We start from the raw sequence: 230,686 nt of genomic DNA, 5'->3' as shown, positions 1-230,686 counted from the left end.
GTGCGGAGCTGGTCGTTGGCCTGCGATGGCGGCGGGCGCGCACGCTGCCGGTGATCGGCAGGCAGAACTCGTAGCCCACCCTTCCGCGGCCTGAACGCGTCGCGTTGTCCGGTTCGACCGTGACCTGGACGATGCCTTCGTGGTCGCGCAGGTCGATGAAGACGAAGTGGCCCATGTTGCGGGCGACATCGGCCCAGCCGCACAGGGTGACGGTCTGGCCGATCAGGGTCTCGTCGACGAGGCCGCAGAGATGGGTACGCATGGAAGCTCCGGAGCCGGCCGGGGAAGGCCGCGCAAGGGTTGGACAGGACCGCGCATGCTACGGAGGCTTGACGGTGCTTGCAAACCAATGCGTTGAGGCGTGCTGCAGCCCATGCGGCAACGCGCCCGTTTCCCGCAGACCCGGGCACTCGGTCGCGCGCTCGTGCCATGCTCGTGCGCATCCCGAGGAGCCGACCGTGCTGCGATCGCATTCGTTCGAATCAAGGCCGGCCATGCCCTCGGGCGCACTGCGACGGGTCGTCGCGTGCTCGGTGCTGACGCTGGCCTTGCTCGAGCCGGTGACTGCAACGACGGACCATCGCACGGGCGGCGAAGCCGGCTTCGCCAAGGCCGGGTGCAATGCGCCGATCTCGACAACCCCGGCGCAGGTCTGCCCGAATTCGACCGGCAACGCCGCGACCGCCCAGGCCGGCGTGTCGAGCTACGCCTGGTCGATCACCAATGGCTCGATCACCAGCGCGTCGAGCATGCAGACCATCACCTACACCGCCGGCAACAGCGGCAATGTCGGCCTGAGCGTGTTCATGACCGATCCGGGCGGCAATTCGATCTGCGGCAACCTCAACGTGCCGATCGTCATCCCCGCAGCACCGACGATCACCCCCAGCGGTCCGACCACGTTTTGCCTTGGCGGCAGCGTCACGCTGACGTCCAGCAGCGGCAGTGGCAACCAGTGGTACATCAATGCCAATCCGCTTGGCGGAGAAACCCAGCCGACCTTCGTCGCCACCGCGGCCGGCAACTACACCGTGATTGCGGGCAACGGACAATGTGACAGTGGACCTTCCGCACCCGTCGCCGTGACGGTCAATGCACCGCCACCGACGCCGACGGTCACGCCTGGCGGACCCACCACGTTCTGCAGCGGGGGCAACGTCACGCTGACGTCCAGCAATCCGTCGGGCAACCAGTGGTACCTCAACGGCAACCCGATCGGCGCCGCGACCAGTCAGAGCTACGTGGCGTCGCAAAACGGCGCCTACAGCGTCGTCTCGCAGATGAATGGCTGTGCCAGCGCAACATCCACGTCCACGAACGTGACCGTAGATCCGGCGCCGAATGCGACGATCAGCGCCCCGACGATCGTCAGCACCGGGAGCAGCGCGACGGCATCAGTGGCGAACGCCGGCGTCGGTGCCGGTTATGCATGGCTCATCGACAACGGCAGTTTCGCCGGTCCCGCCAATACGGCCGGCGTCGAGTTCATCGCCGGCGTGCCAGGCACGACGACGCTCGACGTGCTCGTGACCACTGCCATGGGCTGCGAAGCGACGGGATCGGCCAGCGTTCCGGTATCGGCGACGTTGTTCGAACAGCTTCGAATAGGTGCGCCCGAAGGCGTTTCTACCGCGATCTCGAACGAATCAATCCGCGCTGGCGGCAGCGGCCGGCGGCGTGCTCGCGGCCGCTGCGGGAGCTGGCTCGGCCGGTTTGCTGTCGCCGCTACCGCTGCCTTCGCTGAGATTCCGCTTCTTGTCGCCGTCCTTCTTGAAGTCGGTTTCGTACCAGCCCGAGCCGGACAGGCGGAACGACGGTGCCGACACCGCGCGCGTCAGCGTCGCCGGACCGCAATCAGGGCATTCGGTCGGGTCCGGATCGGACAAGCGCATCAGGTGATCGCTTTTCAGACCGCAGGTGGCGCAGACGTATTCGTAGATCGGCATGGCAGAACCATCGGCTGAAAACAGTGTCGGTCGCGCAGTATGGGTCCATGGCGCGCACTTTCAAGTCGAACCGGCCGGATTGGCGGATGCGGGCAGCGTTCCGGGTTACCGGAGACAACTCGTCCCGGAGCACTGCCATGTCGTCGCCACGCCCAACCCGAATCACCGCCCTCGCTACGGCATTGGCCTGCCTGACGCAAGCGACTGGCGCCTTCGCCGTCGGCCTGGCGGTCGAACGCGACCAACTGCTGCTGCTCGGATCAGCACAACTGCCGGCACCGACGGGCCAAACCAGCGCGGGTCCGCTCGCGGCCGGCGATTTCAATTGCGACGGTGAATCGGATCTCGCCGTCGGTTCGCCGCTCTCCACGATCACGGGCATTGCCGGGGCCGGATCGGTCTCGATGCTTTTCGGGGAGCCGATGACCGGTGTCGCCAGTGCCGGCCGTCTGCTGCATCAGGACCTCGGCAACATTGACGGCGTGGCCGAGGCCGACGATCGTTTCGGGTCCAGCCTCACCGCCGCGGACTTCGATGGCGATCTCTGCACCGACCTGGCCATCGGTGTGCCGCTCGAGGACATCGACAGCGCGACCAATGCCGGCATGGTCGCCCTGCTGCTGGGAGAGACCGGCGGGCTGGCCGCCAGCAACATCGACCTGACGCTGCCCGGCACCGGCACCGCACCGAACGGCACGGTCGCCGACCACGCGAAAGGCATCGCCGTCGCGGCCGTACCGCGCATGACCACGGCGAGCACGCGCCCGTTCCTTGCCATTTCCGCCACCGGCCATGACCACGACGCGCTTGCCACCAATTCGGGCGGCGTCAGCGTGCGCCGCAATGCCAGCGGCATACTCGACGGCGTGGCCTCGTTCTTCGAGCGCAGCGACCTGCCCGGCGAGTCCGACCGCTACGTCGGACGGTTCGGCGACGTCCTCGCCGCCGGCGACTTCGATGGCGACGGCTTCGGCGACCTGGTCGCGTACACCCAGGCCGTCGATGGCTGCTTCTTCAACAGCGGCCCCGACTGCATCCGCAACGAGGGCGCGCTGTTCGTGAACTATGGGGCGGCGTCCGCGGCAAACTTCCGCTACGAGGTCCTGCATCAGGATGTCGCCGGCATTGCCGGTGCCGTCGAACTCAACGACCAATTCGGCGAACAGATGGCCGTCGGCGACTTCAACAACGACGGTCTCGACGATCTCGCCGTCGGCGCGATCTCTGAAGACGTGGGCGACTTGTTCAATGCCGGCACCGTGACCGTGCTCTACGGCCACCCGGGCGGTCTGGCCGCGAATACCGCCAGCAGCGACACCATCGACGAGAACGATTTCAGCGGATTACTGCAAGAAGAAGGCGACGAGTTCGGCGGCGGACTCGCCGCGGGCGATTTCAACCGCGACGGCTTCGACGACCTCGCGATCGGCGTGGCAGGCGAAGACCTGGTGAACGGCGGCGTCAACGTCGGCAGCGTGATCGTCGCCAGTGGATCAGCCGCCGGCATCGTGCTCGGCACCCGCACAGTCGTCAATCTCGATTCGTCCGGTCGCAGCCGCAGCGGTGATCGGTATGGCGCGACGCTCGCCAGCGGCGACTTCAACAACGACAACGTCGATGATCTCGCGGTCGGCATTCCCAACCGCAAGGATGGCAGCGCGACCATCAAGGGTGCCGTGCATCTCGTCTTCAGCACCGCCGACACCAGCACCTCGATCCAGTCGATCTCGCCGCCGCAGGTCATGCCCGGCCAGACCTACAGCGTGACCGTGCGCAGCCGCCGCATCGGCGTCGCCGCCACGCCGCTGGGTCGCGGAACCGTCAACGTGCAGGAACTCGGCGGCGGCAGTTGCGTGGCCACGCTCAATACGGTCGGCGACGGCAGTTGCTCGATCACCGCCGGCACGTTGGGCACGCGCACGGTCAACGCCAGTTATCCGGGCGTCGCGGGATTTCGCGCCAGCAACGCGACCGCCGCCAGCGTCAGCGTGGTCGGTACCGGCATCTTCCAGAACAGCTTCGAATGAGGTCGTGTCAGCGCGATGCGGTGCGATCCACCGGCATCGCGCCACCATCGAGATGTGCGATCAACGCGTCCATGGCTGCATAAGCCTGCGGCAGTAGCGGCGTCATGCCGGCGAGCTTGGGCAGTGCGACGAAGGCGTCGAAATGCTGTGCGTTCGCGACTTCCCACAAGGCGATGCGGGCGCCGTTCGCGCGCGCCGCGGCGAGGTACGGCCGCGAGCTGAATTCGAGCGGGATGATGCTGTCGTGGTCGCCATGCACGATCACGGTCGGCACCGATGTGCGCGCCGTCGCGCGCGTCGCTGCGATCGATGCGCGCACCTGCTGCGCGACCGCATCGTCGTCCTCGAGCAGCGCACGCAGGCACGTCAATCCGGCCCAGGATGCATCCGGCACTGCCGTCGCGAGTCCATCGACCAGACCGACGCCGGCCGTCGGCGCGATGCCCGAGGCATCCGACCACCACAGCGCACGTTCGGCAGCCGTGGCCGCACGCGGCGGCCCCATCGCATCGCGCTGCGCAAAGCTGTAACCGCAGACGGGCGCATCCGGCGTCGCCCGCGCATACGATTGCGCATACAGTGCGGCGACCGCACGCCAGAGGTCGAAACCGGTCTGCAGACCGGCAAGATGCGGGTCTCGTCCCGCCAGCCGCTCGCACGCAACTTCGCGAGCGCCGACGCGGCCTGGGATTCGACGGTATCGCCTTCGATCCAGCCGACTGCGCGCAGACTGGCGCAGCGCGCGGCCGCAACGGCGTGATGCGCCGCTTCGGGCAGGAAGATCGGCGCATTCGGCAAGGCCAGCAGGGCACAGGGCTGGTACAACGCCGCCTCGATGCTGAGGTCGAACAGATGCCGAGTGTCGTCCAGGCTGACGTTCGGTGCGGCCGCAACCACGCCATCGAGCAGACCATCGGCATCCTGTTCGCCGGCACGCAACACGGCGCCACCGCCGTTCGACAACCCGAAAGCGATGATGCGCGTATTCGCCGCCGTGAACGGCGCCTGTTGCGGAAAGGCCTCGTCGAGCGAGCGCAGGCCGAAGCGCGCCGCTTGCAGCACATGCCGACCCCAGTCCGCCTCGGGATTGTCACCGGAATGCGCGTGCTTGATCGCGATGCGCGTGTCACCCGCCTGCGCCACCGTGCCCGGGTCGAATTCGAGCGCCGCACCGCGCGCCGCGCGCGTGCCATCGGCCTGCGCACCTTCGCCGCTGGCGACGTCGAAGAAACCGGTGCCGGTGCCCTTGTCGGTATGCGCGACCGCACAGCCGCGGGGCAGTCCGTAAGCGGACACCGAACCGATCGCGCCATAGACCCCGCGCGATCCGGATGAGGCAGTGACGATCAGGCAGCGTTTGGCGGCATCGAAGCCGTCCGGAATCTGCACCAACAGACGGTGCGGCTGCTTCGCGCCAGGCAGGGTCGCGTAGGCGTGGAATTCGCGGCCCGGCACCGCCGGAATGGCCTTGACCGTGCCGTACAGATCGGCGATGCCGCGCCAGTTCGCATGCAACGCGCGGCGCCGCAATTCGGCGGCGGTCGGATGTGCGGCATCGGCCACGGCCGGCGCGACCGGATTCAACAGCGCGTCGCGACCGAGCCCGCCGGTGAGCAAGTCATCACCGTCGCGATGCGTGCTCACGCGCTGCGCGCTGAACGCGTCGCTCGTCTCGGGTTCGGGCGTCGTCGTGCGGGTGCTCATGCAGGCGGCCAGTGGAAGCGAAGCAATCAGCAGAATGATCGGGCGCATGGTGTTCTCCTGAGCTTACGCTAGCAGCGACGACGCGACGCGCCACTGGACCTAGGTCCAAGCGCCCGCGCATCGCGCCACTGCTAGCCTGTCGGCCACTTCCTGCGTGCAGATTCCGCCATGACCGACCGCTTCCTCGCCGGCCGCACGGCCCTTGTCACCGGCTCCACTTCGGGCATCGGGCTGGCCATTGCGACGGCCTTGGGCGCCGCCGGCGCGGCGGTCATCGTGCACGGACTCGGCAGCGCCGAAGAGATTGCGCAAGCCGAACGGGCCGTGCGCGACGCCGGCGCCGCACGTGCGCAGTTCCTGCCCGGCGACCTGGCCGATCCGGCTGCGATCGAGGCACTGATGCAAGCGGCCGGGCCGCTCGACATCCTCGTCAACAATGCCGGCATCCAGCACACCGCGCCCGTCGCGAACATGCCGCCGGCACAATGGGACCGCATCCTCGCGATCAACTTGAGCGCGGTGTTCCACACCCTGCGTCTGGCCTTGCCCGGCATGGCCGAACGCGGCTTCGGCCGCGTCGTCAACATCGCGTCGGTGCACGGTCTGGTCGCGTCGGTGCAGAAGGCGCCATACGTCGCGGCGAAACACGGCGTGATCGGCCTGTCGAAGGTCGCCGCGCTCGAATACGCCGCGCAGGGAGATCGCGCCAGCGGCGGCATCACCATCAACTGCATCTGTCCGGGATTCGTCGAAACCGCGTTGATCGAGCCGCAGATCGCGGCCCGCGCCGCACAGCACGGGGGCGACCGCGACGCCGGCATCCGCGATCTGCTCGGAGAAAAACAACCAAGTCTGCGCATGACCCTGCCCGACGAAATCGGCGCGTTGGCGCTCTGGCTCTGCCGCCGTGAAGCGCATAACCTCAATGGTGCGGCCATTCCGGTCGACGGCGGCTGGACCGCCGCGTGACACCCGAGCGTTCATGACGCAGATCCTGATCGCCGACGATCACCCGCTGTTCCGGCTCGCGCTGACGCAGGCGCTGCGCGCGATCGCGCCCGACGCGGCGCTGATCGAAGCCGATTCGCTGGCCGCCGCACGCGCACAACTCGATGCGCGCCATGACGTCGACCTGGTCCTGCTCGACCTGCATTTGCCGGACAGCCACGGCCTGATGGCGCTGGCGGAACTGCGTGCGGAACATCCTGCGGTTGCGGTGGTGATGATTTCGGCGAACGAAGACCCGGCGGTGATCCGGCGCGCACTCGCCTTCGGTGCCGCCGGCTACATTCCAAAAGGGGCATCGCTGGACGAACTCGCGGTGGCCCTGCGGGCCGTGCTGAACTGCGAGGAATACGTGCCTGCGCAACTGCGCAACGCCATCGGCACCAGCGCCACCAGCCGCGAAGACCAGCAGATCGCGGCGCGCCTCGCATCGCTCACGCCGCAGCAGTTCCGGGTGCTCAATCTGGTCGCCAGCGGCCAGCTCAACAAGCAGATCGCCGACCGGCTCGGCATCCAGGAGCGCACGATCAAGGCGCATCTTTCACTCATCTTTCAGAAGCTCGGCGTGCGCAACCGCACCCAGGCCTCGGTGATGCTGCGCTCGCTCGAACTTGGCGACCCGGCCCGCATCGTCGTCGACGACGAGGGCGAGGACTGAGCGCCGACGCGATCAGTCGTGATCCTGGCGGTCGTGCTTCTGCTTGGCGATGTTGTGGCTGGCACGATTTTCCGAACGCTTCAGGCGTGCACGCTCGCCCTTGGTCACGACACCGTCGGACTTGAAGCGCTCTTCCTTGTTGTCGATGCGCTCCTGCTGGGCGTCGAGACGATGTTCCTCGCGCTTCGTCAGTTCGCCCGAGGCGACGCCCTGATCGATGCGCTCGTCCTGATTCTCCTGGCGCGCGTCGACCACCGGGGTATCCGCAACCGCAACCGTCGATATCAGCACCAGGGCCAGAACAAATATCAGCTTCTTCATGGACTTGCCTCCTCACGCGGAATCGCGTGTTCGAGCATAACGCGGTCGTGCCGCGGCGGTTGACGCGTTTCGAGCGCGGGCCCGGCGGAAATGTCGCTACACTGCCGCCCCGCCCGCCATCAGGGCGAACGATCGCTCGGGAATGAACGACGAACCGCCCAGTAGCAGCGCGCCCCAGGCGCGCTCCTGGCTCGACCGGTTGGGGCAAATGCTCTCCGGCGAGCCGCGCAATCGCGAGGAACTCCTCGAAGAACTGCGCAATGCCAAGGACAACGGACTGCTCAGCGCCGAAACGCTGACCATGATCGAGGGCGCCATCGGCGTCACCGAGAAGCAGGTGTCCGACGTCATGGTGCCGCGCGCACAAATGGTGTCGGTGCCGGTCGACGGCACGCTCGCGGACCTGCTCGCGATCGTGCTCGAATCGGGCCATTCGCGCTTCCCGGTCACCGGCGAGGACCGCGACGAGATCATCGGCACCCTGCTCGCCAAGGACTTGCTGCGCTGTCTGGCCCAGCCCGAGCGTCCTTGCGACATCCGCAGCCTGATCCGCCCGGTGCGCCTGATTCCGGAATCGAAGCGATTGAACGTGCTGCTGCGCGAATTCCGCTCGTCGCGGCACCATCTCGCGGTCGTGGTGGACGAGTACGGCGGCGTCGCCGGGCTCGTGACCATCGAGGACGTGCTCGAGGAAATCGTCGGCGACATCGACGACGAGCATGACGACGAGAGCAATCCCGACGCAGCCATCCGTCTGCTTCCGGACGGCCGCCACAACGTCAGTGCGCTGACCCCGATCGCCGACTTCAACAGCGCCTTCGGCAGCGACTTTTCCGACGACGAGTACGACACCATCGGCGGCCTTGTCACAGCTCGATTCGGCCATCTGCCGGAAGCCGGCGAGGACATCGCGCTCGGTCGATTCCGCTTCCAGGTCGCCAAGGCCGACGCCCGCCGCGTGCACCAGTTCGTCGTCATCGCGGACGGCGCGTGAACCTGGTCCGCGGCCTGCTGCTGGCCCTGCTGATCGGCCTGGGCACCCCTGCAGTTCGCGGTCAAGCCATCGACCCGGACAGCGGCTCGGCCTTTCGCATCGCCCTCGTCACCGCTGCGCCAGGCGCGGTGTACTGGCAGCGCTTCGGCCACAACGCCCTGCTGGTCGAGAACACCGTGACCGGCGACGCGCGCCTGTACAACTTCGGCATCTTCGACTTCGAGCAGAAGAATTTCCTGCTGAATTTCGTGCGCGGCCGGATGATCTACCGACTCGCCGCCTTCACCCCCGACGACGATCTCGCAAATTACGCGTCCGAGGGTCGCAGCGTCTGGATCCAGGAACTGAACCTCTCGCCGGAACAGCGCTATGCCGTCGCCGAGATGCTGGGTCAGAACGCGCTGCCGGAGCATGCCGAATACCGCTATGACTATTTCGCGCAGAACTGCTCGACGCGCGTCCGCGATGTGCTCGACGCCGTGCTCGAGGGTCGACTCAAGGAAACCATGAGCGCGCGCGCGCGCGGCGAAACCGACCGCAGCCTGGCGATGGCCTACGCGCGTCCGGAGCCCTGGCTCGCCATCGGCATCGACCTCGGCCTCGGCCCGGCGGCGGACCGCAAGCTCAGCTTCTGGGACGAGATGTTCCTGCCCCTGCGCTTGCGCGAACTGCTGCGCGACATGCGCGTGACCGACGCCCAGGGCATCGCTCGACCACTGGTGACACGCGAATGGACCGCCTACGACGGTCGCCTCGACGATCAGGTGCCGGCGCAGCCGCGCTGGCTCTGGCCGTTCGCATTCGCAGGCCTGTCGATCGCCGTGCTCGCCGTGCTGAGCCTGCGCGCCAAAGCCGGCGCGGCGCGCAGCGGCGGCGTGTTGCTGTTGTCACTCGTCACCGTCGTGCTTGGCCTCGGCGGCATCGTGCTGGCCGGACTCTGGGCCTTCACCGACCACGCCATCGCCTACGCCAACCTCAACCTGGTGCTGTTCAATCCGCTGTCCCTGTTGTTGGCGTGGCCGCTGTGGCGCTGGCGTCGTCCGGAAGCATTGCCTGGACGCATGGCACGCCTTGCAGCCATCCTGACGGTGTCGATCGCCCTGCTCGGACTGGCGTGGCTGACCCTGCCCGGCACGCAACAGGCCAACGCGCACTGGTTCGCCTTGATCCTGCCGCTGCAACTCGTGCTCGCCTGGCGCTTCTGGTTCGCCCCGACCACGGATTGACGTTGCCTTGCCCGCGATGGCGCGGGCATGATCGCGCGTCCCCGGAGCACGCCCATGAATCTGTCGGTCGAAATTACGCCGAGCAAGCCACCGATGGTGATCAACAGCGTCGCTTACGCCGCTGACGGAAAGCGCCTGCCCGACATCACGCTGGACCAGATCAGCGATGTGCTGCAGCAACCCGATACGTTCGTCTGGGTGGGCTTGCACGAACCGGACGAGCCGCTGCTGGAAAAGCTTCAGGAAGAATTTTGTCTGCACGACCTCGCCATCGAGGACGCGCACCACGCGCACCAGCGCCCGAAGATCGAGGTCTATGGCGACTCGCTCTTCATCGTCCTGCACACCGCGCAGTTCGTCAGCGGCAAGATCGAGTTCGGCGAGACGCACATTTTCCTCGGCCCGCGCTACCTGCTGACCGTGCGCCATGGCGCCTCGCTGAGTTATTCGCCGGCACGTGCGCGCTGCGAGAAGGAGCCGGAACTGCTCGCGATCGGACCGAGCTACGGCCTGTACGCGGTCATGGACTACATCGTCGACAACTTCTTCCCGATCGTGCGCTCGTTCCAGGATGAGCTGGCAGAACTGGAAAGCGACATCTTCCAGTCGACCTACAAGCGCGAAACCATCGAGCGCCTGTACGAACTGAAGAAGGAACTGGTCACGCTGCGGCTGGCGGTTGCGCCGCTGCAGGACATTCTGAACCAGCTGATGCGCTTCCACCCGACCATCATCCGTGACGACGTGCGCCTGTATTTCCGCGACGTCTTCGACCACGCGGTGCGTGTCAAGGAGGCCTGCGACACGATGGCGGAAATGCTCACTGCGGCGATGTCAGTGTCGCTGGCGATGGTGTCGGTCGGCCAGAACGAGGTCGTCAAGCGCCTCGCCGGCTGGGCCGGCCTGCTCGCCGTCCCGACCCTGATGACCAGCTGGTACGGCATGAACTTCAAGCACATGCCCGAACTCGGCGGCGAGCACAGCTACTGGTTCTTCACCGGCGCCACGATCGCCGTCATCGGCGTCGTCTACGTCATCCTGAAGCGGGCGAAGTGGCTGTAGACCGGCGTCGGCCCGACTTGCACGCTCGCGCAACCTGCTGATAGGTTCGAGCCATGCATCGCGCCGCAACCTATTTTTATTGGTCCTACTTTCCGAGCCTCAGGGCGGTGGAAGGCAGACCGGTGCGCGCATAAGACCAGCATCCGAACCTTCGAAAACCGCCAGCGAACCTGGCGGTTTTTTCATGGCCGCCGGGAACCGAATCCCGAGGAGTAGCGCCATGACGACATCCCTGAAACTGGTCAGCACGACGACCGCTCCGGCCACCGACGACCTGCGCATCCGCGCGATCCGCGAATTGTCGCCGCCGGCCCATCTGGTGCGCGAATTTCCTTGCTCGGCGCGGGCTGCGGAAACCACGTCCGCGTCGCGAGTCGCCGCCCACCGCATTCTTCAGGGTGAAGACGATCGCCTGCTGGTCGTGGTCGGTCCCTGCTCCATCCACGACGCCCGGGCGGCACTCGAATACGCCGAACGGCTCGCGACACTGCGCGCCCGGCTCGAGGCCGATCTCGAGATCGTGATGCGCGTGTACTTCGAGAAGCCGCGGACGACTGTGGGCTGGAAGGGATGGATCAATGATCCGCACCTCGACGACAGCTTCGACATCAACACCGGCCTGCGCCAGGCGCGTCGCCTGCTGCTCGACATCAACGAGATGGGATTGCCGGCCGCCACCGAATACCTGGACCTGATCTCGCCGCAGTACATCGCCGACCTGATCAGCTGGGGGGCGATCGGTGCGCGCACCACCGAAAGCCAGTCGCATCGCCAGTTGGCGTCGGGCCTGTCGTGTCCGGTCGGGTTCAAGAACGGCACCGACGGCAACATTCGCATCGCCGTGGATGCGATCAAGGCTGCAGCCGCGCCGCACCACTTCCTTTCGGTGACCAAGGGCGGCCACTCGGCCATCGTCGCCACCGAAGGCAATCGCGATTGCCACGTCATCCTGCGCGGCGGCAAGCAGCCGAACTACGACACCACGCACGTCGCCGCAGCCTGCGCGGAACTGAGAGGCGCAGGCCTCGCCGAGCGCGTCATGATCGATTGCTCGCACGCCAATTCGAGCAAGCAGTTCGCGCGCCAGATCGAGGTCGCTGCCGACGTGGCCGCACAGCTCGCGGGCGGCGATCGCCGCGTCGTCGGCGTGATGATCGAAAGCCATCTGCACGAAGGTCGTCAGGATCTCGTGCCCGGCCAGCCACTGGCCTACGGCGTCTCCATCACCGACGCCTGCATCGGCTTCGCACACACCGAAACGCTGCTGGAGGACCTGGCGGTGGCGGTGCGGCAGCGGCGGACGGGTTGATTTGTCCGCAGCACATCAGTCTCCCGCACCAATCGCGATGATCTGGTTCAACTCGGCGCAGGCGAGATCGAACACATCATCCGGCGCGCGTTTCCATGGATGCGCCTTGGCGCGGCGAATGCGCCAATCGAACGACTTGGGTTGGTTCACGAGGATGTATCCGGCTTTTCCGTCGCTGCCGACCATGCATACCGCAAACGGGTTGGTGGCGTTGTAGTCCTGGCTGCTCATCGGCAGGCCGATGACGATGCTGGTGCGGTCGTTTACGGATGTCGGCGAAAGCACCAACATCGGATGCCTCGATCTCATCTCGCGTCCGGCCTGCGGGTCGTAGTCGATCCAGATGATGTCTCCCCGCGCCGGCACCCAGCGCGCAACCATTAGCGGAATTCCCTGCCAACCGGTGCATCCGACATCACTTCTCCACCGTGAAGCTTCGGATCGAAAGCCTTCAGCTTCTGGGCCAAGGTCAAGCGTGGCGGCCGTCCTTGCGGCTTCACGACGATATTGCCGTCGAGCACTTCGACAGTGACTTCCTGCCCACTGGTCACGCGCGCCGCCTTCGCCAGGGCCGCAGGAATGCGGACCGCAAGGTTGTTGCCCCAGTTCTGGATCTTCAACTCCGCCTTGGCGCCCATGACCAACCTCACGTCTCTCGTGGCGACCAGTGTAGGCCTAGACTCCGAATGTTTCAACGCGTCGAAACATCCATTCTCAAGAACGACAACGGGGCCTCGCGGCCCCGTCGTGTTCCAGCGATCCGGCGTAAGGATTACTGCAAGTGCGCCTTCAGCCAGGCGTTCACTTCGTTGTGCCACTGCACCGAGTTGTGCGGCTTCAGCACCCAGTGGTTCTCGTCCGGGAAGAACAGGAACTTGGACTCGATGCCGCGACGCTGCAGTGCAGTGAACAGTGCAATGCCTTCCTCGACCGGCACGCGATAGTCGAGTGCACCATGCACGACCAGGGTCGGCGTCTTCCAGTCCTTGATGTGGTTGATCGGGTTGTGGCGTTCGAAATTCTCCGGCCTCTCGAAATGCGACCCTTGCATTTCCCATTCGTCGAACCACAGTTCTTCGGTGCTGTAGCTCATGAATCGGTTGTCGAAGATCGAGGCATGCGACACCAGGCAATCGAAGCCGTCGTTCCAGTTGCCCGCGATCCAGTTCATCATGTAGCCGCCGTAGGAACCGCCGAGCGCGCAGGCCTTGTCGCCGTTCAACCAGTCGTACTTCGCGACTGCCGCGGCCATGCCCTTCTTCAGGTCCTCGAGCGGCTTGCCGCCCCAGTCGCCGGAGATCGCGTCGGTGAACTTCTGGCCGTAGCCGGTCGAACCGTGGAAGTTGATCGCGATCACGGCGAAGCCTGCGCCGGCATAGGTCTGCGGATTCCAGCGGTAATGCCAGTCATTGCCGAACGCGCCCTGAGGGCCGCCATGCACGAGGAAGGCGATCGGATACTTCTTGCCGGCTTCGTAGTTCCACGGCTTCACGACGTAGCCTTCGACACGCTCGTCGTTCCAGCCTTTGAAGTCGAAGAATTCGGGGGCGCCCATGCTGACACCCGCCAACCGGTCGGCATTGAAATTCGTCAGTCGGGTCTCGCCGGCATTCTTCGCATTGCGCGCGAACAGGTGCGCCGGCGACGTCAGCGTATCGCGCGCGAACACGACGCCATTCGGACCGGCCGAGAACGCGGCGATGTTGCCGGCACCGGTCAGGTCCGTGGCCTTGCCCGACTTCACGTCGATCGCGAACAGCGGATGCTCGCCGTCGGAGTCCGCAGTCGCGTACAGGGTGCGGCCATCGGCGGATATCTGCAGCGGACCGGGCGAGCGATCCCAATCGGTCGCGATATCGCGAGTGGCGCCGGTGCCGATGTCACGCGCCTTGATCTGGAAGCGGTCGGCTTCGAAGCCGGCACGACTCATCGCAAGGTAGTACAGCGTCTTGCCGTCACGCGAGAACAGCGGATAGCTGTCCCAGGCCGGGTTGGCCGCGGTCAGGTTGGCCGGGGCCAGACTGCCATCCGCAGGCACCGTGAAGAGGTCGAAATTGGTGCTCCAGGCCTCGGTCTTGCCGGCGATGCGGGCCGAGAACACCAGGCTCTGGCCATCCGGCGCAAACGCATATTCGGTTTCGTCACCGAAGGGTTTGCTCGGCACGTCGCCATCGATGCCCTTGCTGACCCAGGCCGGTGCTGCTTCGGCACGGCCGTCGGCCGCCAGATCGGCCACGAACAGCTGGCTGCGGCGTCCATCACTCCAGGTGTCCCAGTGGCGGATGAACAGCTTGTCGAAGACCTTGCCGCTGGCCTTGGTCGCTGCGACCTCATCGAGGCGCTTCTTGCTGCAGTCCAGCGTGTCGCAATCGGTGTAGACCTCGAAGGTCAGCGCGATCTGCGCACCGGTCGGCGACAGCTGGAAGGTGCCGACATCGAGCGGATAGTCGGTGACCTGCGCCGCCTCGCCGCCGTTCAGGGCCAGTTTCCAGACCTGCATCGAACCGGAACGCGGCGACAGGAAATAGATCGACTGGCCATCGCGCGACCAGCGCGGACCGACCGAGGTCACGCCCTTTGCGGTCAGGCGTCGCGGCGGCGCCGAGGCATTCGCCGGCACCAGCCACAGGCTTTGCAGGCCCTTGTTGGCCGCGTAGTCGGTTTCGCGCAGCTGGAAGGCGACCTGGCGACCGTCCGGCGAAATCCGCGGATCGGCAACACGATCGAGATTGACGAGGTCGTTGACATCGAAGCCGCGCGGTTCGGCAAAGGCCGATCCGGCTGCAACCAGCGCCAACGCGCCGAGGGCGAACACACGCATGGGACAACTCCTGACGAGCGGGACCGGCATCGTAGTCGCGCGCGGCCCGGTCACCAAGCGCTACGGGACTGGCCGTGGTCAAGCCGTGGCGGGCATACTCCCGCGACTCCGGTTCCCGGAATCTGATCAAGGACTTGCGATGAGCAGCACGAGCGCCGACTTCCTCGGCCATCCGAAGGGCGTCTACATCTGTTTCTTCACCGAGATGTGGGAGCGCTTCTCGTTCTACGGCATGAAGGCGCTGTTGCTGCTGTACCTGACCAAGTACCACCTGTTCGGCGATACCGGCGGCCTGAATCTGCTCGGTGCGTATGGCGGACTCGTCTACTGCATTCCGGTGATCGGCGGCCTGCTCGCGGACCGCTACCTCGGACTGCGCAAGGCGGTGATCTTCGGTGGCGTGCTGCTGGTGCTCGGCCATCTCGGCATGGCCTTCGAGGGCGAGGCCGCGCGCAAGGTCGGCGAGACCGTGGTGCGCGATACCGCAGCCCTGTGGGTGTTCTACTTCTCGCTGGCGCTGATCATCATGGGCGTCGGCTTTCTCAAGCCGAACATCTCGGTGATCGTCGGCAAGCTGTATCCGGAAGGCGACCCGCGCCGCGACGCCGGTTTCTCGCTGTTCTATGCCGGCATCAACCTCGGCGCGATGCTGGCCTCTCTGGTTTGCGGCGTGCTGGGTGAAACCTACGGATGGAAGTACGGCTTCGGTGCCGCCGGCATCGGCATGATTGCCGGCCTCGCGATGTTCATCTGGGGCCAGAAGTATCTCGACGGCCACGCCGAAGCGAGCGCACCGGAAAAACTGCGCGAGCCGGTCTTTGCCGGGCTGCGCCGGGAATGGGCGATCTATCTCGGTTCGCTGCTCGGGCTGGCGCCCATTGCGGCCTTGATGTGGGCCACCGGAAACGATGCCTTCACGCTCGATATCGGACTCGACCTGACCCTCGCTCAAATGCTGATGCTGGCCGTGCTGACGGTCGTGCTGATCTGGTTCGCCCGCTTCGTGTTGCGCGAATGCACGTCGACCGAACGCCACCAGATGATCGCGCTGATGCTGCTGATCTTCTTCGCGCTGATCTTCTACACCCTGTACGAGCAGACCTACGGTTCCTGGGTGGTGTTCACCGACCGCATCCTGACCAAGGACTTCTTCCCGTCGATGATCGTGCAGGGCGGTCTGCCGCTGTCCTACTTCGTCGTCGCCACGCTACTGATGCCGGCCGCGTTCGTGCTCTGCAGCGAATGGCAGGACCGCGCACCGGGCACGAAGGCGCCCACGGCCCTGTTTCTGATCGCATCGGTCGTGACCATGCTGCTGGTGATCGGCATCATCGTGCTGCAACCACAGACGGCGGGATCGCTGACCTTCATCTCCGGCGTGTTCATCCTGAGCCTGGCGCCTACCCTGTCCCTGCTCTGGGCGTGGCTCGACCAGCGTGGGCTGAACCCCGGCACGCCGACCAAGACCGCACTCGGCCTGCTGTTCGGCGCACTGTCGTTCGTACCGCTGATGCTGGCGGCCCGTGCCGCGGCGGAAACCGGCACCTGGTCGAGCGTGTGGTGGCTGGTGCTGGCCTATGGCGTGCTGCAGATCGGCGAGATCTGCCTGTACCCGGTCGGATTGTCGGCCGTGACCAAGCTGTCGGTGGCACGCGTGGTCAGCCTGATGATGGGCACCTGGTTCCTCGCGACCGCGTTCTCGGAACTGCTGGCCGCCAAGCTCGGCACCCTCGCCTCGATCGAGGACAGCGGCGCCGTGGTCGAGCACACCGAGGCCTGGGTCAACGCAGCCAACACTTATGGCGACTATTTCTGGCAACTCACCGTCGGCGGGCTGGTCTGCGCCGCCATCGCCTTCGTCGCCGTGCCGTTCCTGAATCGGGGCATGCACGGTGTCAAATGACGCCAGCTGCCCGATTCCGATTGCGACCGGACCGGCCGCTCTGAGACACTGGCGCGGCCCGCACGACGGGTCCGCCGGTCGTCCGGCAGGAAGAATGATGGTCATCGGGGGCGTTGGATGAATCCTTTCGGTTTTCTGAAGCGGCTGTTCGGCGGCGGCAACACGCCTCGCCCGGCTGCAGCCGGCGCGTCGACGCCCGTGCGGAAAGGGTCGGAGCGACGCGAATCCGATCGCGTCGGCGCCCGCGAAGGCACCCGGGTCCTGGTGATCGACGACTCGACGACCGTGCTCGCGGTCTTGCGTCGCTATCTCGAACAGAACCAGTACCTCGTGCTCGAAGCGGAAACGGCCGAGGCCGGCATCCAGATCGCGCGTCAGGAACGTCCCGACCTGATCTTTCTCGACATCGTGCTGCCCGGCATGAACGGGTTCACCGCACTGCGCACCTTGCGCCGCGAACCCGGCACCAAGCAGATTCCGGTGATCATGATGAGCGGCAACGAGCAGGCGACCGAACAGTTCTACGCACAGCGCATCGGTGCCGACGACTTCATGAAGAAGCCGTTCTCGCGACCGGAATTGTTCGCGCGCATCGAACGACTGCTCGACGACGACAAGGTTCCGAAGCGCTTTGCCGCGGCGGCCACCAATCCGAATTTCGGAGCTCCGCCGTGACCATCGAAAGTCTGCTGATCTTCCTCGTCATCGGCGCGATCGCCGGCTGGCTCGCCGGCCAACTGATCCGCGGCGGCGGCTTCGGTCTGGTTGGCAATATCGTGGTCGGCGTCGTCGGTGCGTTCGTCGGCGGTTTCGTCTTCGGCCGCTTCGGATTCCTGCCGAGCGGGATTCTCGGTGCCATTCTCAGCGCCACCCTTGGCGCCGTCCTCCTGATCGCGCTGATCCGGGTGATCAAGCGCGCCTAGCCGCGCGATCGCGGCAGCCACACGTTGAGCAGCTGCGACAACGCCGGATCGTTCTCCGGCAGCCCCCACAGTTCGATCGCGTTCGCGAGCATCGCGCCCCGTGGCAAGATTGCAGCCTTCTGGCCCGGCACGGTCACGCTGACCGACTTGATGCGACACCAGCGGTCGATCCAGTCCGCCTTTGCGGTGATCGACACGACATGATCCAGGTCGATGGTGTCCAGGCGAATGCCGAGGTAGCCATCCTGCACTACAACGCGTTCATTGGTCACGACATAGACCAGATGCCGCCTGCGGAGCAGCAACGCCAATCCGCTCCCGATTGCGACGACTCCGAATCCGCCCGCACCGAGATGGATCGCCTTGCGCCACAGCGTTCGTCGAAACTCGATGTCCTCAACCCGCTCCTGAGCCGTGCAATCGCGATATCTGGCGGCCTTGCCTTCGGAATCGACGGGCACCCGACAGCGGTCGTCGCCGCCAATGGCCATTCCCCACAACGGCATGGTCAACACCAGCACGATCAAGCCGATGCCGACCATGACCCTCATCATCGCGGCGATGTAGGCGACACCGACCGCGATGCCGACCCAGACCACGCGCTCGTCGGGGAGCGCGTGGACAGGGAAACGCAGTCGGGCGTCGAGCAAGAGCGGCGCTTCCGTGGCGACCGAGGCCAAGTCAATCCTCCTCGACCCGCGGCTTGTACGCCTCGGTCAACTGCTTCTGGATGTTGCCGGGCACCGCCTCGTAGTGGCTGAACTCGATCGCGTAGCGGCCACGGCCGCCACTGACCGCCTTCAGTTCGTTCGAATACTCGGTCACTTCCGCGAGCGGCACCTGGGCCTTGATGATGATTTCGCCGCCGCGCCCGGCATCGGTGCCATTGATGCGCGCGCGTTTGGTGGCGAGCCCGCCGGTGACGTCGCCCATGCAGTGGTCGGGCACCTCGACATCGAGATTGACGATCGGCTCAAGCACCATTGGCCGCGCCTTGCCGATGGCATCCAGAAATGCCTTCTTGCCGGCCGACACGAAGGCGACTTCCTTGGAGTCCACCGGATGGTGCTTGCCGTCGTAGACGATTACCCGCACGTCCTGCAGCACGTAGCCGGCAACGGCGCCATGATCGAGCACCTGGCGCACGCCCTTTTCGATCGCCGGCAGGAACTGGCCCGGAATCGAGCCGCCGACGGTTTCATCGACGAAATCGAAGCCCTCGCCGCGACCCATCGGCTCGATCCGCAGGAACACCTCGCCGAACTGACCGGCGCCGCCGGTCTGCTTCTTGTGGCGGTGATGGCCGTCCGCCCGGGCGCTGATGGTCTCGCGGTAGGCGATGCGCGGCGGTCGCGCCTTCACTTCGACCTGATAGCGCTCCTTCATGCGTTCCAGCATCACCCGCAGATGCAGTTCGCCGAGGCCGCGGATCACCGTCTCGTTCAATTCCTTGTGGTGCTCGATGCGGAAGCACGGATCTTCCTCGGCCAGCTTGTGCAGCGCGGTCGCCAGCTTCTGCTCCTGGCCCTTCGTCGCCGGCTCGATCGCGAGCCCGAACATCGGCTGCGGGAAATCGATCGGCTTCAGGCGGATCTGGTCCTCGTCATGCGAATCGTGCAGGACCGCATCGAAATGGATCTCGTCGACTTTCGCCACCGCGGCGATATCACCGGGAATGGCATCCTCGATCTCGACGTGTTCCTTGCCACGCAGCTTGAACAGATGCCCGACCTTGAACGGCTTCTTGCCGTCGTCGACGAACAATTGGGTATCGCGCCGGACGGTGCCTTGATAGACGCGGAACACGCTGAGTTTGCCGACAAAGGGATCGTTGATGATCTTGAAGACATCGGCAATCACATGTTGCTTCGGATCTGGCTCCGAGCGGAACGGTTCCGCCTCCGCTCCGCTGCCCTTCACGAACAGCGGCGGATTGGCTTCGCCCGGGTGCGGCATGAGCTTCTCGAACAGATCGAGCAACTCCCTCACGCCGGCGCCGCTGCGTGACGAAACGAAGCAGATCGGGATCAGATGTCCTTCGCGCAGGCATTGCTCGAAGGCGTCGTGCAATTCCTGCCCGGACAAGCCGGCCTCGCCGTCTTCGAGGTAATGACCCATCACGTTCTCGTTGATTTCGACGACCTGGTCGATGATGCGCTGGTGCGCGTCGGCGACGGTCGAGAAATCGGATTCGCCGCTCGGATTGAAGAAACAATCGACGACCTGGGAGCGGCCTTTCGCCGGCAAATTGATCGGCAGACACTCCGAACCAAAGGTCTCGCGCAATTGCTCGACCAGCAGTTCCAGATCGCTGTCGGCATGATCGATCTTGTGCACGATGATCAGCCGGCAAAGTCGCCGCGCCTTGGCGTAATCCATCAGACGGAGGGTGCTGTGCTCGATGCCGAGCGCGGCATTGACCACGACGGCACAGGTCTCGACCGCCCCGAGGATCGACAGTGTCGGGCCGCGGAAGTCCGGATAACCCGGCGTGTCGAACAGGTTGACGTGCATACCGCCGTGATCGATCGACGCGAGCGCGCTCTGGATCGAGTGCTGGCGTTCCTTCTCCATCGGATCGTAGTCGGACACGGTCGTGCCGCGTTCGACCGAACCTGCCGTCTGGAGGGTGCCGCCGGCATGCAGCAGGGCTTCGAACAAGGTGGTTTTGCCGGCGCCGGAATGACCGACGAGTGCGATGTTGCGGATGTGCTCGGTGCGGTATGCAGGCATTGCGCAGCCCTCCCAGGCGTAGAGGCCTGATGGCGGCGAGCGCTGACGTTCGGGGCCACCAAGCGGTGATCGAAAGCAGGATCAGGGCTTGATCGTCGTCCTCGGCCCAGCGATGGTCAAGCCCGGAATGCGAGAATCGCGGCAACGAATCGGAGTCGGTGATGCAGGTCAAATCGGTGCTGATGATCCATGGCGCCGGGGGTGGTGGCTGGGAATGGGCCGTGTGGTCGCGGGTGTTCACGGCCGCGGGTTGGCGCGTGTCGACACCGGACCTGATGCCGTCGCCAGGCGGCCTCGTGCACACCAGCCTCGATGACTACGAACGCCAGGTTCGCGACTGGATCCGCAGCGTCCAACCGAGCCTGATCATCGGCGCCAGCCTCGGCGGCTTGCTCGCCCTCTCCTGTGCGGCAGAGGTCGCGTCAGCCCGACTGGTGCTGGTCAATCCGATGCCCCCGGCCGACATCGCAGGGGTACCCGTGCTGCAGCAACACTGGTCGCCCGAGGTGGCTTGGCAGCGCAGCGCGTCGCTGATCTCGACCGCGACCGCACTGCCTGATGCCGATGCCTCGACCTGGCAGCTCGCCTGGCGGCGCTGGCGGAATGAATCCGGTGCGGTGCTGGCAGCCGCGTCGAGCCGTTGCGGCATCCCTCTGCCGACATCGCCGGCACTGATGCTGGTCAGCGGCATGGATGACGATGTGCCGGCGACGACGACGCGCGCACTCGCGGCGGCGCTGGGCGCGGACGTGTTCGAACTGCGCGGCGCCAGCCACGTCGGGCCGCTGCTGGGCCGCGATGCCGCCGCCGTGGCGACCCGCGTGCTGGCCTGGTCGCGACTGCGAAGCTGAATGTCCGATAGGGCGCTTCGCGCCTGACCGGTCCGATTCAGAACGAATTCAGTGCGCCGACCCCAGCATCGTGACCACGCAAGATGTCATCACAGGAGAAAGTCATGCGTGCGGTTCTGAAATCGGTTTCGTTGCTTACCCTGGCCCTTGCTTCGACAGGGGCCTTTGCCTATCAAGACGAGGCACCGGAATACGATGTCGCGCGGGTCGTCTCGGTCGATCCGATCATCGAATACATCGACGAGCCGGAATCACGGGATGTCTGCTGGAACGAACCGGTCGAACGCTACGAGCCGCGTTATCGCTACGAGCGACGCAGCCGCGATGACCGCGCCGGCGCGACCGTGCTCGGCGCCCTGATTGGCGGCGCGCTCGGCAACACGGTCGGCCATGGCGACGGCCGCAAGGCCGCGACGATTGCAGGCGCCGTCATCGGTGGCGCCATCGCGCATGATGCGTCGCATCGCGGCCGTTATCGCGATACCGGCGGCCGCTACGTGCAGGACTACGAGCAGCGCTGCGACACCCGCACCGAATATCGCCAGCAAGAGCGCGTGGTCGGCTACGACGTCGCCTACGACTACAACGGCCGCGTCTATCGCACCCGCACCGACCATCATCCCGGCGACACCATCCGCGTCGCGGTGCAAGTGTCCGCGATCCCCTGACGGCCACGCTCGGCAAGCGTTGAAGAAAAAGCCCGCAGCAACTTGCGGGCTTTTTCAATGGGCCAAAAAAAACCCCGCGGATCGCTCCGCGGGGTTTCGAGCAAGAACACTCGTCAGGTCAACGTGATCAGAAGTCGTAACGGACCGAGAAGCGAACCGAACGCGGCGTCTGGAAATTGACGTCGTTCAGGAACTCCGGGCTCAAGTCCGTCGTATTGGGCGTGAGATCGCCCACTTCGTTGTACTCGGTCACGGTATCGGCATCGAACAGGTTGAACACGTCCGCACGGAACGTCAGCTTCTGGTCCGCGAAGTTCGGCGAATAGGCCACCGTCGCATCCAGGGTACGCGTCCACGGCGTGCGGCCATAGGAGCCGCGCTGCGTCAGCACTCGGTTGCCGGCTTCGTCGCGGCAATAGAACGACGACGCGCCATACAGCGGGAAGTAGTCGTCGTCGATGCCAATCGACGGGTCATCCTGCGGGATATAGCCCTGGCAGTTGACCGGTCGACCCGACTGGACCAGCAGGTTGCCGCCCACCGACCATTCGTCGGTGAACCGGTACGAGCCGAACAGCTTGAGCGCGTGACGACGATCGTTCGGCAGGTCGCCGAATGCGCCGTCTTCGAACAAGGCATGGTCGAAGTCCTGCGTCAGGCCCGGATCACCCTGTTCCAGCGACGAGTTGACGTAGCCTTCGACATTGCCGTAGCTGTGCGAGATCGTCCACGAACCCTGCATCTGCCAGTTGTCGCCGCCAGCGCGCTCGAAGAAGAACTCGAGTGCGTTGTAGGAACGCTGATACTTCGGCAGGCCGAAGTACGACGCGTCGATGGTGACCACTTCGAGATTGCCGTCGCCGTGGAGATCGAGCGCCATGTCGGCGCTGCTGCCCGGATTGATCAGGAAGCAACGTGCCTGCGTGCCCGGATCGAAGGTGTCGCCGTAGCCATTGTCTTCGGCCCACGACAGCGCAGCCTGGTGACCGCAATAGTCATCCATGCCGTCCTTCACTTCACGACGGATGCCCTTGACGCCCAAGGTCCAGCTGTCGGCCAACGCGAACTGAGTACCGATGATGTACTCGTCCTGATACATCGGGCTCAAGCTCTTGTCCGCAACGGTCGCGGAATTGACCGGATTGGTGATGGTGTCATCCAGCGCGGTCTGGCCAAGTTGAGCACCCAGACCGACCGGCGCGCCGAACTGGTCATAGCCGGTCACGAGGTAAAACGCCTGGCCCGTGGCTTCGCCACCCGAGGCACGGATGTTCGTGTTCGTCGCCACCGGGATGTAATAGCGACCGGCGTTTCCGAAGACCTTGACGCTGCCGTCACCCGCCGCATCCCACGAGAAGCCGAGGCGCGGAGCAACCAGGTTGTCCGATTCGACAAAGGTCTCGCCGATGCCGTTCAGGTTTTCGAAGGTTTCCGCACGCAGACCGCCGTAGACGAGCAGGCTGTCCGTGGCCTGCCACGAATCTTCCAGGTACAGGGCTTCGTTGATCACGTCATACGAGGCGCTGGCGGTATCGCGGGTGCGCATGCGCACGTAACGGGTGCCCGCGGCGAGATTCACGACCGTGCCGTTGAAGTTGAGGTTGCCACCCGGCGCAGTGAAGTAACGGTAGTAGGCGCCGCCCGAATACGAGCTGTTGCCGCCATGACCCGAGGTGAACTTCTCGCGATCGATACCGAAGCGGATCTGATGGTCACCCAGCAGCCATTCGCCGTCGACACGGAACGCCTTGCGGGTGTCCTCGTCCGGACCGAAGTTCGGATCGCGCGGCCCGCCGGCGCCGAAGTTCGGTTCGTCCCAGCAACCGACGTATTCCAGACCGCCGTCGAACGAATCGTAGGCCGTCGCGCAATCGATGATCGACTGATCCGGATTGGTCAGGTAGTTGTTGATGTTGATCAGGTAGCCGCCGGTCACCGACAGGGTGAAGTTGTCCGTCAGATAACCCGTGTAACGGCCGGTATAGACTTCGCCGCCGGATTCGTACTTGCGTTCCGTGAACAGATCGTCATGGAACGTGGTGTAGAACTCGGAATCGCTGGTGTACGAGCGCTGGGTGTAATCGTCACGGTTGTAGATCCCCGTGAATTCCACCATGTGATTGTCCGAGATGTTCCAGTCCAGCTTGACCATGCCGTTCGGCTGGTCGTAGTTCGTCGATTCGCTGGTCTGGCTGCCGTAGTTGTCGATGGTGTCGTCTGCGGCCTGCAACATGCCGAAGAAGAACAGGCGATCCTGGATGAGCGGGCCGCCGCCGTAGAGATTGACCTTCAGGTCATCACTTTCGTTGGACGAACGGTAGACATACAGCGGGTCATCGGAACCCGCACGATCCGGATCGCGGGAAAGAACGTCCTTGCCGGCTTCACGCAGACTGCTCGGCGACCAGTAAGCGCTGGCACCGAAATTCCACTCGTTCGAACCACGCTTGGTCACGATCGAGATCACGCCACCGAGCGAACGGCCGTATTCCGCGCCGTAGCCGCCGGTCTTCACGCCCTGCTCCTGGATCGCCTCGAAAGGCAGGGTCGCATAGGACAGGAAGGTGCGGATGTTGGTGACGTCGAAACCGTTGATGTAGTAACCGTTTTCAGCGACCGACGAACCCCCGAACGAAGCCAGGTTGCCGAAGCCGGTGTCGCCCTTGACGGTACCCGGCGCCAGCAGCGCCACGTTGGTGACGTCGCGGCCGACCGGAATCTTCTGCAGCTGTTCAGCGGTGAACACGGTCGCCGATTCGACCGAGCTCAAGTCGATCGGGTTGATCGATTCGCCGGTCACGACCATGCCTTCGAGCTCGGTCGCACCCATTTCAACCTGCGTACCGACGCCGGCGTTGACCGAGACTTCGCGCGTCTGGCTGCCACTGGTGACCTTGTAGCGACCGGTCGGCAGCTGCGTGAACGAGAATCGACCTTCGCTGTTCGGCGACACCGAGCGCTTCGCGCCCGTGGCCAGATTTTCGATGGTGACAGTCGAGCCACTTTCGGCGTGACCGTTGATGGTACCGACCGAGCTTTGCGCCATGACCGCACTACTGGTCGCGATCGCGATCGCGAAGGCCAGCGCGGAGCGCTTGAATTGATTGCGTTGGATCACTTGGACACCTCCAAAATAGGGTTAACCTTCGGCGCCGCGCCTGATTCGCCACGACACCGTACCGCTGCTTTTGCAACGTGCGGTCGACGTTAACATGGTCGTTAAAAATCTGTAAATATGGCCTCGTGCAATGCGGCGTCGCAGCAAAACAACGCTTTGTAGCGCAAACACAACAGTCCGGATCGATGCCAACGCACGATTTTGGCAGCCAATGCGCGCCCGCTTTTCGCCCGCCGCAGGCCGTTCGATATCGATAACATCCGGAAATTCTTGGCTTTCCAGAGTGCGACGCCGTGTCGATGCCCAATCCTGCGCCCCATTCGGTTCCCTGGGCCGTGCTGAAGTTCGGCGGCACGAGCGTCGCGACTGCGGCGCGCTGGCGGACGATCGCCGATCTGGCGCGCGAACGGGTGGCCGACGGATTCCGCACCGTCGTGGTGGTCTCGGCGGTGTCCGGGCTGACCAACCGGTTGCAGGCCCTCATCGACCGTGACCTGTCGCTGTCCGAGCTCGCCGCCGAGACCGACTCGATCCGCGACCAGCACCTGCACCTGATCGCCGAACTCGCGATCGCCCCCCCCACCGCGACCCTGGCCTGGCTGGACAGACTGGCCGCCCTCGCGCAGCAGGCGCCCACCCGCCGCGGCGAATTCCGCTGGCAGGCCGAATTGCTGTCGATGGGTGAACTGATCTCCAGTTCGCTCGGCGCCGCGTTCCTCTCCTCGACCGGGCTTCGCTGCGGCTGGCTGGACGCGCGCCAGTGGCTGAAGGTCGAGCAACGCCCGAACCAGAGCGACTGGGCCCGTTGGCTGTCGGTGTCTTGCATCATCAAGGGCGATCCCGACCGGGTGCGCGAACTGGCCGGCCAGGCGGATTGTTTCGTCGCGCCTGGCTTCATGGGCAGCGATGCCGACGGTGCCACCTGCATTCTTGGCCGCGGCGGTTCGGATACCTCGGCCGCTTATCTGGGCGCGTTGCTCGGCGCCGCCCGCGTGGAGATCTGGACCGATGTCGCCGGCATGTTTTCGGCCGACCCGCGCCAGGTCCCGAAGGCGCGGCTGCTCTCGTGCATCGATTACGCCGAAGCGCAGGAAATCGCGACCACCGGCGGCAAGGTCCTGCATCCGCGCTGCATCGGCCCGGTCCGCGAGTCGCGCGTGCCGATGTGGATCAAGGACACGCAACATCCCGAATTCGACGGCACCGTGATCAGCGACGAGGTGCCGCGCGACGTCCTGTCGGTGAAGGCGATCAGCTCGCGCCGCGGCATCATGCTGGTGTCGATGGAATCCGTCGGCATGTGGCAGCAGGTCGGATTTCTCGCGGATGTGTTCGCGCAGTTCAAGAAGCACGGCCTGTCGGTGGACATGATCGGCTCGTCCGAGACCAATGTGACGATCTCGCTGGACCCGACCGAGAATCTGGTCAATTCGAACGTGCTGGAGGCGCTGTGCGCCGACCTCGCGACGATCTGCCGGGTCAAGGTGATCGGACCGTGCACGGCGATCTCGCTGGTGGGGCGCGGCATCCGCTCGCTGCTCGGGAAACTCGGCCCGGTCTGGAACGTGTTCGGGGCGATGCCGATCCATCTGATCTCGCAAAGTTCGAATGACTTGAACCTGACCTTCGTGGTCGATGAAGCGCGCGCCGATGGACTGGTGCCACGAATCCATGAGGCCCTGGTCAAGGGCGGCGCCCTGCGTGCCGACGACGGCCGCGTGTTCGGCCCGAGCTGGACGTCCTTGTATCGAACGACCGCAACGATGACCCTGGACTGGTGGCATTCGCAGCGCGACGTCCTGCTCGCGCTCGCTGCCGAGCGCACGCCGCGCTACGTCTATCACCGCGACACGATCCGAGCCCGCGCCACGCAATTGCGAGGCATCACGGCGGTCGACCGCTGGTTCTACGCCACCAAGGCGAATGCACACCCTGCGGTGTTGCGCACGATTGTCGACGCCGGCTTCGCTCTGGAATGCGTATCGCCGGGCGAGATCGAACATGCGCAGGCGACCTGTCCGGACGCACGTCTGCTCTTCACGCCGAACATGGCGCACCGGAATGATTACCTGCGCGTCGCCGAGAGCGATGCCCTGCTGACCATCGAACGGCTCGACAGCTTCGCCGAACTCGGCGAGTCCCTGGCGGGACGCGAGATCTCGCTGCGCATCGATCTCGGCAGCGGCCATGGCCATCACGACAAGGTCCGCACCGGCGGTGCGAAATCGAAATTCGGCATCGGCGTCGATCAGCTCGGCGAAGCCGCGCGCATGGCACAACAGCATGGCCTGCGCATCGGCGTGCTGCATGCGCATCTCGGTTCCGGCATCCTGGACGCCGCGCATTTCGGTCGCGTCTATCAGGAGTTGCTGGCGCTGGCCGAGCAGGTGCCGAGCGTGCGTGCACTCAACATCGGCGGCGGCTTCGGCATCGCCGCCCATCCCGACGACAGCATGCTCGATCTGGCGCGGGTCGGCGAACTGCTGGCAACGATCAAGCAGGCGCATCCGCAATACGAACTGTGGATGGAACCTGGACGTTATCTCGTGGCCGAAGCCGGCGTGCTGTTGGCGCGGGTCAATGCGATCAAGCAGAAATACGGCCGCCACTTCATCGGGCTGGATGCCGGAATGCACAATCTGCTGCGTCCGGCGCTTTACGACGCGCATCATCCGATCCTGAATCTGACCCGGATCGACGCGCCCGAAACGATGCGCGCCGATATCGTCGGCCCGATCTGCGAGAGCGGCGATATCCTCGGTGGCGAACGCGCACTGCCGCAGACCGAGGTCGGCGACATCTTTCTGATCGCCCAGGCCGGCGCCTATGGCGCGGTCATGGCCTCGAACTACAACCGGCGCGCCGCGGCGGATGAGGTGATGCTGTGAACTTTGTCGAATCGCCGCGCGCTGCGCAGGCCTTTCATTTCGTCCGTGCGCACTATGACGCCGCGACGGCGAGTGCATCGCTGGTCTATCGCTTCGACGATGGCCCGGACTTGATCGAATCCATCCGGTTCGCCGACGACACGTTGCCGATCACGCCCGGCCGTGAAGCCGCGTTCGCTCGGAGGCACTGCGTCTGCTGCACCTGATCGCCGGCATCAGCTACTACAAGGCCGCGGTGCCGGAGCGCATCGTCGTTGCGGGCGAGGCGCTGGACCCTGATCTCGCCGCATTGATGGACTCGATCTATCTGCATGGCCTCGGCGAATTCGCGCACCGCAACGGGCTCGACCTGCGCGGGCGCATCCGCTTTCCGCATGACGATCATGTACCGACCGCAGCGGCGCACATCGGGCTGCCGCGGCGTACGCTGGTACCCATCGGCGGCGGCAAGGATTCGCTGGTCACCGTCGAATTGCTGCGCGCCGCGCACGAACCGATGACCGCGACCTGGGTCGGACGCTCGCCGCTGATCGCAGCCTGCGTCGAACGCAGTGGCCTGCCGCGCCTCAATATCGACCGCCAGATCTCGCCGCTGCTGTTCGAGATGAATCGCAACGGCGCCTGGAATGGCCATATCCCGGTGACCGCGATCAATTCCGCGATTCTGGTCTGCGCGGCGATCCTGCATGGTTTCGATGCGATCGCGTTCTCGAACGAGCGCTCGGCATCGAGCGCCAACTTCGTGCACGACGGTTTCGCGGTAAACCACCAGTGGAGCAAGGGCATCGACTTCGAGCGCGCGTTCCGTGCGCACGTGCAGACGCGTGTGGCCGCCGACCTCGACTACTTCTCGGCGCTGCGACCGCTGTCGGAACTGGCGGTGACGCGGCTGTTTGCACCTCTGTCGCAGTATCACGAGGTATTTTCGAGCTGCAATCGCAACTTCCGCATCCTCGGCGACAGGCCGGCGGAGCGCTGGTGCGGACAATGCCCGAAATGCCATTTCGTGTTCCTGGCGCTGTCGCCCTTTCTGCCGAAAACGCGACTCGTTGCGATCTTCGGTCGCAACCTGCTCGACGACCTCGCGCTCGCCGCCGACTTCGATGCCCTGCTCGAAGTGGGCGCGCACAAGCCCTTCGAATGCGTCGGCGAAGGCCGCGAGTCGCGCGCGGCCCTGGCGGCGCTCGCCACGCGTGCGGAGTGGCGCGAGGATGCACTGGTCGCGCGCTTTCGCGAGCAGATCCTGCCGATGCTGGATCCGCACGAACTCGATCTTGCGCCCCTGATGAGCGCCGATGGCCCGCATTTCCTGCCGCAGCGGCTGCAGCGGATCTTCGATGCGCTGGGCTGAACTCGCCGGTCGACGCGTCGCCGTACTCGGGTTCGGCGCCGAAGGACGCGCCGCGTGCCGTGCTTTCCGCAGTCACCTGCCAGAACAGGCCTTGCACCTGTTCTGCAGCGGCCACGAAGCGCCCGATGCACGGGCCTTGAACGATGCACGACTGACGATCGACGCCACGCCCGCGACGGTCGACGCGTTGACCGCCTTCGATGTCGTGATCAAGTCACCAGGCGTGTCGCCGTACCAGCCTCCGGTGGCCGAGGCCATCGCGTCCGGCGTGCGTTTCACTTCGGGCAGCGCGATCTGGTTCGCCGAGCATCCCATTGCCAACACGGTCGCGGTGACCGGCACCAAGGGCAAGAGCACGACGACCGCACTGATCGCCCATCTGCTGCGCGCCGGCGGACATCGCACCGCACTCGCCGGCAACATTGGACTGCCCCTGCTCGATCTGCCTGAGGACGACACCGTCGCCGCGCATGTGATCGAGCTGTCCAGCTTCCAGACCCAGGACTTCGCCGCCAACCCGCGCGTCGCGCTGATCACCAACCTGATCGAGGAGCATCTCGACTGGCATCGTTCGGGCGCACGCTACGTCGCCGACAAGCTGCGCATCCTCGGTGACCGCGGCAGGACGATTGCCGTGCTCAATGCGGAAGATGCGACGCTGGCGGCACTCGATACTCGCGGCGACGTGCGCTGGTTCGGCGCGACCGCAGGCTGGCATCTCGATCAAGGCCAACTCTGCGCCGGCTCGGAACGCGTATTGGCCATCGCCGACCTGCCCCTGCCCGGCCGCCACAACGCGCTCAATCTGTGTGGCGCGCTTGCCGCGATCGAGGCCGCCGGCTTCGACGCGCGATCCCTTGCGGCCCATGCCCGCAGCTTCACGCCGTTGCCGCATCGACTGCAGACACTGGGTACGCGCGACGGCGTCACCTGCGTGAACGACAGCATCGCGACGACGCCGCAGGCCGCGCTGGCCGCGCTCGCGCATTTCGCGGGTTCGGAGGTCGCCATCCTGCTCGGCGGCCATGAACGCGGGCTCGACTGGGCGCCGTTCGCGCGCGCGGTCGCCGCTCACCCGCCACGCGCGATCGTGACCATGGGCGCGAACGGTGCGCGCATCGCCGACACACTTGCCGCACACGGACTCGCCGCGATCGTGCAGCGCGCGACGCGCCTCGACGAGGCCTGTGCAATGGCGCGTGCCGCGCTCGGGCCCCGCGGCGTACTGCTGCTGTCGCCCGGCGCACCGAGCTTCGGCCAGTTTCGCGACTACGCCGAACGCGGCCGCCACTTCGCGGAACTCGCCGGCTACGATCCGTGCACGATCACGGACATACACGGACTCGGCATCGCATGAAGGCCCGCGGCGACCTGATCTGGGACCTGCCGACCCGCCTGTTCCATTGGTCGCTGCTGCTGCTCGTCGTTGCGCAATACGCGAGCGGCAAGTTCGGCTGGTTCGACCTGCAATGGCATTTCTATGCCGGCTACGCGACGCTGACCTTGCTGCTGTTTCGCATCGCCTGGGGCTTCGTCGGCAGCGACAGCGCACGCTTCGTGCGTTTCGTTCGCGGACCGCGAGCAGTCGTCGCCTACCTGCGTGGCGCGCGCAATGCAGGCGCCACGCACAATCCCGCAGGCGGCTGGTCGGTCGTGCTGATGCTGCTCCTGCTGCTCGCGATGAGCTTGACCGGACTCGCGACCAGCGACGACATCGATGCCATCGGGCCGTTGGCGGCACGACTGGACGACCTCAGCATCCGCTTCGCGTCGCATTGGCACCGTCGCCTCGGCGATGTGCTGCCCTGGCTGATCCTGCTGCATGTGCTGGCCGTGCTGTGGCAGGAGCGGCGCGGCAAGCGCCTGATCGGCCCGATGTTGCACGGGCGAGGCGAGATCACGACCAATGCGCCGCGCATCGTGTCCAATGTACGCGCCGCGGTCTGGCTCTTGCTCAGTGCCAGCGCGGTCTACGCGGTGCTGCGCTGGGCCAGTAGCTGACTACTCGGCGCGATACTTCTCGTGGCAGGCGCCACAGGCCTGGCGCACGTCGCCGAATGCGGCCTTGATCCTGTCCTGATCACCACCAGCAGCCGCGAGACGCAGTGCGTTCGAGGTCCGTTGAAAGGCCTTGAGCTTGGCCGCGAAGTCTTCCGGCTGCTGCCAGATCGCCGGCAACGCATCGGTGACCGCGCCCTTGTCCGAACCGGCCGCGAAAGCCTCGTCCAGCTGCACGGCGGCGAAGGCGACGGCGATCGAGCGACGCTTGAATTCCGAGTTGTCCCAGGGCTTGTTGCCCTTCACCATCGCGCCCATCGGCAGGAAGTTCCAGACGATCGTCTTGAACAGCGACTGGCGATAAGCGATGACCTGTTCCGGCTTCGGCCCCGGCGCCTCGGCGGAAGCGGTCGCGGCGATCATCGAGAGGGCGAACAGCAGCGAAAACGATAAGCGCATGATGCGGCGTCCGAGGATGCAAAGGTGGCGGAGCATAACCGTTCGACCGTGAATGCGGCAGCGACGTTCGTCAGGACGAGGCCTGCTAGATTCCCAGCCCCAACCCGGAGAGCTGCCATGCGCCACACCCTGTATGCCGCCTGCCTGTTCGCAGGCTCGACCATCGTCGCGCACGCCGAAATCCAGACCCGCACGTTGTCCTACGAGGTCGACGGCACCCCGATCGAAAGCGTTCTGGTGTATGACGATGCCGGCCCGGCCCAGCGACCGGCCCTGGTGATGGTGCCGAACTGGATGGGCGTGAACGCCAGTCAGGTCGAGAAGGCCAAGGCCATCGCCGGCAAGGACTACGTCATCCTGGTCGCCGATGTGTACGGCACCGCCACGCGTCCAGCCGATGCCGACGAAGCCGGCAAGGCGGCCGGTGCGATGTATGCCGACCGAGCGGCGTTGCGCGCACGCGTGAACGCGGCGTTGGACCAGTTGGCGAACGCGAAGGACGCACCGGTCGACCGCGCGAAACTCGGCGCGATCGGATTCTGTTTTGGCGGCGCGAGCGCACTCGAACTCGTGCGCAGCGGCGCCGACATTGCCGGCGTGGTCAGCTTCCACGGCAACCTGGCGACCGATCTGCCGGCGAAACCCGGCGAGGTGAAAGCCAAGGTGCTGGCCTTGAACGGCGCCGACGACAGTTACGTCCCGGCCGACCAGATCAACGCCTTCACCAAGGAAATGCAGGCCGCCGGCATCGACTGGCAGTTCGTGAACCTCGGCGGCGCGGTGCACTGCTTCGCCGAGCCGGATGCGAATTCAGGTCCCGGCTGCCTGTACAACGAACGTGCCGCGAAGCGCGCCTTTCGCATGATGCACGACTTCTTCGACGAGGCCTTCGAAACCCGCCAGAACTGAGTCGAACCGGCGCCCGGAGCGGCACTACGTGTTCGTACGTAGTGCCCTCTGGAAGCCGCACCACGACTGACTTTCGACTGCACCGGGAAACCCGGTCGCACCCCGCTAGGTAGTCGCACGGATAGTGACCGTGCACACGCATTCCTAACCTGATCGCACTTGCTGCAGCGATGCCCGGCCCGCCGGTTCCTCGCAACAGCGTCGACCAGCCGAGGAGTGTGCCATGCAAGTCCATCGAACCCTGTTGTCCACCCTGTTGTCGAGTCTGCTGGCGATGCCCGGCCTAGCCGTTGCATCGAGTGCCCCATTGATCGTCCCGACCGCGTCGACACCGTCGCTCGGTCAGGTCGACTGGTCCGCGATCCGCGCCGAGCAGGATGCCTTTCGCGCCGCTTCCCGGAATCGTCCGAATGCGAAAGTCGCGAGCAACGAAGCCGAGATTCGTGTCGCCGCGACCGGCTGGTGTCGCGTCAGTCACGAAGACCTGCTCGCCGCCGGCATCGACTTCTCCGGCGCCGAATCAAGCCAGCTGGCGCTCAGCCTCGGCGCCGACAAGATTCCCCTGATCATTCGCGGCGGCAGTGCGTTCGGTCCCGGCTCGGCGATCGAATTCTACGGTCGTGCCGTCGACGACAGCCTGTACACCGATACCGCGACGTATCGTCTGAAGATCGACCGCCGCAGCGCCACGCGATTCGCGAACGTTGGCGTGGCCGCGGCATTGAACAGCGCTTACAGCGTCGACGTCAGCACCAAGGTCGCGCAGGACCGTGAATACAACTACAGCGCGCAGAGCGAAGATCCGTGGGCGTCGGCACGACTGGTCCGCAGCGGGGCCACGTCGACCCGGTCGATCGATACCTTCGAAGCGATGCCGGCTGGGGACATCGGTGTCGCCACGCTGACCGTCAGCCTCACCGGCGGCCTCGATTATTCCGGCAGCGGCGACGACCACAGCGCGCGCTTCCTGCTCAACGGCGTCGAAATCGGACGCGCCCGCTTCGACGGCGTCCTTGCGCAGGACTTCCAGACGAAGATTCCCACGCAATCGATGACGAGCGGCCGCAACACCCTGTCCGTGGAACTGGCGAACGACACCGGGTTCGCATCCGACGTGGTCTATGTCGAAGGCTTCCGCGTCGACTACCAGCGACGACTGACGCTCGGCGAAGAGCCGATCCACTTCACCGTCAACACGAGCTCGCGCGCACAGAGCTACGTCGTCAACGGCGCCAATGGCGACATCGTCGTGCTCCGCGACCGCAAGGGCGTGATCGACCTGGTCGAAGGCAGCGCCGATGCCGATGGCGCCTACCGCTTCGCGTTCTCGTCCAGGGCCGGAGACGAAGTCACGATCCTGCGCCGAAGCCGGACCAGCCCGACCGAAATCGCACCCGCGGCGGCGGCATTCGACCCGATGGTCGGCGGCGAAGCGCAATTGCTGATCGTCAGCCATCCGAGTTTCATCGAGGACCTGGCGCCGCTGGTCGACGCGCGTCGCAGCCAGGGCATCAGCACCCGGGTCGTCAACGTCGAAGACCTCTACCGCTACTACAACGCCGGTCGCGCCGAACCGGTGGCGATTCAGGCCGCAGTCGCCTACGCCAAAAAGCGCCTCAAGACGCGCTACCTGCTGCTCGTCGGTGGCGACAGCTTCGACTACAAGAATCACCTCGGACTCGGCTCGATGAGCTTCGTGCCGACCCATTACGTGACGACCAATCCGCTGGTGCGATTCGCGCCGTCCGACGCGATGTACGGCGACGTCGACCTGGATGGCGGTCTGGACATCGCCGTGGGTCGCCTGCCGGCGCGCAATCACGCCGAGCTGAATGCGATGATCGCGAAGACGCTCGATTACGCGGCCACGCCGTTCGCCGGAAAAGCCTTGCTCGTGTCGGATCGTGCCGACGCCGGCTATTCGTTCCGGAACGCCTCGTTGACGATGCAGCAGCAGCTCGGCACCGCATGGGCAGCCAGCCGTCTCGATCTCGACGACTACGCGACCAACAACATCGCCACCGCCCGCACCGACCTCGTGACGGCCTTGCGCTCGGGGCAGGCACTGGTGAGCTTCTATGGTCACGGCTTCCCGACCGCCTGGGGCAGCAGCGCGCTGTTGTCGAGCCGCGATGTCGCCAATCTGGCTGATGCCCCGCCGACCGTGCTCGTGCAATTCGGTTGCTGGGGAACCTACTTCGTCGATCCGCGCTACAACGCGCTGTCGAGCGCACTGCTGGCCTCGCCCGGCGGCGTGGCCGCGATGATCGGTCAGAGCGGACTCAGCTTCACCTACAGCGACGTTGAACTGGCCCGCCGCCTGCTTCCCAAGCTGTCGCAGATGCGCATCGGCGACGCGCTGGTCGCGACCAGCAACGAGCTCGCCGCAGCGGGCGCGGGTTTTCTGGACGTGACCGTGGGCACGCAACTGATGGGCGACCCGACCTTGCAGCTGCGCGCACGTTGATCACCGACCGGGACCGCCGTGCACATGCGCGCGATCATTGAGCCGAGGTCCGGGAACAAGATCCCGGACCTCGGCCGTTCTGAAGAAAACCGGGAACCATCGTTGTATCGTCTGGGCAGGGTCTTCCGCGTCGAGGATGTCATGGACGAACGCAATGGCACCATCCGTCTGCTGCTGGTGGATGACGATCTCGAAGATGTGATGATTGTTCGGGACATGCTGGCGAATCATCCGGACGGCATGCGCATGCGGATCGACGCGGTCTCGGACGAAGCCTCCGCGAACGCGGCGCTCGATTCGCACGCTCACGACGTCGTCCTGCTCGACTACCAGCTGGCCGGGAGTGATGGACTGGACTTGATGGTCGGCCGTGCCCAGGACCCGTCGAGACCGCCCTTCATCGTGCTGACCGGACATGGCAATGCCGAGATCGATGAACGCTGCCTGGCCGCCGGTGCCGCCGATTACCTGACCAAGAACACCCTGACGGCCGACGGCCTGGTACGCAGCATTCGCTATTCGGTGGAGCGCCATCGACTGGCCAAACTCGCGGCCAGACGCGAGGACGAATATCGGCAACTGTTCGAACTCAGCCCGATGCCGATGTGGGTCTACCGGACCGAGTCACTCGCCATCATCGACGTGAACGATGCCGCGCTGCGCCAGTACGGCTATTCCCACGAGGAATTCCTGCGCCTGTCGCTGACCGATCTTCGCCACGACGGCGAACGCGCACGCTTCCTGGCATTCCACGAACAGCACATCGATCAAGTCGAGCCGCACTTCCACGCCGGCATCTGGAACCACCGCCGCAAGGACGGCAGCGAACTGCTGGTCGACATCGTCCGCCGCGACATCGAGGTCGACGGCGAAGCCCATCGGCTGGTCGTCGCCGTGGACGTCACGACGCGACTGAAAGCGGAAGCCGCGATCCGCGAGAGCTACGACACCGCCAACAGCCTGCTGCTGAACCTGGCCGAATCCCTGTTTGTGCTCGACGGGAACGATCGCATCCAGTTCACCAATCCCTCGGCCGCCGCCCTGCTCGATACCGGCGGCGATGCGCTGGTCGGCACGCTGCCGCCCGAGGTCCTGCGTCGCGCCAACCATGAGCCGGTGGAATACACGAATCCCGCCGGCGAGCTTCACTTGCTCGACGTGCACGAGCGCGACATCGTCTGGCACGGCGCACCGGGGCGGGTGATCACCGCGCTCGACATCACCGAGCGTCGCGCCAGCCAGCAACAGATGAATCTGCTTCGGCGCGCCATGGAAGCATCGACCGACGGCGTCGTGCTGGTCGATGCCCGTGCCCACGATCAGCCGCTCGTCTACGTGAATTCGGCATTCGAACGCATCACCGGCTATCGCGCGGACGAAGTGCTCGGCCGCAACTGCCGGTTGCTGCAGGGCGATCAGCGCGACCAGCCGGAGCTGGACGTCCTTCGCCACGCCCTCCAGGAAGGCAGTCGCTGTGAAGTCGTGATCCGCAACCAGCGCAAGGACGGCCGTCTCTTCTTCAATCGCCTCAATGTCTCGCCAGTCGTCGACGACCAGTCGCGGATCACCCACTTCATCGGCATCCAGACCGACATCACCGAACAGCGCCGCAGCGACGACATGCGGCGCTACCTGGAGACCCACGATGCGCTCACCGGGCTGATGCACTACGCCGGCGCGCAGGATCGTTTCGAGCTGAAGCTGGCTGCGGCGAAAGCGGCCGGCCATCGCCTGCTGGTGCTGTTCATCGACATCGATGCCTTCCACACCATCAATGACGCGATGGAATTCGCCGCTGGCGATGCCGCGCTCAAGGCGTTCTCCGTGCGCCTGCGTGGCCTGCTCGGTGCGGACGCGCTGATCACCCGATATGCCGGCGACAAGTTCGTGGTCGGACTGGAGAGCGCCCGGGATGACGTGCCGAGCGTTGAAGTCGCCCTGGACATCTGCAGGCAACTCGCCCTTCCGCTGCTGCTCGAAGGCGTCGGCGAACTTCACCTCACCGCTTCGGCGGGAATCAGCGCCAGCACCGAGGACACCCAGCAGGCTGCGGAACTCACCCGGCAGGCCGAGTTCGCGATGCATCATGCCAAGCAGCGCGGCCGCAATACCGCCACCGCCTTCGACCACGATCTGCAGGAAAATCTGGAAGACCGCGTTCGCCTGGGTTGGCTGATGCGCGAAGCGTTTGCACGCGGCGAGTTCCTGCTGCACTACCAGCCGCAGGTGAATGCGCATGATGGCCAGATCGTCGGCGTCGAGGCTCTGGCGCGCTGGAACAGCAAGGAGCTTGGCCTGCTGATGCCGAAGCGGTTCATCCACATCGCCGAAGCCAACGGCATGATTCTGCCGCTCGGCCAGGCCTTGCTGCGCAGCGCGTGCGAACAGTTGCGGCGCTGGACCAACGAGGGATTTTCAGGACTGGTCGTCAGCGTCAACGTCTCGCCGGTGCAATTGCTGCGCCATGGATTCATCGACGAAGTGCTGGCGATCGTGCGCGAGACCGGCATCGAGGCCGAGGGACTCGAACTGGAACTGACCGAGTCCGTGCTGATGGACAACATCGACGAGGCGGTGGCGCAGATGAAGGCACTGCGCGCCCATGGCGTTCGGTTCGCGCTGGACGACTTCGGCGTCGGCCATTCCAGCCTCAGTTATCTGCAACGACTGCCGATCGACAAGTTGAAGATCGACCAGAGCTTCGTGAAGAACGTCGTGGTCGACGGCACCGATGCCACGTTGGTCAGGACGATGATTTCGGTGGCGCACAATCTCGGGCTGCGCGTGACCGCGGAGGGCGTCGAGACCGATGCCCAGCGCAATTACCTGCGTCGCGCCAAGTGCGATCTGCTGCAGGGACATTTTCTCTCCGAGCCCGTCGCCGCAGATGCGATCAGCGCGCTGCTTCGCGATGCCCAAGTCAACCTTCCGCCACAAGGCCCGCCCGAGGAGCAGCGCACGCTACTGATCCTCGACGACGAGGAAAATGTCCGCCGGTCGCTGATTCGTCTGCTGCGTCGTGATGGTTACCGGATTCTGGAGGCGGGCAACGCGCAGGAAGCGCTGGAACTCCTGGCCGTCAACGAGGTGCAGGTGATCTTGTCCGACCAGCGCATGCCGGGCATGAGCGGTACCGAATTCCTGAGCCGGGTGAAATCGCTGTACCCGCAGACGGTCCGGCTCGTGCTCAGCGGTTTCGCGGACATCGGCGCGGTGACCGCGGCGATCAATCGCGGCGAGGTCTACAAGTATTTGACCAAGCCCTGGGAAGACGATGAACTTCGCGGGCATATCCAGGCCGCATTCCATCGCGTACAGGGTTCGAGTTTCGACGGTTAGGCCGCCCTCCCGATCGCCGTTCTTCCGAACGCGCCTGGACATCGCCTGATGGGAATGAATCCGGATCGTCCGCAGCACGTCAGTCGAAGCGGGAGCGCCACGCCGTTCGATCGCTGGCGGCTGGCGTCCGCGGTGATTGGTGCGCTGCTGCTACCGGTATTCGCGCTGGCGCTCTTCCGAGCCATCGGTTCCGCCTCGGCATCGATGCCGGCCGTAGGCGCCTTGCTTGCAGCATCAACCATGCTCTCGCTCGGATTTCCACGGCCCGCATGGGCAGGTTTCGTGCGGATCACGCTGGCCGTGGCGCTGCTGCAATGGCTGGTGATTGCCGCGGTCGCAGGGGCCATACCTGTCGCGTCGACGGCCGGCATCGCGACACTGGCGGCTTGCACGATCATCGCGGCACTGGCCCTTGGACCCGAACTCGGCGCGAAGCCGAACGCGTTCGCGATTCTGGCTGTTGCGGCAGCGGCCGGAACCTCGCTGCTGGTCGGCATCGGCTGGTGGAGCGGAACCGCTGTCATCGTTCAGGCGGCGACGGCCTTTGTGCCCATGCAGTTCAACACCGCGCTGACGATGTTCTGCCTCGCCGTTTCGTTCTGGTTGTCGCTGCATCGGCATCGAAGATCCGGGATGATCTTGCTGATTCCGGTGTTCGTCTTCACATTGGCGACGCTGCTGGAAGAATTCGCGGGCGCGACACTGGATGTCGGTCGCTGGCTGATGCCGCATCCAATCGTGGCCGAGCACGTGCAGCCCGGCCGAATGGCACCGAACACCGCCATCGGCGCGCTGCTGATCGCGTTCGGCATCGTCGTGTTGCCGCTCGACCGCAAGCAGCATCTGTCACGAGCGGCCATGACCTGGCTGTGCGGCTTCGCCGCGAGCGTCATCGCGTCCTTTGTGCTGACCGGCTATTTGCTGGAACTGCCGATGATGCGGTCATGGGGAAGCACCACCCCGATGGCACTGCTGACGGCCGTGAGTTTGCTCTTGCTGGGTCTGGCGCTCGCGACCCTGCGACTGGAGAGCGCCCCGCGAGCACGCGGCTCGATGCCGTGGACCCCGGTGCTGATGGGGCTTGCCGGCGCGATGCTGGTGCTCACCGTCTGGCTGTCCGCGCACAAGAGCACCGAGCTGGATGCCAGGCAGGAACTGGCACGGCTGCTCGATATCGCGGTCGAAACGTCCGCAGAACGTGCCGTCGAGCGCGCGAACACGATCCGGCGCGCAGCGCGACGAGCGGCGAATGCAAGTTCGGCCGAGGAGCGACTGCGCATCTTCCAGAATGACGCCCGTGGCTACCTGGATGACTTTCCAACGCTGCGATCCATGGCCTTGGTCGGCCCGGACGGGCGCGTCGTCGACGTGCAGTCGCGCTCGCCGGAACTCGGCGAGTGTCTGAGTCGCCTGGCCGAGGGCATCGCGAAGGGTGCAGCCGCAGCGATCGTGGCCTGTGGCAACGACGGCATGCTGCTTTCCTCAAGCCTCGCCGGCGACGGCACGCATCGGCATGGTGTCGCCGGTTTGTTCGAGTTGACGCCGATTCTCAACCAGCAGATCGCTATCCTGGATCGAGCGATCCCGGTGCGAATCGAGCTGGGCGATCAGACGTTGCTGTCGCGCGGCCTCGCGGATGGCCAACCGATCACGCGCCCGATCTTGCTCGATCACTCGTTGACGGCCCAGATCGAAGCCCACGTCCATGGCAGCGCTGGTGACTCTCAGGGCATCCTGAGCGCCTTCCTGCTGATCGGCACCGTGGCATGCGCATTACTTGCCGTGAGCATTCGGCTAGCCGCACTGGCGCGCGAGCGCGCCGAAACGGCCGAACGTCGACAGTCCGAACTCGAGGATCAATCCGAGGCGATGCTGCGCCTTCAAACCAACCTGCTTCGCGCCCAGGAGATCGCCGGACTCGGCCATTGGGCCTACGAACCCGCGCGTGATCGACTGGAGTGGTCGGATGCCCTGAACCACGTGTTCGACCTGACCGCGGTACAGCTGCCGACATCGATCGGCGACATTGCGGCGCTGATTCATCCCGATGATCGAGAACGCTGGCAGTCGGCGCACGAGGCTGCACTCGCGGGCGAGCGCGATCTCGAACTCGATTTCCGCCACACCGGGCAGGACGGCAGGATCCGCCACCTGCACGAACGCGCGCGCCTGCTGCGGCGTCCCGACGGCAGCGCCTGGCTGCTTGCGGCCACCGTCCAGGATATTTCCGATCGCGAACGCATGACCCAGGCCATGGTGCAGAGCGAGGAGCGCTTCCGCCTGATCGCGCGCGCGACCGCCGACGCGCTGTGGGACTGGGACATCGACGCCCGCTCGGTCTGGTACAGCGACGGCATGGACAAGCTGTTCGGCATTCCCGGCGGTTACCACGGCAGCGACATCACCAGCTGGTCGGAGCGGGTGCATCCAGGCGACCGTCAACGCGTCGTCGCCAGCATCGACGCGGCCGTGACCGGCGTCATCGATGCATGGGAAAGCGAATACCGCTATCTCGGCCGCGACGGCCGCTGCCTGCATGTCCATGATCGCGGCTTTGTCCTGCGCGATGCCTCGGGTCGGGCGGTCCGCATGGTCGGCGGCATGTCCGACGTGACCGCGCAGCGCGAGATGCAACAGCGACAGGAACGCATCAACCGCGCATTGCGCCTGCTGTCGGCCTGCAGCGATGCCGTGTTTGCCGCCGACGACGAATCCTGGCTGCTGAACGAGGTATGCCGGCGGGCGCTGGCCGATGGCCGCTACGAACTGGCCTGGATCGGCTTCGCGCTGGACGACCTGTCGCAGACGATCCGCCCGATGGCCGTGCAGGGTCGCGCCCAGGCGCTGGTACTCGACGCGACGGCCGAGTTCCAGTGGTCCGGCGCCGATCATGGCGCGCTGGGTGCGCCGGGGCGTGCCATCCATGGCGCCGTTCCGGTCGTCGTCCGGGACCTGGCGCAGGGCGGTGACGACTGGTCGACCCGCGCCCTGGCCAGCGGCCTGTATTCGGCCATCTGTCTGCCGCTGCAGAATCGCGAGCGCGTGTTTGGCGTGCTCGTCTTGTACGGCAGCGAGCCGATCGTGTCGGCACCGCCGGAACTCTCGATCCTGCAGGATCTCGCCGACAACCTGTCGCGCGGCATTGCCGCACTGCGCCTGAATCAGGAACAGGATCGCCTGCATCAGGCCATCGCACAGGTCGCAGCGTCGGCCTACGAGGCACATGACGATGCGTTCTTCGGCAACCTGCTCGACAAACTCGTGCATGCGCTGGAGGCGCGTGGCGCGCTGCTGTTCCGCTATCTCGATGCGCGCGACGAGAGCGTGTCGCTGATCGCCGGAACGTGCGACGGCGTGTCGTTGCCTGCCGCCACCTACGTCCAGAGCACGCTGCCGTTCTACGATTTGCGCGGACAGCCGCAGTTCGCCTGCATCTGGCCCGAACACGACACGCGATCATCCAGCGTGTTTTCGGGCGGCGTCGGATTGATGCTCTACGGCTTGCGCCTCGATGACAGCGACGGTCGTCCGGTCGGCGCCCTGTGCCTCTTGCATGACCATCTGCGCGCCAACCGCTTCATGTGGACGACGATGCGCGTCTTCGCCGCACGCACGGCGGCGGAGATGAAACGCGTCGAGCACGAAAAGTTCATCCGCGAACAGTCGATGCTGCTCGATCAGGCGATCGAAGCCATCTTCGTCTGCGACCTGCAGGGTCGGGTGCGCTACTGGAACGAGGGCGCGACACGACTGTTCGGCCGATCCAGCCGCGACATGATCGGAAAGCCGCTCGCGGAGATCGCCGAAATCGGCACCGGGCAAGTCGACCAGGTCCTGCTCGAACTCCAGGCGAAAACGGATCTGCGCGAGGAAATCCGGCTGCACGCCGCAGACGGAGACATCGTGAATATCGAGGCCCACTGGAGCCTGGCGCGGACCGGACCCGAGAGCGAGCCCGCCCTACTGTGCATCGCCATCGACGTGTCCGAGCGACAACGCATGCTGGACCGACTCCAGGACCACGAGTCCCGGCTCAGCGCGATTTTCGATACTGCCGCGGAGGGCATCATCACCATCGACGACCGGGGCCGCATCGAATCGATGAACCCGCATGCCCTGGCGATCTTCGGCTACGGTCTCGACGAACTGGTCGGCCAGAACGTCGCTCAGCTGATGCCGGAACCGCTGGCCAGCGAACACGACATGTTCATCGCACGCTACCTCGAGACCGGCAAGATGGCGCTGCCCAGCACCGGTCGCGAATTGATCGGTCGCCGACGCGACGGCAGCCTGTTTCCGGTCGAATTGTCGGTGCGCGACGTCAAGCTGGCCTCCGGCCGCCTGTTCACGGGATTCATCCGCGACATCACCGCTCGTCGCCAGGCAGAAGCGGCGATGCAGGCCCTGCTGCAGGATCTGGATGCGCAAAACCAGGGCTTGCAGGAGTTCGTCTACGTCGCCTCGCACGATCTGCAGGAGCCGCTGCGCAAGATCCGGGTGTTCACGGATCGCGTCCTGCAATCCCAGGGCGATCAGTTGAACGACCAGAGCCGGGACTTCCTCGGCCGCGCGATTGCTGCGGCGCAGCGCATGCAGACCCTGATCAATGACCTGCTCTCGTATTCCCAAGTCACCTCGAAGGCCGCGGTGTTTGCGACGGTCGACCTCGCGGGCGTGATCGCCGCCGTGACCGACGACCTGGCGTTGCGGCTCGACAGCAGCAGCGGCAAGGTGGTGGTCGGACCATTGCCCACGATCGAGGGCGATCCGACCCAGTTGCGGCAGCTATTCCAGAACTTGATCGGCAATTCGCTGAAATACCGTGCGCCGAATCGTGCTCCGGTGGTCCGCATCGATGCCTCGGAAACCCGCCTCCTGGGACAGCCGGCCTGGTGCATCCGCGTCGAAGACAACGGCATCGGCTTCGACATGCGCCACGCGAACAAGATCTTCGCACCCTTCCAGCGCCTCCACGCCCGAGACGAATTCGAGGGCTCCGGCATCGGCCTGGCGATAGTGAAACGAATTGTGAACCGCCACGGCGGTTTGGTGTTCGCCGAGGGGCAACCGGGTGTAGGTTCAGTGTTCAAAATCACTTTGCCGTCCAATCCACGTGCCAGACCGGGGGGTCCACAGGCGCGCCAGCGATCCATCGCGATGGAGCACAACGATGAACCTACTTCCGAAGACGCGACTCCCGATCCTGATCGCCGAAGATGATCCGGACGACCGGGCCCTCATCGACGAAGCGTTCTCTGCCGCAGCGGTGATGAACCCCCGCTATTTCGTCAAGGATGGCGAAGACGTGATGCAGTATCTGAAGCGCGAGGGCGAGTTTGCCAGCGTTGGCCGCCATCCGTTTCCGGCGCTGCTGATGCTCGACCTGAACATGCCCCGCAAGAACGGCCGGGAAGCGCTCCGCGAGATCCGGGCCGACCCCGCGTTTCGTCAACTGCCGGTGGTCGTCATCAGCACCAGCCGTCACCCGGACGATGTCGAGCACGTGTACCGCGAGGGGGCCAATGCCTTCATCTGCAAGCCGACCAGTCACGCCGATTTCGTCGAATTGGTCCGCATCCTGAACCTGCACTGGTTCGATATCGCGGAACTGCCCGAGGTCTAGCCTCGCCGCCGGCGATGCACCGGCAAGGTCAGGCCTGGTCGAAATCGATGCCGAGATCGATCGATCCGTCCGAGCCGCGCTTGATCCGCGTCAGTCCGGGATATTCGGATTCGAGGCGACGCAATTCGAGTTCATGCCGGCTCAACTGACCTTGCTTCACGCGCAACTGATCGGCGAGTCGCTGGTTTTCGACAATCAGGCGACGTTGTTCGATGGCCTGGACGATCGACGTGGTCAGTTCGAAGTCGTTCCACGGTTTCGACACGAACCGGAAGATCTGGACCTTGTTGATCGCATCCACCAGCGCCTGCAGATCGGCGTAGCCGCTGAGGATGATCCTCGCGACGCTGGGCTGAATCTGCACGAGGCGTTCGAGGAAGCTGACGCCGTCCATCTCCGGCATGCGGTAGTCCGAAATCACCAGGTCGAATGCCATTTCGTTTGCGCGCTCGAGCGCGGCCACGGGTGAATTGAACGTGTCGACGGTCGGCGTTTCGCCAACTGCGGACCACGGCATGGCATTGATGACACGACGCAGGCTGCTGAGAATGTTCGGCTCATCGTCAACGAGAAGAATTCTGGTCACGACACGACTCCCTGGATGGGTTCACGAACGGGCTGCTGAACGGGCAGGCGCACGATGAAGGTCGTTCCAGCGCCGAGCTTGCTCTCGGCGCGAATGCTTCCATTGTGCTTCTGGATGATGCCGTAGGAGAGCGACAGGCCAAGCCCGGTACCGGCACCGACCGGCTTGGTGGTGAAGAACGGATCGAAGATGCGCTGCAGGTGCTCCGGCGCGATGCCCTCGCCACTGTCGGCCACGGAGACTTCGATCTCGTTGTCGTTGACCATGCGAGTGCCAAGGACGATCCGTCCTTGCTCGCGAATCGATTGACCGGCATTGATCAAGAGATTCATGAAGACCTGATTCAATTGCGCGGGCATGCATTCGATCAAGGGCAGATCGGCATAGTCCCGGGTCAGTTCCACCTTGTATTTCAGCTCGTTCCAGACGATGTTGAGCGTGCTTTCCAGGCCGTGATGGATATCGGCCATGATCCATTCTTCGCTCGCGATCTGGCCGGCATGCGAGAAGTTGCGCAGGTCACCGACGATCTTGCGGACGCGCGAGATGCCCTCGCGGCTTTCCTCGACCAGCTGCGGCAGATCGCCCTTCAGGTATTCGAAATCGACCCGACCGCGCAGTTCGGCCACTTGCGGCGACGAGGTACCCGTTCGCTCGTAGACATCGATCAGTGACAACAGGCTCTGCACATATCCCTTGAGGGTGCCGAGGTTGGAATGCACGTAGCCGATCGGATTGTTGATTTCATGCGCGACACCCGCGGCAAGCTGGCCGATCGACGCCATTTTCTCGGATTGCAGCAGTTGCAGTTGCGCCTGCTTCAGTTGGCTGTAGGCGTGCTCGAGCTCGACATGACGATCCTGGAGCGCCTGTTCACGCGACCATTCGCGGCTGGTGTCGCGCGAGTGGATCGACATGCCGAGCAGCGCGCCATCGGCGTCCTCGACCAGGGCGAGCTGGAGTTCGACGCGACTGACCAGCGCGATTTCGACGCTGTCGGTCACCAGTTCGAATTCGGCACAATAGCGCCCCCACTCGCGCAATTTCGCCTGAAGCCGCGGATCGAAAACCGCCTCCCACATCGTCGCGATGCGCTCGCCGACCCGCCAGCGTCGCAACTCCAGATCCTTCGCAATGGTATTGCGGACCACGATCTGTCCATCGGGATCCAGCAGCCAGACGCCGCCGGGGAAATCTTTCAGTGCGGTGCGCAGCAACGGCTCGATCGACACAGCTGACCCTCCGGGCGGAGCAAACGAACCGTTGGAACGACGCTCGCTGACGCCGGCGTCCGCGGATGAAGTGTCGAGTGAGACGATCGGCATGGCAAGCTCCCGGCGGCTGACATCACTCCTGCATCGACGAATTTCGACGAAGAACGATTGTCCATGAGCACAGCCTAGGCGCTGCACGATCACGCTTCCATACGCACGGATACCTATGCGCCGGGCTTGCCCGCTAGTTGGCTGCGCTCGACAGGATATGCATGCGGACGAGGTCCGCCAGTGTCGCGGCCGCAAGCTTCTCCATCACGTGCGCACGATGGATTTCGATCGTGCGATGACTGGCCCCGAGCGTACGCGCGATCTGCTTGCTGGTCTGTCCGGTGACGACCTGCGTCAGCACTTGTTGTTCGCGCGGCGTCAGCAACGACAACCTGCGCCGGAAATCGGCCAGCTCTGTGGCCTGTTGAGACTTCGCCGGATGGCGTTGCTGGATGCCGTGCTGGATGGCGGAGCGAACGCGGGCGAGCAGATGGGTGTTGTCGAAAGGCTTCTCGATGAAGTCGAATGCGCCGCCCTGCATCGCCGACACGGCGGCGGGCACATCGGCGGCACCGGTCAGGAACAGCGTCGGCGCGCGGCATTGGCGATCGTTCAGCGCCGCCTGCACTTGCAGGCCACTCATCTGCGGCATCCTGAGGTCGAGCACGATGCAGTCGACTTCATCGAGGCGTTCTTCCGCAAGCAGCTGCTGGCCGGAATCGAAGGACGACACCTTTGCCCCGGCGGAGATGAACAGCCGGGTCAATGCCGAGCGCATGCCTGGATCGTCGTCGACCACGAACACCAGTCCGCGCAATTCCGGAGCCTGATCGTGCGCTTCAAGATCCATCTATCCCGCCTCTCGGACGTCGAGAATGGCCCGGCATTCCGGGACACGCCATTGCTGCGGATGATGGCGCGATTCAGTGATCGCGGCAAATCGCATAGCGCGCGAGCGTGTCCAGACTTGCGCGCGCGACGCTGTCCGGCAAAGCGTTCAACGCGCGATGCGCCGCATCGGCATAGCCTTGCGCGCGCGCGACGCTGTAGTCGATCGCACCGCTGTCGCGGATCGCGCCGATGACTCGGTCGAGCGAATCGAGGCCACCGGTTTCGATGACGCGGCGAATGGTCTGCGCCGATTCCGCATCGGCATGCTGGAGCGCGTGGATCAACGGCAGCGTCGGCTTGCCTTCGGCGAGATCGTCGCCCACGTTCTTGCCCATCGTGTCGGCATCCGACACGTAGTCGAGCACGTCATCGGCGATCTGGAAGGCCATGCCGAGCGCCATGCCGTAATCGGCGAGCGCGTCTTCAACGACTTTCGGCGCGTCGGCAAGGATCGCGCCGACACGGCACGCCGCCGCGAACAGCACCGCGGTCTTGCGCTCGATCACGCGCAGATACGCGGCCTCGTCGGTGTCCGGATTGCCGATGTGCATCAACTGCAGCACTTCGCCTTCGGCAATCTGGTTGGTGGTGTCGGCCATCACCTGCATGATGCGCATGCGCTCGAGTTCGACCATCAGCTGGAAGGCGCGCGAATACAGGTAGTCGCCGACCAGCACGCTGGCGGCATTGCCGAACACCGCGTTTGCGGTGCGGCGGCCACGGCGCAAGTCGGACTCGTCGACGACGTCGTCGTGCAGCAAGGTCGCGGTGTGGATGAATTCGATCACCGCCGCCGCCTGGAAGTGCTGCGTGCCGCGATAACCCGCCGCTTCGGCCGCCAGCAGCACCAGCATCGGCCGCAGGCGCTTGCCGCCCCCACTGACGATGTGTTCGGCGACCTGGTTCACCAGCATCACGTCCGAACCGAGCCGGCGCCGGATGAGGCGATCGACCTCGGCCATGCCGGGCTCGGCGTGGGCACGGACTTCGTCAAAGCGGACAGGCAACAGCGGGGACGCGGCGGACGCGATGGCAGACACGGACAACTCGCAGGATCTGAGACTCGTCGATTATAGGCTGACGCCCCGTTGATCCGACATTTCGCAACGGCATTTGCGACGGCGCCGGCTTTCGTCCGCCGGCACGATGCGCGAAGATGCCGGTCCTCGAAGGCGCTCCCGCCCTCGCCCGTTTCGATTCAAGGAGTTTCCATGTCCCGCGGCGTCAACAAAGTCATCCTGGTCGGCAATCTCGGCGCCGATCCCGAAACCCGATACACCCAGAGTGGCGGCGCGATCACGTCGATCCGCATCGCCACGTCCGAGTCGTGGAACGACAAGCAGACCGGCGAGAAACAGGAACGGACCGAATGGCACCGCATCAAGTTCTTCGGCAAGCTGGCCGAAATCGCCGGTGAATACCTGCGCAAGGGCAGCCAGGTCTACGTCGAAGGGTCGTTGCGCACCGACAAGTACACCGACAAGGAAGGCATCGAGCGCTTCAGCACCGACATCATCGCCAACGAGATGCAGATGCTTGGCGGCAAGCCGGGCGCCGGCGAAGGCGGCGGCTCCCGCAGCGAACGCCCGGAACGCAGCAACGCCCCGCGCAGCGGTGGCGGTGGCGGTGGCGGCAATTACGGCGGGTCGGATCGCGGCGGCGGCGGTGGCAGCAGCCGCCCAGCAGCGCCGCAGCCGAGCAATACGCCCTTCGACGACGACGAAATTCCGTTCTAAAACCTGCCTATCGACGCAAGCCCCAGCGCCCTCCGGATGGAGGGCGCTTCGTTTGGGTTCAGCGGCGGGGCAAGGGCGGCGGCATGCGCGGTCCTGCCGAGTCCAGCGAATCGGGCAGTTCCGACGTCGGGGCCTGTTCGGCGAGCCAGGCACTGACGGTGCGACCCATGCGCGCGATCATCACCATGTTGAAGAAGTGCATGGCGCCGAGCACCAGCAGGGTGACGCCGACCCGCGACGTGACTTCAGCGGCGATGTCCCGCTCGCCGGGTGTCCAGAAGCCGAGGCGATAACAGATGAAGCCGAGGTTGACCAGGTAGAAACCGATGACCAGCAGATGGTTGGTGGAACGCGCCAGCTCCTGGTCCTGGCCGAAGCAGCGGATCAGGAAGGTTTCGCCGGTGCTGGACAGCGCCCGCGCCACCCAGATGGTCAGCGCGACCGAGATGGCCAGATAGCAGGCATAGGCCAGGTGGATAGCAGAAGAATCGGTAATCGACAGCATGGCAGTACTCCGTTGGATGAACCGGAGGTCAGCATGCGCGGCCGCGACGCCAGGCGTCGTCCGAAACGATCATTCCGGAACAGATGATGCATCCGGACCGAGTTGTCGCCGCCGATATTCGCCCGGGACCACGCCGACCTCGTCCTTGAAGGCGACGTAGAAGGTCGATTGCGAACCGAACCCGACCGACAGGCCGACCGACAGCACCGAGGCGCGCGGTTCCTCGACCAGCATGCGCCGCGCGGCCGCGACGCGGTACTGGCGCACATAGCGGGAAAAGCCGAGGCCAAACCGGGCATTGAGCAGTTCCGACAGCTGGTGCGCGCTCAGCTCGACCAGGGCGGCGACCTTGGACAGGCTCAGGGCCTCGTCGCGGTAGACCCGTTCATGCTCGAACAATTGCCGCAACCGTTCGGAAGCCGCATCGACATCGACCCGACCGAGACTCGATTGCGCATAACTGACCGCCACCGCTTCCTGGGTCTTGTTCGCCAGGTCCGGTACCGCCAACAGCAACCAGCCGACGAGCAGGAAGGCCGCGGCGATCTGGAGCGAATACACCAGCGCGAACTGCGGCCAGCCGATCGTGCCTGGCGTCAGCCAGCCGGTCACCGCCACGATCAGCCCCATCAGCGCGAACAAACCGACCACTGGAAGTTCGACCCGGAACCACCTGCGGGTGGTCCGCAAGCGATACAGCAGCGCAGCAAGATGCAGGGCAAAACCCGTCCCCAACGCCAACGACACCGGGATGGCCAGGGTCGGCGGGGTCAATTCGGCCAGGCCGAGCACGGCGGCCACCAGCAGCCCATCCAGCCGATGCGGCAGGCCAGCCGGTTGCAGCAGCCCGCGCAGCAGCAGATAGAAACCGAGCGATTGCAGGAAGAGCCCCCAACCATAGATCGGCGCGGGCGCCGCATCGACCAGAGCCGCGAACCCGATATGGTGCCAGGAGGTGTGCGCCAGACCCGCGAGCATCACCCCACCGCCGAAGCGAGCGGTCCAGGACAGCGGAAGATCCCGATAGGCCGTGCCCATCGCCACGGCCAGCAGACCGGCCATCCCGATCGAGAACCCTGCCAACGCTGCCAGTACCACCGTCATGTCACCGTCCCGAGCCAAGTCGTCCACAGTGTCCCGGTATGATGGCGTCCTGTCCAAGGACTCCGGATTCATGCAGACACTTCTTGTTACCGGCGGCGCCGGCTTCATCGGCGGCAATTTCGTGCTGGACCTGGTCGGCGGCGGTGAACACCGCATCATCAACCTCGATGCACTGACCTATGCCGGCAACCTCGACACCCTGGCGTCGCTGGAACGCAGCCCGCACCACAAGTTCGTGCAGGGCGACATCGGCGATCGCGACCTCGTCGCGCAGCTGCTGAAGCAGTACCAGCCGAGTGCCGTCGTCAACTTCGCGGCCGAAAGCCATGTCGACCGCTCGATCGACGGCCCCGGCACCTTCATTCAGACCAATGTCGTCGGCACCATGAACCTGCTGCAGGCGACGCTCGGCTACTGGCGCGAACTGCCCGAGCCGGAGAAGTCGGCCTTCCGCTTCCTGCATGTCTCGACTGACGAGGTCTACGGCTCGCTCGGCGATACCGGCGCCTTCCGCGAAGACACGCCGTACGCCCCGAACTCGCCGTATTCGGCCAGCAAGGCCGCGAGCGATCATCTGGTCCGGGCCTGGCATCACACCTACGGCCTGCCGGTATTGACCACGAATTGCTCGAACAACTACGGGCCCTACCAGTTCCCGGAAAAGCTCGTGCCGCTGATGATCCAGAAGGCGCTGATGGACCAGCCGCTGCCGGTCTACGGCGACGGCAAGAACGTGCGCGACTGGCTGTATGTGCTCGACCACTGTCGTGCCATCCGCACCGTGCTTGAGCGCGGCCGTGTCGGCGAGGTCTACAACGTCGGCGGCAATGCCGAGATGATGAACATCGACGTCGTGAACACGATCATCCGGCTCGTCGACGAGCGCCGCCCGCGCCCGAACGGCACGACACGCACCGACCTGATCACCTACGTCCGCGACCGCCCCGGCCACGACCGTCGTTACGCCATCGACGCCGGCAAGATCCGCGGCGAACTCGGCTGGACCCCGACCGAAACCTTCGAATCCGGCATCGCCAGGACCGTCGACTGGTACCTCGCCCACCAGGCCTGGTGCGGTCGCGTCCTCGACGGCAGCTACCGCGGCGAACGCCTCGGCAGCGCATAACCAAGGAACGACCATGAAAGGCATCATTCTCGCCGGCGGCGCCGGTTCGCGCCTGCATCCGCTTACGCTCGCGGTCAGCAAACAGCTGCTGCCGGTGTACGACAAGCCGATGATCTATTACCCGCTCAGCGTGCTGATGCTCGCCGGCATCCGCGACGTGCTCATCATCAACACCCCGCACGAGCAGGAATTGTTCAAGCGCCTGCTCGGCGACGGCTCGGCCTGGGGCATGAACATCCGGTACGCGGTGCAGCCGAGTCCGGATGGTCTGGCGCAGGCGTATCTGATCGGGCGTGATTTCGTCGGCGGCAAGCCGTCCTGCCTGGTGCTCGGCGACAACATCTTCTACGGCCACGGCCTCACCGACGTGCTGCGGCGTGCGGCCGCACAGACCGAGGGCGCGACCGTGTTCGGCTACTACGTGCGCGACCCGGAACGCTACGGTGTCGCCGAGTTCGATGAGGCCGGTCGCGTGCTCAGCCTCGAGGAAAAGCCGAAACAGCCGAAGTCGAACTACGCCGTCACCGGCCTGTATTTCTACGATGGCCAGGCCAGCGACTACGCCGCCGCATTGAAACCTTCGCCGCGCGGCGAACTCGAGATCACCGACCTCAACAAGGTGTATCTGGCACAAGGCAATCTGCGCTGCGAAAAACTCGGTCGCGGTTATGCCTGGCTCGATACCGGCACGCACGAATCGCTGATCGAGGCCGGCAACTTCATCGAGACCATCGTCTCGCGCCAGGGCCTGCGCGTCTGCTGTCCGGAAGAAATCGCCTTCCAGAACGGCTGGATCGATGCCGAACAACTGTTGCGCATCGCCGCACCACTGGCCAAATCCGGCTACGGCGACTACCTCGCGCGCATCGCGCGCGGCGAGGGCATGCGATGAGGGTGATCGACACGACGCTGCCAGGCGTCAAGCTGATCGAACCCGATGTCTTCGGCGACAGTCGCGGCTTCTTCTTCGAGGGCTGGAACCGCGCGCGTTATGCCGAACACGGCCTCGACTTCAATGTCGTGCAGACCAACATGTCGCGATCTGCACGCGGGGTATTGCGCGGTCTGCATTACCAGTGGCCGAATCCGCAGGGCAAACTCGTCAGCGTGATCGAGGGCGAGGTGTACGACGTCGCCGTCGATATCCGCCGTGGCTCGCCGACGTTCGGGCGGTGGACCGCCGCCGTGCTGTCGGCCGAGAACAAGCGCCAGATGTGGGTGCCGGAAGGCTTCGCGCACGGCTTCGTCGTGACCAGCGAACACGCGTTGTTCCACTACCTAGTGACCACACCGTATGACCGCGCCGCCGATGCGAATCTGCGCTGGAACGATGCCGCGCTGGCGATCGACTGGCCGATCGCCGAACCCGCACTGTCGGACAAGGACTTGAAGGCCCCGTTCCTCGCCGACATTCCCGAGGCACGCCTGCCGGTGTATTCGCCGTGACGATCCTGCTGCTCGGCGCCGACGGCCAAGTCGGTTTCGAACTGCATCGCGCGCTGGCCGCGCTTGGCCCGATCGTGGCGACCACGCGCAAGGGCGTGCTGCCGGGCGGCGTCGACTGCGAGCGCATCGATCTCGCCGACGCCGATGCGCTGGGCACCCTGATCGAGACCACGCGACCACGCTGGATCGTCAACGCCGCCGCCTACACGGCGGTCGATCGTGCCGAGGACGAACCCGAACTCGCGCAGCGCATCAATGGCGACGCACTGGCCGTGATCGGTGCCGCGGCGAAACGCATCGACGCCCGCGTCGTGCACTACTCGACCGACTATGTCTTCGACGGTGTCGAGCTGAATTCTTGGCGCGAGAATGACCCGACCGGCCCGCTCGGCGCCTACGGCCGCAGCAAGCTGGCCGGCGAAATCGCGTTGCGCGAATCGGGCGCGGCACATCTGACTTTCCGCACCGCCTGGGTCTATGGCCCGCGCGGCGCCAACTTCCTGCGCACCATGCTGCGCCTCGCCCGCGAACGCGATCGCCTGACCGTCGTCGCCGACCAGTTCGGCACACCGACACCCGCGCGCCTGATCGCCGAAGCCACGGCGCTGATCGTGCACGCGCTCCACGGCGCGCGCGCCGACGATGCCCGCTTCGGCACCTACCATCTCACCGCGAACGGCCACACCACCTGGCACGGCTTCGCGAGCCGCATTATCGACCACGCCCACCGCGCAGGCTTGATCGAACGCGCGCCCGAAGTCGCCGCGATCACCACCGCCGAATTCCCGACCAAGGCCAAGCGCCCCGCCGTTTCGGTGCTCGACACCACCAAACTGCAATCCACCTTCGGCCTCACGCTGCCGGATTGGAGCGAGGGATTGGCGCGAGTGATGGGCGAGTTGAGTATGAGTTGAAGACGCCATGCTGAAAAGATTGTTGGGCAAAGCGGTGCGCGATCCTCGAGTAGGCGCCGCCTACACAGTGAATGGCGAAGATGAGGTCGTGGCGTTGACCGACGTCCCTCAATCATCCATTGGCGCGCCGACCCCGTGCATGCTCGCCGCGGAGCGCTTCCTGTCAGTGTCTTTCTACATCGAAACCGTCGACCCGGATTGGGACGGAACCTCAGTTCGACTGGTAACAGAAGACAGTTCTGACGAACACGTCGCGACTGTCCGCTTTGAACGTCCGATCGCACAATTCTTCGGCCCACCCAACGACGAGGCGTTCTCCGGACACCCACTCGCGCAGCGAGGTTTGCGGCCATACGGCGCATTCGAAGTTACTTCTTCGTCCTGGATCCGGACGCTGGAACGAATGAATTCCGTTCACGAACACCATCGCAGCGAACGCTTCCGAAATTTCCGGCACTTCGTGCTTTCTTTCCACGACACCACATTCGAATGCGTCGCAGCGGGCTACGCCGTAAACATCACTCGGGGAAGCGTGCGCGAGGTCATGACAGCGAACCTGGGAGTGATGTGAAGACCCTCGTCCTCTTCGATTTCGACGGCACCATCACCACGCGCGAGATGTTGCCGGATTTTCTGCATTACGCGGCGCCGAAGTGGCGTTTGCGGATCGGCAAGCCGATGCTGATGCCGTTTGTGATTGCTTACCGCGCTGGACTGTTGAATGGCTCGCGATTGCGCGCGATGTTGGCGTGGGTGGCATTTCGCGGCATGCCAGAGGCGGACTATGAAGCCAAGGCCGTGGCGTTCGCGCGTGATGTCCTGCCCGGCGTGTTGCGCCCCGAAGCGATGTCGCGCATCGCCGAACACAAGGCGCAAGGTGACACCATTGTCGTGGTGTCGGGTGCCTACGATGTCTATCTCAAGCACTGGTGCGCGCAGCACGGGCTGGCACTGATCAGCTCGACGCTTGAAGCCAAGGACGGCGTGATGACCGGACGTTATGCCGGTGCGCAGTGCGTGAACAGAGAGAAATCGCGTCGCGTGCGCGAGCGCTACGAACTCGCGCGCTATGCGGAAGTCCACGCCTATGGCGATACCCATGAAGACCTCGATCTGCTTGCTCTCGCCCATCGCAAGTTCATGCGTTGGCAGGAAGTGGCGTGATCAAACCGAATACCGTTCAACTCGTCGCAACGCCTGACTTTTTCCGGCCGTTGCGACTGACCGGAACCAGCAGCACATCGTCCGGCGGCGTTTCCCATTCATGCATTTGATTCGGCTCCGGGCCCGCGCCGAGTCCGGAGCGGGACGGAACCCCGCCGACCGGGTAGCTTTGGCATCCAAGCGCGCATCCCGCGTGTCTTGGGAGGCCTCCATGAACATCACCCGTTGGGCAGTGATCGGATTCAGTGTGATCGGGTTGGGCGGATGCGCCCAGACCCCGGCGACTATCGCGAAGATGTCGGATACCGACATCGCCAATGTCCTCGACAAGGATCTTTGTCGGGCGGTCAACAGCAGCAGGCGTAGCGCTGTCGTCGTCGCCGAAGTGAAGCGACGCCAGACTGGCTGCGACAGCATCGTGAATCATTGCCTTGGCCGTCACCTGATGGACCCGAGCCCCGAGTTTTCAGCCTGCGTAACGAGCATCGAAAACCGCTGGGCGCAACTGCGTGATGCCCACGACCGTGCGGTCGCGGAACGTGAAATGCAGCGACTCGGTGATCCCATGCAGCAACAACGCGACAACCCTCCGAGAATCGTTTGCCGCGTGGTCACCGATGCGAGCGGCAATTCCCGTCAGGTGTGTTCGTCCCAGTGAGTTGAAGCGTGGGTCGCGGGCTTCGTTTGAGCGCAACCAGCGACTACCATCGACATCATGTTCATGGAGATGGATGCATGGCAACGATCAGCAAGTACGGCGTCCTGCGGCATCTGCGGGCCGAGCCGAACCAGTTCGTGCTGCATTTCAGCAACGGCAAGCTGGCGCGCTCGGGGGCGGGCTTGGCGTACTGGTTTCTGCCGCTGTCGGCCGCGCTGGCCGAGGTGCCGGTCGAGGACATCGCCACGACCTTCGTGCTGAACGAGCGCAGCAGCGATTTCCAGGCGCTCAAGGTGCAATGCACCGTGGTCTATCGCATCGCCGATCCGGCCGTCGCGGTATCACGCGTGAACTTCTCGATCGGTGCCGACACCGGCACCTGGGTGCAACGTCCGCTCGATGCGATCGCGACGCTGTGGTCGCAACGCGCCCTGCCCCCGGCGCGAAGTTTTCTCGCTGCGGCCACGCTCGAAGAAGCCTTGAACCGCGGCTCCGATGCGATCCGCGAAGCCCTGATGAAGGCGTTCCGTGCCGACGCCGAAATCGGCGCAATGGGATTGGCACTGGTCAATGTCGTGATCGACCAGCTCGCGCCGATGGCCGATGTCGAGAAGGCCCTGCAGACGCCGGCGCGCGAATCGATTCAGGCCAAGGCCGACGAGGCAATCTTCCAGCGTCGCGCGCAAGCGGTCGAGAAGGAACGTGCGATCAAGGAAAACGAACTCGCGACCGAACTGGAACTGGAACGCAAGCAGGAACTGCTGATCAAGCAGCGCGGCGACAATGCCCTGAATCAGGTGCGCCAGAGCGCCAGCGCCGAAGCCGAGAAGACGCGCAGCGAGATCGAACGCCTGCAGGCCATCGCCGAAGCCGAAGCGAAGCGCCAGGCCGTGACCACGCAAGCCGCGGCCGAGTCGCAGCGCGTGCTCGGCGCCGCGCGCATGGAAGAAACCGCGACTTACCACGAGATCTGGCGCAATACCCCGAGCCAGGCCGCGTCCGGCATCGTGATGGCGCGCTTCGCCGAACACATCAAGACGATCGGCCATCTCAACATCACACCGGACCTGCTCGCCCAGCATTTCCGCGAATGGCTCGGCAATCCGCCCGACGCGACATGAGCGATCGCCCGCGCCGGCTTGCGCGCGTCGTCGTCATCACGCGCCCGACGCCGCTGGAACAACTGATCGCGCGCTACGGCACGTATGCGCAGGCGAAGTTCATCCTCGCCTCGACCGGCGAAGGCATCGACTGGTACGAGGCCACGCACGAACGTCTCGAACATGGTCTGGGGCGCGCACTGCAGGGCATTCCGCAGGACCGGCCGTACACGCGCGTCGAGCGCGCCGACCTCGACCGCTTCCTGTTTGCACCGGACGATCTCGTGCTCATCGTCGGCCAGGATGGCCTGGTCGCGAACGTCGCCAAGTATCTCGATGGCCAGCACACGATCGGTGTGAACCCGGACCCGGCCCGCTACGACGGCGTGTTGTGCCGACACGCACCCGAGCACGTCGAGGCACTTACCGCGCATACCATCGAAGGCGATCCACGCTGGCGGATCGAATCGCGCGTGCTCGCCGAAGCGCTTTGCGACGACGGCCAGCGCCTGCTCGCATTGAATGAAATCTTCATCGGCCACATCACGCACCAGTCCGCGCGCTACCGACTGCGTGCCGGCGACGCCGAGGAACGGCATTCCTCGTCGGGCGTGATCGTCACGACCGGCACCGGCGCCACCGGCTGGGCGCGTTCGATCGTCAAGCAGCGCGGTCTTGAGCTATCGATGCCGGCGGTCGACGAGGCCCGCCTCGCCTGGTTCGTGCGCGAACCCTGGCCCTCGGTCGCGACGGCGGCGTCGCTCGATGTCGGCAGCGTCGATGCAGCCACGCCGCTGACGATCGCGTCGGAGATGAGCGAGGGCGGCGTGATCTTCGCAGACGGCATCGAGACCGACCGCATCGATTTCGTCTCCGGACGACGCGTGCAATTGCGTATCGCCGAGCGGCGACTGAACCTGGTCGTGCCGGCGGTCTGAACTACGCAAGCGACCGCACTGGCATTACGATGCGACGTCCCCATTATTCCGGTTCGTTCCGGCACCGATTCGAGCCCCTTGCATGCTGATTCCCGTGATTCTCTCCGGCGGTGCCGGTACCCGTTTGTGGCCGGTGTCGCGCCGGCTGTACCCGAAGCCGTTCATGACCCTGCCCGACGGCGACACCCTGATCGGCAAGACGCTGGCGCGCGCGCTGGCGGTCGCCACGCCGGGGGCACCGGTGTACACGGTGACCGGACGCGACTACGCCTTCATCACCCGCGACGCCTATGCCAAACATCCGGAATTCGATGCGTCGCGGGCGCGTTACCTGCTCGAACCGAGCGCACGCAACACCGCGCCGGCGGTGATCGCAGCCGCACTGAAGATCCAGGCCCGCCATGGCGATGATGCGCGGATGCTGGTACTGGCCTCCGACCACCTGATCCGCGACGTCGACGCCTTCAAGGAAGCCGTCGGCCGGGCCGACAAGCTGGCCGCGGAGGGTCATCTCGCCACCTTCGGCATCGTGCCGACCCGTGCCGAAACCGGCTACGGCTACATCGAACGCGGCGCCGCGATCGGCAGCGACGGCTATGAGGTCAAGCGCTTCGTCGAGAAGCCCGACCACGCCACCGCCACGCGTTACCTCGAATCCGGCGGCTTCTACTGGAACTCGGGCATGTTCTGCTTCCGCGTCGGCACCCTGATCGAAACCGCCGCAACGACCTGCCCCGAGGTCCTCGCGGCGACCCGTGCCTGCATCGATGCCAGCACCGATGACGACAGCCTGGTCTTCGACCCCGACGCGTTCGCGCGGATTCCGGAGATCTCGATCGATTACGCGGTGATGGAACGCGCGACGAATCGCGCCGTCGTGCCGGCCAGTTTCGACTGGAGCGACATCGGCTCGTGGAACGCATTGAGCGATCTGGTCGAATGCGACGAAGTCGGCAATCGTCGGCTCGGCGAAGCGGTGTTCGTCGGTGCCGCGCGCAACTACGTGCAGGGCGGCAAGCGCATCATCGCCGCCGTCGGCGTCTCCGACCTGATGATCATCGATACCGAAGACGCACTGCTGGTTGCACACCGCGAACAGTCTCAGTCGGTCAAGCATGTGGTCGATGCGCTCAAGCGCAGCCAGCACAGCACCACCGAACTGCATACCACCGTGCATCGCCCCTGGGGCAGTTACACCGTGCTCGAAGACGCCCCCGACTGCAAGGTGAAGCGCCTCACCGTGAAGCCGGGCCAGGTACTGTCGCTGCAGAAGCATTACCGTCGCAGCGAGCATTGGACCGTCGTGCGCGGCACCGCCAAGGTGCGGGTCGGCGACGAGGAAAAGCTGCTGCACCGGAACGAGTCGGTCTACATTCCGATGGACACCCTGCATCGCCTCGAAAATCCGACCGACGACGACATCCACCTGATCGAAGTGCAGTGCGGCGACTACTTCGGCGAGGACGACATCGTGCGCCTCGAAGATCGTTACGGGCGTTGTTGATGCGATTTCGTAGGAGCGACCCACGGGTCGCGATGCTTTCGGATCATCACATTCGGAAGACCAGAGCATCGCGACCCGTGGGTCGCTCCTGCATGACATTTCCACCGACGGAGGCAAGCAAATGCACCAATGGTTCCTGAGCTACAACGGACAGCAGATGGGTCCGCTCGATCATGCCGCGGCGGTCGCGCAAGCGAGCGCCAATCCGAGCGGCCATTGCTGGCGACAAGGTTTCGCCGAGTGGATACCGATTGCGAAGTGCAATGAACTCGCAGCCTCCAGTTCGCACGCGATGACGGCTCCGCCGCCACCGGCCGCCGGCGCACTGCAGCGCGCGGACGAGATCGACTACAAGATCTTCGGTTCCGACATGCAGTTCGTCGAGATCGAACTCGACCCCGGCGAGAGCGCGGTCGCCGAAGCCGGCTCGCTGATGTACAAGCAGCCGGTCGTGCGCATGGACACCGTGTTCGGCGACGGCTCGGCGCAGTCGGCCAGCGGCGGTTTCATGGACAAGCTGCTCGGCGCCGGCAAGCGCATCATCACCGGCGAATCGCTGTTCACCACCGTGTTCACGCACAGCGGCACCAGCGGCAAGGCCAAGGCCGCGTTCGCGGCGCCCTACCCGGGCACGATCATCCCGTTCACGCTGACCAACTACGGCGGCAAGATCATCTGCCAGAAGGACTCGTTCCTGTGCGCGGCACGCGGCGTGTCGATCGGTATCTTCTTCCAGAAGAAGATCATGACCGCGCTGTTCGGCGGCGAAGGCTTCATCATGCAGAAACTCGAAGGCGACGGACTCGTGTTCGTGCACGCCGGCGGCACGATTGTCGAACGCGAACTCGCGGCCGGCGAACGCCTGGAAGTCGATACCGGCTGCGTGGTCGCGATGACCAGCAACGTCCAGTTCGACGTGATTCCGGTCGGCGGCGTGAAGTCGATGCTGTTCGGCGGTGAAGGCGTCTTCCTCGCGCAGATGACCGGCCCCGGCCACGTCTGGCTGCAGTCCCTGCCCTTCTCGCGCATGGCCGGCCGCATGTTCGCCGCCGCCTACCAGCGCGGCGGCTCGAAGGAAGAAGGCTCGGTCCTCGGCGGACTCGGCGGCATCCTCTCGGGTGATCGGGGGTTCTGATTCCGGTTTTGCAAGCAACAAAAAGCCCGGCCGATCGCTCGGCCGGGCTCTTCATTGCGGACGAGCCTTAGCTGGCGGTACCGCCGGCCGGGCCCTGGTACTTGGCGTCACCGAAGCCGAGCATCGGGTAGAAGATGAAACCGAGCAGGGCCAGGCCGATGCCGAAGCCGGTGCCCTTGCCGAAGCTCTTGGCCATGTCGATCGACACGATGATCGCGACCACGATGCTGACGATCGGGATGATCAGCAGGACCAGCCACCAGATCGGGCGACCAACGATTTGCAGCAGAACGACAATGTTGTAGATCGGAATGAGGCAGGCCCAACCGGGCTTACCGGCCTTCACGAACACCTTCCAGATGCCGGCGATGATGCCGATCACGACTACCAACCAGACCAGCATCATCACGATGCCTATCAGACCACCACCGCCACCATCTTCCATTGTGCTATCCCCCACCCAAGAATTGATTTCGACGCGAAGCAAATGAACCGTCCCCGGTCGCGCCGCCGAAGCTGGTGGTCCGATCATCCGCGAATGTGTCGATCCGATCAATCACAACGTGAAACATGGTCGTAGGCGAACGCCGCTCACGCAATTCGCCGGAAAAACGGGCCAAGGACCGTTTTCAGCCGTGGCCCGCGCAACGCCGTGCCAGCACCGCGAACAGGGCACGTGCTTCGGCGATCGGCAGGCAGGGGATGTCGATGCCGGAACCGAGTGGATCAGCCGCCATCGTGTCGACGCGGATGCTGGCCATCGCGTGCCGGCGATCGAACGGGCTCTGCCTGAGTTCCACGACCTGCAGCTTGTCGAGTTCGATCAAGGCGTAGCGCCGCGACCACCAGCCTTCGCGATACGTCAGAAAGCGATCGTCCATCGCATAACGCGTGAACGCCGCCCAGCCGCGCGCCGACCACGCCGACCACGGCACGCCGATCAGCGCCAGCAAGCCGGGCGTTCCGAACCAGAAGGTCAGGCCCGCCGTCGCGAAGAGCCAGAACACTGTCGGCCAGCGTGCGCGCCGTCGCCACGCTCGCGGATGCAGCGGACGCCATGGCAGCGCGGCCAGCGCCGGCGCCTGCAGGATGCGCGCGAGCAGGCCATCGACCTGCGACGCGCTCGCGAGCGGTGCCAGCCAATGCAGCTTGCCGCTCTGGTCATTCATCGCACGCACACCGCCGGCGACGTCCGTCTTCAGGCTCAAGCGTCGGAATGCACGATGCAACAGGCTTTCCTCGATGTGCAGCATCTGCAGGCGGTCGATCCGCGCGCTGCCGTGGGCGTGCGTGAGCAGACCACCACCGGCGCCGAGCCGGTCACCCTCGAGTTCGAGCGTGAACCCGTGATGCACCAGGATCGCGAGCAGCACCGACAGCAGGCGCAAGGCCGCGAACAGCAGCAACAGCACGGAAGCGCCGCCGACGACCATGGTCAGCAGGCCGTAGTGGTGCGCCGAGACTTCGCCGAAGGCCCGCTCGACCCAGGCCGTCGGCATCCGCATCACCTGCCTGGGCTGTGTCGGATTGAACTGCCAGAAGGCCGCGAAGGCACCGGCGACGACGACCATGCCGCGATTCGAGATGAGCCCGAAACGCACCAGTTCCGGCAACGACAGGCGCAGCAGCACGTCGCTGGCATGGGCATGGGCCGACACGTCTGCGCTCGCCGCCGTACGCTGCGCCCGCAGCAAGGCCACCAACGCATCGGCATCGGTGACGCGCAACACTTTCATCACCGCCTCGGGCTTCACGCCGCCACCGGATTCCAGGCGCAATTCAGTCACGCCGAACAGGCGATGCAGCAGGTTGCTGCGGCGCGCGATGTTCTGGATACGCACAAACGGAACGTGGCGCTCGGTGCGATCGAAGATGCCTTCGCGCACGACCAGTTCGTCGGCGGCGATGCGATACCGGAAGCCGAAGCTGTAGACCAGCGAATACAGCGCCAGCAGGACCGCACCGACGATGGCCAGGAATTCCCACCACTGGCCGCGACCGAACAGCAGCAGCACGATCGCCGGAAACGCCACTTCGCGCAGCTGCGCGACCAGCACGAACAGCCACGAGAACGGGTGCAGGCGACGCTCGTCGCCGCGCGCCTCAGGCCCCATCGGCATGGATCCGGCGATCCAGCAGGGCGTCGCGCAGTTGCAGCGCGATGGCATGCGGCACGCCGGGCAGGGTGATGCTCTCGAGCCGCGTGCCGGCGGTATGGATGCTGACGCCGGCCATGCCCCAGCGCCGGTCCAGCGGCCCCTGATGGACCTCGGTGTGCTGGATGCGCGCGCGCGGTACGAACAGCTCGCTACGCCACCACACGCCGCGCCGGATCAGCACGCCGTCACCAAGATGCGAGGCGGCGTAGCGCGCCGCGTAGTGACCGGCATGGCGCCAGCCGAGTCCCAGACCGGCCGTGAGCGCGAGCAGCACGGCCACGATCACCGGCATCCAGTCGAACTTGACCGACAGCGGCACCAGGACGGCAGTGAGTGCCAGCGCGTACACCACGCCGTGGTTCAAGCCCCAGACCAGACGCATGCGTGGATGCAAGGGCAATTGGCCATGCGCGAGCGCCGACGCCAACACCGGTTCCATCGTTGTCTCGGTCATGCACGCCCACCCCGACACGCCGATCGCGCGCCGCGCATCCTATTCGATCAGGGCGGTTGCGCGCGCCTGCGGCAGCGCGATGGTGGCGCGCGTCCCGATGCCGAGGGTGGATTCGAGGGTCACCGGCCAGCCGAAGCGGTCGGCCAGGCGCCGGACGATGGTCAATCCGACGCCATGCCCGCCCTTGCCCGCGCCCTTGCCGCGATAGAACGGCTCGAACGCGTGCGCGACATCCTCGGGCGCCATGCCACGGCCGCTGTCGTCGACGCGCACGAAGTGCTCGCCGAGCGTGACCACGACCTCGCCCTGCTCGGTGTATTGGCAGGCATTGCGCAGCAGGTTGGAAATCATCACCGCGAACACGCGCGGTGGTGCATCGAGCTCGATGCGTGCCTCGGCGACAAAGCGGATCGTCACCGGCTTGCCGGCGACCAGGTCCTGCGCACGCTCGACCTCTTCCGCGGCGATGTCGTTGACCACGAAGCGTTCGCTGGGCAGGCCTGTATCGCCTTCTCGCGCCAGGATCAGGAACGCCTGGATCAACGCCTCCATGTCGCGCGCCGCGCGCTTGATGCGACTGACCGAGCGCGATCCGAACGCGCTCAGGGCCTCCTCTTCCAGCACGTCGGCTGCGACCTTGATCACGGTCAGCGGCGTGCGCAGCTCATGGCTGGCATCCCGGGTGAAGTTGCGCTCGCGTTCGACGAATTCGGCGTTGCGTTGTGCGAAGCCGCGGATCGCGTCGGCAAGGATGATGACCTCGTCGTCGGCATCGCTCGCCCGGGCGACGGCACAGATCGCCTGCCAATCATGATTCTTCGGGTCCTGTTCGCGCACCACTTCGGCGAGGCGGATCACGGGCGACACCGCGCGCCGCGAGGCGCGATAGGTGGTCCACGACACCAGGTAAACGGTGCCGAGCACCAGGGTCAGCGGCACCAGACCGAACCAGAGCGCGAGGCGGTCGACCTGATGCTGGTCGAACACCAGCCACAGGCGGCGTCCGTCACGGTCGCCGACCCACACGAGTTCATCGACCTCGGTGGCATGGATGCTGTGGTAACCCGGCGCGAGATCGCGCAGATAGGCCGGCACCGCATCGCCGGGATGAAGCACGGTGTCGAGGTAGCCCTGCATGTTGTAGGTGTCCGGCAGGGCCGCCGCGGGATCGGCGTCCAGTCGCTTCCAGTAGTGCTGCGCTTCCTCGACCAGGGCCCGCTGGATCAGTACGTCGCGCAGCACCAGCATTGCAGCATAGACGCCGAACAGGGTCGCGAGCGCGATCGCGACCGTCTGCATCACGAACGCGACCCAGAGGCGGCCACGCAGGCCGCGCCCGGTGGTCGCCAACGGGTCAGCCTGCCTTGGCGGCGACGAGTTCGGCATCGAGATCGGCCAGGCGGTAACCGGCGCTGTGGATGGTATGCAGCAGCTGTTTGTCGAAGGGCTTGTCGATGATCTTGCGCAAGTTGTAGAGGTGGCTGCGCAAGGTGTCCGAATCCGGCAGCAAGTCACCCCAGACTTCGCGCTCGATGTCCCGGCGCGTGACCACGCGCGGTGATTCGCGCATCAGGATGGTCAGCAGCTTCAGGCCGATCGGGGACAAGGCCAGATCGCGGCCATCACGGGTCGCCCGCAGCGTGGCCGTGTCGAGCACCAGGTCGGCGACGCGCAAGACTTCGGTCGAGACCATCCGCCGATCGCGCCGGATCAGGGCCCGGACGCGCGCTTCCAGTTCGCGGATCTCGAACGGCTTGACCAGATAATCGTCGGCACCGGCATCAAGCCCGACGAGCTTGTCGTCCAGCGTGTCGCGCGCCGTCAGCATCAGCACCGGCGTCGACTTCTTCGCGTCATTGCGCAAACGGCGGCACAGCTCCAGGCCATCGATGCCGGGCAGCATCAGGTCGAGCACGATCACGTCATAAGGCTCGGCCGAGGCCAGCCGCAGCCCGGACAAGCCGTCGGCGGCGTAATCGACGCTGTAGCCGCGGCGCTCCAGGAACTCGCCCACCATCTCGGCGATGCCGCGATTGTCCTCGACCAGCAGAACCAAACCCATCGACTCTGTTTGCGCCGTCATGGCGATCTCCTTCACAGTTGTGAAGATTACAGGTCAAGCGGCGTCGTAGCAGCGTGAAGACCGTCCCGCACCCGGCTTGCCGAGCGCCCGGCCAGCCCGATAAGGTCGCGCCATGGACCTTTCCGAAAAGCGCGTCCACCCGCGCAAAGACGTCTTTACCGCGGCGATGCTGATCGTCGGCGATGACGGCTACCTGAGCGAAGTCTGGGACCTCTCGGCCGGTGGCGCACGGCTCGGCAAACCGAAAAAATGGCCGCCGACCGCCGTCGAGCAGTTGCGCGTCTACTTCATGCTCGACCAGGACACCGTCATCGGTGTCGCGGCCCGGGTCGTGCGCTTGGCGCCCGATCATCTCGGCGTGATGTTCCTGCCAGGACAGGAGCAGCGCATCCAGGCGCTGATGTACGAGGCGCGCTTCCTCGAAGGCGACAACGGCTGACGCGAGCCGCGATGAATCCCTACTGGACCCCGATCGTGTTGCTGTTCGCATCGAACGTGTTCATGACGTTCGCCTGGTACGGGCATCTGAAATACAAGGCGCATCCGCTGTGGATCGTGATCCTCGCGAGCTGGGGCATCGCCTTCTTCGAATACGTGCTGCAGGTGCCGGCCAACCGCTACGGCCACTCGGTGTATTCGGCGGCGCAGCTGAAGACGATCCAGGAAGTGATTTCGCTGACCGTGTTCGTCGGCTTTGCCGTGTGGTATCTCGGCGAACCGCTGCGCTGGAACCACCTCATCGGCTTCAGCCTGATCGCGATCGGCGCGGGCTTCGTGTTCGCGCGCTGAACCAGGCGCTCAGAGCAGGGATTTCACCGCGCCGGCGCCGGCGTTGAGCAGCAGGATCACGACCGGGATCGCCGACAGCCCGAAGCCGAGTCCGCGCGACTTCGGATCTCGCACGTAACTGATCAGATAGATCTGGCGACCGAGCAGGTAGACCGCACCGAGGGCCGCCGACATCCAGGCTGCGCCGAAACCGTATTGCGCGGACAGGAACAGGGCCGGCAGCAACACCACGATCTGCTCCAGGGTGTTGTACTGCACGCGGTAATAGCGCTCGAACATCTCGTGGCCGGTGGTCGCCGGCGCACTCACCCCGTAGCGGCCGCGCGCGCGCGCAACCAGTGCGCCGAACACGAAGAACTGCAGCAGTGCGAGCACGGCAACGAGGGCGATCCAGGACATGGCGAACTCCGGTCAGAAGGGAATGCGGCCGATCAGGATGTCGCGGTACATCACCCAATCGCCGGCGAAACTGTAGAGGGGATATTTGAACGTGGCCGGCTTGTTCTTCTCGAAGTAGAAGTGCCCGATCCAGGCGAAACCATAGCCGACCAGCGGCAATGCCAGCAGGGCCCAGGGCGACACGATCCGGGCGATCACCGCCACGATGATCGCGAGCACCAGGGTACTGCCGACGACATGCAAGCGCCGGCAGACCGGATGCGCATGCTCGCCCAGGTAGAACGGGTAGAACTCGGCGAAACTGGCGTAGCGCTGGGTCGTGTCCATGGCGACTAGCCTTGCGCGAATGACGATGTGTCGCAAGTCATCGTCAACGCCGTGGTGGCCGCGACGTTGTGGGAATGACGCACAAAGGGTGCGCAACCACTGGAGACCAGCCATGACATTTCCGCTGAAACCGCTGCTGCTCGGCGCCGCATTGGCGCTGGGCTTCGCCGCTCCGCTGCCACTCACCGCACATCCGCACGATGGCCCCGGCCACGGCCAGATGCACCCGGGACCGGTCGCCAGGGCACGCTTCGCGCGTGCCCTGCGCAAGCACCCGGAACTGGCCGTCGCCATCGACCTGCGCCGCCTCGAAATGCTCTATCGCAAGCAGGGCGACGAGACCGCGATCGTCGCGATGTACCAGGACCTACTCAAACGCACCGAGCAGCCGAAATTGCGCGAATTCGCCGAACGCCGCCTGCGCCAAGCCGACCGCATCGCCCACCCCGACCAGACCATCGCCGAACTGCGCGCCCGCATCGACAAGAAGCTCGCTGAGCTGCGCTGAACGCATAAACGCAAAGGGCCCGCAGTGCGGGCCCTCATCGCGTCGCCGCCGGCGCGCGTCCGGCGGATCAGCTCGCCGGGCCGCTTTCGAAGCCGTCGTTGAACAGGCCGGAGCCGTCGCTGTCGGTCGCCGTGTTGTTGCTCGGGTTCGGATCGCCGACGTCGACCGGCATCGTCAGCGAGACCGTGTTCGAGACGCCGGATTCGGCTTCGGGCAGGACCGGCACGGTGACGGTGATGGTGACGCTGCTGCCGGCCGGCAGGTCGAGCGGCAGGTTGGCGAGGTTGCCGGTACCGCTCTCGGGCGTGCAGATGCCGGCCGGCGCGCAGCTCCAGTCGGCGTTCGGGACATCGAACTGGGCCGGATTCAAGGTGTCGTTGACCAGCAGGCCATCGGTGTCGGCACCCCCCGCGGGATTGTTGACGACGATCGTGTAGGTCGTGTCCTGCCCGGATTGCACGAAGCTCGTCCCATTCGTCTTGGTCACCGAGACATCGGCCGAGGGCAGGACGTTGTGGACGGTCGGCGCGGACGTGTTGGCCGAATCATGGTTGTCGTCGCCCGCATACGTCGCCTGCAGGCTATGCGCACCCAACGCGAGCGCACTGGTATTGCGTGTTGCCACGCCGGCGACGAGATTGTTCGATCCCATCAAGGTGATGCCATCGAAGAAGGTGACGGTGCCGGTCGGTGCAAGGCCGCCACTCAGCGTCCCGGTGATCGCCACCGATTGCCCGAACAGGGACGGGTTCGGATTGGAGACCAGGGTCAAGGTCGGCACCGCCTTGTTCACGACATGGTTGATCGTGCTGCCGGTGCTGGCCGTGTAGTTCGTGTTGGCGATGAAGCTCGCGGTGATCGGATGCGCGATCCCGGTGTTGTGCGGCAGCGCGTTGGTCGTGTGTGATGCGGTGCCGCTGGACAGCGGGACGGTCGCGAGCAACACGCCGTTGTCGCGGAATTCGACGCTGCCCGTCACCGGGCTGGCGCCGGGAGCCGTCGTCGAAACCGTCGCCGTGAACGTCACGTTCTGGCCGTAGGTGCTCGGCGAATTGTTGCTGCCGAGGCTCAACGATGTCGTCGCCTTGGCCACGGTGAACGCGGTCGCGCTGGAATTGCTCGACAGGTGCGTGCCGTCGCCGAGGTAGAACGCGGTGACGGAGTACGCGCCGGCATTCGGCGTGATCGTGGTCGCCGCGACGCCGGAGCCGTTGAGCGCGACCGAGGCCAGCACGGTCAGGCCGTTGCGGAACTCGACATTGCCGGTCGGGGTACCGCCGGTGACCTGCGCGCTCAGTCCGAGAATGCCGCCGAAGGTGGCGGGAACCGGATTGAGGATCTGGATGGTCGTGGTCGGTGTGCCGAGGTGATAGACGTATACCGCACCGGCATCCTGCAGCGTGCTCGGACCCGCGACGACCACTTCGTCCTGAGGCGCCCCGACTACCGCGGCACCGGGCGTCAGGCACACGTCGAAACCGAAATGCTCCGACTCCGACGTGGTGGACGCGTCGCTCGCAAGATACTTGTCGATTTGCGTCCAGACGGATCCAGAGCGCGTGAACCGATACGCCGAGCCGCGATCGATATTGCTTCCGAGGTCGGCTTGATACGCGCCGACCAGCAAGGCATCGCCGACGATCGACAGGGCATGGCCGAAGAAGTCGGACGGCTGTCCGTCACTTGCGGACAGCGTTTGCTGCACGGTCCAAGTCGCGTCTGCGCCCGTGTACACCACCGCGCGGCCGGTGGAGGATGATCGGTTGTGATCGGACACGACGATCGTGCCGCCATCGATCGCAACGGCATGACCGAATTGAGCGCCAGCGCTCGGAGCATTGGAGAACAAGGACACCTGTTGGCTCCAGACGCTCGCCGCGCGCTTGAACACGTAAGCCGCACCGGCATCCTCGCCCGCAACCGTATTGGCATACTCAGCGCCGATGACCGCATAGTCCCCGGACACACGAACGGCGGACCCGAATGCATCCGCCTCCTGCCCCAAGGGTCCGGACACCGTCAACCGTCCTTGCTGCGACCAAATCGAACCCGAGCGCGTGAACACGTAAGCGGCGCCAGCGACGACGGCACCGACTTCATCGGTCTTTGCACCGGCGATGACAGTGTTGCCGTCGATATCGACGGAGTATCCAAAACGGTCGCCCCCATCCACGAGAGTCCCGGCCAATTTCTGCTGCAAGGACCAGACGCCCGCAGAACGGACGTAAACGTAGACTGCACCGGAATCGACACCGCCCGCATCGGCAAATGGGCTGCCAACCGCCATCGTGTCGCCGGAAATCGCGACCGACCAACCGAAATTGTCGCCGAGCGCCAAATCGGCGGGAATAATGCGCTGCTGCAAGGCCCAAGTGTTCCCGCTGCGCAGCCACACTTCGACAGCACCATCGCCTTCACCCGCATCGGCTGCGCCTTCGTCGTTGCCCCAGATGCCAATCACGGCCGTGTTGCTATCGACCGCGACGCTGTAGCCAAACTGATCGAAGCCGGCCGCGGTACTGTCCGCCGACCGCAATCGCTGACTTTCGGGAACGTTCGCCAGCACTGCCTTCGCGAAAGCCGCCGACTGCGCCTTGCTCGGCATTGACTGGGTCGGAAACGTCCGCGCAGGGCCCAGACTGCGTTGCAGCGGCTCCGCCGCCATCGCACTCGTCATCGAGACCAAGGCGGCCCAGAGCATCACTCGTTTGATCATTTCTCACTCCGAATTTGCGAACGGCCTCGGGTGTCTGTGCACCTTGGTCAGCCTTGCCCATGCCGAAGCATGGTGCGATGAACGGCAGTGTAGTCGCGCGCTCGTTTGAATTTCGTTCCGCCCGTCGCACCGCTCATCGCTTTCACGACACGTTCAGCGAACGGATTCGTCACGCTTGGCCCGGTTCCAGAGTTGCGACTGCGCCTCGAGGTCGAGCGACGAAAGGCCGGTGCCATTCGCACTCGCTGCCGCCTCCATGTGCCGGAAGCGTCGCTCGAACTTTGCGTTGGCATGCCGCAGCGCCGCCGACGGATCGACGCCGGCATGGCGTGCGAGATTCACCGCGACGAACAGCACGTCGCCGACTTCGTCGAGCAGTCGTTGCGGGTCCGCGCCGTTCGCGAATTCCGCACGCACTTCCTCGACTTCCTCGTGCAGCTTGTCGAGCACCGGTTGCGCGTCCGGCCATTCGAAGCCGACCGCCGCCGCACGCTTCTGCAATTTCAGCGCCCGCATCCATTCCGGCAGACCGGCCGCCACGCCCGCCAATGCGCTCTGGTCGTCGTGCCCTGCCTTCTCGCGGCGCTTGTGTGCTTCCCAGGCGCGCGTCTGCGCCGCCGCATCCTCGACGACGGCGTCGCCGAACACGTGCGGGTGGCGCCGGATCATCTTGTCGCAGATGCCCTCGACCACGTCGTCGAACACGAAACTGCCCTCCTCCTCGGCCATCCTGGCGTGGAAGACGACCTGCAGCAGCAGATCCCCCAGTTCCTCGCGCAGATCGGCGCGGTCGCCGCGATCGATGGCATCGGCAACCTCGTAGGCCTCTTCGATCGTGTACGGCGCCACCGACGCAAAATCCTGCTGCACGTCCCACGGACAGCCGCCGTCTGGATCACGCAGCCTGGCCATGATCGCGCGCAGGCGCTCGATCGGCGACGGGCTCATGCCAGCGCTCCGAACAGCTGCGCGCGCTGTGTCGCATCCAGCGCACCGAAGGCCACGAAATCGGGATTGAGAATGCTGTCGCGCTGGTTGTAGCGCAGCGGCTGGCCGTGCAGATCGAGCACGGCACCGCCGGCTTCCTCGACGATGCATTGCCCGGCGGCGGTATCCCACTCGCTGGTCGGGCCGAAGCGCAGGTACAGGTCGGCCGCCGCTTCGGCGATCAGCCCGAACTTCAGCGCCGAGCCCATCGGGCGATGCTCGTTCGGTCCGAGTTTGGCGAGCACACCGTCGCTGCGCGCATCGCCATGCGAGCGACTGCCGGCGACACGCCAGGACGCGGCCGGATGCGAGGCGCGAAGACCGTGCGTCGTACCGTCCGCCGCTGCGACGAAGGCGCCCATGCCGCGTGCCGCGTAGTGGCAACGACCGGTCACGGGCGCATGCACGAGACCGATCGTCGGCGCGCCCTCCTCGATCAGCGCGATGCAGATGCAGAACTCGCCGTTGCGCTTCACGAACTCGCGCGTGCCATCGAGCGGATCGACGCACCAGTAGCGGTCCCAGCCGCGACGCTCGGTGACATCGAGGTCGGCACATTCCTCGGACAGCACCGGGATCTCGGGCGTCAACGCGCGCAGGCCGTCAACGAGAATCCGGTGCGAGGCGAGATCGGCCGCGGTCAACGGCGAGCGATCGTCCTTGCGTGTCACGTCGAAGTCCTGCTGGTACACGGCCATGATCGCCGCGGCGGCATCCTTCGCGAGCGTGCGCAACGCCTCCAGCAACTGCTGCGTCGCCACCATCATGCCCCACTTCCGCGACGCATCAGCACTTCGCGCGCCATGAACAGCGCGGCGATCGAGCGCCCCTCGGTCACGTCCTCGCGTTGCACCAGTTCGTGTAACTGGTCGAGCCGCCAGGGCACGACTTCGAGTTCCTCGGGTTCGTCGCCTTCGAGCTTCTCGGGATACAGGTCTTCGGCGAGCACGACATGGGTGACGTGGGCCATGTAGGTCGGCGCCAGCGAGAGCGTGCGCAGGATGCTGAGCCGGCGCGCGCCGACACCGACTTCTTCCTTCAGTTCGCGATTAGCGCCTTCGAGCACGTCTTCGCCGCGTTCCAGGCGTCCCTTGGGCAGGCCGAGTTCATAAGCATGCAGGCCGCAGACGTATTCGCGGATCAGCAGCACGGTCTCCGGGTCGCGCATCGGCACGATGATCACCGCACCGCGACCGGACCCGGGCAGGCGCTCGTAAGTGCGCTTTTCGCCGTTGCTGAATTCGAGATCGATCTGCTCGACCGGAAAGCGTGTGCCTTCGCCGAGCAGGCGGCGGTCGTGAATGATCGGAAGTTTTTTCATGCCCGCATTCTAGCGGGCGCGCGGTCGAGCCCCGCTTCAGGCCAGCCGCGCCCGCAGTTCGTCATGCAGGGCCGGCACCGCGGCCAGCACCGAGCGTGTGTCCAGGGTCAGGGGCGTGCCATCGAGTTCGCTGAACACGGCACCGGCTTCACGCACGATCACCGCCAACGCGGCGATGTCGAGAATGTTCACATCCGACTCGATGACGGCATCGACCGCACCACGCGCCAGGTAGTGGTAGTGCAGGAAATCACCGTAGCCACGGGTGCGGTTCGCGCCGCGAACCAGTTCGGCCAGGGCCAGCCAGCGTCGAGGGTCGGACGCCAGCGTCTTGACGTTGCCGACCGACAATTGCGCGTCGGCGAGCTTCATCGCCGGGCCGATCTGCACGCGCTCGTTGTTCACGAAGGCACCGCCGCCACGACGCGCCCAGGCGCGTTCGCCGAACTGGCCGGCGCTGGACACGCCGAGCACCAGCTCGCCGCGATGCATCAGCGCGATCTGGGTCGAGAACACCGGATAGCCGCGGACGAAGGCTTTGGTGCCGTCGATCGGGTCGATCAGCCACAGGAAATCGCTGTCGCCGCTGCGGCCATATTCCTCGCCGTACACGGCATGGTCCGGATAGGCCGCGCGGAGCACCGCCAGGATGGCTTGTTCGGCCTCGCGGTCCGCGATCGTCACCGGCGAGGCATCGGCCTTGATCTCGACCTCGAAGCGCGCGCGATAGTGGCGCGCGACCACGATTTCGGCGGCATCGGCTGCCGCTCGCGCCACCGCGAGCGCGGCGTCCAGAAATTCCGGCGTGGGCGCGGTCATCAGAACAGTCTCCGCAGCGTGCCGTCGACGCGCAGCAGCGACCGCCAATCCGGCGTTCGCTGGCCGACGTACAACAGGGCTTCGGCCAGTTGCGGATCTTCGCCGCGCACACCGAGGGTGATCTCGGCGTTGAAGCGCTCGCGTTCGATCAGGATGCGACCTTCCGCGGCGAGCGAGCCGCCGCCATCGCGCACGATCCCCTCGATCACGCCGGCGCGCGGCGAGGAAAAACTCACGGTGACATCGGAGAAGCGCGCCTCGGCGGCACCGCTGACCCCGGCATTGCGCCAGACCAGCATGCCCTCGGCGGCATTGACCAGACCGTTGTGCACCTCCGCGGACACCAGCTTCAGATTCAGGTCGCCGAGCAGGACCAGCGACGGAATGTCGAGCGCGGGCGCGAGCACGCTGGCCGGAATGCGAGCGTCGGTCTGGCGCAGCGAGACATGCTCGCGACTGGCATCGAACTGCGTGATTGCATTCAGATCGCGTCCGATCAGGGCGGCTTCGCCGCGTGCATGCAACACGAGGGCGCCTCCGGGCTCAAGCGTCCAGCGCAATTCCCCGAGCGGGACCGCGTACACGCTCAGCTGCGTCGCGCGCCCCGTCCACAGGTTGCCTTCGATGCCCTGCAGCCGCAGCGGTTGCAGCTTCGGTTCGACAAAGCGATAGGCCGTGGCGGCCGGCAGGGTGGCCGCGACGATGACCACGAACAGGACCGACAACACGACCAGGGCCAGCATCCAGCCCAGCAACTTCTTCATCAGTGACCCCTATGCAGCTGGATCGACCAGCACGATGCGCGCGTCGACCTGGCCGGGTGCGACCGTCCGCGACACGGAAAATTCCTCGGCACGAATGCCGTAGCTGTTCTGCAACTGTTCCAGCCACGCCGCCATCGCGTCGAACGGGGCTGCTTCCAGCCATACCGACACGCGCCCGCTCGACACCGGCTCGATGCGCTTCAACACGTTCGCGAGCTGGGCCTCGCGCGCACTGGCGTCGGCCAGGGCCAGCAGGGAACGGCCCCCGCGGTCGAACACCGTGGCGGTGCCGGTCGACTGCATCGCCGCCAGCCGTTGCGACGCCGCCTGCATGTAGACGAGATCGGCCTCGGCCTGCTTCACGCTATCGGCGAGATTGCGCCGCGACTGCAGCAGCGGATCGAACCACAAGGCCCAGAACAGCAGGGCCGCGACGACGAGGCCACCGATCGACAGCATGCGTCGATCGCGTTCGGACAGAGCCGACCACCAGGCCTTCATTGCGCACCGCCGATGCGCAGGCGGCCATCGATGCGGCCCTGGTCGGCGGTTGCGCTGTCCAGCGTCACCGGCATGCCGAGCGAGCTCGCCAGGCTTTCGCGCAAGGAGTCGAGCGCGCCGATATCCGGCGCATCGATGCGCAACTCGAGACGCCCGCCGCGGTACTCGGCACCACTGAGCTGCGAGCCGGTCTGGTTGCCGAGCACCGGTGCCGCGCGCGCGAGCAGGGACAGTCCGGAATCCCCGGCATCGCCTCCGGCACCGGCCTGTTTCAGCGCATTTTCCAGCATCAGTCGCGGATTCGGCACGCGCTGTGCGTCCGGGAAGCGTTCGCGATACACCTGCACCATCGCCGCATTCAGCGCATCGACGCGCCGCTGCAGGCGCCAGGCATCGAGTTGCATCCACAGGGTCTGCAGCAGGATCGCGGCGAGCGCGAACATCGCCGCCCAGGCCCACCAGCGCAGTGCGCCGGCACCCCGGTGACGGCCGGCGAATTCGCCCTGCAGCAGATTGACCGGTGCCGCCAGCGACAAGCCGCGTGCCAGTTCCGGCAGCAGTTCGTCGACGGTTTCCGGCGCCGCGAGATCGGCCACACTCGCCGCGACGCGCGACCACCATGCCGCGTCGCCGGCCACGGCCCGTTCGCGATCCAGCCGCGCCAGCACCCGGTTCCCGCTGCGCAGCGTGCGACCCACGGCCAGACAGGCGGCATCGGCATGCAGGGCATCAGCGACAACGCCGCGTTGCGCCAGGTCCGACTGGATCGCCGCGAGTTTCGGCCGTGCGATGACCGCACAGGACCAGCGGCCATCGTTCGCCGCCTCGCCGAGCGCCACCTGGACCGTCTCGATCGGTGCCGCGACCTGTTCCTCGGCCGCAAACGCGGCGGCCGAGCGGGCGGCGTCGGGTTTGCGCGCCGGCAGGTCGAGCCCGATGCTCAGCACATCCTCGGCCGGCACCAGCACCGTGATGCGCGCCGCCTTGGCCAGCACCGCCGCGGCCGGGGCCTGTTCGTGCTGCACGAATCCGGCCCGCCCGTCCTCGACCCGCAGCCATTCCAGCGCCTCGCCCGGCCCGCGCCAGCGAATCAGCAATCCATCACGCATGCGCCCGGGCACCGGCTGTGTTCGTCATTCCCCGATTCTACTCAACATTCTCCGACGGAAACCGCCTGCAGTGCCGCCGCCCGCAATCGCGACTCCACCGTCGCACTCAGCTTGATCCCGCCACCCTCGTCGGACCCGCCTGCGCGTCGCGCCCCAACCACGTCGACGCTTCGGCGCAATCTCCGATTCCACCGAACGAGTGTCTTGACCCACGCCTCCCCACCCACACAGACTCGCCCGCATAGCCCGACGATTCCGTCGGAGAAATGCGGTTAGAACTCACACCTATGCCCGGTCCCCCGCCCAAGGTCACTCACGTACGCGACGCCTTCCTCGCAGAGATTGCGACAGCTAGAAGTCTCGTCGCGGCAGTGCGCGCATTGCCGCAGAAGGTTCACCCGAACGCTCCCGCAGGGATCCACCCTAAGCACGTGAGGCAGATCACTGGGCTGGCGTTTATTGGTGTAGTCGCAGCATGGGAGGAGTTTCTGGAGCGCGCGTTAGTTCGTTACCTGGCTGGCGCAGCAACGAATTCGGGTTACACGGCTTTGCCCAAATACGGCCGCGCAGCGGACCTTGGCCACGCATATGAGCTCCTTTCCCAGGATTCCAACTACGATCCACAGAAGAACTACTTGAAGGTGTCAGACGCTCGTTGGGTCTGGAGAACAGCGGACTTCTTTTTTTCCCAGCATCATTTCGGGTTGCTCACACCGAAGGTTGATCTGCTTTCAAACGCGAACCGCATTCGCAATCGGATCGCTCACGATTCAGATAAGTGCAAGGCCGACTTTAAGGCGGCTGCCGTATGGTTCCTGCAACCAGCCAATGGGAACCTCACCAAGGGGTTTTCGCCGGGTGAACTGCTCCTCACAACAGCCACTCGCAACTTTGGAAGCGCCCTAAACGGCGCAGGCATTTCGCACTTCGAGGCGTATATGCGTGTCTTTGAAGGGCTTGCAAGCGGCGTTGTGCCGTGAGTTCGCTAACTTTGAGTTCAAGCGGACCGCGGGGAGGGGTTTCGATGCTTCCTGATATGTCGTCGGCCCGCAGCCGCTTAACGCGGAGTTCGCCGGCGAAAAAGCCGATTGTTGGAGCAAACAAGAAATGACCGACGAACACCACAAGTGGATGAAAAAGGCTGTTGAACTCGCAGCCCGGTCGGTATCCGAATCAGACCGAGACGATCCGACACCTGCTGTTGGGGCAGTTATCGTAAAGAACGGTGCTGAAATCGCCTCTGCCTTTCGCGGACAGTGCGCCGCTGGGAACCACGCTGAGAAGTGTGCAATAGAGTCTGCCGCCGGGGCAGATCTACACGGCGCCGTGGTCTACACAACGCTCGAACCATGCAGCCGTAGAAACGCGCCAAAAATCGCATGTGCGCAACGCCTAATAGACCAGGGGGTTGGCACTGTTTTCATCGGCCTCTATGACCCTAATCCGAAGATTTACAGAGAGGGTTGGAAAATGCTGCGCGATGCCGGCGTTGTCCTGCGGGATTTTCCGGCAGACCTGCGTCACAAGTTACGTGAGATGAACACGTCATTTCTAGAGCAGTATCGATCCAACAAAAATCGCAGCGGATCAGCAACATTCGATTACGTCCTATCTCCTATTTTCTCTATTGGCGAACTGCCCATAACCATCGATACAAAATGGTCACATGCAGCATCGGGCGTGATCCACGCATGTTCGGAGCGAGGGAAGATCGCTCTCGCTCGGTACGCAAATGCACTTGATCAGATCGACGATCCCTCCGCGATGGATTTCTTTCCGGAAAAACATTCCGTCACTGCAAATGACGGAGACGTCGTCATCTTTCGCGGCAATGCAGAGCACATCTTCGCTGTCGTGAAGGTCGAGCGAGTTCTCTCATTGGACCGAGGGGATGATCGAAATGAGGTCACCTTATCCTACGAAATTCGAGTAATACACATTCGGGGTCCGATGGATAGCCTGTTTGAGCAGGGGCCATAAGAGGCACTCCCATACTGCGATGTCGGAGAGGCGTTTGAGAAAGAACTTGGCATCCCAAGTGCGCGCAAAGCGGGCGACCAGTGACGCTCAACACGTCATTCCAGCGTTGGCGCCCGCAGACGGTTAATCTCGGCCGCTGGCAACTGTTCAGGTAGAACTCGATGCACCTCAATGCCGACCAGCGCTCGAATGGAATTGTCGTCCTGCTGTCGGCCTTCCTTGCCACCGTTTCCGCGCTTCTTGGTTACGACACGATCGCGTGTCACGGACTCTTGGCGGGCGCTGGGTCTGCCCTGTTGCGGGCGGGCTTTCTCGTCTTCGTTCATCCCGGCACACTCGTTACCTGTCTCGGCTTGTTGGCCCTGTTCGCAGGAATCGCCCATGGGCTCACGCGGTGGTCGCCCTTCCGAGCACGAAGGGAACTGGTGACCTTCCTTCTTCCCGTTTCCGCCTTCCTCGCCGGCATGGCGGTCGGCTTCTACACGACCATCGGGCCAGAGTGCGCGCTGCATCCTTGGGCCTAGCGACTCATGACGCTCTTGTGCGCGCGGTCCAACCATTCTTCAAAGAGGACGGCAACATGACTGTGATCGACGAGTCCGTCCGCACGATCCTCGAGGCGCTGCGCGAGTACATGTACGGCCACTATCCCGAACGCAGGCAACTCGATCCGATTCCGCTCGAGTTTTGGCGCATCGACGATGACGATCTGTTCGAGGAGATGCTGGGCTACTTGCCGCTGCACATGGGCGTGACCGACTCGGGTGAGGTGCCGAACCTGGAGCGCATGCCCGAAGGCTTCAGACTCGCATTCCCCGTTTACTCGCTCGAAGACGATTACGCCTTCAATGGCTGGACGGCCCTGACCAACGCGGGCACGCGGTTGCTGCCGAGCGTCATTCAGGCATACCGGCGCATCGGCCTGGCTTCGGAAGCCGAAGCACTCGAAGCCGCACTCCGAGCCTGCGAAGAGGACCCGGACGACACCGATGCGGTCGAGGCCGCCTACAAGTCCGTCTCGAGCCCTTTCGCCGATGACGACAAGCGAAATGAAGCGATCTTCTCGTTCTTCCGCGCCCACCGGTCACTGTTCGAGCCATCGTAGCCCGTCGTGGCCACTCCCTGGCCGGGCTTGCATCGACTGTAATTGCTGTGCATACTGTGTCTATTACAGATGCACAGTGGTGCCGAATGCTGCTTCTTTCCGCCAGCGACCCGCGACCGATGTACCAGCAGATCGTCGACCAGATCACCGCGCGGGTGATGGCCGGCGACTGGGCGCCGGGTCAGTCCCTGCCGTCGATTCGTGAGCTGGCCGCCACCAGCGGTGTCAGCGTCATCACGGTCAAGCGCGCCTACGAGGACCTGGAACGTGCCGGGGTCATCAGCACCCGCCATGGCAAGGGTTCGGTGGTCAGCGAACGACCGGACCATGCGCGTGGCTTGCTCGACCATCACCTCGACCTGCAACTGACCGAAGCCGCGGCCACTGCCGCGCGACTCGGCCTTGCCCGCGAGGCGCTGCACGGCCGGCTCGACTTGGTGCTGGACGCCCACGCGACGCTCCCGCAGCGCACCGCCGATGACGCCGTCGCAAGCACGTCGCCCACCCGCAAAGGAATCGATCGATGACCGCCGCCTTCGCCATCACCGGCGTCAGCAAGCACTACCCGCAATTCAGCATCAACGACTTCTCGCTGACCCTGCCCGAAGGCCAGATCATGGGTCTCGTCGGCGTCAACGGCGCCGGCAAGAGCACCTTGCTGCGCCTGCTCACCGGCCTGGCTGCGCCCTCGGCCGGCGACATCGAAGTGCTCGGTCATCGCCTGCCCGACGCGCAGGTCGCGGCCAAGCGCAAGATCGGCTTCGCGGCCGAGGACATGCGCCTGTATCGCGGCCAGACGCTGGCCTGGCACATCGAACTGGTGCGCCGCATCTATCCCGAATGGGACTCGGCCTATGCCGCCTCGCTGCTGCGCCGCTTCGACCTGCGCGCCGACCAGACCGTCGGCGGCTTCTCGCACGGGCAACGCGTCAAGGCGCTGCTGCTGCTCTGCCTCGCACGCCGGCCACAACTGCTGCTGCTCGACGAACCCACCACCGGACTCGACCCGGTCGCCCGCGCCGAAGTGCTGGAATCGCTGGCCGAAGTGCTGCGCGACGAACATCGCAGCGTGCTGTTCTCGTCGCACAACACCCACGACGTCGAGCAGTTGTCGGACAGCATCAGCTTCATGCACCAAGGCCGACTGCTGGCCAGCGCCGACAAGGAACGTTTCATCGATGAATGGCGCCGCGTGCTCTGCGTCGGCGACGTGCCGGACACGATCGACCCGTGGCCGGAACTGGTGCAACGCCGCGCCGCCGGCAGCCAGATCGAACTGAAATTCCGACGCTGGCAGGACGACCTGCCGGAACGTCTGGCCCAAGTCGGCCTGAGCGTGCAGCGCATCGACCCGATGACGCTGGAAGACATCTTCGTGACCACCGTACGTGCGGGAGGACGGCCATGACGCGTGAACTCAACTGGCCGGTCATCCGGCTGCTGATGATCAAGGACTGGCAGCTGTTCCAGAAGCAGCTGGCGGCACACCTGCTCGGCGGCATCGTCGCGCTGGCCTTCCTCGGCATGGCCAAGCCCTGGGCGTTCTACATCGGCTCGCTGCTGCTGATCATCCTGCTGGTGGCCATCGCCTGCTTCGCGGTCTCGACCTCGCTGCTGGTCGAACGCAAGGAACAGACGCTGGCCTTCGTGATGAGCCTGCCGGTATCGCCGCTCGACTTCACCGTCGCCAAACTCGCCGGCAACCTGCTGACGTTCCTGGTGCCCTTTCTGGTCATGGCCCTGTTCACGGCCATCATCATCTTCAGCACGCCGCTGCCGGACGGCCTAGTCGTGCTCGCCGCCCTGGTCTTCGGCCATGTGCTCGTCGCCTACTGCATCTCGTTGGCGGTGGCGATGCAGGTGGAATCGGAAGGCTGGAACATGTTCGTGATGATCGGCAGCATGGTGCTGATCAACCCCTTCCTCATGCTGATCGGACAGATGGACAGCGTGCAGAGCGTCTTGCGCGGCAATGCCGTGATCTGGCACGCGCCGGCGCTCGCCATCCTCGCCGCCCAGACCCTGATCGGCCTCGCCTGCCTCGCCTACGCGTTGTGGTCGAACGGCCGCAAACCCGCCTTTTACTGAGCCCGACCATGAGCCACCTCGACCCCGGCGCCGCTCCGGCCGCGCCGTCGGACGCGCGCATCCCCGCGTTCGACCACCTGCGTGCGCTGGCGATGCTGGCCGGCGTGCTGTTCCACGCCTCCCTCGCCTACAGCCCGATGATGCACGGCTTCTGGCCGACCGCGTACCGCGCGCAGTCGCCATTGATCGACGCCGTCGTGTGGTGTCTGCACCTCGTGCGCATGCCGCTGTTCTTCGTGGTTGCCGGCTACGTCACCGCGTGGTTGATCGTGCGCCGCGGCTGGGGCGGACTGCTGCGCCAGCGCCTGCGCCGCATCGTCGTGCCGATGCTGGTCGCATGGCCGCTGGTCCATCTCGCCATATCCGCAAGCACGCAGTGGGCGCTCGATCACGTCGCACAGCCATCACCGCTCCTGTCGATGGTGAAGACCTGGATGGCGATGCCGGATCCACCCGGCATGCCGCCGAGCACCGGGCATCTGTGGTTCCTGTACTACCTGCTGCTGTTCACCGTGCTCGCATGGGTCGTGCACGCGCTCGACTGGGCGCGCGGGTTCGCGCGAACCGTCCGCATCACGCCGGCGCGGCTGGCGTTGATCCTGCCGGTGCTGGTGGCGCCCGGCTTCTTCCTGACCACCGCACCGCATCCGGCGCCGGAAAGCCTGTTCCCGCAGTTCTGGGCGTTGGCGTTATACGGGCCGTTCTTCGCACTCGGCGCGATACTGCTCGATCGCGTCGACCTGCTGCTGTCGCTGCGCCGCTGGTTGTGGCCTGGACTGCTCGCCTGCGTGTTCGCCTACGTCGCCTTCCTCATGCAACTGGACCAGCGCGCTGCCGCCGACTGGGGCCAGACCGCGCCGTGGTCGACCGCGCTGCTGCAAGGCCTCGTCGCGGCCTGGGGCACACTCGCGGCCCTGATCGCCGGACTGCGCTGGCTCAATCACCCGAGCGCCTGGATGGCCTATCTGTCACGCAGCAGTTACTGGACCTATCTGCTGCATCTGCCGGTGCTGTTCGCGCTGCAATACGTGCTGCTCGATCACGCGCTGTCGTGGCCGCTCGCGCTGCTGCTGTCGTGCGGACTGACGCTGGCGATCTGCCTGCTCAGCTACGAACTGCTGGTGCGCCGAACCGGCCTGCGTCACTGGGTGGGATGAGCGCGTAACGGCGGAACGCTCATTCGGGAAGACAATCGCGGGCGGTAGTTCCTACACTGCCGCCTCCCCGCGGCGGACGACACGATGAGCACGGCGCGACTGCGCGACGATTTCCTGGTGTGGCTGCAGATCGGCCTGCTGTCGTTCGGCGGACCGGCTGGACAGATCGCGCTGATGCAGCGCCGCCTCGTCGATGAACTCGGATGGATCGACAGTCGCCGTTTTCTCGCCGGTCTGCAGTTCTGCATGCTGATTCCGGGACCCGAGGCGCAGCAGCTGGCCACCTACATCGGCTGGACCCGGCAAGGCTGGCGCGGCGCCGTGATGGCCGGCGGCCTGTTCGTATTGCCCGGTGCCCTGCTGATGCTGCTGCTCAGCCTCGGCTACGTGTATTTCGGCGCCTTGCCGTGGACCGCGGCGCTGCTGCTCGGACTCAAGTGCGCCGTCGTCGTGCTGATCGCGCAGGCGCTGTGGCGTTTGGCGCGACGCAACCTGCAGGACCAGGCCACGCGCTGGGTCGCGGCGCTGGCCTTCGTCGCCGTGCATCTGCTGCACTGGCCCTTTCCCGCAATCATGCTGGTCGCGCTCGGCGTTGCGGGTTGGCAAAGCTGGCGCGCACCGGCGCTCGCATCGATGCCATCGACACCGGCGCCGCGCAGCTGGCCGCTTGGCGTCGCCGTGCTCGCGGCCTGGGCGGTGCCGATCGTGGTCCTGCACCTGGTCCGCGGACCCAACGACGTGCTGGCCGGCCTCGGTGCGAGTTACGCGGAACTGGCCCTGCTCAGTTTCGGCGGCGCCTACGCACTGCTCACCCATGTGGCCGACCATGCGGTACAGGAGCGCCATTGGCTGAGCGAGACCCAGATGACCGACGGCCTGGCGCTGGCCGAGACCACGCCGGGCCCGCTGATCCTGGTCCTGCAGTTCGTCGCCTTCGTGGCCGCATGGCAGAGCGTCGATGGCGGCAGTCCGGCATTGGGGCTGATCGCGAGCCTGCTCGCGCTCTGGGTGCTGTTCCTGCCGAGCTTCGCCTGGGTGATCCTCGGCGCGCCGTGGATCGCGCGCATCGAGTCCGATCCACGCTACGCCCGCGCCCTTGCCTTCGTTTCGGCCGCAGCGTTCGCGCTGATCCTGCATCTCGGGCTGTGGATCGCGCTGCACCTGCTGTTCGCGGCGACCACGCCCCTGCACCTCGGCACGCTGCGCTACGACGTCCCCGTTCCCACCAGCCTGAACATCGATGCCGGGACGATCACCCTGCTCGGCTTCGTCATGCTGCGGCGGGGTGGCGGACGGCTGCTGCCCCTGCTCGCGGTCTGCGGCGGCGCCGGCCTGGTGGCCGCGCTGCTGCCCTGAGCGCGATCAATCGACGCCGCGGCTGCGGTAAACGACACGATGGCCCTGTTGTTCACGGGCAATGCGGCTGTAGTAGCGAAACGGGATGCCATCGAGTTCGACCAAGGCTTCGGCGAGGAACTGGTCGCTGGCGACGCCGACCTTGACCGGACCGCCGTCGAGCACCAATCCGAGTTGCGCGAGCTTGGCGTCGAAGGCGTCGATCGTGGCCATGCGCGCCTGACCTTCGTCGTTGAGCTTGCGCGCCTGCGCCTCGTCGAGGTTCTCGACCAGACTCATCAGCACCTGCGGCGATGCCGTGTTCACGTTGATCGCGCTGTCCTGCGGATTCGTGCACACCTGCCCTTCGAGCACCCTGAACACCGCGTCGTCGACCCCGCGCACGAGGCGCAATTCCGAGACATGCACGAACGGCTGGTTCGCCGAACGCCGCGGCGGACGCGCGAGCAGGTAGGCCATGTCCTCGGCGCCGCGGGTACCGGCATCGCTGTCGATGTCGGCGTAATCGATGACCGCATCGGCCAGCTCCGGCGGCAGCTTGAGCGCGCGCAGCAGGCGCTCGAAGCGACGCCGCGCCAATGCATCCTCGACGCCGTGCACGACCAGATGGTTGAGATTGAAGCAGCCGTTGCGCTCGCGCAGGCGACCGCTGATGCGGCCGCCCGGCACATCCAGTGGCGGCAGCGGCCGCGCCCACAGGTCGCCGTTCGAATCGACGCCGGGCTCTTCGTTCTGGTCGCGCCGCAGCCAGTCCAGCCCCCAGGTTTCGAGGCCGCGGGCATACGCACTCGCCTGCTGCTCGCGTACCAGGTTGCGGGTGCGCGCCAGCGCAAGATCGGTGGTGTCGATCAGGCTCGCGACGATGAGGGTCGCCAGTGCCACCAGCAACACCGCCACGATCAGGGCCACGCCACGTTCGCGCTTCATGGCGGCAAGCCCGGCGGCGGCGCGGGCGTACCAGCCGGCGCGACCTCGTCGACTTCGGGCAGGTCGACTAGGCGCGTGATCACGCCGTAGTCGCCGGTCTCGAGCGAGAACTCGACCGCACGCGGCAGCGCCCGCAGCGGCTTCGGCGAGACGTTCACCGGCGGCCACTGCTCGCGCCATTGCTGACCATCGAAATAACGGAAGCCGATGCGGGTCACTTTCGTCAGGACGATGCGCGTCAGCGGCGCCGTCGCCGGCGTGCGATCGAGCACGGCGAAGCTGTAGCGGCTCATGCTCTGGTCACGCCAGGCATAACCGACGCGCTCGATGCGTGCGCGCTCCTGTGCCAGCGGATTGGCCACGCCGGCGTGAGTGAACGCGATCGCCTCGCGTGTTCCGAGCAGGGCCGGCTCACGCTCGCCATAGCCTTCGCGGACCGGTCGCGCCAACGCCGAACGCAGGTCGCGTTCCAGCACGCCCACCGCGAACTGCAATTCGCGCAAGCGGCCGTTCTGGTCGGCGAGGCCGTCGCGCGTGCGCAGCAGGGCATTGATGCTGCCGTACGCCGCCAGCATCAGCAGCGCGAAGATGAACACAGCGACCAGCACCTCGACCAGGGTGAAGCCGCGCCGGCGCATGGGGTTCATGGCCGCCCCGCGAAGCCGACCAGCGTATGGATCGGCGCCTCGTCCGGAGTCGCATCGGCCGCGTAGACATGCACATCGATGCGTCGCAACGCCGGCTCCGGCGTGTTCTGCACGACCCGCTGCCAGCGATAATCATGCGGCCCCATACGCATGCGCCCTTCGCGCGCACCGATGTCGGGAAACGGCTCGCGCAGGCGGGTCTCGACCAGCACGTTCGCGGCCACCCAGTCGGCCAGTGTCAACTCGCGCAGGTGATCGGCATCGCGCGCCATGCGTCCTGCCGCCGCGAGCAAGGCGACGAGTGCGATCGCCACGACGGCGAGCGCCACCAGCACTTCGATCAGGCTGAAGCCGCGCCGCGTCATGGCCGCGCCTGCCCGACGGTTCGCCAATCGCGATCCTCGAGGCCGAACTGCTGCACCATGGTGCCACCGTCGAACGCGATGTCGATGCGCCAGCGCGACGCCCGCGGACCCGCCGCGAATTCGATCACCAGCGGGGTCGTCTCGCCGGAAGCAAAACACAGGAATTGCGGCCGCTCGGCAAAGGTATCGGCCAGCGCGTCGTCGCCCGCGGACAGCGTGATCGCCTTCGCCAACTCGGCCCGTTTCAGCGCCGGATCGTCATCGATGAACTGCCAGCCCTCGCCCTGCAGTGCACTGAACGCATAACCGCCGGCGCGCAGGTGTAGGCCGATCTCGCGCCCGGTCAGTTCGGCGCGCTCGCAGGCATAGACGATGCGCGCTCGCAGCCGCTCGACCTCGCGGCGCAAGCGCTGTTCCTCGTCGCCGGCGCCGACCGACAGCACCAGCACCGATGCGAGCACCGCGAGGATCACGACCGTGACCAGCATCTCGATCAGGGTGAAGCCGCGCGCCGTGACGCGCATCGCGGTCAATCGCTCCAGTTGCCGATGTCGGCGGCGAGGCCGTCGCCGCCACTCTGGCCGTCCTTGCCGAGCGAATACACGTCGAAATCACCGTGGCTGCCTGGACTGACGTATTGGTAATCGCGGTTCCAGGGGTCCTTGGGCAGGCGATCGATGTAGCCGCCGCTGCGCCAGTTCGCCGCTTCCGGACTGCCGCCGGGCTTCTGCACGAGCGCATCGAGGCCCTGGTCGGTGCTCGGATAGGTGAAGTTGTCGAGCTTGTACAGGTTCAGCGCGGTGCCGAGGCCCTGCACGTCGGCCTTGGCCTTCGCGATCATCGCGTCGTCGGTGCGACCGATCACGCGCGGCACCACGATCGCCGCGAGGATCGCGAGGATCACGACCACCACCAGCACTTCGATCAGCGTGAAACCACGCGAACTGCGCACCTGCATCGGAAACACCTTGCCGTCATCGGAATCGGCCATGATCATAACCCAGCACTCCCATTCCACCGGTACCCGACGTTGAACCCGAGCCCTGCCGAACTCGTCCGCCGCGACCTCGCGGTGGTCTGGCACCCCTGCACGCAGATGCGGGACCACGAAACCCTGCCCATGGTTCCGATCCGCAGCGCACGCGGGGTGTGGCTGGAAGGCCATGACGGCAAGCGTTACCTGGATGCGATCTCGTCGTGGTGGGTGAACCTGTTCGGGCATGCGCATCCGCGCCTCGACGCCGCCCTGCGCGACCAGATCGGCACGCTCGAGCACGTGATCCTGGCCGGCTTCACGCATGAGCCGGCGATCGAACTGGCGGAACGACTGGTCGCGATCGCCCCCGAAGGCCTGACGCGCGTGCAGTACGCCGACAACGGCTCGAGCGCGGTCGAGATCGCGCTCAAGCTCGCGTTCCATCACTGCCGCAATCGCGGCGATGCGCGACGCACCAAGTTCGTCGCACTGGCTGGCGGTTATCACGGCGAAACCCTCGGTGCGCTCTCGGTCACCGATATTCCGCTGTATCGCGAAACCTATGCGCCGCTGCTGCTGACGCCACTGACCGCGCCGTCGCCGGACACCACCCTGGCCCGTCCCGACGAGACCGCGCTTGATGTCGCCATGCGCGCGGCCGACGCGCTCGACGCGCTGCTGGCGGAACACGGCGACACGATCTGCGCCTTGATCATCGAACCGCTGGTGCAATGCGCCGCCGGCATGCGCATGCATGATCCCGAGTACCTGCGGCGCGCCCGCGCCGCCTGCGACCGCCACGGCGTGGTTATGATCGCCGACGAGATCGCGGTCGGGTTCGGTCGCACCGGCACCCTGTTCGCCTGCGAACAGGCCGGCATCTCCCCCGACCTGATGTGCCTGTCGAAAGGCCTCAGTGGCGGTTATCTGCCGCTGTCGGCGGTGCTCGCGACCGAGGCGATCTACCAGAGTTTCTACGACGAATACACGAAGCTGCGCGCCTTCCTGCATTCGCACAGTTACACCGGCAATGCGCTCGGCTGCCGGGTCGCGCTGGAAGTGCTGAACGTGTTCCGCGACGAACCGGTGCTGGAACGCAATCGCGCGCTCGCGCGGCATCTCGCGGACGCGCTGGCGCCGCTGCGCCATCACCCGCAGGTTCGCCACCTGCGCCAGACCGGAATGATCGCCGCGTTCGACCTGGTCGATGCCGACGGCCGCGCCTTCGACTGGACCGAACGTCGCGGCCTGCGCGTGGTGCGTCATGGGCTCGAGCGCGGCGTGCTGCTGCGGCCGCTCGGTCACACCGTGTATGTCATGCCTCCCTATTGCATCACGCCCGACGAGATCGACTTCATGGTCGGCGTCGCGCGCGAAAGCATCGAACTCGCCATCGCCTGAGGTCCCATGCGTCGCATCCGTCTGTACGTCGATCTACCGCTCGCCACCGGCCAGGGCATCACCCTGTCGGAAGCCGCAGCGAATCATGCGGTGCGGGTGCTGCGCCTGCGCGAAGGCGATGCGGTGACTCTGTTCAATGGCGATGGCCACGACTACGGCGGCACCATCAGCCTCGGCAAGCGCGATGCGCGCGTGCACCTCCACGACCGCGAAGCGGTGAGCAACGAATCACCGCTGGCGATCACCCTGGTGCAGGCGATCGCGCGCGGCGAAAAGATGGATTTGATCCTGCAGAAGGCAACCGAGCTCGGCGTCGTCAAGATCGTGCCGGTGACCACGGATCGCACCGAAGTGAAGCTCGACGAGGATCGCGCCGACAAGCGCATCCTGCACTGGCAACGCGTGCTCGAATCGGCCTGCGAACAATGCGGGCGGGCGCAGATTCCGGAAGTCGAGTCGCCGTCGACGCTCGAGCGCGCCGCACGCCTGTTCGCGGATGCGCACGACACCCGGCTGGTGCTGCATCCCGATGGCGGGCAGCCCTTGTCGGCGATCGACTGCGGCGACGCGGCGACCATCGCGATCGGTCCCGAAGGCGGTTTTTCCGAGCGCGACCTGGCCGTGCTCGACCAGGCCGGGTTCACCCGCATCACCCTCGGCCCGCGCGTGCTGCGGACCGAGACCGCCGGACTCGCGGCAATCGCGGCCCTGCAGACGCGCTTCGGCGATTTCCGCTGAATCAGTAAGGCCCGGACATCGTCGCCGCGCTGTCGATGCGCTGTCCGTACCAGCGCCCGCCGCTGTACAGGAACACGCTGTCGCCGAGCAGCACGCTGCGCGCGTCGGTGTAGCGGTAATCGCTGCCGGCCACGACCGCGACCCGCAGACGATAGTGCGAGATCGTGCCGTTCGGACCGACATCGAAGGTCGCGACGCCGGTCAGCAGCCAGGGCTGATACATCCACGGTGACATGGTCGGTCCGCCATCGTGGACCACCACCGGCACGGCGATGCGCTGCATGCCGTTCGTGGTCGGCGCACTGGCGAAGGCGCGATGATCGCGCAGCAATTCGCTGTCGCTGCCGCGGCCACCGATGATCTGGCGCCAGGATTCACTCGGATGCGAGCGGTCGCGCTGATCGAACAGACTCAGCTTCAAACCTTGGAACCAGGCGCGGCCCGGCGCGTCACCATTCGTGCCGTCCACTGCATCCTGGCCGACGCCGAGCAGGAAGCCGCCCGGCAAGGGATGCAGGTAGGCGGAGTACCCGGCGACTTCCAGCGCGCTGTCGAGCTTCGGATCCAGCGGATCGGACAGGTCGATCGCGTACAGTGGGTCGATCCGGTAGTAGCTCACCGCATAGGCGACATCGCCGTCGAAGCGCACGCCGTAGGGCTGCTCGTGCGGCGGCCCGATCGGTTGTGGACGCGAGGCATTCGGCAGGGTCGCGACCGTGCGCAGGTGAAAGCCGTTGTCTTCACGCAGCACGCTCAATTCGAACAGCGAGGTCGTGCCCCATCCCCAAGCATGGTCGCTGAGGACCCGCAGATCGCCCGCGTGTTCGCTGAAACGGAACGCGCGCTCGTCGCCGCTGGCACTCAATCCGCCGGGCACCGAGCCGGTGCCGCGATAGTCGAGATCGGGCAGCGCGATCTTGTGGATGTCGAGCGTGGTCGCATAGCCACCGGGAACGATGCCCCCATCGAGGCGGTATTCCGAGGTCGCGAGATACCAAGCGGCCGGTGCGACGTAGGACGTGTCGACGCGCGTGAACACCGAGGTGAATCGGGCCTCGGCGAGTGCATCGAGATCGAACTGCGAGAGCGTGACCAGGGAACGTTCGTAGGCATCCGGCGCGAAGTTCGGCAGCCACACGCTGGCGAGGTTGGTCATGTCCTGCCATGGCCCGTCATCGAGTCGCCATTGCGGCAACAGCGGTTGCTGCGCGGCATCGACGCCGACCACGAAGCCGCTGGCGAACAGGAGCGAGGCACCGATCAGGCGGCTGGTCGAGAACGACCCCTGCAACTCGATCCGGTGCGCTTCGCTCAGCGCTCCGTCGGCGGCCACGTCATGGATCGTCGCGACCACGTTCGCATCGAGCTCGGCGTAACCCGAACACCATTCGTCGTAGCCGTTGTGGAACGGCGACCTGCCGCTCAACACGATCAACCGCGTCTGCCCTTCGCGGACCAGCGCATGCAGGCCGATCACGGTGTCCTGCGTCGAACCCGGCAGGGCATAGGCATGCACCCATTGCGCGACGCCCGTGCCGCCGTCGAGCCGATGCACGCGCAGTTCGCGCGGCCCGTTCCAGGGCTGGCTGATGCTGTAGACATAGTCGCCGATGCGCTTGATGTCGTCGTATTCGCCAACGCCGGACTCCTGGATGTTGGTGTCGCTGCCAGTGGCCGCGGGCGGTGGGCCCGGAGAAAAATCGATGCAGCTGTCGAAGCCGTAGTAGGGATTGCGACGGGCGTTCTCGGCGACGAAATGCGCCATCGCCGCATCGCTGCTGAAACGCGCCAGGGCCGCGGCATGGGCGCGTCCGTTCGGCGCTTCGGTGTAGCGCGTCAGCGCTTTCCAGGGGCGTGACCAGAACGTGCCCAGCGCATCGCCGAGCGTGATCGACGCGACGGCATCGTCCTGTCCGTGGAACTCGATCTGGGTCTGGCCACCCGGCTCGGACACGATGGTGCAAGCCGGCGTGCAGACCCGGCGCACGCGCCGCGCATCGAGCAGGCCGGTGCCGATCTCGCCCTGCGCGAAGGCCCAGGTCGGTTCGCCCTGACGGTCATAACCGATCGATACCGAACCGACCCAACCGCCCTGCTGGATCAGCATCTGGCCATGGCCGCCATCGGCGGGGTCGAACCAGAAGCCGGAGCGGTCGCCGAGGCTGTAGTCGCGATTCACGACGAGGCGCACCAGATCATGCGTGCGGGCGCGGCCTTCCAGCTGCAAGCTCAGGCGCGCGTGGTCCTCGTCGCGGCGTTCGAAGCTCAGTGTCCCGGCCGGCGTCGACCCGGCCAGCCGCTGCAACAGCACATCCCAGCGCGGCCGATGCAGTTGCAGGCTCACTCGCCCCGGTACCGTGCGCACGGAACCCCCGACCCACCAGCGCGGTTCGCCCTGCGCATCGAAATCGGTGAGCAGGGCCGAACTCACGATGCCCGAGGGCGCGATCGTCAACGCCCAGCCGGGATCGGCCGGATCGAACCAAACATCGGTGCGTTCGCGATCAGGCGCGGCGGTGTAATCGCGCTGCGCGTGGACCGACGAGACGAACAGGAACAACAGGCCGAACAGCATCCAGGGGCGCATCGCAGTCTCCGCAGGGTCATCGCTGATGACGCTGCCGTCTGCGACTTCCCCCAAAGGCCGCGGCTATTCCATGCCGTCCGCGAACAGGATCGCGCCGGCATCGGGCACCAGGGTGGCGATGACGAGCGCTGCGGACGCACCCTCGCCGCCGGGCTGGATTGCGGCATCGCCCGCGATCGGCGGCAGGTTGCTGACGATGCTGTGGCGGAACAGCGCGCCCCAGGGCATCGACGCACCGACAGGCGCGTTGAAGCGCAGGGTCGTGGCAGTGCGCTCGACGGTCCAGTCGTTGCCGGCATCGAGATCGCCATCGTGCGTGTCGGCGAAGGCCACCGCGAACGGCGACAGCGGCAGCACGAACGCGGTCGGCCCGGGATTGGCGAGCACGCGCAGATTCGGCTCGCTGCCCTGGGTGTGCGGCCGCGTGTGGTCGATGTTCATCAGCGCGTAGTCGTAGCGCCAGCGGCCGCCGCCGAGATCGGCGACCCGGACCGCGAGGCGGACACGGCCATCGACGGCGACGGCCTCGCGGCTCATGCGAGCCGCCGTCGTCGTGCCGGGGGCCACCCAGGCGTCGATCACCGGACCCGGCACGAACGGCAACCAGGATCCGCCGGCCACTTCGAAGAAATCGAGCATCCACTTGCCGGTCGGCGCGATCCAGCGCGGGAAGATGCGCCGGTGTCCGAACGAGTTGTCGACGTTGATGTCGTCGCGCACCACGTACCAGGCCTCGATGAACCACTGCGCGCCCGGATGCAGGGCCGGCACCAGCTCGGATTCCAGCACGACGGCGCGCAAGTCGAAGTTCGGGATGAACGGACCATCCTCGCTGCCATTGCAGTCGGCGTCCCGCAACGAGCCGCAGCGGCCCCATTGCCCGCGCGACGGGATGATCTCGGCGCGCGGAGCGAGGAAGGCGGAGCTGTCATTGGTCGACCAGCCATAGGTGTCGGTGCAGCCGGCCCAGAGCACGTTGGCGCCGCCGCAGCCGCAGCCGGCCCCGCCGGCGGGATACTCGTTCGACGAGAAGAATGCGTGCTTCACGCCGGAACGCGCGAGCTGTTCGATGCGGCCGTCGGCGTCGATCCGATACACCGCCCAGACCAGGTACGGATGCTGGTCATTGCCCGGATACGGATAGCCGTGCGGGCTGGTCATGAACTTCTGGTACCAGGGCACATCGGCGCTGCCGACGCCCTGCAATTTCGCCGAGGGCGTGAGCTTGACGCGGGCATTGGCCGCGCCGGCACCGTTGCAGGCGCCGTTGCATATCGCATCGGCGCCGTCGATGGCACTGAGCGCGACGTCGACCTGGAAGTTGCCGGTGTTCGGAAAATTCGGTGCGACGCAGCTGTCGATCGCCTTCGCCGCCGACGTCAGTTCCACGTGCAGCAGCGCCGAGCCGATCGGCACGCCGATCAGACGCGCATCGCCGAGCCGTTGCGCCAGCGCCGGTCCGACATGCACGTCGAAGTGCCGCCATTCGGCCCGCGTGCCGCCGTCACGATGTTGCGGATGGGCATGGTCGAAGTGCAGCCAGTCCTGGCCGTCGGCGTCACGCAACGCGAATTCGAAGGCCTCGCCGCGACTCACTGCCCATTGCATCGTCCCGGCGCGCTGGCGACGCCCGCGCACCCGGAAGTCCCATTCGTCCGCCAGTCCGAACGCATCCCCGCGCAGTGCCACCGATTGCCCGTCGCGCAACACCAGCCGCAGATCCGGCCTCACTTGCAACGGCTGCACCGCCAGATGCTTCGGCACCGCCAGATCCAGCTCGCGCAGGCTGTCGGCGTTCCATTGCAAGGTCAGCGTCGCGCTGCGGATCGGCACGCTCACGAGCTCGGCACGCACCGCCCCAGCCAGCACCATCAGCCCCAGACTGAGCCATCCACGCATCGCATCCACCCGAAGCCCGACGCCATCCTCCCACGCAAACATCGCGCCACCGACGGTCCGCCGGTGGCGCGGGCGCAGATCAGTCGAATCCGTCCGAGAAGATCGTATCGACCGGTTCGACGATGCCGTCGTCGTTGACGATCAGGCCCAGACCGTAGGCGTTGTAGGCAATCCAGGCGCCGCCGCCGGAAATGACGGTCATGCGCAACCACAGGATCTCGTCGGATTCGACGGTGGCGTCGCCGGAGATCGGCACGTTGACGGTTTGCGTCTGGACGTTGGCGCTGGCCGGGAACACGAGGGTGCCGGAGGACAGCGTGTAGTCCTCGCCCGCGACTGCGGTGCCGGGCTCGGTGAGATAACCGATCGTCACCTGGTGATCGCTGGCCGACAGGTGCACGCTGAAGGTCATCTGTTGCTGCCCGGAATTCCCTTCCGTGATCGAGACGTCGTCGACGATGATTCCGGGGAATGCCAGATTTTCGTCGAAGATGTAGAGCAGTGAAGCCGCCGTGCCCAGGGTCGCGCCGCCAGTAGGCGTTGCGAGTGCGAGGTTGGCGTTTTCCGTGCCTTCCACCGTCAGATCGGCAACGAGGGGGATCTCGACGATCTTGAGCACCTCACCGTCGAGGAAGGTGACGACTTGGTCGGAATCGACATAGTCCGACCCTGCCAAGGCGCTGACATCGCTGACGGTAAAACTCGCGGTCACCGTTCCGGCCATGCCCTGGCTGCGCGTGATCGCCACCTTGGCCGTCGGCAATACCCCTTCGTACGACAACACCGAGGCATTGAAGAACTGGATCACGCCCGGGTTCGGGCCAGTGGTCTTGGCGCAGGGCGAGAATTCCGAGGTATTGCCCTGCGGATCGGTGACGGTGGCGCTCATGAACGGTGCCGCCGTAGACGCGAGAGACGCATCGATGACGCCAGTACCGTCCGGCCCGGTCATGACATCGACCGTGGCAAAGTACACATCGCCTTCGCCAAAGCCGGAGACGTCGCAACTCGGACTGGTGAAGAATTCGACCCGGTACAGGGTGTTCGGCTCGTTCTTCAGCAGGCCGTCGATCTCGGTGGTGGCGCCGGCCACCACCGACGTCAGCAACGGAAAGTTCTGGCGACGATTGCCTGCGATGTCGGCGTCCTGGTCGTCATTCAGCTGCGGACCCAACTCCCCCACGTCGATGCCCAAACGGTCGTTGCCGTAGATGGCATTGCGACTGAAATCATTGCTGTCGCCGCGTTCGATCCAGGCGCCGACATACGCGTTGTGGGCAATCACGTTGCCTTCGCCGGGACCGGGTCCGCCGATGAAATTATCGTAACCATCGGTGATGTAGATGCCGCCGGTGAGGTTGCCGAGTCCGGCCGCCAAGACCTTGTTGGTACCGATCCAGTTGCCCTGGATCATGTTTCCGGACGCGTGCCCGCTGATCAGGATGCCCGAGCGATCATTGCCCGACAGCACGTTGCCGGCGCCGGCGGTGCCGATGGTGTTGCCTGACGTGAACAGGTCGATGGCATTGCCGGCGTTGGGCAACTTGGCCAGCATCGAGGCATTGAGGCCGATGATGTTGTTGCGCAGGACCACACCGGTCGCACCCTGCTCGAAGGAAACGCCGCGGCTGTTGCCGGAAATCAGGTTGCCCTTGGCCACCGTGTCGCCGCCCAGCTCACCGCCGGTAGCGCCGTAGATCCGGACGCCGTAGCCACCATTGCCGAGATCAAACGCGCCGGTCACATCGGTGCCGATGTAATTGCCTTGCACCAGATTGTTGGTCCCGCTCAGCAGAATCCCCTGGGAGCTGTTGCCCGAGATCAGATTGCGTTCAGCGGCCGTGCTGCCACCGATGACGTGATCGGTGCCTCCGACGCCAATCCCGTATTGCTGGTTTGCGACCGCAGCCGTGCCTGCGGCATTGGTGCCGATCCGGTTCCCGGCAATGACCAGAGCGCTGGTATCGCCGTCCAGGGAAATGCCGTTCGAGCTGTTGCCCGAGATCAGATTGCCTGCGCCGGCGACCGTGCCGCCAATGGTGCTGCCGCTGGCGGTAATGGCACGAAGGCCGCCCCCGGTGTTGGGAATCGCGGCCGTTCCGGCGGCGTTGGTGCCGATGTAATTGCCTCGGATCAAGTGGCCGGATCCTTGCAGTGTGATCCCCTGAAACTGGTTGCCCGAGATCAGGTTGCGGGCGGCGGCCACGGTCCCGCCAACGGTGTGACCGGTGCCGCCGACGTACACCCCGGAACCCTGATTCGCCACCGCCGCGGTGCCCGCCGCATTGCTGCCGATCAGGTTGCCGCTGATGACCAAGGCGCTGGTGTTGCCGTCCAGCGAAATGCCGTTGGAACCGTTGCCCGAAATCAGATTGCCCGCGCCGGCGGCGGCACCGCCGATGGTGCCGCTGCTGACGGCAATGGCACGAATGCCACCGGCGCCATTCGGGACCGCGCCAGTTCCGGCGGCATTGGTCCCGATGTAGTTGCCCTGGATGCCGTTGCTGGAACCTTGCAACACCACGCCGGAGCTGGTGTTGCCGGAAATCACGTTGCGCGCGGCGGCCGTGGTACCCCCCAGGGTGTGGCCGGTGCCGCCCAGGGAGACGCCCGAACCCGCGTTGGCCAGGGCGGTCGTGCCGGCTGCGTTGGTGCCGATCAGGTTGCCGCTGATGACCAGGCTGCTGGTATCGGCGTCCAGGGCAATGCCGTTGGAGGTGTTGCCGGAAATCAGGTTGCCCGCGCCGGCGACGGTCCCGCCGATGGTGACGCCGGTGGCGGTGATGGCGCGGAGGCCATGGCTGGCGTTCGCGACCGCAGCGGTTCCGCCGGAATTGGTTCCGATGTAATTGCCCTGGATGCTGTGGCTCGATCCCTGCACGATGACGCCGGCGCCGGTGTTGCCGGAAATCACGTTGCGCGTTTCCACCGAGGTTCCGCCCAGATGATGGCCGGTGCCGTTCAGCCAGACACCGGCGCCCGCGTTCGGCAATGCGGTCGTGCCGTTGGCGGCGAGCCCGATCCAGTTGCCGCGCACTTTCCAGACGTCGGGAACGGCACTGAAATTCAGCCCGTTGCCGCCGTTCCCGGAAATGAGATTGCCGTCGCCGGGAAGCGACGACCCGATGATGACGTCGTTGGCCCCAGTGCCGGAAATGCCGTGACTCGCGTTCGCGACGGCCGCGGTGCCCGCGGCATTGGTGCCGATGCGATTGCCGCGGATCACCGAAAACGCGGCGCCGTTGTCCACCACGATGCCGGCCTGGCCGTTGCCCGAGATGATGTTGCGGGTCGCGGCGCCGTCGCCGATGACGGCCGAGCCGCCATTGACGTGAATGCCGGAACTCGTGTTGCCGGCATCGGTGACGCCATCCGGCGCAAGGCCGACGTAGCAATTCGAGACCGCGACCGAACTGGCCAGGATGTCGATGCCGAAACCGGTGAAATCGGTGATGGCAAGGTAGGCGACGCTGGAACCGGTTGCGCCGGCCGCGAACTGCAGCCCAGCCGCAGAAAAGGCGGCGCCACGGGCCAGTCGAATGCCAGGCGCTCCGGAAATGGCTTCGCCCGCCGCGTTGATCGTGGTCGGGCTGGTGATGGCCGGCAGCGCGGTCAGCACCGAGATCGTGAACGGGCCGGTGCCGGCGATCGCGAAGTTGATGGTGTCTGCGGTCGCGCCATTGGCATTGGCATCGAGGATCGCCTGTCGAAACGTCCCCGGGCCCGAGTCTGCGGTCGACGTGACGCTGAAAATCGCAGCATGACCAGACGTCGCACAAGCGAGGCCGGACAGCGCGCACCACACGGATTTCGTCAGACGGGAAGTACCCATGTTTTTTCTCGCGCTCATGCCGGCGGTGTGCGGCTTGCACTGAGATACGGAACTTTCGAGTCAATCCGGACACGGTCCCAAAAAATTCTCTCACCCTCCCCGAGACCTCAGAACAGGACGCCGAACCCCGATCCCGTTCGTGGTGGGAGGCCCGGCCTTTCGCAGGTCATCGATTCCGTCATCGCGCAGTCGGCGTGCTGAACTTCACCACCGCACAAAAACAAACCGCCAGCGCGAGGCTGGCGGTTTCAGTGCTGCTCGAGGTCAAATCAGCCCTCAATCGCTCTGTTTGTCAGGTGTATCCCTCGCGCTTGCGCCAAGCCTGAGCAGGAAGACTGACTCCAATCTTCGCACTAGTGCGTGGGCGAGCGACTCGTCGAACACAATCAGGTCCACCATGAATCCATCAAGTTCCAACAGGCTATCCTGAAGTTCCGAGAAGGCACTCCATGTATGCGGAACAGAGAGGGCATCTCCCCTACCTGGACTGGAGTTGGGAGAAACCTCCGGACTAAGGTCAAGCACGTAAAGCCGACCGTTCGGATTTTCCTCTCCAAAGAGTCGCAAGAAATTCGCCTGATCAATTATCGGGTCCGCGTTCAATTCCCGAGCCAGTTTGGCCACCAGTTGCCATGCGGCGTCGTGTGCCACGACGTCGTCGAAGGCATCCAACGTGAAATGGGCTGCGGTGAAATCCGCGAGCAGCTGAGCTGCGTCTCCGGACATTTTCATGTTGTCGGTGCCTTTGGTTCGGGAAACCGCCATTTTTCGTTCGCGCTGCCCTTTGGCCTTTGAATCTCGATCGTTCTGGTGCCTTTTGGGTACGAGTCGCCACCGCCACTCGGGTAGTCGATCACTTTGGATCCATCCGGGAGCGTTCCTACTTTTGCAGTGCCGCCTTCGCCACGACTTACTTCCTTTTCACCTTGCACTCCGATTAGACCCTTAACTTCTTCGGCCTGTTCCGGAGTGCCCTCGAGCTGTCCGATCACCCCGTGGCCATCACCGACGACGAACGCGCCTTCTTCATCGCCCTCGGCGCCCGCATCGGCCGCCTGCGCAAAGACCAGGACATCACCCAAGTCCAGCTCGCCGAACTGATCGGCGTGACGCAGCAAACGCTCAACTCCTACGAGACTGGCCGACGTCGCGTGCCGGTGTCGCTGCTGCCCGCCATCGCCAAGCGCCTCGGCGTCGCCGTCGAAGCCCTGCTCGAAGACGACGCCAAAGCCGCCGCCAAGCGCGGCCCGGTGCCCAAACTGCAACAGCAGATGGACCGCATCGCCCAACTGCCGCGCGCTCGCCAGCAGTTCGTCATGCAGGTCATCGATTCCGTCATCGCCGCGCATCAGTAGCGCGCTGAACTTCGCGACCGCCCATAAGCAAACCGCCAGCGCGAGGGCTGGCGGGTTGCTCGGGTACGAAACCTACTGGCCGGCGATCTGGTCTGAAAGAAGTCTAAGCAGACTACCTAGACGCTCAAGGTCCAGGGCACTTGCTCGATCCGGACTGTCCAACACTGACTGCAGCTCTCGGATGTCGTCGACTAGGGAGCCGACAACTGGCTCTGGCGTCTCGTTCATATCCAGCCAATCGTCGGATGGCACAGCCCAGTAGTAGTCCGCCTTTTGAAGGTTCAGGTCGGTAACTCCGTGAACCTGCTCCGCATGATCCAGCAAGATTTCCAAGCAACGTCTCACATCAACGAGTTTCATTCTGCACTCTTCTCTAGCTGGTCTACGACCTTCTTGAGTTCGCCTTCATTCTTCTTCAACTGCCCTTCAAGGGCCTTGACTCGCCCTGCAATGATCTTCTCCCTCACTGCTGCGCTCGGGGCATTTGCCAGCGTACCTTCATTGTCAAACTTGTCAGGATTGCGCTTGTAATCCTTGAGCTTCTGAACATGCTCATCAACACGCCCCTTGAGTTGAACCAGTCCCGCTTGCGTGGACACCTGCCTTTGGGTCGTATTGAATCGACCCTGACAGGAGAAATTCATGAAGACGAAGAAGCGCAAGACGTATCCCGAGGACTTTCGTCGCGAGGTGGTGCGCCTAGTGATCGAGGAACAGTTATCGCATTCCGAAGTGGCTCGACGACTCGATCTGCCGGCTCAGACCGTAGGCAATTGGGTTCGCGGTCGGGACAGCTTGCAGCCTGATCCGGCGACGGGGATGTCGCCCCAGGCGATGCAGAAGGAACTGGTGCGTCTGCGCGCCGAGAACGCGAGCTTGAAGCTCGACCGGGACATTCTAAAAAAAGCGGCGGCGTACTTCGCGAAGGAATCGTCGTGAGGTACGCGTGGATCAAGGACAACGATCCCGAGTTCGCAGTGCAGCGGATGTGTCGATTGCTGCGGGTCTCGCGCTCGGGTTTCTATGCATGGCGCGACCGGGCACCGAGTGCGCGTGAACAGGAAGACATCGAGCTCGCCGACGCGGTGAAGTCGATCTTTGTCAGTTCGCGCGAAACCTACGGATCGATCCGCGTGCGGCGGTCGTTGCAGGACGCGGGTCGGTCCGTAGGGCGTCATCGCGTGCGCCGGGTGTAAGCGTCCGGTGAACCCACCTTCCATCGCCTGACCTCGCCGCGCACGCTCGCGCATTTCTGCGAGGAGAAGGCGATGTCGAAGGAGAAGCAGTGGGCGAAGCGGATGCGGGCGTTCGAGCGCAGCGGGCTGAGCCGGCGGGCGTGGTGTGCGCGTGAGAAGGTGCCGCTGTCGACGCTGGACTACTGGCGCATGCGACTGCGGCGGCGTGACGCGGGATCGGCCTGGTGCCGGTGGTGGTCGATGCGGCGCCGAGGGCAGAACGTATCGAGATCGCGCTGGGCGATGTGCAACTGCGGCTGCCGACGACGGTTGATGCCGAGTGGCTGTGCCGCCTGCTGCGCGGACTGCGCTGATGCTGCGGCCGACCGGCCTGTGGCTGGCACTGAAGCCGATCGACCTGCGCTGCGGGATGGATCGGTTGCTCGTGCTGGTGCAGACGCAGTTCGGTCGCGACGGCTTCGATGGCGGGGCGTACCTGTTCCGCAATCGGTCGGGGTCGCGCCTGAAGATCGTGTGCGCGGATGCCCAGGGCGTGTGGCTGTGCACGCGCCGATTGCACCGCGGTCAGTTCACCTGGCCGCGTGCCGGTGAAGCGATGTTCGCGATCAGCGCCGCGCAGTTCGATTGGCTGGTCGCAGGCGTAGATTGGCAGCGTTTGTCGGCGCGCATCGAGGACGTACCGCGGCTGCTGTGATGCCGCGGAAAAGCCCGTGTTTTGCCGGCTTACGGCCATCGCGCGCACGCGCGCGAGATAAATGCGGCGATGAATGCAGCCGCTCTGGACCCACCGATATCGATGCATTGCGTGCGGCACTGGCCGCGCGTGATGCCGAGATCGCGAAGCGCGACCTGCGGATCGAGCAGCTCGAACACCTCCTTCGCCTTCTGAAACGTCAACAGTATTCGGCCAGCGCCGAGAAGTTCGATCCGACGCAGCAAGCCTTGTTCGATGCGGCTGCGGATGAAGAGATCGCGTCCGCGCAGTGCGAGATCGACACCCTGACGCCGCCACGCGAACGTGCGCAGCCGAAGCGCCAGCCGTTGCCGGAATCGTTGCCGCGCGTCGAGGAACGCATCGATCCCGTCTCGTGCACCTGCAGCGCCTGCGGCGGCGAACTGCATCAGATTGGCGAAGAGGTCAGCGAGAAGCTGGACATCAAGCCGGTCGAGTTCTTCGTGCGCCGGGTCATCCGCCCGAAGCTGGCCTGCCGCGGCTGCGAAACGATCCATACACCACCGACACTGCCCGCGATCATCGAACGCGGCATGGCAGCGCCCGGCTTGCTCGCGCATGTGTTGATCAGCAAGTACGCCGATCACCTGCCGCTGACCCGCCAGCGCGAGATGCTGGGCCGCAGCGGTGTCGACCTGCCGGTCTCGACCTTGTCAGAATGGGTCGGCGCCTGCGGCTTCGCACTGCAGCCGCTGGTCGATGCACTGCGCAGTGAATTGCATCGGTGCAGCGTGCTGCATGCCGATGAGACGCCGGTGCAGATGCTGGCACCGGGCAAGGGCAAGACCCAGAACGCGTATTTGTTCGCGTATCGCCGAGGCGAGATCGCCGAACCGCCGATCATCGTCTACGACTTTGCGGAGAGCCGCAGCGGGGCCAATGCACGCCGATTCCTTGCCGACTACGGCGGCGCGCTCGTGGTCGACGACTACGCAGGCTACAAGCACCTGTTCCAGTCGACGCCGATGCGCGAGATCGGCTGCTGGGCGCATGCGCGCAGAAAGTTCTTCGAACTGCATGAAGCGAACAAGAGCACGCTCGCTGCCGAAGCGCTGACGCGCATCGGCGCCATCTACGCAGTCGAGCGCGACACCGATGGCATGGATGCCGAGCAACGCTTCGCTCATCGCCAGGCATACGCGCAACCAAAGGTCGAGGCCTTGATCGCCTGGCTCGAATCCCTGCGCCCAAGCATCAACGGTGGATCAGCCACTGCGAAGGCCGTCGACTATTTGCTGCGCAGGAAGGCCGCGTTCACGGCCTACCTCGACGACGGCCGCTTCCCGATCGATAACAATCCGGTCGAGAACGCCATCCGACCGGTCGCGCTCGGCCGCAAGAACTGGCTGTTCGCGGGCTCGCTGCTCGCCGGCCAACGCGCCGCCAACATCGTATGCGTCCGGTGAACCCACGTTCCGCTGAAGCGGCGGCCGTGCTTACGCCGAGGTCGGCTGCCAGGTATGCGGCAGCAATTCGCCGAGCTTGCTGTTGAGCTGCGTGGGCAAGCGCGTGAGCACGTCGCGCAGGTAGGCGTGCGGATCGTGGCCGCAGGCGCGGGCGGTTTGGATCAGGCTCATGATGTTGGCGGCGCGTTGGCCGGCGAGCAGCGATCCGGCGAACAGCCAGTTCTTGCGGCCGAGCGCGACCGGTCGGATGGCGTTCTCGACCGGATTGTTATCGATCGGGAAGCGGCCGTCGTCGAGGTAGGCCGTGAACGCGGCCTTCCTGCGCAGCAAATAGTCGACGGCCTTCGCAGTGGCTGATCCACCGTTGATGCTTGGGCGCAGGGATTCGAGCCAGGCGATCAAGGCCTCGACCTTTGGTTGCGCGTATGCCTGGCGATGAGCGAAGCGTTGCTCGGCATCCATGCCATCGGTGTCGCGCTCGACTGCGTAGATGGCGCCGATGCGCGTCAGCGCTTCGGCAGCGAGCGTGCTCTTGTTCGCTTCATGCAGTTCGAAGAACTTTCTGCGCGCATGCGCCCAGCAGCCGATCTCGCGCATCGGCGTCGACTGGAACAGGTGCTTGTAGCCTGCGTAGTCGTCGACCACGAGCGCGCCGCCGTAGTCGGCAAGGAATCGGCGTGCATTGGCCCCGCTGCGGCTCTCCGCAAAGTCGTAGACGATGATCGGCGGTTCGGCGATCTCGCCTCGGCGATACGCGAACAAATACGCGTTCTGGGTCTTGCCCTTGCCCGGTGCCAGCATCTGCACCGGCGTCTCATCGGCATGCAGCACGCTGCACCGATGCAATTCACTGCGCAGTGCATCGACCAGCGGCTGCAGTGCGAAGCCGCAGGCGCCGACCCATTCTGACAAGGTCGAGACCGGCAGGTCGACACCGCTGCGGCCCAGCATCTCGCGCTGGCGGGTCAGCGGCAGGTGATCGGCGTACTTGCTGATCAACACATGCGCGAGCAAGCCGGGCGCTGCCATGCCGCGTTCGATGATCGCGGGCAGTGTCGGTGGTGTATGGATCGTTTCGCAGCCGCGGCAGGCCAGCTTCGGGCGGATGACCCGGCGCACGAAGAACTCGACCGGCTTGATGTCCAGCTTCTCGCTGACCTCTTCGCCAATCTGATGCAGTTCGCCGCCGCAGGCGCTGCAGGTGCACGAGACGGGATCGATGCGTTCCTCGACGCGCGGCAACGATTCCGGCAACGGCTGGCGCTTCGGCTGCGCACGTTCGCGTGGCGGCGTCAGGGTGTCGATCTCGCACTGCGCGGACGCGATCTCTTCATCCGCAGCCGCATCGAACAAGGCTTGCTGCGTCGGATCGAACTTCTCGGCGCTGGCCGAATACTGTTGACGTTTCAGAAGGCGAAGGAGGTGTTCGAGCTGCTCGATCCGCAGGTCGCGCTTCGCGATCTCGGCATCACGCGCGGCCAGTGCCGCACGCAATGCATCGATATCGGTGGGGTCCAGAGCGGCTGCATTCATCGCCGCAATTTATCTCGCGCGCGCGTGCGCGCGATGGCCGTAAGCCGGCAAAACACGGGCTTTTCCGCGGCATCACAGCAGCCGCGGTACGTCCTCGATGCGCGCCGACAAACGCTGCCAATCTACGCCTGCGACCAGCCAATCGAACTGCGCGGCGCTGATCGCGAACATCGCTTCACCGGCACGCGGCCAGGTGAACTGACCGCGGTGCAATCGGCGCGTGCACAGCCACACGCCCTGGGCATCCGCGCACACGATCTTCAGGCGCGAACCGGATCGATTGCGGAACAGGTACGCCCCGCCATCAAAGCCGTCGCGACCGAACTGCGTCTGCACCAGCACGAGCAACCGATCCATCCCGCAGCGCAGGTCGATCGGCTTCAGTGCCAGCCACAGGCCGGTCGGCCGCAGCATCAGCGCAGTCCGCGCAGCAGGCGGCACAGCCACTCGGCATCAACCGTCGTCGGCAGCCGCAGTTGCACATCGCCCAGCGCGATCTCGATACGTTCTGCCCTCGGCGCCGCATCGACCACCACCGGCACCAGGGCCGATCCCGCGTCACGCCGCCGCAGTCGCATGCGCCAGTAGTCCAGCGTCGACAGCGGCACCTTCTCACGTGCACACCACGCCCGCCGGCTCAGCCCGCTGCGCTCGAACGCCCGCATCCGCTTCGCCCACTGCTTCTCCTTCGACATCGCCTTCTCCTCGCAGAAATGCGCGAGCGTGCGCGGCGAGGTCAGGCGATGGAAGGTGGGTTCACCGGACGCTTACGAAATGCGCGAGCGTGCGCGGCGAGGTCAGGCGGTGGAAGGTGGGTTCACCGGACGCTTACCCAACATCATGAGCCTGATCCAAACCGCCCGCGCCTGCGGCCACGATCCGCACGCCTACCTGCGCGACGTTCTCACGCGCTTGCCCACGCAGCTCAACAGCAAGCTCGGCGAATTGCTGCCGCATACCTGGCAGCCGACCTCGGCGTAAGCACGGCCGCCGCTTCAGCGGAACGTGGGTTCACCGGACGCATACGTCATTGTCGCGCACGCAGCGCCCAAATCATGGGATCGGTCCGCCATGCAGGTCATCGATTCCCTCATCGCGCAATCCGCGCGCTGATCTTCGCGACCGCCCATAAGCAAACCGCCAGCGCGAGGCTGGCGGTAGCCATGCTCATGAAGCCTGCGCTCGATCGTCAGATGGCCCGTGATAGCTCCACTTCTCCAGCCAAGCCTTCAACTCGGACAACGGCACTCGATCGAACCCCGCCAGCAATTCGTCATCAACTTGCACGCCGTTGACTATCCTGAGGCTGTAGTTGTTGACGTCGTCGATGCACAAACCCACGCATTCGTCGCTTGCTTCAGATCGAAATACAACGCCGGCAAATGCAATGCCCACTGCGGTAGCAGAGGCCGGGACGTTGGCGAGACTTCCACGGCCTTCAATAACTTGCTCAAAATGCTCCGGAACTTCGCCCGGCGCCGCTGGACGCAACCATTCTGCCCGGAAGAGATACTCCAAGATCCCAAGCACGGGAACTTTTGAGAGCGAATTGAGCGCACTGACATCGAGATTCTCCGCAGATTCCACTCTGACGAAATAGACCTCGAAGCGAAATTCCACGTCGGCGAAATCCCATGACGCGGTCGCGACTTTGCCGTGCACCGACCGAAGATGCAGGACGCCCAAGGGCGGCTCATTTGACGGATCCATCAAGAGCTCGCCACCTGAGAATTCAGTCATGCCGAGCAACGATTGCAACTCTGGACAGAACATCTTCCTTTTCATGGAGTGCTCACAATGGATCGGGAACAGGTGTTCCCGGTGGAAAATGAATGATTTCAGGCGGCTTGGTTCCGTTCTCAGGAATATCGATTCTCGGCCCATCTTTGCCATTTGGTCGAACCGCCACCCCATTCGGCGAGACGCGACGTCCGTTCTTGTCCGGCGGACCAAGAGTTCCGCCCGTCAATTCCTTCACAGTCTCTGGGAGCTTGTCTGCGGGCAAGCTTGTGCCAATCGCCTTGCCACCGTTCTTTCCGGTTTGTCGCGGATTTTCACCGACCAATCCGGTCGGAAGATCCGGGGCTGCTGCAGGCTGCCTCTCCGGTTTCGTCGACTCGTTCAAAGCGTTGTTGTATGCCCAAACGAGGGATCCGCCGATTGCCGTGCCCACAATTGCCGCGGAGTACGACAAGCCTTTTGCCGGGGCAGCAACATCCGTTGGATCAGGCGTCGCGGCATCGACTGCAACCGCACCAAGGGTGAGCTCAAGTGCAGCAAATGCATTTCGGCCATCAGGATCAGTAAACCGATAAGGCGAGTTGTTGGCGTACGCGTAGCGGTTGAAGTTGAAGGCGGAGGTGGTGTCCACCGCAATCGGGTCAGGACTGAGAAAGCGGCCGAGGGCGGGGTCGTAGAAGCGGGCCTGGGCGTAGATCAGGCCGGTGGTCTGGTCGTACTGGTGGCCGGTGTAGCTCGGTTCGCCGTTGCGCGGCGTGGTCGTCGGGGTGCCGTAGGGTTCGTACTGGGTGCGACGGCCCGCGAGCACGCTGCCGGTGCTGCTGGTGTAGGCCACCGGACTGCCGAGCGCGTCGGTGTGCACGTATTCGACGCTGTAGGTTTCCGGGTTGACCACAGCGGCGGTGGCGACGGCATTCGGATCGGCGTTGCCGCCGGTACCGTTGCCATTGCCGTTGCCGCCAGCGTTGCCGTTGCCGTTTCCGCCGGCATTGCCGTTGCCATTGCCACCCGCGTTGCCATTGCCGTTGCCGCCGGCATTGCCGTGATCACCGTCGGCCTGGCCCGGCGTCGCGCCTTCGTACGGGTTCGCGAACGGATTGAAGCCCAGCGTGCCCGCGGCCATGCGCGCGCCCGTGTCGGTCGTGTACGTCGAATTGCCGAACTGCTTCGCGATCAGCGTGCCGCCAAGCGAGACGTAGTTCACCTGCTTCGACGAACCACCCGTCCCCGTCGAGTTCCACTTGATGTCGTTTTCCCACTGGAACTCGCCCGACGGCGTGTAGATCTGGAAGCGCAGGTCGGTGTTGCCCGAGGTCGACGGCGTGTCGGTGCGCGTGCGACGGCCTTGCGCGTCGTACACGTAACCCACGATCAGACTGTTGGCGCCGGTGCGAACCGCCGTCAGCCGGTTCGCGATATCGATGCTATAACGACGATCAAACGTGCCCTGCGTGCGGCGATTGACGTTGCCTGAGTCGTCATACTGATACGACACCTGCACCACATTCGTCGCCGTGTCCTTCACCGATGTCACGCGTTGGGTGGCGGTGTTCAAAACGTAAGTCCAATCGCGACTGCCAACCTGGTAACGGGTCAGATTGTCGAGTGCGTCGTAACTCATCGACGCCTTCACGGGTCCGAGTTCCGACTCGCGTACCACGCGTAGTCGATCCAGTCCGTCGTACTCCAGCCATTTGTCGTCGAAGTTCAGCGCGTCGTCGATCGACTTCGGATTGCCGTTGCCATCGTAGGTGTAGCTGTTGTCGACGATGGTCGTGCCACCCTTCACATCCCAACTGCGCGACGGCATCTGTCGCGTATTCGGCGTCATCTGATGCACGGCGCCGTTGCCATAGTTGAACTGCTTCAGCGCACCATTCGGGTAGTAGCTGATGCCGTTGGCATAGGTCAGCACACGCGTCGGCGAATAAACCTGCGTCGGCTGACCCCAGGCGTTCGGCGAATAGTCCAGCCTGAAGCCGTTGAGCTGACGCACGCTCGACACCTGTGCCAGACCGTTGTAGGTCCAGTTCATCGCCGACGATTCGCCACCGATGTAGATGCGCGCTTCCGTCTGCAAGCGGCGCTTGTTGTACTGGTATTCCCACTTGACTTCGTTCGCCTGCCCCGCACCGAGCACGGCGGTCTGCAATGCCCCGTCGAGGTAGTAGGTGCGCGTCTCGTCGTAGGTCGCCGTTCCCGGGTAGTTCACACCTGTCAGACGATCACGATTGTCATATGTGCGCAGTATGCGCAACGCGGGCGAAACGTCTCCACAGCCCGCCGCCGTCGAGACGTCATATCCCGCAGCGTTCCAGTCGATGCGATTCGCGCTGTCGTAATGGAAGACTTCGGCGCCACGCTCAGGTTCCACGGTTTTGCAGAGCCGCTGATTGGTGTCGTAGTAGAACGATCGCGTCGCCGTTTCTCCGCCCGTCTTGGATCGGGTGATGAACTTCGGCTTGCCCCAGACATCGCGATCGATGGTGATGTTGACGCCCTCTGGCGCCGAAATCGCGATCGGATGATCTTCCGACGGACTGTCGTACTGCAGATACTGGATCGTCGTGGACTGCTGATTCGGGTTCGTGATCGTCTTGCTGTTGGTCAACTGGTCGTAAGTGATCAACGTGGTCTGGGGACCGAACTCCGAACTCGCGATCGTCCGCTCCAACCGTCCCAGCGCGTCAAACTGCTTGGTGACTCCGGCGAGCGATCCAGCGTTGAATGCACCCAAGCCGGTCGTCGGGTATGAGGCGAACACCTCTCGACCGTCAGCGTCGAACTGACGCGCGACCTGTCGCGTTTCCGCGGGTGCATTCGTATCCCATTCGCTGGTGACCACGGGTCGCCAGAGCGCGTCGAACACGATGTCCTTGCGGAAGCGACCGGTCGTGATCGACTGCTTCCAATGCCCCGGCCCCACCCCGAACTCCGTCGTGTTCAACACCGGCGCGAACGTGATGTCGGTGGCGATCCACGCCGTACTGTCGCTGGTCGGATGGATGATTTTCTTCAAATGGCCCAGATCGTCGTACTGATAGTTTGTGGTGTATCCGAGTTCATCGGTGTATGCGGTGACCCAGCCGTAGTCGTTGACCACGCCGGAGATCGAATGCATGTCCGCAAACGACACGCTCTGCGGGATGCCACTCTTGTGGTTGCCGAATGTCGTCGTCTTGTTGCCACCATCCTTGATGGTGCGCAGCAGCCCTGCCGCATTGCAACCCGACACGAGCGGGAGCGAGCAATATGTCATCGTCTGGTCGAGGCGGCTAAACACCTTGCGCGTGATCGGCAGCGCACTGCTGTTGTAGTCGATGTCGAGTTCGACGACATTTGTGTTGATGTCCTTCACCTGATCGATCAGCCCTAATACCCACGCTGCCGTATTCGATGCATAGGTAGTCGTCTCGATCTTCGTCTTCGCGCCACTGCTGCGGCTCGTCTCTGTCGGATTGCCGTAGATGTCCCAGTTCGATGCCGTCCAAGTGAACGAGACACCGTTGAGAACACCGTTGAACGTGCTGCGCTTCATGGCTTGGGGCGCAATTCGCTGCGAAAAATCGGCATCGCCGCGAATATTGTCCGAGTAGCCAACAGGATTCGGAAATGCCTTGCCGGCAGATGAGGCATAAGTGAATTCATCAATCCGATCCCAGACAACCCCATCGCCGACCTGGAGCTTCTGCAATTTGCCCTCGTCGATTTCGAACCGCGTTCCAAAGGTGTATAGGCTCACTGTGTCGCGTGGAGAACCTGACAACGGCACTTCGGATAATCTCACGCTCACCGACTTCGGCTTCGACTCGAGCGTGGAGGGACAGGGATTGGGTGGCGTTTGCCCTCCGAATCCGGACACATAGCAAGGTTCGGCTACGCTGTATGTATATTCCCAACCAATTGATCCTAGGCCAGGACCGGCAATTTGCTTATTGGTTAACGCAAGCGTGTCGAATGTGCCTGGCTGAGTCAGATGCCCAAAATTTGGGCCGGTTGTTATGCAGTTGTAGGGCACATAGCTGCGGCCATGGCGCGTAGGTGCCACCGTGAATGTGCCGACAGCGCCTGATGGATGCGTAATCGTGCCTGTAAAACTGGTATTGGCCATTGTCCCAGAATTGCAAAAACCCGGGCTGAAATATTCGACCCTCGCGTGAAATAGCGGCGTCAAGTCATACAACCATGCCGTGCCGCCCGGACGCGTAACACTGTCGAGATTGTTATTTGCATCGTAGGCATACCGCCACAAACGCCCGCCGTCACTTACAGTTGCGATACGATTTGTACCGTTTACATAGGTCAAAGTAATTACGCGCCCATCACTGGCGGTCATCGACCGCAGCTGCGTTCCGACCCAGTTGAGATTCACGCTATTGCCGAATCGATCCGTGATCAGTGTCGGATACAAGCGCGCTTCTTTGCGCGCAAGCACCGACCCAACTGGAGCAAGGATTGCGGAACTCGTCGAATCAGGTTTGGGTTTGGTAATACCTTGTACCAACCGGTATGTAAGCCAGTCAAATCGATATCGAATCCCGGATGGCGAAAGCACCGAATAACCTTCATCGCGGCCAGTTCCTGATTCACCGCCATTTTGCAAAACTACTGTGCACGCGATCTGCCAATGATCTCGTGTCACCAGAGGATAAGCAGCTACATCTCCGCCAGGTGCCAACATGTTTACGGACGATCGGTGGAGAATTTCCTGATCTCCTATTCCGGGCACATAGAGCGACGTGCCATGCCAAAACTCATGTGATGAAAAGAATCCATCCGGGCTGCCAGCGGCAGGCGGTGGTTCATCAAAGCCCGTGCATCGTTCGCGACCGAGTGAACTTGGGCCGGCCACTTTGAACCCATCCAATTCCGAGAAAGTGCCGTGAATCATAGGCAAGTCCAGCTCCCAGTCGCCGAATGCGCCTGCGAGGTAGAGCGCTGAACTGCGCGCTCCGCCAAACGACTCCACCGAAAACTTGCGCGCGATGCGCATCGGGAGGTCGTCATTGCCCGGAAGATCGACATCGACAGCAGCAAAGCTGAGCGCACCTGAGTAGAGATTCACCTCGTCTCCGAAAAGATCAACGCCTAAACTTCCGACGGTGTCATTCGCGCGAATTAGCTTGTGCGATTCGTTCTGGGTCGTCGTAGTCGTCTGGGCAAGAACTACCGTCCAGGGCTCCAAAAAAAGCAGTGCGATACAAAGAGCCGAACGGCTGACAATTCGAGACAACATGAATACTCCGAAGGGCTCCAGCCCATTTTTTAAAGCGAATTCTGCGACCGACACCCCAATGCATGAGTCACAGCGGCGCGCACCATATTTCATGCCGCAATCTGTTACAAATGACTTGTTTAGGGCAATTGTCCGAGCGCTCAATGCACTCATGGCGCTCGGTCTAGTCGAACGCGTCCTCACACCGAAGACTCATGGAACCGCCCCGATAGTCGTGACGGCGGCTGGGTTCAAGTGATTCAGCGCCAGACTTGGCCTGAACCGCCTGGCATTGGACTCGTGTTAAAAGCGCTGGCGGCTTCTAGCCCGCAGCACTGCGCACCGGCACGGGCTGTTGCGGCCAGCGTTTGAGGATGCTGGCCTTGAGGCCGGCGGCATCGAGGCCGACTTGATGCAGCAGCTGTTCGCGCGACATGTGTTCGATGAAGGTGTCGGGCAGGCCGAGGTGCAAGATGGGGGTATTGAGGCCGTGGGCCGAGAGCAGTTCGGCGACCGCGCTGCCGGCGCCGCCCATGATCGCGTTGTCTTCGACGGTGACGATGCCGGCATGCGTGCGTGCCAATTCGAGCACGAGTTTTTCGTCGAGCGGCTTGATGTAGCGCATGTTGACCACGGTCGCATCGAGTTCCTGGCCGACCTGCTGGGCCGGCGTCACCATCGCGCCGAAGGCCAGGATCGCCAGCCCGCGCCCGCGTCGGCGGACCTCCGCTTCGCCGATCGGCAACCCGTCGAGTTCGGCCGAGACCGCGACCCCGGGACCACTGCCGCGCGGATAACGCACCGCCGCCGGACCGGGATGGCGATAGCCGGTGGTGAGCATGCGTCGGCATTCGGCTTCGTCGGCCGGCGCCATCACCAGCATGTTCGGAATGCAGCGCAGGAAACTCAGGTCGAAACTGCCGGCATGGGTGGCACCATCCGGACCAACGACGCCACCGCGATCGATCGCGAACAGCACGTCGAGATTCTGCAGCGCCACGTCATGGATCAACTGGTCGTAGCCGCGCTGCAGAAAGGTCGAATAGATCGCGACCACCGGCTTCAGGCCCTCGCAGGCCATGCCGGCGGCGAGCGTGACGGCGTGCTGCTCGGCGATCGCGACATCGAAATACTGCTGCGGAAATTCCTGCGAAAAACGCACCAGGCCGGAACCTTCGCGCATCGCCGGGGTGATCCCGGCGAGCTTGCCGTCGGTTGCGGCCATGTCGCACAACCAGTCGCCGAACACCTGCGTGTACGTGGGTTTCGCCGGCCCCGGCTTCTTGACGACGCCGACACTCGGATCGAACGGACCGACCGCGTGATACTCGATCTGGTCGCCCTCGGCGCGCTCGTAACCCTTGCCTTTCCTGGTGATCACGTGCAGCAACTGCGGCCCGCGCTGCTCCTTCATCGTCGCCAGCGTGCGCACCAGTTGCGGCAGGTCGTGGCCATCGACCGGACCGACGTAGTGGAAGCCCATTTCCTCGAACAGCGTCGAAGGCAGGGCCATGCCCTTCCAGTGTTCTTCCCAGCGTTTCAGGAAACGCCCGACCCGGCTCGAGCGCGGGAACAGCTTCTTGCCGCCTTCGCGCAGTGCGGTATAGGTCGGTCCGGCGAGCAGGCGCGCATACATCTTGGTCAGGCCGCCGACGTTTTCGCTGATCGACATCTGGTTGTCGTTCAGCACCACCAGCAGGTCCGGCTCCGGCACCAGTCCGCCGGCATGATTCAGCGCCTCGTAAGCCATGCCCGCAGTCATCGCGCCATCACCGATCACGGCGACCACGCGGCGCGGATCGTTCTGGCGCTGCAAGGCCACGGCCATGCCGAGTGCGGCCGAAATCGAGGTCGAGGAATGACCGACGCCGAAGGTGTCGTAGTCGCTTTCCTCGCGGCGCGGAAACGGGGCGACGCCGTCCTTCTGCTTGACCGTATGGATGCGGTCGCGCCGCCCGGTCAGGATCTTGTGCGGATAACACTGGTGCCCGACATCCCAGACCAAGCGGTCATTCGGCGTGTCGTAGAGATAGTGCAGGGCCACGGTCAGCTCGATCACACCGAGCCCGGCCGCGAAATGCCCGCCGGACTGCGCCACCGAATCGATCAGATAGCCGCGCAGCTCCTCGGCGATCGCCGGCAGGTCGGACTCGGGGAAGCGGCGCAGATCACCGGGGACGGTGATTTGCGCCAGCCGCGGATAGCGCTGGGCATCGATCATGGACAGGATGAGATCAGGGAATGCCGGCGATTGTCCGGCGAAGCCCTAGACAGAGCAAGGCAAATGCCGGGCAATGGCGGTCCGGCATTCAGTCGCCCGGGTGATAACGGCGCTGTGCGCGGCGATCGACCTCGTCGCGATAGAAGGCGACTTCCTTGAACCGACGCTCGGCATAACGTTCGGCCTGATCGGCGAAATGCCTTGATGCCGGATCACCGCTTTGACCGCCCGCGAGCAGGCTTTTCGCCTTCACGCGCGGGCCGAATTCGACCGCAGCGACGAAACTGTTGCCCTTCTGGCCGTAGATGCGCTTCGTGCCGGCGCCCGGCACGGCGCCGAACGCGGCGAGCGCCCCCCAGCTGCCCGAGGCCATGGCCACCGGCAGGCTGGGCTTGGCATCGTCATGCGTTTGCTCGATCGCCCCGTCGAGGCGCTGGTAGCGGTTCACCTCGCCCCACGGCACGGCCCAGGTGCCGAAGTCGGCCTGCAGTTTCGACACGGTGGCCGCGAATGCCGCCAATCGGTCGGCAGCTGCGCTCTCGCGCCCGGCCCATTCGACCTCGGCCATCGTCACGAAACCCGCCGCCGAGAGCCGCTGTTGCAGCATCGCGACGCCGTAGAAATGCGCCAGCGTCATCGCCACCGAATCGAGCGCAACCTTGCGGTCCCAGCGCCGCAGCACGGCGATCGGCCGTTCCAGCTGCGGCCAGCGCTTGGCATCGTGGTCATACGCGGTGAACAGGCCCGGCAACAGCACTTCGAACGCGGGCAATTCGGGGTCGTAGGCCAGATCGATCAGGCCATCGAGCGTCAGGTCCTTCGCATCCGTCAGCAAGCGCACGGCATGGATGGCGCGATAGGTTTCCGCATCCGGTGCCATGTAGGCCGGATAGTCCTCGCGCTTCGGGCTGAACGCGAGTGCGGCAGTGAACGGCGTCGAGTTGCAGTTCTGGATCCAGCCGTTGCCAGGATTGAGCAGCGTGATCATCTCGTCGAGCGCATGCACGCCGGCCCAGTCGGTGCGCGGGTCGCTGCCGTCCACGGGCTTCGAATAATCGAACGCAGGATCGCGCTTCGGCATGAAATTGCCGTGGAAGTAGGCGATGTTGCCGGAGGCGTCCGCGTACACGGTGTTGTTCGAGGAGTTGTTGCGGATCTGCATCATGTCGCGGAACCCGACGTAGTCGCGCTGCTTCATGCGCAGGTAACTCTGGCGCAGCGCATCGACCGGATGCCAGTTGATACGTGTGGTCGCCCAATGCCCGTCGATCACGTGCGTCACCGGCCCCTGATGGGTGCGATACACCGGAAAGCTGCGGCTGCGCAGCGTGTCGCCGTCGCGGTAATTCAGGGTGACGTCGAAGGTTTCGAGCGTGCGCAACACGTCACCGTAGCGGTACTTGAGCGCATCGCCGTCGCGCACGACCTGCTGCACGTACTCGTCCATGAAATCGGCGCGGGTCGTCGTGTGCATCCAGCCGGTGGTCTCGTTGAACCCCTGGTAGACGAAGAATTGTCCCCAGGTCACCGCGCCGTAGACGTTCAATCCTTCCTCGCTGACGACATGGACTTCGCCACGGAAGAAGAACGACGTATGCGGATTGATCAGCAGCATGGCGTGGCCGGAGCGCGTGCGACTGCCGGAAATCGCCCAGCCGTTCGAACCCGACGGTTCGGTGAATTCCGGTGTCGACAGCATCGCGACCGATGCCGCGATCGGCGGCGTCACCGCAGCCGCTTGCACCATCGGCACATCCGCTTCGTTCGCACGCCCGCGCCCGTAGAAGGCCGCGATGCCGTCGAGCGGGACCGATTCGATGTCGCCGCCGATCGAGCCCTCGAAGAAGTAGAACGGCATCCATGGCTCGAAGCGCGTCAGCCGCTGCGGCTTCACGTCGGGATGCGTGGCGAGGTAGAAGTTCAGGCCGTCGGCGAAGGCGCGGCAGAGTTCACGCAACCATTCCGGCGCCGCTGCGTAGGCGGCTTCGGCTTCGGCTCGGGTCATGTACAGATTGGCGCGCAAGTCGCTGTATAGCGCGGATTCGCCCTGCACTTCCGCCAACCTTCCCATCGCCCACAGATAATTGCGCTCGATGCGCGGAAAGTCGTCTTCGGCCTGGGCATAAAGCAGGCCGAAGACCGCATCGGCATCGGTCTTGCCGTAGATGTGCGGCACGCCGTAGTCGTCGCGAATGATCTCGACGCGTTGCGCCTGCGCCTGCCAGCGCGCGCCCTCGGACATCGCGACCGCAACCGGCGCATCGGGCACCGGATCGGGTCGGGTGGCACACCCAGTCAGCGCCGCGGCCACGAGCAACATCCGCATCCATCCGCTTGCATGCCGCATCGCCCACTCCCCAGTCCTGAAGGTCCGCACGATAGCCGTTCGTGACCCACCGACACAGTGGGCTGCGACGATCCGGTCCGATTGCGGAGAAATTGCGGATTCGGCCGGACCGCGCTTCCGGTGATCGCGAGCCGCGGCTATCGTCGCTGCGCATGCGTCTATGGCAACGACTATTCCTGGTGATCGCCGGTGTCGGCTCGGTGGCCGTCGTCGCGGTGTTGTTCGCCCAGCAACAGGCGTTCCGAAACGGTTTCGTCGATTATCTCAACACGCTGGAAGCGCAGCGGGTCGAGCAGATCCGTGATCGCCTGATCGATTACTACCGCCAGGACCCGCAGTGGTGGTCGATGCGCAGCGACCCGCGACGCTGGGCCGAACTCAGCGGTCTGCCGCTGCCGCAGCGCGCGCTGCGTCCGGGCATGAACGAGGACGACGCGCCCTTTCCGCCACGTCGCGGCGACCGCCCCGAGTTGCGCCCGTCACCGCCCGGCGATGATCCGCAACGTCCGCGCCCACCGCGCGGTGGTGGCGTCGAACTCGGCGGACGACTGCAGTTGTTCGATGCCTCGGGCGAACGGGTCGCCGGTGCCCCGCAGGTGCCGCCGGATGCGCAGCTCGCCCGCTGGCCCTTGATCGTGGACGGTGCCAGCGTTGGCGAACTGCGCCTCGCGACCATTACCGCACCGGCCGCCGAACTCGACCAGGAATTCGCGCGCTCGCAATCTCGGCGCGGACTGTGGACCGCTGCGCTGCTGCTGCCGCTGGCCTTGCTCGCGGCCTATCTGTTCGCGCGCCTCGCGCTGCGTCCCCTGTCGAACTTCGCGCAGGGCTTCCATGAACTGGCGAGCGGTCGCTACGACAGCCGCATCGATGCCCCGCGCCGCGACGAATTCGGCGCGCTGGCTGCCGACTTCAACCGCCTCGCCGAAAGCCTGGAACGACAGCGCAGCAGCCAGCGCGACTACATCGCCGATGTCGCGCACGAACTGCGCACGCCGATCGGTATCCTGCGCGGCGAATTGCATGCGCTGGAGGATGGTGTGCGACCGCTGGACCGCGCCGCGATCGATTCGCTGTCCGGCGAAGTCACACGACTGACACGCCTGGTCGAAGACCTGCACCTGCTCGCACAAAGCGACACCGGCGCGCTGAACTACCGCATGCAAGTCGTCGATCTGGCCGAGTTGATGCGCGATGCCGCCGAGACCTGGCGACCGCAATACGAACGCGGCGGACTGCCGCTGACGCTGGATGTGCGCAGCGATCCGGCCTGGATCGACGGCGATGACCAGCGCCTGATGCAGCTGCTGAACAATCTGCTCGGCAACAGTTTGCGCTACACGGATGCACCCGGCCGCGTCGAGATCGCGCTCAAGCGCAGTGGTCGCGACTGGCAGCTGACGATCGCCGATTCCGCACCCGGCGTACCGGCCGATGCGCTGCCGAAATTGTTCGAGCGCCTGTATCGGGTCGACACCTCGCGCGCGCGCAGCCACGGTGGTGCCGGCCTCGGGCTCGCCATCGCAGAACGCATCGTCGAAGCGCATCGCGGTCGCATCGGCGCCAGCGCGAGCATGCTCGGCGGACTTGCCATCCGCGTCGAATTCCCGGCGGCCAACGCGCCATGAACCCGATGCCGATGCATGTGCTGATCGTCGAGGACGAGCCCAAGCTCGCCGCCCTGCTCACCGACTATCTGCAACGCGATGGCTACGTCTGTACCACCGTGCACGACGGTGGCGCGGCGATCGAACGGATTCGCGCGATCGACCCGGCCATCGTGCTGCTGGACCTGATGTTGCCGAACAAGGACGGTTACGCGATCTGTCGCGAGCTGCGCGCGTTTTCGACGGTGCCGGTGATCATGCTGACCGCGCGCGTCGACGAGATCGACCGCCTGCTCGGCCTCGAACTCGGCGCCGACGATTACCTGTGCAAACCCTACTCGCCGCGCGAAGTCGTGGCCCGCGTGCGCGCGCTGCTGCGGCGCACGCGCCAGTGGTCCGCCCTGCCCGCCAACGCCGACCCGTTGCAACTCGACCACGAGCGCTTCGAAGCGCGCATCGACGGCCACGCCCTCGCCCTGACCCCGGTCGAATTCCGCCTGCTCGCCAAGCTGCACGACAAGCCCGGCCACGTGCTGTCGCGTGCGCAGCTGCTGGACGCGATCTACGTCGATCATCGCGTCGTATCCGACCGCACCGTCGACTCGCACATCAAGAACCTCCGCCGCAAGCTCGCCGAAGCCCGCCCGGACTTCGATCCGGTGAACTCGGTCTATGGCGTCGGCTATCGCTACGAAGTTTGATGCGACCGACAGCACCCCAGCGCCGCCCGATCAATGCATCGCCGCAACGCTGCATTTCCCGATGAACTTTCTTGACCCACCCCAACCCCGCCGACCAAACTCCCGCGAGATCCCGACGATTTCGTCGGAGAACTGGCGTTAGGCCCACATGGTTGCGCTTTCGCAAACTCAGCTTGTAGACGACCTCAGCAAAATCCTTCCAGAGTTCGTTGCCGTTTGGGCGGCCGACAACGAGGAGGTAGAGTTTAGAAGCGGTTCGCTTCACTCGGTTTACATGTCCTTCCTACCCTTGTTTTCGGCTTCGGCGCTGACGCAGCATCAATGGCGACAAGTCGCCGATCTCTTCAGTCGCGAGGTAGCTGCGGGTGGTGATCGAGAGAATGCCGTGGATACCTGCGTTTTGGAACACTTGCATCAAGTAAAGCTCAATCGGGTGCTGCGGCCCCTACTTAGTCCTGCCGCCAAGGCTCTCGTGCGGGCCTAACTATGTGTCTATGGACTCCTCCCCTACGTCAACCTGATTGATCCTGTTCTGCTTCATCACGGGTGGATCGGCGCAGTCGTCTATCCGTTCTCGAAGTGGCGGGATCATTCGCCGGGACATCATGGAATCCGCAGGTGCGGGGCCTATCGTTCGAGCGACCTCAGGGTCGACATAGTTTTCAGCCTTGCCGCAATTCCGCCAAGCCGCTGGTGCCGATTTACGAGAGATCAGAATTGCCACATTTCCATCGCAACTATTTGCTGACCTCGGGCGTGATCCTGGCGTTCGGTGGCCTTGTCCACCTTGCCGCAATCTTCGGCGGGCCGGACTGGTACGCGTTTCTCGGTGCACCGGCGGGTTTGGTCGCCTTGGCGGATACCGATTCGCTGCGCCCTGCGATCAGCTGCGTTGTCATCGCCCTGATGCTGTTCGCATGTGCGGCCTATGCATGCTCTGGCGCCGGGGTCATTCGCAAGCTGCCTGCGCTGCGGGGCGCGCTCGCGCTGATTGGTCTCGGGCTCGTCGCGCGCGGCTTGCTGTTTGTTCCCTTGGCGGCATGGCGTCCGCACGTGCTTTCGGGTCTTTGTGGCAAGTGTGAGGAGGCTGGCCTGTTCCTTGTCGCCACGTCGGCGCTTTGCCTGTTTGTCGGCGGCGGCTACCTGTTCGGTGCGATGCGCGCCCGGCATCGCTGACCGGTATCGATCCGCACGCAACCTCCACACTTTCTCCATCGTGGCTGGCATTTCGCAGGTCAATGTGGGTGCTACCGAGTGGTTCGGTGACTGCGGAGCGTTGCGATGAAACTGATGAATTCCCTGATGTTCGGTGTCGCGTTGGCGATGTCGACCGTGGCGTGGGCACAGCCGCCGCGTCCGGAAGAGGCAGTGGCCCAACTCGGGCTGAGCCCGGAATTGCGCGAGCAAGTGCTGGCGACGTTTGCGGCAGCGCGCAGCAAGCACGAGGCCTTGCGCGAAGGCGCCGAGGCGCAGCGTGCGGCGAACGATGCCGCGTTCTGCGCGATCCGTTCGGAGACGCAGGCGGCGCTCGCGAAGATCCTGAGCAAGGAACAACTGGATGCGTTGAATGCGGCGATGCGCCCGCCGCGTCGCCCGGAGGAAGGTGGCGAACGCGGCGGCATGCGCGGCGACGGGCCGCATGGAATGCCGCAAGGCGAACGCGGCGGACCCGAGCACATGCGCGGCGGTCGCGACGGCCGACCGGACGGCGAACGTCGCCCGCCGCCGCCACCGCGTTGCGATGATGCACCCGCATCGAATCCACCGAAGGACGCATGAACATGCACGCGCGCGCAGGTTTGAGCAGCATCCTGCTGATCGCGGCGTTCGGCGCCGCCGCCCAGCATCGCGTCGTCAACTTCGAATCCGCCCACGTGCATCCGCTGGAACGCACGCCGGACGGCACCACGCTCCTGGCGGTGAACACCGCCGATGCGCGCCTGGAAGTCTTCGCCTTCGATGCGAATGCGCAGCCGATCGCGAGCCGCAGCATTCCGGTCGGACTCGATCCGGTCAGCGTGCGTGCCCGCAACGACAACGACATCTGGGTGGTGAATCAGTTGTCCGACACGATCAGCGTGATCGACCTCGCCAGCGGCCGCGTGCGCGCAACGCTTGCGACCGGCGACAAGCCGGCCGATGTGATCTTCGCCGGCACACCCGAACGCGCCTACGTCAGCGTGGCCGGCCGCAACCAGTTGCGCATCTACGACCCGGCCAATCTGGCCGCTGCGCCGACCATCATCAATCTCGAGGGCGAAGAGCCGCGTGCCCTCGCGCGCAGTGCCGATGGCAGCCGCGTCTATGTCGCGTTCTTCGAATCGGGCAATGGCTCGTCGATCGTCGGCATCAACCAGGTGTCGAATCCGAACGGCCCCTATGCCGGACAGAATCCGCCGCCGAACAATGGCAACAGCTTCAGCCCGGCCCTGAATCCGGCGAATCCGCCGGCACCGACTGCGGCGCAGATCATCCGTGTCGACGACCAGGGCGTCTGGCGCGACGACAATGGTCGCGACTGGAGCACGCTCGCACCCGGCCGCCTGCATGATCACGATGTCGCGATCGTCGACACCGCGACGCAAGGCATCACCTATGCGGACCGCTTGATGACCACGGTGATGGCCCTCGGCGTCGCACCGGATGGCCGTGTCTCGGCGATCGGCACCGAAGCAACCAACGAGATCCGCTTCGAACCGAACCTGACCTCGCGCTTCATCCGCGTGCGCCTCGGCCGCTTCGATCCGACGACACCGACGAGCAAGAGCATCGCCGATCTGAATCCGCACCTCGACTACGGCCAGACCACGACCACGCCCGAAGGTCGTGCGCAGTCGCTCGGCGATCCGCGCGGCATCGTGTTCGCAGCCGACGGCAGCGCCTGGATCAGCGGCATGGGCTCGAATCACGTGATCCGTGCCGCCACCGACGGTACGCGCCAAGCCCGCGTGAATGTCGGCCAAGGTCCGACCGGCCTGGTGCTGTCGGCGGATGGCAGCAAGCTCTACGTGCTGAACAAGTTCGACGGCTCGATCTCGACCATCGACACCGCGACGAACACGGAAGCATCCCGTCTCGCCTATTTCGATCCGACCCCGCCGGCGATCAAGCAGGGCCGTCCGCTGCTGTATGACACGCAGGCCTCGAGCGGGCTCGGTCAAGTCGCCTGCGCCAGTTGCCATCTCGATGCGAAGAGCGACTTTCTGGCCTGGGATCTCGGCGATCCGTCCGGCAGCATGAAGGCCTTCAACCAGACCTGCCGGCCGAACCAGGTCTGCGATAACTGGCACCCGATGAAGGGACCGATGGTCACTCAGGCGCTCAGCGGCATCGTCGGCAACGGCGCGATGCACTGGCGCGGCGACCGCGAAAGCGTCGCCGCCTTTGCACCCGCGTACGTCAGCCTGCAGGGTCGGGCCAGCGCGCCGGGGGCCGCCGACATGGCGAAGCTCGAAGCCTTCCTCGCGAACGTCGCCTATGCGCCGAATCCGAACCGCAACGCCGACGGCGCGATGCCGACCACGGTGAACGTGACCGGCGGCACCGGCAATCCCGCCAATGGCCAGACCGTCTTCACCAATCAGCCGACGCTGGGCCCGACGCCTTGCATCAGTTGCCACAGTCTGCCGACCGGCACCAGCAACCAGATCGACAACCCGCCCGGGCTGCCGCTGGCGCCACAGCCGGTGAAGACCGCGCAACTGCGTGGCCTCAACGAGAAGACCGGCTGGAACCGCGCCTCGAACAACAACCGCAAGGGTTTCGGTTTCAACAGCGATTCCGAGTTCGATACCCTGTTCGCGCTGCTCGGTGCCGGCTTCAATTTCGGTCCGAACAATCCGCAACAACTGCGCCGCGACGTCGAGGCGTTCCTGCTGGTGTTCGACACCGGCACCCACGGCGCGGTCGGCCAGCAGATCCTGTTCAATGGCGCGAACAATGCCGATGTCACGCTGACGACGCGACTGGACAGCTTCGTGACTCTGGCGAATGCCGGCAGCATCGGCCTGATTGCCAAGGCCCGCGTCGGCGGCGAGTCGCGCGGCTACGTGTACGCGACACAAGGCGTGCTGCTCGGCGACCGCGAACATGCGCCGACCACGGTCGATGCGCTGCGGACGGCCGCCGCGAACGGCAGCGAAGTGGTGTTCACGGTGGTGCCGGCCTTCACGCAATACCGCGCCGGCGTCGAACGCGATGGCGACGGCTGGTTCGACGCCGACGAAACCGATCACGGTGCCAATCCGGCCAACGCATCCTCGCAGCCGACCTCGTTCTGCCGGGCCGACTACGACGGCAACGACGTGCTCGACAGCAGCGATGCCGATGCCTTCCGTGCCGCACATGCCGCCGGCCATCCGCGCGCGAACTGGAACTGGTCACTCGCCACCAATGGCCTGCCCAGCGTCGATGCGGCCGATCTCGCGGCCTTCGAAGCAGCCTACGCCGAAGGCTGCGGGCAAACGGTATTCGGCAACGGCTTCGAGTGAATGTCCGGTTCGGACGGGAATCGTCGTTCCCCCTGATGCAGACCGCGCGACCGGTTCCCCTGCCGCCGCGTGGCCAGCATCGTCAACTCCAATCCCCTTCGGGCGCACGGATGCGCCCCTTTCTTTCAGGACCTGCCATGACCCTCCTCCGCCCGCTCCTGTTCGCCCTCAGCCTGAGCCTCGCCATGACCCAAGCACATGCCACTGATGCCACCACGTTCGACAGCGCAGCCGAAGCCCTGCTGGTGAAGAGTCGCGACGCCAAGTCCGGCCTGTCGATTCACGTCAACGGCCAGGTCATCGGCGCGTATGTCGTCGAGATCGGCAAGGACGTGATCATCGCCGCGAATCGCGAGAACGCCCGTATCGTCATTCGTCGCGACCGCATCGACGCCGTCGCTGGCAACTGACGCGCGCCGCCTCACGGCGCATGATGCTAAAGTTCACAATTCCCGGGCGATCGGGAATTGGGGACAATGGCGGATGGTCGGAAGGCTGCACAAAGGTTGGGCGGGCGTCGGGTTGCTATGCGCAGCCGTCGTTGCGTTCGCCCAGGATTTCACCCAGCACGGCACCCAGCCGGGCCTGAGCGCCGGCCTCGAGGAACCTGAAGCCTGCGCGTCCTGCCACGGCAAGATCTTCAGCCCGCCGGCCGAGCCCTACATGCCGCACGATTCCTGGGGCGGCTCGATGATGTCGCATTCTACGCGCGACCCGCTGTTCTGGGCTGCGCTCGACGTCGCCAACCGCGATGCGCCCGGCATTGGCGACTGGTGCCTGCGTTGCCACACGACGCAGGGCTGGTATGGCGGCCGCGTGCGCAAGACCGGCCTGCCGGCACCTAACGATGTCGTGAACGGCGCCAACGGCTGCCTGCTTCAGGGCGACCACGACGACTTCGACAACGGCAACAACGATTATTCCGGTATCACCTGCCACACCTGCCACCGCATGACTGAGACCGGCCCGGCCGGACAGACAGCGCCGGCCGGCAGCGGCAACCTGTGGATCGACGACAGCCTCGACTGCAACGGTTACTTCGGTCCCTGCCGCTACGGCCCGAAACACTACGCGCAGGACAGCGCGCTGCAGCCGCCGCACGGCTGGTCCTATTCGCCGTTCACGGTGCGCAGTGCCCAATGCGGCACCTGCCACGACGTGTCTTCGCCGATCGTGAACGGCACGCCGGCCCGCAGCCACATCCTGCTCGACGGCACCGACACCGGCCGTCCGTTCCCGGCCGAGCGCACCTACAGCGAATGGCAGCAGAGCGCCTTCCGCGAAACCCTGCTATCCGACTCCTTAGAAACGCCGGGCCAGCAGGGTCTGAACGCACCGACCCACCAGGACTGCCAGGACTGCCACATGCGCACCTCGCAGTCCGCGGATGCCCGCACCTGCGTGCAGAACCCGATGGGCTCGCGTACCGGGCAACTGGCCGTGCATGAATTCGTCGGCGGCAACAGCTGGATGCTGAAGATCATCGACCGGCTGTATGGCAATAGCATCCTGCGCAGCGAGGCGATCCAGCGCGCGATGACCTGGGCCGAGGACATGCTGACCCAGCGCAGCGCAACGATCGCGCTGACGCTCGACCCGCTGCCGGCCGGCGACAGCACGCTGCAGGCGCGGGTGCGCGTGACCAATCTGGCCGGGCACAAATTGCCGACCGGCTACGGCGAAGGCCGGCGCATGTGGCTGCATGTCGTGGTGCGCGATGCCAACAATGCCCTCGTTTACGAGAACGGCGCCTGGGACGCCGGCACCGGCGTGCTGGCCGCGAGTCCGACGCCGAAGATCTACGAAGTCCTGCAGGGCATCTGGGACAGCGGCGCCGGCGTGTGTCGCACCGAAGATGGCGGCGGTCGCAAGCTGTTCCACTTCGTGCTGAACAACTGCGTCGCCAAGGACAACCGCATTCCGCCGCGCGGCTTTCGCCCGGCCACGTCCGGCGACCCGAATGGCGAAGACCTGCGTCCGGTCGGATACACCTATCCGGAGACCTCGCCCGGCTCGGGCGTGCTGGTCCACCACGACGACACGAATTATGCGATTCCGGTGTCCGCCGCCGCGGCGCGACCGCTGCAGGTGAGCGCGACGCTGCGCTATCAGGTCGCGAGCAAGGACTACATCGATTTCCTGCGCGATGAAGCAGTGAACAGCGCCTTCCCGAGCGAGAACACGATGTGCGGCCGCAGCTGGACGGTGGGGCCGGCGAACAAGTCGCGCGGCCAGTTCATGCACGACCTGTGGAGCGATCCGTTGAACGGGCGTTCGCCGCCGGTCGACATGGTTTCGGCGGCCGCAGCCACCACGCCTTCCCCCTGACCCGGAGCCTTCCATGCTTCGTCTGAAACGACTGATTCTTCCGCTTTGTACCCTGCTGGTCGCCTGCGCCGGAACGCGCGAGGCCGAACGCAGCCCGACCCTGGCGCATGTGCCGACGCAAACCCTGCCGGATGGCCACGTCGCTGTGCTGGTGCGCGAATACGACGACGAAGTGAAGCTCGACGGCGGCCGCGAACAACGCATGCACGTGCGTTACCTGTGGGATTACACGGCCGCGGTGGCGCGCGAGATCCAGACGGCGCCGGACGGGGCGCTGCTTTCCGACACGAGCAAGCCGGCGCTGACCCTGAACGCCACCGATGCCGAACTGGCCTATGCCGTCGCATTGCTGCGCGAGGACAATGCCATCGACGCCCGCTTCACCGCCGATAGCGACATCTACGGCGGCTTCAGTTTCCGCGAACCCGGGCACGAAGCTTGCGACAAGGCATCGCGCTGCATCCACGTGATCGTGTCGCGCGACGGCGGTCGCTACAAGGTCGCGCACGCCATCGTCGACCTGCAGACCGCGCGCGTGATCGATCCGAACTACGACCCCGATCTCGGCGGCGTCCTCGAAACCCCACTGAAGGCTGCGAACCAATGAACCTGCGCTCCTGTCTCCGCCTGCTTCCCGTCCTGTGCGCCACCGCCGGCGTTTTCGCCGTGACGGACGCACGCGCCGACAGCCCGGTCTGCAGCGGCAGCGAAGTGCTGCTGTCCTGGCCCAGCGTCAACCCGATCTGGGAGCTGTGCTACCTGTTGCCGAGCCAGAGCTCCGGCCCGCGCGGCTCCGGCATGGAACTGCGCAACGTCTACCTGCACGGCAAGCTGGCACTGAAGCGCGCGCATGCGCCGATCCTGTTCGCCGAATACACGACCAGCACCTGTTATCGCGACTGGAAGGACACCAACGGCACCAAGATCACCTGGGCCGGCGTGCATCCGACTTTCGGTCGCAGCACGACGACCAGTTGCGACCGTTCCAAGGACTCGACCGCATCCTACGGAACCTGCCCATTCCAACTGGTCACCAACGGCTCCGGCGGCGCACCGACCGGCACCTGCGGCAGCGGCATCGCCATCGAGGACTTCGGCAGCTACGTCGAGATGACCATGCAGTACGACGCAGCCTGGTACAAGTATTCCTCGCGCTTCCGCTTCTATGCCGACGGTTCGTTCGAACCCGAATTCGGCTTCGGCAACTCCGATGGCACCAACAACGGCATCACCCACTGGCACCACAACTACTGGCGCCTCGACTTCGACATCGATGATGCCGCCAACGACGTGATCCAGGAGAACGGCGTCACCCAGGCGATCGAATTCAAGACCCTGCGCTGCGATCCGACGACACCGACGAGTTGCGCCAGCGAACGCCGCTGGCAGGTCAAGGACACCGTCACCGGCCGCGGCTTCGAACTCGATCCCGGTGACAACGACTATGTCACTCCGACCAACCAGTCCGGTCGCGGCTTCCACAAGTTCGACGTGTTCGGCACCGTCTACAACGCCAACGAATACGGCGACCGTGCCGACAACACCCTTGGCGATTGCGCCATGGTCGACAGCAACCTCGCCAACGGCGGCGACCTCGATGGCGCGGCCGGCGAAGGCACCGACGTGGTGCTGTATTACCGCGGCGGCGTGCGCGACAAGACCGCTGACGGCAACGGCCCGCAGGACTCGATGGTGTGCAAGAAGGTCGGCCCGAAATTCACGCCGATCGGCGTCTGGAATGCACCGCTGTTCGGCGACGGCTTCGAATGATCCGTCGCGCCCTGTCGCGACAAGGCGCTTCGGATGTCCAAAGGCGGTTGTCGCGGGTCTTCGATGGAACCGCGGCACAGCGGCTGGACTGATTCGACCGCTCAACCCGGGGTCAACCGGACTTGCGCTCGTGCGTTCTGTCGGCGTACGCCAGCCGCGTCGCTTCCGTCACCGGGAACCTTGCCATGGGACTGAGATCAGTCGGCACCGCTGCACTCCTGCTGGCAGCAAGCGCCTCCGTCGTTGCCTATGACCTGCAACGGCTGAGTCAGGTCGAAGATCCCCAGATCCTCGGCACCCAGGGCAATGCCGATGCGACGGGTTGCGTGATCTCGGACGACGCCGCAGTGATCGGCTTCCTCTCCGGCGCGACCAACCTCGCCTTGACCGACCAGAACGGTCGCGTCGATGCCTTCCTCGACGTCGGTGCAGGACTAATCCGGGTCTCGCGCAACGAGGTCGGTGGTGAGTCGCCGATGAATGCCGCGGCCATCGCCGTCAGTGCCGACGGCCAGTTCGTGGCGTTCCGCGTCAGCTTCGACCCGCTCGTCGACGCATCCGACGAGTGGGGCCGCATCTACCGGCTGAATCGCAACAACGGCAATCTGGTCATGGTGGCCGACTATGCCCCGCCGGCGCCCGGTACTGGCGCCGAACTCGCGATCAGCGACGATGGCCGTTACATCGCGTACACCAGCAACTTCGCAGTGGTTCCGGCGCGTACGGGCAACCGGGTGTTCCGCTTCGATGCCCAGACCGGCACTACGATCCTGGTCGATGTCGACATGGCCGTGGCCGGCCAGAACGGCAATGTCGGTCGCATCGCGATGGACGCCTCCGGCAACCTGATCGCCTTCGACAGCGACGAATCCGATCTCGTCGCGAACGACACCAACGGCGAGCGAGATGTGTTCGTGCGTGACATCGGCGCCGGAACAACGACGCGCGTCAGCAAGCGCAGCAACGGCGCCCAGGCCAACGGCGCCAGCGAACTGGCCGATGTCTCCGACGACGGCGTCTTCGTGCTGTTCTCGTCGCTCGCCACCAATCTCGACAGCCAGAGTGCGGACGCCAACAACCATCGCGACGTATTCCGCCACAACATCGGCAACGGCAACACGCGGCGGGCGTCGCTCGACGAGAACGGCCTCGAGTTCCCCTACGACAGCATCGACGGCGCCCTGTCCGGCGACGGCCAGTTCGCCTGGCTGATCAGCTACCGCAACGGCAGTCGCCCGCAGTTGTGGCGCAAGAACATGAACAACGAGGCCATGCTGCAGGTGACGAACACGCAGGGATTCGTCGGCCAGGTGGATGTCGACGATGCCGGAAACAGCGCCTGCTTCATCGCCAGCGAACGCAGCACGGACCTGTCGAGCGGCGACAGCAATGCACGTGACGACGTCTATCGCGTCACGATCTCGGGCGGAGCCACGGTCGCGATCGTCCGCGAAGGGCAGCCCATCGCCGCAATTGGCGCACGCGTGCTGGCTGACGACATCCGCCTCGTCGGCCTCGACAACGACGGCAGCACCGCCGTGGTCCAGGCGAAATCCCCACAGTTCGACGCCGACACCCTCGCCGATCTGGCGCAGCGCGACGAATACCGTGCCTATCTGATCGACACCGCGACCGAAGCGGTCGATGCGCCCTGCCGGAGCGCTGACGGCACGCACACGAACGGCGATTGCGAGGTCGCCGCGATTTCGGGCAACGGCCGATTCGTGTTCTTCTCCAGCGACGGCGACAACCTCCATCCCGACGTCCCGGATGCGCCGGTGAACTGGAACCAGCTCTATCGCCGCGACCTGCAAACGGGCGCACTCACCTACATCACGCGCGACACACTGGGTGGCGTCGCCACCAATGGCGCCAACGGCACCACCGCCATCGCCGTCGATGACGCCGGCAGTCTCGCCGTTTTCGTCTCGTTTTCAGACGAACTCGTCGCCAACGACAGCAACAACCAGCCCGACGTGTTTCTCTGGGACGCATCCGCCGGCATTACCCGAATCAATCTTCGCGCCAATGGCACCCAGGCCAACGCTGCACCTTACGATCGGCCCTTCATTTCCGGTGATGGCGAATGGATCGTGTTCGCACATGCCGCCGACAACCTCATCGCCGGCGACACGAACGGCAAGATCGACCTGTTCCTGTATCAGGTGTCGACCGGCACACTCAGTCGCATCGCGCAGCCCGCGACGCAGAGCACCGACCTGTCGCGCGCACTCGACTTTTCACGCGATGGCGAATGGCTGGCGTTCTACTCCGCCGCGCCCGAGTTCGGAGACCCCAGCAATTCCGACCTGTTCCTGTGGCGGCGCAGTACCGGCCTGATCTCCACGCTGGCGAACGACTTGTTGCTCGGCCATCGCTACACCGAACCGGTCGCCTTCATCCGCGACAGCAGCGGTCTGTTCTTCGGTGTCGACAGTGATCCATCACCGACCGCCGATTCGATCACCTTGAACCGCCGCTACTTCGCGCTGTTTCCGATGCTTCCCGCGGCGACGGTACCGGCCACGCCCGCCACCGACCTGCGTCACTATGCGCTCGGCGGCACGATGTTCGTCGCCAACGACCAGAGCGCTTATGTCTCCTACAACTGGCCGCTCAGCGTGTTCGACAACAATCGCCGCTTCGATGTCGGCAAGCTGTTGTCCGGCTATGGGGTCGCCGAGTTCGACGTCGCCAGTGTCGATGTGCCGGAAGGGGTCGGGACCTTCGACTTCGATGTGTTTCGCCGCGATGGCCAAGCCTTCGACGCCAGCGTCTTTGCCGTGCCCGCGAACGGCAGCGCGACGAACGGCAGCGACTTCAACGTCGCGCCCGCCGGCTTGTTCGCGGTTTGGCTGGACGGGGTCTCCGGCCCGTCATCGAACAGCATCGGCATCGTCGACGACAACGTGGCCGAGCCGACCGAGACGTTCACGTTGACGCTCGACGACTATTCGCTGGTTGCGCCGGGCGCGATCACCACGCTGACGGTCAATATCATCGACAACGACGGGCCATTGTTCGCGGATGGGTTCGAGTAGTCCGGATACCAGCGCCGATGGCGGCTGCGCAATCCGGAAGGTCACTCCAACTCGATCGGTTGTGCATCAATCGCCAACGACCTGGGTCTCCCAGCCTTCGTATTCCCCATCACAGGCGCTGGCCGCACGATGCAGCGGCAAGACCAAGGCATCGATGTCGCGATGCGAAGGAACGGCGCTGACGGACACGCGCACGCCGAACTGATCTCCAGGGTCCTCGGGATCGATGCGATCGACCACTTCGCAACCGAGCTCAGCGGCCATGACTTCGAAGCGCGCACGCGCTTGCGCGTCCGGAAAGTACGCCCAATGTTCAATCGGACGCGCCTGCTCGAGACGATCGCCGCTCCGCTGCAAGGTGTCGCAGATACGTCGATTGCGCAGACACACCAGATCCTCGTCGGCCGGACTCAAACGCTCGAAATAGATGCCCCAATCGCGGTCCGGACGCGATCCGCAATGGAACCGGTACGCGGGAAATTCGCTCAACGCACCGGCAACCTGCTCTTTCCAGCCGGTCGCCGCCGCCGTGTAGAAATGGAAATCGCAGCGCCCGTCGCTGACGACACGACCGACATACGCCGTGAACTTCGTCACCAGGCGCGCCTTCAACGCGGACTCGATGGCGTCGAATGCCCCCGCTTCCGTCGCAGCCAACAGCCCTTCCGGATCCGGCTGCAACATCGGCACCTGCACCCATGCCGCCACCGGCAGGCGTTCGATCGGTGCATCTTCGGCGATACCCATGTCCACGAACACGACCGCAGCCTTGCCGGCCATTTCGGTCGCGTAGCAATCCCAGTCCTTGCTCATCTCGTTGCTCCCGTCCGTTCGCGACCCTGACGCCATCTTCGCAACGATTCGCGCTTCCGACCATCGTCCCGCAGGTCAGCCCGACCGCGTGACGATCAGCACCTGCAGTAGCATGCGGAGATGGCTCTGCACGCGGGTTCCTTGGGGCAACCGGGAAACGTTCAGGATGGCGCGCATCGATGGCAGTTTGGTTCAACCGGCGCATGCTCGACCGAGGCGCTGTCAGGGAGCCTGCTCATGACTTCAAAGGCACGGCGAGTTCTCGTTGCAGGATTGTTGCTGGGAATGTGCGGGACAACCCAGGCGCAGATCTACAGCGCAGAGGCCGTATCCAACCCGATGTTTGGCTGGTCCGGCCCGGTCTACGTGTTCGATCCCGACAGCCTGTCTTTTCTCGATGTCGGGCCAATGCAATTGGCCGGGGGAACTGGCGCCTCGGTGACCGGCTACACCTCGATGACCGTGCACCCCGACTTGGCACTGCCCAACGATGCACTGAACGGCACCATTTTCGCGGTGTTGAAGGTCTCGGGCGTTTCGGGCCGCGTGCTCGCCATCCTCGACCTCGATTTGCGCGTCGCGACTGCGATCGGCAATCTTGGCGACAATTTCTCCAGTATTGCCTTTCGCAACGACGGGCAGTTGTTCGGCGTGACCGGAGACGGCGCGTCGGTACCGGAAACCCTGTACCTCATCGACAAGACCGATGCCACGAAGCAAGTGGCACGAACCTTGGGCAATGGTGCAGACGGGGAGTTGATCGCCTACAACCCGGAAGATGACGCGTTTTATCACTGGTCCGGAAACGGCACCGTGATCTTCGAGCAGGTGTCGGCGCAACCGCCCTATGACATCGTCAACCTGCCGATCAGCGGTGTGCCCGGGGGCGAGGGCTTCGGTGCGGTGTGGGACCCGTGTGCGCAACGTGACCTGGGCGGCTTCCCGCAGCATGCTTTTTCCGTGACCTATCTCAGTCTGAGTGCGGGTCTTTCGGGTTCTCGATTCTGGTCGACGACAGGCGTGGTCTCGCCCACCGCCGCCGTCGGCGCGTATCCGGGCGGTATTCGCGGCCTGGCCCTGGTGGGCGGCTACACCTGCGAGGTCGATCTGGCACTGGCTGCGATCGTTCCGACTCCGGCGCCGTCCTCGAGCGGACCGGTCGCCTTCGAGATCACGCTGCACAACCGCGGACCGGCGCGGGCGCGGCTCCCCGTGCTCGCCATCACCCTGCCCGCGAGCATGAGTGCAGCGACCACGACCGGCTGCCACGAAGACCCGAACGGAATCCCCCTGTGTACGCCGCGCATCGTCACGAACCGCTATCACCTTCCAGACCAGGTCCGCGTTCCCTTCGTCCTCGAAAGCCTGTTCACGCACGCCAGCACCGACATTCGCGTGGACGCCACCCACGACGGCAGCGGCAACGGCGGCGTCGCCATCACCGCCGACTCCCAGTCCAATGAGACCGAAGCCGAAGACAATGTCATCAGCTTCAGCGTGTTGTCGCACCTTTTCGGCGACTCGTTCGAGTAGCGCGCAAAGAAAAACCCCGCATTGCTGCGGGGTTTTCTTGTAGAGCAGCCCCTCATCCGCCCTTCGGGCACCTTCTCCCCGCTTGCGGGGAGAAGCAAAGATGAGTTCGTGGTGCGGTGTGGATTTAGAAATCCATGCCGCCCATGCCGCCGCCGTGGTCGTGACCACCGCCGGCCGGGGCCGCTTCTTTCTTCGGCGCGTCGGCGACCATCGCTTCGGTCGTGATCATCAGACCGGCGATCGAGGCGGCGTTCTGCAACGCGGTGCGGGTGACCTTGGTCGGATCCAGGATGCCAAACTCGACCATGTCGCCGTATTCGCCGTTAGCTGCGTTATAGCCATACGTCAATTTCATGCCTGCGTCATTCACTCCAAGCACGGTATGAAGAACTATGCTCGGTTCGATACCGGCGTTGGCAACGATCTCGCGAAGCGGGGCTTCCATCGCACGCCGAGCAATCGCGATGCCATGGTTCTGATCTTCGTTGTCGCCCTTAAGGCTTGCGATCGCAGCCTTGGCAACCAACAACGCCACGCCGCCACCGGCGACGACGCCTTCTTCAACGGCCGCACGGGTCGCGTGCAGGGCGTCTTCGACGCGCGCCTTCTTTTCCTTCATTTCGATTTCGGTCGAGGCACCGACCTTGATCACGGCCACGCCGCCGGCGAGCTTGGCCACGCGTTCCTGCAGCTTCTCGCGGTCGTAGTCCGAGGTGGTTTCCTCGATCTGCGCCTTGATCTGCTTGATGCGCGCTTCGATCGCCTTCTTGTCGCCGGCGCCGTCGATGATCGTGCTGTTTTCCTTCGAGACCTGGATCTTCTTGGCGGTGCCGAGATCCTTGATCGTGGCCTTTTCGAGCGACAGGCCGACTTCTTCCGAGATCACGGTGCCGCCGGTCAGGACGGCCATGTCTTCGAGCATCGCCTTGCGACGATCGCCGAAGCCCGGGGCCTTCACGGCGCAGACCTTGACGATGCCGCGAATGGTGTTGACGACGAGGGTGGCGAGGGCTTCACCTTCCACTTCTTCGGCGACGATCAGCAGCGGCTTGCCCGACTTGGCGACGCCTTCCAGCACCGGCAGCAGGTCACGCACGTTCGAGATCTTCTTGTCGTACAGCAGGATGAACGGGCTTTCGAGTTCGGCCGACATCGACTGCTGGTTGTTGATGAAGTACGGGCTCAGGTAGCCACGGTCGAACTGCATGCCTTCGACGACATCGAGGCTGTTTTCCAGACCCGAACCTTCCTCGACCGTGATCACGCCTTCCTTGCCGACCTTGTCCATCGCCTTCGCGATCAGCTCGCCGATGTCCTGGTCCGAGTTCGCCGAGATCGCGCCGACCTGGGCGATTTCCTTGGACGAATTGCAGGGCTTGCTCTGCTTCTTCAGCTCGGCGACGGCCGCGGTGACGGCCTTGTCGATGCCGCGCTTCAGGTCCATCGGGTTCATGCCGGCCGCAACGGCCTTCATGCCTTCGCGAATCAGCGCCTGGGCCAGCACGGTGGCGGTGGTGGTGCCGTCACCGGCGACGTCGGACGTCTTGGAAGCGACTTCCTTGACCATCTGTGCGCCCATGTTCTCGAACGCATCGGCCAGCTCGATTTCCTTGGCGACGGAGACGCCGTCCTTGGTGATGGTCGGGGCGCCGAAGCTCTTCTGCAGCACGACGTTGCGACCCTTCGGGCCGAGCGTGGCCTTGACGGCATTGGCGAGCACGTTCACGCCGCGAACCATCTTGGCGCGGGCGTCTTCGGAAAAACGGATTTCTTTGGCAGCCATGTTTGCTTCCTCAATGATGTTCTTTTGTGTAGGAGCGACTCCCGAGTCGCGACCGGCGAAGCGCCAGTGATCGCGATCCGGGGATCGCTCCTACAGGGATTGGGGTTCGATCAGCCGAGCACCGCGAAAATGTCGTCTTCCTTGATGAAGACGTATTCGACGCCGTCGATCTTCTGCTCGGTGCCGCTGTACTTGCCAAACAGCACCTTGTCGCCGACCTTCACCGACAGGGCGCGCACCGAGCCGTTGTCCAGCGGCTTGCCCGGTCCCACGGCGACGATTTCGCCGCGAATCGGCTTCTCGGTGGCCGAGTCCGGAATCACGATGCCGCCGGCGGACAGGCGTTCTTCTTCCATGCGCTTGATGACGACGCGGTCGTGTAGCGGTTTGATGCTCATGATCACCCTCTGCAAATGATTGATTGGACGAAAGTTTCGACGAGTTGTTAGCACTCCCCGTCGAGGAGTGCCAATTCTAGCCGCCCAACATGACGGCGTGAAGGCCGTCGTCGGGACGCGCATGAAGTGGGGGAGTCGACCAAGTGTTTCAAGTGGGCGCCAGGCACGCCGTCCGCGCATGCGACACTTGCCGGGAGTTGAAGCCAAGTGCCGCCATGATCCCGAACGCCCGCGTCACCCTCCTGCTGTTCGCGCTCCTTGGATCGGCGCAAGCGCAAGCTGCCACGCGCACGGTGACCGACATCGGCGATGCCGGTGACGGGATCTGCGACGCCACCTGCACCCTGCGCGATGCCGTGAATGCCGCCCAGGCAGACGATCGCATCCTGTTCGCGCTGGCCCTGCCCGCGCCGGTGGTCATCGGCTTGACCGGCCCGGCCCTGCAGATCGACGTGCCGCTGCGCATCAGCGCCACCGACGGCGTGCGTACGACCGTGCGCCGCGTCGCCGGCAGCGGCCGACTGCTGGAGGTGGTCGTCGGCGGCGATGCCCGCGTGATCGGCCTGAGCTTCGAGAATGGCACCGCCCCTGCAGTCATCGGCACCAGCGCCGACGGCGGCGCCATCCATGTGGCCGCCGGCGCGGCGCTGGAGCTGCGCGACTGCATGCTGCGCGGCAACCGTGCGATCGGTGCCGCGGGTGCCCCGGAGACACTGAACAGCGGATCGCCGGCACGCGGCGGTGCAATCTTCGCAGCCGGAGACCTGCTGGTCGAAAATTGCGCCTTCGTCGACAACCATGCGACCGGCGGTGATGGCGCCAGCAATGTCCTGCTGCCGGGAAGCGCCGGTGGCAGCGCGAGCGGTGGTGCGCTTCATGCTGCAGCCGCCATCGACGTCCTCAACTCGACGTTTTCCGACAACAGCGCGACGGGCGGCGCAGGCGGCACGGGCGGCATGGGCACCATCGGCATGTCCGGATGGGACGGCGGCAACGGTGGCACTGCCAGCGGCGGCGCGATCGCATTCACGGCAACCGCGACGCCGAGCATCGCGTTCGCAACGTTGATCGCCAACGAAGTCGCGGGCGGCAGCGGCGGCATCGGTGGACCCGGCGGCCCGCTGTTTCCGGAAGATCCGCCTCCGGATGGCGATGCCGGCGTCGATGGCGTAGCGACCGGCGCGGCGATCGACACTGCTGCCGCCACCATCCTCAATGTCAGCGTGGTCGCGGCGAACCTCGGCGCCGCGCAATGCAGCGGCGCAGCGTTGAGCGCAAGAACCTCGAATCTCGTCGCCGATGCGTCCTGCCCGGGCGTCGTAATGGCAGCTCTCGAGGCGCAGTTCGAGCCGATCGACGCGATGGCAGACTCGCCGCACTACCGGCCGCTGTTCGACAGCGTCGCCGTCGACAGCGCACCCGATTGTCTCGATGCTGTGGCCTTCGAGGCGGTCGATCTCGACCAATTGCTGACGCCGCGGCCGTTGACCGTCAACCAGCCGCCGGGACGTTGCGACATCGGCGCCATCGAATTCAATCCGGTGCTGTTCGGTGACGGTTTCGAGGAACCACCGCCACCGCCGTGAGCGGCGCGCCGCACTGCAACAACGCGACCACCGGCGAGTCGCTAGAATCGTTCCCCCTTTTTGATCCCCGGACTTCCGTGATGCGATCCGTGCTTCGTGGCGCGCTGCTGGCTTGTGCCCTTCCATTCGCCTTTCCGGCGGCAGCCGATGTCTTCATCAACGAAATTCATTACGACGACGCCGATACGCCGACGATGGGCGACACCAATGAAGCCATCGAGATCGTCGCCACGGGTGGCGAAGACCTGAGCCAGTATTCGATCGTTCTCTACAACGGCTCGTCGCCCGCGGCGGCGACCGTGTATGACACCGATGCGGTGCCCGTGGGTTCGGCCGTGTCCTGCTCGGGTGGTGGTGGTGCGACGATTGCCGTCATCAACTATCCACAGAATGGCGTACAGAACGGCGGGAACGATGCCATTGCCCTGGTCCAAGGGTCGACCGTTATCCAGTTCCTGAGTTATGAAGGAGTTGCAACCGCTTCAGGTGGTCCCGCCAGCGGCATGGCGTCCATCGACATCGGCGTCTCTGAAGCCGGCTCGACGGTTGAAGGCACATCGCTTCAACTTGGCGGCGGCCCAAGCAGCACCTATTCGGGATTCAGCTGGAACGGGTCTGCCACGGCAACGATGGGCGCCTGCAACAACGGCCAGACATTCGGTGCTCCGGTCGACAATCCGCCGCAACTGACCGGCAGCAACCCCGCCAACGGCGCGAACACCGTCGCAGTGGCGAGCGATGTCGTCCTCACGTTCTCGGAAGCCGTGGTCACCACGGATCCCTGGTTCGCGCTGGACTGCGGCGCCGGCACGATTGCCGGTGCGATCACCGGCAGCGGCAACACGCGCACCTTCAATCCGACCGCCGACCTCCCGTTCAATGCCACCTGCACGGCAACGCTGACGCCAGCCAACGTGGTCGACACCGACGCCACCGCCGACGCACTCGCCGGCACCACGAGCTTCACGTTCTCGACTGTTGCCGACCTCGCACCCGGCGTCACGTCGGTGTCGCCGACGGAGAACGCGACCGGTGTCAACGTCAACGCCAACCTTGCGGTCACGTTCAGCGAAGCGGTGACCCCGACGTTGTCGAACTGGCTGACGCTGACCTGCGTGAGCAGCGGCCCGCACACGGTCGTCATCAGCGGTGGCCCGACCGCTTGGACGATCAATCCGGATGCCGATTTTGCATTCAGCGAAAACTGCACCGCGTCGATCGCGGCGTCGAACGTCGTCGATCAGGACGGGCTGCCTGATCCAATGTCGGCGCCGAAGAACTGGACGTTCACGACCGGTGCCGACCTCGCACCGACCGTTTCGTCGACGACCCCTGCCGACAACGCGATCAATGTCAGTCTGGGTAGCGACGTCACCGTCGTGTTCAGCGAAGCCGTGATGGCCAGCAATGCCTCGTTCACGGTGAACTGCGCCACGTCCGGCGCGCACACATTCGCGCTGAATGCGGCACCGACGAGCAGCTATACGCTCAACCCCACGGCCGACTTCGCTGGGACCGAGGTCTGCACCGTCACCGTGGTTGCCGCACAGGTCACCGACATCGATGGTGCGCCGACGATGATGGGCGTGAATTACGTGTTTGATTTCACGACCGGCAACGACCCCGGCAATTACTACGCGACGGTCGATGCGACCTCGTGCACGACACTGCGCTCGTCCTTGCATGCCCTGATCAGGAACCATACGGCCGTGTCCTATTCGGGTTCACCGCCGAATGCGCTCACCGTGATGAACCTCGGCGACGAGGACCCGCTCAACTCCGCCAACATCCTCGATGTGTACAAGAATCATTCCTGCCCGAAGCAGCTCAGTGGCGCCACTTGCTACAACAAGGAGCACACCTGGCCGAACTCGCTCGGATTCAATGACATGGACGACTGGCCCAACGGCAGCGGCGTGCCCTACCCGCCGTACACGGACACCCACATGCTGTACGCGTCCGACGTCGGCTTCAACAGCCATCGCGGAAATCTCTCCTACGGCAACTGCACCGGCACATGCTCGCGCGACGACACCGAGGCGTATTTCGGTTTCGGTGGTGGCGACGATGACAACCTCTACAACAGCTCTGTCTACGAAGTCTGGGACCATCGCAAGGGTGATGCTGCGCGTGCAGCCTTGTACATGGACGTCCGCTACGAAGGCGGCACCAACAGCAATGGCCAACCGGAGCCCGACCTGCGCCTGACCGACAATCTGTCGCTGGTCAACACCACGCCGATCAACAGCCCGCAGGCGATCGCCTACATGGGCGTCCGGGCCGATCTCATCGAGTGGGCAAACGGCGACTTGCCGGACACCTACGAGCAGATGCGCAACGATGTGGTCTATTCCTTCCAGGGCAATCGCAACCCGTTCATCGACCACCCGGAATGGGTGAATTGCGTGTTTTCCTGCAATTGCGCCGCCCCGAGCAACCCGCCGACGGCAACCGCCGACGGCGTCACCGTGAACGAAGACAGCGGCGCGACCGTCATCGACGTGCTGGCCAACGACCCCGATCCGGATGGCGGGCCGAAGTTTGTGCAGTCGACCACGCAACCCGCAGGGGGCACTGTGACCATCGGCGTCAACGGCACGAATGTCTCGTTCGCGCCCAATGCCAATGTCTGCGGTCCAACCAGCTTCAGCTATTCACTGAATGGCGGATCATCGGCCACCGTATCGGTGTCGGTGACCTGCCAGAACGACGCCCCCAACGCCGTCGGCACGCTGGCGGACCTGAGTTATCCGGTCGGTACCGTGGTCAGTCTCGCCACCGCGTCCGGCTTCGCCGATGTCGATAACGACACGCTCACCTATTCGGCGACCGGTCTGCCGGCTTCGTTGTCGATCGACCTCAACAGCGGCGTCATCAGCGGCACGCTGCAGGGTGCGGAAATCGGCGTGCACAACATCGTCGTCACGGCACGTGACCCGTCGAATGCCACGGCGACGCAATCGTTCTCGATCACGGTCACCGCGCTCGACAACCTCCTGTTCGTGGACGGCTTCGAAGGCTGAGGCCCGCGGTGGCGGGGCTCAGGCCGCCGCCACCGCTTCCCCCGACCGACGCAGCAGCAGCGACGGCGACGCATTGCAACGCAGGATCCGATCGAGCCGCGCCTGCTCGCAACGGAACTGCTCGGGCGAACGCTGGTGGTGGCGGATGAAGTGCCGGAACAGCGTGGTGCGCGATTCGAAGCCGACAGCGGCTGCAATCTGGCGCACCTGCAGGCGTGTGGTGGTCAGCAGGTGCTCGGCCAGACCGATCCTCAGCGACACCAGCTCCTCATGCGCCGAGTGACCGAACTGCGCGGTGTAGCTGCGCATGAAGTGATGCAGCGACATGCAGGCCGCGGCCGCCAGGTCGTGCATCGTGATCGACTCGAAATAGCGCGCACGCAGCATCTCGCGTGCCGCTTGCAGGCGGCGCAGGCGCGAGTCGCCGCGTGGTGAGTCCTCGACCGTGCCGGACCAGGCCTCGGACGAGGCTGGGTAACGCGCGACCGGAGGCGCAAAGGCGCCGGGATATTGGGCCAGGGTGTGCATCGGAATCTCCCGCGGATTGAATCTGCGATCGATCCTGCTCGACGCTCGTGGCGGCGTCCCGACGCCTGCCCGATTTCATGCCGAGGAATTTCCGAGCACTTGCCGATCAATGGGTTGCGAGATTGGCCAGCATCAATTCGCTTTCGTAGGTGGTGAGCGTGGCGTAGACGAACGCGCCGTCCGCGCTGCGATTCAGCCCGGCATTCGGGTGGATCCGTCCGGGCAGGCGGCCGAGGACCTGCGTCGCGCCGCCCTTGGCCGGCACCGTGAGCACCCGCCCGTCCAGTTGCAGCGCGTACACGACATCGCCGTCCAGCACCCAGTTCTTGTGCCCGAACCAGCCGTGTTCGGGCATGGCCAGATGCGGGCCGGCACCGAGGTCGCACCAGATGCCGTCGCGACCAGAACGCTGGAAGCAATGCCCGCCCGATGGCAAAGGTTGCGCGAAATAGGCATCGGCAATGATGCGCCGCGGTGCGGCCTCGGACGTCACACCATCGGTTTCGAAGACCGAATAGCCTTGCCCATCCGGCGCCGCAAAACGAAAGTGTCGACCATCCGGCGACCAAAACGGCGCCGCACGGCCTGCCGCGCGGCCACACCGCAATTCGGGTTCGGCGACCGCGGTGTCGATCATGCAGGCAAAGCTGCCGTCGGCACGCGTGATGGAAAAGGCCAACCACGGTTCGCCGGGATGCCAGGACAGGAACTCCGGGTCTTCCGGCCGGAAGTGGGTGAGCTGCCGTTCCACGCCACCCTCGTTCAGCCACACGTTCGCATACCCGTCGCGGGTCGAGACGAAGGCCATGCGGCGACCGTCCGGCGACAGCTTGGGGACGCGGTCGATCCGCGAGGAGACACTGACATCGCGACTGGCGCCGTCGTCGATGCCGGCGCTGACGATGCGCTGGCGAATCGTCCAGCTCTCGAAGGCGAGCCGCTGCCGGTCCGGACTGAAGGCGGCGCCACGGATGTAGTCGGCGCCGAGCGGCAGTGCCTGCTCGTGCCCCGCCAGATCGCGGCGGATCAATTGCATCTGACCGGTGCGCAAGGTGGCGAACATGTAGACATCGTCGCTCTCCATGGTCGCGTCGGTGATGATGCCGGGTTCGCGATGCAGCGCATTCACCTTGCCGCTATCGAGGTCGAGCACATACAGATTGCGCACGGCCGACAGGGTCGCGCGTCCGAACAGGGCATGTCGGCCGTCCGGCGTGTATTCGGGGTACAGGTCGAACCAGCCCGGATCGGGCTGCGTGAGCTGGCGCTGCTCGCCACTCTTCAGGTCGGCCTCGAACAGCACCGCCTGGGTACCGTTCTCGATCAGATCGGAATAGACGATGCGTTGCCCGTCCGGCGACACCCGCGGACGCACGAAGCTCCCGTAACGACAATCGCGCACGATGTGTTCCACCGCCGTCACCAGCGACTTGCGCACCAGTTCGCAGCGGCCGTTCTCGCTGCGCACGTAGACCAGCGCGGCAGCGTCGGCGGTCCAGTCCGCATGCTGCTCGATGGCGGTGCCGCGCGTGATCTGGCGCGCCGACCAGGTCGGCAGATCGACCACCCAGATGTCGCGATTGCTGCTCTCGTCGGCTTGCAGATCGAACACCAGCTGCTGGCCATCGCGCGAAAACCGCGGCATGCGCTTCACGCCGGGAATCGCGGCCACCGGCGTGACCGACTGGATCAGCATCGGCCGCAATCCGGCATCGTCGGATTCGACGTTCCGACCGAACGCCAGCCAGAGCAGTGCGATGGCAGCCAAGCCGACCGCTGCAGCCCACCATCGGGACCCACGGGGTCCCGCAGCGACAGCCCGGACAGTCGCGGCATCGCCTTCCGGCGCAGACAGCGTCGCCGACGGGCCATCGGTGGTCGCCGCCGTCACCGGCCACTTCAGGCGATAACCGAGCTTCGGGATGGTCTCGATCGCCGCCGCGTCACCCAGCGCCTGCCGCAACTGCGCGACCGCGCGCGTCAGCGAATCGTCGGTGACGATGCGCCCGCGCCAGACCTCGGCCATCAGCGCCTCGCGCCGCGCCACGGCGCCGGCATGTCGGGCCAGGACTACCAGCACCGCCATCGTGCGACCTTCGACGCGCTGCACCGCACCCGCAACCCACAGTTCGTTCGCGCCGGCATCGACCAGCACGTCGCCGACGCGGAAGCGCGTCGGCCAGTCGTTTGGATCGGTCTGTATCGCCGTCATGCGCGGAAGTGTTCCTCGGTCAACAGACTATGTTGCCGACAAACCCTGCTCCAGCGCCAGAAGTCGTGCAAAAAAACGGCCCGCACGCGGCGGGCCGAAGATGGAACGGCGGGCGGAGACGGGCCCGCCTTGGGGTTGCTCAGAAGTCGTACTGCAGACCGAAGCGGACCTGGCGTCCCGCGGTGATCTGGGTCGGAAACAGGTAATCGCCGCGCGGCTCGCCGCCGGAATCCTCGGCCACTTCCTGCGTCGACAGGTTCTTGCGGGTATTGAACAGATTGGTGACATCGACCTCCAGGCTCAGCCCCGTCGCCCATGGCGGCGAGTACTTGAGGCCCAGGTTCACCAGCGAGCTCCAGGGATTGCGACCGGCGGTCCCGCGCGGCGTCAACTGCGGATTGATCACGCCGTCATCGGTGGTGTCGCAGTAGAACGACGACGGCCCGTAGGTCACCGCTTCCGGATCTTCGGTGCCGGCATAGATGCCGAAGCAGTTGCGCGGACGCCCCGACTGCACGTTGATGCTGGAGCTCAGCTCCCAGGCTTCGTTCAACTTGTAGGCGCCGAACAGCTTGAGCGAGTGGCGGCGATCATTGGGCAGGTCGCCATAGGCACCGTCGGCCAGGCCCGGGTGATCGAAATCCTGGGTGATGCCGGCGTCGCCCTGGCCATTGTCGGACTTCACGTAGCCTTCGGTATTGCCGTAGCCGTGGGCGATCGTCCATGAGCCCTTGAGGAACCAGGTGCTGTCCCAGGCGCGTTCGAAGAACAATTCGGCAGCGTTGTACTTGCGCACCGCCGCCGGCAGTCCGGTAGCCGCCGCCGGAATCAGCACGCGGGTGATGTTGCCGTCGCCGTGCAGGTCGACGTTCATGTCGAGGTCCTGGCCGGGATTCATCAGGAAACAGTGGTTGGTGGCGTTGCCGATGGCGTCGGCTTCGGCTTCGCTGTAACCGTTCGCGAGCGCCCATTCGGCCGGGTAGCTGTAGCTGCAGTAGTCGTCCATGCCGGCGCCGAGATCGCGGTGGATCGCGCGCACGCCGAGCGACCAGCCCTCGGCGATCTGCTTCTGGAAGCCGATGATGAACTCGTCCTGGTAGAGCGGATCGAGCGAGTTGTCGACGACCGTGCGCGGATCGGGAATCTCGCCGCTGGACACGACATTGCGGTCGCCGATCTCGCTGCCGAGCGTCGGTGCGCCGGTGACCGGATCGATCGCCGAAAAGGTATAGAACTCTTCCCAGAAATTCTCCGCACCGGCGAGGCGGACATTGGTGTTCGCATACACCGGAATGAAGTAGCGACCGGCATTGCCGAACAGTTTCAGCGTGCCGTCGCCCTTCACGTCCCAGGCCGCACCGATGCGCGGCGCCCAGGTGTTGGCGATTTCGACGAACGTCCCGCCGACCGAGTTCCGGTTTTCGAATCCTTCGTTGCGCAGTCCGCCGTAGACCACCCAGCGGTCGGTGGCCTGCCAGGTGTCTTCGAGATACCAGGCATTGTTGAGGGTCGTGAACGTTCCGCCATTTTCGAAATTGCGCACGCGCACCAGTTGCGTGACGCCCTCCGGCACGATCGCGCCATTGGTCAGCACGCGCCCCGCCGCAGTGGTGATGTAGCGATAGCCGATGCCGCCGGAGAAGGTAGTGAAGTCGACGGTCTCGAATTCTTCGCGATCGATCCCGAAGCGGACGCTGTGATCACCGAGCAGCCAGTCGGCGTCGATGCGATAGGCGGTGCGGGTGTCGCCGACGTCGGGCGACTGGATCGCCGGGAACGAGACGTTGTAGCAACCGATCGCGCGCGGCGAGATGCGTGCATCCACCGCAAACGGACAAGCCGCGGCGTCGCTGCTCGATCCGCGACTGTATTCGCCGCGGCCAGCCATCGCCGAGAGCGTGAAGCCGTCGCTGACATAGCCGGTCCACTTCAGGATGTAGTTCTTGCCGCCGGTCTCGAACTGGCCGAGCCCCGGGCTGCCTTCGCGGTCCTCGCTGTAGAGATCGTCCAGCGCGTAATCCGAGGTATCGGCCTCGACCTTGTCCTGGAATGCGGTCAGCTCGACGATGTGGTTGTCGGTGATGTTCCAGTCGAGCTTGACCAGCGCCTGCGGCTCGCGCGTGGTGGTGTCGGTGATGGCCGCGATGTTGTAGGCCGACAGGTCGCGTTCCTCGGTCTGCACCAGACCGAAGAAGAACAGCCGGTCCTCGATCAGCGGGCCGCTGCCGTAGAGATTGACCTGGTAGCCGTCGGACTTCGGTTCGACGCTGTCGAGTTCGTAACCGATGACCTGGCCGTCGTCGTCGAAGCGGTTGCGCACGCGCGTCGCCTCGGCCAGCGCACCGGGCGTGTAGAACATGCTGGCGCCGAAGTCCCAGTCGTTCGAACCGCGCTTGGTGACGATGTTGATGACGCCGCCGAGCGAGCGCCCGAACTCGGCGCCGTAGCCGCCGGTCTTGGTCTGCTGTTCGGCAATGGCCTCGAATGGCAGCTCGCTGAAAGCCAGTCCGTTGAGGATGTTGGTGACGTTGAAGCCGTTGATGAAGTACGCGTTCTCGGCGACCGAGGCGCCACCGAACGAAGCCAGGTTGCCGAAGGCGTTGTCGCCACGCACCGTGCCGGGCGCGAGCAAGGCCACGCCGGTGACGTTCCGGTTGATCGGCACGGCGTCGATTTCGGCCTCGGTCAGCACCGAGGTCGATTCGACCGAGGAAATGTCGATCGGGTTGACCCGTCCGGTCACGGTGACCGCTGCGAGCGTCGAATCGCCCGACGTGAAGCCCACCGGCGTACCGGTGCCGACGCTGACCGCGACGTCGCGAGACTGGCCGTCGAACGCGACGCGATAGCGACCGATCGGCAAGGCCGAGGCGCGGAAGTTGCCATCGGCATCGACGGCGATCTCACGCTTCTGCCCGGTGCCGAGATTCTCGACGATGACGGTGCCGCTGCCATTGACCTGGCCGAAGATGTAACCCTGTGAATTCGATTGTGCATAAAGCGGCGCGACGGCAGCCATCGAGATGGCCAGCGCCAGCGCAGAACGCTTCAGCGTGCGACGTGATTGCATGGTGACTCCTTGGGATCGGGGTGGAGCCGCGACAGGCGTGCGCGTGCCGCGGGCGAATGCGGTAGCGCCGCATTCCAGCCCGACCTTGCGAGTCCGGGGATTCACGCTCAATGTGCCGTTGCGCTCGGGTGTTGCAGCGGTTGCGCTTGCGGTACCCGCGGCGGCCCGAATGGGCCAAGCGCTTCAACGACTTGCAGCTAGGACGGCGCGCCGCGGCCGCGCCTGCAATGCGCAGGATCCGCAACCGGCCATGACCGCCGCTAGATCACTCGGCGGCTGCAACGTCCTTGAAGAACGGCTCGACCGGACCGCTGTGCTTGAAGGTGATCGGATTGCCGCGGCGGTCGAGCGCACGCCCGGCGGCGACACGGATCCAGCCCTCGCTGATGCAATATTCCTCAACATCCGTGCGCTCGACACCCTTGAAACGGATCCCGATGCCGCGCGCGAGCGTGGCCTCGTTGTAGAACGGACTGCGCGGATTGACGGAGAGTCGGTCGGGCGGCATATCGGACATGGGGACGGGCTCGGAAAGCGTGGCAACGGAAAGCGAAGGGTAGCGGGTCAGGCGGCGCAGGCGAACTTGTGCCGCGGCGCGCGGTCCCCATCTCCCCAAGTACATCGCTTTCGCGGCCTGCCATGCGCTGCCAAGATTGCCGGTCTACAGGTTTCCTTGAAGGTTTCGGATCCCCATGAATGCACTCGCTCCCTGGCCAGGACGGCTGATCGCCTGGCTCGCCCTCGCCTTCGCCGCCGCGCCGGCACTCGCCATCGACGAAAAGGACCTGCTGCCGGTCGATGACGCCTTCCGGCTCGAAGCGGAAGCAGTGACGCCGGGCTGGATCGAGTTCCGCTGGAAGGTCGCGCCCGGTTACTACCTGTACAAGGAGCGCATCAAGGTCGTGCTGGCCGACGACGCGACATTCAAAGCCAATCCGCTGCACTTGCCGCCCGGCAAGATCAAGGACGACCAATTCTTCGGGCGGATGGAAACCTATCGCGACAGCGTCGTCGCCAAACTCACCGGCGCGGCCAGCGATGGCGTGACCCTGCTGCGCTTCAAGGTCAGCTACCAGGGCTGCGCCGATGCCGGCATCTGTTATCCGCCGCAGCGCAAGGAAGTCGTGGTGTCGCTGCCGCAACCCGACAGCGCGAAGGCCGAAACCCCCGCCATGGACCCGGTCGCTGCAGCAGCACCGGGTTTGACTTTGCCCGGCATGAACAGCGCGACCGATACCGCATCGACGGTGCCCGTGGTCGCTGCGCCGGCCAGCTTGAGTTTGCCCGGTGCAGCGACCACGGCGCCGGCCGCCGTCGAAGCCTTGCCGTTGCCCGAAGCGGAAGCCTTCCAGGTCGAAACCATCGCGACCAGCGGCACCGAACTGCTCGCGCGCTTCACGATGCCGAAGGACTACTACCTGTATCGCGACCGCACCGGCTTCATCCTCGAAGATCCGTCGGTGGGCGATCTCGGTGCGCCGAAGTGGCCAGCATCGCGTTCGTTCGATGATCCCGAATTCGGTCGCGTCGAGGTGTTCTTCGATCTGGTCGAGATCCCGATCACGCTGGCGCGCAAAGACGGGGCCGCGCGCGACATCGCGCTGCGCGTGAACCTGCAAGGCTGCCAACTCGACGGCATCTGCTATCCACCGATGACCCGCATCCTGACGGTATCGATGCCGGCCGCCAGCCCCGACGAGCTGTCCAGTGCCCGCGCCGCGATCGCACCGGGCGGCGTACCCGAATTGCGCGCCGCCGAGGCGACGCCGTCGCCCGCCGAAGGCAGCGCCGACTTCTTCGCAAACAGCCTGCGCGGCGGCAACCGCTGGTTCGCGATGCTGGTGTTTCTGCTGGTCGGCATCGGCCTCGCGTTCACGCCCTGCGTATTCCCGATGGTGCCGATCCTGTCCGGCATCGTCGCCGGTGCCGGCGACAACCTGAGCACGCGCCGGGCCTTCGTGCTGTCGCTGACCTATGTGCTGGCGTCCGCCGTCGTGTTCACCGTGGTCGGCGTCTTCGCCGGCCTGGCCGGACAGAACCTGCAGGCGCTGTTCCAGAAGCCCTGGATTCTGGTCAGCTTCGCGCTCGTCTTCGTGGCGTTGGCGCTGTCGATGTTCGGCTTCTACGAGCTGCAGTTGCCGAGCCGCTGGCAGACCAAGCTGACGGTCACAAGCAACAAGGTCGAAGGTGGTTCGCTCTGGGGTGTCGCGATCATGGGCGCGTTGTCGGCCCTGATCGTCGGCCCCTGCGTGGCGCCGCCGCTGGCCGGCGCGGTCGTTTACATCTCGCAGACCAAGGATCCGATCTTCGGTGGGCTCGCGCTTTTCTCGCTTGCGCTCGGCATGGGCCTGCCGCTGCTCGCCTTCGGCACCGGCGCGCGCTGGCTGCCGCGTGCCGGGCGCTGGATGGAACTGGTCAAGATCGGTTTCGGCATCGCCTTCCTGTGGCTCGCGATCTGGATGCTGGAACGCATCCTCGACCCGGTCTGGATCATGTTCCTGGCCGGCATCCTGCTCGTCGGCAAGGGCGTGCACCTGCATGCACTCGAACGTCTGCCGGAGAATCCCACCGGCTGGCAGAAGACCTGGAAGGCGATCGGCGTGATCTTCGTCATCCTCGGCGTGCTGCAGTTCATCGGCATGGCCTCGGGCGCACGCGACTGGACGCGACCGCTGGAAAACCTTGGCGGCCGCACCGCTGCAACCGACGGCGACCGCAGCGGCGCGACCGAACTCGGATTTGCCACGGCCAGCTCGAACGAACTGCTCGATGCCACCATCGCGACCGCGAAAGCCGCCGGCAAGCCGGTGCTGTTCGATTTCTATGCCGACTGGTGCATCGAATGCAAACGCATGGAGCGCACGACCTTCCGCGATCGCGCGGTGATCGCGGCGGCGCAAGGCTTCGTGCTGGTCAAGGCCGACGTCACCGAACAATCGGCGGCGCACGTCGCCTTGCAACAGCGCTTCGGCATCATCGGTCCGCCGGCCACGCTGTTCTTCGGCAAGGACGGCCAGGAAATTCGCAGCGAACGCCTGATCGGCTTCGAGGACGCAGCGGAATTCGCGGCACGACTGGCGCGGACGACGCGCTGATCACCGCGCCATCAAATGCGGCATCACCTTGCGCTTAAGCAGCGCGACGAGTTCGGGCTGCATGAACGCGTAGTCGTCGGGAATGTTCAGACAGACGATGCGCTGATTCGACAGCTGCGCGCGGAAACGCTGGCGCAGCTTGTCGCGATGCATCGGTTCCATCACGAAGATCAGTTCGGCCCAACGCAGCAATTCCGGGCTGAGCGGCACATCGGCGTCGTGATCCGTCCCGGCCGACGCCACCTCGATGCCCGGCCAGTCCGCGAACACCTGCTCCGCCGTCGGACTGCGCAGCTGGTTGCGACTGCAGACGAACAGGATGTGTTTCAACGCGATTTCTTGGCCGGCTTCCGCGGTTTCGGCTTGAGCATGGTGCCGGAACAGTGCTTGGCGCCGCAGCGGCAGGCCCAGGCGGCCTTGAGCTCGTTGGTGTACGGCTCATCAAGCACGATACCGTAGTCGTAGGTCAACTCGTCGCCCTTCGCGATCGCGCACCTGGCTTCGATGACGACACGATCGTGTTTCGGATTGCCGTCCTCGGCATCGATCTTCCAGGCGCGGCAGTTCGGGTCGCAACTGTGGTTGATCCAGCGCGCGTCGTTGCCGTCCTGGTTGCCGTCGATGACGTAATCATCGTTCAGCGTGAACAGGAAGGTATGGCCGGTGATCGAGCTACCGCCGTACTTATGATCGGCGCGCGCATGCGTCAGGCGCTTGCCGCCGTATTCGATGATCTCCTGCCCTTCGGCAATGTCCGCGATCGCGAACACGCCGTTGCCGTGGATCGCCGAACTGCGCATTTCGATCAGGGGCTTGCTCATCGTGTCGGTCCGTTGGCCGCAAACTGCGCGGCACTCTCTTGATGCACGGCTTCGATCAGCGCGCGCAGGTGTTCGGGATCGATCGTCGGATGGATACCGTGACCGAGATTGAAGACGTGACCGAGATGCGGACCGAAACTTCGCACTGCCTTGCGGGCTTCGGCGCGAATCGCATCGATGCCTGCGTAGAGCACCACCGGATCGACATTGCCCTGCAGCGCGACGCGGTCACCGACCCGGCGCCGCGCCTCGTCCAGCGTGATCGTCCAGTCCAAGCCGAGCGCATCGACGCCGCTGTCGGCCATCGCTTCGAGCTGGCCCATCGCACCCTTCGAATACAGGATCAGCGGCACGCGCGCGTCGCCTTCGCCCCGTTTCAGCGACGCGACGATCTGCGCCATGTAGTGCAACGAAAATTCGCGGTAGTGGTCGGCCGACAGCGCACCGCCCCAGGTATCGAATATCATCAATGCCTGTGCGCCGGCGTCGAGTTGCGCCTGCAGGTAGGCGGTCACGCTGTGTGCGAGCACGTCGAGCAGCCGATGGGCCGCGGCCGGTTCATTCCAGAGCAGGGCCTTGGCGCGCTCGAAGTGGTCCGAGCCGCCGCCCTCGATCATGTAGCAGGCCAGCGTCCAAGGGCTGCCGGAGAAGCCGATCAGCGGCACGCGGCCGTGCAATTCACGGCGAATCAGCGTGACCGCATCGGTGACGTAACGCAGCGTCGCGTCGATCTGCGGCACGCGCAAGGCATCGATTTCGGCCACGCTGCGGAGCGGACGTGCAAACCGCGGGCCTTCGCCTTCCGCGAAGCTGAGGCCGAGGCCCATCGCGTCCGGCACCGTGAGGATGTCGGAGAACAGGATCGCCGCGTCGAGCGGGAACCGGGCGAGCGGCTGCAGCGTGACTTCGCAGGCCAGTTCCGGCGACTGGCACAGACTCATGAAGGAGCCGGCGCGAGCGCGGGTGGCGCGATACTCCGGCAGGTAGCGACCGGCCTGGCGCATGATCCAGACCGGTGTGCGGTCCACGGGCTGACACTTGAGCGCGCGCAAAAACCGATCATTCGCCAGCGGCGCGAATCCGTTCGACATGAGGCTCAGTGTCCTTGCGTGATTTCGGTTTGCAGTGCACCGATGCGACGCGGCCATTGCGCCAGCAATCCGCTCGCCTTTGGCAACCGGGCCTGCGCGACCTTGGCGGCATTGGCATCGGCAAAGTCGCCGTACGCGAGCAACCAGGTCGGACCATTCACCCCGCGCACCCGCAGCACGTAGCAACGGGCGGGGTCGAGTCCAAGCGCAGCGACGAGGCTCGCGAATTCTGCGGTGTTCGCGGCATAGGCGAGTTGCAACGTGAAGGCGCTGGCCGGCAATCGTGAAAACGCATCGGCATCCCCCAACGCCACGGCGCCGGTCATCTCGGGCGCTGACGGGGGTTCAGGTGCCGCAACCACCGGCTCGGGCACGCTCACGAGTTCGGGCTCGGGCACTGCCTCAGGCGCGGGCTCCGGCACGGCCTCGGGGGTGGACTCCGGCGTGACCGCCTCGGCAGCGATCACGGCCTCGGCGGCATTGTGCGGCTCGCTCGCGGATTCCTCGACGGGCGCATAGGGCGTATCGCGCATCGGATCGGCCAGAAAGGGCGGCGGTGCCGGGGCCGACTCCGCCGTCGCTTCGACGTCGGGCTCGGGCTCGGGCATCGGCTCTGGCTGCGCGACTGCAGCCGGTTCCGAGTTCGGCGCGGCTTCGGCCGCGGGCTCCTCGATCGGTGGCTGATAATTCGCTGGTGGCGCATCCTCGGTGCCGCAGTCCCAGCCGTCGCCACCGCCGGCGGGCACGCAGACATGGCGCACGCCCGGTTCGAACACGCCATCGTCCTTGGCCGCGTCCTCGGCGCAGACCGCGCCGGCGAACAGCAAGATCGAGCACCCTGCAAGTCTACGGTTCATAACGCGACCCCGCGGGCGCTTCGATGCCCTGGCAGAACATGACCTGGAAACCCTTGCGCAACTGCTGGTCGCGCACACCCATCATCGCGCCCTCGGCCACATCCCTCTGTTCGTAGAACTCGCGCTTCATCGATGCGCGCCCGCCCGTCTGGCCCCATTCGCGCAGCAGCGACCAGCCGCCGAGCAGGTCCTGTTGCAGGATCAGGTGGTAATAGCGCGGCGACTCGTTCGGGGCCGGCTGGGTTTGCATGAAGATGCGCATGGGCGCGGAGTTTAGCGGGTTCCGCGCCTGCTTCGCCTGTGACATCAGGTCGCGGCGAGGCGCAACCAATCGGCCACCGCGACGGTTTCGGCGCGCGCCCCCGGGTCGATGCCGACCGCTTCCATCTGCGCGACCGTGGCCACGTCATCGAGGGCGTTGCGCAAGGTCTTGCGACGCTGCGAAAAACCGTGGCGCACCAGCGTCTCTAGGCGCGCGCGATCATGCGGCGGAATGTCCGCGGCCGGCTTCGGTGTGAGCCGCACGATCGCGGAATCGACCTTGGGCGCCGGCGTGAACGCACCCGGCGGCACCGTGAACAGCGGGTCGACGCGGCAATAGGCCTGCAGCATCACGCTGAGGCGACCGTAGACCTTGTTGCCATGCGCCGCAGCCATGCGTTCGACCACTTCCTTCTGCAACATGAAGTGCATGTCGCGCACCACGGCGGCATGGTCCAGGGCATGGAACAGGATCGGCGAAGAAATGTTGTAGGGCAAGTTGCCGACCAGGCGGATCGTGCCGCCGGCCGCGAGCGCGGTGAAATCCACTGTCAGCACGTCGGCTTCGACGATCTGCAGTTCGCCATGCTTCGGCGCTTCGGCCTGCAGGCGCGGAATCAGGTCGCGGTCGATCTCGATCGCGGTGAGCGTCCTGATGCGATCCAGCAACGGCCAGGTCAGCGCACCCTGGCCCGGGCCGATCTCGATGATGCGCTCACCCGGCTGCGGATCGATCGCGCGCAGGATGCGCTCGATGATGCCGCGTTCGTGCAGGAAATTCTGGCCGAAGCGTTTGCGCGCGATATGGCGAGTGTCATTCATGCGTGCATGCTCCCACGTCGTCGCTGCGCCAGGTCGATGGCGAGCGCGGTCGCCGCAAACAGGCTGCCGGGATCGGCAACGCCGCGACCGGCCAGATCAAGTGCGGTGCCATGGTCGACCGACGTGCGGATGTAGGGCAGCCCCAGGGTGATGTTGACGGCGTGACCGAAGCCGGCGTGCTTCAGCACCGGCAGGCCCTGGTCGTGGTACATCGCGAGCACGGCGTCGCACTGCGCCAGCTCGCGCGGCAGGAAGGCGGTATCGGCAGGCAGCGGACCGCGCAGCTGAAGCCCTTCGCCACGCAGTCGCTGCAGCACCGGAATGATGACGTCGATCTCTTCGCGTCCCAGATGCCCGCCCTCGCCCGCATGCGGATTCAGTCCGAGCACGAGGATGCGCGGCTGCGGCAACGCGAACTTCTCGCGCAGATCCTCGTGCAGGATACGGATCGTGCGCTCGAGACGATCGGCACGGATCGCGTCCGGCACCGCACGCAGCGGCAGATGAGTCGTGGCCAGCGCCACACGCATGTCGCCGGCGGCCAGCAGCATCACCACGTCCCGACCGACGCGATCAGCGAAGAATTCGGTGTGCCCGCTGAATCCGTAACCGGCGTCGGCGAGCACCGATTTCTGCACCGGCGCGGTGACGATGGCATCGAAATCGCCGCGCTCCGCGCCGTCTGCAGCCGCGCTCAGCATGGCCATGACGGCCGGCGCATTCGCGACATCGAGCTGCCCGAAGCGCATCGGCTGGAACAACGGCACGGATCGCACGAACAGATGGCCGACACGATGCGGCGATGCGTCCGCACCGGCTGCAAGGTCCGTGAGTTCGAGCGGCAAGCCCAGCGCATCGGCTGCTTGCTTCAGCACCGCAGGATCGGCGATCGCGATCAGTCTTGCCGGATGCGCCTGCTGGGCAAGCCGCACCAGCAGTTCGGGACCGATCCCGGCCGGTTCCCCGGCCGTCACCGCGATGCGCGCGACGGCATCGGTCACGGCCGCGGCTCAGCCAGCGAGGCGGTTTTCGATGTAGGCCTCGGAGCGGATTTCGCGCACGAACTTGTCGTACTCCTCCTCGGCCTTGCGGTTCACCAGGGTCTCACGGGCCTGTTCGCGGCGCGTCTCCGTGGTGCGGTCCATCGTGCGCTCGCCTTCGCGGAGCACGATGTGCCAACCGAGGTCGGTGCGGAACGGCTCGGACAATTCGCCATCCTTGAGGACGGCCATTTGCCGGTCGATGGCGCCACCATACTGTTCGCTTCGGAACCAGCCGAGGTCGCCGCCGAGATTGGCCGTGGTCGTGTCTTCCGAATACTGGCGCGCCAACTGGGCGAAATCTGCGCCTTCGACGATGCGCTTGCGCAGCGCGTCGATGCGTTCGCGCGCCTTGTCTTCGCTCAGCAGCTCGCCCGGCTTGATGACGATGTGACGGGCCTTGAACTCCTTGACCATCACCGTCGCATCGGCGCGAGCGTCGGCAAAGTGGATCATGTGGAAACCATTCGGTCCGCGCATCGGCTGAGAGATGTCACCCTTCTTCATGGTGGTGACGATTTCGGCAAACGCGCTCGGAATCTGGTCGTAACGACGCCAGCCGAGATCGCCGCCTTCCAGCGCCTGCGGGGTTTCCGAATAACGGATTGCGGCATCGGAGAAACTCAGCGTGCCCGCGACGATATCGGCGCGAATCTTGTCGGCCTTGGCGCGCGCCGCCTCGACCTGCTCCGGACTCGGCGACTCCGGCAAACCGATCAGGATGTGCGCCAGGCGGATTTCGCCGGACTGGGTCGTGTTCGACAGGAAGTTGTCGACCTCGGTATCGGTGACGCCGACGCGCGACTGCACGAAGCGCGCGCGCAGACGCTGGATCAGCATCTCCTCGCGCAGCGAGGTGCGGAATTCCTCGAAACTGAATCCGTCGCGAATCAGCGACTGGCGCATCTGCTCCACGTCCAGATTGTTCTGCTGGGCGATACGCTGAACCGCGGCGTCAATGTCGGAATCCGAGACCACGATGCCGGTCTGCTCGGCGCGCACCATCTGCACGCGCTGATTGATCAGCCGCTCAAGGACCTGCTTGCGCACGATGTCCATCGGCGGCAGATCGCCGCCGCGCGACTGATACTGCTTGAACACGCTGTCGGTCGAACGGTCGAGTTCACTTTGCAGGATCACGTCCTCGTCGACCACGGCGACGATCTTGTCCAGTGCATCGCTCGGCAAGGCCTGCGCGCGCAGGGTGATCGGACCAACGGCGGACAGCACGAAGACGGTGGCAAGCAGGATACGTTTCATGGGGCTCGCGGACTCACGATGAAGGGGGGTCACGATGAAGAGACTCAGCCTTGCAGGAAAGGGCTGGCGCAGCGCTGAACAACAGGCGCTTAACGAATGCCGAGCATAGCACGCGACAGGAAATCCTCGGTCCGGCGGCCCAACGAGCCCAGACCCTTGAGTTCCAGTTCGAGCATGATGCCATTGTTCAAATCACCCTCGAAATTGCGCACGTAGCGACGCGCCAGCACCCGCACGGCGTAGCAGCAGGATTCGTATTCGAGACCACCGAATGCCTCCAGCAACTGATCGTCGACCAAGCTTTGATTCCAGCGCGCGATCAGGCGCCAGTTCGGGCTGAGCGGCACCAGGCCGGCGACATCGACCTGCTCGAGCTGACCGCGCCGGTAACGATAGGCGAGACGCGCCAGGCCGCGGTCGCTGTAACGCCAGGTGGTCGCGGCATAACCGAGTTCGGTGCGGTCGTCGTGGGCGTCCCATTGTCCGCCCAGGCTGAAGCTCAGTTGGTCATTGACCAGCCATTCGACTTCGGCGGCCCAATCCGATCCGCTGCGGTCCTCGGGCATCTGGCCGGGCAGGACGACACGCGGCGGATCGAAGTAATGCACCTGGCCGAGACTGAGGCGCAGGCGGTCGCGCCCGCTGCCGTCGACCACGCGCGAGGTCAGCGCCAATGTCGCCTGCCGGGCATCGGTCTGGCGATCGGCACCGGTGTAGCGGTTGTCGCGGAACAGCGAGGCGAAGCTGTAGGTCAGTTCCTGGGTATCGAACACGGGCAGGTCGGACTGGTCCTCGTAGGGCACGTACAGCGCATACAGGCGTGGCTCCAGCGTCTGCGTCCAACCGCCGCCGCCGAACTGCAGTGCGCGCTCGAAGAACAGTCCGGCATCGAGGCTGGCAATACCGAGGCCGCGACTCGGCGAAGATTCGGTCGGACGCTCGAGGTCGTAGCGGGTGTAGCGATAACCGAGCTGCGGGCGCAGGAAACCGGCCGCGGATTCGAGTGGCCAGATCAGGGAGGGATGCAGATCCAGACGGTCCCCGTTGAGCGCATCGTCCTTCCGGAAACGCACCCACTCCGACAGAAGCCCGAACTGCGGGCCGACCAGATTCGGACTGAGCAATTCGAACTGCGCGCGCGGCAGCCGCCGATACGGTTCGACATCCGGGGTCAGGCGCGGATCGGTCACTTGCTGGCGATCACCGCCGACGCTCGCGTTCCACCAGGCACCGCGACCGCGCAAATACGCATACGACGGCAACAGGCTGGTCGCGACCGAGGTCAGCGATTCGCCGAAGTCCTCGAAGTAACGCTGGTCCGACACATCGTGCAAGCTGGCATCGACGAACCAGTGCCGGCCCAACTGTCCCTGATGGATCCAGTCGAAGGCCGAACGGGTGTCGCCGGTGCGATCGTCGGAGTCGAGCCAGGCGATATCGATTTCGCCATGCTGGCTGGCACCGAGGTAACGGAACTCGCCACCGAGCATGGCGCCGCGATCGCGGATCAGGCGTGGCGAAATCGTCGCGTCGTAGTTCGGCGCCAGATTCAGGTAATACGGCACGATCAAGTCGTAGCCGGCGTCATTGGAACTGCCGAGCGTCGGGATCAACAGGCCGCTCTGGCGGCGATCGTCGATCGGGAAACGCGCATACGGCAGGTACAACACGGGCACGTCGCCGAGGCGCAAGGCGACTTGGCGCGCACGCCCCACCCCGGATTCCTGATCGAGGTCGATGCGGCCCGCCGTCAGCTGCCAATCGGGATCGGCCGGGTCGCAACTGGTGAAGGCGGCGGTGGTGAGTCGAGTCTTGCCGTCGGCTTCCAGCGTGGCCTTGTCGGCACGGCCGTTGCCGCGACCGTCGCGCAACTGGAACTGCATGCCGGTCAACTCGCTGGCGCCTTCCTCATGCCAGATGGCGGTCTCGGCGCTTGCCAGCAGGCCTTCGTTCTGGAAGCGCATCGGACCCGGGCTCTGCATCGTGCCCTCGGTGGCGTTGTAGTCGAGCCGTTCGCTCCACAGCCACTGGTCGGCGCGATTCACGACGACCTCGCCCTCCAGCCGATACTGCTCGTCGCCGAGTACGCGCACGCTGCCGGCACCGACCTCGGTCTGGGCGACGGCGCGCTGCTCGGGCGTGACCGTGTGGCCTGCAACGGCCGCGAACAGCGGGGCGGTGCAGGTCGGGCAAGGCACGGCGACCGAACAGGTGGTCGGGGCAGCGGACGCGAACGGCGCAGTCGCGACGATCAGCGAAATGAAAACGGCGCGGCGCATACGAATCCGGCAGGAAAGACGCGTAAGCTTGCCAGCGCCCGGCCGGTCCCCGCAATGAAACCGGAGAAACCCATGACTGACGAGACTGCCAAAGTCTGCAAGACCGACGACCAGTGGCGCACCCAACTGGACCCGACCCAGTACGCCGTCTGCCGCTGTTCCGGCACCGAGCGGCCGTTTACGGGCAAGTACTGGGACCATCACGCCGACGGCACCTATCGCTGCGTCGGCTGCGGTGCGGCGCTGTTCGATTCGAGCACCAAGTTCGATTCCGGCAGCGGCTGGCCGAGTTATTTCGAGCCGATGTCGAATGCCGCCCTGAGCACGATCGAGGACACCAGCCACGGCATGCGCCGCATCGAAGTGCGCTGCGCCCGCTGCGATTCCCACCTCGGCCACGTCTTCCCAGACGGCCCGCAACCGACCGGCCTGCGCTACTGCATCAACTCCGCGTCGCTCGATTTCGAGCCGCGGGGTGGCTAAGTCCCCAGTTCGCCGAACCGACCTACCCGCGCAATCGTTGCTGCGGCGCTATCTGCGCGATGGGCATTACGCGGATTGTTATGTGGTCGAGGTACCGACGGCGGTGTCGCAGGCCGAGTTCGTGGAGGCGTTCTACACGACGCCGTTGTTCAAGCTGGAGCGCGCGATTCTGGCGGCAGCGGTACGCAAGCCGTCGAATGACGACGATGTGCGCGCTCTGGCGAGAGGCGAACGCGAGGCCTTTGCGGCGTGGACGGTGGAAGAGCGCAGCGACACGCAGCTGCTGCTGGCCGACTTCATGGGCCGAACGCGTTCCTGGCTGATGGCCGAACCGACCGGCGACGGCGGGACGCGGCTGCATTTCGGCTCGGCCGTGGTGCCGAAGCGCGACCGCGACACCGGGAAGCCGAGCCTCGGCGCCGGTTTCAGCCTGATGCTCGGCTTCCACAAGTTGTATTCGCGCGCCTTGCTCGCCGCGGCGCGGAACCGGCTGCGTCGCAAACTTTCCTGAACCGCGACGGTTCAAGGCTTGGCCGACTGCGGTCGGAAACGGTACCATTCTTGTCCCATATTGGTTCCGGTCGCCATGCTGCGCGTCTCCAAACTTACCGATTACGCGACCGTGCTGATGGCGGCGCTGGCCGAATTGCCCGAGGAGCTGGCCAGCGCCAGTGATCTCGCGGAGCGCGCGCAGATCGAGTTGCCGACGGTCAGCAAGTTGCTCAAGCAGCTCGCCGGCGCGGGCCTGATCGAGTCGCGCCGCGGCGTCAATGGCGGCTATCGACTGGCGCGCCCGGCGCGCGATATTTCGGTACTCGACATCGTCACCGCCATCGAAGGCCCGATCGGCATGACCGAATGCAGCGTGCACGAAGGCGCCTGCCACCATGAAACCCGCTGTCTGATCCAGCACAACTGGCGCCGCATCAGCGACGCCATCGGCGACGCCTTGCGCGGCGTCACACTGGACGAGCTGCGCCAGCCGGCAACCAAACCCGTGCGCGGCAAGACCGTGCCGATCCGCGTGACCGTGGCCTGAGGAGCGCGAGATGAGCGACGTCGAAACCCTGATCGCGAACCGCAAGTACGAAGCCGGCTTCAGCACCGACATCGAGACCGAGATCGTCCCGAAAGGCTTGGGCGAGGACGTCGTGCGCCTGATCTCGTCGAAGAAGAACGAACCCGAGTGGCTGACCGAATGGCGGCTCGCCGCTTACCGGCACTGGCTGACGATGACGCCGCCGCACTGGGCCAAGCTGGCCATCGCACCGATCGACTTCCAGGACATCAGCTACTACGCGGCGCCGAAGAAGAAGTTCAAGTCGCTGGACGAAGTCGATCCGAAGCTGCTCGAAACCTACGACAAGCTGGGCGTGCCGCTGCATGAACGCGCCCGCCTCGCCGGCGTCGCGGTCGATGCGGTGTTCGACTCGGTCTCGCTCGGCACCACCTTCAAGGACGAACTCGGCAAGGCCGGTGTGATCTTCTGCTCGTTGTCGGAAGCGGTACACACGCACCCGGACCTCGTGCGCCAGTACCTCGGCACCGTGGTGCCGACCGGCGACAACTACTTTGCGGCACTGAACTCGGCAGTGTTCTCGGACGGCAGCTTCGTGTTCGTGCCGAAAGGCGTGCGTTGCCCGATGGAACTGAGTACCTACTTCCGCATCAACGCCCGCGACACCGGCCAGTTCGAACGCACCCTGATCGTCTGCGAGGAAGGTGCGACGGTCAGCTACCTCGAGGGCTGCACTGCGCCGATGCGCGACGAGAACCAGTTGCACGCCGCGGTCGTGGAACTGGTTGCACTCGATGACGCCAGCATCAAATATTCGACCGTGCAGAACTGGTATCCAGGCGACGAGAACGGCGTCGGCGGCATCTACAACTTCGTGACCAAGCGCGGCGAATGCCGCGGCGCGCGCAGCAAGATTTCCTGGACCCAGGTCGAGACCGGCTCGGCCATCACCTGGAAGTACCCGAGCTGCGTGCTCAAGGGCGACGATTCCAGCGGCGAGTTCTATTCGGTGGCGCTCACCCATCATCGTCAGCAGGCCGACACCGGCACCAAGATGATCCACCTCGGCCGCAACACCAAGTCGAAGATCATCAGCAAGGGCATCAGCGCCGGGCGCGGCCAGAACACCTACCGCGGCCTCGTGAAAGTCGACAAGACCGCAGACGGTGCCCGCAACTTCACCCAATGCGATTCCTTGCTGATCGGCAAACGCTGCGGCGCCCACACCTTCCCCTACATCGAAGTGAAGACGCCGAATGCCGTCGTCGAACACGAAGCGACCACCTCGAAGATTTCCGACGACCAGCTCTTCTACTGCCTCGCCCGCGGCATCGCCGAGGAAGACGCCGTTTCGATGATCGTCGACGGCTTCTGCAAACAGGTCTTCCGCGAACTGCCGATGGAATTCGCCGTCGAAGCCAAGAAGCTGCTCGAAGTCAGTCTCGAAGGCGCGGTGGGATGAGCATGAACGCCGAACTCCGCAACGCCTACCGCCACGAACACGCTTCCGCCGATGCGGCGATCGCGCGCGGCGAACTCGATGGCGCGTTCGCGCATCTGGAGCGCGCGCACATCCTGAGCCAGCGCTTCGCATTCGCACATACCCGGACGCATCTGCGCATGCTCGCGGTCGGCTGGCGTCGCGGTGATGCGCGCGAAATCGTTGGGCAGGTGTTCCGCAGCGTCGCGGCGCTGACCAAATCGAAACTCTGGGTGCCGCTCGGCAATACCGGCGGCGCCAACGTGAATCCCTTCAAGCCGATGCCGGTGCCGCCGGATCTGCGCCCCTACCTGGACTGAACCATGTTGAAGATCGACAACCTCCACGTCCGTGTCGCCGGCAAGGAAATCCTCAAGGGCCTGTCGCTGGAAGTGAAGCCGGGCGAAGTGCACGCCATCATGGGCCCGAACGGCGCCGGCAAGTCCACGCTCGGCTACGTACTCGCGGGTCGCGAAGGCTACGAGGTCACGCAGGGCACGGTGACTTTCAACGGTCAGGACCTGCTGGCGCTGGAACCCGAGGCACGCGCCGCGACCGGCGTCTTCCTCGCCTTCCAGTACCCGGTCGAGATCCCGGGCGTGAACAACACCTACTTCCTGCGCGCCGCCTACAACGCCCAGCGCAAGCATCGCGGCGAGCCCGAGCTCGATTCGATGGCTTTTCTGAAGCTGGTACGCGAGAAGCTGAAGGTGCTGCACCTGAAGGACGAATTGCTGAACCGCGCCGTCAACGAAGGCTTCTCGGGCGGCGAGAAGAAGCGCAACGAGATCTTTCAGATGGCCGTGCTCGAACCCGCACTGGCCATCCTCGACGAAACCGACTCCGGCCTCGATATCGACGCACTGAAACTCGTGGCCGAAGGCGTGAACCGGCTGCGCTCGCCGGAACGCGCCTTCCTCGTCATCACGCATTACCAGCGCCTGCTCGACTACATCGTGCCCGACGTCGTGCACGTGCTCGCCGACGGCAGGATCGTGCAGAGCGGCGACAAGGATCTGGCGCTCAAGCTCGAAGAAGAAGGCTACGCTTGGATCAAGGCGCGCAAGCGCGAAGAACAGGCGGCGTTCTCGTCATGAGCGGCCTCGCCCAAGCCCTGGTCGCCAGCGCGCCCGAGCGGCTGGCCGACCTCGCCCTGCCCGGTCCACGCGACGAGCGCTGGCGCTACAGCTCCTTGCGCGCGCTGAATGCGCGCACGTTCAAGCCGATGCCGGACGAATCGGCGACGCTCGGCGAAACACTGCATGCGCGCATCGCGTCGTTGTCGCCGCGTCTCGTTTTCGTCGATGGTCGATACGATGCGACGCTGTCAGATCTGGCCGCACTCGGCGTTGTCGTGACGCTGGACGCGTCGGCACCGTCGGCGAATCCCCCGCCGCATTGGCCGTTCGCACGTGCGGCCGCGGCATCGGCCGCCACGCTCGGCATGCGTGTTTCGACCTCGACGCCGGCGCCGATCCATCTGGTCTCGATCATCACGAGCGCCGCACAGGACGCCGTGGTGCAGCAGTCGCTGCGCATCGAACTCGCGGAAGGTGTGGAAGCCGCGCTTGTCCATCACCGCATCGGCGAGCACGGCAACAGCGCCTTCGTGAACCTGTGGCGCGATCTCGTGCTGGCCGATCGCGCGACGCTGCGATGGGTCGAAATCGCGGATGAAGAAGAGCGCGCCAGTGTCGTCATCGGCACCCGCGCCGTGCTCGGTGCATCGGCACGCTTCGAACTCGGCGAAGTCGCCGCCGGTGCGGCCTTGTATCGCCACGACCTCGACGCGACGCTGGCCGGCGAACAGGCTGAACTGATCGTGCGTGGCTGCACGATGGTGACGAAGCGCCGCCACGCCGACGTGAACATCGATGCCCGCCATCGTGCCAAGCACACCCGTGCGGACATCGTCTGGCGCGGCCTCGCCGACCAGCGCGGCCACGGCATCTTCGCCGGACAACTCATCGTCGAGGAAGGCGCCGACGGCGCCGATGCGGCACTCAGCAACAAGAACCTGCTGCTGTCGTCTCAGGCCGAGATCGACACGCGCCCGGTCTTGGAAATCTACGCCGACGAAGTGAAGGCCGCACACGGCGCGACCGTCGGCCGCCTCGACGACAGCGCGCTGTTCTACCTGCGCTCGCGCGGCATCGCCGAGCCGGAAGCGCGCCGCATCCTGCAACTCGCGTTCGCACGCGAACCGCTGCTGCAACTGGCCGACACGCACTCGCGCGACATCGCGTTGGCCGCACTCGCGCACATCCTTCCCGAGGACGCGGCATGAGCCGGCTCGACGACATCGCCGCAATTCGCGCCGAGTTCCCGCAGCTCGCGCGCCGGATCCACGGCAAGCCGCTGGTCTATTTCGACAACGCCAACACGGCGCAGAAGCCGCGCGCGGTGATTGATGCGGTCAGCGAGTACTTCACGACGCACAACGCCAATGTCGCGCGCGCCGTGCACACGCTCGGCGAAGAGGCCACCTCGCTCTACGAAGCCGCGCGCGACAAGCTCGCCCGATTCGTCGGGGCGCGCTCGCGCGAGGAAGTGATCTTCACTCGCGGCACCACCGAATCGGTCAATCTGGTCGCTTACAGTTTCCTGCGCCCCATGCTCCAGCCCGGCGACGAGATCCTGGTCTCGCGCATGGAGCACCACGCCAACATCGTGCCCTGGCAACTGGTCGCCGCCGAGACCGGCGCGAAGGTGGTGCCGGCGCCGATCACCGACACCGGCGAACTCGATGTCGAGGGCATGATCGCGTTGATGAACGCACGCACCCGGCTGGTCGGCCTGACCCATGTCTCCAACGCGCTGGGCACGATCAATCCGGTCAAGCGCATCATCGACGCGGCGAATTCGCGCAGCATCCCGACCCTGATCGACGGTTCGCAGGCGGCGCCGCATTTCAAGGTCGATGTCGCCGCGCTCGGCTGCGATTTCTACGTGCTGACCGGGCACAAACTGTTCGCGCCCACCGGCACCGGCGCGCTGATCGCGAAACGTGCCCATCTCGATGCGATGCCGCCGTTCATGGGTGGCGGCGAGATGATCCGCAAGGTCTCGTTCGAGGGCACGACCTTCAGCGATCCGCCGCACAAGTTCGAAGCGGGCACGCCGAACATCGCCGGCTTCATCGGCCTGGGTGCCGCGATCGATTGGCTCGATGCCGTCGGCATGGACGCAATCGCGGCCCGCGAGGCGCATCTGCGCGACGCGATGTTCGCCGCCCTGAACGATGTCCCCGGCCTGCGCCTGATCGGCGCGGCACGCGAACGCGCGGCGGTGTTCTCGTTCGTGGTCGAGGGCGCGCATGCACACGACATCGCCACCTTGCTCGACCACGAAGGCGTGGCCGTGCGCTCCGGCCACCATTGCGCGCATCCGACCATGCAGTTCTTCGGGCTGCCGGCCACCGTGCGCGCGTCGCTGTCGTTCTACAATACCGAGGACGAGATCGCGGCGTTCTTGACCGCGCTCGCCAAGGTGCGCAGGATGCTGGCTTGATGAGTGCCCACCCGTCGACGCTGTATTCGGAGACCGTGCTCGCGCACAATCGCGCGCCGCACAATTGTGGCTGCCTCGAGTCGGCGACCCACCATGGCGTCGCCGAGAATGCGATGTGCGGTGACCATCTCGAACTCTCGTTGCGCGTACGCGACGGCGTCATCGACGCCGTGATGTTCGATGGCGAATCCTGCGCGATCACGACGGCCTGCGCATCGATGCTGACCGAAGCCCTGCGCGGCGGCGACGCCGCGCGCATCGCCGAGCTGCGTGACGAAATGCTGGCGATGTTCCGGTCCGGCCCGGCAGCACGTGACGAGTTCGCGGCCTTCGCGGAACTCTGCCACCACCCGGCACGCCAACGCTGCGCGCTGCTGCCGTTCGATGCCGCGCTCACCGCACTGCAGACCAGGGAATGAGCATGCCGAAGTTCCGCAATGCCGCCGAAGCCGACATTCCGGCCGTCGTCGATCTGGTTCAGTCCGCCTATCGTGGCGACGCCAGCCGCGTCGGCTGGACCACTGAAGCCGACTTCCTCGACGGTCAACGCGTCGATGCCGATGGCGTGCGCGAGGTCATCGCGAAACCGGATAGCCGCATCCTGCTGGCCGAACGCGACGGCGCCCTGGTCGGCAGCGTCCAGGTCGAGAAGATCGGCGGGCAAGGCTATTTCGGGATGTTCTCGGTGCGCCCCAAACTGCAGGGCGGCGGCATCGGCGATGCCTTGCTGCGCGAGGCCGAACGCGTCGTGCGCGAGGCCTTCGGCTGCACGACGATGACCTGCACGGTGATCTCGATCCGCGCCGAATTGATCGCCTGGTACCAGCGTCGCGGCTATCGCAGCACCGGCGAATTCAAACCCTTCCCGTATGGCGATGAACGCTTCGGATTGCCCAAGCGCGACGACTTGCGCTTCGAAGTGTTCGCGAAGGATCTGACCTGATGGACGGCTGGACCCGCGTTTGCGGCCGCGACGAGATGGCCCCCGGCGAACACCGCGTCGTCGCAGCGGACGGCACGATGATCGCGGTGTTCAACATCGATGGCGATCACTACGCCATCGAGGACGTATGCACGCACGACGGCGGCGAACTCGCGGGCGGACCGATCCACGGTTTCGAAGTCGAGTGCCCGCGTCATGGCGCCCGCTTCGACGTGCGCAACGGCGCCGTCTGCGCACCGCCGGCCTATGCACCGACGGCGAGCTTCCCGGTCCGCATCGACGCCGATGGCGTGTGGACGCGCGACGACCGCTTCGACTGATTCAGCGCGAGGCGTAGCGGCCGCGGACACCCGTCACGCACAGGTCCTGCGTCGAATAGGACACGATCGTCGGCACGCGTTCGTAGGCGCCGCGACTGTTGACCGGGCGCGATTCGACAATCGCGTCGAGACGCATTGCGCGATGTTCGACGCGTACGCGATACGCCATCCCCGACTCGGGCACGAGGCGAGTGCGTACACCGAATTGGTCGCTGCCGCCGGGAATCCCTGTGCGCGCAGGTCGGACTGCGTTTCGGACAAACACGAGTTCGACCGCTTCGCCGGCCACGAAATCGCGCTCGAGGTGCCGCCGCGTGGGACGAAGCGAATCACCCCCGATGACGTAGTTCCCGCGCCCCAAGTGCCGGAGGTCGCATTGCACGCCGTCGCGAAACTGTTTGACGACGACCGGCATCCCGCTGTTTTCGATGCGGACGGGCACCCAATCACCCGCCATCGCCGCCGACGACAGGGCGGCCATCACGACCGTTGCAGCACTTAGTCGCAGGATCATGGTGTCACTCCGATTTCGTCGCGGGTTGCGACCACTCGACACTAGGCGCATGCCGGCGACGCGCCCCCTGTCTTTGGCGGGGGAGGCAGGCGCCGATTCAGCATTCGATCAGCTCGATGAACGAGCGGCGATCACCAGGATCAATGCGCTGCCGCCGCCATCGATGCGCGCGGCGATGCGATCGGCCGGCACCGGATCCATCCAGAGCGTGTCGCCAGCGGCCATGGCGACAGCGCTGCCTTGCAGGTGGGCATGGCCATCGAGCAGGTGGAACAGCAGCCACGCATCGGCCGGCTGATGCAGGATCATTGAGCCGACCAGCGGACGCACCAGCACCTCGGCATCGAGCATCGGATCGGCCAGCATCAGGTTGAAGTCCTCGCTCGGCCCGTCCAGCGGCACGCCTTCGACGACATCGTCGCCGCTGAACGCGCACAGGTCGCCGATCCGATCGAGCTGGCGCGTCGGCTGGCCGTTGAAGCGCAATTCCAGCGCGCCACCGCGGGCAAGCACCAGCCAGCGGCGCACGCCGGGATAGCGCGAGAAAGCCGCCTGCGCATCGATGACCGCGCGCGACAGACGGAAGCGGAAGCCGGCGGCGAGTGAATTCGAGGGCACGAAACCGATTTCGCGGGTGACGCCCAACCCGTTCTTCCAGGGGCTGGGTTCGAGGTCGCGATACGCCATCAAACGCGGTGTGTTCACAGCAACAACCCACTCGCCATGCCGAGGAAAGCGCCCATGCTGACGATGTCGGTCGCCGTCGTCAGGAAGATTCCGGAGGCCGTCGCGGGATCGGCGCCGAGCCGTTTCAGTCCAAGCGGAATCGCGGCGCCGGCCATGCCCGACATCACGCAGGACACTGCCATCGCGACCACGCAGATACCGGCCAGGGTCAAGGCGTCAGGATTCTTCTGCATCGTCGCCATGACGAACAGCGCTGCACCGGCGACGATGCCGACGATGAGGCCATTCCACCAGCCGAGCAGCGCTTCCTTGCCGATCAGCTTCCAACCCTGACCGGGCTTGAGTTCGCCGAGTGTCATACCGCGCAAGGTCACGGCCAGCGCCTGGCAACCACTGTTGCTGCATTGGCCGGACAACACCGGCAGGAACACCGCGAGCAGCACGATCTTGTCGATCGCATCCTGGTAGTAACCGACGACCGCGGCCGCCAGAAACGCGGTGAGCAGGTTCAGCTGCAACCAGGGATGGCGAAACTTGAAACTGCGCGTCCACGGTGTCGACAATCGTTCTTCCTTCTCGACACCGACCATCGAACCCGCCTGCGCCGAAATCTCGAAGGCCTGCTGCTCAAACAGGGCCTGACCGCGCACCGACCCGACCAGGCGATTCTCTGCATCGCAGACCGGATAGGCCGGATAGTGCCGCGTGACCACTTCGCGCATCGCGTCCACCGAAGCCATGTCCGGGCGCAACGCAAAGGGCTGCTTGACCATCACCGCCGTCAGCGGCTGCTCCTTGCCGGCGAACAGCAGCTCCCGGAACGCAACCACGCCGACCAGGCGGCCGTCGCCCTCGGTCACGAACACATAGGTCACGAAGGCCTTCTTGACGACGTCGCGCAGCGCTTCGACGACCTGACCGACCGTGGTCTCCGGTCGGAACACCGCCAGCGGGCGCTCCATCAATCGGCCGACCGTGCCCTCGCCGTAGTGGTGGTCGAGCAACCACTGCTGGCCGGCACCGAACGGGGTCGCCGCGGCGATGCGTTCGCGGCGGTCGGGCGGGAACTGGCTCAGGATCTCGACCGCGAACCCGGGATTAATCACCGTGAGCAGGTCGGCGATGGCCTGGTCGCTTTCGCCCCCGAGCTTGCGCGCCGCGCTTTGGGTGTCGGTGCTGAGGACGGCGTCGAGCAGGTTGCGATCCATGCGAGGCTCCACAATTTCCGAATCGGGATGACGTCAATGTAGCGATTGCCGGACGCGCCCGCCAAGCCGCCGGCTTGAGCCGCCGCCGCGGGCCTGCTACAAGCCCCGGCTGAATTTTCATTTTGTTGCCGGACCCGACCATGTCACACCGCCTGCCCCTGCCGCACGGCCGGATGCGTCCACGCGCTGGAGCCTGCGCGTGAACGGCCCGCTGTCCGGCATCCGCGTCCTTGATCTGTCGCGCGTACTGGCGGGTCCGTTCGCGACCCAGATCCTGGCCGATCTCGGCGCCGACGTGATTAAGATCGAGCGCAGCGGTGCCGGGGACGACACCCGCGAATGGGGTCCGCCCTGGCTGGTCAACGACGAGGGCACGACCACCGAGGAGTCGGCCTACTTCCTGTCCTGCAATCGCGGCAAGCGCTCGGTGGCGCTGGAACTCACCGACCCGCGCGCGCAGTCGATCGTGCGTGCGCTGGCGCGAACCTCGGACGTGCTGATCGAGAACTTCAAGCCGGGCACGCTCGGGCGCATGGGCCTCGACTACGACAGCTTGTCGCAGACCTCGCCGGGACTGGTCTATTGCTCGATCAGCGGTTTCGGCCAGGACGGCCCGAACGCCGCCAAGGCCGGCTACGACGCCATGATCCAGGCCCAGGCCGGATTGATGAGCATCACCGGCGAACACGGTCGCGGTCCGGTCAAGGTCGGCGTGGCCGTGATCGACATGATCACCGGCCTGTATGCCGCGAACGCGATCCAGGCTGCGCTGATCCAGCGTCAGAACAGCGGTCGCGGCAGCTGGATCGACACCGCCCTGTTCGATTCCGCGGTCGCCATCCTCGCCAATCAGGGCATGAACCACCTGATCGCCGGCGAGATTCCGGAGCGACTCGGCAGCGCGCATCCGAACATCGTGCCCTACCAGAGCTTCCCGACCCTCGACGGCGACCTGTTCATCGCCGTCGGCAACGACATGCAGTTCCGTCGCTTCTGCGAGATCGCGTCCGCCGACTGGGCCGACGACCAGCGCTTCGCGAGCAACAGCCAGCGTGTCGCCAACCGACATCTGCTGGTGCCGCTGATCAGCGAGCGCATGCGCACCCGCTCGAAGTCGGAATGGCGTCGCACCCTCGATGACGCCAACATTCCCTGCGGCCCGGTGCAGGACCTGGAAGAAGTCTTCGCCGACCCGCAGGTCGAGGCCCGTGGCCTGCGCTTCGACCTGCCCCATACCCTGCACACGCATCTGCCGCAGATCGCGAATCCGCTGCGCTTCGACGGCCGCCTGCACCATTCCGAGCGGGCGCCGCCGCTGCGCGGCGAGCACACGCACGAAGTGCTGCTGGAGCTCGGCTACAACGAGGCGCTGATCGACGAACTCGCTGCCACGGGCGCCATCGAACTGGCAATGTGAAATAGAATCGGCGCAACGCAGGAAGCGCCCATGGCCACCGCACTACTCGCCGTCATCGTCTCGATCATCTTGAGTCACAGCATTCCGGAGCTCGGTCGGCTGCGGCATTACGGCTGGTTCGAGGCTTGGCTGCGTGGCGATTTCAATCCGCTCGCGGGCAGCAGCTTCTGGTCCGGCCGCTTCGGCGGCTGGTGGTCGGTGGGCGTGCCGGTCCTGATCATCGCGCTGCTGCAGATCCTGTTCGCGGGACGAGCCTACGGGTTTCCCTCATTTCTGCTGGCGATGGTGGTGCTGTTCTATTGCTGGGGCCCGCGCGATCTCGATGCCGACATCGGTGCGGTCACCCATGCCGGCGACCGCGATACCCGCGTCAACGCCCTGCAGGACCTTCCCACCGACCCGCCGTCGCCGCCGTTGGGCCTCGATGGTCGCACCCTGGTCGACACCGTGTTCCGTGCCGCGCTGACGCGCTGGTTCGGGGTGTTGTTCTGGTTCCTGCTGCTCGGCGCATCCGGCGCGTTGATCTACCGCTTCGTGCAGCTGGTGGCGCAATCGGAGAGCTTTCGTTCGGCACTGCCGCGGGCACATGCCGATGCGCTACGCGAACTGCATGTGCTGCTCGACTGGCCAGCCGCGCAACTGATGACGCTTTCGATGGCATTGGCCGCCGATTTCGATGCGGTCGCGCAGAGCTGGCGCGATTTCCACCATGGCATCGGTCAGGGCTATCTGGTGCGCGACATCGGCTTCCTGTTCGCCGCTGCCCGCGCCAGCGTCGATGCCGAAGACGAGGACTTCGACGACGAGGCCGCGAACACGACCTTGCTCCCGCTGCATCAATCGCAATCGCTGATCTGGCGCATCCTCGTGGTCTGGATGGCCGTGCTCGCGCTGTTCGTGCTGGCCGGCTGGATCGGCTGATCAGTCCAGCGGCAGCCGCATGATCCGCGGTGCTTCGAGTTGTTCGGGCGGTGGCAATTGCCCGTTCGGCATCGAAGCGATCCCATTGGCTGTTGGCGATGTAGTAGAACGCGCCGTCGTGGAGGGTGGCGAGCGAGGGTTCGCCCCAGCCGAACAGGTTCTGCGCGAGCACGTCGACGCGGGTAATGGCGTTTCCGCCTTCGTCCAGCACGATGCGCAGGATGCGTTTTGGCGTGGTGCCGTTCTGGATGGCGATCAAGTCGCCCGCGTGCGCATACAGGCCATCGATGCCGGTCAGCGCGGCGGGTGACGGGGTGCGCAACTTGCGCATCGCACCGTCGCCGATGGCGACGTGCCACAACCCGCTCGGATAGTCGGCGACGACCAGGTTGCCCGCATGTTCGGCGATGCCCTGCGGCGACATCAGCAAGCCGGGCGCAACGAGCGGCTGAAGCGACTCGCGCCGCGCGTCGAGCCGGTACACACCCCCGCCGATGCTGTCGCTGGCGTAGACATCGCTGCCGAGCACGAGCACATCGCCCAGCGCATGCGGCTGGCCATCGTCCGGCAGCATCCACGAGCGCCGCACTGCACCGCGGCTCGCGTCGATCTCGAACAGGCCGCTGCGACCGATGTCGCCCTTCGCGATGCCGGCGGTCTCAGCGAAACCGGCGGATGCTGCCCACACGGTGTTGCCGACCAGACGCATGCCGAGCGCGCTCAGCAGGCCGCCATCACCGGAAGCGACAAAGTCATAGGCGGCGCCGCGGTCGTCGACGGCATCGATGCGGGCATGGCGCACGCTGCCGAGCAACCAGCGCTGGTTGACCTCGTCGCGCACGATGGATTCGGGCACGAAATCGGTCGGCAAGCCCGACGCGGTGAACGCGAGATCGATCGGACGCGCGCGGCAAGCCATTGTCCGCGAAGCGCTGCGTCAGCGTCGCGAAACGCGGCTCGGAACGAAGCGCGGCGAACGCCGGCGACGCGTCGATGTCGAACGCGAGACCGGTGTCCGCGAGTTGCGACAGGCTCTCGAACGCTGCGTCATTCTGGGCATTCGCCGCCTGCGCGACAGCGCGCAGGTAGATCACCATCGGGACATCCGGCGCCAGCGCATGGGTCGCATCGGCTTCGCGCAGCAGCAACGCCACGTCATTGCCGCGCGCCGCGGCTTTCAGCGCCGTGTAGTGCGCGCGGAACAACTGCAGTTGCGCGCTGCCATCAACGGCGTCGGCGACCAGGGTGCCGAGGCCGGCGCGCAAAGCGGCGAGCAGGACGGCGGTGGCCAAAACGACGGCGATTCGGATCATGGTGCACTCCGCGGCGATGTCGGCAGTGCAGCGCATCGCCGCTGGCACGTCATCCGCCGGATGTCATGACCGCGTTCCTGCGAACGTGCTGCGATCAACCCAGCGCCTGTTCCAGATCGGCACGCAGATCCGCAACATCCTCGACACCGACCGAGAGACGCACCAGTGCATCGCTGATGCCGAGCGCCTTGCGCTTTTCGGCCGGCACCGAGGCATGGGTCATGATCGCGGGATGGTTGACCAGACTCTCGACGCCGCCGAGTGACTCGGCCAGGCCGAAGATCTGGCAACGCTCCATCATCTTGCGTGCCGATTTCAGCCCGCCCTTCACGACGATCGAGATCATGCCGCCGAAGCCATCCATCTGCTTCTTCGCGAGCGCGTGCTGCGGGTGCGACTTCAGGCCGGGATAGCTGACGTGTTCGACCTTCGGGTGCTTTTCCAGCCACTTCGCCAGCTCGCCGGCATTCGCGCAATGCGCTTGCATGCGCAAGTGCAGCGTCTTTAGGCCGCGCAGGGCGAGGAAGGCATCGAACGGTCCTTGCACGCTGCCCACCGCGTTCTGCAGAAAGGTGATCTTCTCCTCCAGTTCGCGGTTGTCGCCGACCACCAGCATGCCGCCGACGATGTCGGAATGGCCATTGAGGTACTTGGTCGCCGAATGCATCACGAGATCGGCGCCGAACTCGATCGGTCGCTGCAGCATCGGCGAACTGAAGGTGTTGTCGACCGCGAAGATCAAGCCGTGCTTCTTCGCGAACGCCGACACTTTCGCCAGGTCGACCAGTTTCAGCAACGGATTGGTCGGCGTCTCGGCCCAGATCATGCGCGTGTTGGGGCGCAGCGCGGCCTTGAGCGCGGCCGGATCATTGAGGTCGACGTAGCTGAAGTCGAGTCCGGCCGAGCGACGACGCACGCGCTCGAACAGCCGGTAGGTACCGCCGTACATGTCATCCATCGCGATGACGTGGCTGCCGGAATCGAGTGCGTCGAGCGCGGTCGCGGTCGCGGCGAGACCCGAGGCGAAAGCGTAGCCCTTGCGACCGCCTTCGAGCGCGGCGACGCAGTCTTCGTAGGCGAAGCGCGTCGGGTTGTGCGAGCGGGAATACTCGAAGCCCTGGTGTTCGCCGGGACTGCGCTGGACATAGGTACTGGTCGCATAAATCGGCGTCATCACCGCGCCGGTGCTCGGGTCGGGCTTCTGGCCGGCGTGGATGGCGCGCGTACCGAGGCCGCGCACGAGTTTTGATTGGGCCATGATTCACCTCGAAATGGGCGCGTAGCGTAGCGCGGCGGCTAACATTGCGGCATCCACCCAGCAGGTTCCGCCATGCGTGTTGCCGTTGTCCGTTTCGCCTTGTTGTGCGTCGCCTGGATGCCCATGTTCGCGGCGACGGCCCAGACCACGATGCCCGAGCTGACGCCGGAGGATTATGCGCACGCACTGCCGAGCGCACCGCGCATCGGCCTGGTGCTCGGCGGCGGCGGCGCGCGCGGCGCGGCGCACATCGGTGTGCTCAAGGTGCTGGAGCGCGAGCACATCCCGATCCATGCCATCGCCGGCACCTCGATGGGATCGATCGTCGGCGGTTTCTACGCAGCCGGCTACACCCCCGAGGAAATCGAGGCGGTGATCGCCTCGATCGACTGGAAGGATTTCTTCAGCGACGATCCGGCCCGCGCCGACCTGCCGATGCGGCGCAAGGACGAGGACTATCGCGACCTGCTCGACTTTAAGCTCGGCTTGCGCGACGGCAAGTTGATTGCGCCGCGCGGCGTGTTGCAGGGACAGAAGTTCCTGAACCTGCTGCGGCGCATGCTGATGCCCTACTGGCGACTCAAGAGCTTCGACGACCTGCCGATCCCGTTCCGCGCCATCGGCACCGACATCGGCCACGGCGAACAGGTCGTGTTCAAGGAAGGCGACCTGTCGCTCGCGATCCGCGCCAGCATGTCGGTGCCGGGAGCATTCGCGCCGATCCGCGTCGATGGACGACTGATGGTGGATGGCGGCATCGTCAACAACGTGCCGGTCGACATCGTCAAGGCGATGGGCGTGGACCGCGTCATCGTCGTCGATGTCGGCGAGCCGTTGATGGACGAAGACGCGCTGACCTCGCCCCTGTCGGTCACCTTGCAGATGATCACGGTGCTGATGAAACAGCGCACCGATGCCGCGCTCGCGAGCATGTCGCCGGAGGACGTGCTGATCCGTCCCGACCTCGGCGACATGGGCAGCGCCGAATTCGACCGCGCCATCTCGACCATCGCGATCGGCGAGCAGGCCGCGGAGGCCGTGGTCGCGCAACTCAAGCCGCTGGCACTGCCGGCGGATGCTTATGCCGCAGTGCGCCTGCAGCAGCATCGCGCGGAATTCGAGGCGCCACCGATCGAGTTCCTGGAGGTGAACGGCAAGCGCACGCGCGCGCCGCTGTTCGTGCACACCGCGATGCGCGACCTGATCGGCAAGCCGCTGGACGAGGCCGAGGTCGAACGCCATATCGGCGAGGCCTATGGTACCGGTCACTACGAGCGCATCCTGTACAAGCTCGCCAAGCGCGGTGACAGCACGGGCCTGCTGGTGACGCCGGTGGACAAGGGTTGGGGTCCGAATTTCGTCGGCTTCGGCTTGCAGTTGTCGGACGATTTCAACGGCCGCAGCGACTACCAGCTCGCCGCCGAGGCCACCTTCACCGGACTGTCCGAACATGGCGCAGAGGCGCGCGTGCGCGCCGATCTCGGGCGCATCACCGCGCTCGGCGGCGAGTGGTACCAGCCATGGGGTGACCGCGGTCAGTACTACTGGAAGCCGGAGATTCGCTTCGATGCGCGCAACCAGAACTTCGTCGAAGACACCGGCAGCCTCGACGCCCGCCTGCGGCGGGCGCAGATCGGCGCGCGCATCGGCACGAACATCGGGCACAGCTGGCGCATCGAAGGCGGCGTCGAATACAGCCACAACCGTGCCCAGATCCAGACCGGCCAGCTGCCGATACCCGGTGTCACCGGATTCACCTCCGATGCCAGCAGCCTGGTGCTCGCGGTCGACCACGACAGTCTCGACGACCTCGGCTTTCCGACGCGTGGACGGCGTGGCTCGGCGAAACTCACGATTTCCAGACCCGGCCTCGGCTCGGACGCCAATGGCGAAGTGCTGCGCGGCGACTGGTATCGCGCCTTCTCGTTCGATCGCCACCGCCTGCTTGTCGGCGCCGAGGCACAGTCCAGTTGGGGTGAGCCCGAGGCGTTCAGCGCACTCGCCACGCTCGGCGGCTTCACGCGCCTGTCCGGCTTCGGTGACCGCGAACTGAGCGGCGAACACAGCGCACTGGCGCGCGCCATCTACTATCGCCGCTTCGGCGACATGTCGCAGCTGTTCGCCCTGCCCGCGTATATCGGCGCCAGCGTCGAGGCCGGCAACGTCTGGGCCGATCGCGACCAGGTCAGTCTCGATTCGCTGGTCTATGCCGGCTCGCTCTTCGTCGGCATCGACTCGCCGCTGGGTCCGATCTTCTTCGGCTACGGCCAGGCCGAAGGCGGCGAGGACTCGTTCTATCTCAGCTTCGGATCCTTGTTCGGCGAACGGCGATGACCCGCGGCTTGCGATCATTGCGACGCGCGCCGGCGTTCACGATCTCGGCCATCCTCACCCTGGTGCTGGGCATCGCCGCAGTCGGTTCGATGTTCGCCATCGTCCATGGCGTGCTGCTCGCGCCGCTGCCCTACGGCGAACCGGAGCGGTTGGTCAGCCTTCGCCTGCAGACGGCGGAACACGGCCCGATGCAGCAACCGCCGGCGGCATACTTCACTTACCGGCAATTCGCCACGCGGCTGGCCGAGGTCGGCTTCTATCGCACCGGCCACACGAATGTCTGGACCGAAGGCGTCGACGATGCGCCGGAGCGAGTGGTAGCGACCTGGATGACGGCGTCGATGGTGCCGATGCTGCAGGTGCCGCCGCTGCGGGGTCGGTCGTTCACGGCCGACGAGGAACAGCCGGGCGGACCCAGTGCGGTACTGCTCAGCGAGGCCGAGTGGCGCAGCCGATTCGGCGCGTCCGAAGACGTGCTCGGCCGGGTCATGATGGTCAACAGCGTGCCGCGCGAAATTGTCGGCGTGATGCCCGCGCGTTTCGCATTCCCGGACGCGAAGACCCGCGTCTGGCTGTCCGCGCGCCTCCCCGTGGATGCGGTCGTGGGCGAATTCCTGTACTCGGGGATCGGACGCCTCGCGCCAGGCGCGACGGCCGCACAGGCGCAGCATGAACTCGCCGCTTTGCTGCCAACGATGGCGGAGCGGTTCCCGCATCTGGATTCGGGCGGCGCCACCGCGACCTGGTTGACCGAAACCGGGTTGTCGCCGCTCGTGCTGCCCTTGCGTGAGGCATTCACGGCGGACATCGCCAGCCTGCTGTGGATCCTCGCTGCAGCCGGCGCGCTGGTGCTGCTGGTGGCCTGGGCAAACGTGACCAACCTGATGCTGATTCGTGCCGATGCGCGCCAGAACGAACTCGCGGTGCGCACCGCACTCGGTGCCGGACGATGGCGTATCGCCTCGCATCATCTCGGCGAGTCGCTGTGGCTGGGTGCAATGGCCGGTGGTCTGGCCCTGTTGCTGGTGCACATCGGTCTGGATGCACTGGTGGCTTACGGGCCCGACGACATGCCCAGGCGTTCGGAACTGAGCCTGAGCCTCCCGGCCACCGGTTTCATCATCCTGATCAGCCTCGTCAGCACGGGCTTGTGCGCCACCGTGCCAGCGCTTCGGTTGCGTCCCGCGAACTTGTCTGGTCGCTTGCGCGACGGCGCACGCGGCGAAACCGCAGGCAAGCACCGGCAGCACCTCCGCATGGGCATCGTGACCTTGCAGATCGCGCTCGCATTCGTGGCTGCGGTCGGTTCGGCCCTGCTGTTGCGCACGGCGCACCGGTTGAACCAGGTGCATCCTGGCTTCGATACCCGCGATGTGACGATCGTCTGGACCTTGCTGCCATTCGCACGCTTCGACGACGCCGCCGCGGTGGCGTTCTATGCACGACTCGGCGAGCAGGTGCGCGCACTGCCCTCGGTCACTGCGGCCGGCCTGACCATGCGTGTGCCCATCGCAAGCGGATGGTCGTTGCAGGAGACGTTTCGGATCGAAGGCGATGCCCGCACGCTGACGATGCCGCTGCATGTCGTCGACGAAGGCTATTTCCCAGCCATGGCCATTCCCCTGCTTGCAGGCCGGGCCTTTGGTCCGATCGGCGGGACACCCTCGGACCAGGTCATCATCAGCCAGCGTGCAGCGGCCGCGCTGTTCGGTGACGCGAGCGGTGCGGCGGCCATCGGCAAGCACCTGATACGCGCCTCGGGCGGCCCCAGCTACACGATCGTCGGCATCGTCGGCGACGTGCGCGAGCGGGATCTCGCCGAGCCCCCCGCGGCGACGGTGTACCGCCCGCAAGCGGTGCCGGTCGATGCCCAAGAGCCGGGGGCGCGACACCTGATGGCGCTGGTCGTGAAAGCGCCAGGATCATCACCCGCGCTGGTGCCGGCCATCCGCCGCATCGTGCGCGATCTCGACCCGAGCGTGCCGATCTTCAATGTCGAAACAATGGATGACGTCGTTCGTGCATCGACGGCGCGCCTGACGCTGACACTGACCCTGATCACCGCCGCCGCCGCGATCACCCTGCTGCTCGGCACCGTCGGGCTGTACGGCGTGATGGCCTACATGGTCGCGCTGCGCACCCGGGAATTCGGCGTGCGCGTCGCGCTCGGCGCGAATCCCGCAGACATCGCGGAACTCGTCATGACGCGCGGACTGATCCTGACCGCCAGCGGCCTCGTCGCCGGTTTCGCCCTGTATGCGTTGGCCGCACCGTTCCTGCGCACGTTCCTCTTCGAGGTCACGCCGTCGGATCCGGCCACACTCGCCGCGGCAACCGTCGTCCTCGTCGTCACTGCCGGTCTCGCCAGCTGGCTGCCCGCCCGCCGCGCCGCCCGCATCGACCCGACCGAAGCGTTGCGGTCGGCGTAGCGAGCGTTCGCGTCTATTGCACGCGACGGCGCAGGTAGTTGAGCAGGTCGATGCGGGTGATGAGGCCGAGGAACTTGTCGGCTTCGGTGACGATGGCGACGTGGCCCTTGTCGAACACGGGCAGCAGGGCTTCGATCGGCGACTTGACGTCGAGCTTGTCGAGCTTGGTGACCATCGCGGTCGAGACCGGATCGCGGAACTTCGACTCGTCGCCGTAGACATGCATCAGCACGTCGGATTCATCGACGATGCCGACGAGCTGGTCGGCGTCCATCACCGGCAACTGCGACACGTCGTACAGCTTCATGCGCTGGTAGGCGACGGTGAGCAGGTCGTTCGGGCCGATGACGACGGTGTCGCGTTGCGAATACGGACGGTTGATCAGGTCGCGCAGATCGTTGTGCAGCGGACGCTCGACGAAGCCGTTGTCGAGCATCCAGTAGTCGTTGTACATCTTCGACAGGTACTTGTTGCCGGTGTCGCAGACGAAGGCGACGACGCGTTTCTTCGTGGTCTGCTCGCGGCAATACTTCAACGCCGCGGCGAGGATGGTGCCGCTCGACGAACCGCCGAGGATGCCTTCCTTCGACAACAGTTCGCGGCCGGCGAGAAAGCTCTCCTTGTCGCTGATGGCATAGGCTTTCCTGACGCGGGTGAAATCGCTGATCGGCGGCAGGAAGTCTTCGCCGATGCCTTCGACCATCCAGCTCGCCGACTTCTCGCTGAGCGTGCCGCGATTGATGTATTCCTCCAGGATCGACCCGACCGGATCGGCGATCACCAGTTCGACATTCGGCGCCTCGCGCGCAAAGTAGCGCGACAGGCCGGTCATCGTGCCCGACGAACCGACGCCGAAGACGATGGCGTCCATGTTCCGATCCATGTCGGCGTAGATCTCGGGACCGGTGACTTCCTCGTGCGCCTTCGGGTTGTTCGGATTGCCGAACTGGTTGATGAAGTACGCACCGGGCGTGTCCTTCGCGATCTGCGCGGCAAGGTCCTGGTAGTAGGCGGGATGGCCCTTGGCGACATCGGAGCGGGTCAGCACCACTTCCGCACCCATTGCCTTGAGGTTGAAGATCTTCTCGCGGCTCATCTTGTCCGGCACCACGAGGATGAGCTTGTAGCCCTTCTGCTGCGCTACCAGCGCCAGCCCGATGCCGGTATTGCCGGCGGTACCCTCGATCAGGGTTGCGCCCGGCTGGATGTGTCCGTCACGTTCGGCGGCCTCGATCATCGATAGACCGATGCGGTCCTTGATCGAACCGCCCGGGTTCGCGCTTTCGAGCTTCAGATACAGCTCGCAGAGGCCGGTATCGAGCTTCTGCACCTTGACCATCGGCGTCTTGCCGATCAGTTCGAGCACGTTGTTCACATGAGGCATGGCCGGCTTCCGCGATGAATGAGCGCGCGATGATAGCCGCAAGCCAAAAAAGCGAACGGCCGGGGCATACGCCACCGGCCGCCGCCGAGGAGCACCGTCTGCTTGCGCAATCCGTTACGGCTGCTCCCGCCGCAGGGTCCTGCCCTGCATGATTCCTGCCGCACCTCGTGTGCGGCGACTACTTTCGAGGGCTGATTCCCTCAGGCCCTGTGCTCCCAGATATGGGTGAGCTTGTCCTTGGCCCACAACTTTTCCTTCTTCAATCGACCGAGTGTGACGTCATCGATGGGCAACACGCCCAGTTCGGCATCACGGACCTGCTTGTCGAGTTCACGATGCTTGAGAAACAGGCTCCGGAATTCCGAGCTCTGGCTCATCATCGCCTCGACTTCACGCTGTTGTGCTTCGAACATCAGCTGACCTCCTCTGCATGCAAAGGCGCCACGGCGCGCCGCGCGACCGAAGGGTCGACGGCGTGGGTGCGCGTGGTTGGACTCAGGCCCGGATGGTGGCTGCCGGCGTGCACTCGCTCGCGGGCCACACGGTGGTGGTCAGCGGCAGATTCCTCGAGACAGCAGCACGCTTGCATCGTCGGACCTTCCTGCCATGCCGCGGTTCGGTACGAGGCGGCATGTGGCTTGAACCTACTCCCATCCCAAAAGCCCGGCAAGCCGAATTTTTCGGCTCGGAAATTCAGTCATTTGCAGGTTAAGGCGGCGTTATTTCCCGACCAGAATGATCTCGACGCGGCGGTTGCGGGCCTTGCCCTCGGCGCTGTCGTTCGACGCCACGGGCACGTCCTCGCCACGCCCGATCGCGCTCATGCGCGCGGCATCGACGCCGCGTGCGGCCAGGGCGGCCATCACCGCCTCGGCGCGTTGCTGCGACAACACCTGGTTGGCGTTGTCGCTGCCACTGGCGTCGGTATGGCCTTCGATCCGCACCGCGCGCGTGGTGTCGCGGTTGACGAATTCGATGACGCTATCGAGATTGGCGATCGCGTCCGGCTGCAGTTGCGAACGACCCGGGGCGAACACCGCTTCGCCGAGCGTCATCACGCTGCCGCGGGCCTCTTCGCTCGCCGTCAGGGACTGCATCTGCAGACGCAGGCTGTCGGCCGCGGCGACCGCCAGCTCGGCCTCCCGCTTGGCCAGCACCGCTTCCGCCGACTGTGCTTCGGCAACCCGTTTGGCCTGGTCGGCTTCGGCGCGCGCGGCCTCGGCGTCGGCGGCACTCTCGGCGCTTTCCGCACGCGCGGCCTCGGCATCACTGCGCGCGCGCTCGACTTCCTCGGCCCGTGCCAGCGATTGCAGGCGCAACTTTTCGGCTTCGAGCCGCGACATCTCGGCATCACGGCGACTGGCTTCGAGCAGGATCTGGTCACGCTCGCGTTGCAGCGCGGTCAAGCGCCGCTCTTCCAGCACCGCATTCGCCGCCGCGATGGCGCCATCGAGACGACGCTCGGCCAGATAGGCAAGGTGGGCCCGCTCATCGCCGCGCTGTCCCGCCGCCTTCATCAGCGCCAGGGTTTCGCGTACACGCGCCGTTTCCGCGGGTGCCAGGCTGCCGATGGCCGGATCGCTTTCGAAGGCGTGCAACTGCTGCTCGATGCGCTCGTATTCGAGATCGCGCTTGACCGCCGCTACCGGCGCAGTGACCACCATCAGTCCGATGCAGCACAGACGCGTCCAACGGCTCATGGCGTCTCTCCCAGCAGCTCGGCACGCAATTTTGCATTCTCCGACGCCTGGGCATCGGCAGCGGCCCGCAGGCGCGCGACGCGCGCGCGCGCCATCGCCAGTTCGGCATCGGCCGCCGCCTGGGCGGCCAGCCGCTCGGCGCGCTTGTGATCACCCGCAGCCAAGGCCTCACGGGCCTGAGCGACACGATCCTGCGCAAAGCGCAATTCCACCGGCGCATACACCTCGGCCTCGGCTGCAAGCGCACCTTGCACCAGAGTGGCCGAGCGATTGACGTCGTCGGTCGGCAATGGCGTCGATGCACAACCCGCCAGGAGCATCAAAAGCGGACCGGCAAGATGGATTTTCATTCGCGGAAATGTCATAAGTCGCACGCATTCTGGTTGCCGGCTATTGTGAAAAGCCCCCGTGGGGTTTGCAACGGCAATCCGACGACGATCTCGCGAGGCGCGCATGGACATCGGCTATTTCCTCAAACTGATGGCGGAAAAAGGTGCGTCGGACATGTTCCTGACCACGGGCGCACCGGTGAACATCAAGGTCGAGGGCAAACTGTACCCCCTTGGCAACACCGGATTGCCGGGCGGCATGGTCAAGAAGATCGCCTATTCGCTGATGGACGAGGGCCAGGTGCCCGCCTTCGAGCGCGACCTTGAACTGAATATCGCGATCGCCGTCAAGGAAGCCGGGCGCTTCCGCGTCAACGTCTTCAAGCAGCGCGGCGAAGTCGGCATGGTGATCCGCGCGATCAAGAGCGAGATTCCGAACTTCGAAGTGCTCAAGCTGCCCAAGGTGCTGTCCGACCTGATCATGGAGCCGCGCGGCCTGATTCTCGTCGTCGGCGCCACCGGCTCGGGCAAGTCGACCTCGCTCGCGGCGATGATCGACTATCGCAACACCAACGCCAGCGGCCACATCCTGACGATCGAAGATCCGATCGAGTTCCTGCATCGGCACAAGAAATCGATCGTCAATCAGCGCGAAGTCGGGCTTGATACGAAGAGCTATCACGAGGCCCTGAAGAACGCGATGCGCGAAGCGCCGGACGTGATCCTGATCGGCGAAATCCGCGATCAGGAAACGATGGAGGCCGCGATCGCGTTCTCCGAAACGGGACACCTTTGCCTGGCGACGCTGCATTCGAACAATGCCGACCAGACCATCGAGCGCATCCTGAACTTCTTCCCGGAATCGGCGCACAAGAACATCCTGATGAACCTGTCGCTGAATCTGAAGGCCGTGGTGTCGCAGCGACTGGTCGTGGGCAAGGACGGCAAGCGCTTGCCTGCGGTCGAAGTGCTGATCAACACGCCGGTGATCCGCGACATGATGCGCCGCCAGCAGGTGCACGAGATCAAGGAAGCAATGGACCGCTCGCTCGAGGACGGCATGCAGACCTTCGACCAGGCCCTGTTCCGGATGTACAAGGACGGCAAGGTCGAACTGGAAGAGGCACTGAACAAGGCCGATTCACGCGACGGACTGGCGCTCAAGATCCGTCTTGCCGAGGGTGGCGGCAGCGCCGACCACGACCCCTACGACCCCAACGCATTCTGATCGCCCGGATCAGGCCTGGGGTGCGTCGGCCTGTTTCTCGGGTCTCGCCAGATCGAAGGCGGGCAACCCGAGGCAATGCGCGTTGATGCGCTGGATGGTCGGAAACGGCGTCAGATCGACCTCGAAACGCTGGGCGTTGTAGACCTGCGGGATCAGGCAGCAATCCGCGATCGAGGGCAGATCGCCTTCGCAGAATTCGCCGGTGGACGGATTGTCCGCCAGCATTTCCTCGAGCGCCGTGAAGCCGCGGCTGATCCAGGTGCGGACCCAGCGCTCGCGCTCGATCTGCGGCATGTTGTCTTCCTGCTCCAGATACTGCAGGACGCTGAGGTTGCCCATCGGCGAGATGTCGGTCGCGATCAGATGCGCCAGGCCGCGCGCGCGCGCGCGTTCGCGCGCGGTGCCCGGCAACAGGTGGTTGCCGTCGTAAACCTCTTCGAGGTACTCGATGATCGCCAATGACTGACGGACGATGCGGCCCCCGTCGATCAGTACCGGCACGCGCTCCTGCGGATTCAGGTGATGGAACTCGGCTTGACGATGCTCGCCGCCGTCCTTCACCAGATTGACGGGCACGATCTCGTGCTTGAGCTGCTTCAGATTGAGCGCGATGCGCACCCGGTAAGAGGCACTGGACCGCCAATAGCTGTAAAGCTTGATCGTGCTGTCCACGCTGCTCTCTCCCTCGCCTTGGCGGTGAATCTAGCTCAGGGCCGAAACCGCAACAACTACGGAAGGACTCAACGGACCAACGGCACCATCCGCTGTTCGATCGCGCCAAAGATGCTGTGCCCGGCACGGTCGAACATCTCGATGCGCACGACATCGCCGAAGGCCATGAACGGCGTGCTCGGCTTGCCGTCGCGCAAGGTTTCGACGGTGCGCCGCTCGGCGAAGCAGGAGGCGCCGAGCCCGGTGTCCTCGTTCGCGACCGTGCCCGATCCGACGATGGTGCCGGCCGACAGCGGTCGCGTCTTCGCGGCATGTGCCACCAGTTGCGCGAAGTTGAACTGCATGTCGACACCGGCCTCCGGCGCACCGAACCACTGCCCGTTGACGTGCGTGGTCAGCGCGAGGTGCACCTTGCTGTCGATCCAGGCGGCACCGAGCTCGTCCGGCGTCACGAACACCGGGCTGAGGCCGGAGCGCGGCTTGGATTGCAGGAAGCCAAAGCCCTTCGCGAGTTCGTCGGGAATCAGGTTGCGCAGGCTGACGTCGTTGATCAGACCGACCAGCTGGATATGGCCGGCCGCTTCCTCCGGCGTCACCGCCATCGGCACGTCGTCGGTCACGATCACGACTTCGGCTTCGAGATCGATGCCATAGGCCTCGCTCGGCACCACCACTGCATCGCGCGGACCGAGGAAACCGGCACTCGTGGCCTGGTACATCAGCGGATCGCTGTAGAAACTCGCCGGCACCTCGGCACCGCGCGCCTTGCGCACGCGCGCCACATGCGGCAGGTAAGCGCTGCCGTCGACGAATTCGAACGCGCGCGGCAAGGGAGCCGCCAGCGCATTCATGTCGAGCGCGAAAGCGTTTGCGGCATGCCCGGCATTCAGGTTCTCGCTCAAGGCGTTCAGGCGCGGCGCCGCGTTGCTCCAGTCTTCCAGCGCCTGCTGCAATGTGGGCGCGATGCCGCTGGCCACGACCGCCATGCTCAGGTCATGGTTCACGACGATCAGCGTGCCGTCACGGCCGCCTTGCTTGAGGGATGCGAGTTTCATTCGGTCTCCGGATGCTGCGCGCTCAGACCGGCGCGACGGCGTGCTTGTTCACGAAATGCTTCTTCAGGCCCTGCCAGCACTGCGCATAGTCGCGTTGCAGGTGGGTGGCGGCAAGCGCCTGCACTGTCGGCCGGATGACCAGGCTGGTCTCGAACATGAAGGCCATGGTGCCGGTGATCCGATCCGGCTTCGACAGATCCGCGCTGCTGGCCTTCTCGAAAGTGGCAGCATCGGGGCCATGCCCGGTCATGCAGGTATGCAGCGACGCACCACCCGGCGCGAAGCCATCCGCCTTGGCGTCGTACACGCCTTGGATCAGGCCCATGAACTCGCTGGCGATGTTGCGGTGGAACCACGGCGGACGGAACGTGTCCTGCGCCACCAACCAGCGCGGCGGGAAGATCACGAAATCCATGTTCGCCGTGCCCGGCACCGCACTCGGGCTGGTCAGCACGGTGAAGATCGACGGGTCCGGGTGATCGAAGCTGATCGAACCGATGGTGTTGAAGTGGCGCAGGTCGAACTTGTACGGCGTGTAGTTGCCATGCCAGCCGACGACGTCGCAGGGCGAATGCCCGATCCGCGCCGACCACAACCGGCCCTGGAACTTGTTGATCAAATCGAAGTCGCCCTCGCGGTCTTCATACGCAGCCACCGGCGCCAGGAAGTCGCGCGGGTTCGCCAGACCATTCGAACCGATCGGACCGAGGTCGGGAATGCGCAAGGCGTGGCCGAAATTCTCTGCGACATAACCGCGCGCTTCGGCATCGACGAGTTCGACGCGGAAGCGGATGCCGCGCGGGATCACCACGATCTCGTGCGGCGCCACATCGAGCACGCCCATTTCGGTGACGAAGCGCAGGCGACCCTGCTGCGGCACGATCAGCATTTCGCCGTCGGCGTTGAAGAAAAAGCGGCCCGGCATCGACGCATTCGCGGCGTAGACATGCATGCCGACACCCGCCATCGCCGCCGGCGAGCCATTGCCGGCCATGGTGTACAGGCCATCGATGAAATCGGTGCGCGCGGCCGGCAGCGGGAACGGCGACCAGCGCAACTGGTTCGGATCGGCCGGCACCTCGTCGAATCGATTGTGGAATGCCGCTTCCGGCATCGGCTCGAAGCGCTGGTGCATCGAACCCGGACGGATGCGATACAGCCACGAACGCAGGTTCGCGTGTCGCGGCATCGTGAACGCAGTGCCGGAAATCTGCTCGGCGTAAAGCCCATGCGCCACGCGTTGCGGCGAATTGCGGCCCACCGGCAATGTTCCGGGGATCGCTTCGGTCGCGAACTCGTTGCCGAAACCGGATTGGTAGCGCAGGTCCATCACAGCACTCCGCGCCGCATCTGGTCGCGTTCGATGCTTTCGAACAGGGCCTGGAAATTGCCTTCGCCGAAGCCTTCATTGCCCTTGCGCTGGATGATCTCGAAGAAGATCGGGCCGAACGCGTTCTGGGTGAAGATCTGCAGCAGCTTGCGCTGCTTGGTCTCGGGATCGGCGTCGATCAGGATCTTGTTTGCGCCAGCCGCGGCACGTCCTCGCCATGGTTGGGCACGCGCTGGTCGATCACGTCGAAATAGGTGTCCGGCGTGTCGAGGAAGGCGACGCCGCGTTCGCGCATCGCTTCCACCGTGCCGTAGATGTCGTCGGTGAAGCAGGCGATGTGCTGGATGCCTTCGCCGTTGTAAGCGTCCAGGTATTCGTTGATCTGCGACTTCGGATCGCTGGACTCGTTGAGCGGGATGCGCACCATGCCATCCGGCGCGGTCATCGCCTTCGACAACAGGCCGGTCTTGGCGCCCTTGATGTCGAAGTAGCGGATCTCGCGGAAGTTGAACAGGCGCTCGTAGTAGTCCGCCCACTTCTGCATGTTGCCGAAGTAGAGGTTGTGGGTCAGGTGGTCGATGAAGGTCAGGCCGAAGCCCTTTGGCATCATTTCCGCGCCGGGCAGCCATTCGTAGTCCGGGTCATGGATGGTGCCCCTGTCGTCGTAGCGGTCGACGATGTACAGCATGCAGCCGCCGATGCCCTTGATCACCGGCGCGGCCACGGCCTTGGTCAGTTCGTCGGCGGCGTCGAACGATTCGGCGCCGTTCTTCAATGCCTGCACCCGCGCCCATTCCGCCAGCTTGTTGACGCGGATCGCGAAACCGCAGGCGCACGGGCCGTGCTTGGCTGCGAAATCGGCGGCGAAGGAATCGGGATCTTCGTTGATCAGGAACGTGCAGTCGCCCTGGCGGTAATTGGTGATCTGGCGCGTGCGATGGCGCGCCACCGGCGTGAATCCGAGCATGCGGAAGTAGTCGTGCAGGGCCTGGGCCTGGCCTTCCGGCGCGGCGAACTCGACGAATTCGAATCCGTCGATGCCCATCGGGTTTTCGAACGTGGTGACCTGCATGCCTTGCTTGACTGGGTCGCTCATCGCATTGCTCCGACGCTGTGCTGCGGGGTGGTCCCGCGGGTGGCGAGCACTTTAGTTTCATGTGAAACTAGTTTCAAGAACCCCGACACCGTACGCACGCGCATGGCCAAGACACCGCCCGACAGTACCCCGCTCGATCTCGAACACTTCCTGCCCTACCGGCTGTCGGTGCTGTCGAACACGATCAGCGCCGCGATCGCGCGCGACTACGGCGAACGCTTCGGCCTGGCCGTCACCGAGTGGCGCGTGCTCGCCGTGCTCGGTCGCTACGACGGGCTCAGCGCGGTCGAAGTCGCCGAGCGCACGGCCATGGACAAGGTGGCGGTCAGCCGCGCCGTGAATTCACTGATGAAAACGGGCCGAATCAAGCGCGGCACGCATGCCGACGACAAGCGCCGATCGGTACTGGCGCTGTCGGCCAAGGGACGAAGGGTTTACGACGAAGTCGCACCGACCGCATTGCGCTACGAGCGCGAACTGCTGGCCGTGCTGGATGGCGAGGAACGCGTGTGGCTGGAACGCATTCTCGACAAGCTCATCGACGAAGGCCACGACGCGCTCGTTCGCGCCGCAGCAGCGAACGCGGGCCGCTGAAACGACAACGGCGACCGAAGCCGCCGCTGTCGTCCCCTGTTCCTCGTGACGTGTTATTTCACGCCGTGCATCAATTTCTGGATCAGCGGCGCGATCAGGAACAGCAGCACGCCGGCGCCGAGCAGCGCCCAGAAGCCGAACGTGTAGCCGCCAACGCCGAGGCGACGGTCATGCCACCTTCGCCGCTGGCATGACTCGCGAACAAGCCGGACAGGTTGTTGCCGATGCCGGTCGACAGGAACCAGCCGCCCATGCCGAAACCGACCAGGCGCAGCGGGGCCAACTTGGTCACCATCGACAGGCCAATCGGCGACAGGCACAACTCGCCGATCGACTGGATCCAGTAGACCGCGAACAGCGTCCAGAACGGGATCTTCAGCGAGACCGGGTCGACCAGCTTTGACAGCGCAAACATCAGCAACAGGAAAGCCAGGCCATTGAACAGCAGGCCGAGGCCGAACTTCCGCGGGATCGATGGATTCCTCGAGCCCATCTTGACCCAGGCCCACGCGATGATCGGCGCCAGCGCGATGATCGCCACCGAATTGACCGTCTGGAACCATGCGGTCGGGAAGGTCCAGCGAAGCCGAAGATCACGATTGACGATCTGGTCGGCGAGGAAGGTGAAGGAACTTCCCGCTTGCTCGAAGAACATCCAGAACAGGATGTTGAAGGCGAAGATGATTAGCATCGCGATCACCTTGTCGCGCGCAACGGCACCATTCTTGATGCCTTCGATCACCAGCATGAACGCGAGCACCACGAACATCACCGTCAACACCACCTGCAGCGTTTTCCGCTCCCATCGCGAGCAGAAAGTAGACGACGGGAATGGCCGCTGCAGCACCGACGAATACGGCGACGACCCGACCCAGGCCATTCGCGCCCTCCGGTGCCTCGCCCACGCCCTTGAGCTGGCCACGACCGACCCAGAACCAAATCAGCGAAATCAGCATGCCGATGCCGGCGGCAATGAAAACGACCTTGTAGGCCGGCGTGCCATCGTCACCGAAGACCCGCTGCGCCAGTATCTGGGTCACGATCGGCGCGATCATCGCGCCGAGGTTGATGCCCATGTAGAAGATGGTGAAGCCGGAGTCGCGCCGCTCGTCGCCGACCGCGTAGATCTTGCCGACCAGCGTCGAGATGATCGGTTTGAACAGGCCATTGCCGACGATGATGGTGGCCAGGCCGAGCTTGAACACGTCTTCGTTCGGCACCGAGATCATGAACAATCCGGCGGCCATGATCACCGCGCCGACCAGGATCGAACGCTGGTAGCCGATGATCTTGTCGGCCACGTAGCCGCCGAAGATCGCCGCGGCATACACCAGCGCCAGGTAGGCACCGTAGACCAGGCCGGCCGCCTGCTGGCCCGAGGGATCACCGCCATGGAACTGCGCGACGATGTACAGCACCAGTGCCCAGCGGATGCCGTAGAACGCGAAGCGTTCCCAGAACTCCGACATGAACAGCATCCACAACGGCCGCGGATGGCCCATCAACTGGGCGAACTCCGGCGGTGCCGGTTGGTTCGGCAGGCTTGCTCCACTCATCATCTTCTCCTCGAACTGATACGACACGACGGACGCCGTGCAGGGCTACACCCGAATCCGTCGGGCAAAAAAGTGCGGAAGGTTTAGCGGCGAGTGCGAACCCGGTCAAACGATTCATATGCTGCGATGCAGCAAAAAACATCGCAGCGGACGATCGGCCGGGCGCCTTACCCTCAAGTCCCGAGCACAGTGCGCACTTCGAACAGTTCCGGGAAGAACGTCAGGTCCAGCGCCTTCTTCAGGAAGCCGACGCCGGACGAACCACCGGTGCCGCGCTTGTAACCGATCACGCGCTCCACCGTCTTCATGTGCCGGAAGCGCCAGTTCTGGAATTGCACTTCGACATCAACCAGCAGTTCGCACAGGTGATAGGCCTCCCAGTGCGTGTCGGTGTCCTCGTAGATGCGCTTGAACACCGCGACGAGATCGGGATGGCGCTGGTAGGGCTCGGACCAGTCGCGTTCGACACCGGATTTCGGCACGGCGTGACCCCGCCGCGCCAGGTGGCGCAGGAATTCGTCGTACAGACTCGGCGCTTCCAGCACAGCACGCAGACCGCGCTCGGCCGCTTCGTCGTAGGCAAACACCTTGAGCATGTCGGCGTTCTTGTTGCCGAGCAGGAACTCGATGGTTCGATATTGCAGCGACTGGAATCCGGAGGCGGGACCGAGCACGTGACGGAATTCCATGTATTCGCTCGGCGTCAGCGTCTCCAGCACCGACCACATCTCGATCAGCTGCTTCTGGATCACCTTCACTCGTGCCAGGATCTTCTGCACCGGATCGAGGTTGTCCATCGCCAGGCAGGTCGCAGCCGCCCGCAACTCGTGGATCATCAGCTTCATCCACAACTCGGCCACCTGATGCTGGACGATGAACAGCATTTCGTCGTGGTGCGCCGGGTTCGACAACGGCTTCTGCGCCGACAGCAAGGTCGCGAGATCGAGGTAACCGTCATAGGTGAGGCGACTGCGCAGGTCGGTGTGAATGCCGGCTTCGAGCGCGCGCTTGTTGGTGTCCATCGTCGATATCCGAAAGATCGCATCGCCTCGGCCGCGTCCCACCGACGGACACCAGGGTCAGACGATTCTGGCAACGCATGCGGATGGCCAAAGCTTCGGGATACTAGCCCGTCGGTGTGACAGTACGACGCCGCCCTCCCCTCTTATTCCATAAAGTAATAAGAGGCATATTGTTAAGGATTTGTTTGCTACGCCATACTCCGAAATTAGGACCAGCCTTGGTGGTTGGCCTTGATTTCCCCTGTATCGGGGTACACAAGAGGGTTGCATCATGACATCGAAGAAATTTGTGAAAGGCATGCGTCGTAGCATGCTGGCTACGGCACTCAGCATGTGCTTTGCTGGCGCAGCCTTGGCCGAAACCGGCAACTTGCGTATTTCCATCACCAACCCCAGTGGTGCGCCGATTGCCGGCGCCACGGTGAAGGTGAGCTCGCCGTCCAGCCTGGTCTCGAAGACCGGCGTGACGGGCGCGGACGGCAGCGTCCGCCTGCAGGGTCTCGATCCGGCGACGAACTATTCGCTTGAAGTGGTCGCCTCCGGCTTCTCCGACTTCAGCGCGAGCAACGTCGCCGTCGTCAGCGGCAAGAACCTCAGCGTCGGTTACGTCCTCGGCGAGAAGAGCATGGAAACCGTGGTTGTCACCGGCGGATCGCTGGCGGCAGTCGACACGACCTCGGCCACCGTCGGCACGACGCTGACCCTGGACATCGTGGAATCGCTCCCGACCGGCCGTAGCTACCAGAGCTACCTGCAGTTGGTCCCGGGCGCGAAGCCCAGCGCCAGCGGCAATCCGTCGTCGCGTTCGGGCGTGAACTACTCCGACATCGGCGGCGTCTCCGGCACCTCGACCGACAACGTCTATGTCGTCGACGGCGTCGACGTCACCGACAGCAACACCGGTACCTTCGGTGCGAACTTCAACTCGGAAATCATCCAGGAACAGCAGGTGCTCACCGGTGGCGTGCCGGCCGAGTACGCGGGTGGTTCGGGCCTGATCTCCAAGGTCGTGACCAAGTCCGGTGGCGACGAATGGCATGGCTCGCTCAACTACTACCTGCAGAACGACAGCCTGGTGGGCGACGACGAGCACAACACCTCGTCCGGCTTCTCGACCTATGACACGGCGTTCACCCTGGGTGGCCCGATCATCAAGGAAAACCTCTGGTTCTTCAGCTCGTTCCAGAAGAAGTATCGCGAGGACGACGTCCTCAACGCGAATACCGGCGCAGCGCTGCGTACCGTTGATTCCGACAACGACCTGGCCTTCCTGAAGGCCACCTGGCAGATGACGGACAACGACCGCCTGTCGGCATCGTTCTTCAACGATCCGGCCGAATTCAGCGGCTCGCGCAACGCGACGACGCTCAACAACCGCGACTTCGCGCAGAAGCAGGGCGGCGACAACTACAAGCTCGAGTACACCCGCGACTGGGACAACCTGCTGCTGAACGCCTATGGCTTCCGCCATGAAGGCGAAGTCTCGCAGATCCCGGCCGTCACCTCGGTGTCGCTGAACAACGTCGCCTTCCGCGGCTTGCCCTCGACGATCGCCGACCGCAGCCAGGGCGGTGGCGGCACCGCGCTGGAAACCCAGCGTGACCGCGACGAACTCGGCCTGACGCTCGAGTACTTCCTCGACACCGCGCACGGCACCCACACGCTGAAGGGCGGCTTCACCACCTCCGACAACATCTACTTCGAAGACTCGCGCATCACCGGTCCCGACCATGCGCGTTATTCGTCGATCGCGGCGGCCAACGCCGGCGTGACCTTCGCACAGTTCGTCGGAACCGGCTGGGCTGGTACGCGTTCGATCGTGAACGCCGACATCCCGCGCATCATCACCGGCATCAACAACAGCTCTGACCGTGCCTATTTCGTCGGCCTGCTCGACACCGACCACGACGGCAGCGTTTCTTCGGCTGAAATCAGCGCGTACCAGTTCACCAGCACGGCGGGCAATCCGACCGGCCAGGTCAACAACTACCGCATCATCGAAGACACCACCGCGCCGTACGAAGTCAAGACCGAAGGCAAGACCTTCTACCTGCAGGACACCTGGACGCTTGACCAGTGGACTGTGAACGCCGGCGTTCGTGCAGAAGAGTGGGCTCATTACGACTCGAACGGCGCAGAAACCTACACCTTCGATTGGGAATTCGCTCCGCGCGTGAGCGTGGTGTATGACCTGTTCGGCGATGGCCGCAGCAAGGTCTGGGGCTTCGGCGGTCGTTACTACGATCCGATCCGTACCAACATGACGGACTTCGCGGGCGGCTTGACCGGTCCGGTCCTGAACGAGCAGATCTTCCTCGGCGACCGTTGGGTCACCTTCCGCGTTCGCGGCGGCGCGGTCACCCCGGATGCAGTGTTTGCACCGGCGACCAAGACTCCGTACACGGATGAGTTCCTGATCGGTTACTCGACCACCTTCCGCGACGACATCGGCCTCTCGGTCACGCTGACCAAGCGCGAGACCCGCGACATCCTGGAAGACTACGATCTGGCGCTGTATTCGGATCCGACGGTCGAAGCCGGCAACCCGGACTTCGAAGGCTACGCGGGCCCCGGCTCGGCGTACTACCTGCCGTATTCGTACTTCGGCTTCGACGGCGTTCCGAACGCGAACTACGTGATCGGTACGCTCGCCGGCGGCAAGCGCGACTACCTGGGCTACGAAATCACCCTGCAGAAGTTCAAGACCGAAAATTGGCAGGGCCAGGTCTCGTATACCCACAACTCGGCCGAAGGCAACTCGAACTCGGACAGCAACGCGGACTTCCAGGGTGACTGGATTGCCCTCGACCCGCGCGCCCCGAACGCCTACGGCGACCAGCCCGGCAACATCAAGCACCAGTTCAAGGCTTTCGGTTCCTACAGCTGGGACTTCGGCCTCGAACTCAGCGGCGTGTTCAACTGGAACAGCGGCATTCTGTACAGCCGTGCCCAGCTGATCTCCGGCCGTTACCTGCCGGTGATGGGCGACGTCTACGAAGACGGCGGCGTGTACGACTCCTTCATCCTGCCGAACACCGTCGGCAGCGAGACCGGTCCGTCGTACTACACCCTCGACATGCGCGCGAAGTACGACTGGAAACTGCCGGTCGGCGAACTCGAAGTCTTCCTCGACGTGTTCAACATCCTGGACGCGCAGAAGTCGACGAACGTGATGCCGCTGATCGCAGGCAATGGCGTGTACGACTTCGGCGAAGCCAACGCGTGGGTTGCCCCGCGTCGTGCCTACCTGGGTGTGCGTTACTCGTTCTAAGCCGGGTCCACTCGGTTGCGAAACGATTGGCCGGAGCGAAAGCACCGGCCCATCGGACCGGTCGCTGATTGATTCTTTCTTTCGTTTCCGGGTTGTCGGCCTCATGGTCCTGCTGGCTGGCGCCTATGGCACCGAAGTCAACGCCCAGTGCGTTTCGTTGACGACGCTCGGCAGTGCCTCGACACAGAATTTCGATACTTTGTCGAACACGGCCGGATCGACCACCAACAACCTGACCATCACCGGCTGGTTCATGAACGAGACCGGCGGCGGTGCGCGCGACAACGACCAATACGCCGTCGACACCGGCGGCAGCAATACCGGCGATACCTTCAGCTACGGCAGCGCCGCGTCTACCGACCGAGCGCTGGGCGGCCTGCAAAGCGGCACGCTGATTCCGGTGGTTGGCGCCTGCTTCACGAACAACTCCGGCGCCGCCCTGTCCTCGCTCGACATCGCCTACACGGGCGAACAGTGGCGCATCGGGAACACCGCCGCGGCCCGCGACGACCGGCTCGATTTCCAACTCAGTACCGACGCCACGTCGCTGACCACAGGCACCTGGACGGATCTGAACGCCCTCGATTTCGTCAATCCGATCAAGACGGCCGTCGCGGCCGGCGCGCTGGATGGCAACGCGGCTGCGAACCGCACGGCCATCTCGTCGAGCATTGGCAGCCAGAACATTGCCAATGGCGCGACGTTCTGGATCCGCTGGAACGACCTGAATTCATCCGGTGCGGACGACGGCCTCGCCGTCGATGACTTCTCGCTGACCCCGCAAGGCGGCGCCCCTGCGCCGAGCCTGACGATCAACGACGTCTCGCTGAACGAAGCCAATGCCAGCGGTACGGTCTTCAGCTTCACGGTCAGCCTGAGCGCACCAGCCGGCCCCGGCGGCGTGACGTTCGACATCTCGACCGCCGACGGCACTGCCCAGGACGACAATCCTCGACGGAAGACTTCGACTACGTCGCCCGCAGCCTGACCGGCCAGACCATTCCGGCCGGCAGCTCGACCTACAGCTTCGCGGTCGACGTGAACGGCGACACCGCCGTCGAAACCGACGAGACCTACTTCGTCAACATCACCAATGTGACCGGCGCGACGCCGACCGACGCACAGGGTCAGGGCACGATCGTCAATGACGACATCGCGCCGAACCTGACGATCGACGACGTGACCCAGTTCGAGGGCAACGGCGGCGCGACCACGTACATGTTCACCGTCAGCCTGAGCGCACCCGCTCCCGCAGGCGGCGTCAGCTTCGACATCGGCACGGCTGATGGTTCGGCCGCGGCGGGCAGCGACTACACGATGCTCAGCGCGACCAGCCAGTCCATCCTGGCCGGCAGCACGACCTACACCTTCCCGGTGTCCGTCAGCGGCGACATCGTGTTCGAAGCGGACGAGAACTTCGTCGTCAACGTGACCAATGTCGTCAACGCCGTGGTCGTCGACGGCCAGGGTACGGGCACGATCCAGAACGACGATGCCGAACCGACCCTGACGGCCACGCCGGCCAATGCCGGCAGCGTCAACGAAGGCAATGCCGGCACCACCCCGGTGAGCATCACCTACACCTTGAGCGGACCGGCCCAGGACGACCTGACCATCGACCTGCACACCGCCGATGGCAGCGCCGATGCCGGCGATTACAACGGCTTCGCGATGGGCGACACGATCACGATTCCGGGCGGCAGCCTGAGCACGGTCTATTCGGACATCACCGTGATCGGCGATGGCACGATCGAGCCGGACGAGACCTTCACGGTGATCGTCGACAACTATTTCTTCGGTGCTGGCCGCCGCGCCCCGACCGGCACCGTCTTGCCGACTTCGACGATCACGATCGTCAATGACGACGCCGTGCCGATGGAGTTTTCGATCGATGACATCTCGATCACCGAAGGCGACGTTGGCACGACCAGTGCCGTCTTCACGGTGACGCTGGCTTCCACGATGCCGCCGCGTGGCAGCACCCCCGCCACGGTGAACTTCTCGACCGTGCCGGGCACGGCCGACGGCCTGTCCGACTTTCTGCTGACCAGCGGCACGCTGACGTTCAACGCACCCGGCACGCAGACCGTCAACGTGCAAATCGTCGGTGACACGATCGACGAGATCGACGAGACCTTCACCGTCGTGCTGTCGAGTCCGAGTGGCGCAACAATTTCGTCGACGGACGGCACCGGCACCGGCACCATCCTCGACGACGATCCAGCGCCCACCCTGTCGATCGACAGCGTCAGCATCGCCGAAGGCAACGCTGGCACGAGCAACCTGTCGTTCACGGTTGCGCTTGATGCCGCCTCCGCCAAGGTCGTCACGGTCGGATATGCCACCGCCGACGGCACGGCGACCACCGCCGACAACGACTATGTGTCCACCTCGGGCACACTGACCTTCAATCCGGGTGGCGCGACGTCCCAGACGGTGCTGGTACCGATCAACGGCGATACCACCGTGGAAGCGAACGAAACCTTCGTCGTGAACCTGAGTGCGCCCACCAACGCGACCATCGCGGCAGGCCAGGGCACCGGCACGATCAGCAACGACGACGCATCGGCCGATCTGTCGATCACCGTGACCGACAGCCCCGACCCGGTGACCGCCGGCGAGAACCTGACCTATGTGGTCACGTTGACCAATGCCGGCCCGAGCAATGCCGATGGCGCCGCCTTCAGCCTGCCGCTGCCTGCGGGCACGACCTTCGTGTCACTCGTCGCACCCGGCGGCTGGAATTGCACGACACCGGCTTTTGGCGCCAACGGAACGGTGGGCTGCAACGACGGCACCGCGATGCGTCCGGCCGGCGCCAGCGGCGCGAAGATGGCGGTCGGCACCGCGCAGTTCACGATCGTCGCGAACGTCGACGTCGGCGTAACGGCCGGCACGGTGCTGACGACCGACCTGACGTCCTCGGCGGCGACCAGCGACCCGAACGGCGCCAACAACGCCGCGAGCGCTGCGACCACGGTCGCCGCGGCATTTGTACCGTCGACGCCGGTTCCAATGCTGGACCGTCGCCTGCTCGCCGTGCTGGCGTTGCTGATGCTGGGCCTGGCCGCGACGGTGCTGCGCCGAGGTCACTGAGACGGATCTGCAATCCGTTGAACCAGAGGGCGCCTGCGGGCGCCCTCTGCGTTCAGGGCTCGTCCCAAGCGCTGTGCTCGGCGGCACGTTCGCGCAGATACAGCGCGAAGTCGCGGTAACCGCGCCGGGTGCTGGTGTTGACGACGGCTGCACCCGCGGATTCGAGCTTCGGACACCACAGCAGCGCCGGCCAAGGCAGATGCTCAGCCAGCCCTGGTTCCTGCGGCGGGCTCAGGCGACGGCATTCGAGCAGGTGCTCGATCGACAAGCGCAGGTCGACCGCATCGTGCCCATCGGCATCAACCACGGCAAATGGCGACTCCAGCATCTCGGCGGCGCGATCCGCATTGCGCGGTGCCGATACCGGCGCGATCTCCGCGACCGCACCGAGTTGCAGCATCGGGAAGCCGTCATGGCGTCCGTAGAAGTTGCGTAAGTCGTCAGGCAAGCGCGCGTCGAGGCGACGCTCCGCCGCAGCGAGCGCTTCATCGCTCGCGGGCGATGGCCAATCCGGGACCTGGAAAAACCAGCGCAACCACCAGGCCGGACGTTCGAAGCGTGCGCTCAAGGCATCGACGTCGGCGTTCGCGAGTTCGGCCATCGCGCGCTGTCGGCGCGCGTCGTGTTCACGCACCTGTGTCGCAACGACCTGCTCCGCCACCCATGCGGCGCGTAGTTCGTCCAGACCGCCGCCTTCGCCGGTCCAGGCCTCGTCGAGTCCGTCGCGTAATGCCGACTCGGTCATCGCCGCGGCCTGCCGTTCCAGTTCGGCATAGACCGGACCCTCGGTTCTCGCGCGGGCGATGACGTCGTCGGTCGCAGCACCAAGCCCCAATCCGGCGTAGGCCACGAGCGCCGCCAGCGGCACGGCAAGCAAGGCAGCGTAGGTGCCGCCGGTGATCACGCGCGATCCCGCAGACATCGGCACCACGTCGAGGCTGCGCACGATGTCCTCGGCCTGCGCGATGCGGGCTTGCGCGCGCGAGGTCGGGCCAAGCACCTGCTCCAGCGCATCGAAGGTGAGACGCAATTTGCGTGCACGCACGGCATCGACCGGCACGCCGCCCTGTGCCAGCAGATGCCGGATTACACGCCGGTTCTGCAGCAGTGGTCCCACCTGCGCCAGCTGCAGCAATACGATCACCGCCAGACCGACCAGACCGAAGGTGAGAGACAGCACGGCGCCGGCCACACACGCGCTCGCGAGGAAAGCGATGCGCAGCCCGTACCAGCGGGCCGGTAGCATCGCCTGCACGATATGGCCGCCGTCAAGCGGCGGGACCGGCACCACGTTGAGATAATTGATCGCGAGGAAGATCCAGGCCGAATGCATGACCCAGTCCTCGCTGCGCTGGGTGAGCGCGACGAACAGCAGACCCCAGCCGATCAGGATGCCCGGCAGCGGCCCCATCAAGGACATCCAGGCACGGTGGGTGGCGCTCGGGTGGGTCTCGTGCCCGACCGTCACCCCACCGACCAGCGGCAGCGCCAACATCTGCACGTTGCGATAGCCGAACGCGCGCATCGCGAGGTAGTGCCCGGCTTCATGGATGGCGATGACGACGAGCAGGATCCACGCGAACTGCAGCCCGAAGACGATGCCTCCAACGACCATGAACAAGGCGACACTGAGCAGGAACAGCAGCGCCTGCATCGTCGCCGTCGGCGCGCGTTCGCGGATGCGCGCACTGGTCTGCGCGATCTGGGTCAGGCGCACGGGCGGAATCGGATCCGTGTTCATCGGCCATTTCGGTCGCGACCAGAACGCGCGCAAAGCGCGGATGGCGAATCCGAAGCGCGGTCGCGCGATGCCTTCACTGCCCTCGACCAGTGCACCACGCGCAATCAGGCGTTCGCGACGCGTGTTCATCCAGCGCCCGGCCAGATCGACGAGTACCGCATCGCTGGCCGCATCCGGCGCAGCCACGCCGTGCCGAGCGACGAACTGCACATGTGCCGCGAGCAAGTCGCTTGTCGGTGCCGGTGCGAGCAACTGCGCCGGCTCTTCGGGCGTCGCGGTGATCGTGAAAAACGGATCGCTGGGCTGGCTGACGAGGGTACGTCCATCGGCGAGCCGCGTGGCCAGATAGCAGACGCAGCGATTCGGCGTCTCCGCCAGAAACATCGGCAGCAGGAAGGCCAGCGTGCCATCGGACTCGCGCCGCCAGCACGCCATCGCGCGCACATTCGCCGCCTCCACCGGCTGCGGCGTGATCGACAACCAGTGCGGCCCGGTGAAGCCCAGTGTCAACCATTCCTGGTTCGCGGCGGCAATCACATCTTCGGCCCCGAGCAGCGGCGACCAGTCCCCCGGCACCAGGCGCGCCGACTGCTTCAGGAACGGCATCGCCAACATCGCGCGCAGCTGCAACACCAGGACGACGAAGACGATGGCAGCGATGATCGCGATCAGATCGAACATGGGCGACTTCCGGACAGGATGTCCCGAAGTAGCCGAATGCCGGCGGTCGCGCAAGCCCGCAACATGTCCGCGTCAAACAGCGCAGCTTGCGCACGGGCCGCGTCGCTTGCTATCAAACCCGCCTGCCTCGGGAGGGCATGCATGAATACCGTTGCCAGTTTCACGATCGGATATCGGCAGGTGCTCGATCCGGAGGGTCGCATCGTCGACGCGCTGCCGGAATTCGCGCGATCCGGCCGTGCTCGTCGACCTCTATCAGCGCATGAGCTTCACCCGCGTGTTCGACGGCAAGGCGGTGGCCCTGCAGCGCACCGGCAAGCTCGGCACCTATGCCTCCTGCCTCGGCCACGAGGCCACCCACGTCGCGATCGGCGTGTCGATGCAGCCGAGGACGTGTTCTGTCCCAGCTACCGCGAATACGGTGCGCAGTTCGTGCGCGGCGTGAAGCCACGCGATGTGTTGCTCTACTGGGGCGGCGACGAACGCGGCAACGATTTCGCCGGCCCGCGCACGACCTGCCCTGGTGCGTGCCGATCTCGACCCAGTGCCTGCATGCGGCCGGCGCCGCGCTCGCGTTCAAGCTGCGCCAGGAACCGCGGGTGGCGGTCAGCGTGGCGGCGACGGCGGCTCGTCGAAGACCGATTTCTACGCCGCGGTGAATTCCGCCGGCGCGTACAAGTTGCCGCTGGTGCTGTGCGTGATCAACAACGGCTGGGCGATCTCGGTGCCGCGCAAGGCGCAGACCGGCGCACAGACGCTGGCGCAGAAGGGCCTTGCCGGCGGCCTCGCCTGCCTGCAGGTGGACGGCAACGACCTGGTCGCGGTGCTCGCCGTGATGCGCAGCGACGCGCGTGCGCGCCGCGGCGAAGGCGGCACGGTGATCGAGTTGGTGACCTATCGCCTGCCCGACCACACCACCGCCGACGATGCCCGCCGCTATCGGCCGGACGACGAAGTGAAGCAGGCCTGGGACCGCGAACCGATCCTGCGCCTGCGGCACTGTCTGAAGCGCTCGGCGTCTGGGACGAGGCCCAGGAGCAAGCGTGGAAAGAACAATGCGGACGCGAGGTCGACATCGAGGTGAACGCCTATCTCGAAACCAAGTCGCAGCCGATCGAATCGATCTTCGATTACCTCTACGCCGAAGCGCCGCACGACATCGCCGCGCAGCGCGCGCAGGCGATCGCCGCGGAGGGCCGACGTCATGGCTGACCCCGATCACCTTGATCGAGGCGGTCACCCAGGCGCTCGCCTACGAGATGCGCACATGACCGAGCGTGGTCGTGCTCGGCGAGGATGTCGGCGTCAACGGCGGCGTGTTCCGCGCGACCGCCGGCCTGCATGCGCGCTTCGGCCCCGAGCGCATCCTCGATACGCCGCTGGACGAAACCACGATTGCCGGTTTGACCGTCGGCATGGCCTCGCAGGGCATGAAGCCGGTGGCCGAGGCGCAGTTCGACGGCTTCATGTATCCGATGGTCGACTTCATCGTCTGCCACGCCGCGCGCATGCGGTATCGCACCCGTGGCCGACTGAGCTGCCCGATGGTACTGCGGGTGCCGTGGGGCGGCGGCATCCGCGCGCCGGAACATCATTCCGAAGCCAACGAGTCGATCTTCACCAACGTGCCCGGCCTGCGCGTGGTGCTGCCGTCCTCGCCGCAGCGCGCCTACGGCCTGCTGCTGGCCGCGATCCGCGACCCGGATCCGGTGATCTACATGGAGCCCAAGCGGCTCTACCGCCAGTACAAGGAAGCCGTGCCGGACGATGGCGAGTCCTTGCCGCTCGACGTCTGCTTCGTGTTGCGTGATGGCAGTGACGTTACGCTGGTGACCTGGGGCGCACACGTCAAGGAAGCGCTGGAAACCGCCGATGCGCTCGCCCGCGAAGGCATCAGCGCCGAAGTCATCGACGTCGCGACCCTCAAGCCGCTGGATTTCGACACCATCCCCGAATCGGTGAACAAGACCGGCCGCTGCGTGATCGTGCACGAAGCCGCCAGGACCGGCGGCTTCGGCGCCGAGATCGCCGCGCGCTGGCCGAGAAGGCGATGTTCGATCTGGTCGCGCCGGTCGAACGCGTCACCGGCTACGACACCCAGATCCCGCTGTTCCGGCTGGAAATGAAATACCTGCCGAGCGTCGACAAGATTGTCGCGGCGGCGAAGCGCGCGATGGCCTACCGCTGATTCCGGAGATCGCCATGAGCATCGACAAGGATTTCCTGCTGCCCGACCTCGGCGAAGGTCTGCCCGACGCCGAGATCGTCGAGTGGTTCGTCAAGGAAGGCGACACGGTGATGCTGGACCAGCCTTTGGTGTCGATGGAAACCGCGAAGGCGGTGGTCGAAGTCCCTTCCCCCTATTCCGGCGTCGTGGCCAAGCTGCATGGCAAGGCCGGCGACGTGATCGATACCGGTGCGCCGCTGGCGACGTTCGCGGTCGATCCGACCCTGCCACAACGCGCCGATGCCGAGGACACCGGGCATCATCATGCGCCGAAGCCGAAGGCTGCCCCTCAACCGCCTTCGGCACCTTCTCCCCGCGAGCAGGGAGAAGGGAGGGCGGCTGCTTCGGCAGCGCCCGCGGTCACGACCAGCGCGCCGTCCGATCGCGCCGATGCCGGCACCGTGGTCGGTGCGATGCAGGCCAGCAACGAGGTCAAGCACGAGGCCGTGATCGCCATCGGTGGCATCAAGGCGATGCCGGCGGTGCGCGCCGCGGCGAAGAAACTCGGCGTCGACCTGACGCGCGTGCGCCCGAGCGGCCCCGACGGCGTGATCACGATGCAGGATGTGAAACACGCTGCAGCCAATCCGGCGTCACTCGCGGCCGCCGCATCCGTATCGCTCGCACAGACCACGCCTGCACCGGCGGCAGCCGCGACTTCTCCCTCGCCCCGCGTCAGCGGGGAGAGGGCCGGGGTGAGGGGCAACGATCCATACACCGCCGACCCCCGCTCCCTCGCCGGCAAACCCGTGCGCACCACGCCGCCGAGCGTGCAGGCTTCGGGCCAGCCCGAACCCGTGCGCGGCGTGCGTCGCAACATGGCCCGCATCATGGCCGAAGCGCATGCGCAGGTCGTGCCGACCACCTTGTGCGACGACGCCGATCTGCACGCCTGGACGCCTGGCAATGACATCACCGCACGCCTGATCCGCGCCATCGTCGTCGCCTGCAAGGCCGAGCCGGCGTTGAACGCGTGGTTCGACATGGCCAACAGTACGCGCACCCTGCATTCGCGCGTCGATGTCGGCATCGCCGTCGACACGCCCGAGGGCCTGTTCGTGCCGGCCCTGCGCAATGCCGACATGCTCGATGCACGCATGATCCGCGAAGGTGTGAACCGTCTCCGCGCTCAAGTCGAGGATCGCTCGATCGCGCCAGATGAGCTCAAGGGCTACACGATCTCGCTGTCGAACTTCGGCATGTATGCCGGCCGTTACGCCACGCCGGTGATCGTGCCGCCCTGCGTCGCCATTGTTGCCGCCGGCAAGGGCCGTCACCAACTCGTGCCAGTGATGGGCGGCATCGAAACCCACAAGATGCTGCCGCTGTCGCTGACTTTCGACCATCGTGCCGCCACCGGTGGTGAAGCCGCACGCTTCCTCAAGGTGATGCTCGACGACCTGGCACGCGCGAACTAGGGCAGGACCCCGCGCTTCGGCTTCGCTGGCGCTGCCACTTTCTCGCTTTTCGAATTCATCGCATCGCGGTGCATCAGGACCGAGACCACGACTGTCGCGACTTCAACCAGCACGATGAAGCCGAACAACACCCAGTTCAGCACCGTGCCGCCGAACTGCAGACGAGCGTCGGCCAGATCGACGATGAATTCACCGGCGAATACCGCGACAAAGATGCCGAAGAAGGCCATCAGGAAAGCGACGCCGAGACGGAATCCGGCGGTCATGATCGAGGTCCACACGAACACGCCGCCGACCTGCTTCCAGCGCATGACCTCCTGCGCCGTACCTACGATCAATGCTGCCAGCATCGCCAGCAAGGCCCAATGCATGTCGGTGCGTACGACCCAGTTCCATGCATCGTGAAGCGCCGCAGCACCCGCCGGTGCAGGTTCGCCACCGGGATTGAACACGATCGCCGCTCCCATGCCGCCGGCGAGCAGCAAGGACCAGAACAGCACCAGCCCGAAGCTGCCGGCACTCTTGCGGAAGGCCGGGCAGGACACCACGAATCGCGACAGGAACCAGCCGAGCCAGAAGATCACCAGGAATTCCACGGCGAACGGCAGCACCAGCAACCAGGACGGCAGATCGTGGCTCTTGATCGCGCGTGCAAGCAATCCGTAGACAACGACGAGCGTGACCGCGCGAATCGCGACGCTGAGTGCATCGGAACGCTGTGAACGCACGAATTCGCGATCGAATTCGGCCTCGGTGTAGCCACCGAGTTCACGGCGTTGTTCGGTATCCGAGCGGGATTTGCGGCTCATGGCGGCCATGTTACTGCGACCCTCCCGATCGGCATCAAGGACAACTGACGGATTCGAAGCCATCCTGAAGGAACACGGTATCGCCGGTCAGTGCGGGGTCGATGCGAATCGTGATGCTTGCAGGACTGCCCAGCGCCATGCCGACGGGCGACACGAGGTTGACGATGAAGGACTCGACCGGTTCGGAGATCACGTCCGCTGCAATCAGCAAGCTGATCACCCGATCGGAACGATCCTGATTCGCCCAGGACAAGGTACTCGAACTCAAGAGCGAAAAATCGGTGCCTGGCGTCGCCGTCACCCCGGCGAGGGACACGCCCACGCTGACGGCGGTATCGTCACCGCTCGTCCGCTTCACCGGAATCGACACCACCGTTCCTTCGCCCGCCGCGCGCACGCACGATGACTGAATCTCGGCTACGCCGGGCCTCGGCGTCACCGGAATGTCCCGGAAATCGGTGTCCGCTAGCTGCCCACCACTGCCTGAATTGCCTTGATCATCGATCTCGAACACGATACGCGCGGTCCCGGTGAAGGTCGGTGCGGGCACGAATTGCAGGCCCGCGAGCGCCGCATTGATGGTTGCACGACTGGCAATGACGACATCAGAAGTGATGCCACTGCCGAAACTCCAGCTCAGCGTGCCGACCTGAGCCGGCGTCAGTACGCCTGCGGCATCGACCAAACTGAGCTCCATCTCCATCAGTCCGATACCGACATCCGGATCAGACACACTGGCGGGAATCGCCAACGGCGTTTCCGATGGCGTGCTGAGGCCGACAGGAATGGCATTGACGGGATTGTTGTTCACCGCGCATGCGGCGGTACCAAGTTCTGCAGGTGTGCAGACATCAATCAGGATGAAATCGGTGTCGGATAGCTCACCGCCGGTACCGGAATTGCCGTTGTCATCGATTTCGAACACCAGTCGGGCTTGTCCGGCAAATCCGGCGGCAGGTCGAAAACTCAATCCGGCCAATGCCGCATTCACCGGCCCGAGCGCAGCCGTTGCCAGATCGGAAGTGACAGCGGTACCAAAGGTCCACGAGACCGTACCCACTTGTGCAGGCGTCAGCACGGCAGACGGATCCGCGACATTGATTTCCATATCCAATGTGCCCGCACCGACGTCTGGATCGGAGACCGACCATGGCACGGCAACAACGGTTTGGGGCTGGGTGTCGGGTGCTGGGGACAAACTCCCGTTTACCGGCCTGTTGTTCATTGCGCAGGCCGCGGCATTTCCCAACTCTGTCGCGGAACACACCTTGATCGCGAATTGCTTGGTGTTTGTCTTGGCGCCTCCGGTGCCGGTATGGCCCAGATCGTCGATCGTCATCAACATGACCGCGGTCCCGGCAAATCCGGCGCTGGGTCGAAATCTCATCCCGTCCAGCGCCGTGTTGATCTCCGCCAGGCTGGCGGTTGCGACATCACTGGTGACCAACAACCCGAAGTCCCACGTCACGCGCCCGACGTCGGCGGGCGCGAACACGCCCGCAGCATCGGAAATCTCGAACGACAATTCGACATCGGCGCTGCCGGCATCAGGGTCGGACACACTTGCCCCCACGTCGACCACCGTTCCCGGCGACGTGACCGGCAACGGCGAAGGCAAAATGACCACTGGCGCCTGGTTCACTTGCCACGCGGACGCGGCGGTACAAGCAAACATCAACAGTGCACCTGTCGCGATTCTCGACACGACCGTACTTACCGGCATCTTGCGCGCCAAGACTGAACATCGGCTTGCCCCCAATCGACGACGACAAGAATACACGTCGCGCATCACACGACTACCGACGGATGGGAGGGACGGACACCAGTGGCGTGCTCAACGAGTCCGCGTCGCCCGCCGCCTCAGCCACGCCGCGATGGCGAGCACGCCGAGGAAGGCGCCATACGCGTACAACGTCGCCAATACCTGCGCCCAGATCGGGTGATAGCCGCTGGTGTCGGTCTGCATGCCAAACCACATGCCCGCGGCGCTGAGCGCGACTGCAATGACCAGCGCGATGGAATCGATGCGATTCCGCGCCGCCGAGCGCGGCGAGGCCGTCGGCAGGAACCAGTAGACGCCACCAACGATGATGAACCAGGGCAGGAACAGGATCAGCGCGAGCACGCTCATGGCTGCGCCTGCTTCTTGGTTTGGGCTTCGGCCTCCAGTCGCACCAGCACATCGAGTGCCGTACTGGCATCGGCCGGATCGACCCCACCCGGCACATAGGCGACGGCTGCACCATCGAGCACGAGTTCGCCGTTCGCGATCGCGCCTTCGCCGCGCTTGATGCGCGCGATCGCGGCACCGGCCTCCTTGCCGTTCGCGAAGCCGATGCTCTGCGCCAGCACGCCGGCCGACTTCTCAGCCAGCTTGAAGTAGAACTGGCCGTCGCTGTCGCGGTACTGCTTCAGCTCGGGCTGCAACGCATCGCCGGATTGCTCGATCTTCGTGGCATCGGCGACGACCTTCGCGACCGAACGCAATCCCACCGCATCCCGCAGTGTCGCGATGAATGGCCGAGACTCTTCGCGCGCGCTCGGCGCCGCGCAGCAACAAGGCTTCGACATCCTGCGGATTCCCCATGTAGTGGCGATAGCGTTCGCGTGCCGGCGCAAGGTCGCGGTCGATCCGTTCGAACAGCGCCTGCTTGGCCTCGCCCCAGCCGATGCCGTCCTGGTAGGCCTTGCGCATGGCCGCGGTTTCCGCGGGCGTGGCGAAGGCCTGGTAGATCGAGAACACGTGCGAGGACTCCGGATCCTTCGGTTCACCGGGCGCCTGCGAATTGGTGACGATGCTCATGACGAGCTTGCGCATCGTCGCCGGGGCGTCCCAGAGCGGAATGGTGTTGTCGTAGCTCTTCGACATCTTGCGGCCGTCGAGCCCGGCCAGCGTCGCGGTGTTGTCGTCCACCTGCGCTTCCGGCAACGTGAAGTAGTCGCCGCCATAGATGTGGTTGAAGCGCTGGCCGAGATCGCGCGCGATCTCGATGTGCTGGACCTGGTCCTTGCCGACCGGCACCGCATGCGCGTTGAACATCAGGATGTCCGCGGCCATCAGCACCGGATACATGTACAGGCCGGCGCTGATGCCGGCATCGACATCGACACCCTCGGCCGCGTTCGCATCGACCGCGGCCTTGTAGGCGTGGGCGCGATTCAGCAGACCCTTGCCGGTGACGCAGGTGAGCAGCCAGGTCAGTTCCGGAATTTCCGGGATGTCGGACTGGCGATAGAACATCACCCGCTCAGGATCGAGCCCGAGCGCCAGCCAGGTCGCGGCGATTTCGAGCGTCGAACGCTGCACGCGCAATGGATCGCTGCAGGAAATCAGGGCGTGGTAGTCGGCCAGGAAGAAGTACGAATCGACCTGCGCATCGCGACTGGCCGCGATCGCCGGCTTGATCGCGCCGACGTAATTGCCGAGGTGCGGGGAACCGGTCGGCTTGATACCGGTGAGGACACGACGTTTGGACATGAGGATCAGATTCCGCTGAAGAGAAGATCGAGGCCGCGCGTCATCAGGTCGCGCGACGATTCCAGGTTGGCGACGCGCTTGCGCATCAGCCGCGAAGGAACCGCTGCGAGTTCCGGGAGGTAGACGACGAATTCGTGGTCGTCGAGGACTACCGACGGCATCAGTGTCGTTGCCGGCTTGCCTTCGACCACCTTCGCCATCCCGATCGGCGCGACGACGACGGTGTTCAAGCCGCTCAACAAGTCCGACTGCAGCACGACGAAATACGGAACGCGCTTGCGTGTGCGCGGGTCCTCGTTGTGGAACACGTCGAAGCGACGCATCAGAATGTCCTCAAGCCGTCGCTCCACAAGCCGTCACGTTCGATGTGGCGGTTGTAGGCCTCGATCGCCTCGCGGTTCTCCGCCAGCCATCGCTCGGCGCGCTTGCGCTTGACGATCTCGGCCAGGGCTTTGTTGAGTTCGGCCGACAGGTTCAGGTCCAGCGCCTTGGCTTCGGCCAGCAGATCGGCCTGGAGACTCAGATTGGTCGGCTTCTTGATGACGGCGTTCATGGCAGGCACCCGGTTCATGCGCATAGATTATGCGCATGGTCTGCCTGCCGCAAACAACGCGTCCGGCGTCACAGCGGCAACGCCCGAGCCCGCGTTACAGTCCGTCACGAAACCGGGTCATGGGGGAACGGTCATGCGCTGGCATTGGGGGATTCTGGGCGTGCTGGGGCTGCTGCTGGCGGGGCCGGTCGCAGCCGTGGACGCGTTGTTCGCCGCACCGGTGCCCACCGGCTCGGTAGCGGTCGATCTGCACGCGACCGAGGTCGTGACCGCGAACACGGCAGTCGTTGCGAGCTTCTGCGTACCGTTCCCGCGCGGCTCGATCACGGCGGCGCAACTGGCCAATCTGCGCGTGCTCGACAACGGCCTCGAGATTCCGGCCTATGTGCAGTCGTTGACGCCATGGCGACATCGCAGCGATGCCGGCATCGACGGGCAGTCGGTACGCGTCGCGCTGGTGCAGGTGGAAATCGCATTCGCGAACCCGAGCCTGCCGAAGCGCATCGTCGTCGAATGGGGCGGACCCGCCCGGACCCTGAACCGACCGACGCGGGCGTTGCGCGCGAGCACCTGGCATCTGGTCACCAGCGGCAGCTTCGCGCCTGCCGACAACGTGCTCGAACCCAATGTCTACGCGACCTTGCCGGCAGCCTGGCTGAGCCGCGGCGCATTGCGCACGAGTCAGGTCGTGCCGTTCGCTGCCGATGATCCGGCGACCCGCGACGACCCGGCCACAAACGATGCCATCGCGACCTGGCCCGGTTTCACCGAAGCCGACCATGCGCTGAAGAACGGTCTGTACACCGTCGTCAACGAGGACGACCCGCTGGTCACGGTCGCCAACCAGTGTCCTTACAAGACCGCCTTCGAGCCGTGGTTGTACGACCGCGCCGCGACCATGTTCACGCTGCACTTCCGCAGCGGCTTCCTGAAGCCGTTGCGCGAGGCAGTGCGCCACGCCGAGTTCTATCGCGCACGCGTCAACGGCAGCGGCTTCTTCAGCCTGAACGCGAGCGACAACAAGTATTCGTTCAACGAGTCGCTGGCCTACGCCTACTGGATGACCGGCGACGAGACTTTCTGTCCACGATCACGAATACCGCAAATGCCCACAACGGCAGCCCGCATGCGTGGACCGCTGCGCTCGGGTTCTGGACCGAGCGAATGGTCGCGTTCAAGTTGATGGCGCATGCGATCGATTACGAAGTCACCGGCAACACCACGCGCCGCGACAGCGTGAACGCCATCGTGACCGCATTGGCGGCACACCAGAACGGCGCGCTGGCGGGCATTCCGGCGAGCCATGTCGATGGCGGCTGGTATCACACCGGCGATCAGCACGGCGACTGGGATGGTGCCGCCTACGGCGCTTCGACGTGGATGACGGCGCTGCTGACCGATGCCTTGCGTCGCGCCTACGTGACCGCGGAAGATGTCGCGACGGCCGACATGATCCGGCGCAGCGGCGGCTTCCTGCGTAGCGCATTGCGCACCGAGGACAGCGACTACGGCGTGGTACTCGCGCCACGTTACGTGATCGAACACGACGGCACCGACTTCGCGATCGAAGCACCGATCCACGATGCCGAACACGCACTCGACGTGGTCGCGGCCATGGCTTGGGCCGACTATTTCGGCGCCTTGGTCGGACCGCGTGACGCGACGCTCGCCGGCACCGTCGACGCGCTTTACGACACCTACGACCTGGGCGTGAACTTCTGGATTCGCCCGACCGCGCCGTCGTCGGGGCTCACGGCGTTCCGCATCAGTCCGTGGCGCAAGTGGGGCTGGGAGCACCGCACCAGCGACGGTCTGGCCTGGGCCGTTGCGGCCGCTGCAGCTGAATCGCCGCTGTTTGGCAACGGCTTCGAGTAGAACCCGAACCCCGCTGGCCGCATCCCATCGTTGCACCCATCACCCACGACGGAGGCGACGATGAAAGCGATGTTCGGAATGATCCTGGCCCTGGCCACCCTCACCACGCAGGCCCATGTGCACAATCTGGTCGATCTGCAGGTCGTCGACCGCGACACCGGACGCGTCATCGAGGTGCATCACAAGGGCGGTCGCGCTTATGTCGCCGGCGAGCCCGGCCATCGCTACGCGGTGATGATGCAGAACCGCACCGGCGAACGCGTGATGGCCGTGCTCAGCGTCGACGGTGTCAACGCGGTGACCGGCGAGACCGCCGACCCGTACCAGGGCGGCTACGTGCTCGGACCGTACGAACGCGCCGAGATCAATGGCTGGCGCAAGTCGATGAACGACGTCGCGCAGTTCGTGTTCAGTGCGCCGGAATGGAGCTATGCCGCGCGCACCGGTCGACCGCAGAACGTCGGCGTGATCGGCATCGCGGTGTTCCGCGAACGCGCGCCGATCTACTTGCCGCCCCCGCCGCCGGTCTACCGTGAAGACGATTCGCGTCGCAAGAACGCACAGGCGCCGTCCGCCGCACGCGAAGCCGAAGCGATGGCACAACGCAGCCAGCCCGCGCCCGGCGACGGGGGCTGCGGCCGATGCCGCCGCACCATATGCCAAGCGCGAACGCAGCGCAGACTTCGCTTCCGAACTCGGCACCGCCCATGGCCAGCGCGAGTGGTCGCAGGTGAACACGACGCAGTTTGAGCGCCGCTCGTCGCGCCCGGATGAAGTCGTCGAATTGCAGTACGACACCTGGGAACACCTGGTCGACCGCGGCGTGATCCGCCAGCCGCGCTGGGGCCGCGAAGAACCGCGCGCCTTCGCCGGCGGCTTCGTGCCGGACCCGTAAACCCTCAATCAGGCTGGCGCGTGATCCGCCACGCGCCAGCCGCGCCGCAGACCAGGCCGGTCACGAGCAGGATGGCGACCGGCGTCGCCATTTCAGCGTAAGAGAATCCGCGCCAGGTGGCGCCTTCGATGCCGATCACCGCCCACTTCACCGGGCTCAGGTTCGACAGCTGCAGCATCCACGGCGGCATGACGAACAAGGGAATCATCGCGCCGCCGACCATTGCCAGCGGCATCATCACCGCCCAGGCCGCGCCACTCGCGGTCTGCACCGTGCGGCCAAGACTGGCGAGCAACATCATCAATCCGGTGAACGCGACCGCCGCCGCGACGAATGCGGCCAGCAACTTCGGCAGCGAATGCGGCACGACGCCGAACACCAGCGCGCCGACCGTACTCATCAGCAGCAGCGACACGCTCATCACGGCAAAGCAGGACAACGCCTTGCCGAGCAGAATCGAACCTACCGAGAGCGGCGCGCTGCGCAGGCGGCTCCAGGTCCCCTGCATGCGCTCGAGCACCAGCGAGGTCACGAAACTCATCAGCGCGCCGAGCAAGGCCCAGAACATGCCTTGCGTGAAACTGATCGCGAAACCGTTGCTCGGACCGCGTTTCGCCACCGAGATGTCGCGCGCGCTGACGGTGAGCGGCGTGAAGCCCGGGCCGCCGCCGCCGCGCCCTGTGCCGCCGGTGCCGGCAGCTTGCGGCGTCGCCATCATCGCGTCGAGCGCATCGTAGAAATCGCTGAACTGCTGGCGCGAGCCGGATCGCCAGCGTATCCAGATCGGCGCGCGAGGCATCGAGCCACTGCCGGCGCGCGGCAGGGTCGCTGATGCTGGCGAACATCGCCTCGCCGCCGAGTTTCATCAGCATGCCTTCGATCATCGCGCGCTCGGCCTTGCGGCTCGGGTCCAGCCACAATTCGACCTGCGGTGGATCGCCACTGAAGGCACGCGCGCTGCGCTCGCCGAATCCGACCGGCAACACGATCGCGGCGCTGCGCTTGCCCTGGCGCACCCATTGCTCGGCGGTCGCGGCATCGACGCGCTCGACGTCGAGCGTGTCGAGTTTCAGCACCGATTGCGCGAAGCGCTCGGCACCTGCCTGCGTATCCTGGACGACCAGCGCAACCTTGGGCCGGCTGCTGCCACCATCACCGCCGAACACCATCCCGAAGAAGATCGCGACCAGCAGCGGCCAGCCGATGGTGAAGAACAGCGCGCCGCGATTGCGCAGCAACAGTCGGATGTCCTTCGCGGCGAGAGCAAGCAGGGCCGTCATCTCAATCCCTCAGGCTGCGGCCGGTGAGGTGCAGGAAGACCTGCTCCAGACGCGGTCGTTCAACATGGAAGCCGTCGATCGGCCCGCTCGCGGCGAGCCGATTCAGCTCGGCCAGCGTATCCGTTGTCTCGATGCGCTCGCTGCGACCGCCGCGCTCGACCACGAGCACCGGCGCACCGCCATGCGTGCGCAGCAGGCCGGGCACGCTGTCGACGGCGAGCACGCGCCCGCGATCGACAATGGCGACGCGGTCACAAAGGCGTTCGACCTCTTCCATGTAATGCGTGGTGTAGACGATGGTGCGGCCGGCGGCCTTCAAGGCCAGCACGTTCTCGAACAGTGCATTGCGCGACTGCGGATCGACGCCGGCCGTGGGCTCGTCGAGCAGGATCAGTTCCGGTTCGTGCACGATCGCGGCAGCCAGATTCAATCGCCGTTGCATGCCGCCGGAATAAGCGCCAGCGCGATCGTTCTGGCGGTCGGCCAGTTGCACGAAATCGAGCGCGGCGTTGACGCGCCGCGCGAGGTGGGCGCCGTGCAAACCGAACATGCGCGCGAAGAACGCGATGTTCTCGCGACCACTGAGGTTCTCGTACAAGGCCAACGACTGCGGCGCGAGTCCGACGCGTGCCCGCAGGACCGGATCGCGCGGACTGCCGCCGAGCACCGAGACCGTGCCGGCATCGGGTACATGCAGACCGGTGAGCAAGGCCATGGTCGTCGACTTGCCGGCGCCGTTCGGACCGAGCAGTCCGAACATCTCGCCGGGACGCACATCGAGCGACAGCCCGTCGAGCGCGACCGTGGAACCGAATTGCTTGCGAACGGAATCGATGCGGATCATGCCCGCGAGCATCATTGCTCGCGCGGCTTCGCGCAAATGACGCCTGTCAGCCGAGCGCGATGAAGCGCTTCATGCGCGCATCAAGGTCGATTTGCCGAACAGGCTCTCGACCAGATCGACGGCGAGCTTGGCGGTGCGGTTGTGGTCGTCGAAGGCCGGATTGAGCTCGACGATGTCGAGCGAGGCCATTCGTCCGGTATCGGCGATCATTTCCATGACCAATTGCGCTTCGCGATAGTTGGGGCCGCCCGGCACCGTGGTACCGACGCCGGGTGCGATCTCCGGATCGAGGAAATCGACATCGAAGCTGACATGCAGATGCGTGTTCGCATCGATGTCGGACAAGGCCTCTTCCATCGCGCGCTTGATGCCGATCTCGTCGATGTAGCGCATGTCATAGATGTCGAGACCCTGCTCTTGCACCAGCTTTTTCTCGCCGGCATCGACGCTGCGGATGCCGATCTGGCGGATCTGGTCCGGACGCAAGGCCGGCGCGTCGCCGCCGAGGTGGGTCAACTCGCGCGGACCGATGCCGCACAGGCAGGCCACCGGCATGCCGTGGACATTGCCGCTCGGCGTGATGTCAGAGGTATTGAAGTCTGCATGCGCGTCCAGCCACAGCACCAGCAGCTTCTTGCCCTGTTCGCGACAGTAGCGTGCGACCGCAGTGATCGAGCCGAGACCAAGGCAATGGTCGCCGCCCAGCAGGATCGGCAGGCGCCCGTCGACCAGGGCTGCATGCACGGCGTGATAGACGCTGCGGTTCCACTGCACGACTTCGGGCAGGTGCCGATAACCGTTCACCGGCGGCTGCCACGGATTGGTCGGCCCGATCAGATTGCCACGATCCTCGACTTCCAGCCCGCGCTCGCGCAAGGCCTCGGTGATGTGCGCAACGCGCAAAGCCTCGGGCCCCATCGACGCACCGCGATGTCCGGCACCGATGTCGGTCGGCGCACCGATCAGGGTCACGATGGGCATGGTCGCAGCTCGCGCAGGTGGGGCGCGGAGGATAGCCGGGCGTCCGTGACGAGGCGAGCGCCGTCGGCAAATTGTCCGAATCGCGCCCTCGCGCCAACAGTCATCGCGGTTAGGGTTTCCGTCATTGCCCGGAGTTCGTCATGCCCAGGATCTGGAAGTTCGTCGGCGCATTGATGATGTCGGGCATCGCCATGGCCGAAACGCATTTTCGCGTTGCCATCGACGGCGAGCCGCTCGTGGCGGCCGATCTCTATCTGTACACCGGTCCGGATCAACGCGCCTGGATTGCGACCGTGGCAGACGGCGCCACTGACATTCCGGAGGATGTCGTCGCGGCCACGCTGCTGGACACGAAAGGGAGCTGGCAATGGGTCATCGTGACCCCGGACGATCTCGTCTACGCCAGCGCGTCGCAAGCGACGCTACCGCACGACTGGCGGGCTGCACTCGCCGGCATGGGCAATGCCGCCCAGGCGGATGCCTTCGTCAACCTGCCGGCACCCATTGAACTGGAAGTCACCGTCGTGCGCTCCGATGGGCACCCCGCCGCCCATGCTTACGGGTCGATCGGGCGGGTGTTCGATCACGTCGGTCCCTGCGGACAGGCGCAGGCGTTGTCGCCGATGCGGCTCGGAATGAGCGCCAGCCCGGATGGCCGAATCGGATGGCGACTGGCGCCGGGGCGCTACTCGTTGCTGGTCGGGGACGAGCACCACGCCATCGAACTGATGGATGACGATGATCCGCAACGCACCCGATCGCTGCGAATCGAACTGAGCGAGCAGCGGCCATTTCGCTTGCGCGCGCAAACTGCCGATGGTCGCGCAGCGGCTGGCGTGATGTTGGCCCGCTACGTTGGCGAGTGCCTGTTGCGCAACTTCGGCAGTACCGATGCCGATGGCCGCGTATCGACCACCGTCCGCGCAACCGACGTTGCCGATTTGGTGCTCGGCGGATGGAATGACGATGGCCAACCGCTGAGAATCCCGCTCGGCGACATCGCGATTGCGGCATGGAAGAGCGGTGACGAACTCACGGCGACATGGCAAGGCAGGACGATCGATGCCGCCGACCTGCCGACCCCGACCGTGTCGGTCGATGCCGCATTGCCGAACCTGCTCGCCATCCGCTTTGAGCCGTCGGTCTGCAAGGCCGGCGGCGAGCGCGGCCGATGTCGATTCGAGTTCTGTCGTGCCGACGCAGCGGGCACATGCCTGGCCATTGCTCGGCCCGGATGAAGAGGGTCGGCACTGGGCGCACGTCGACGCTGGCTCGCGTCTGCAGTGGAAAGACTCGCGCCGTTGCCACCAACGACCTGAAGCGTTGGCGCGCTTCACCGTGGACCGCACCGGTTTCGCTGCAGATGCCGGCCCTGCCTGACCAGCCGCCGGAAGCGCCGGACCAATGCCGGGTCCACGCGATATCGCCCTATGCCCTGTCCATTCATTGGGGCGACCGATCAGACAACGAATACGGCTTCGAACTGACGACCTGCCTGGCCGACTCGGCTGCAGGCTGCCGGCGCATGATCCTGACGGATCGCAATACCGAGCGCTTCGAGCTTCACGGCCTCCCGGCCGACACGGCACTGACGCTGCAGTTGCGCGCGTTCAATCCTGCAGGCGCTTCGGCCCCATGCACGATGACGGCATCGACACCACGGGACGCCGATCTCGACGCTGCCCGCAAGGTCTGGGATGAGCGCTACGGTCGAATCTCGGACGACCCGCAAGCGGACGTCGCCGATGTCGAATCGCTGAGCATGGATTGGGAGTCCGGATACTTCGGACGGTTCGACGCACGCTGCACCAGTCGCCGTGAACTGCTCAGCTCGGTCTATCCGCGTTTCATCCTTCAGGGACAACGATGGATCGAGGATCTGGCCGTCGATGTCTACGAGATCGATGACACCGACAGCGGCTGTCCACGCAGCGGCTGCGGCCTGCATGCATTCGGCAGTACCGCCGATCAGCCGGCGTGCTACCGCTGGCTGGGTCAAGTCTTGCGTGCAGCGCCGCCCACAGCCACTCCGCCGCGACCGGCCATCACCATCGACCTGCGCGACGCCAGCGAACGTCTGCGCTGGTTTCGCAGCGACAGTGGTGTCGAAGTGGACCGACTGGAACTCTGCGCGAACGATGGCGAACGCGCGACCGGCGACATCGCGCCGCCGTATCAAATCGACCGCTACGGTCGCATGCAGACCTGCCAGTTGCGTCCCTGGCGTTGGCCAGAGGAATCCACGCCCTGAGCGACTCCGGTCAAGCCTGCAATGCATCGACCACGGCGCTGACGGCCGCTTCGATCGGCGCGATTTGCGTCAGCGTCAGCGCTTCGCCGCCACGCGCGTGGGCTTGCAGCAGGCGGTCGGCGACGCGCGCGACGTCGGCCAGCGCATCGAACCCGTAGGCGCCCGCGGAGCCGGCCAGCTTGTGCACCAGCAAGTACAGCGCGGCAATGGAGTCGATCGCGGCTGGCGTTTGGCGCCAACGCACGAGCGCCGCCTGCAACTCGTCGCGCTTGTCCGGAAAACTGGCGCGATAACGGGCATGCAGCGCAGCAACGGGATCGGACATCGGGTACTCGCAGGACGCGAAGAAGACATGCCGGCGAAGGGAGTCGAACCCCCGACCTACCGCTTACAAGGCGGTTGCTCTACCAACTGAGCTACGCCGGCACCGTGAACGGGGCGCGAGTCTAGCGCAACTGGCCGCAGGGCAGGTCGCGCGCCGACAGCTCCAGGCGGTCCGGCACGCGGTCGCGCCAGTCGAATTGCTGGGTCGGCGACACCGCGTAATCCAGCCAGTATTCGGGCGTGTCCTCGGTGCGTTCATTGAGCTGCACGTCGAGGCCCAGCGCCTTGACTTCGTCGCGGCGACGCGCGGCATTGTCGCCATCACGGAACAAACCCAGCGAGATGGTGTTTTCCTGATCGCCGGCGGTCACGACGTAGTAATCACGCACACCCTTCGAGGACAACTCGCGCGCAGCCGACAGCGCTGCATCGCGCGATGCGAACGCCGGCAAATACACCCACCAGCCGCGCGAACGCAACGCGCGCGACTCGCGGAACTGGATGCGCTCGGTCAGCGGCGTCAGCACCGACATCGCCCGGCGCAGGTCGGACTGGGTCGGAAACGGACCGAGCGTCGTGCACCGCAGATCGCGATCGGCGCCGATCGGCTCCGGCGCGCGCGCCAGTTCGGCGGCATCCGCCAGCGCACCGTCGCGCTCGTTCAACAGCGTCAGTTGCGTCACGCCCGCATCGGCCGGCGGCAACTGCGCCACCGCCACCGGTGGCGCAAGCACCAGCCAGACCCCGAAACCGAGGTTGGCAGCCAGCAGCAGCAGGAACAGGACACGCGCGAACATCGCAGGACTCAGTCAGATGAGGCGCGCGATTGTGCCATGCCGGCATCGAGATACGCGGCGAGTCCGCGCATCACCAGAAGCGCATCGCGACGCGCCGGCGTTCCAAGTTGCGCAGCGAGCATCGGTGCATCGCCGCCGTGCAGGATGATCTGGGGCGCCGATTCAGCACGCATCGCCAGGCGCAGCACGCTGCGTTCGACCGAGCCCGCCAACGCGCACCAGATCCCGGACTCGAGTGCAGACGCGGTGTCGCTGGCGAAGTCCGTGCAATAGGCGCCTTCGTGCCAGTCGACGTTCGGCGCGGCCCGCGTCATTGCCTCGCGCATCAAGCGCAGGCCCGGCACGATCGATCCACCGAAATGCTGCCCGTCCGCGGCCAGCGCGTCGATGGTCATCGCCGTGCCGACACCAACCAGCAGTTGCAATTGCGCTGACTGCGACGCCGCGAGCAGCGCGAGGAATCGGTCGACGCCGAGTTTCTCCGGCTGTGCATAGGCGATGTGCAGGCGTCCGCACTGCGCCTCGGTCTGCGCGATGCGGATCGGAACCGTGGGGAAACGCACGCCGAGCAAGGCGCGCAGTGCATCCAGACGATGGCTGCGCGTCACGTTCGCAATCGCGATGCGCTCCGGTGCCGCGAGTTCGAGCGCATGCCACTGCGCGAGAAAGTCCGGCGCGTCCCAGGCCAGCGCGTCCAGCGCGCGCACGCCCGTGGCATCGCGACAGGCGATCTTCATCCGCGTGTTGCCGAGATCGAACAGCAAGTCCATCAGGCCAGTCTAATGCTGATCTCGCCGGCGTCGACCACGCGCATCGCCGCCTCGGTCTGCACCTGCAGGCGACCACGGTCGTCGATGCCGCGGGCGATGCCGGTCCAGCGGCCGTTCGCTTCATGCACGGTCACGCCGTGATCCACCAATGCATCGACTGCGCCCCAGCGCGCGACGAAGGGCGAAAAGCCCTCGCGGTCGAATTCCTGCAACGCCGCGAACAGTGCGTCGATGCAGATCGCGACCGCGACATTGCGCGGCATGGCGTCCGGCAAGTGCGTCGCGAGGTCGGTCACCGGCTGACCGAGCCCATCGCGTATCGCCGGCGGCAACGCGATGTTCAGCCCCAACCCGACCACCGCATGGCTCGGCCCATGGAACTCGCCGCCCGCTTCGACCAGCAGGCCGGCCAGCTTGCGGCCATCGATCCAGAGATCGTTCGGCCACTTCACCCGCACGTCGAGGCCCTGCGCGCGCCAGGCCTCGGCCAGGGCAATGCCGACCGCGAGGCTGAGTCCGCCGAGATCGGCGAGTCCGCGCTCGAAGCGCCAGAAAAGAGATCCGAGGAAGCCGGCTGCGAACGGCGAGGCCCACGTCCGTCCGCGTCGCCCGCGCCCGGCGGTCTGCGCTTCCGCCAGCAGCACGCTGCCGGACGCCAGACTGGCGGCATCGGCGCGCTGCGCGGCATTGGTCGAATCGATCACCGCCTCGATGCGCAGATCGCTCAGCGCCGCATTCGTCATCGCCGACAATCCGGCGCGGATTCGCGCCGCATCCAGACGCGCGATCGGCCGCGCCAGCGCATAACCGCTGCCGGCACGGCCTTCGATCTCGACCCCGAGCGCGCGCAAGGCTTCGATCTTCTTCCACACGGCCGCGCGCGACATCCCGAGCGCCCGCGCCAAGGCTTCGCCATTGTGTGCGGCGCCATTCCCGAGCAAATCGAGCAAAGCTTCAAGCGACTGCGGATTCATCGACGGAACAGGCGTGCCAGCACGCGCACCTTGTCGAAGCGGTTTTCGCTACCGGCACGCAGGCGCTGCACGTTCACGCGATGCGTGTACAGCAAGAACAACGCGATGACGGCGCCCGAGATCCACCATTCGATCGCGAGCGCGCCGCGCGTCAGCCCCCACGCCGCCGGCAACATCGTGAATCCGGCCAGGATCGAACCCAGTCCGACATAGCCGGTCGTGGTCAGCACCAGGGCGAACACCCCGATCATCGGCAGCAGCAGCATCGGCCACAACACCAGCAACAGACCGATCACGGTGGCGACGCCCTTGCCGCCACGGAAGCCGTGGAAGATCGGCCAGACATGGCCAAGTACCGCCGCGAAGCCGCAGCCAAGGGCGACGCGCAGTGCCATCGTCGCCTCGGCCTCGCCCTGCAATCCGATCCAGGTGGCCAAGGCCCCCTTGCCGACATCGATCAGCATGACGCCGAGCGCGAATCTCAGGCCTTGCGTCCGCAGGGCGTTGGTGCCGCCGGCATTGCCGCTGCCGAGGGTACGGATGTCGACGCCGCGCCAGCGCCCGAGCAGCAGGCTGCCGGAAACGGAACCGATCAGGTAAGCGACGAGCAGCTTGCCGACGACCACGAACATCACGGCTGCGGCGGCTCGTAGTCCTGCACGCCGATCACCAGTGACCCCGGCCCGGCATGCGCGCCGATCGCGACACCGGCCTCCATCACCCAGGCACGATCGATGTTGCGCACGCTGCGCAACAGGGTCGCATGCACGCGCTCCGCGTCTTCGGCGCAGTCGCAGTGACCGATGACGAGGCGCCACTGGCGCGAGGGATCGAGCCGCTTCGCGATATTGCGCGCGAACTTCTCGGGCAAGTCCTCGCGCCCCCAGACCGCACCGGCGAGACCGAGACGGCCATCGACCTTGCTCTTCACGACGGGCGAGAAGCGCAGCAGACGCGTCAGTGGTCCAGCCAGCTTCGGCGCACGACCTCCGCGAATGCCGTAGCGAATGTCCCTCACGACGGCGTACAGCGTGCTGCGCGGACGCATGCGCGCCAGACCCTCGACGATGCGTTCGGACGACCAGCCGGCGAGCGCGGCTTCGGCCGCCCAGATGGTCAGCAGACCCTGTCCGGCCGAGCCATTGCAACTGTCGAACACCGCGACACGCGCCGGATCGGTACGACTGGCGGCACTCTCGGCCGACTGCAGCGTGCCCGACAAACCCCGCGCCAGCGACACGTCGATGACCCGCTCGTGATGCGACAGCAGGAACTCGAACAGGCGACGGAAATCGCCCGGCGGCGGTTGCGAGGTGCGCGGCGGCACCGGGCTGGTGCGCAATTCGTTGTAGAACTCGCGGGGCGAGATCGACACGCGATCAAGGAAGTCACGCCCCCCGATCGACAACCGCACCGGCACCAGATGGATGTTCAGACGATCCATCGCCTCGGCCGGAATGTCCGCACCGGAATCGGCCACGATCGCGACCTGTTCGCGGCGCGAGTGCGCCGACTTCGATTGCGCGCGCATGTCGTCGGCTTTCTCGCGCGAGACCGCGCCGAAGCGCGCCGCGGTCTCGAACAACAGGGTCGGCTCGTCGAGATGGGCATGGATGCGCACCTTTTCGCGCGTCCCCGCGATGACCAGGCTTGAAATCGGCATCGCCAGCAACGCCGCTTTCAACGCGCCGCGATCGACCGCCTCGCTGCTGATCACGCACTCGGTGCAATAGCGGTGGCCTTCGGTGTATTCGCCACCCCGCGCAGTTTCCACCCCGGCAGCAGCCAGTTCTTCGGGCAGGTCGCTGTCGTCCGCGCGCCGCCCGGTCTCGATGAATTCGTCGATGCCTTCAAGCAGGTCGACGAAACCGAGTGCGCCGGCATCGACCACACCGGCGGCACGCAACGCCGCGAGTTGATCGGGCGTATGCCGGAGCGCCTCGCGGGCCACGGTCAAGGCATTGCGGAAGCCGGTGCGAAAATCGCGGCCGCAATCGGCCTGCTCGCGCAACGAGATCGCGAATGCCTGGATCACGCTCAGGATCGTGCCCTCGCGCGGTTCGGCCATGGCTTCGCGCGCCAGCGACGAGCCGCGCGACACCGCGCGCGCCAACGCGTCCGGAGTCAGGCGCTTGCTCGGGCCGAGCGCCTCGGACACGCCCTGGAAGAACTGCGCGAGGATGGCGCCGGAATTGCCGCGCGCGCCGTCGATCGCCTCGGCGGCGGCACGTCGCAACACTTCGCCGGCGCTCGCGAGTCTGGGCGCACGCACGCCCTGCAGTACGGCACTCAGGGTGAACGCCAGATTGGTCCCGGTATCACCGTCCGGCACCGGAAAGACGTTGATGCGATTGATCTCGTCGCGGCGGGCAATGACCCGCTGGATGCCCGCCATCAATGCCCGACGCAGGCCGTAACCCGACAGGCGTTGCACGCTGATCTGTGCAGCCAAGCGCTGCTCCCCTTGGAAACCGAGCCGCGAGTGTAGGCAGCGCAACCGGTTTCGGCTTGCTGCGCTGCGTCAACAACGGATGCAACCTTCCTGTGCCGTCGTGAATCCCAGCACTTGCGCTTTGAAAAACCCGGGGTCAGGATGCCGCCAAGCGTGCGGCGTCCGGCCCGTTCGTGACTTGGAGACTCCGATGTTCCGACCCGCCCTGTCGTTCGTTTTCGCGTCCCTCGCATTGCTCGCGTCGGCTACGGTCGTGGCCAAGACGTCGGTGTCGAGCCTGCAGCAGTCGGAACTGCCCTGCCCGTCCAATCGCAGCGATGCCGTGGATCTGGGCGAGCCGGCCGCAGCCGCCGCAACGGCGCCGGCCGTGGGCAACACCGTCGTGACCAAGCCGAGCAACAAGGCGGCTCGCCAGCGCTGGAAGGCCCTGCTGCCGGGCACGCTGAAGTCCGCCAGCTGATCGATGTTCGGGTGGCTGCAACGCGCGGCTCCGGTCGCGCTGGACGATGGGCAATGGGAACTCGTCCGCAGCGACGTTCGCCTGCTCGACAGGCTGGCGCCGGAAGCGCAGTCGCGCCTGCGCGATTGCATCGCACGCTTTCTCGTCGACAAGCGATTTCACGCGGCCCATGACCTCGTGATCGATCAACGCCTGCGCCTGATCGTCGCGGCGCAGTGCTGCCTGCCGGTCCTGCATCGACCGGATGACACGCTCTCCGGCTGGCGCGACGTGATCCTCTATCCGGGTGCGTTCCGCGCACGCCGCCACGAACACGATGAAGACGGCATCGCCCACGAATTCGACGAAGACCTGATCGGCGAGGCCGACGAACAGTCCGGTCCGATCGTGCTCTCGGTCGCCGACATCGAGGCCGATCTGGCCGAACCGTTTTCCGGCATCAACGTGATCCTCCACGAGATCGCCCACAAGATCGATGCCCGCGACGGCGCCTGCGACGGCGTGCCGGTGATCCGCGACCTCGCCGCACGCCGCCTATGGATCGCGACGATGCAGACCGCGTTCAATGCATTGCGCGATACTGTGGAAGCCGCCGACGAGGCCGATGCCGAACCCGATACGGCCATCGATCCGTATGCGGCCGAGTCGCCGGAGGAATTCTTCGCGGTTGCCACCGAGGCCTTTTTCTCCGATCCCGAGGCACTGCGCGAGTTCGACGCCGCCGTATTCGAACAGTTCCAGCGCTTCTATTCCGGCGCCCTCTGACTCAGGCCGGCGCCAACCGCTGCAGGTAGAGATCGAGTCCGACAGTACGGGCTTCGGCTGCCAGCGTCGCGATCGCGTTCGCGTTGTCTTCGCCGCGGGCCCGGGCCGCCAGCGCACGGCCGCGACGAACGATGAAGTCGCACAGCGGCAGCGACTCGTCGCAGGTGTAGCGTTCCAGCCGCCGGCAGTAGTGCTCGACCTCGTTCCAGGCGCCGCGCTCGATGGCAGACTCGATCGCCATCGCGGCGAACTCGATATGACAGTGGCCAAGCGCTCCCGCATCGAGCAGCACGACCGCCTCGTCGTTGAGCCGTTGACGCTCGCCTTCGTCGTCGCTCAATCGCGCGCATAGCCCGAGCGCGACCGGCCCGAAGAAATCCATGCCGTGACGTCGACAATAGGCAAGCGCCTCGTTCGCCGGGATACGCGCCGCATCACGACCGTCACGGCGCAACACGAGCATTGCGCGCATGACCCGCAATTCACCCTCGAAACGCTTTGCACCGAGCGCCTGGCTGATTCCGAGCGCATGCTGCAGCCGCTGCTCGGCCGGTTCGATCTCCCCCTTGCACCATCCCGCGAGCAAACCGATGGCAGCTTCCGCGATCATCTCCCCGCGCTGATGCGACACCGCACGCGCCAGCTCGCGCGCGCGATCGACGATGGCCAATGCCTCGTCGATCTGCATCAGATAGTAGGTGGCCCAGCCGACCATGTGCAGGTTCGCGACTTCGATCCGTCCAAAGCCATGCCGTTGGGCCAATGCAACGCAGCGTGCGAATTGCTCGCGCGCCGAGCGCATGTGTCCACGCACGTAGTAGGCGTCGCCCAATCCACCCAGCGCGTTGGCTTCCGCCTCGGGGGAACCGGCGACGAGCGCCTGGGCCAGCGCCGCCTCATGCTCGCGCAGGCAATCGTCGGCACGACCGATGCCGAAATGCAGGTTGCCGCGCAGATGGTGCAGGCGCGACAGCTCCAGGTGCAGGCCGTGCCTGCGCGCCAGCGGCTCGGCTTCGGCAAGCGCGGCAAGCCCGTCGTCGACACGCTCGATGATGCGCATGCCCGCCGCGATGCCGATCAAGGCGCGACAACGCACCGGCCCGTCGCCGGCCGTCGCCATCACCGCCTGCCAGGCCGCGATCGATTCGGATGCATGACCCAGATGGAGCAGGACGCGCGCGCGCATCGACAGCAGACCGATGCGATCCGCCGGCGCCGTGGCCAATTCCAGACCGCGCGCAGTGAGTGCCAGCGCCCGTTCATAGCGATAACGCGCGACCTCCTGCTCGCTTGCTGCCCAATAGGCGCCGGGCGCGCGTTCGTCGCCGGCCAGATCATAGTGCTCGGCCGCGAGTGCGGCGTCTCGTTCGGCAAACCATTCCGCGGCGAGCGCATGCAATCGGCGACGCCGCGACTTCAGCAGCGATTCGTACGCGCCATCGCGAATCAGCGCATGCCAGAACAGGTAGCCATCGGCCTCCGGTCGCACCAGATGCTGGTCGAGCAGGACATGACAATGCGCCTGCGGGTCGCCCAGCAGATGTCGCAGTGCATCCAGCGAGAAACGCTGCCCGATCACGGCCGCAGCCTGCAGCATGGCCCGATCCACGGCAGGCAGGCGGTCCATGCGCGCCAGCACCAGGCCCTGGATGGAGCCGGGCAAGGGCTGGGCCACGGTCTCGTCGGCATTCAGCAGCAGCTGTTCGAGGAAGAGCGGATTGCCCTCGGCGCGCTCGATGCAGCGTTGCGCAAGCGCCTGTGGCACATCTGCATATTGATCGGCGAGACCGGCCATGTCCTGCATCGACAATGGATGCAGGTCGAGCGCTTCCGTTGCGAGCGCCGACAGTCCGCCGGGATCCTGCTCGCGCCGCGTGGTCACCACCAGCAGCACTCGTTCAGCACGCGCCAACTCGGCAAGCGATGCCAACCGCGCCAGCGTCCAGGTATCGGCCCAATGCGCGTCCTCGATCAGCAGGAATTGCGGCTGCAACAAGGATGCCGATCGCGCCAGCTCGACCAGCATGCCCTGCACGCCGAGATCGCGCGTCGCTTCATCCATGACCGAGGCCATTGCCCGCAATTCCGGACGCAGATCGTGGTCAAGCAGTGCCGCGAGGAAGACTTCGTGCTCTGCTGCCAGCGATGGTTTGGGTGCGATCGCAGCCAGTCCTTGCGCCAGCGCGCGGACCGCATCGCGGCCACGCTCGGCACCGAAGTCGAGCACCAGCGCACGATGCAGGACGAAGCCGGCGCGCGCGGCGCGCGCACCCAATTCCGTCGCCAACCGCGACTTGCCGATGCCGGCATCACCGCGCATCAGGATCAGACCCCCGCGTCCCTGCGTCAGGCAGTCCTGCATCCGCCGCTCGAAACGCGCGACCTCCTCGGCGCGACCGATCAGCGGACGCTGCGCCTGCAGCGTCGACGCACGCGCACCGAGGATGCGCCAAGGCACGATCGGCTTTTCCTTGCCGCGGACTTCCGTCGCGACGCCGGCCACACCCTCGAACTCGCCGGCAACGTCGCGCCATGTGTCCTGGCTGACGACGATCTCGTCCTTGTCGGCCAGATGGAGCAGGCGTGCAGCGGTATTGACCACGTCGCCGGTCAGCGCGAACTTGCCATCGCGCGAATCGCTGCGCCGCGCCACGATCAGGCCGGTATTGATGCCGCTGTGCATGGTCAGCGCGCGGCCGATGCGCGATGCGACCTCTGCGGCGATGTCGCGCACTTCCCGATGCAATTCGGACGCGGCGCGCACGGCGCGCACGGCATCGTCACGATGCGCGGTCGGAATACCGAACAGGGCCACGACTTCGTCGCCGACGAACTGGTTGATGATGCCGCCGTGGCGGGCGATGACCGTGGTCGCCGCGCGCTTGACCCGGTCCATGATCGCCTCGACTTCCTCGGGATCGAGGCATTCGTTCAGGGCGGTGTAGCCGGACAGGTCGGAGAACAGGATGGTGGCGTGGCGGCGCTCACCGTCGTCCGCCCCGGTGACGCGATGACCGCATTCCGGGCAGAACTTCGCCGTTTCCGGCAACGGATGAGCACAGGCCGCGCAGTTCATGGCCGACATGATACGCGCCCGACGGTGCGCCATCCGCCCGCATGCTAATCTCGGCGCCGCTTGCGGGAGAGATCGACGCGGACCACCGGTCCGGTGTCGGCGCCGAAGGAGCAACCGCCCCGGAAACTCTCAGGCAGAAGGACCGCGAGCAGCAGCAGAACATCTGGAAAGAGGCGCACATCCCCGGATGCCGCGCCCGCCGAAGGGATAACGCTCTCAGGCACGGATACAGATGGGGCCCTCACACGGCGTTCGCACGCCTGCCCGTCCCCATTCGAGAGCCCGCCATGTCCGCACCGGTTTCCCTGCGCCAGCCCCACGTCGCCCGCGATTTCGCCGACCGCCATATCGGCCCTGCACCGCAGGAACAGCGTGAAATGCTCGATGCCATCGGCGCGACCAGCCTCGATGAACTGATCGCGCAGACCGTTCCCGCGAGCATTCGCATGGGCGGTGCGCTGACCTCGATGGGTGCCGCGCTGAGCGAGGTCGATGCGCTGGCCCGTCTGCGCGAACTCGCCAACCGCAACCAGGTCTTCACGTCGCTGATCGGCCAGGGTTATTCGGGCACGCTTCTGCCCGGCGTCATCCAGCGCAACATCCTCGAGAACCCGGCCTGGTACACGGCCTATACGCCGTATCAGCCGGAGATCTCCCAGGGCCGCCTCGAAGCCCTGCTGAACTTCCAGACGATGGTCTGCGAACTGACCGGACTCGACGTCGCGAATGCCTCGCTGCTCGATGAAGGCACCGCCGCCGCCGAAGCCATGGCCGTGGCCGAGCGGTCGAGCAAGTCGAAGTCGACGACGTTCTTCGTCGATGCCGACTGCCATCCGCAAACCATCGCCGTCGTGAAGGTGCGTGCCGAACCGCTGGGCTGGCACGTGGTCGTCGGCAATCCGGAGACGGACCTCGACGCGTCTGCGGTGTTCGGCGCGATTTTCCAGTACCCGGGCACGCGTGGCGATGTCCGCGACTACCGCGGCGCCATCGCCCGACTGAAAGCGGCGGGTGCGATCAGCGTGCTCGCCGCCGATCCGCTGGCGCTCACCCTGCTGACGCCGCCCGGCGAACTCGGCGCCGACATCGCCATCGGTTCGACGCAACGTTTCGGCGTGCCGATGGGCTACGGCGGCCCGCATGCCGCCTACATGGCGGTGCGCGACGCGATCAAGCGCTCGATCCCGGGCCGTCTCATCGGCCTGTCCATCGATTCACGCGGCCAGCCCGCCGCGCGCCTCAGCCTGCAGACGCGCGAACAGCACATCCGCCGCGAGAAGGCGACCTCGAACATCTGCACGGCGCAGGTGCTGCTGGCGGTCATCGCTTCGATGTACGCGCTCTATCACGGCCCGGAAGGACTGAAGGCGATCGCGCAAGCGGTGCATCGTCGTACGGCGACGCTGGCGGCCGGTTTGCGTCAACTCGGTTTCAAGGTCGACCAGGACGCGTTCTTCGATGCGATCACCGTCGATGCCGGCGCGAACCGTGCGGCGATCGTCGAGCATGCGCTTGCGGCGAAGATCAACTTCCGTCATTTCGCCGATGGCCGCATCGGCATCGCGCTGGACGAGACCACGACCGACGCCGTCGTCGAACAAGTCTGGGCAGCGTTCGGTGGCCGGCTGAGTTTTGTCGACATCGCGAGCAAGACGGCAGACGCCATCCCCGCCGACCTTGCGCGCAAGGGCAGCTGCCTGAAGCATCCGGTGTTCAATCGCTACCGCACCGAAACCGAATTGCTGCGCTACATGCGCAAGCTCGCCGACCGCGATCTCGCGCTTGACCGCGCCATGATCCCGCTCGGTTCCTGCACGATGAAATTGAATGCGACCTCCGAGATGGTGCCGATCACCTGGCCCGAATTCGGCGCGCTGCATCCGTTCGCGCCGGCCGAGCAGACGCATGGCTATCGCGAGATGTTCGAAGATCTGAAACGCTGGCTGGTCGAGATCACCGGCTACGACGCCGTGTCGCTGCAGCCGAACTCCGGCAGCGCAGGGCGAGTTCTCCGGCCTGCTCGCGATCCGCGCCTATCATCGCTCGCGCAACGAGGGACATCGCAAGGTCTGTCTGATTCCGTCGAGCGCGCACGGCACCAATCCGGCGTCGGCACAGATGGTCGGCATGGACGTCGTGGTCGTGAATTGCGATGTCGAGGGCAATGTCGATCTCGCCGATCTCAAGGCGAAGGCCGAGAAGCACAGCGCGAATCTTGCCGCATTGATGGTTACTTATCCGTCCACGCATGGCGTGTTCGAGGAGCAGATCCGCGAGATCTGCGACTTGGTGCACCAGCATGGCGGCCAGGTCTACATGGACGGTGCCAACATGAATGCGCAGGTTGGCCTCAGCCAGCCCGGCCAGTTCGGTGCCGACGTGTCGCACCTTAATCTGCACAAGACCTTCTGCATTCCGCACGGCGGCGGTGGCCCCGGCATGGGCCCGATCGGCGTGAAGGCGCACCTCGCGCCGTTCCTTCCGGGTCATCCGGAACTCGACGGCGGTACCGCGCCGGTCGGTCCGGTCTCGGCCGCGCCATACGGCTCGTCGTCGATCCTGCCGATCAGTTATGCCTACATCCTGATGATGGGCGGCGAGGGCCTGAAGCTGGCGACCGAGATCGCGATCCTCAATGCCAACTACATCGCCGCGCGCCTCGATCCGCATTTCCCGGTGCTGTACAAGAACCACAACGGCCGCGTCGCGCACGAGTGCATCGTCGATCCGCGTGCGCTCAAGAACAGCAGCGGCGTCAGCGTCGACGACATCGCGAAGCGTTTGATCGACTATGGCTTCCATGCGCCGACGATGAGTTTCCCGGTGCCCGGCACCCTGATGATCGAGCCGACCGAATCGGAGTCGAAGTACGAGATCGATCGCTTCTGCGACGCGATGATCGCGATCCGCAACGAGATCGCCGACGTGGAAAATGGCCGCTACACGATCGAACAGAGCCCGCTGCGCCATGCACCGCACACCGTGCACGACCTGACCGACGCCGAGTGGACCCGCGCCTACTCGCGCGACGAAGCCGTGTTCCCCGGCGGCATGTCCCGCCAGGACAAGTACTGGAGCCCGGTCAATCGCGTCGACAACGCCTACGGCGACCGCAATCTCGTCTGCATCTGCCCCACCCCGGACGAGTACCGCGACGAGGCGGCGTGAGCGACGCCGTACAGCAGTCCAAGAGAAAACGGCGCCGAAAGGCGCCGTTTTCCTGTCGCTGCCTGACTAGCCGACTCAGCGCCCGATCTGCTTGCGCGCGGCTTCGACGATCTTGTCGACGGTGAAGCCGAAGTACGGGTAGAGCTTCTCGGCCGGGGCGGAGGCGCCGAAGCGGTCGATGCCGATGACGTGGCCGTCGAGGCCCACGTACTTGCGCCAGAAGTCGCTGACGCCGGCTTCGATGGCGACGCGTGCGCGGCACCACGAGGGCAACACGCCTTCGCGCCATTCGATCGGCTGGGCGTCGAAGATCTGCGTGCAAGGCATCGACACCACGCGTACGCCGATGCCTTCGCCGTCGAGTACGCGCGCGGCGTCCATCGCCAGACCGACTTCGGAGCCGGTGGCGATCAGGATCAATTCGACCTTGGCATTCAGCGGATCGAGCAGCACATAGCCGCCACGTTCGATGTCGAGCAGCTGCTGCTCGGTGCGCAGCTGGTGCGGCAGGTTCTGGCGACTGAAGACGAGGCAGCTCGGCCCGGCCTTGCGTTCGATGGCGTGCTTCCATGCCATCGCGGTTTCGACGGTGTCGCAGGGTCGCCACACCGGATTGTTCGGGATGTAGCGCAACGACGCGAGGTGTTCGACCGGCTGGTGCGTCGGACCGTCTTCGCCGAGGCCGATGGAATCGTGCGTGTAGACGTGGATGGCCTGCGCCGGAATCAGCGCGCTCATGCGCACCGCATTGCGGGCGTAGTCGCTGAAGACCAGGAAGGTCGCGTCATACGGCACGAAACCGCCGTGCAGCGCCAGACCGTTCGAGATGGCGCTCATGCCGAATTCGCGCACGCCGTAATAGACGTAGTTGCCTTCCCCCCCCGCAGTGTTGACGTTCTTCGAACCCTTCCACAGGGTCAGATTCGAATGCGCGAGATCGGCGCTGCCACCGATCAGTTCCGGCAACAGCGGACCGAAGGCGTCGAGCGCCATTTGCGAGGCCTTGCGCGACGCGACCACCGGACCTTCGGCCTGCAGCTTGCGCGCATACGCGAGCGCGTTGGTACTGAAATCGGCCGGCAGTTCTCGCGCCATGCGACGCTTGAACTCGGCGGCGAGTTCGGGGTACGCCTGTTCGTACCGCGCGAACAACGCGTTCCATTCGGACTCCCAGCGCCCGCCCTTGGCATTCGCGTTCCAGCCTTCATAGACTTCATCCGGCACCACGAAGGGCGCATGCGCCCAACCCAATGCGTCGCGCGCGCCGGCGATCTCGTCCTTGCCGAGCGGTGCGCCGTGCGCACTTTCCTTGCCGGCCTTGGTCGGCGCGCCGAAACCGATCGTCGTGCGACAGCAGATCAGTGTCGGCATGTCGGGATCGAGCGCGGCGGAAACGAGCGCGGCCTTGATCGCTTCGGCGTTGTGGCCATCGACACCGGTGATGACCTCCCAACCGTAGGACTCGAAGCGCGCCTTGGTATCGTCAGTGAACCAGCCACGGACCTGGCCGTCGATCGAAATGCCGTTGTCGTCGTAGAGCGCGATCAACTTGCCGAGCTTGAGCGTGCCCGCCAACGAGCAGACCTCGTGCGAGATGCCTTCCATCAGGCAACCGTCACCGAGGAAGACGAAAGTGTTGTGGTCGACAATGTCGTGACCGTCGCGATTGAAGCGCGCGGCCAGCACCTTCTCCGCAAGCGCGAAGCCGACGGCATTCGCGAGACCCTGGCCGAGCGGGCCGGTGGTCGTCTCGATCGCGGGATGCTCGTGTGCCTCGGGATGTCCCGCGGTCTTCGAATGCAGCTGACGAAAGGCCTTGAGTTGCTCAATGGGCAGGTCGTAGCCGCTTAGGTGCAGCAGCGAATACAGCAGCATCGAGCCGTGTCCGTTCGAGAGCACGAAACGATCGCGGTTCGGCCAGCGCGGATTGGCCGGGTTGTGACGCAGGAAGTCGTTCCACAGCACTTCGGCAATGTCGGCCATGCCCATCGGCGCGCCTGGATGGCCGGACTTGGCGGCCTCGACGGCGTCCATCGACAAGGCACGGATGGCATTCGCCAGATCACGACGGTTCGGCATGGCAGTTCTCGCAAGAGGGGAGGCGGACGCGACGGACGCGAAGACCACTATTGTCCCGGCAGCCGCCGGATGCGGCAACCGCGAGCCCACGCCGCCCGGGAAACGCCCCGCCTCAGATCAGTCCGTGATTGCGGCGCATTTCGTCGTACGTCTGCGGCCGCCCGATCAGATACCCCTGCACGTAGCGGCAATTCAACGCGGCAAGCGCGTCGAGCTGGGCCTGGGTTTCGACCCCTTCGGCCACGATGTCGGATTCGAGTGCATGCACCATCTGCACGATGGCCTGCACGATCGCGTGACAACGCGGCGCGTCCAGCATCTGCCGCACGAAGCCCTGGTCCAGTTTCACGGTCGAGAATTGCAGCTTGTGCAGATGTCCGAGATTGGAATAGCCGGTGCCGAAATCGTCCAGCGCAACCTTGATCCCCAGCTCGCCGCAGCGACTGATCAACTCGCCGACCTTTTCGAAGTCCAGCATCAGACTTTCGGTGACCTCGATCTTGATCGCGCGTGCATCGATCCCGTGTTTCTCGGAGATCGCCGTGACCACGCCCAGCATGTCCGCCTCGGCGAGTTGTCGACCCGACATATTCACGGCAATGAAGGGCAAGGGTGACACGCCCTGGGCCGAGAGCTTCGCCAAGGTTTCGGCGACGCGATCCAGCACGTACTCGCCAATCGGCAGGATCAGCGAGGTCTCTTCGGCCAGGGCGATGAATTCGGCCGGAGAAATCGCTCCGCGCACAGGGTGCGTCCAGCGCACCAGCGCCTCGTAGCCGCTGATGCGCTGCTCGCGGACTTCGTAGATCGGCTGAAAGCGAACTTCCAGTGACCGCGCGATCAGCGAGTCGCGCAGTTGCGTTTCGAGATGAATCTTCGCGACCGCCTGATCGTCGTATCCGTCAGCGTCGTGCGCGACCTTGTTGCCGTGGGCGGGCAAGGCCGGCGCTTCGCCACTGCGCAGCGCCTGCAACGCCGACCGATACCGACTGAGTTGGCCCTTGAGCAGGGCCCGCACGATCGGATCGGAGTTGTCGATGCGCTCGTTGATTTGCGCACGGTCCACTTCGATCAGGCTCGCCTCGCCCATTGCGCGCGCAGTCGCCGTGCGCGGCGCATCGTCGATCACGGCCATTTCGCCGAGCAAGTCTCCCGGACCGAGCACGCTCAGGACCATCGGTACGCCTTCCTTGACAGTCAGGATCTCGATCTCGCCGGACTCGACCAGATAGGCCGAGGTCGGCGGATCACCCTCCCTGAACACGATCTCGCCGGGTGTGAGATGCAGGCGTTTGCTGCTCATGATCGGCTCCGCATGGGTGTTTACGATGCTAACAGCGTCCCGAGCGGGCGGGATCCCACAAACAGGAAGGCCGCCCGAAGGCGGCCTCCTGCTGAACAACCCCGATGAAGCTTAGGGGATCGTGACAGAGCAAGTGGTGTCGCTACCGTCTCCACCCAAGGCCACCGAGCACGTCTGGGTACCGGCCGGGCAAGATGCGCACGCCAAGCCCCAGGTTGCATTGCCAGACGCGGTCATCGTGACCGTATCCAGCGGATGGAATGTTCCGATGCAGGAACCTGCACCGACACATTGAAGCGCTCCAGTCGGGTTCGTCGACATCACCGAGCCAGCGGTACCCAAGGTCACGGTCAATGTGGCAATGGGGCAACCAGCGGGCGGGGTCGGGCTGAACAAGTCGCAAATATCGCGCGTGCCCCAGACGATCTCGACCGACGCCTCGTTGTTGATGGTGCGGAAAGTGCATCCTGCATCTCCGCCACCACCGCCGGCGCCACCAACAATATCGAATCCGTCGGCATCGACGATGGTCGTGGTCTCGCCTTGCGCATTCGTGTTGCCCGGATGCGTCGAAATGTTCAGGAACTGCGGCGAAGTCGCGTCGCAGCTGCCGACAATCAACACGCCTGGAACACGCGTGCCACGGGAATCGACCAGACGCAGGGTGAACAAGCGAGCACCATCACCGTAGGTGCGGCTCGGGAACGCATAGAGGTAGTAGTTGTTGTTGACGCGAATGGTGACGTCGTCCTTGAGCGCGCCCAAGCTGAAGATGACTTTCGGCGGCGCTGAATCGGTGGAATCGGAATTCGGCACGCCCGAAGTCACGACGGTCGCGTTGACGCAACCATCCGAACCCGTGAGGTTGGCGAGAGAGCCAGAACCTGCGGTGCCGTCGACCGTGCCGTTGCCAAACAGGTCCTGGAAGGTGAACTGCAGGCGCACGTTTGAGACACCCTGACCCGTCGCATCATTCAGACATACACGGACCTGCACGGTCGTGTTGCCGGCAATCGGGTCCGGCGATGCAACCAGCGTTCCCGGGGCGATGCCCGGCAATCGCAGGTATTCGGCGTCGGTCACCAGTTCGGGAGCCCCGTTCACGACGTCGCCATTGCCCTGCGCGTAGAGCACAGACAGCTTGCCGATCTTTGCAGCAGGATACGCAATCCTGGCGAAGGCGACGCCAAACTGGTCAGTGAACGCAGCGGGCGTGACATTGGCATCCTCGGCGCGGCCGATGACATACGGCAGCACCGGACCATTGTTGACGCTGGCGCCGGTATCGTCATTGTGATTGAAGCGCTGGGTGACCGTCAGGTTGCTGTTGTTCGGCACCGTCGCGACACGTCGTGCGCTTTCCAGGTCACGATTGCCGTTGGACTCCTCGCCGAACACGATGACCGTGTCGTTCGGGCCCGCGCCACCGCCAGCAGTCTTGAACGCGCCAGTCGGTGCGTTGAAGCCCGTACCACCTTCCTGCGGGTCGCCATCGACACCGTGGATCGCGAAACTGCCCGCTGACTGCGGACCATCGATCGAGCCGAAGCGAATCTCGGTGCCCGGAATCACCGGGTTGCCGTAACGATCAGTCGCGAGGGCGGACACATTGAACACGTAGCTGCCGGTATTCTGGTCAGCAACGCCGTCGTTGAACACGATTTCGCTGATCGACTCGCTGGTCGGTGTCGTGATGTCGAGGTCAAACAGGCGACCATCGCCGACCGTGACACTGGACAACGCGGAGACCGGATCGGAAATGCCATTGTCGACATTGTTGTCGGCACGGTCCGAGGTGGCCTTGATCTGGAATGTTCCGACGCGCGTCCCAGCCTGGTAGCTCAAATTGGCAATGCCCTGGACCGTGCGCGTATTGACCGTGACACCGGCGCTGGATGAACCATTGGCCGACACCGCCTGCAATCGCTCGCCACCTTGTGCGCCACCGACGATTTCGATCTGCACGTTGTTGAAGGCCACGCCACTGGCTGCTGGGTCAGGAACTTCAAGACCATTGCCGTCAAGCACGCGAGCAGTCAACTGGTCGGTCGTATTGCCACCAGAATTGCTGGCGTAAACATAGCGGCCCGCACGAGTCAGCGACAACGATGCCGGCAATCGCGGCGAACCCTGAATGACATTGAACGTCAAGGTCTGGCTGAGCGACTCCTGTGTATCCGGATCAGAGCCCGTGATCGCGACGCTGAAGGTCGACAGTCGTTGTGCGGAATGCACGAAAATCGTTGCACGGCCGCCAGTGATCTTGACCGACCCGGTGTTCAAGATCGTGGTGAACTCGTCTCCCGCCGTCGAGCCGTCGTTCGGTGTCGAATATCCATTTACGGTATCGATGAAGGGCGTCGCGGACACACCGAGTGTCGAACCATCATTCACCAAGGAACCATCCAGACGGCGCCATTCGAGCGTGACGTCGGCGATGTAAGGCGAGCCATAGAACGGCGACACCGCGAACGCATTTGCCGGCAAGGTGGTCGTCGTCGGCGTCATCTTGAGACGCGGATCGGTCGAGGCACCAGCGGCAATCGAAATTGTTGCGGACGCGGAAATTTGAGCCGAACCCGACGCGGTATTGGTCGCCGTCGCGGTCAGCGTTGCCGAACCCACTGCACGACTGTGGAAACGAAACAGGGCATTACCGCCGCTGGTTGTTGCAGTGATGCGTTCACCAATGACTGCGCCCGCGCCGACACGCTGAAGTGACGACACGAGGCCGAGACTGCCTGAGGAAACCTGCAGGGTCACCTGCGTGCCATCTGTGACTGGAGCGCCATT

Annotated in this window: 193 protein-coding genes, 1 tRNA gene, 11 pseudogenes and 1 riboswitch (1 of these 206 cut by a window edge); of the genes and pseudogenes, 101 read left to right on the top strand and 104 right to left on the bottom strand. The window is 65.1% G+C overall.

Annotation, left to right across the window (positions count from 1 at the left end; genetic code table 11):
* From aspS to IPP28_06535, 4 genes and pseudogenes are all read right to left on the bottom strand, one after another.
* Positions 1-262 (bottom strand): annotated as a pseudogene (gene aspS, locus IPP28_06550) (aspartate--tRNA ligase) (it extends 1,495 nt beyond the left edge of the window).
* A 501-nt stretch (positions 263-763) separates the two neighbouring features.
* Positions 764-1,012 (bottom strand): hypothetical protein, encoded by a 249-nt coding sequence (locus tag IPP28_06545; protein ID MBL0040700.1) that lies wholly within the window; start codon positions 1,010-1,012, stop codon positions 764-766.
* A 12-nt stretch (positions 1,013-1,024) separates the two neighbouring features.
* Positions 1,025-1,162 (bottom strand): hypothetical protein, encoded by a 138-nt coding sequence (locus IPP28_06540; GenBank protein MBL0040699.1) that lies wholly within the window; start codon positions 1,160-1,162, stop codon positions 1,025-1,027.
* A 484-nt stretch (positions 1,163-1,646) separates the two neighbouring features.
* Positions 1,647-1,946, bottom strand: a complete 300-nt coding sequence (locus IPP28_06535; GenBank protein MBL0040698.1) for a zinc ribbon domain-containing protein — start codon at positions 1,944-1,946, stop codon at positions 1,647-1,649.
* A 137-nt stretch (positions 1,947-2,083) separates the two neighbouring features.
* Here IPP28_06535 and IPP28_06530 point away from each other — a divergent pair, with 137 nt between their 5' ends.
* Complete coding sequence (locus IPP28_06530) at positions 2,084-3,973, top strand: FG-GAP repeat protein (protein ID MBL0040697.1); 1,890 nt, start codon at positions 2,084-2,086, stop codon at positions 3,971-3,973.
* A gap of 7 nt (positions 3,974-3,980) precedes the next feature.
* On the opposite strand, the gene IPP28_06525 is transcribed toward IPP28_06530, so the two are convergent.
* Both IPP28_06525 and IPP28_06520 read right to left on the bottom strand, forming a co-directional pair.
* On the bottom strand, positions 3,981-4,367 hold the full coding sequence (locus tag IPP28_06525; protein MBL0040696.1) for a hypothetical protein: 387 nt from the start codon (positions 4,365-4,367) through the stop codon (positions 3,981-3,983).
* Positions 4,340-5,725, bottom strand: a complete 1,386-nt coding sequence (locus tag IPP28_06520; protein ID MBL0040695.1) for a hypothetical protein — start codon at positions 5,723-5,725, stop codon at positions 4,340-4,342. Before IPP28_06520 ends, IPP28_06525 begins: the two co-directional genes overlap by 28 nt.
* 120 nt (positions 5,726-5,845) lie before the next feature.
* Here IPP28_06520 and IPP28_06515 point away from each other — a divergent pair, with 120 nt between their 5' ends.
* Entirely contained in the window at positions 5,846-6,646 is an 801-nt protein-coding gene (locus IPP28_06515; GenBank protein ID MBL0040694.1) for a 3-hydroxybutyrate dehydrogenase, read from the top strand.
* Between the two features lie 13 nt (positions 6,647-6,659).
* Positions 6,660-7,340: a response regulator transcription factor gene (locus tag IPP28_06510; protein ID MBL0040693.1), complete on the top strand. Its 681-nt coding sequence runs from the start codon at positions 6,660-6,662 to the stop codon at positions 7,338-7,340.
* Between the two features lie 12 nt (positions 7,341-7,352).
* On the opposite strand, the gene IPP28_06505 is transcribed toward IPP28_06510, so the two are convergent.
* Positions 7,353-7,661: a hypothetical protein gene (locus tag IPP28_06505; GenBank protein ID MBL0040692.1), complete on the bottom strand. Its 309-nt coding sequence runs from the start codon at positions 7,659-7,661 to the stop codon at positions 7,353-7,355.
* 142 nt (positions 7,662-7,803) lie between these two features.
* Between IPP28_06505 and IPP28_06500 the strand changes: the two genes are divergently transcribed.
* From IPP28_06500 to aroG, 4 genes are all read left to right on the top strand, one after another.
* Positions 7,804-8,655 (top strand): CBS domain-containing protein, encoded by an 852-nt coding sequence (locus tag IPP28_06500; GenBank protein ID MBL0040691.1) that lies wholly within the window; start codon positions 7,804-7,806, stop codon positions 8,653-8,655.
* Positions 8,652-9,881, top strand: a complete 1,230-nt coding sequence (locus IPP28_06495; protein ID MBL0040690.1) for a DUF4105 domain-containing protein — start codon at positions 8,652-8,654, stop codon at positions 9,879-9,881. The genes IPP28_06500 and IPP28_06495 overlap by 4 nt, the downstream gene beginning before the upstream one ends.
* Before the next feature lie 93 nt (positions 9,882-9,974).
* A complete protein-coding gene (corA, locus tag IPP28_06490) occupies positions 9,975-10,943 on the top strand; it encodes a magnesium/cobalt transporter CorA (protein ID MBL0040689.1) in 969 nt (322 codons plus the stop codon).
* 220 nt (positions 10,944-11,163) lie between these two features.
* Positions 11,164-12,252 carry a 3-deoxy-7-phosphoheptulonate synthase AroG gene (gene aroG / locus IPP28_06485; GenBank protein ID MBL0040688.1) on the top strand — a complete coding sequence of 363 codons (1,089 nt, stop codon included), beginning with the start codon at positions 11,164-11,166 and terminating at the stop codon, positions 12,250-12,252.
* A 15-nt stretch (positions 12,253-12,267) separates the two neighbouring features.
* Here the strand turns inward: aroG and IPP28_06480 are convergent, their stop codons facing one another.
* The 3 genes from IPP28_06480 to IPP28_06470 all read right to left on the bottom strand — a co-directional run bounded on the left by IPP28_06480 (position 12,268) and on the right by IPP28_06470 (position 15,073).
* Positions 12,268-12,633: a type II toxin-antitoxin system PemK/MazF family toxin gene (locus tag IPP28_06480; GenBank protein MBL0040687.1), complete on the bottom strand. Its 366-nt coding sequence runs from the start codon at positions 12,631-12,633 to the stop codon at positions 12,268-12,270.
* Positions 12,633-12,890 (bottom strand): AbrB/MazE/SpoVT family DNA-binding domain-containing protein, encoded by a 258-nt coding sequence (locus tag IPP28_06475; protein MBL0040686.1) that lies wholly within the window; start codon positions 12,888-12,890, stop codon positions 12,633-12,635. Before IPP28_06475 ends, IPP28_06480 begins: the two co-directional genes overlap by 1 nt.
* 134 nt (positions 12,891-13,024) lie before the next feature.
* Complete coding sequence (locus tag IPP28_06470; GenBank protein ID MBL0040685.1) at positions 13,025-15,073, bottom strand: S9 family peptidase; 2,049 nt, start codon at positions 15,071-15,073, stop codon at positions 13,025-13,027.
* A 139-nt stretch (positions 15,074-15,212) separates the two neighbouring features.
* Between IPP28_06470 and IPP28_06465 the strand changes: the two genes are divergently transcribed.
* The 3 genes from IPP28_06465 to IPP28_06455 all read left to right on the top strand — a co-directional run bounded on the left by IPP28_06465 (position 15,213) and on the right by IPP28_06455 (position 17,899).
* Positions 15,213-16,976 carry an MFS transporter gene (locus IPP28_06465; GenBank protein MBL0040684.1) on the top strand — a complete coding sequence of 588 codons (1,764 nt, stop codon included), beginning with the start codon at positions 15,213-15,215 and terminating at the stop codon, positions 16,974-16,976.
* A gap of 117 nt (positions 16,977-17,093) precedes the next feature.
* Positions 17,094-17,651: a response regulator gene (locus IPP28_06460; protein ID MBL0040683.1), complete on the top strand. Its 558-nt coding sequence runs from the start codon at positions 17,094-17,096 to the stop codon at positions 17,649-17,651.
* Positions 17,648-17,899 (top strand): GlsB/YeaQ/YmgE family stress response membrane protein, encoded by a 252-nt coding sequence (locus IPP28_06455; GenBank protein ID MBL0040682.1) that lies wholly within the window; start codon positions 17,648-17,650, stop codon positions 17,897-17,899. Before IPP28_06460 ends, IPP28_06455 begins: the two co-directional genes overlap by 4 nt.
* On the opposite strand, the gene IPP28_06450 is transcribed toward IPP28_06455, so the two are convergent.
* Both IPP28_06450 and IPP28_06445 read right to left on the bottom strand, forming a co-directional pair.
* A complete protein-coding gene (locus IPP28_06450) occupies positions 17,896-18,579 on the bottom strand; it encodes a PH domain-containing protein (protein ID MBL0040681.1) in 684 nt (227 codons plus the stop codon). The genes IPP28_06455 and IPP28_06450 overlap by 4 nt on opposite strands.
* 1 nt (position 18,580) lies before the next feature.
* Positions 18,581-20,632, bottom strand: coding sequence for an elongation factor G (locus IPP28_06445; GenBank protein MBL0040680.1), 2,052 nt, complete (start codon positions 20,630-20,632; stop codon positions 18,581-18,583).
* A 161-nt stretch (positions 20,633-20,793) separates the two neighbouring features.
* Between IPP28_06445 and IPP28_06440 the strand changes: the two genes are divergently transcribed.
* Positions 20,794-21,483 (top strand): alpha/beta hydrolase, encoded by a 690-nt coding sequence (locus IPP28_06440; GenBank protein ID MBL0040679.1) that lies wholly within the window; start codon positions 20,794-20,796, stop codon positions 21,481-21,483.
* A 104-nt stretch (positions 21,484-21,587) separates the two neighbouring features.
* The gene (locus tag IPP28_06435; GenBank protein MBL0040678.1) at positions 21,588-22,151 is read left to right on the top strand and encodes a glycine zipper 2TM domain-containing protein; all 564 of its coding nucleotides are present in this window, start codon (positions 21,588-21,590) and stop codon (positions 22,149-22,151) included.
* 127 nt (positions 22,152-22,278) lie between these two features.
* On the opposite strand, the gene IPP28_06430 is transcribed toward IPP28_06435, so the two are convergent.
* Complete coding sequence (locus tag IPP28_06430) at positions 22,279-25,269, bottom strand: TonB-dependent receptor (protein ID MBL0040677.1); 2,991 nt, start codon at positions 25,267-25,269, stop codon at positions 22,279-22,281.
* Positions 25,270-25,568: 299 nt separating this feature from the next.
* Here IPP28_06430 and IPP28_06425 point away from each other — a divergent pair, with 299 nt between their 5' ends.
* The 4 genes and pseudogenes from IPP28_06425 (at position 25,569) to IPP28_06410 (ending at position 31,509) form a co-directional block, all read left to right on the top strand.
* The gene (locus tag IPP28_06425; GenBank protein MBL0040676.1) at positions 25,569-28,157 is read left to right on the top strand and encodes a bifunctional aspartate kinase/diaminopimelate decarboxylase; all 2,589 of its coding nucleotides are present in this window, start codon (positions 25,569-25,571) and stop codon (positions 28,155-28,157) included.
* Positions 28,154-29,508: pseudogene (locus tag IPP28_06420) on the top strand (endonuclease domain-containing protein). The gene IPP28_06425 and the pseudogene IPP28_06420 overlap by 4 nt, the downstream one beginning before the upstream one ends.
* Positions 29,495-30,865 carry a UDP-N-acetylmuramoyl-L-alanine--D-glutamate ligase gene (locus IPP28_06415; protein MBL0040675.1) on the top strand — a complete coding sequence of 457 codons (1,371 nt, stop codon included), beginning with the start codon at positions 29,495-29,497 and terminating at the stop codon, positions 30,863-30,865. The pseudogene IPP28_06420 and the gene IPP28_06415 overlap by 14 nt, the downstream one beginning before the upstream one ends.
* Complete coding sequence (locus tag IPP28_06410) at positions 30,862-31,509, top strand: cytochrome b/b6 domain-containing protein (GenBank protein ID MBL0040674.1); 648 nt, start codon at positions 30,862-30,864, stop codon at positions 31,507-31,509. Before IPP28_06415 ends, IPP28_06410 begins: the two co-directional genes overlap by 4 nt.
* Here the strand turns inward: IPP28_06410 and IPP28_06405 are convergent, their stop codons facing one another.
* Positions 31,510-31,965, bottom strand: coding sequence for a cytochrome c (locus IPP28_06405; GenBank protein ID MBL0040673.1), 456 nt, complete (start codon positions 31,963-31,965; stop codon positions 31,510-31,512).
* 117 nt (positions 31,966-32,082) lie between these two features.
* Between IPP28_06405 and IPP28_06400 the strand changes: the two genes are divergently transcribed.
* The 5 genes from IPP28_06400 (at position 32,083) to IPP28_06380 (ending at position 44,303) form a co-directional block, all read left to right on the top strand.
* The gene (locus IPP28_06400; protein MBL0040672.1) at positions 32,083-32,874 is read left to right on the top strand and encodes a dienelactone hydrolase family protein; all 792 of its coding nucleotides are present in this window, start codon (positions 32,083-32,085) and stop codon (positions 32,872-32,874) included.
* A gap of 223 nt (positions 32,875-33,097) precedes the next feature.
* A complete protein-coding gene (locus IPP28_06395; GenBank protein MBL0040671.1) occupies positions 33,098-35,341 on the top strand; it encodes a hypothetical protein in 2,244 nt (747 codons plus the stop codon).
* A 141-nt stretch (positions 35,342-35,482) separates the two neighbouring features.
* Complete coding sequence (locus tag IPP28_06390) at positions 35,483-38,680, top strand: EAL domain-containing protein (protein ID MBL0040670.1); 3,198 nt, start codon at positions 35,483-35,485, stop codon at positions 38,678-38,680.
* Between the two features lie 48 nt (positions 38,681-38,728).
* On the top strand, positions 38,729-43,900 hold the full coding sequence (locus IPP28_06385; GenBank protein MBL0040669.1) for a PAS domain S-box protein: 5,172 nt from the start codon (positions 38,729-38,731) through the stop codon (positions 43,898-43,900).
* Positions 43,887-44,303 carry a response regulator gene (locus IPP28_06380; protein MBL0040668.1) on the top strand — a complete coding sequence of 139 codons (417 nt, stop codon included), beginning with the start codon at positions 43,887-43,889 and terminating at the stop codon, positions 44,301-44,303. The genes IPP28_06385 and IPP28_06380 overlap by 14 nt, the downstream gene beginning before the upstream one ends.
* Positions 44,304-44,331: 28 nt before the next feature.
* Here IPP28_06380 and IPP28_06375 read toward each other — a convergent pair whose 3' ends face one another.
* The 4 genes from IPP28_06375 to IPP28_06360 form a co-directional block, all read right to left on the bottom strand.
* Positions 44,332-44,889: a response regulator gene (locus IPP28_06375; protein MBL0040667.1), complete on the bottom strand. Its 558-nt coding sequence runs from the start codon at positions 44,887-44,889 to the stop codon at positions 44,332-44,334.
* A complete protein-coding gene (locus tag IPP28_06370; protein MBL0040666.1) occupies positions 44,886-45,971 on the bottom strand; it encodes a sensor histidine kinase in 1,086 nt (361 codons plus the stop codon). The genes IPP28_06375 and IPP28_06370 overlap by 4 nt, the downstream gene beginning before the upstream one ends.
* Before the next feature lie 376 nt (positions 45,972-46,347).
* Entirely contained in the window at positions 46,348-47,004 is a 657-nt protein-coding gene (locus IPP28_06365; protein ID MBL0040665.1) for a response regulator transcription factor, read from the bottom strand.
* A 73-nt stretch (positions 47,005-47,077) separates the two neighbouring features.
* Positions 47,078-48,007, bottom strand: a complete 930-nt coding sequence (locus tag IPP28_06360) for a polyprenyl synthetase family protein (GenBank protein MBL0040664.1) — start codon at positions 48,005-48,007, stop codon at positions 47,078-47,080.
* Between the two features lie 249 nt (positions 48,008-48,256).
* Between IPP28_06360 and ssb the strand changes: the two genes are divergently transcribed.
* Positions 48,257-48,781 carry a single-stranded DNA-binding protein gene (gene ssb / locus IPP28_06355; GenBank protein MBL0040663.1) on the top strand — a complete coding sequence of 175 codons (525 nt, stop codon included), beginning with the start codon at positions 48,257-48,259 and terminating at the stop codon, positions 48,779-48,781.
* Positions 48,782-48,917: 136 nt separating this feature from the next.
* Here the strand turns inward: ssb and IPP28_06350 are convergent.
* Positions 48,918-49,286, bottom strand: a pseudogene (locus tag IPP28_06350) (hypothetical protein).
* A gap of 69 nt (positions 49,287-49,355) precedes the next feature.
* A complete protein-coding gene (locus tag IPP28_06345; GenBank protein ID MBL0040662.1) occupies positions 49,356-50,390 on the bottom strand; it encodes a helix-turn-helix transcriptional regulator in 1,035 nt (344 codons plus the stop codon).
* 70 nt (positions 50,391-50,460) lie between these two features.
* Between IPP28_06345 and rfbB the strand changes: the two genes are divergently transcribed.
* The 11 genes from rfbB (at position 50,461) to IPP28_06290 (ending at position 60,375) form a co-directional block, all read left to right on the top strand.
* Complete coding sequence (rfbB, locus tag IPP28_06340; GenBank protein MBL0040661.1) at positions 50,461-51,516, top strand: dTDP-glucose 4,6-dehydratase; 1,056 nt, start codon at positions 50,461-50,463, stop codon at positions 51,514-51,516.
* Positions 51,517-51,529: 13 nt separating this feature from the next.
* Complete coding sequence (gene rfbA, locus IPP28_06335) at positions 51,530-52,408, top strand: glucose-1-phosphate thymidylyltransferase RfbA (GenBank protein ID MBL0040660.1); 879 nt, start codon at positions 51,530-51,532, stop codon at positions 52,406-52,408.
* Entirely contained in the window at positions 52,405-52,962 is a 558-nt protein-coding gene (gene rfbC, locus IPP28_06330; protein MBL0040659.1) for a dTDP-4-dehydrorhamnose 3,5-epimerase, read from the top strand. Before rfbA ends, rfbC begins: the two co-directional genes overlap by 4 nt.
* On the top strand, positions 52,959-53,876 hold the full coding sequence (gene rfbD, locus IPP28_06325; GenBank protein MBL0040658.1) for a dTDP-4-dehydrorhamnose reductase: 918 nt from the start codon (positions 52,959-52,961) through the stop codon (positions 53,874-53,876). Before rfbC ends, rfbD begins: the two co-directional genes overlap by 4 nt.
* A 7-nt stretch (positions 53,877-53,883) precedes the next feature.
* Positions 53,884-54,447 (top strand): hypothetical protein, encoded by a 564-nt coding sequence (locus IPP28_06320; protein MBL0040657.1) that lies wholly within the window; start codon positions 53,884-53,886, stop codon positions 54,445-54,447.
* Positions 54,366-55,040 carry an HAD-IB family hydrolase gene (locus IPP28_06315; protein ID MBL0040656.1) on the top strand — a complete coding sequence of 225 codons (675 nt, stop codon included), beginning with the start codon at positions 54,366-54,368 and terminating at the stop codon, positions 55,038-55,040. The genes IPP28_06320 and IPP28_06315 overlap by 82 nt, the downstream gene beginning before the upstream one ends.
* 211 nt (positions 55,041-55,251) lie before the next feature.
* The gene (locus IPP28_06310; protein MBL0040655.1) at positions 55,252-55,698 is read left to right on the top strand and encodes a hypothetical protein; all 447 of its coding nucleotides are present in this window, start codon (positions 55,252-55,254) and stop codon (positions 55,696-55,698) included.
* A 77-nt stretch (positions 55,699-55,775) separates the two neighbouring features.
* The gene (locus IPP28_06305; GenBank protein MBL0040654.1) at positions 55,776-56,819 is read left to right on the top strand and encodes an SPFH domain-containing protein; all 1,044 of its coding nucleotides are present in this window, start codon (positions 55,776-55,778) and stop codon (positions 56,817-56,819) included.
* A complete protein-coding gene (locus IPP28_06300; protein MBL0040653.1) occupies positions 56,816-57,736 on the top strand; it encodes a hypothetical protein in 921 nt (306 codons plus the stop codon). Before IPP28_06305 ends, IPP28_06300 begins: the two co-directional genes overlap by 4 nt.
* Positions 57,737-57,818: 82 nt before the next feature.
* Positions 57,819-59,240: a mannose-1-phosphate guanylyltransferase/mannose-6-phosphate isomerase gene (locus IPP28_06295; GenBank protein MBL0040652.1), complete on the top strand. Its 1,422-nt coding sequence runs from the start codon at positions 57,819-57,821 to the stop codon at positions 59,238-59,240.
* Positions 59,241-59,361: 121 nt separating this feature from the next.
* Positions 59,362-60,375 carry a TIGR00266 family protein gene (locus tag IPP28_06290; protein ID MBL0040651.1) on the top strand — a complete coding sequence of 338 codons (1,014 nt, stop codon included), beginning with the start codon at positions 59,362-59,364 and terminating at the stop codon, positions 60,373-60,375.
* 67 nt (positions 60,376-60,442) lie between these two features.
* Here IPP28_06290 and IPP28_06285 read toward each other — a convergent pair whose 3' ends face one another.
* From IPP28_06285 to IPP28_06265, 5 genes are all read right to left on the bottom strand, one after another.
* The gene (locus IPP28_06285) at positions 60,443-60,820 is read right to left on the bottom strand and encodes a signal peptidase I (protein MBL0040650.1); all 378 of its coding nucleotides are present in this window, start codon (positions 60,818-60,820) and stop codon (positions 60,443-60,445) included.
* A gap of 184 nt (positions 60,821-61,004) precedes the next feature.
* On the bottom strand, positions 61,005-62,495 hold the full coding sequence (locus IPP28_06280) for a PH domain-containing protein (protein MBL0040649.1): 1,491 nt from the start codon (positions 62,493-62,495) through the stop codon (positions 61,005-61,007).
* Positions 62,479-62,988 (bottom strand): PH domain-containing protein, encoded by a 510-nt coding sequence (locus tag IPP28_06275; GenBank protein ID MBL0040648.1) that lies wholly within the window; start codon positions 62,986-62,988, stop codon positions 62,479-62,481. The genes IPP28_06280 and IPP28_06275 overlap by 17 nt, the downstream gene beginning before the upstream one ends.
* Before the next feature lie 39 nt (positions 62,989-63,027).
* Positions 63,028-64,374 carry a HAMP domain-containing histidine kinase gene (locus tag IPP28_06270; GenBank protein ID MBL0040647.1) on the bottom strand — a complete coding sequence of 449 codons (1,347 nt, stop codon included), beginning with the start codon at positions 64,372-64,374 and terminating at the stop codon, positions 63,028-63,030.
* Entirely contained in the window at positions 64,343-65,050 is a 708-nt protein-coding gene (locus tag IPP28_06265; GenBank protein MBL0040646.1) for a response regulator transcription factor, read from the bottom strand. The genes IPP28_06270 and IPP28_06265 overlap by 32 nt, the downstream gene beginning before the upstream one ends.
* A gap of 133 nt (positions 65,051-65,183) precedes the next feature.
* Here IPP28_06265 and IPP28_06260 point away from each other — a divergent pair, with 133 nt between their 5' ends.
* Both IPP28_06260 and IPP28_06255 read left to right on the top strand, forming a co-directional pair.
* Positions 65,184-65,510 (top strand): PilZ domain-containing protein, encoded by a 327-nt coding sequence (locus tag IPP28_06260; protein ID MBL0040645.1) that lies wholly within the window; start codon positions 65,184-65,186, stop codon positions 65,508-65,510.
* An 11-nt stretch (positions 65,511-65,521) separates the two neighbouring features.
* The gene (locus IPP28_06255; GenBank protein ID MBL0040644.1) at positions 65,522-65,860 is read left to right on the top strand and encodes a DMT family protein; all 339 of its coding nucleotides are present in this window, start codon (positions 65,522-65,524) and stop codon (positions 65,858-65,860) included.
* Positions 65,861-65,869: 9 nt separating this feature from the next.
* Here IPP28_06255 and IPP28_06250 read toward each other — a convergent pair whose 3' ends face one another.
* Entirely contained in the window at positions 65,870-66,259 is a 390-nt protein-coding gene (locus tag IPP28_06250; GenBank protein ID MBL0040643.1) for an MAPEG family protein, read from the bottom strand.
* 12 nt (positions 66,260-66,271) lie between these two features.
* Entirely contained in the window at positions 66,272-66,586 is a 315-nt protein-coding gene (locus tag IPP28_06245; protein ID MBL0040642.1) for a DUF962 domain-containing protein, read from the bottom strand.
* 112 nt (positions 66,587-66,698) lie between these two features.
* On the opposite strand from IPP28_06245, the gene IPP28_06240 reads away from it, so the two are divergent.
* Complete coding sequence (locus IPP28_06240; GenBank protein ID MBL0040641.1) at positions 66,699-67,094, top strand: hypothetical protein; 396 nt, start codon at positions 66,699-66,701, stop codon at positions 67,092-67,094.
* 67 nt (positions 67,095-67,161) lie between these two features.
* Here the strand turns inward: IPP28_06240 and IPP28_06235 are convergent, their stop codons facing one another.
* The 8 genes from IPP28_06235 to IPP28_06200 all read right to left on the bottom strand — a co-directional run bounded on the left by IPP28_06235 (position 67,162) and on the right by IPP28_06200 (position 75,311).
* On the bottom strand, positions 67,162-69,810 hold the full coding sequence (locus IPP28_06235) for an Ig-like domain repeat protein (protein MBL0040640.1): 2,649 nt from the start codon (positions 69,808-69,810) through the stop codon (positions 67,162-67,164).
* A 153-nt stretch (positions 69,811-69,963) separates the two neighbouring features.
* On the bottom strand, positions 69,964-70,758 hold the full coding sequence (gene mazG / locus IPP28_06230; protein MBL0040639.1) for a nucleoside triphosphate pyrophosphohydrolase: 795 nt from the start codon (positions 70,756-70,758) through the stop codon (positions 69,964-69,966).
* Entirely contained in the window at positions 70,755-71,564 is an 810-nt protein-coding gene (gene cysQ / locus IPP28_06225) for a 3'(2'),5'-bisphosphate nucleotidase CysQ (GenBank protein ID MBL0040638.1), read from the bottom strand. Before cysQ ends, mazG begins: the two co-directional genes overlap by 4 nt.
* A complete protein-coding gene (nudE, locus tag IPP28_06220; protein ID MBL0040637.1) occupies positions 71,561-72,118 on the bottom strand; it encodes an ADP compounds hydrolase NudE in 558 nt (185 codons plus the stop codon). The genes cysQ and nudE overlap by 4 nt, the downstream gene beginning before the upstream one ends.
* A 36-nt stretch (positions 72,119-72,154) precedes the next feature.
* Positions 72,155-72,937 (bottom strand): inositol-phosphate phosphatase, encoded by a 783-nt coding sequence (locus IPP28_06215; protein MBL0040636.1) that lies wholly within the window; start codon positions 72,935-72,937, stop codon positions 72,155-72,157.
* Positions 72,937-73,701 (bottom strand): type II secretion system protein N, encoded by a 765-nt coding sequence (gspN, locus tag IPP28_06210; protein MBL0040635.1) that lies wholly within the window; start codon positions 73,699-73,701, stop codon positions 72,937-72,939. Before gspN ends, IPP28_06215 begins: the two co-directional genes overlap by 1 nt.
* Positions 73,702-73,710: 9 nt before the next feature.
* Positions 73,711-74,202, bottom strand: a complete 492-nt coding sequence (locus tag IPP28_06205; protein MBL0040634.1) for a type II secretion system protein M — start codon at positions 74,200-74,202, stop codon at positions 73,711-73,713.
* Positions 74,199-75,311, bottom strand: coding sequence for a hypothetical protein (locus tag IPP28_06200; GenBank protein ID MBL0040633.1), 1,113 nt, complete (start codon positions 75,309-75,311; stop codon positions 74,199-74,201). The genes IPP28_06205 and IPP28_06200 overlap by 4 nt, the downstream gene beginning before the upstream one ends.
* A 431-nt stretch (positions 75,312-75,742) precedes the next feature.
* Between IPP28_06200 and IPP28_06195 the strand changes: the two genes are divergently transcribed.
* The 9 genes from IPP28_06195 to chrA all read left to right on the top strand — a co-directional run bounded on the left by IPP28_06195 (position 75,743) and on the right by chrA (position 82,997).
* On the top strand, positions 75,743-76,291 hold the full coding sequence (locus IPP28_06195; GenBank protein MBL0040632.1) for a hypothetical protein: 549 nt from the start codon (positions 75,743-75,745) through the stop codon (positions 76,289-76,291).
* Between the two features lie 127 nt (positions 76,292-76,418).
* Positions 76,419-77,291, top strand: coding sequence for a dCMP deaminase (locus IPP28_06190; protein ID MBL0040631.1), 873 nt, complete (start codon positions 76,419-76,421; stop codon positions 77,289-77,291).
* A gap of 161 nt (positions 77,292-77,452) precedes the next feature.
* Entirely contained in the window at positions 77,453-77,815 is a 363-nt protein-coding gene (locus IPP28_06185) for a hypothetical protein (GenBank protein ID MBL0040630.1), read from the top strand.
* Positions 77,816-77,832: 17 nt separating this feature from the next.
* A complete protein-coding gene (locus IPP28_06180) occupies positions 77,833-78,396 on the top strand; it encodes a hypothetical protein (protein ID MBL0040629.1) in 564 nt (187 codons plus the stop codon).
* Between the two features lie 86 nt (positions 78,397-78,482).
* Positions 78,483-78,923 (top strand): GntR family transcriptional regulator, encoded by a 441-nt coding sequence (locus tag IPP28_06175; GenBank protein MBL0040628.1) that lies wholly within the window; start codon positions 78,483-78,485, stop codon positions 78,921-78,923.
* A complete protein-coding gene (locus tag IPP28_06170; GenBank protein ID MBL0040627.1) occupies positions 78,920-79,804 on the top strand; it encodes an ABC transporter ATP-binding protein in 885 nt (294 codons plus the stop codon). The genes IPP28_06175 and IPP28_06170 overlap by 4 nt, the downstream gene beginning before the upstream one ends.
* Positions 79,801-80,484 (top strand): ABC-2 transporter permease, encoded by a 684-nt coding sequence (locus IPP28_06165; GenBank protein ID MBL0040626.1) that lies wholly within the window; start codon positions 79,801-79,803, stop codon positions 80,482-80,484. The genes IPP28_06170 and IPP28_06165 overlap by 4 nt, the downstream gene beginning before the upstream one ends.
* Positions 80,485-80,492: 8 nt before the next feature.
* Positions 80,493-81,641 carry an acyltransferase family protein gene (locus IPP28_06160; protein MBL0040625.1) on the top strand — a complete coding sequence of 383 codons (1,149 nt, stop codon included), beginning with the start codon at positions 80,493-80,495 and terminating at the stop codon, positions 81,639-81,641.
* 84 nt (positions 81,642-81,725) lie between these two features.
* On the top strand, positions 81,726-82,997 hold the full coding sequence (gene chrA / locus IPP28_06155; GenBank protein ID MBL0040624.1) for a chromate efflux transporter: 1,272 nt from the start codon (positions 81,726-81,728) through the stop codon (positions 82,995-82,997).
* A gap of 6 nt (positions 82,998-83,003) precedes the next feature.
* Here chrA and gspK read toward each other — a convergent pair whose 3' ends face one another.
* From gspK to gspG, 5 genes are read right to left on the bottom strand one after another with little or no spacing between them, the layout of a single operon-like run.
* A complete protein-coding gene (gene gspK, locus IPP28_06150) occupies positions 83,004-83,924 on the bottom strand; it encodes a type II secretion system minor pseudopilin GspK (GenBank protein ID MBL0040623.1) in 921 nt (306 codons plus the stop codon).
* Positions 83,921-84,571, bottom strand: a complete 651-nt coding sequence (gene gspJ, locus IPP28_06145; protein ID MBL0040622.1) for a type II secretion system minor pseudopilin GspJ — start codon at positions 84,569-84,571, stop codon at positions 83,921-83,923. The genes gspK and gspJ overlap by 4 nt, the downstream gene beginning before the upstream one ends.
* On the bottom strand, positions 84,568-84,936 hold the full coding sequence (gspI, locus tag IPP28_06140) for a type II secretion system minor pseudopilin GspI (protein ID MBL0040621.1): 369 nt from the start codon (positions 84,934-84,936) through the stop codon (positions 84,568-84,570). Before gspI ends, gspJ begins: the two co-directional genes overlap by 4 nt.
* On the bottom strand, positions 84,933-85,469 hold the full coding sequence (locus IPP28_06135) for a GspH/FimT family pseudopilin (GenBank protein ID MBL0040620.1): 537 nt from the start codon (positions 85,467-85,469) through the stop codon (positions 84,933-84,935). The genes gspI and IPP28_06135 overlap by 4 nt, the downstream gene beginning before the upstream one ends.
* Positions 85,466-85,894, bottom strand: a complete 429-nt coding sequence (gspG, locus tag IPP28_06130; protein MBL0040619.1) for a type II secretion system major pseudopilin GspG — start codon at positions 85,892-85,894, stop codon at positions 85,466-85,468. The genes IPP28_06135 and gspG overlap by 4 nt, the downstream gene beginning before the upstream one ends.
* A 72-nt stretch (positions 85,895-85,966) precedes the next feature.
* Here gspG and IPP28_06125 point away from each other — a divergent pair, with 72 nt between their 5' ends.
* Both IPP28_06125 and IPP28_06120 read left to right on the top strand, forming a co-directional pair.
* Positions 85,967-87,313 (top strand): adenosylmethionine--8-amino-7-oxononanoate transaminase, encoded by a 1,347-nt coding sequence (locus IPP28_06125; protein ID MBL0040618.1) that lies wholly within the window; start codon positions 85,967-85,969, stop codon positions 87,311-87,313.
* A gap of 6 nt (positions 87,314-87,319) precedes the next feature.
* The gene (locus IPP28_06120; protein ID MBL0040617.1) at positions 87,320-88,051 is read left to right on the top strand and encodes a 16S rRNA (uracil(1498)-N(3))-methyltransferase; all 732 of its coding nucleotides are present in this window, start codon (positions 87,320-87,322) and stop codon (positions 88,049-88,051) included.
* Position 88,052: 1 nt separating this feature from the next.
* Here IPP28_06120 and IPP28_06115 read toward each other — a convergent pair whose 3' ends face one another.
* The 4 genes from IPP28_06115 to IPP28_06100 all read right to left on the bottom strand — a co-directional run bounded on the left by IPP28_06115 (position 88,053) and on the right by IPP28_06100 (position 97,134).
* Positions 88,053-90,638, bottom strand: coding sequence for a beta-propeller domain-containing protein (locus IPP28_06115; GenBank protein ID MBL0040616.1), 2,586 nt, complete (start codon positions 90,636-90,638; stop codon positions 88,053-88,055).
* Positions 90,639-90,701: 63 nt separating this feature from the next.
* Positions 90,702-92,537 (bottom strand): hypothetical protein, encoded by a 1,836-nt coding sequence (locus tag IPP28_06110; protein MBL0040615.1) that lies wholly within the window; start codon positions 92,535-92,537, stop codon positions 90,702-90,704.
* Positions 92,538-92,616: 79 nt separating this feature from the next.
* Positions 92,617-96,369, bottom strand: coding sequence for a right-handed parallel beta-helix repeat-containing protein (locus IPP28_06105; GenBank protein ID MBL0040614.1), 3,753 nt, complete (start codon positions 96,367-96,369; stop codon positions 92,617-92,619).
* A gap of 276 nt (positions 96,370-96,645) precedes the next feature.
* Complete coding sequence (locus tag IPP28_06100; GenBank protein ID MBL0040613.1) at positions 96,646-97,134, bottom strand: hypothetical protein; 489 nt, start codon at positions 97,132-97,134, stop codon at positions 96,646-96,648.
* 194 nt (positions 97,135-97,328) lie between these two features.
* On the opposite strand from IPP28_06100, the gene IPP28_06095 reads away from it, so the two are divergent.
* A complete protein-coding gene (locus IPP28_06095; GenBank protein MBL0040612.1) occupies positions 97,329-97,724 on the top strand; it encodes a helix-turn-helix transcriptional regulator in 396 nt (131 codons plus the stop codon).
* Positions 97,725-98,080: 356 nt separating this feature from the next.
* On the opposite strand, the gene IPP28_06090 is transcribed toward IPP28_06095, so the two are convergent.
* Positions 98,081-98,386, bottom strand: coding sequence for a hypothetical protein (locus tag IPP28_06090; protein ID MBL0040611.1), 306 nt, complete (start codon positions 98,384-98,386; stop codon positions 98,081-98,083).
* Between IPP28_06090 and IPP28_06085 the strand changes: the two genes are divergently transcribed.
* From IPP28_06085 to IPP28_06070, 4 genes are all read left to right on the top strand, one after another.
* The gene (locus IPP28_06085) at positions 98,367-98,663 is read left to right on the top strand and encodes a transposase (protein ID MBL0040610.1); all 297 of its coding nucleotides are present in this window, start codon (positions 98,367-98,369) and stop codon (positions 98,661-98,663) included. The genes IPP28_06090 and IPP28_06085 overlap by 20 nt on opposite strands.
* Positions 98,660-98,920 carry an IS3 family transposase gene (locus IPP28_06080; protein MBL0040609.1) on the top strand — a complete coding sequence of 87 codons (261 nt, stop codon included), beginning with the start codon at positions 98,660-98,662 and terminating at the stop codon, positions 98,918-98,920. The genes IPP28_06085 and IPP28_06080 overlap by 4 nt, the downstream gene beginning before the upstream one ends.
* A 352-nt stretch (positions 98,921-99,272) precedes the next feature.
* Positions 99,273-99,614: an IS66 family insertion sequence element accessory protein TnpB gene (tnpB, locus tag IPP28_06075; GenBank protein MBL0040608.1), complete on the top strand. Its 342-nt coding sequence runs from the start codon at positions 99,273-99,275 to the stop codon at positions 99,612-99,614.
* A gap of 107 nt (positions 99,615-99,721) precedes the next feature.
* Complete coding sequence (locus IPP28_06070) at positions 99,722-101,059, top strand: IS66 family transposase (GenBank protein MBL0040607.1); 1,338 nt, start codon at positions 99,722-99,724, stop codon at positions 101,057-101,059.
* 30 nt (positions 101,060-101,089) lie between these two features.
* Here IPP28_06070 and IPP28_06065 read toward each other — a convergent pair whose 3' ends face one another.
* From IPP28_06065 to IPP28_06055, 3 genes are all read right to left on the bottom strand, one after another.
* Positions 101,090-102,592: an IS66 family transposase gene (locus tag IPP28_06065; protein MBL0040606.1), complete on the bottom strand. Its 1,503-nt coding sequence runs from the start codon at positions 102,590-102,592 to the stop codon at positions 101,090-101,092.
* Between the two features lie 72 nt (positions 102,593-102,664).
* Entirely contained in the window at positions 102,665-103,006 is a 342-nt protein-coding gene (gene tnpB / locus IPP28_06060) for an IS66 family insertion sequence element accessory protein TnpB (protein MBL0040605.1), read from the bottom strand.
* A complete protein-coding gene (locus IPP28_06055; GenBank protein MBL0040604.1) occupies positions 103,006-103,287 on the bottom strand; it encodes a hypothetical protein in 282 nt (93 codons plus the stop codon). The genes tnpB (IPP28_06060) and IPP28_06055 overlap by 1 nt, the downstream gene beginning before the upstream one ends.
* Before the next feature lie 142 nt (positions 103,288-103,429).
* Here IPP28_06055 and IPP28_06050 point away from each other — a divergent pair.
* Positions 103,430-103,573: pseudogene (locus tag IPP28_06050) on the top strand (transposase domain-containing protein).
* 186 nt (positions 103,574-103,759) lie between these two features.
* Here the strand turns inward: IPP28_06050 and IPP28_06045 are convergent.
* From IPP28_06045 to IPP28_06030, 4 genes are all read right to left on the bottom strand, one after another.
* Positions 103,760-104,377, bottom strand: coding sequence for a hypothetical protein (locus tag IPP28_06045; GenBank protein ID MBL0040603.1), 618 nt, complete (start codon positions 104,375-104,377; stop codon positions 103,760-103,762).
* 7 nt (positions 104,378-104,384) lie between these two features.
* Positions 104,385-109,661 carry an RHS repeat-associated core domain-containing protein gene (locus IPP28_06040; protein ID MBL0040602.1) on the bottom strand — a complete coding sequence of 1,759 codons (5,277 nt, stop codon included), beginning with the start codon at positions 109,659-109,661 and terminating at the stop codon, positions 104,385-104,387.
* Between the two features lie 208 nt (positions 109,662-109,869).
* Positions 109,870-111,768 (bottom strand): 1-deoxy-D-xylulose-5-phosphate synthase, encoded by a 1,899-nt coding sequence (gene dxs / locus IPP28_06035; GenBank protein ID MBL0040601.1) that lies wholly within the window; start codon positions 111,766-111,768, stop codon positions 109,870-109,872.
* Positions 111,769-111,856: 88 nt separating this feature from the next.
* Positions 111,857-114,088 carry a penicillin acylase family protein gene (locus tag IPP28_06030; GenBank protein ID MBL0040600.1) on the bottom strand — a complete coding sequence of 744 codons (2,232 nt, stop codon included), beginning with the start codon at positions 114,086-114,088 and terminating at the stop codon, positions 111,857-111,859.
* Between the two features lie 179 nt (positions 114,089-114,267).
* Between IPP28_06030 and IPP28_06025 the strand changes: the two genes are divergently transcribed.
* The 10 genes from IPP28_06025 (at position 114,268) to IPP28_05980 (ending at position 128,052) form a co-directional block, all read left to right on the top strand.
* Positions 114,268-115,743, top strand: coding sequence for a HAMP domain-containing protein (locus IPP28_06025; protein ID MBL0040599.1), 1,476 nt, complete (start codon positions 114,268-114,270; stop codon positions 115,741-115,743).
* Positions 115,740-116,423: a response regulator gene (locus IPP28_06020; GenBank protein MBL0040598.1), complete on the top strand. Its 684-nt coding sequence runs from the start codon at positions 115,740-115,742 to the stop codon at positions 116,421-116,423. Before IPP28_06025 ends, IPP28_06020 begins: the two co-directional genes overlap by 4 nt.
* 579 nt (positions 116,424-117,002) lie before the next feature.
* The gene (locus tag IPP28_06015) at positions 117,003-117,599 is read left to right on the top strand and encodes a hypothetical protein (protein ID MBL0040597.1); all 597 of its coding nucleotides are present in this window, start codon (positions 117,003-117,005) and stop codon (positions 117,597-117,599) included.
* 105 nt (positions 117,600-117,704) lie between these two features.
* Positions 117,705-118,202: a hypothetical protein gene (locus IPP28_06010; protein ID MBL0040596.1), complete on the top strand. Its 498-nt coding sequence runs from the start codon at positions 117,705-117,707 to the stop codon at positions 118,200-118,202.
* Positions 118,199-120,913 carry a beta-propeller fold lactonase family protein gene (locus IPP28_06005; GenBank protein MBL0040595.1) on the top strand — a complete coding sequence of 905 codons (2,715 nt, stop codon included), beginning with the start codon at positions 118,199-118,201 and terminating at the stop codon, positions 120,911-120,913. Before IPP28_06010 ends, IPP28_06005 begins: the two co-directional genes overlap by 4 nt.
* A 137-nt stretch (positions 120,914-121,050) precedes the next feature.
* Positions 121,051-121,323, top strand: a complete 273-nt coding sequence (locus tag IPP28_06000) for a hypothetical protein (GenBank protein MBL0040594.1) — start codon at positions 121,051-121,053, stop codon at positions 121,321-121,323.
* A gap of 73 nt (positions 121,324-121,396) precedes the next feature.
* The gene (locus IPP28_05995; protein ID MBL0040593.1) at positions 121,397-123,241 is read left to right on the top strand and encodes a hypothetical protein; all 1,845 of its coding nucleotides are present in this window, start codon (positions 121,397-121,399) and stop codon (positions 123,239-123,241) included.
* Positions 123,242-123,254: 13 nt separating this feature from the next.
* A complete protein-coding gene (locus IPP28_05990; protein MBL0040592.1) occupies positions 123,255-123,848 on the top strand; it encodes a hypothetical protein in 594 nt (197 codons plus the stop codon).
* A 59-nt stretch (positions 123,849-123,907) separates the two neighbouring features.
* Entirely contained in the window at positions 123,908-125,011 is a 1,104-nt protein-coding gene (locus IPP28_05985) for a hypothetical protein (protein MBL0040591.1), read from the top strand.
* A gap of 185 nt (positions 125,012-125,196) precedes the next feature.
* Positions 125,197-128,052, top strand: coding sequence for a hypothetical protein (locus IPP28_05980; GenBank protein MBL0040590.1), 2,856 nt, complete (start codon positions 125,197-125,199; stop codon positions 128,050-128,052).
* Positions 128,053-128,118: 66 nt separating this feature from the next.
* On the opposite strand, the gene IPP28_05975 is transcribed toward IPP28_05980, so the two are convergent.
* Positions 128,119-128,865, bottom strand: a complete 747-nt coding sequence (locus tag IPP28_05975) for a DUF695 domain-containing protein (protein MBL0040589.1) — start codon at positions 128,863-128,865, stop codon at positions 128,119-128,121.
* 120 nt (positions 128,866-128,985) lie between these two features.
* Between IPP28_05975 and IPP28_05970 the strand changes: the two genes are divergently transcribed.
* Positions 128,986-130,398 carry a hypothetical protein gene (locus IPP28_05970; GenBank protein ID MBL0040588.1) on the top strand — a complete coding sequence of 471 codons (1,413 nt, stop codon included), beginning with the start codon at positions 128,986-128,988 and terminating at the stop codon, positions 130,396-130,398.
* Between the two features lie 124 nt (positions 130,399-130,522).
* Here the strand turns inward: IPP28_05970 and groL are convergent, their stop codons facing one another.
* Positions 130,523-132,181, bottom strand: a complete 1,659-nt coding sequence (groL, locus tag IPP28_05965) for a chaperonin GroEL (GenBank protein MBL0040587.1) — start codon at positions 132,179-132,181, stop codon at positions 130,523-130,525.
* 110 nt (positions 132,182-132,291) lie between these two features.
* A complete protein-coding gene (locus IPP28_05960; GenBank protein ID MBL0040586.1) occupies positions 132,292-132,579 on the bottom strand; it encodes a co-chaperone GroES in 288 nt (95 codons plus the stop codon).
* A gap of 215 nt (positions 132,580-132,794) precedes the next feature.
* On the opposite strand from IPP28_05960, the gene IPP28_05955 reads away from it, so the two are divergent.
* Positions 132,795-134,165 carry a hypothetical protein gene (locus tag IPP28_05955; protein ID MBL0040585.1) on the top strand — a complete coding sequence of 457 codons (1,371 nt, stop codon included), beginning with the start codon at positions 132,795-132,797 and terminating at the stop codon, positions 134,163-134,165.
* An 80-nt stretch (positions 134,166-134,245) separates the two neighbouring features.
* Entirely contained in the window at positions 134,246-137,188 is a 2,943-nt protein-coding gene (locus IPP28_05950) for an Ig-like domain-containing protein (GenBank protein ID MBL0040584.1), read from the top strand.
* A gap of 18 nt (positions 137,189-137,206) precedes the next feature.
* Here IPP28_05950 and IPP28_05945 read toward each other — a convergent pair whose 3' ends face one another.
* The 4 genes from IPP28_05945 to IPP28_05930 all read right to left on the bottom strand — a co-directional run bounded on the left by IPP28_05945 (position 137,207) and on the right by IPP28_05930 (position 143,515).
* Positions 137,207-137,716 (bottom strand): helix-turn-helix transcriptional regulator, encoded by a 510-nt coding sequence (locus IPP28_05945; protein ID MBL0040583.1) that lies wholly within the window; start codon positions 137,714-137,716, stop codon positions 137,207-137,209.
* Positions 137,717-137,822: 106 nt separating this feature from the next.
* Entirely contained in the window at positions 137,823-139,928 is a 2,106-nt protein-coding gene (locus tag IPP28_05940; protein MBL0040582.1) for a PD40 domain-containing protein, read from the bottom strand.
* 139 nt (positions 139,929-140,067) lie between these two features.
* Positions 140,068-142,998, bottom strand: coding sequence for a TonB-dependent receptor (locus IPP28_05935; GenBank protein ID MBL0040581.1), 2,931 nt, complete (start codon positions 142,996-142,998; stop codon positions 140,068-140,070).
* 265 nt (positions 142,999-143,263) lie between these two features.
* Positions 143,264-143,515 (bottom strand): DUF3297 family protein, encoded by a 252-nt coding sequence (locus IPP28_05930; protein ID MBL0040580.1) that lies wholly within the window; start codon positions 143,513-143,515, stop codon positions 143,264-143,266.
* A 175-nt stretch (positions 143,516-143,690) separates the two neighbouring features.
* On the opposite strand from IPP28_05930, the gene dsbD reads away from it, so the two are divergent.
* The gene (gene dsbD, locus IPP28_05925; GenBank protein ID MBL0040579.1) at positions 143,691-146,093 is read left to right on the top strand and encodes a protein-disulfide reductase DsbD; all 2,403 of its coding nucleotides are present in this window, start codon (positions 143,691-143,693) and stop codon (positions 146,091-146,093) included.
* Here dsbD and IPP28_05920 read toward each other — a convergent pair whose 3' ends face one another.
* The 9 genes from IPP28_05920 to lptD form a co-directional block, all read right to left on the bottom strand.
* The gene (locus IPP28_05920; protein MBL0040578.1) at positions 146,094-146,423 is read right to left on the bottom strand and encodes a phosphotyrosine protein phosphatase; all 330 of its coding nucleotides are present in this window, start codon (positions 146,421-146,423) and stop codon (positions 146,094-146,096) included.
* Complete coding sequence (locus IPP28_05915; GenBank protein ID MBL0040577.1) at positions 146,420-146,914, bottom strand: SET domain-containing protein-lysine N-methyltransferase; 495 nt, start codon at positions 146,912-146,914, stop codon at positions 146,420-146,422. Before IPP28_05915 ends, IPP28_05920 begins: the two co-directional genes overlap by 4 nt.
* Positions 146,911-148,005: a uroporphyrinogen decarboxylase gene (locus IPP28_05910; protein MBL0040576.1), complete on the bottom strand. Its 1,095-nt coding sequence runs from the start codon at positions 148,003-148,005 to the stop codon at positions 146,911-146,913. Before IPP28_05910 ends, IPP28_05915 begins: the two co-directional genes overlap by 4 nt.
* A 5-nt stretch (positions 148,006-148,010) precedes the next feature.
* A complete protein-coding gene (locus IPP28_05905) occupies positions 148,011-148,862 on the bottom strand; it encodes a hypothetical protein (protein MBL0040575.1) in 852 nt (283 codons plus the stop codon).
* Positions 148,852-149,124, bottom strand: coding sequence for a WGR domain-containing protein (locus tag IPP28_05900; protein MBL0040574.1), 273 nt, complete (start codon positions 149,122-149,124; stop codon positions 148,852-148,854). Before IPP28_05900 ends, IPP28_05905 begins: the two co-directional genes overlap by 11 nt.
* 44 nt (positions 149,125-149,168) lie before the next feature.
* Complete coding sequence (gene rsmA / locus IPP28_05895) at positions 149,169-149,945, bottom strand: 16S rRNA (adenine(1518)-N(6)/adenine(1519)-N(6))-dimethyltransferase RsmA (protein MBL0040573.1); 777 nt, start codon at positions 149,943-149,945, stop codon at positions 149,169-149,171.
* Positions 149,942-150,946, bottom strand: a complete 1,005-nt coding sequence (gene pdxA, locus IPP28_05890) for a 4-hydroxythreonine-4-phosphate dehydrogenase PdxA (GenBank protein MBL0040572.1) — start codon at positions 150,944-150,946, stop codon at positions 149,942-149,944. The genes rsmA and pdxA overlap by 4 nt, the downstream gene beginning before the upstream one ends.
* Positions 150,947-150,955: 9 nt before the next feature.
* Positions 150,956-152,245, bottom strand: coding sequence for a peptidylprolyl isomerase (locus IPP28_05885; protein MBL0040571.1), 1,290 nt, complete (start codon positions 152,243-152,245; stop codon positions 150,956-150,958).
* A gap of 89 nt (positions 152,246-152,334) precedes the next feature.
* Positions 152,335-154,524, bottom strand: a complete 2,190-nt coding sequence (lptD, locus tag IPP28_05880; protein ID MBL0040570.1) for an LPS assembly protein LptD — start codon at positions 154,522-154,524, stop codon at positions 152,335-152,337.
* A gap of 72 nt (positions 154,525-154,596) precedes the next feature.
* Between lptD and msrB the strand changes: the two genes are divergently transcribed.
* The 11 genes from msrB to IPP28_05825 all read left to right on the top strand — a co-directional run bounded on the left by msrB (position 154,597) and on the right by IPP28_05825 (position 162,278).
* Positions 154,597-155,007: a peptide-methionine (R)-S-oxide reductase MsrB gene (gene msrB, locus IPP28_05875; GenBank protein ID MBL0040569.1), complete on the top strand. Its 411-nt coding sequence runs from the start codon at positions 154,597-154,599 to the stop codon at positions 155,005-155,007.
* A gap of 37 nt (positions 155,008-155,044) precedes the next feature.
* Positions 155,045-155,518 (top strand): hypothetical protein, encoded by a 474-nt coding sequence (locus IPP28_05870; GenBank protein MBL0040568.1) that lies wholly within the window; start codon positions 155,045-155,047, stop codon positions 155,516-155,518.
* A gap of 75 nt (positions 155,519-155,593) precedes the next feature.
* The gene (locus IPP28_05865) at positions 155,594-156,046 is read left to right on the top strand and encodes an SUF system Fe-S cluster assembly regulator (GenBank protein MBL0040567.1); all 453 of its coding nucleotides are present in this window, start codon (positions 155,594-155,596) and stop codon (positions 156,044-156,046) included.
* A gap of 10 nt (positions 156,047-156,056) precedes the next feature.
* Entirely contained in the window at positions 156,057-157,487 is a 1,431-nt protein-coding gene (gene sufB, locus IPP28_05860) for a Fe-S cluster assembly protein SufB (protein MBL0040566.1), read from the top strand.
* A 2-nt stretch (positions 157,488-157,489) separates the two neighbouring features.
* On the top strand, positions 157,490-157,825 hold the full coding sequence (locus IPP28_05855; protein MBL0040565.1) for a DUF3703 domain-containing protein: 336 nt from the start codon (positions 157,490-157,492) through the stop codon (positions 157,823-157,825).
* Between the two features lie 3 nt (positions 157,826-157,828).
* Positions 157,829-158,602, top strand: a complete 774-nt coding sequence (sufC, locus tag IPP28_05850; protein MBL0040564.1) for a Fe-S cluster assembly ATPase SufC — start codon at positions 157,829-157,831, stop codon at positions 158,600-158,602.
* On the top strand, positions 158,599-159,792 hold the full coding sequence (sufD, locus tag IPP28_05845; GenBank protein ID MBL0040563.1) for a Fe-S cluster assembly protein SufD: 1,194 nt from the start codon (positions 158,599-158,601) through the stop codon (positions 159,790-159,792). The genes sufC and sufD overlap by 4 nt, the downstream gene beginning before the upstream one ends.
* Entirely contained in the window at positions 159,789-161,015 is a 1,227-nt protein-coding gene (locus IPP28_05840; GenBank protein MBL0040562.1) for a cysteine desulfurase, read from the top strand. The genes sufD and IPP28_05840 overlap by 4 nt, the downstream gene beginning before the upstream one ends.
* Positions 161,015-161,434 carry an SUF system NifU family Fe-S cluster assembly protein gene (locus IPP28_05835; GenBank protein ID MBL0040561.1) on the top strand — a complete coding sequence of 140 codons (420 nt, stop codon included), beginning with the start codon at positions 161,015-161,017 and terminating at the stop codon, positions 161,432-161,434. The genes IPP28_05840 and IPP28_05835 overlap by 1 nt, the downstream gene beginning before the upstream one ends.
* The gene (locus IPP28_05830; GenBank protein ID MBL0040560.1) at positions 161,431-161,958 is read left to right on the top strand and encodes a GNAT family N-acetyltransferase; all 528 of its coding nucleotides are present in this window, start codon (positions 161,431-161,433) and stop codon (positions 161,956-161,958) included. Before IPP28_05835 ends, IPP28_05830 begins: the two co-directional genes overlap by 4 nt.
* Positions 161,958-162,278 carry a non-heme iron oxygenase ferredoxin subunit gene (locus tag IPP28_05825; GenBank protein MBL0040559.1) on the top strand — a complete coding sequence of 107 codons (321 nt, stop codon included), beginning with the start codon at positions 161,958-161,960 and terminating at the stop codon, positions 162,276-162,278. The genes IPP28_05830 and IPP28_05825 overlap by 1 nt, the downstream gene beginning before the upstream one ends.
* Position 162,279: 1 nt before the next feature.
* On the opposite strand, the gene IPP28_05820 is transcribed toward IPP28_05825, so the two are convergent.
* From IPP28_05820 to IPP28_05810, 3 genes are all read right to left on the bottom strand, one after another.
* Positions 162,280-162,792, bottom strand: a complete 513-nt coding sequence (locus tag IPP28_05820) for a hypothetical protein (GenBank protein ID MBL0040558.1) — start codon at positions 162,790-162,792, stop codon at positions 162,280-162,282.
* A 108-nt stretch (positions 162,793-162,900) separates the two neighbouring features.
* Complete coding sequence (locus tag IPP28_05815) at positions 162,901-163,497, bottom strand: HutD family protein (GenBank protein MBL0040557.1); 597 nt, start codon at positions 163,495-163,497, stop codon at positions 162,901-162,903.
* On the bottom strand, positions 163,494-164,687 hold the full coding sequence (locus IPP28_05810; GenBank protein ID MBL0040556.1) for a magnesium transporter: 1,194 nt from the start codon (positions 164,685-164,687) through the stop codon (positions 163,494-163,496). Before IPP28_05810 ends, IPP28_05815 begins: the two co-directional genes overlap by 4 nt.
* A 199-nt stretch (positions 164,688-164,886) precedes the next feature.
* On the opposite strand from IPP28_05810, the gene IPP28_05805 reads away from it, so the two are divergent.
* The 3 genes from IPP28_05805 to IPP28_05795 are packed head-to-tail and all read left to right on the top strand — an operon-like array spanning position 164,887 to position 167,335.
* Positions 164,887-166,104, top strand: coding sequence for a CoA transferase (locus IPP28_05805; GenBank protein ID MBL0040555.1), 1,218 nt, complete (start codon positions 164,887-164,889; stop codon positions 166,102-166,104).
* Positions 166,105-166,134: 30 nt separating this feature from the next.
* Positions 166,135-167,025 (top strand): hypothetical protein, encoded by an 891-nt coding sequence (locus IPP28_05800; GenBank protein MBL0040554.1) that lies wholly within the window; start codon positions 166,135-166,137, stop codon positions 167,023-167,025.
* 19 nt (positions 167,026-167,044) lie between these two features.
* Positions 167,045-167,335: a hypothetical protein gene (locus IPP28_05795; GenBank protein ID MBL0040553.1), complete on the top strand. Its 291-nt coding sequence runs from the start codon at positions 167,045-167,047 to the stop codon at positions 167,333-167,335.
* 442 nt (positions 167,336-167,777) lie between these two features.
* Here IPP28_05795 and IPP28_05790 read toward each other — a convergent pair whose 3' ends face one another.
* Positions 167,778-168,338 carry a hypothetical protein gene (locus IPP28_05790; protein MBL0040552.1) on the bottom strand — a complete coding sequence of 187 codons (561 nt, stop codon included), beginning with the start codon at positions 168,336-168,338 and terminating at the stop codon, positions 167,778-167,780.
* A gap of 94 nt (positions 168,339-168,432) precedes the next feature.
* The gene (locus IPP28_05785; GenBank protein ID MBL0040551.1) at positions 168,433-169,596 is read right to left on the bottom strand and encodes a cystathionine gamma-synthase; all 1,164 of its coding nucleotides are present in this window, start codon (positions 169,594-169,596) and stop codon (positions 168,433-168,435) included.
* A gap of 72 nt (positions 169,597-169,668) precedes the next feature.
* Between IPP28_05785 and IPP28_05780 the strand changes: the two genes are divergently transcribed.
* Entirely contained in the window at positions 169,669-171,930 is a 2,262-nt protein-coding gene (locus tag IPP28_05780; GenBank protein ID MBL0040550.1) for a patatin-like phospholipase family protein, read from the top strand.
* Complete coding sequence (locus IPP28_05775) at positions 171,927-174,359, top strand: ABC transporter permease (GenBank protein ID MBL0040549.1); 2,433 nt, start codon at positions 171,927-171,929, stop codon at positions 174,357-174,359. Before IPP28_05780 ends, IPP28_05775 begins: the two co-directional genes overlap by 4 nt.
* A 13-nt stretch (positions 174,360-174,372) precedes the next feature.
* On the opposite strand, the gene IPP28_05770 is transcribed toward IPP28_05775, so the two are convergent.
* The 4 genes from IPP28_05770 to IPP28_05755 all read right to left on the bottom strand — a co-directional run bounded on the left by IPP28_05770 (position 174,373) and on the right by IPP28_05755 (position 177,904).
* Positions 174,373-175,743, bottom strand: a complete 1,371-nt coding sequence (locus IPP28_05770; GenBank protein ID MBL0040548.1) for a pyridoxal-phosphate dependent enzyme — start codon at positions 175,741-175,743, stop codon at positions 174,373-174,375.
* 200 nt (positions 175,744-175,943) lie between these two features.
* Positions 175,944-176,156 (bottom strand): YdcH family protein, encoded by a 213-nt coding sequence (locus tag IPP28_05765; protein ID MBL0040547.1) that lies wholly within the window; start codon positions 176,154-176,156, stop codon positions 175,944-175,946.
* 306 nt (positions 176,157-176,462) lie between these two features.
* Positions 176,463-177,443 carry an OmpA family protein gene (locus IPP28_05760; protein ID MBL0040546.1) on the bottom strand — a complete coding sequence of 327 codons (981 nt, stop codon included), beginning with the start codon at positions 177,441-177,443 and terminating at the stop codon, positions 176,463-176,465.
* On the bottom strand, positions 177,440-177,904 hold the full coding sequence (locus IPP28_05755; GenBank protein MBL0040545.1) for a DUF4398 domain-containing protein: 465 nt from the start codon (positions 177,902-177,904) through the stop codon (positions 177,440-177,442). Before IPP28_05755 ends, IPP28_05760 begins: the two co-directional genes overlap by 4 nt.
* Here IPP28_05755 and IPP28_05750 point away from each other — a divergent pair.
* Positions 177,897-179,000 carry a PilT/PilU family type 4a pilus ATPase gene (locus tag IPP28_05750; protein ID MBL0040544.1) on the top strand — a complete coding sequence of 368 codons (1,104 nt, stop codon included), beginning with the start codon at positions 177,897-177,899 and terminating at the stop codon, positions 178,998-179,000. The genes IPP28_05755 and IPP28_05750 overlap by 8 nt on opposite strands.
* A gap of 9 nt (positions 179,001-179,009) precedes the next feature.
* On the opposite strand, the gene maiA is transcribed toward IPP28_05750, so the two are convergent.
* From maiA to hppD, 4 genes and pseudogenes are all read right to left on the bottom strand, one after another.
* On the bottom strand, positions 179,010-179,672 hold the full coding sequence (gene maiA, locus IPP28_05745) for a maleylacetoacetate isomerase (GenBank protein ID MBL0040543.1): 663 nt from the start codon (positions 179,670-179,672) through the stop codon (positions 179,010-179,012).
* A 68-nt stretch (positions 179,673-179,740) separates the two neighbouring features.
* Entirely contained in the window at positions 179,741-180,727 is a 987-nt protein-coding gene (locus IPP28_05740) for a fumarylacetoacetate hydrolase family protein (GenBank protein ID MBL0040542.1), read from the bottom strand.
* Between the two features lie 22 nt (positions 180,728-180,749).
* Positions 180,750-182,057, bottom strand: coding sequence for a homogentisate 1,2-dioxygenase (locus IPP28_05735; protein ID MBL0040541.1), 1,308 nt, complete (start codon positions 182,055-182,057; stop codon positions 180,750-180,752).
* Positions 182,057-183,129: pseudogene (hppD, locus tag IPP28_05730) on the bottom strand (4-hydroxyphenylpyruvate dioxygenase). Before hppD ends, IPP28_05735 begins: the two are co-directional and overlap by 1 nt.
* A gap of 126 nt (positions 183,130-183,255) precedes the next feature.
* On the opposite strand from hppD, the gene IPP28_05725 reads away from it, so the two are divergent.
* The gene (locus IPP28_05725; protein ID MBL0040540.1) at positions 183,256-183,747 is read left to right on the top strand and encodes a winged helix-turn-helix transcriptional regulator; all 492 of its coding nucleotides are present in this window, start codon (positions 183,256-183,258) and stop codon (positions 183,745-183,747) included.
* 53 nt (positions 183,748-183,800) lie between these two features.
* Here IPP28_05725 and IPP28_05720 read toward each other — a convergent pair.
* A pseudogene (locus IPP28_05720) lies at positions 183,801-185,225 on the bottom strand (MFS transporter).
* Between the two features lie 251 nt (positions 185,226-185,476).
* Entirely contained in the window at positions 185,477-186,325 is an 849-nt protein-coding gene (locus IPP28_05715) for a tryptophan 2,3-dioxygenase (protein MBL0040539.1), read from the bottom strand.
* A gap of 331 nt (positions 186,326-186,656) precedes the next feature.
* Here IPP28_05715 and IPP28_05710 point away from each other — a divergent pair, with 331 nt between their 5' ends.
* The 3 genes from IPP28_05710 (at position 186,657) to IPP28_05700 (ending at position 192,692) form a co-directional block, all read left to right on the top strand.
* Positions 186,657-189,596 carry a carboxypeptidase regulatory-like domain-containing protein gene (locus IPP28_05710; protein MBL0040538.1) on the top strand — a complete coding sequence of 980 codons (2,940 nt, stop codon included), beginning with the start codon at positions 186,657-186,659 and terminating at the stop codon, positions 189,594-189,596.
* Between the two features lie 103 nt (positions 189,597-189,699).
* Positions 189,700-190,584, top strand: coding sequence for a hypothetical protein (locus IPP28_05705; GenBank protein ID MBL0040537.1), 885 nt, complete (start codon positions 189,700-189,702; stop codon positions 190,582-190,584).
* Between the two features lie 50 nt (positions 190,585-190,634).
* The gene (locus IPP28_05700) at positions 190,635-192,692 is read left to right on the top strand and encodes a hypothetical protein (GenBank protein MBL0040536.1); all 2,058 of its coding nucleotides are present in this window, start codon (positions 190,635-190,637) and stop codon (positions 192,690-192,692) included.
* A 52-nt stretch (positions 192,693-192,744) separates the two neighbouring features.
* On the opposite strand, the gene IPP28_05695 is transcribed toward IPP28_05700, so the two are convergent.
* Positions 192,745-195,114 carry a hypothetical protein gene (locus IPP28_05695; protein ID MBL0040535.1) on the bottom strand — a complete coding sequence of 790 codons (2,370 nt, stop codon included), beginning with the start codon at positions 195,112-195,114 and terminating at the stop codon, positions 192,745-192,747.
* A 238-nt stretch (positions 195,115-195,352) separates the two neighbouring features.
* On the opposite strand from IPP28_05695, the gene IPP28_05690 reads away from it, so the two are divergent.
* The 4 genes and pseudogenes from IPP28_05690 (at position 195,353) to IPP28_05675 (ending at position 198,759) form a co-directional block, all read left to right on the top strand.
* On the top strand, positions 195,353-195,559 hold the full coding sequence (locus tag IPP28_05690) for a hypothetical protein (GenBank protein MBL0040534.1): 207 nt from the start codon (positions 195,353-195,355) through the stop codon (positions 195,557-195,559).
* 82 nt (positions 195,560-195,641) lie between these two features.
* Positions 195,642-196,326 (top strand): annotated as a pseudogene (locus tag IPP28_05685) (hypothetical protein).
* Between the two features lie 47 nt (positions 196,327-196,373).
* Positions 196,374-197,302, top strand: a pseudogene (locus IPP28_05680) (alpha-ketoacid dehydrogenase subunit beta).
* Between the two features lie 14 nt (positions 197,303-197,316).
* Positions 197,317-198,759, top strand: a complete 1,443-nt coding sequence (locus IPP28_05675) for a 2-oxo acid dehydrogenase subunit E2 (GenBank protein ID MBL0040533.1) — start codon at positions 197,317-197,319, stop codon at positions 198,757-198,759.
* On the opposite strand, the gene IPP28_05670 is transcribed toward IPP28_05675, so the two are convergent.
* The 6 genes and pseudogenes from IPP28_05670 to IPP28_05645 form a co-directional block, all read right to left on the bottom strand.
* Entirely contained in the window at positions 198,756-199,568 is an 813-nt protein-coding gene (locus IPP28_05670; protein MBL0040532.1) for a hypothetical protein, read from the bottom strand. The genes IPP28_05675 and IPP28_05670 overlap by 4 nt on opposite strands.
* A 34-nt stretch (positions 199,569-199,602) precedes the next feature.
* Positions 199,603-201,303 carry a hypothetical protein gene (locus tag IPP28_05665; GenBank protein MBL0040531.1) on the bottom strand — a complete coding sequence of 567 codons (1,701 nt, stop codon included), beginning with the start codon at positions 201,301-201,303 and terminating at the stop codon, positions 199,603-199,605.
* A gap of 99 nt (positions 201,304-201,402) precedes the next feature.
* Positions 201,403-201,699: a hypothetical protein gene (locus tag IPP28_05660; protein ID MBL0040530.1), complete on the bottom strand. Its 297-nt coding sequence runs from the start codon at positions 201,697-201,699 to the stop codon at positions 201,403-201,405.
* Positions 201,696-203,046 (bottom strand): annotated as a pseudogene (locus tag IPP28_05655) (tryptophan--tRNA ligase). Before IPP28_05655 ends, IPP28_05660 begins: the two are co-directional and overlap by 4 nt.
* Positions 203,047-203,051: 5 nt before the next feature.
* On the bottom strand, positions 203,052-203,369 hold the full coding sequence (locus IPP28_05650; GenBank protein MBL0040529.1) for a CcdB family protein: 318 nt from the start codon (positions 203,367-203,369) through the stop codon (positions 203,052-203,054).
* Complete coding sequence (locus tag IPP28_05645; GenBank protein ID MBL0040528.1) at positions 203,369-203,599, bottom strand: type II toxin-antitoxin system CcdA family antitoxin; 231 nt, start codon at positions 203,597-203,599, stop codon at positions 203,369-203,371. Before IPP28_05645 ends, IPP28_05650 begins: the two co-directional genes overlap by 1 nt.
* 133 nt (positions 203,600-203,732) lie before the next feature.
* Here IPP28_05645 and IPP28_05640 point away from each other — a divergent pair, with 133 nt between their 5' ends.
* The 3 genes and pseudogenes from IPP28_05640 to IPP28_05630 all read left to right on the top strand — a co-directional run bounded on the left by IPP28_05640 (position 203,733) and on the right by IPP28_05630 (position 206,369).
* On the top strand, positions 203,733-204,782 hold the full coding sequence (locus IPP28_05640; protein ID MBL0040527.1) for a hypothetical protein: 1,050 nt from the start codon (positions 203,733-203,735) through the stop codon (positions 204,780-204,782).
* Positions 204,764-205,474 carry a hypothetical protein gene (locus tag IPP28_05635; protein ID MBL0040526.1) on the top strand — a complete coding sequence of 237 codons (711 nt, stop codon included), beginning with the start codon at positions 204,764-204,766 and terminating at the stop codon, positions 205,472-205,474. Before IPP28_05640 ends, IPP28_05635 begins: the two co-directional genes overlap by 19 nt.
* 60 nt (positions 205,475-205,534) lie before the next feature.
* Positions 205,535-206,369, top strand: a pseudogene (locus IPP28_05630) (hypothetical protein).
* A gap of 4 nt (positions 206,370-206,373) precedes the next feature.
* Here the strand turns inward: IPP28_05630 and IPP28_05625 are convergent.
* Complete coding sequence (locus IPP28_05625; GenBank protein MBL0040525.1) at positions 206,374-207,168, bottom strand: ABC transporter permease; 795 nt, start codon at positions 207,166-207,168, stop codon at positions 206,374-206,376.
* A 220-nt stretch (positions 207,169-207,388) separates the two neighbouring features.
* Between IPP28_05625 and IPP28_05620 the strand changes: the two genes are divergently transcribed.
* Positions 207,389-207,676 carry a hypothetical protein gene (locus tag IPP28_05620; GenBank protein ID MBL0040524.1) on the top strand — a complete coding sequence of 96 codons (288 nt, stop codon included), beginning with the start codon at positions 207,389-207,391 and terminating at the stop codon, positions 207,674-207,676.
* On the opposite strand, the gene IPP28_05615 is transcribed toward IPP28_05620, so the two are convergent.
* Together IPP28_05615 and rocF are read right to left on the bottom strand one after the other, a co-directional pair.
* Complete coding sequence (locus IPP28_05615) at positions 207,651-208,493, bottom strand: ABC transporter ATP-binding protein (GenBank protein ID MBL0040523.1); 843 nt, start codon at positions 208,491-208,493, stop codon at positions 207,651-207,653. The two genes, IPP28_05620 and IPP28_05615, sit on opposite strands and share 26 nt — an antisense overlap.
* A gap of 69 nt (positions 208,494-208,562) precedes the next feature.
* On the bottom strand, positions 208,563-209,474 hold the full coding sequence (gene rocF, locus IPP28_05610) for an arginase (GenBank protein ID MBL0040522.1): 912 nt from the start codon (positions 209,472-209,474) through the stop codon (positions 208,563-208,565).
* 140 nt (positions 209,475-209,614) lie between these two features.
* Between rocF and IPP28_05605 the strand changes: the two genes are divergently transcribed.
* Both IPP28_05605 and IPP28_05600 read left to right on the top strand, forming a co-directional pair.
* On the top strand, positions 209,615-210,712 hold the full coding sequence (locus IPP28_05605) for a hypothetical protein (protein ID MBL0040521.1): 1,098 nt from the start codon (positions 209,615-209,617) through the stop codon (positions 210,710-210,712).
* 125 nt (positions 210,713-210,837) lie between these two features.
* Positions 210,838-211,725 carry a fibronectin type III domain-containing protein gene (locus IPP28_05600; GenBank protein MBL0040520.1) on the top strand — a complete coding sequence of 296 codons (888 nt, stop codon included), beginning with the start codon at positions 210,838-210,840 and terminating at the stop codon, positions 211,723-211,725.
* A gap of 10 nt (positions 211,726-211,735) precedes the next feature.
* On the opposite strand, the gene IPP28_05595 is transcribed toward IPP28_05600, so the two are convergent.
* The 7 genes from IPP28_05595 to IPP28_05565 all read right to left on the bottom strand — a co-directional run bounded on the left by IPP28_05595 (position 211,736) and on the right by IPP28_05565 (position 217,042).
* Entirely contained in the window at positions 211,736-212,050 is a 315-nt protein-coding gene (locus tag IPP28_05595) for an Hpt domain-containing protein (protein MBL0040519.1), read from the bottom strand.
* 28 nt (positions 212,051-212,078) lie between these two features.
* A tRNA-Thr gene (locus IPP28_05590) sits at positions 212,079-212,151 on the bottom strand.
* A 20-nt stretch (positions 212,152-212,171) separates the two neighbouring features.
* The gene (locus IPP28_05585; GenBank protein ID MBL0040518.1) at positions 212,172-212,846 is read right to left on the bottom strand and encodes an SPOR domain-containing protein; all 675 of its coding nucleotides are present in this window, start codon (positions 212,844-212,846) and stop codon (positions 212,172-212,174) included.
* A gap of 8 nt (positions 212,847-212,854) precedes the next feature.
* Complete coding sequence (locus IPP28_05580) at positions 212,855-213,616, bottom strand: type III pantothenate kinase (GenBank protein ID MBL0040517.1); 762 nt, start codon at positions 213,614-213,616, stop codon at positions 212,855-212,857.
* Positions 213,616-214,590 carry a biotin--[acetyl-CoA-carboxylase] ligase gene (locus IPP28_05575; GenBank protein ID MBL0040516.1) on the bottom strand — a complete coding sequence of 325 codons (975 nt, stop codon included), beginning with the start codon at positions 214,588-214,590 and terminating at the stop codon, positions 213,616-213,618. Before IPP28_05575 ends, IPP28_05580 begins: the two co-directional genes overlap by 1 nt.
* A complete protein-coding gene (plsY, locus tag IPP28_05570) occupies positions 214,587-215,222 on the bottom strand; it encodes a glycerol-3-phosphate 1-O-acyltransferase PlsY (protein MBL0040515.1) in 636 nt (211 codons plus the stop codon). Before plsY ends, IPP28_05575 begins: the two co-directional genes overlap by 4 nt.
* Entirely contained in the window at positions 215,222-217,042 is a 1,821-nt protein-coding gene (locus IPP28_05565) for a DegV family EDD domain-containing protein (GenBank protein ID MBL0040514.1), read from the bottom strand. The genes plsY and IPP28_05565 overlap by 1 nt, the downstream gene beginning before the upstream one ends.
* A gap of 190 nt (positions 217,043-217,232) precedes the next feature.
* Here IPP28_05565 and IPP28_05560 point away from each other — a divergent pair, with 190 nt between their 5' ends.
* Together IPP28_05560 and IPP28_05555 are read left to right on the top strand one after the other, a co-directional pair.
* Positions 217,233-217,502, top strand: a complete 270-nt coding sequence (locus IPP28_05560) for a hypothetical protein (protein ID MBL0040513.1) — start codon at positions 217,233-217,235, stop codon at positions 217,500-217,502.
* A gap of 3 nt (positions 217,503-217,505) precedes the next feature.
* Positions 217,506-218,267, top strand: coding sequence for a zinc-dependent peptidase (locus tag IPP28_05555; GenBank protein ID MBL0040512.1), 762 nt, complete (start codon positions 217,506-217,508; stop codon positions 218,265-218,267).
* A gap of 1 nt (position 218,268) precedes the next feature.
* Here the strand turns inward: IPP28_05555 and IPP28_05550 are convergent, their stop codons facing one another.
* Complete coding sequence (locus IPP28_05550) at positions 218,269-221,352, bottom strand: AAA family ATPase (protein MBL0040511.1); 3,084 nt, start codon at positions 221,350-221,352, stop codon at positions 218,269-218,271.
* Positions 221,353-221,396: 44 nt separating this feature from the next.
* A riboswitch (glycine riboswitch) is annotated at positions 221,397-221,498 on the top strand.
* 132 nt (positions 221,499-221,630) lie between these two features.
* Between IPP28_05550 and gcvP the strand changes: the two are divergent.
* A pseudogene (gene gcvP / locus IPP28_05545) lies at positions 221,631-224,511 on the top strand (aminomethyl-transferring glycine dehydrogenase).
* Positions 224,512-224,586: 75 nt separating this feature from the next.
* Here gcvP and tkt read toward each other — a convergent pair.
* From tkt to IPP28_05530, 3 genes are all read right to left on the bottom strand, one after another.
* The gene (gene tkt / locus IPP28_05540; GenBank protein ID MBL0040510.1) at positions 224,587-226,590 is read right to left on the bottom strand and encodes a transketolase; all 2,004 of its coding nucleotides are present in this window, start codon (positions 226,588-226,590) and stop codon (positions 224,587-224,589) included.
* Positions 226,591-226,702: 112 nt separating this feature from the next.
* On the bottom strand, positions 226,703-227,893 hold the full coding sequence (locus tag IPP28_05535; GenBank protein MBL0040509.1) for an EAL domain-containing protein: 1,191 nt from the start codon (positions 227,891-227,893) through the stop codon (positions 226,703-226,705).
* A 111-nt stretch (positions 227,894-228,004) separates the two neighbouring features.
* Positions 228,005-230,656, bottom strand: coding sequence for a hypothetical protein (locus IPP28_05530; GenBank protein MBL0040508.1), 2,652 nt, complete (start codon positions 230,654-230,656; stop codon positions 228,005-228,007).
* Positions 230,657-230,686: the final 30 nt, after the last annotated feature.

Source organism: Lysobacterales bacterium (assembly GCA_016721845.1).
GTDB lineage: Bacteria > Pseudomonadota > Gammaproteobacteria > Xanthomonadales > Ahniellaceae > JADKHK01.
Note: the sequence above shows the minus strand (reverse complement) of the source record. Positions and strands in the feature narration are given on the sequence as shown.

What these genes read in the sequence shown, in the direction of transcription:
- IPP28_06535 (MBL0040698.1), bottom strand. Translation starts at nt 1,946, where the DNA reads ATGCCGATCTACGAATACGTCTGCGCCACCTGCGGTCTGAAAAGCGAT.
- IPP28_06530 (MBL0040697.1), top strand. Translation starts at nt 2,084, where the DNA reads ATGTCGTCGCCACGCCCAACCCGAATCACCGCCCTCGCTACGGCATTG.
- IPP28_06520 (MBL0040695.1), bottom strand. Translation starts at nt 5,725, where the DNA reads ATGCGCCCGATCATTCTGCTGATTGCTTCGCTTCCACTGGCCGCCTGC.
- IPP28_06515 (MBL0040694.1), top strand. Translation starts at nt 5,846, where the DNA reads ATGACCGACCGCTTCCTCGCCGGCCGCACGGCCCTTGTCACCGGCTCC.
- IPP28_06510 (MBL0040693.1), top strand. Translation starts at nt 6,660, where the DNA reads ATGACGCAGATCCTGATCGCCGACGATCACCCGCTGTTCCGGCTCGCG.
- IPP28_06505 (MBL0040692.1), bottom strand. Translation starts at nt 7,661, where the DNA reads ATGAAGAAGCTGATATTTGTTCTGGCCCTGGTGCTGATATCGACGGTT.
- IPP28_06500 (MBL0040691.1), top strand. Translation starts at nt 7,804, where the DNA reads ATGAACGACGAACCGCCCAGTAGCAGCGCGCCCCAGGCGCGCTCCTGG.
- corA (MBL0040689.1), top strand. Translation starts at nt 9,975, where the DNA reads ATGGTGATCAACAGCGTCGCTTACGCCGCTGACGGAAAGCGCCTGCCC.
- aroG (MBL0040688.1), top strand. Translation starts at nt 11,164, where the DNA reads ATGACGACATCCCTGAAACTGGTCAGCACGACGACCGCTCCGGCCACC.
- IPP28_06480 (MBL0040687.1), bottom strand. Translation starts at nt 12,633, where the DNA reads ATGGTTGCGCGCTGGGTGCCGGCGCGGGGAGACATCATCTGGATCGAC.
- IPP28_06475 (MBL0040686.1), bottom strand. Translation starts at nt 12,890, where the DNA reads ATGGGCGCCAAGGCGGAGTTGAAGATCCAGAACTGGGGCAACAACCTT.
- IPP28_06470 (MBL0040685.1), bottom strand. Translation starts at nt 15,073, where the DNA reads ATGCGTGTGTTCGCCCTCGGCGCGTTGGCGCTGGTTGCAGCCGGATCG.
- IPP28_06465 (MBL0040684.1), top strand. Translation starts at nt 15,213, where the DNA reads ATGAGCAGCACGAGCGCCGACTTCCTCGGCCATCCGAAGGGCGTCTAC.
- IPP28_06460 (MBL0040683.1), top strand. Translation starts at nt 17,094, where the DNA reads ATGAATCCTTTCGGTTTTCTGAAGCGGCTGTTCGGCGGCGGCAACACG.
- IPP28_06445 (MBL0040680.1), bottom strand. Translation starts at nt 20,632, where the DNA reads ATGCCTGCATACCGCACCGAGCACATCCGCAACATCGCACTCGTCGGT.
- IPP28_06440 (MBL0040679.1), top strand. Translation starts at nt 20,794, where the DNA reads ATGCAGGTCAAATCGGTGCTGATGATCCATGGCGCCGGGGGTGGTGGC.
- IPP28_06435 (MBL0040678.1), top strand. Translation starts at nt 21,588, where the DNA reads ATGCGTGCGGTTCTGAAATCGGTTTCGTTGCTTACCCTGGCCCTTGCT.
- IPP28_06425 (MBL0040676.1), top strand. Translation starts at nt 25,569, where the DNA reads ATGCCCAATCCTGCGCCCCATTCGGTTCCCTGGGCCGTGCTGAAGTTC.
- IPP28_06415 (MBL0040675.1), top strand. Translation starts at nt 29,495, where the DNA reads ATGCGCTGGGCTGAACTCGCCGGTCGACGCGTCGCCGTACTCGGGTTC.
- IPP28_06410 (MBL0040674.1), top strand. Translation starts at nt 30,862, where the DNA reads ATGAAGGCCCGCGGCGACCTGATCTGGGACCTGCCGACCCGCCTGTTC.
- IPP28_06405 (MBL0040673.1), bottom strand. Translation starts at nt 31,965, where the DNA reads ATGCGCTTATCGTTTTCGCTGCTGTTCGCCCTCTCGATGATCGCCGCG.
- IPP28_06400 (MBL0040672.1), top strand. Translation starts at nt 32,083, where the DNA reads ATGCGCCACACCCTGTATGCCGCCTGCCTGTTCGCAGGCTCGACCATC.
- IPP28_06395 (MBL0040671.1), top strand. Translation starts at nt 33,098, where the DNA reads ATGCAAGTCCATCGAACCCTGTTGTCCACCCTGTTGTCGAGTCTGCTG.
- IPP28_06390 (MBL0040670.1), top strand. Translation starts at nt 35,483, where the DNA reads ATGGACGAACGCAATGGCACCATCCGTCTGCTGCTGGTGGATGACGAT.
- IPP28_06385 (MBL0040669.1), top strand. Translation starts at nt 38,729, where the DNA reads ATGGGAATGAATCCGGATCGTCCGCAGCACGTCAGTCGAAGCGGGAGC.
- IPP28_06370 (MBL0040666.1), bottom strand. Translation starts at nt 45,971, where the DNA reads ATGTGGGAGGCGGTTTTCGATCCGCGGCTTCAGGCGAAATTGCGCGAG.
- IPP28_06365 (MBL0040665.1), bottom strand. Translation starts at nt 47,004, where the DNA reads ATGGATCTTGAAGCGCACGATCAGGCTCCGGAATTGCGCGGACTGGTG.
- IPP28_06360 (MBL0040664.1), bottom strand. Translation starts at nt 48,007, where the DNA reads ATGGCCGAGGTCGATCGCCTCATCCGGCGCCGGCTCGGTTCGGACGTG.
- ssb (MBL0040663.1), top strand. Translation starts at nt 48,257, where the DNA reads ATGTCCCGCGGCGTCAACAAAGTCATCCTGGTCGGCAATCTCGGCGCC.
- IPP28_06345 (MBL0040662.1), bottom strand. Translation starts at nt 50,390, where the DNA reads ATGACGGTGGTACTGGCAGCGTTGGCAGGGTTCTCGATCGGGATGGCC.
- rfbB (MBL0040661.1), top strand. Translation starts at nt 50,461, where the DNA reads ATGCAGACACTTCTTGTTACCGGCGGCGCCGGCTTCATCGGCGGCAAT.
- rfbA (MBL0040660.1), top strand. Translation starts at nt 51,530, where the DNA reads ATGAAAGGCATCATTCTCGCCGGCGGCGCCGGTTCGCGCCTGCATCCG.
- rfbC (MBL0040659.1), top strand. Translation starts at nt 52,405, where the DNA reads ATGAGGGTGATCGACACGACGCTGCCAGGCGTCAAGCTGATCGAACCC.
- IPP28_06320 (MBL0040657.1), top strand. Translation starts at nt 53,884, where the DNA reads ATGCTGAAAAGATTGTTGGGCAAAGCGGTGCGCGATCCTCGAGTAGGC.
- IPP28_06315 (MBL0040656.1), top strand. Translation starts at nt 54,366, where the DNA reads ATGCGTCGCAGCGGGCTACGCCGTAAACATCACTCGGGGAAGCGTGCG.
- IPP28_06310 (MBL0040655.1), top strand. Translation starts at nt 55,252, where the DNA reads ATGAACATCACCCGTTGGGCAGTGATCGGATTCAGTGTGATCGGGTTG.
- IPP28_06305 (MBL0040654.1), top strand. Translation starts at nt 55,776, where the DNA reads ATGGCAACGATCAGCAAGTACGGCGTCCTGCGGCATCTGCGGGCCGAG.
- IPP28_06300 (MBL0040653.1), top strand. Translation starts at nt 56,816, where the DNA reads ATGAGCGATCGCCCGCGCCGGCTTGCGCGCGTCGTCGTCATCACGCGC.
- IPP28_06295 (MBL0040652.1), top strand. Translation starts at nt 57,819, where the DNA reads ATGCTGATTCCCGTGATTCTCTCCGGCGGTGCCGGTACCCGTTTGTGG.
- IPP28_06290 (MBL0040651.1), top strand. Translation starts at nt 59,362, where the DNA reads ATGCACCAATGGTTCCTGAGCTACAACGGACAGCAGATGGGTCCGCTC.
- IPP28_06285 (MBL0040650.1), bottom strand. Translation starts at nt 60,820, where the DNA reads ATGGAAGATGGTGGCGGTGGTGGTCTGATAGGCATCGTGATGATGCTG.
- IPP28_06280 (MBL0040649.1), bottom strand. Translation starts at nt 62,495, where the DNA reads ATGCCGATGGGGCCTGAGGCGCGCGGCGACGAGCGTCGCCTGCACCCG.
- IPP28_06275 (MBL0040648.1), bottom strand. Translation starts at nt 62,988, where the DNA reads ATGACCGAGACAACGATGGAACCGGTGTTGGCGTCGGCGCTCGCGCAT.
- IPP28_06270 (MBL0040647.1), bottom strand. Translation starts at nt 64,374, where the DNA reads ATGCCGAACTCGTCGCCGCCAAGGCAGGCTGACCCGTTGGCGACCACC.
- IPP28_06265 (MBL0040646.1), bottom strand. Translation starts at nt 65,050, where the DNA reads ATGGGTTTGGTTCTGCTGGTCGAGGACAATCGCGGCATCGCCGAGATG.
- IPP28_06260 (MBL0040645.1), top strand. Translation starts at nt 65,184, where the DNA reads ATGGACCTTTCCGAAAAGCGCGTCCACCCGCGCAAAGACGTCTTTACC.
- IPP28_06255 (MBL0040644.1), top strand. Translation starts at nt 65,522, where the DNA reads ATGAATCCCTACTGGACCCCGATCGTGTTGCTGTTCGCATCGAACGTG.
- IPP28_06250 (MBL0040643.1), bottom strand. Translation starts at nt 66,259, where the DNA reads ATGTCCTGGATCGCCCTCGTTGCCGTGCTCGCACTGCTGCAGTTCTTC.
- IPP28_06245 (MBL0040642.1), bottom strand. Translation starts at nt 66,586, where the DNA reads ATGGACACGACCCAGCGCTACGCCAGTTTCGCCGAGTTCTACCCGTTC.
- IPP28_06240 (MBL0040641.1), top strand. Translation starts at nt 66,699, where the DNA reads ATGACATTTCCGCTGAAACCGCTGCTGCTCGGCGCCGCATTGGCGCTG.
- IPP28_06235 (MBL0040640.1), bottom strand. Translation starts at nt 69,810, where the DNA reads ATGATCAAACGAGTGATGCTCTGGGCCGCCTTGGTCTCGATGACGAGT.
- mazG (MBL0040639.1), bottom strand. Translation starts at nt 70,758, where the DNA reads ATGAGCCCGTCGCCGATCGAGCGCCTGCGCGCGATCATGGCCAGGCTG.
- cysQ (MBL0040638.1), bottom strand. Translation starts at nt 71,564, where the DNA reads ATGATGGTGGCGACGCAGCAGTTGCTGGAGGCGTTGCGCACGCTCGCG.
- nudE (MBL0040637.1), bottom strand. Translation starts at nt 72,118, where the DNA reads ATGAAAAAACTTCCGATCATTCACGACCGCCGCCTGCTCGGCGAAGGC.
- IPP28_06215 (MBL0040636.1), bottom strand. Translation starts at nt 72,937, where the DNA reads ATGACCGCGCCCACGCCGGAATTTCTGGACGCCGCGCTCGCGGTGGCG.
- gspN (MBL0040635.1), bottom strand. Translation starts at nt 73,701, where the DNA reads ATGAAGAAGTTGCTGGGCTGGATGCTGGCCCTGGTCGTGTTGTCGGTC.
- IPP28_06205 (MBL0040634.1), bottom strand. Translation starts at nt 74,202, where the DNA reads ATGAAGGCCTGGTGGTCGGCTCTGTCCGAACGCGATCGACGCATGCTG.
- IPP28_06200 (MBL0040633.1), bottom strand. Translation starts at nt 75,311, where the DNA reads ATGCGTGATGGATTGCTGATTCGCTGGCGCGGGCCGGGCGAGGCGCTG.
- IPP28_06190 (MBL0040631.1), top strand. Translation starts at nt 76,419, where the DNA reads ATGACCGACGAACACCACAAGTGGATGAAAAAGGCTGTTGAACTCGCA.
- IPP28_06185 (MBL0040630.1), top strand. Translation starts at nt 77,453, where the DNA reads ATGCACCTCAATGCCGACCAGCGCTCGAATGGAATTGTCGTCCTGCTG.
- IPP28_06175 (MBL0040628.1), top strand. Translation starts at nt 78,483, where the DNA reads ATGCTGCTTCTTTCCGCCAGCGACCCGCGACCGATGTACCAGCAGATC.
- IPP28_06170 (MBL0040627.1), top strand. Translation starts at nt 78,920, where the DNA reads ATGACCGCCGCCTTCGCCATCACCGGCGTCAGCAAGCACTACCCGCAA.
- IPP28_06165 (MBL0040626.1), top strand. Translation starts at nt 79,801, where the DNA reads ATGACGCGTGAACTCAACTGGCCGGTCATCCGGCTGCTGATGATCAAG.
- IPP28_06160 (MBL0040625.1), top strand. Translation starts at nt 80,493, where the DNA reads ATGAGCCACCTCGACCCCGGCGCCGCTCCGGCCGCGCCGTCGGACGCG.
- chrA (MBL0040624.1), top strand. Translation starts at nt 81,726, where the DNA reads ATGAGCACGGCGCGACTGCGCGACGATTTCCTGGTGTGGCTGCAGATC.
- gspK (MBL0040623.1), bottom strand. Translation starts at nt 83,924, where the DNA reads ATGAAGCGCGAACGTGGCGTGGCCCTGATCGTGGCGGTGTTGCTGGTG.
- gspJ (MBL0040622.1), bottom strand. Translation starts at nt 84,571, where the DNA reads ATGAACCCCATGCGCCGGCGCGGCTTCACCCTGGTCGAGGTGCTGGTC.
- gspI (MBL0040621.1), bottom strand. Translation starts at nt 84,936, where the DNA reads ATGACGCGGCGCGGCTTCAGCCTGATCGAAGTGCTGGTGGCGCTCGCC.
- gspG (MBL0040619.1), bottom strand. Translation starts at nt 85,894, where the DNA reads ATGCAGGTGCGCAGTTCGCGTGGTTTCACGCTGATCGAAGTGCTGGTG.
- IPP28_06120 (MBL0040617.1), top strand. Translation starts at nt 87,320, where the DNA reads ATGCGTCGCATCCGTCTGTACGTCGATCTACCGCTCGCCACCGGCCAG.
- IPP28_06115 (MBL0040616.1), bottom strand. Translation starts at nt 90,638, where the DNA reads ATGCGCCCCTGGATGCTGTTCGGCCTGTTGTTCCTGTTCGTCTCGTCG.
- IPP28_06110 (MBL0040615.1), bottom strand. Translation starts at nt 92,537, where the DNA reads ATGCGTGGATGGCTCAGTCTGGGGCTGATGGTGCTGGCTGGGGCGGTG.
- IPP28_06105 (MBL0040614.1), bottom strand. Translation starts at nt 96,369, where the DNA reads ATGGGTACTTCCCGTCTGACGAAATCCGTGTGGTGCGCGCTGTCCGGC.
- IPP28_06100 (MBL0040613.1), bottom strand. Translation starts at nt 97,134, where the DNA reads ATGGCGGTTTCCCGAACCAAAGGCACCGACAACATGAAAATGTCCGGA.
- IPP28_06085 (MBL0040610.1), top strand. Translation starts at nt 98,367, where the DNA reads ATGAAGACGAAGAAGCGCAAGACGTATCCCGAGGACTTTCGTCGCGAG.
- tnpB (MBL0040608.1), top strand. Translation starts at nt 99,273, where the DNA reads ATGCTGCGGCCGACCGGCCTGTGGCTGGCACTGAAGCCGATCGACCTG.
- IPP28_06065 (MBL0040606.1), bottom strand. Translation starts at nt 102,592, where the DNA reads ATGAATGCAGCCGCTCTGGACCCCACCGATATCGATGCATTGCGTGCG.
- tnpB (MBL0040605.1), bottom strand. Translation starts at nt 103,006, where the DNA reads ATGCTGCGGCCGACCGGCCTGTGGCTGGCACTGAAGCCGATCGACCTG.
- IPP28_06055 (MBL0040604.1), bottom strand. Translation starts at nt 103,287, where the DNA reads ATGTCGAAGGAGAAGCAGTGGGCGAAGCGGATGCGGGCGTTCGAGCGC.
- IPP28_06045 (MBL0040603.1), bottom strand. Translation starts at nt 104,377, where the DNA reads ATGAAAAGGAAGATGTTCTGTCCAGAGTTGCAATCGTTGCTCGGCATG.
- IPP28_06040 (MBL0040602.1), bottom strand. Translation starts at nt 109,661, where the DNA reads ATGAAATATGGTGCGCGCCGCTGTGACTCATGCATTGGGGTGTCGGTC.
- dxs (MBL0040601.1), bottom strand. Translation starts at nt 111,768, where the DNA reads ATGATCGATGCCCAGCGCTATCCGCGGCTGGCGCAAATCACCGTCCCC.
- IPP28_06030 (MBL0040600.1), bottom strand. Translation starts at nt 114,088, where the DNA reads ATGTTGCTCGTGGCCGCGGCGCTGACTGGGTGTGCCACCCGACCCGAT.
- IPP28_06025 (MBL0040599.1), top strand. Translation starts at nt 114,268, where the DNA reads ATGCGTCTATGGCAACGACTATTCCTGGTGATCGCCGGTGTCGGCTCG.
- IPP28_06020 (MBL0040598.1), top strand. Translation starts at nt 115,740, where the DNA reads ATGAACCCGATGCCGATGCATGTGCTGATCGTCGAGGACGAGCCCAAG.
- IPP28_06010 (MBL0040596.1), top strand. Translation starts at nt 117,705, where the DNA reads ATGAAACTGATGAATTCCCTGATGTTCGGTGTCGCGTTGGCGATGTCG.
- IPP28_06005 (MBL0040595.1), top strand. Translation starts at nt 118,199, where the DNA reads ATGAACATGCACGCGCGCGCAGGTTTGAGCAGCATCCTGCTGATCGCG.
- IPP28_06000 (MBL0040594.1), top strand. Translation starts at nt 121,051, where the DNA reads ATGACCCTCCTCCGCCCGCTCCTGTTCGCCCTCAGCCTGAGCCTCGCC.
- IPP28_05995 (MBL0040593.1), top strand. Translation starts at nt 121,397, where the DNA reads ATGGTCGGAAGGCTGCACAAAGGTTGGGCGGGCGTCGGGTTGCTATGC.
- IPP28_05990 (MBL0040592.1), top strand. Translation starts at nt 123,255, where the DNA reads ATGCTTCGTCTGAAACGACTGATTCTTCCGCTTTGTACCCTGCTGGTC.
- IPP28_05980 (MBL0040590.1), top strand. Translation starts at nt 125,197, where the DNA reads ATGGGACTGAGATCAGTCGGCACCGCTGCACTCCTGCTGGCAGCAAGC.
- IPP28_05975 (MBL0040589.1), bottom strand. Translation starts at nt 128,865, where the DNA reads ATGAGCAAGGACTGGGATTGCTACGCGACCGAAATGGCCGGCAAGGCT.
- IPP28_05970 (MBL0040588.1), top strand. Translation starts at nt 128,986, where the DNA reads ATGGCTCTGCACGCGGGTTCCTTGGGGCAACCGGGAAACGTTCAGGAT.
- groL (MBL0040587.1), bottom strand. Translation starts at nt 132,181, where the DNA reads ATGGCTGCCAAAGAAATCCGTTTTTCCGAAGACGCCCGCGCCAAGATG.
- IPP28_05960 (MBL0040586.1), bottom strand. Translation starts at nt 132,579, where the DNA reads ATGAGCATCAAACCGCTACACGACCGCGTCGTCATCAAGCGCATGGAA.
- IPP28_05955 (MBL0040585.1), top strand. Translation starts at nt 132,795, where the DNA reads ATGATCCCGAACGCCCGCGTCACCCTCCTGCTGTTCGCGCTCCTTGGA.
- IPP28_05950 (MBL0040584.1), top strand. Translation starts at nt 134,246, where the DNA reads ATGCGATCCGTGCTTCGTGGCGCGCTGCTGGCTTGTGCCCTTCCATTC.
- IPP28_05945 (MBL0040583.1), bottom strand. Translation starts at nt 137,716, where the DNA reads ATGCACACCCTGGCCCAATATCCCGGCGCCTTTGCGCCTCCGGTCGCG.
- IPP28_05940 (MBL0040582.1), bottom strand. Translation starts at nt 139,928, where the DNA reads ATGACGGCGATACAGACCGATCCAAACGACTGGCCGACGCGCTTCCGC.
- IPP28_05935 (MBL0040581.1), bottom strand. Translation starts at nt 142,998, where the DNA reads ATGCAATCACGTCGCACGCTGAAGCGTTCTGCGCTGGCGCTGGCCATC.
- IPP28_05930 (MBL0040580.1), bottom strand. Translation starts at nt 143,515, where the DNA reads ATGTCCGATATGCCGCCCGACCGACTCTCCGTCAATCCGCGCAGTCCG.
- dsbD (MBL0040579.1), top strand. Translation starts at nt 143,691, where the DNA reads ATGAATGCACTCGCTCCCTGGCCAGGACGGCTGATCGCCTGGCTCGCC.
- IPP28_05915 (MBL0040577.1), bottom strand. Translation starts at nt 146,914, where the DNA reads ATGAGCAAGCCCCTGATCGAAATGCGCAGTTCGGCGATCCACGGCAAC.
- IPP28_05910 (MBL0040576.1), bottom strand. Translation starts at nt 148,005, where the DNA reads ATGTCGAACGGATTCGCGCCGCTGGCGAATGATCGGTTTTTGCGCGCG.
- IPP28_05905 (MBL0040575.1), bottom strand. Translation starts at nt 148,862, where the DNA reads ATGAACCGTAGACTTGCAGGGTGCTCGATCTTGCTGTTCGCCGGCGCG.
- IPP28_05900 (MBL0040574.1), bottom strand. Translation starts at nt 149,124, where the DNA reads ATGCGCATCTTCATGCAAACCCAGCCGGCCCCGAACGAGTCGCCGCGC.
- rsmA (MBL0040573.1), bottom strand. Translation starts at nt 149,945, where the DNA reads ATGAATGACACTCGCCATATCGCGCGCAAACGCTTCGGCCAGAATTTC.
- IPP28_05885 (MBL0040571.1), bottom strand. Translation starts at nt 152,245, where the DNA reads ATGAAACGTATCCTGCTTGCCACCGTCTTCGTGCTGTCCGCCGTTGGT.
- lptD (MBL0040570.1), bottom strand. Translation starts at nt 154,524, where the DNA reads ATGCGCCGCGCCGTTTTCATTTCGCTGATCGTCGCGACTGCGCCGTTC.
- msrB (MBL0040569.1), top strand. Translation starts at nt 154,597, where the DNA reads ATGACTGACGAGACTGCCAAAGTCTGCAAGACCGACGACCAGTGGCGC.
- IPP28_05865 (MBL0040567.1), top strand. Translation starts at nt 155,594, where the DNA reads ATGCTGCGCGTCTCCAAACTTACCGATTACGCGACCGTGCTGATGGCG.
- sufB (MBL0040566.1), top strand. Translation starts at nt 156,057, where the DNA reads ATGAGCGACGTCGAAACCCTGATCGCGAACCGCAAGTACGAAGCCGGC.
- IPP28_05855 (MBL0040565.1), top strand. Translation starts at nt 157,490, where the DNA reads ATGAACGCCGAACTCCGCAACGCCTACCGCCACGAACACGCTTCCGCC.
- sufC (MBL0040564.1), top strand. Translation starts at nt 157,829, where the DNA reads ATGTTGAAGATCGACAACCTCCACGTCCGTGTCGCCGGCAAGGAAATC.
- sufD (MBL0040563.1), top strand. Translation starts at nt 158,599, where the DNA reads ATGAGCGGCCTCGCCCAAGCCCTGGTCGCCAGCGCGCCCGAGCGGCTG.
- IPP28_05840 (MBL0040562.1), top strand. Translation starts at nt 159,789, where the DNA reads ATGAGCCGGCTCGACGACATCGCCGCAATTCGCGCCGAGTTCCCGCAG.
- IPP28_05835 (MBL0040561.1), top strand. Translation starts at nt 161,015, where the DNA reads ATGAGTGCCCACCCGTCGACGCTGTATTCGGAGACCGTGCTCGCGCAC.
- IPP28_05830 (MBL0040560.1), top strand. Translation starts at nt 161,431, where the DNA reads ATGAGCATGCCGAAGTTCCGCAATGCCGCCGAAGCCGACATTCCGGCC.
- IPP28_05825 (MBL0040559.1), top strand. Translation starts at nt 161,958, where the DNA reads ATGGACGGCTGGACCCGCGTTTGCGGCCGCGACGAGATGGCCCCCGGC.
- IPP28_05820 (MBL0040558.1), bottom strand. Translation starts at nt 162,792, where the DNA reads ATGATCCTGCGACTAAGTGCTGCAACGGTCGTGATGGCCGCCCTGTCG.
- IPP28_05810 (MBL0040556.1), bottom strand. Translation starts at nt 164,687, where the DNA reads ATGGATCGCAACCTGCTCGACGCCGTCCTCAGCACCGACACCCAAAGC.
- IPP28_05800 (MBL0040554.1), top strand. Translation starts at nt 166,135, where the DNA reads ATGGCCACCGCACTACTCGCCGTCATCGTCTCGATCATCTTGAGTCAC.
- IPP28_05795 (MBL0040553.1), top strand. Translation starts at nt 167,045, where the DNA reads ATGATCCGCGGTGCTTCGAGTTGTTCGGGCGGTGGCAATTGCCCGTTC.
- IPP28_05790 (MBL0040552.1), bottom strand. Translation starts at nt 168,338, where the DNA reads ATGATCCGAATCGCCGTCGTTTTGGCCACCGCCGTCCTGCTCGCCGCT.
- IPP28_05785 (MBL0040551.1), bottom strand. Translation starts at nt 169,596, where the DNA reads ATGGCCCAATCAAAACTCGTGCGCGGCCTCGGTACGCGCGCCATCCAC.
- IPP28_05780 (MBL0040550.1), top strand. Translation starts at nt 169,669, where the DNA reads ATGCGTGTTGCCGTTGTCCGTTTCGCCTTGTTGTGCGTCGCCTGGATG.
- IPP28_05775 (MBL0040549.1), top strand. Translation starts at nt 171,927, where the DNA reads ATGACCCGCGGCTTGCGATCATTGCGACGCGCGCCGGCGTTCACGATC.
- IPP28_05770 (MBL0040548.1), bottom strand. Translation starts at nt 175,743, where the DNA reads ATGCCTCATGTGAACAACGTGCTCGAACTGATCGGCAAGACGCCGATG.
- IPP28_05765 (MBL0040547.1), bottom strand. Translation starts at nt 176,156, where the DNA reads ATGTTCGAAGCACAACAGCGTGAAGTCGAGGCGATGATGAGCCAGAGC.
- IPP28_05760 (MBL0040546.1), bottom strand. Translation starts at nt 177,443, where the DNA reads ATGAGCCGTTGGACGCGTCTGTGCTGCATCGGACTGATGGTGGTCACT.
- IPP28_05750 (MBL0040544.1), top strand. Translation starts at nt 177,897, where the DNA reads ATGGACATCGGCTATTTCCTCAAACTGATGGCGGAAAAAGGTGCGTCG.
- IPP28_05755 (MBL0040545.1), bottom strand. Translation starts at nt 177,904, where the DNA reads ATGTCCATGCGCGCCTCGCGAGATCGTCGTCGGATTGCCGTTGCAAAC.
- IPP28_05740 (MBL0040542.1), bottom strand. Translation starts at nt 180,727, where the DNA reads ATGAAACTCGCATCCCTCAAGCAAGGCGGCCGTGACGGCACGCTGATC.
- IPP28_05735 (MBL0040541.1), bottom strand. Translation starts at nt 182,057, where the DNA reads ATGGACCTGCGCTACCAATCCGGTTTCGGCAACGAGTTCGCGACCGAA.
- IPP28_05725 (MBL0040540.1), top strand. Translation starts at nt 183,256, where the DNA reads ATGGCCAAGACACCGCCCGACAGTACCCCGCTCGATCTCGAACACTTC.
- IPP28_05715 (MBL0040539.1), bottom strand. Translation starts at nt 186,325, where the DNA reads ATGGACACCAACAAGCGCGCGCTCGAAGCCGGCATTCACACCGACCTG.
- IPP28_05710 (MBL0040538.1), top strand. Translation starts at nt 186,657, where the DNA reads ATGTGCTTTGCTGGCGCAGCCTTGGCCGAAACCGGCAACTTGCGTATT.
- IPP28_05705 (MBL0040537.1), top strand. Translation starts at nt 189,700, where the DNA reads ATGGTCCTGCTGGCTGGCGCCTATGGCACCGAAGTCAACGCCCAGTGC.
- IPP28_05695 (MBL0040535.1), bottom strand. Translation starts at nt 195,114, where the DNA reads ATGTTCGATCTGATCGCGATCATCGCTGCCATCGTCTTCGTCGTCCTG.
- IPP28_05675 (MBL0040533.1), top strand. Translation starts at nt 197,317, where the DNA reads ATGAGCATCGACAAGGATTTCCTGCTGCCCGACCTCGGCGAAGGTCTG.
- IPP28_05670 (MBL0040532.1), bottom strand. Translation starts at nt 199,568, where the DNA reads ATGAGCCGCAAATCCCGCTCGGATACCGAACAACGCCGTGAACTCGGT.
- IPP28_05660 (MBL0040530.1), bottom strand. Translation starts at nt 201,699, where the DNA reads ATGAGCGTGCTCGCGCTGATCCTGTTCCTGCCCTGGTTCATCATCGTT.
- IPP28_05650 (MBL0040529.1), bottom strand. Translation starts at nt 203,369, where the DNA reads ATGCGTCGCTTCGACGTGTTCCACAACGAGGACCCGCGCACACGCAAG.
- IPP28_05645 (MBL0040528.1), bottom strand. Translation starts at nt 203,599, where the DNA reads ATGAACGCCGTCATCAAGAAGCCGACCAATCTGAGTCTCCAGGCCGAT.
- IPP28_05640 (MBL0040527.1), top strand. Translation starts at nt 203,733, where the DNA reads ATGCGCTGGCATTGGGGGATTCTGGGCGTGCTGGGGCTGCTGCTGGCG.
- IPP28_05635 (MBL0040526.1), top strand. Translation starts at nt 204,764, where the DNA reads ATGGTCGCGTTCAAGTTGATGGCGCATGCGATCGATTACGAAGTCACC.
- IPP28_05625 (MBL0040525.1), bottom strand. Translation starts at nt 207,168, where the DNA reads ATGCCTCGCGCGCCGATCTGGATACGCTGGCGATCCGGCTCGCGCCAG.
- IPP28_05615 (MBL0040523.1), bottom strand. Translation starts at nt 208,493, where the DNA reads ATGATCCGCATCGATTCCGTTCGCAAGCAATTCGGTTCCACGGTCGCG.
- rocF (MBL0040522.1), bottom strand. Translation starts at nt 209,474, where the DNA reads ATGCCCATCGTGACCCTGATCGGTGCGCCGACCGACATCGGTGCCGGA.
- IPP28_05605 (MBL0040521.1), top strand. Translation starts at nt 209,615, where the DNA reads ATGCCCAGGATCTGGAAGTTCGTCGGCGCATTGATGATGTCGGGCATC.
- IPP28_05600 (MBL0040520.1), top strand. Translation starts at nt 210,838, where the DNA reads ATGCCGGCCCTGCCTGACCAGCCGCCGGAAGCGCCGGACCAATGCCGG.
- IPP28_05595 (MBL0040519.1), bottom strand. Translation starts at nt 212,050, where the DNA reads ATGTCCGATCCCGTTGCTGCGCTGCATGCCCGTTATCGCGCCAGTTTT.
- IPP28_05585 (MBL0040518.1), bottom strand. Translation starts at nt 212,846, where the DNA reads ATGTTCGCGCGTGTCCTGTTCCTGCTGCTGCTGGCTGCCAACCTCGGT.
- IPP28_05580 (MBL0040517.1), bottom strand. Translation starts at nt 213,616, where the DNA reads ATGGACTTGCTGTTCGATCTCGGCAACACGCGGATGAAGATCGCCTGT.
- IPP28_05575 (MBL0040516.1), bottom strand. Translation starts at nt 214,590, where the DNA reads ATGAATCCGCAGTCGCTTGAAGCTTTGCTCGATTTGCTCGGGAATGGC.
- plsY (MBL0040515.1), bottom strand. Translation starts at nt 215,222, where the DNA reads ATGTTCGTGGTCGTCGGCAAGCTGCTCGTCGCTTACCTGATCGGTTCC.
- IPP28_05560 (MBL0040513.1), top strand. Translation starts at nt 217,233, where the DNA reads ATGTTCCGACCCGCCCTGTCGTTCGTTTTCGCGTCCCTCGCATTGCTC.
- IPP28_05555 (MBL0040512.1), top strand. Translation starts at nt 217,506, where the DNA reads ATGTTCGGGTGGCTGCAACGCGCGGCTCCGGTCGCGCTGGACGATGGG.
- IPP28_05550 (MBL0040511.1), bottom strand. Translation starts at nt 221,352, where the DNA reads ATGTCGGCCATGAACTGCGCGGCCTGTGCTCATCCGTTGCCGGAAACG.
- tkt (MBL0040510.1), bottom strand. Translation starts at nt 226,590, where the DNA reads ATGCCGAACCGTCGTGATCTGGCGAATGCCATCCGTGCCTTGTCGATG.
- IPP28_05535 (MBL0040509.1), bottom strand. Translation starts at nt 227,893, where the DNA reads ATGAGCAGCAAACGCCTGCATCTCACACCCGGCGAGATCGTGTTCAGG.